Consider the following 230,686-nt stretch of genomic DNA (forward strand, 5'->3'; position numbering starts at 1 on the left):
AGGAATGGTTAAAGTAATCAAGGAATGGCTAAGGTAATCAAGGAATGGTTAAGGTAATCAAGGAAAGGTTAGAGCAATCAAGGAAAGGTTAGAGCAATCAAGGAAAGGTTAGAGCAATCAAGGAAAGGTTAGAGCAATCAAGGAAAGGTTAGAGCAATCAAGGAATGGTTAGAGCAATCAAGGAATGGTTAGAGCAATCAAGGAATGGTTAGAGCAATCAAGGAATGGTTGAGGTAATCAAGGAATGGCCACTATTCGCAACTTCGCAAGGATGGTAATCGCGTTTTATTGACAAGGATTGACCAAGGAGACTACAAGGCAAGGACGCATAATGTTTGCTGTTGAATTCGATTAAAGTTTGCATTGATTGAGTCATAAACATTGTTGTTCCTAACTATAATATTAATCTACAAAAGTTAGGCGCATAACCGTAACAATAAATGGTGCTAACTTTATTAATGCTAGAGTCATTAACCTTTGCCAGTCTCATAGATTGGCTTTCTTCGTTTAATTTACCAATTGTTTAAACTCTAGCTATTTTTATCTATTCATAAAACATACAATCACATCATTCATATTTAATTTTATTTTCAGCACTAAAATTGCATGTCTGTGTCGGGTTTTCGGCTTTGTCTTGAGGTTTGTTTTGCATTATTTCACTATTTTCTGCATTTTTATCATCATTACTTTATCTGGTTGTGATAGAGAGGTTGTCTTGCAACAAGGTGTTATATCAGATCTCAATGAGCGGCAGTTACTCAATGCTCAATTTGCAAAGCAAGGTGGATTGTTAATGACATTAGATTTTGATGGGCAAGTTGTTGTTTTAAATGCTAATGATTTTTCAATAGAGTTTCAGATCGCTAAAAAGGAGCAATTGGAGAACACCAGACTTGCAAGACTTTCTTCAGACGGAACTATACTGATTGTTGCCAATGAAAATGAAGTTGCAATATGGTCGGTTGTTGGAAAAGCGTTAATTGGGAAAACAAATTTCGCAGGTCTGCAAACTCTTGCCACCATATCGTCTATTGCAATTTCGGATGACAACGACAAATTAATTGTAGGTATGTCTGATGGTGTCATTAATATGGCGACTATTTCTACAAGATTAAATAACCGCTTTAAACCTCACACAAGACCTGTCACCCATATTATGTTCACAGATAATGATCATTATTGGTCAGCATCACAAGATGGTTTGTTGGCCCATCGAGTTTTTGCTTCTCCCGAACCATTAACAGAGCAGGAGTTCTCACATAGGATCACAACACTTGCTATGGACGAACAAAAAGAGCGTTTATTTGTTTCTGATGCATTAAAAACACAGTTCATCAAATCTAAGAAAGGCGAAAATGCGCATGTTCAGCTTAAATATATGGCGCGTTTTATGGTCTTTAGACAGGCTTATTTTATTAATTATGCCAATATATTAGCTACCTCATCATCTAAAAACCATTTAACATTTTGGGATACAGTAACGGGAGAAGAACTAGGGACTTGGACTAGTGAAGTACAAACTCCTTCAGCTACAATTTTAGCAATGCACAGCAACGACAAAGGAGAATTGTTGACAGTTAACTCTGATGCGATGGTTGAAAAGTGGGATCTAACTCAGTTGAATAAACTGTAATAGGAGGTTACATGATAAAACCTACAGGGGCTGTAATCACGATATTGATGTTATTGTTAGTTGGATGTGAAGAGCCTATCCAGTATGAGGTAGAGCAGTTAAGTAATCATCGTTTTAGCCAAGGGCTTGTTTATAAAGCACAATTTTCTGATGACTTAGAGCAGTTATTGGTGATTGATGAAAAGAGGCTAGTCAATATATGGCAAATTAATAGCAAGCAAAAGATATTTACTTTGCCTGCTTCAAAAACACCAGAAGACTTAAGGGCTACTTTTTTCAAAAAATCCGAAAACCTTCTACTTCTTAGTGGCGCAAATCATGTAGATTTTTGGGATTTAGAACACGGTGTTCAGATTGGTACTTTAAAAGTACAAAGCGACGAGCCTCTAGCAAAAATCTCTTCAATAAACTTGTCACGTTATGGTGGGATTATTGCTGTTGGCATGACAGATGGGACCGTTTTTCTTTATAACAAAGCAAGTAACTCATCGCTTAAGAAAAAAATACATGAAGGTACGGTTAACCATATTTATTTCAATAGCGCTGATAGTTATGTTGTAACGAGTGGAACCGATGGCAAAGTCGTTAAGTCATCAGTGAATAACCTAGAAAAACGTTTCTCAAAACAATTGAATACAAGAATAAGTTCACTCATTATTGATGAACAGAGTAACAAGCTATTTGTTTCGGATGTCTTAGACAACCAACAAATTCACAAGCTAGATAATGGAGAATTATTATCTAAACTAATTTATACCGCTAGATTCAGATGGTTTAGAAGTGGGCAATTTTATGATGGTGCTCGAATATTGATAACGACCACTCCTAAAACCAATATATCTTTGTGGGATACTTACTCTGGAAAAGAGATATTTACATGGCATAGTGAAACTTTATCTCTGGGGAGCACAAATTTGGATATTAAATCGTTGGATAATAAGATTGTCACTATGACAAGTGAGGGCGTTTATCAGGAGTGGGCTCTTAGGAAAAAATAATTAAACTATTAAAATTAATGATTTGGTTCTAAAATGAAGTTGTAGTTTAAGGTTTCAAGGGTAAATAGGTTAAACAAGTTGAAGGACAAACATGTCAAATAGAATCGCGTTGTTTTTTTTGGTTGTTATTTCGTTTACCTCTACCGCTTTTCAGTCAAATTTATCTGATGAGCAATGTGCTCGCTTTTATAAAGAATATCAAAGCATTGCTGTGAAAATGGGCACTGCCACAGGTGTTGAGCTTCAATCTCTAGGGAATCGTTATGGCCGTTTGCAAGAGAGGCTAGAAGGATTTTGTCAACACACTGAATTCTCAGATTCTGCAAAAATAAAAACAAGTCAAGAGATTCAAACTAAACCACAAACACAACGGTTATTTTCAGATGACATGAAACAACAAGCATGGGAAGCATTTTATACTGCTCCTAGCTATTGCTTGTCTAATCCACTTAGCTCTATCAATAAATTACGCTGTAATAATGAATTAACCAGATTTAAGGAGTTGTTTGAGCAGCAGTGGCAACAAAACAAAGATATAAGTCTTACTCAGCTAAACTCCGATCAACACAGTGGCGCTTTGGAGCTTGAACATCAAGATGCAAACTCAAAAGGGTCTGAGTTAAACGAGTCGCCTGAAATAAATGACACAAGCACTCAAGTCAATCTCGCTAGTCAGTCAAATGACAACTCAAAATCTCAAACCGAGCAAATTGCTACGGTTACTCACTTAGCCACAGAGCAAAAATACCAAACTCCAACGACTGGGTTAGATACGCTTTTTTACTATGTTGTTGATTACCTGTATTTGCTAATTTTATTGTTACTACTCTTAATTTTTATTAAATATATTCTTCCAAGTGCGAAGAAGATGTTTACTAAACACTTTAGTTACGTGGTGGTCAATAAGTATTTGATGAAACATTTATCAGTTGATGACTATACACTGTATAGCAAAATCAGTTTACCAATCCCGAGTGGTATGGCAGATATTGATGAGCTTGTTTTATCTCCTTACGGTATTTTTGTGATTAGTTGCCAGTCACAAACAGGCCGAATTTACGCTGATACGACATCAGAAGTTTGGTCAGAGCAAATTGGAAAAGACAGAAATAATTTTCCAAATCCAAGTAGGCAACTACCAATGAAGCTTGCGGGTGTAAAGCAACTCTTTGGTATTGATGAGCACATTCATGGCTTTATAGTGTTCGACCAAGAAGCAGACTTCAGAACAAATATGCCGAATAATGTCTTTCATACAGGTCAGTTACTCGCGAAAATCGAGCATTATGAAGAAAAAGTGTTTACGGAAGAGCAAATTTCACATTTTGTTCTTTTATTGAGTGAATATAAACCGAGTAATCCTTTCAAGGATACTTTGAGCAAAATAGGGGATAAGACTACTCAAAATTCTGAGTGGGAAAGTTAAGATATCTAAGTTTTGTATCTATATTTTTGTGCACAACGACTGCATTTTAAGATACAATTGCGACTGTATATCATTCCTCTTTGCTCAGGTACTCGCTTCTTAAATGACTGACATCACTACTCACCAGGCTTCCAGAAGACGTCTTTTAATCGCTCTGTCTATTACCTGTACTTTCATGTTGATCCAATTGGCAGGCGCGTACTATTCAAATTCTCTAGCTGTATTGGCGGATGCAGGCCATTTGTTTGTTCATAATAGCTCTCTTTTTATCGCGCTCATCGCATCCTCTATCGCAGTTCACTTAGCTAAAAACTACAGCGATGGTTATAAAAAAGCTGAATTCACCGGTGGCTTGATTAATGGCATGCTTTATTTGATGATTTCTGTCGTTATTTTGTATGAAGGCAGTGAAAGATTAAGTCATCATCATGACGGAAATGGTGAGATGGTTAATACTTATCTTATGTCAGTGATAGCTGCGTTAGGGTTTTTATTTCACGGCTTGTCTGCTTGGGTACTTTATAAAGGCCGAAAAGAAAGCATCAATGTTTATGCTGTATTTCTTCATTCATTTTTCGATTTGTTATCGACGGTCTCAACATTTATTGCAAGCATCTTGATTTACCTCACTGGTTTTCAGGTCATTGATATTATCTCTAGCATGCTAATTTCTTTGTTTGTGATGTTTACGGGTTTTAAAGTAGTGAAAACTTGCTTAAAAGGAATTTTAACCAAAGAAATGCATCTACCCACTTCTGATCAAATAGAAGAAAAAATCTTAACGACAGATCATGTCGAAAGTGTACACAGTGTCACCATTTCACGAGTCGATGATAAGGTTGCTGTTGGTGCACATATTGTTTTAAAGCATCATTGTACAATTGATTTACATGATCAATCTTGTCGAGAGCAGGTTGAGCAAGTATTAAATAATACTTTTGGTGTATCCCAGTGTGTACTTCAAGTAGAAAGTCATAATTGCCCTGAACATTAACTTAATGAATGCTTGGCAGAGAATGATTTTTATCTTACTTTATTGATACATAGAAAAAACAGTCTTAATTTGCTTTGAATAAAACTATTTCACCTATTTTCCTTGCATTTGTGTTGGGTATCTTGGGTGGTGCTATCAATCTCTTACCTTTATGGTTCTTAGATAACTCTGAGTTTCTTTTTGGGCAAGCGTTTGTGCTTGGCGCATTGGTAACGATTGGTTTTAGACATAGCTTATTGGTGCTGACAATTGTTACAGCATTTATTTTCTATCGATGGGGTCATTCTTGGCCGACAATTGTTTTTCTTCTTGAAATCATTTGGTTGAATCAATTCGCTTTATTAAAAGGCAAAATGGTGTTTTTTCGAGGCATACTATTTTGGCTAATATGCGGATTACCTTTACTTTATTTTCTTGGCCATTTTCAATTACAACTTCCAAACTTAGTGGTCTTTACTGCGTTATCTAAATACTTGGTAAATGCGATTGTCTGCCTAGCAGTCGTTGATTTGGCCAGTCTATTTGTAAATAAAGCGAGGTGGCAGGAATTGCCACTTTACTCCATTCTCAATCGAACAGTTAATTTACTGGTTATACTTATTATTGTAACGACATCGATTGTTTTAACAAATAACCACTACAGCAGAGTAGAGTCTGAAGTGAAGTCTAAGTTGTTAGACTCTGCAGAGAATATTAATAAACAAATCGATGACTATTTACAAAGCTACCTTAGAGCTGTACGCATAAGTGGACATAGCATATCTCAAGGTGTTGATATTAACTTAACGCTCGAGCAGTTAGTTGAAATGCATGATGGTTTTAGAACCAGTATCTATATTTCACCTGAAGCTGAAGTGTTGAATTATTACCCTCAATTATTGGGTGATAGTTTTGTAGGTGCCTTTCCTAGTGTAGCAGATCGAGAGTATTTTATTGAAGCCCCCAAACACCCTGAAGGTTATATCTCAAGTGTGTTTAAAGGGCGAGGCTTTGGTGATGAGCCTATTGTAGCTTTGTCGGTGCCTGTTTATGAATATGATTCTTTAGTTGGCGTACTTGAGGCATCGCTTAAATTTGAGTCTTTTGAGCAGTTTATTCCAACGTTATTATCTCACCACGGTGAATTAGTTGTATTAGATACGAAACATCAAGTTGTTTATAGTTCTTTAGAAAATGAGTTTAGCACTTTAGATATGCTTGACTCGACAACTTACGCTTCAATAGCCAATCCACAGCAAAATATTTATACAGATAAGCAGGGCAATGTTTTTTATCAACAAGTATTTGTGTCTTATAAGTTAGGTTGGACAGTCGTTACTTTTTTAGACAGAGCGCACGTTAATATTACAACGATAAATTCTCTACTTACTCCTTTATTTCTGACGCTTATTATTATCATTATTTGTCGGTTTATTATTGGTGTGTTAACTAAGCAACTCGTAGCCCCAATTACAGCGCTGAGTTCTGCAATCAATAAATTTGATCCAAGTAAGCAAAGTGATAATGGGTACGAAAAAGGCAATGACTTTTTAGAAGTTTTGACCTTACAGCAGCAATTCATTCAATTGACGAAAAATTTAACGCTTAGTTTTACTAAGCTGGAGATGGCAAACTCTGAAAACCAAAAACTGAATGAACGCCTTACTGAGTTTAATCTAAGGTTAGAGCAGCAAGTTAACGAGAAAACCAAAAAACTGACCGAAGCTGTCGCGGATGCTAAAAATGCCAGTAAGGCTAAGAGTCAATTTTTGGCAAATATGAGCCATGAAATAAGAACGCCTTTAAATGGTATTATAGGTCTAACAGAGTTACTGATTAATGAGCGCGAAGGTAGCTCAGATGATGTAAAGCAGTTAGGAATAATTCAAACATCAGCTAAAAACTTGCTTCTAATATTAAATGACATTTTAGATTATTCTAAGATTGAAGCTGGGGCTTTAAAGTTGGACATTCGTGCAATTAGCCCAGTAAAAATATTTGATGATTTATCAGCAATTCACCGCTCTTATGTGTCTCAAAAGCAGGTAGATTTCAGTTATCAGACCAAATTTGACTTACCAGAATTTTTAGAATTAGATTCACTTCGAGTAACGCAGATCACGAACAACTTATTAAGTAATGCAATTAAATTTACTGAAGAAGGTGAAGTAAGTCTATTAGTTGAATACCGAGACAATCATTTACTCATTTCTGTAAAAGACACTGGTATAGGTATCTCTAAGCAACAGCAGCAGTTGCTATTTAGTGAATTTACTCAGGCTGATGTGTCAACAACGAGAAAATATGGTGGCACAGGATTAGGCTTAACAATTTGTAAGCGTTTGGCTGAACGTATGGGTGGAACAATTGAGCTTGAAAGCAATGAAGGGGTTGGGAGTACCTTTGTTGTAAGTATTCCTGCCAATGTATCTACACCAGAAAATAATACAGAAGAAGCGACGAAGCTTGCAGATCTTAATGGTCAAGATGTGTTGTTAGTTGAAGACAATCTGGTGAATCAGATTGTCGCCACAAAGATGCTAGCAAAGTTTAATTGCCAGGTTTTTACTGCTGCGAATGGCGAAGAAGCACTGCAAAGGTTAGCTGATAAACCTTTCTCTTTAATCTTTATGGACTGCCAAATGCCAGTTCTAGATGGCTTTGGTTGCACGATAAGAATTAGAGAGCAAGTTTTGAATTATGGCACTCCTTATATCATTGCAATTACTGCAAATGCTTATAATGAAGATCGTAAGCGTTGCTTAGAAGTAGGTATGAATGATTTTGTAGCTAAACCAATTGAGTTTGAGTTACTTAATAAAGCTATCTCCAAATACATATCAAAAGCTTGTTCCTGACCTAATAGTCATAATAAAAGTGAGAATCTAAAGGCTGTTGGTTTCTTTTAAATGTAATTAGCAATTAACAGCTGGAGAATGGTAGATTATCTCCAGCTTGTTGTATTCTCATCCTTTTCTAATAGTGCTTCAATAGGCTGAGGTTTTGAGAAAAAGTAGCCTTGCATATAGTGACAGCCCAAGTCAGTTAAGAATTTTAATTGAGTTTGTGTTTCAACCCCTTCTGCAATACAAAACATATTTAAATTACGTGCCAGTGAGTGGATGGTTTTTACAATCGACTTATTAGTATGCTGCTCATCCATTTTTCTCACAAAAGATTGGTCAATTTTAATAATATCAATAGGGAATTGATTTAAGTAGGTAAGTGAGGAGTAGCCTGTACCAAAGTCATCAAGCAGGAGTTTGAAGCCAGCTTCTTTTAACATATTAAGCGAAGCCTTGGCCTTATCTTTATCTTCCATTAACGAGGTTTCTGTAATTTCAAGTCTCAGTCTTGACGTTGGTAACTGGTAAAAAGTCAGTATATTACACAAGTTCTCAGCCGTTTCAGCTCTAATGATATGGATAGGAGATAAGTTCAGCGATAGATAAAACTGGTCATTCTTATCAAATAAGGGCTTAAGCTCAAAAAGTGCTCGCTTTAGGGCTTGTTCTGTCATTAGCTCAATTAACCCGGTTTCTTCGGCAATCGGAATGAAGTCTGCTGGTGATATATTTTCGCCATCTAACTGCCACCTTAAAAGCAGTTCAACACCTATCATTTTACCACTGGATGTATTAACGATTGGTTGATAATGGTTATAAAAAGCGCTGTCTTTGTATGCCGTTTTCAAAGCGGTTTCTAGCACTATCTTGCGGTTATACTGTTCGATCATAGAGGTTGTGAAGTATTTATAGCCATTTCGACCCAGTTGTTTAGCTTGAAACATGGCTATATCAGCATGTCGAATTAGCTCTTCTGATGATTTTGCATCAAATGGATAAAGTGCCACGCCGATACTGGCTGAAACACTCACAGATATTCCGTCTAAATCAATCTTTTCTGGTAACACGGAAATAAGGTTTGATGTTAAAGAGGTTAAGCTTTCAGGGGTTATCACATCTTTGACTAAAACTAGAAATTCGTCACCGCTTTGTCTGCCCAAAATACAGTGCTCTGGTAATAGTTCGTTTATTCTTTCAGAAATTTTTATTAATAATTTATCACCAACTTGATGTCCGTAGGCATCATTAATCGGTTTAAACTTGTCTAAATCAATAAATAATAACGCACATGTTGAGCTGCTATTTTGCGCATCAAATATTGCAAATTCAATGTGTTGCAACATTAAATTACGGTTAGGAAGATTAGTTAAACTGTCATAATTTGCTAAATATCGTAGCTCGTTTTCAGCTTTCTTTTGCTCAGTCAGATCAGACATAACAATAACATAATGCTCAATCACGCCAGCATCGTTTGCAATGGCGTTGACACTGACATGGATTGGTTTAACAATGTGATTTTTCGTTTCAACCGTTAATTCCATCTTAAAGTTTTGGTTAGCATTTAATATTTTTATTTTATTGATAAGCTGCCTAAGTTTCTTTTTGCCTAAGATCTTGGCAAATGTCATAAAAGTTAAGTCATCTAAAGCATTTTTTTCATTTAAGCTAAATGCATCACAAAAACTCTGGTTAACTGAAATAGGAGTAAGCTGGGTGTCTAAAATGAGCAACCATTCATCAATTTGTGAAAATGCTTGCCCTAATATGCTTGCTTGTAAGTTAGTTGCTTTACTGTCGGTAATATTTGAATAAATACCGGATACAATGCGTGGATTACCTTCATTATCCCACTCTGTTACCTTGCCAATATCTTGAAACCATAACCATTCTCCGATTAGATTCTGTAATCGATAGGTTAAATTGATATTTGGGTTTTTAGATGCTGATAAAGCCCCCCATTGTGAAGATACTTTTGGTCTATCTTCTGGATGCACCAGTTCGATAAAACGATTGAGTGGTAACTCATTTTGTTGTCCTGATTCTCTTGTTGATGTTTTATTTCTGTACTGATAAATCAACTCTTTGTTTAAATCGACCTTCCATGTGCCACTTTTAGTAGACTTTAAGGCCATCTCTGTTTGCTGCTTTGAGGTAGTCACAGCTAACAGAGCTTTTTGAATGGTTGTTTGTCTATTTTTTCCTTGCCTATATGAAAGCAGTAATAGTGTAGTCACGACAATAAAATAGACTAGCCACGATGTTGGAGAGTTTAGAAAGTAGTATTCAACCTCTATCGGAATGGTCAAACTTTCTATAACGCTGTTACCGTCTAACCTAGTTTCACTTATGGTTAAGGTATAATTTCCAGGTGCTAGCTTTGGAAAAAATAACTCAGTTTTGTCTAAGTTTTTTAATACAACATCTTCAGCACCACTTATGCGAGCATTAAATTTGCTTATACGTTGTTGAGTAAAGTCAAAATTCGTGAACTTAATTTCTAGTCCAGCATCTTCATGAGTCAACTTGAGCGGATTTTCTAATAAAAATGAGGGGCTATAATTAAGCGTTGAAGACATGAGTTTAATGTCTGTCACACTTAAAGGGGTTTTGATTATGTTACTGTAATCAATAAAGTCTTCTGTGTTTAACCAAGTTAAACCTGACACTGTACCAAACACAAAGGTTTGATTATTTAGTTTTAAACTGGCGCCTGCATTAAACTCATTATTTGGTAAGCCGTTTTTAATCGTGTATTTCTCGAGAAATCCAGTGTTTAACTCGTAGCGAAATAATCCTGATTGAGCCGTAAACCAAAGAAAGCCATAAGGATCAGACATTACTTCATACAAAGCTTGTTTATTTAAGCCATAGTCTTCGTTCAGCGATTTAATGACTTTAAAAGTGGCTAAGTCTAATTCAATTAAGCCATGGTGAGATGAAGTTAACCAAAGACTTTCGTTTACAATCTCCCAGTCATCAATGACTTGGAAAACTTTGTCGTTTGCATTGTCAAATTCAAAAATTGGCGTTAAGACCTTCGAATCGACTGAATATGCATATAAGCCTTTAATTGTGCTTATAATTATATCCTCAGGCCTAGTAGGAAGGGGAGCAAGGAAGCGGTAAGCAGACGTTATTGGTAACTGTTCAGCCAAGCCTTCTACGGTTACTACAGTTTGGTTTGACGTATCGTATATGTAGTAATCGCTTTCAGTTAAAAAAGCAATTTGTTTACTATTAATGCGTTTTGAGGAGCTATTTAAAGAATCAAACGGTGCTTCTACGCTGCTTTTTACAACCGATGGGTTTGTTACTGTTTTAGTTTCTAGATCTAGTAATTTTAATCCTTGAAATGTATCCAAGTAAACAAGCTGAGAATCTATGTCAGTTTGAAAAATCTCGTATACCGCATTAGCGCCATACACATCCTTTTTATTTAGAGACTGGAAATAAAAGTTTGGCTCAGAGGGCTCACTCAAAGACGATATATGCACAACACCATTGTCGGTACCATATAAAATCGAACCGTCAGAAAGTTGATAAATAGACCATACGTTATTGTTTATAAACTCAGAGCCTGTTTGGCTAACTGTGTTAAACATTAATGAAGATAAGGGCCAATAATATGCCCCATTATGCGTTGCCATCCAAAGTACATTATTGGCGTCTAGCTCAAGCGCCAGAATGTTTGGTTGATTCAGCTTAAATTCAGTTTTATCTAGGGCTAGTGCTTTTGTCAGGTCTTTTGTCTTTCGATTAAATTTATACAGGCCAAACTCTGTAGCGATAAATTCACCTGAGGGGGTTAATTCATGATCCCAGATATTCAACGACGCGATCAGGTTTGTAGTTTGTTCATAATCAAAACCCACATCAAGTATTGGTGTGGCATATAAGCCCTCTACTGTGCCAATAAGTAAGCCAAGTTCTTCATCTAGCTTCAATAACTTTACATTCTGATTGAGTTCATTGGCTTCTTGTTCTTTTAAAAAAGTATGCTTAGTTAAAACTTCTGCATCGGCAGATAGAGAATAAAGGCCATCAGTGGCGCCTACTAATAGGTGTTTGCCATGATACAATAAAGTTCTAATGGATTGCCCTGTTTCAACTGAGCCTATTAGCTGAGACTCATAGCTGACAAGGCTAATTCTATATACATGATTATTAATTGCAGCGTATAAATTTTTATCAACCTTGAGTATGGCATTAATTGGAGAAGTAAAGCTCTGGCTATCAGACAACCTACCGGAGTAAATTTTTTTCTTTTCTAAAGTATGAACATTTATCAGGTAGCTGCCGTCAAAGCTGGTAGACACGAACAAAAAAGTGTCATCTACCATATTGATATGAAAGATTTGTTCGTGGAGAAAGTTTTTTATTTGTTTCGGTAGGGATACATCAATACCATCATATCGGTTTAAGCCTTGCTCAGTGGCAATCCAAATATAGCCAAGAGGGTCTTGAATTATATTATTTACATTTGCTTGAGAGAGGCCTTCTTCTGTAGATAGGCGATAGATTTGCTGATTTGAAAACGTATTAAAACTTATAAAAAATAAGGAAATGATAAAAAAAAAGTAAGGCTTCAAATGCATTAAACTCTACCAAGCAAAAATTCATAATTATCAAATTATGAATTTTGTCGAAAACAATAGTTAACGTTATGGTCATAAATTTAGCATAGTCATCTAAGCAGAGCTAGATTAATACACTTTTACATCATTAACTGCTTATATATGCACCACACTCTAGAGCAATAGTTGCAGCAATAAAAATAATTCTTATTAAATACTCAGTTTGTTATTGATAATGGTTTTTGTTTAGAATAAAATTCACCTAGTTTTTAAAGTAAAGGGTAACTCTAATGTATATTTGTATTTGCCACGGTGTGACTGATTCAAAAATTGAACAGGCGATTGAGTCTGGTTCTACAAGTATGCGTGATTTGAGTAAAGAGCTTGGTGTTGGTACACAATGTGGCAAGTGTACAAATTGCACAAAGAAAATTCTTAACCAGAAGCTGATTGAAATTGTCGATATAACAGAACAAGTTGCCTAATTAGCCTTAGCATAATTGCTTTGTTGGCATCAGAGCCAGATTCTTTCAGTGTCTTACATACCATAGAAACTTATCCCTCGTAGTATTCAAGTCGAGTTTTATGTAGACTCTCATCCACATTTATTTTCAGTGTTCTATTATGGCTCAGCTTTATTTCTATTACTCGGCGATGAATGCCGGAAAATCAACAACACTTTTACAGTCTGCCTTTAACTACAGAGAAAGAGGTATGACACCACTCATTCTTACCGCTGCCATAGACAATAGGGCTGGAGTAGGGAAAGTGGCTTCTAGAATTGGCCTCGAAGCAGATGCACATATCTATGACAGAGAAACAGATGTGTTTAGTTTAGTTGAACGGTTAAACGATGAAAATAAGCTAGATTGCTTGTTGGTAGATGAATGCCAATTCTTGAGCAAAGCCCAGGTTAATGCCTTAACAGATGTTGTTGATAAGTTGAATATACCCGTATTGTGTTATGGATTACGCACTGACTTTAAAGGCGAGTTATTTGAAGGAGCTCAGTACTTATTGGCTTGGGCTGACAAATTAGTTGAGCTTAAAACCATATGCTATTGTGGTAGAAAAGCAAACCGTGTTTTACGAACGGATGAGCATGGCAATGCAATTCATGACGGTAATCAGGTTGAAATTGGCGGCAACGATAGATATGTTTCAGTTTGCCGCACCCATTATAAAGAAGCCTTGTCTCTTTTATAAATATATCTTTATTTAGTATTGTAGATTGCTTGTCGCTCGGAGTGAGGTTGAAAGCTCCAAGCGATGAACCGGCTTGTTTTTTGACCTTGCGTCATTTTGATTACCTTTATTTCAGCAACACCAATTTTCTTAAGCGCTAGCTTTAAACTATTTAGTGAGTCTTTTTTAGATACTAAAGAAGTAAACCACGCACATTGCTTGGCATAATGCTTACTCTCCTTAATCATTTTTTTGATGAACAACACCTCACCACCTTTACACCAAAGCTCAGGTGAATGGCCGCCGAAGTTAAGTGTATTTTTTGGCTTTTTACCTAACTTTTGCCATTTGCTCTGTGTTGCTTTATTTGCTGAATGCTCACTGTCATGGAACGGGGGGTTACATAGCGACAAGTGTAATGTTTGATCTTTTTCTATCACACCATGAAAATATTTTTCTTTGTCTTTTTGTAAAACGAGTTTGGTATTTAAAGCATTTTCGATGCGAATTTTATCGGCGTTTTGTAATGCTTTCGGGTTTATATCCGATGCTGTGAATGACCACTTATAAACTCTTTCCCCAAGAATAGGGTAGATCAGATTTGCACCTGTGCCGATATCAAGTGCCCTAACATTGTTAACAATCTTATTATGGTTATCGCTTTTTAGTAGATCTGCCAACGCGTGAATATAATCAGCCCTGCCTGGAACTGGTGGACATAAAAACTCTTCGGATATGTCCCAATAACTGAGTTTGTAATGATGTTTAAGTAGCGCTTGATTTAAGCATTTGACAGCATTCGCATTACTAAAGTCTATGCTCTTTTTGCCTGCCAGTGTTCTAATAAGGAATTTTTTCAATGAAGGCGTTACATTGATGAGCTTATCGAAGTCATAGCCTTGTTTGTGGGCGTTTCTTGGGTGCATATCATTACTTTTATTGAATTTAAGCATGGATTATACCGAGTTCTTGAAATAGCTTAAATAGTGTTGAAATGACAATTGCTATCAAATACAGTAACTGGTACGACGAGTTAAAAAGACTTAAATCATGATCACGCAAAATTCACACTTTATTCCCTTCGAAAATGAGCAAGTTCTTCACCTGAGACACATTTATAATCCTGAAAATAAAGGGGATGCTGTTTTCTTCCTGCATGGAGCTGTCGAAAATGGCAAGATTTTCTACACAGAGACAAATAAGGGCTTAGCGCCGTTTTTAGCAGCGCAAGGTTATCAATGTTTTGTCGCTGATTTACGTGGTCGTGGACAAAGTTTGCCTAAAATATCTTCTTCCTCTCAATATGGCCAAACAGAAGCCATCCTTGAAGATATTCCCACTATGCTCAAATTTGTTAAAGCTCAAACAGGTCACTTTCCGAAGTTTTGGGTTGCACACTCTTGGGGGGGAGTTTTACTTAATAGCTTTTTAGCGCGTTACCCTGAGCATAAAGAGTATGTTTCAGCATGTGGCTACTTTGGAACAAAAAGAAGTTTATTTAACAACCATCCAAGCAAGCTCTTACAAGCCAATTTGATTTGGTACACATTGGCGCCGCTATTGAGTAAACGCAAAGGTTATTTAGATGCGCGCAAATTGAAATGGGGCAGTGATAACGAGACTGTTAAGTCACATTATCAAAGCATGCAGTGGGCGAAAAAGAAGCCTTGGATAGACAGTGATGATGGTTTTGATTACGCAAGTGCAATAGAAAATATAGAGTTACCGCCTATTTTACATATCGCAGGTACAAAAGATAAAGCCCTTGCACAGCCAATTGATATTCAGGCTTTTATAGAAGAGTCAGGAAAAGGCATACAAGACTTGAGAATATATGGAAAAAAATATGGTCATAAAATTGATTATGATCATATTAATATGCTGACTAGTCCGCATGCACACAGCGATCAGTTTAAGGAGTTGTTAGATTGGTTTGCTCAGCATCGAGCATAGCCATCATTTGTTTTTCATAAACCTGCCAGTTTGATCTTGGGCCTTGATCTAAAGGCCTTCTAACCTGAGCTTTGTTAAGAGTCGCTACTGGACGCTTAGATTTATAAAACTCCAAGCATTCAGGCTCAAATTTTTGATGCAAGAAATTGAGTAATTTATTCAGCTCTTTTGGGGTCTCATCTAATAAATCTTCATAACTGAGGGTATAAATGTTTCTAGGTAGGTAATGTTTAAAATGTGCCATCATTTCTTCTTGAAAATCAGCATACTGCTTATATTCAGTTAATGAGCAAAAATAGGGTTCGTTTTCAGCGAAGTGATTACTATAAACAGACCAAGCATTGGCATTAAACGAGCGGGTCAAATGGATGATACGAGCATCAGGAAATATTTTTTGAATTAGTCCTACGTTTTGAAAATTGGCTGGTAATTTATTAATGACAACTTCTTCACCAACACGATGCTTCTTAATTTCATCTACATACAAGCTGCGGCAATGGTCAAGCATAGATGTGGTTAATGTATGAAGGCATTGTGGAAAAGGGGCTTCATTACGCATCTGTAAGTAAGGTACAATTTTGTCGCTGATGACTGTGCTTTCTCCCATGCTGCCTATGCTACTATGCTGAACGAGCATTTGTTCTAGCAATGTAGTACCGGTTCTTGGTAGCCCAACTATAAAAGTAGGGGTGAATGTGGCCTTCACTTTATCATTGGGTTGGCTAAAGAATGCTTCTGAACACTGTTCTTTTAGTTCGTCAAAGAAAGGCCTCATATCGGCAGTTTTAAACTCACATAGACTTAGCTGCAGTTCGTTAGCAAGTCTAAAGTAGTCAATTGCTTGAGTGTGATCTTGTAATCTGTGATTACATCTTGCTAAGGAATAATAAACAACGATTTTTAAGCGCTTATTATCGTATTCAGTTAACAATGAATGGAGTTTCTCAATATGCGCTTCTAATTGATTTGTTGATGAAATCTGAGAGAGTTCATGCAACATGAAGGCAGTAACCGCACTAGGTGGGCATGCCAAGCCTGCTTCAAACGTACGCTCTGCATTTTCAATAAAACCGTGGTCTAAATAGAATAACCCTAATTGATAATGTGCTTGTGCATTATGTTTAGCAACGCTTAAGGTGTATTCGAGTACAGTTTTAGCATCAACAGAAGATCCAACAGCCATAAATGCATCAGCGAGCGTAAACAGGGGATCGAGCATCTTAGGCAGGTGCTCACAGGAACGTTTTAAATAATAAATGGCGCTGTCGTAATCTTCTAAACGCATACAAATTCGGCCAAGACCAAATAATGCAGGACCAATTTTATTATTTTCCTTTAATACTGCTTTAAACATAAACTCAGCTTCTCTGAGTTTCCCTTGTTCTAATAATTCGTTGGCTCTTTTAAGTAATAGCATTGTTGTTTAAAGTTATTGCTTTGCACTAATCATAAAAATAAAAAGGCGAAATAGCTAATGCCATTTCGCCTTTTGCTGCTGGGTTACAGTAATCTAGAATTTATAAGTAGCTTTTACGTAATAAAAACCGCCGTTGTAGTCAAATGGACCACTCTCGTAGTATTTACCGCTAACAATTGAATATGCACCATCTTTTTGCAGCTCTTGAGCCTCAGTGTCTAATATGTTGTTTGCTCCAACTGACATAGTCCACTGTTCGTTAAAGTAATAAGTTACTTCAGCATCTAATGTGAAAGATGAACCAACAGTTTCAGACCAACCGTAAGAGCTATCTACATCTGGCTCATCCGCGTGTGTAGCAAACCACTCACCAAAGTAGTTAGCTCGTAAGAACATGCTTACATCTTCCCAATTTTGTGCGAAGGTTAATGTTGCACGGTGCTCAGGGATGCCTTCTTCCAAGCGGCGTACTTTGAACGCTGAAGTGAACTGACCTGGGTCATCAACTTTTGTTGTGTTGTAGTTATAAGCCAAGCTAATTTTGCTGTAGCCATCAAACATATCCATGCCATAATTCATGACAACGTCAACACCTTGGGTTGTGGTATCGAAGTCATTAGCAAAAAATGTAACAGAGCCACCAAGAAGCAATTCTGGACTAGGGTATTTACCTTGAAGATTATCAACGTTAGCTTGTGTGATAAATACTTTATCTGTTTGTGCAATACGGTCAGTAACTTCAATATTGTATGCATCGATAGTCATGAAGAACTCACCGGTTTTGTATACAAGACCGAAAGCATAGCTAGTTGACTCTTCTGGATCTAACTCTTTACCACCAAGTTCAGCCGAGACAGGGTGAGTTGGTGGATATGTAGCTGATTGAATCAATTCACCATTTACCAAAGATGTCTGAGTATTTACAACATTAGCTTGACCTACTGTAGGTGCTCTAAAACCAGTACTATGAGAACCACGGATGGATAGATCATCGGTAAGCTGATATTGTGCAGTTACTTTATAGTTTGTTGTATTTCCGAATGAAGAGAAGTCTTCATAGCGTAGTGCAGCTCCAAGTAATAAGTCTTCAGTTAAGTAAGTCTCCGCATCAGCATAAGCGGAGAAGCTTTGACGCTTATTAATCCCCTGTGATTCTGGTGAGAAACCAGCAAAACCATGAGAACCAACACTGAAGCCTTGTGATGCCAATGGACCCTGTTCCCAAGAGGCTTGCTCACCAGAAATTATTTCGAATGACTCTTGTCTCCATTCAATACCCGTTGCAAAGTTTAGGTCGTCGTCTAAACCAACATCAAAGCCTTTGGTTAAATCAATGTTGAAAGATTTTTCAAGTTGAATGTAAGAGCCTGCTTCAAATGCATTGTTTGGCTGGTCAGCATTCAATGAACCCATAGAAGGGTTAACAGTATTAACAAGTGTATAAGTTGATTTGTTTCGGCCATATGAGCCACTGATATCAATAAAAGCACCTTCTAAGAAACCTTCAGTAATATCTCCACGAGTACCCATTGTTAATGACGTGTCGTTGATTTCACCAGTAAATTGAGGAGTGTAACCTCCTGGGAACAATTCATTGAATGCCCAACAGTTTTTACCCACTGCAGTGTTTGGATCTGCAATTAGCTTATATGTCTCGTTGTCTAAAATATTGGTTGTGTTTGGTAGTTTAGGAATACTAGGACATTCAATACCATTATTGAGTCCATCCATATCACCAACTAAATGTATGTCATTTCCATCGGCATCAGTACCAGTAAAAACTCCACCTCTGTTTTGAGGGTTACGGTAATAATAACCACCAGTAGCTATTCGATCAGAATAGTTACCGAACATATAAAACTCTTTATCGTTACCTAGATCTAGGCCAACATTACCAAATAAAGTAATATCGTCCTCAATCTCAGGGTTACCCCAAACTTGAGCTGGGTCATTAACATGAGTATTACCTGCTGCAATCAAGGCCGCCGCGTCAGGGCGTTGAACGGATCGACTTGTAGGATCTGCAGACTTGTATTGGAAAGATAAGTTAGCAAAGCCGTCATCGGTAAATGGAAGACCAAGGTTACCATCAACAACAAACTGGGTACCATCCCCCTCAAAATACTCGCCATGACGCACAGAGATTGAGCCACCCTCTGAACTGTCTTTTAATACAAAGTTCATTACACCTGCAATGGCATCAGAACCATATTGAGCTGCTGCACCGTCACGTAAAACTTCAACCTGCTTTAGCGCAACAGAAGGAATAACTGATATATCTGGACCTTGAGCACCATCGTTAACGCCACCACCTTGGAACGCGATAACAGAAGCTCTGTGCCTTCTTTTACCGTTTAATAGAATAAGTGTAGAGTCTGATGATAGACCACGTAAGTTTACAGGTCTGATAAATGAAGCCGCATCTGAGATAGGCTGCTGTCTAACGTTAAATGATGGAATAGATGCCTGCAGCATGTCTAACATATCAGTTGATGCGTTTTTATCTAGTTCATCGCCTCCAATAATATCAATTGGCACTGGCGAATCATCGACAGATCTTGGCGCAGAACGTGAACCTACAACTGCGATTTTTTCAATATTCTTTTCAGCACCATCGCCACTTTCGTCGGCATAGGCTGTCGCGCTTAACAAGCCTACCGAAGCGGTAGATGCTAGTGCGTAAGTAATAGCACGGCTTACGTTTGATAATTTTAACTTCATCCTGTTTCCCCAGATTAATGTTGTCATTAAGGTTTCTTATAAATTTTTAACAAGCACGATAAGCTTTTTTGCAATAAGCAAATTTAGCCTGTTAATTATTGATACATTTAGTTAACACATAATGCAAATAAAATTTGCATTAAAGTTAAAAGTAGACATGACAATGGGAAAGCGCAAATTGAAAGCGTAACTTTTTGTTAAGTATGAAATAATTTTCTAAAATAGGGAAGGATAGGAATGCATTTACATTCCTACTAAAGTTTATGCTTTGGTCTAATTTATGTTTTGTTAAGCTTTTCGTTAACTTGTAACCAAGCTTTTCTCTGGTCTCTATAAGTGTCCCAAACACATGGGCAGCAACTACCTCCACCACAACATTCGTCTGGTTTAGGTTTCTGGGGTTCTGGGTTAGGTATTTGTTTTACTGTATTATTTAGCATGAATGTGAGAGATTAATGAAATACATAGATAGAGTTTATCAAGTTTTGCTAAACTGTCAGAGTGATAAATAAATTTGGTTTATAATGCGCCTAATTAAAGTAGTACACAAAGCCCCTCTTAGGGTTGCCAAAATTAGCAAAAGACGGCAGCAAATCAGATTAAGGCGCTCGATGCTTGCGCTAAAAATTGCACTTGCGCAAGAAAAACAAGAAACCAAAGAAATGTTGGATATTTACAAGCGCTATAGCTTTGGTGAGGCGCATAAATCAGAGCTAAAAGTTGCTAACGAACAGCTTATGGACATTCTAAAAGGGTTAGGTTTAGGCGTATTTGCTGTACTTCCATTCGCTCCCATTACTATTCCGCTTATTGTTAAGCTGGGTCAGTGGGTTGGTGTTGATGTGTTACCAAGCTCATTTTCATTATCAAACAAATCTTCTAAATCACGTAAATAAGTGATCTCTGTACGCTAAATTGTTATTCTCTAAATAGACGCAAAAACACAGAGAATAATATGCAACTTCCAATCATTCATGCCGATACAGGTACACCGATTAAATTTATTGAAAAATCAAATTTTGATACTTGGCTTTCATCGCAAGAAAGCTTTGTAAAAAGTTATGTTGATGCAACGCGCTCTGCTACTAGCAACATAATTGTGGTGCCTAAACAAAACGCAACTGGACTTGAATTCGTTGTTGTAACTGTTACTGATGTAACTGATATGTGGAATGCCGGTGATTTAGCAAAACAATTACCTAAGGGTCAGTACACGCTAGATGTTAACGATGACTCTTTGATAGGTTATGCGCTTAGCTTTGTATTAGGTGCTTATCAATTTGCCGTCTATAAGTCTCTATCTGCTATTGAATCTAAAATCGCGATTGCAGATGAAGAAATTTTTAATAAAGTAAACCAGCAAGCTGAGGCGATTTATTTAGTTCGTGACTTGGTTAACATGCCAGCAGCAGACATGATGCCTCAGCATCTTGCTGAAACTATGGAAGAATTGGCCGCTCGCTTTGATGGTCAGTTTAGCCAAATTATTGGTGATGAATTACTAGAACAAAATTACCCAACTATTCATATGGTGGGTCGTGCAAGTGACAACAAACCAAGATTACTCGATTTAGTTTGGGGTGATGAGAATGCGCCGAAACTGACACTTGTTGGTAAAGGTGTCTGTTTTGACTCTGGTGGTTTAGATTTAAAACCTGCCGTAGGTATGCGTAATATGAAGAAGGATATGGGCGGGGCTGCTCATGTTATCGGTCTTGCACAAATGATTATGGCTGTAAATCTACCTGTTAGACTTCGTGTGCTTGTGCCTGCCGTTGAAAATGCAGTGTCGCGTAATGCTTTCAGACCAGGTGATGTCATCAAAACACGTAAAGGCATCACGGTTGAGATTGATAACACCGATGCTGAAGGTCGCCTAGTATTGTGTGATGCATTAGCGGAAGCACAAACTGAAAATCCTGATCTGCTAATCGATTTTGCAACCTTAACAGGTGCATGTCGCATTGCATTAGGTACAGAGCTTCCTGGTTTTTATTCAACTGACCAAGCAATTGCAAGTGACATCATGGCTCAAGGTTTACAAAACCAAGATCCAGTTTGGCAACTTCCTCTGTTCGACCAATATAAAGCTTTGTTCAAGAGTGATGTAGCAGACATTGCTAACTGTGGTTCAACGCCGTTTGGTGGATCAATTACAGCAGCGTTATATCTGAAAGAGTTTGTTGAGCCAGCAACTACACCTTGGCTTCATTTTGATGTGATGGCTTATAACATCAGACCATTACCGGGTCGCCCGGTAGGTGGTGAAGGCTTAGGGCTTCGTGCTACGTTTGACTATTTAGCTACACGTTATAAATAGATATCGATAAACTTATAAAATAGAAATGCGAACCAATGGGTTCGCATTTTTATTAAGAAGTATTACTTAGCTGGAATGTTTTCTAAGATTGCTTTCATTTGTTGCCAATATAAACCTACAGATTCAATGTTTACCTTCTCATCAGGAGAGTGTGGGAACTTGATTGTAGGACCAAATGAAATCATGTCCATTTCTGGGTATGGTTCTTTGAAAAGACCACACTCTAGGCCAGCATGAATAACCATGATGTGTGGCTTGTGTCCATAAATATCTTCATATACGTCACGGAACGTATGCAAAATTTGAGAATCAGGATCTGGTTTCCATCCTGGATATGCACCACTGAATTCAACCGTTGCGCCTGCTAGACTTGCCAGTGAAGCAAGTGTGCCTTCTACGTCTGAACGACCAGAGTCAATTAAAGAGCGGATCAAACAAAGAACTTCAATGCTGTTTTCACTTGTTTCAATGACACCCATATTTAGTGATGTTTCAACTACACCTTGAATGTCATCACTCATGCGTACTACACCATTTGGACAGGCATTAAGTAGTGACAACACAGTATTTTGGCTACTTGCGCTTAATGGTAACGCTTCACCTTCAAATGATTGCGCTTTGAAAGATAAGTTTGCTTCAATGGCGCTTAATTCGGTTTTTGTTAGTGTTTCAAACTCAGAGATTAAGTTATGAAATGCGTCTAATTGTGCATTTTCAACTAACACTTCGGCATACGCTTCACGAGGAATTGCGTTCCTTAATGAACCGCCATTAAAAGCGACTAACTGTACGGTTAAGTCTGCTGTGTGATTTTTTAAAAAACGTGCAAGGAGTTTATTGGCGTTGGCGCGGCCAGTGTGGATGTCCACGCCTGAGTGACCGCCTCTTAAGCCATTTAGAACAAGCTTTAAACGTGTTGTATCTTCATTGATGGCTTGGCGTTCTAGTTGTAAAGTAAGACTTGCATCTACGCCACCGGCACAGCCCATGTAAATCTCACCCTCTTGCTCAGAGTCTGTATTGAGAAGAATCTCACCTTCTAACCAGCCAGCTTCTAAACCGAATGCGCCAGTCATACCCGCTTCTTCATCAATGGTTAGAAGTACTTCTAGCGGACCGTGTTTAATGTCATCAGCAGCTAATACAGCAAGACACGACGCCATACCAATGCCGTTGTCAGCACCTAAAGTTGTGTCAGTTGCAGTAACCCATTCACCGTCGATGTAAGGTTTAATCGAGTCTGTGACAAAGTCGTGATTAGTACCGTCATTCTTTTGTGGCACCATATCAATATGGGCTTGAAGCACAACCGGTTTTTTATTTTCCATGCCAGGATAAGCAGGCTTTTTGATAAATACGTTGCCTGTATCATCTCTTTTAACTTCGAGAGATTGGCTTGTTGCCCACTCGATAATGAACTGTGCAAGTGCTTCTTCGTGTTTTGAAGGATGCGGAATAGAACAAATTTGATCAAAGAATTGCCAAATTGCTTGAGGTTCTAGTTGGCTAATTTCTGAATGTGGAGTGAACAATGTTTTCAATGTTTTGCCCTTATTTAAATGTAACCGCTTAATATTACCATTCAAATAAGGGCAGAGGATAGCTTACTGGCAGTACTTGATGGCGTCAGCCATTATCTCTAGTCCAGTTTGTTTACACTCTGGCAGCTCAGCTTTACTTTCAATGATAGGCGTAACGCGTTCGCCCCATTTTATATAACTTGCAGCCCAAGTTAATCCTGCACCAAATGCTGCGCTCATTATATGACTGTGTGGTTTGATTTTACCTTGCTCTAATGCTTCACACAGTGCAATTGGGATCGTTGCAGCAGAGGTGTTGCCATAATGCTGGATATTGACCATCACTTTGTCATCGCTAAGCTGCAATTGTTTGGCAATGGCTTGAATAATTCTTAGATTTGCCTGATGAGGGATAAGCATACCGATGTCTTCGAGTGCTAAATTTGCTTGTGATAGCACATCATCACAGGCTTCGCTCATACCTTTTACCGCGCGCTTAAAGATATCTTTACCTTGGAACAAAATATCAGAGGGTTGTGCTGAATCGTGTTTATCTATGTCAGTGCCGAAGTTTCGGATATGAAGAATCTCTCTGTCTTCTGAATCACAGCCAGTTTTTGTTGCTAACAAGCCTAGTTCTTCACTTGATGCTTCAAGTACAACTGCACCTGCGCCGTCACCGAATAAAACCGCACTGTCACGCTTTGCCCAGTTTACATGCCAGAGCATTCTTTCAGCAGCAATAACAACTGCGCGCTTTACCATACCGGCGCGTATTTGTGCGGTTGCATTTTGTAATGCATATAAGAAACCAGAACACGCTGCATTTACATCACATGCCGCTGCACCGGTTGCCCCGATTTGTTGCTGAACATATGAGGCTGTATTTGCAACAAGTGTAGAAGGGGTGCAAGTAGCAAGTAAAACAAGGTCAATGTCCTCTCCTGCAATACCTGCACAATCCAATGCACGTTTAGCTGCAATAGTCGCCAATTCTCCAGTACCAACATGACTGACTCTTCTCGATTTTATGCCTGTGCGAGTTGAAATCCACTCATCTGTGGTGTCGACTACTGTGCTTATATCTTCGTTTGAAAGTGTTGCTGGTGGTGTACATTTACCCCAGCCAATAATTTTGGCGTATTGCATAGTTTCTTATCTCATCTGACCAGACGGGAGTTTATAACAAACTTCTTTTTGTAATTCTAGTCAAGGATACTTTATGTAGTGTGAAGAAGTAGTCTAAGCTTAGATTAAAGTCTTTGAATTTGGGGTGATTATGGCAAATAAAATGACGACTTCGCTTATAAGCCACCTTATTGAATTGGAGAGGCAGTTACTGGACCCAGTTGTTAGAGCATCGAAAAACCAACTAAGCCATTTACTTCATGACGACTTTTATGAAATTTCGGCAAATGGCTTAATGTTTAACAAGCAGCATGTGATTGGTCGGTTACCGCTCGAGAAAATTCCACAGATCTATAACCAAGACTTTAAGGGACAAGTATTGAGCGACACGCTTGCCCAGCTGACCTATCATGCAGCCTATCGAATGAATGTGCATCATGCCTTGAATTTTTCAATTCGAATGTCAATTTGGGCTAAAACAGAAAAAGGGTGGCAGTTGTTCTTCCATCAAGGCACCCCTTGTCCTGAGTTCACCTTGCACTATGAAGAGTAGCTGCAATTTTTGTTTTATATCAATGAAACTGAGGTTTAGTTTTACCAGTTAAGCAGAGTCAGTTAAAGTGTTGCTCAAATTTTTTATGAGCATGTTACATGATCAGCTTTTCGCCGCAATCAGCCATTGGTCGCTTATTATTACTAAGAACTATCGCCATTTTGATGCAATTGCTTTTGGTATTAGCTTCGGCATTTTGGTTTGATAAGTCCATTGAACTATTACCAGTATTGACTGTTATTGCAATTGAATCTTGCTTTCAATTGGTCAGTGTGTTCGCTTATAGAAAAACCAGTGAAGCAGCACCTTCAGGTATGATGTTGCAGTTACTTGCCGATATTATGTTTATGACAGTTTTACTGAGCTTATCAGGTGGTGCGAGTAATGCGTTTGTGTCAATGCTGATCATCCCAATCGTTATTGCTGCTGTTACTTTGCCAAGCCAATTTGTGATCATTATCTCTTTGTGTTCATTAGTCGCATATGGTTATTTATTTGTGACTATGGGTGGTCATCATATGCATCACATGGACATGGAGTTACATTTTAAAGGCATGTGGGCAAATTTTGTATTAAGCGTATTTATTGTTGTCATGGTTGTCATGGCTATGGCGAAGCAATTAAGGGTTAAAGAGCAGTCTTTAGCTAAGGTAAGAGAAAAACAACTTAAAAACGAGCAGCTCATTGCGTTAGGGAGTGCCGCTGCGCAGGCAACTCATCAATTGGCAACGCCACTTGGTAACATTAATTTATTATTTGAAGAGCTGAAAGAAGACTATCCAGAGCATCCCGCATTAGTAGATATGGGAAAAGCCATCACTACTTGTAAAGAGCAACTTGAGTTATTTAGAGCACAAACCGAAAAATTCAAATCTTCAGATAGTTTTGGTGTACAAAGCACACTTGCTATTTTGCAAGAGCTTGAAACATTGATGGCTTTACAATTCCCGGAACAGCGCTTAATTATGGACGAGGTAGTTGATACTTTCGTCAGTGATGATCCCATGTTGATCCCTGCTTTATTGAATGTACTTGCAAATGCCGCGCAGGCCAATACTAAAACTAATGCAAAAGACATCATCCTAGAAAGTTCAATTGAAAAAGACACTTGGATGCTATCGATAACGGATCATGGTCCGGGGATCGACCCTAAAAAGATGGAACGTTTAGGCCATACAATAGTTAAAAGTGAGTCTGGTCTTGGCATGGCCTTGGTTTTATCTCATGCATCAATAGAGCGATTAAAAGGGACTATTCGATTAGAAAACCAGTGTAAATATGGCGCTAAAACAACAATCACTTTGCCGATTAAAGAAAATGAGTTATGAAGTTACTTATCATTGAAGACGATGAAGCATTTGCAAGAACACTTGCTAGACGGCTGCTAAAGCATGGATTTGATAGCCATGTTGAAAACAACGAAGTAAATGTCATGTCTGCGGTTGAGAAAATTTCCCCTGATTTTGTGCTCCTAGATATGAAACTGCAGACTAAATCTGGGTTACATTTCATTGAACCGATTAAGGCATACAAACCTAGTATCAAACTGGTGTTGTTAACTGGGTTTGCAAGTATCGCAACTGCAGTTGAAGCGGTTAAACTGGGCGCTGACGATTATTTAACTAAGCCAGCTGATACTTTGTTGATAGTTCAAACGTTATTAGGGACAGAGGGTGTTCAAAAAGCAGAATTGCAATCAGAAACGAGAATGTCAGCAGAGCGTTTAGAGTGGGAACATATTCAGCAAGTGCTAAAAGCGAACCATGGCAATGTGTCTGAAACGGCAAGACAGCTAAACATGCATCGAAGAACTCTACAACGTAAACTGCAGAAAAAACCTGTACAAAAATAGTCAATAATTGCGAGTTTGACGTTTATTAACTAGATTTGAATTTACGAATGGTTTGATGCTTCATTATTATGCAGTTGGCAGAACTTAATTATTGGGCAATTTTACTTGCCTCGTTATCTTCATTTATGTTGGGTGGTTTATGGTACTCCCCGGTTTTATTTGGCAAAACTTGGTTAGAGGGGTGTGGGTTAACTGAACTTGACTTACAAAACAGCGATCCAAAATTGATTTATGGTTTAGCATTTATTTTGTCATTGTTGGCTGCGTTTGTTTTGGCGTTGATATTAGGGCCTGATCCTAATATCACACAATCAATCATCATTGGTGCGGCAGTAGGTATTGGTTTAGCATCAAGTTCATTGGGGATTTCTTATATTTTTGAACAAAGACCGCTTAGTTTGTTTTTAGTCAATGGTGGTTACCATACCTTCCAGTTTATTCTTATGGCAGTGATACTGAGTGTCACAGGCTAGTAATATCAACTCAGAATTGTTGGAATACTTATCTTCGAGGCGGACATTTGCCCTGTTTTCATGTCTCACTCTCATTTAATTTAAATACGTTTTGCTGTTTCAATGAGTGAAAGTAACCCTTCCCATGGAATGGGCCAGTATTTCCGGGTTAACTAATCTTATATTGCTTCAAACTCTGCTAATGATGGCAGATAGCAATTGATAGTGGATACAAAACGTGATCGATATTCTTTTTGATGTCATTGGTATGACAGGAACAGCGCTTGTAGTTGGTGCTTTCTTTATGCTTCAACTAGGCAAAGCTGAACCTACCGGTATTGTTTATAACTTAATGAACTTAAGTGGCGCAATACTCTTGCTAATCAGTCTTTGCTACAACTTTAACCTTGCTAGTTTTGTTATTGAGTTATTCTGGATAGCCGCGTCTTTAATTGGTTTATACAAATATTTCAAAGGAAAACGTACCCAACTCGCATAATGTTCTCAAAATAGAAATATAAAACTTGCACAGTCTGTTAACATTAGTATTATTAAAAGTATGTAAATAGGCTGTGCATGGAATTGCATTTAGCTGCTCTATCGCTGAAATAATGAGCCAAGCTATGAGAATAACAATACCTACGATTTCTTTACTTTCAATTTTATATTCAGGTCATGCGTTATCAAATATTGAAAGTGATGAAGATCTATTTGACTTATCATTTGAGCAACTTTTAGACGTCAATATTTCTCTTGCCACTAAAACAGATGAAACTCGCTCGTCTGTTCCTTCGAGTATTACTGTATTTAATCAACAACATATTGCACTTTTAGGCGTATCGAATGCCTATGAGTTAATGAACTTTGTGCCTGGTTTTCAGTCAACTCGAGGTGATTGGGTGGGGGCTGTGCCGAAAGAGCATACTCGAGGTATTTATCTAGACAGTGGTAATGTACTGGTCATGATCAATGGCCAAAGACTGAATGATCCTTCTTTTGGCAAGGCATCAGTTTATATGCCTTTTATTCCTGTTGAACTGATTGAACGTGTTGAGTTTATTCGAGGCCCAGGTTCTGCGCTTTATGGTAGTAATGCATTTTTGGGCGTCATGAATGTTGTTACCACTTCTGAACGTACTCAGTTTAGTGCCTCAATCGGTGAGCATGGAGAGCTTCAAGCTGGTTTTTCATTCAATAAAGAATTGAACGATGGATTAAAGATTTACAGTAATTTATCGCTTAATAAACGCGATGGCGAGGCTTACTCATTTGGCACGAAAGACCCCCTAGAATCCTATTTTTTTGAACTAGGTGCTCAATGGCATAATCTAGACATTAATGTAAGGAAAAACGCGACACAATTAGATGAATTCATCAACCTTGCGGGTGCGTCAAGAGGCAACCATCATCACAGTGAAAACATCGCTTTGCAGGCGACTTATACTTGGTTAAACGATGACTTATGGCATTTATCTACTTCATTCGATTTTATCCGACATGAAATTGAGAGCAAGGGCTTGATTGTTACTGCACAAAACACAAACTTGGCTGGTGATTTTTTTGTGGGTCCAGCATGGTCAACCAAAGATCTGGCTTTGAAAGTTGATGGCAGTTATCAATTTAGTGACTACTTACAAGTCAATTTCGGTGCAGAATATTCGGAAGAAGAGCAATTTAAAGCTGGCGTGATCAGTAGCTATTATGACTATCAGTCTGGCAATACCTTAGTTGAAAATCAATATTACTTAGGCGAGACGCGGACGATTGAATCTCATCCTCCGTTTAAAAATTTGTTGGCCTCATTTGATTCTTATGCTTTGTATACTCAGGCTAAGTATGTAGCGTCAGAACAATTAACGATGTTTGTTGGTGCACGTTTTGATGAAGTGAAAAGTATTGATAGCAAGCTATCACCCAGGCTTGCTCTCATTTATGACCTAAATGAAAAACATACTTTAAAGCTGCAATATGGTGAATCTTTTAGAACACCCGTAAGCAATGAGCTTTATTCAAATGACGATGTCACTGTCGGTAACCCTGATCTGAAATCAGAGTATGTTAAAACGACGGAATTGGTCTGGCACACTGAACAACAAAATTGGCAGATGGATGTGGTGTTTTTTAATAATGAGTTGAAAGATTTCATAAACTTAGTGGCGACAGATCAAGCTCAAACACGTTTTACTTTTGACAATGTGTTTGAAGCAAGTATGCAAGGGGTTGAAGTTAATAGTAATTTTAACTTAACAGAGAATACTTGGTTTGAAGCTGGTTTTACGCAATTGTTTGATGAACCCATTAATCCGAGCTTTAAGCGATTCGCTGCGGCAGCCATTACTCATCAATTCGACGTGTTACAGTTGAGTGTGAATACAATTTGGCGTGATGAGGTATTTGTTGCTTCGCAAGACAAAAACGTTTCAGGAGATTTTAAGCAATCAGATTATTTCTTGCTAGGGCTAACCGCCAGTTGGAATATTGATAGTGATAGTTCGATAATTCTCAAGGCTCAAAATCTACTCGATAAGCAATACAAAGTGTTTGATCCAAGAATGACCGACGGCATTGTACCGACTCAATCAAGAAAATTATTACTTCAGTATCGTCAAACATTCTAAATACTAAAATTTCATTAAAAGCGCCGACATCGGCGCTTTTTTGTTTTTAGCCTAATAATACCAATCCGCAATAACACTTAATCATTTTGAGGGATTAAACCTGTTGATAGCTGAGTTAAAGATTTCTCATTTAAAACAACTAAATAACGAAATATTTGTCTAGCTACCAACAAGGCTTTCTTGCCTCAAAATAGACTACTTAGTTAAGCGGATTGGTATAAAAAGTTTTTAAATTTTCTCCAATATCCTTCAGTTGCACTTCTCATTAAATAATCAAATTCATACATAACTGATCATATTTGATCTAAATCAAAAATAAACACTACAGATAATGTAAATGAAAATAATTCTTGAATGCATTTGCTTGGTTCGTTAATATTTGCTGAATAATAAACTATTAACTGATAATTAAAGGGATAAGAGTGAAAAACTTTAAGAAATTTGCGCTTACGCTAGTTTGTACAGCAGTATTATCTGCATGTAATGGTGATGATGGTAAAGACGGTGATGTAGGTGCGGTTGGTCCTCAAGGGGAGCAAGGTGCTGCAGGACAAAATGGGGTTGCAAATTATGTAACAGCGGAAGATGTTGTTAAAACTAACGCACAGCATGCCTATGCTGTTTTCGCAGACTCTCTGATTGCAGCAAAAACAATGCAAAAAGCGATTAATGAATTTGTTGCTGATCCGACAGAAGCAAACTTCACTGCTGCAAAACAAGCTTGGCTTTTTGCACGTGAACCGTATGGTCAAACTGAAGTTTACCGTTTCCGTGAAGGCCCAATCGACGCACTTACAGAAGTTGATGGTCAACCAACATTAGTTGATGGCGAAGGCCCAGAAGGCGCAATTAATGCTTGGCCTTTAGCTGAAGCGTTGATCGACTACACGATTGATATGGACGGTCATCAGGCGCGTGGTACTGCTGCGGTTTATCAAGCCGGTGGTAACATCATTTCAGATCAAGAAAACTTCCCAGAAATTACAAAGCAGTTATTACAAGATAAATTTGAATTAGATGGTGAAGAAGCCAATGTAACGTCAGGTTATCACGCAATCGAATTCTTATTGTGGGGTCAAGATTTAAACCAAGACCTTACTTATACATCAACGCGTGATTATACTGCAGGTCACCGTAAAGCTTCTGATTTTTATACTGTTGACAATATGCCAGCAGATTCAAACGGTGCAACTTGTACATCTGGCGAGCAAGGTGCAATTGATGTAATTTGTGCGCGCCGTGGTCAATACTTAAAAGTAGCCGCTGAGTTATTAGTTGATGACCTGCAAGCAGTGACTGAAGCGTGGACTCCTGGCACAGGCTTCCATTATTTAGAATATGTAAAACCTGAAAATGCAAAGAAAAACTTAGGTGCAATGCTTGAGAGTATGGGGCGTTTGAGTTTCGGTGAGCTTGCAGGTGAACGTATGAGTATTGCTGTTCGCACCGATAGTCAAGAAGACGAACACTCGTGTTTTTCAGATAACACACACCGTGATATCTACCTCAATGCCAAAGGTGTTCAAAACCATTATTTAGGCAAATATACACGTATTAATGGTGAAGAGTTAGTAGGCGCAAGTATCCATGACCTATTAGTAAAAGAGGGTAAACCTGAGCTTGCAAACGAGCTGCGCGCTGCCTTTGAAGCGTCAATGGCAAGTGCCTCGGTTATTGATACAAATGCTAAGCTAGGTGTGTCTTTTGACGTTCAAATTCAAAATGAAGATCGCAAGAAAGAAGTGTATGCGACTATCTCTGCACTTGCTACACAAACAGATCTGATCCAAAAAGCCATCGATGAGCTTGGCGTTTCAGCTGAAGATTTAAAACAAGATACAGAAGAAGATATCTAATTTAATATGGCTGGCCTTTTGGTCAGCCTTTTCAGTTTCTGGTTACAGTAGTAAGCAGTTCAGGGGCACTGAATGAACAACAAAAAATCAATGTTAGCTCTAATCATCGCGCTTATTTCTCTGCAAGGCTGTGGTGGTGGAAGTAACACACAAAATACAAACTCTCCAACAAATTCAAACAATAACGGCGACAATACTTCTGAGGGCAATCAAGGCAGTAAAGATAATTTGGCTTTTCCTGATCTCACCTTAAATGATGGCCTACCTGACTTACTCAAAGATACACCTGACGAGTTTGAGCATTTAGCAGCAGGGGAAGCATCGGTTAATACTTTTAATGAAGATGCATTTAGCCAAGCGCTACCAGCAATCGTTGATACGCCTAGTCTTGATGCCGTTTTCAAAGCGGGCGACCATGTTTTTCGCTCTAATCATGATGGGCAAGGCCCTATTTTCAATAACACCACTTGCCAAGGGTGTCACATCAAAGATGGTAGAGGTGTAGTGCCTAAATCTGCCAATGAGCCGATGATCAGCATGTTTTTGAGAGTAGGCGATAGTAAGGGCAATGTTGACCCGGTTTATGGGGATCAAATTCAAGTTTTTGGCACCATAGATGGTCAAAAGGATGTGTTGGCAAAACACAATGGAGCCATAGAGGAAGGGCTGGCTTATGGCGAGGGATATACTTGGGTCGAATATGAAGCAGTGACCGGACAATTCGCAGATGGCGAAAATTACTCCTTAAGAAAACCCGTTTATAAAGTCAAAGACCTTGCTTATGGTGAGTTTAATAAAGATGTGCAGTTTTCTGCCCGTGTATCCCCCCATGTTTATGGCTCAGGTTTATTAGAGAGCATTCCAGCACAGAATATTTTAGCTTATGCCGATCCTGATGATGCAAACAATGATGGCATATCTGGTAAAGCAGCCTATACAACTCACCCGGTAAATAATGAAAAGATGCTTGCACGTTTCGGTCAAAAAGCCGTAACAGCATCTGTCTTACAACAAATTTCAGGCGCATACCGAGGTGATATGGGGGTGACGAATACGGTTGTAACAGGCGAACCTTGTACAGAAGCTCAATCTGCTTGCCTTGCTCAAGCTGAAAATGAACAAAATAAGCACCACGATGGCGTTGATTTAAATAACGTCGATTTGGCTCAAGTCGAGTTTTATAACCGTACACTAGCAGTTCCAAATCGTCGTGGTTTTGATACTGAGAATAAACTTTGGAATGATGATGTACTAAAAGGCAGAAGCCAGTTTTTTGCTGCTAATTGCCACAGTTGCCATGTGCCAAGGCATAAAACGAGCGAGGCGAAAGGGAGCTTGCTTGGTGATGTAGATTTAGTGCAAGTGTCTACAGACACACGGACCAATATTTCAGCTTTACAAGATTTAGTGATTTATCCATATACCGATTTACTTCTCCATGATATGGGCGGCAGTTGCAAAGTAACTCGTGAGTTGGCAAGTGGTGAAGCGTGTGACAGTGGTGAAAGTTGCTATTACGTGCAGCGCTGTGAGGGGCTTGCTGATGGTCGTCCTGAAGGTGATGCATCTGGGACTGAATGGAAAACGCCAGCTTTATGGGGGTTGGGTTTGGTACAAACAGTAACGCCAAAAGCAACATTTTTGCATGATGGTCGTGCACGCACTTTATCTGAAGCGATCCTTTGGCATGGCGGTGAAGCCGAATCAGCAAAGCAAGCTTATTTAAATATGGATAAACCCGCACGTGATGCGCTATTGGCTTTCTTGAATTCACTATGATGTTAAATCTACAAAAAAGCAGTTTGCTTACAGCCGCTCTTATTTGTTTGTTTATGCCTGTAAATGCATCAGCATCAAACGAGCAAGCGGCTAAGCCTGGGGGAGATGCAACAGGGCGATTGAATTATCGCTCTTTTGTTGAACCCGCTAAAAATATACCGCGCATGGAGCAGTTGGATTTCTGGGATGGCTTTTCATTTTTCCGAGACCCCTGGGTTGCTTCACCCTCAATTACCAGAGACAGAGATGGGCTCGGGCCGCTGTTTAACGCGCGCTCATGCAAAACCTGCCATGCTGATGGTGGACGAGGCAGGCCGTCAAAACATGGAGAGATAGCAGAGCCTGCATTGCTGTTTAGGTTTTTACAGGCAAATGCAAGCAAAGGAGATAGCAGATATGGCAGGCAACTTCAGCCTCTGGCAATTCGTTTGTCTCATGAGAAGCTTACTAAGCCTGTTCAAGGTGAGGCACAAGTACGCGTATTTTATAAAGAAATAATTGGGCACTACGATGACGGTGAAACTTATACGCTCAGAAAGCCTCGTTACGAAATTGAACATCTCGCCTATGGACCACTTGATAAAGGCACTTATCTATCAGCCCGCTACGCTCCTGCGGTTTATGGTATGGGCTTATTAGATGCAATTCAGGAGAAAGATTTACTTAACCTTGAAGATATTAACGACGCTAATAAAGATGGTATTAGTGGTAAATATAATCAGGTGATAGATGCGGTAAGTGGTAAAAAGCGCATAGGTCGGTTTGGCTTTAAGGGCTTACATAGCACACTAGAACAACAAGTCGCAGGCGCATTTGTTAATGATATTGGTATTACTAACCCTATCTTCAGCGATGAAACTTGTTTAGTTCACCAAGTTGCTTGTAAACAAGCTGCGAGTGTCGACCCTGACAATGTACTAGACATTCCAAAAAAGCTGCATGATTTAACTGTATATATGAGCCAACTGATTGCTCCCCCACCTGCAAGAGATTTACAAAGTAGTAAGTCAAAGCAAGGGCAAACTCTATTTTACAAATTGCAGTGCCAGCAATGTCATACCCCCAGTTTTACTACAGATAGCTCTTACGAGGTAAAAGCGTTGGCAGGGCAAACTATTTGGCCATATACCGATTTAGCCTTACACGATATGGGCGAGGGTTTAGCAGATAAAGGAGTTGAAAACCTTGCATCAGGTAGCGAATGGCGAACCCCGCCTCTTTGGGGGATAGGTTTACAGCATAGAGTTCAGGGCTTTTCTGCATTTTTACATGATGGTCGTGCTCGCACGATTGAAGAAGCGGTGCTTTGGCATGGCGGTGAAGCTCAACCGCATCAACGAAAATTCAAATCATTAACGAAGCAACAACGAACAGCACTGTTGTACTTCTTAAAACAAATTTAATTCGGATAAACAATGAAAACAATCAACACTTTAATGCCAACAACAATTGCAGTCGTGCTAAGCCTTTTATTATCAGGTTGTGGTGGTGGCGGCTCTAACGAGCAAACACCTACGACGTCGCCAACAACAGATCAAGGAAGTGGGTCAACAGATAACTCGAATAGTTTGACTGAAGCACAAGCGCTTGAAAAAATAACTTTAGTATTAGTTGATGATGTGATCTTACCGAGTTATCAACTTATGCTGACCGAAAGCGAAGCTCTGCAAAATACAACAAGTGAAGTGTGTGAGAAATCAGAATATACAGAAGCAGACTTAACTAGCTTGCAAAACGCTTGGAGCAAAGCAAATAGTGCTTGGCAGGTAGCGCGTACCATTAAGTTTGGGCCTATATCTGACACCTATATTTACTCGCAAATCCAATATATGCCAATTGAAGCAACTAAATTAGCCAATGATGTTGAGTCGATTTTGATAGAGGGTGAAACATTTACAGATGGCTTTCCAAGTTCAAAACACCAACTCCAAGGTCTGCCTGCATTTGAATATGTGGTCTTTAATCAAGATGAAGGCAATGCGTTTCTTTCATCTCAAAATCAAGGCCAACGCTGCGCATATTTAAATGTGATCGCAAGTAATACTGTCACACTGATGGATGAAGTGGTTACACAGTGGCAAGGTGAGTATGGAGAACAATTCAAGGCTGGAACGGGGAGTTTTAGCGGGCACAAAGGTGCAATCGAAAAGTATTTAACTTTTTGGTTTGAATATCTAGAACTTATAAATGACGAAAAAGTAAAAACACCGCTAGGTAAAATCTTACCTGGTAACCCTGAACGATTAGAAAGCGCTTTTGCACATGTTTCAGTTAAAAATATAAAAACAAATATAACTGCGTTAGAGCAACAGTTTAATGGTGCGACAGAGTTCGGTTTCGATGATTTATTAGTTGAAATACATGACAGAGAAGATGTTAAAGATGAAATATCTTTGCACTTTAAAGCCGTTCATGCAGCACTTGGTCTTATTGAAAATGAAACTATGGCTGATTTAATCACTACTGAAACTGGTAGAGTTAAACTCAACGAAGTTAGCACTTCGATTTCTGAACTTCGAGCAATAATGGCATCTGATTTTGTGCAAGTAACCGACTTAGCACCTGGTTTTAATACCAACGATGGTGACTAATAGGGTGAAGTAATGAATCGACGAAGTTTTATTAAGGGCGCAATCGCATTAAGTACATGTTCGACTCTAATGCCATGGTTGTCAGCGTGTACTGTATCGGCGAAAACCGTGTTTGCGAGTGCATTTACAGATAAAGCAAACCGACATTTTGTTGGTTGGTTTGACGAGCAAGGTCATCTATATGGGCGCGTTGAGATCTCTGAGCGCGCCCACGATTTAGTCTATATTAAATCACAAAATAGAATAATCGCATTTGCTCGAAGGCCCGGCGTTAAGTTGCACGTTATTGATGTCGCATCGAAGTTGGTTGTTCAAGAAATTAAAGCCCAGCCTCAGCATCATTTCTTTGGTCATGGTGTATTAAATGCTGATGAAAGCTTATTGTTCACAACAGAAAACTACTTTGATGAACATATGACAGAACGGGACGGTTTAATCACCGTTCGTGATACCAAAGGCTTTTCTATTCTTGGGCAGTTTTCAAGCCATGGCGTAGGACCACATCAACTAGCCCTGTTAAGTGACAATCAAACTTTGGTGATTGCTAATGGCGGCATTCATACTCATCCTGCTAAATCGAGAGAAAAGCTAAACCTAGACACCATGGAACCGAACTTAAACTATATTAATACGCTTAATGGTGAACTTGTTGCTAAGCATCAGCTACGCGACAAGCATTTAAGTATTAGACACTTGTGTGTGGCTAATGATGATACCGTTTACTTTGGTTGTCAGTACCAAGGTGCTGTATATCAAGTGAATCCGCTTATTTATGGTCATAGAATAGGTGAGCAGCCCCAGCCGATGCAAGCAACTAATAATGAATGGATGCGTTTTAAACAGTACATTGCGAGCCTGTCGGTTAATGACCAAAATGAGCTGGCTGTCACTTCTCCTCGCGGGGGAGTGGTTAGTATTTGGGATAGAAGCACACGAGAATTAAAGTCTTTATTAACGCTCGATGATACAGCTGGCGTTGCGAGTAGCAAAACGACATTTATCGCAACAACAGGGCGAGGTAACTTAGTTGGTGTAGACAAAGCGTTAAATGCGATTAATCAACATCAGGTCCGGTGGGATAATCACTTGATCAGTTTTATGGCTTAAATTTCTATAAAGCTTAAAATTTCATTCTAAGCACAGTTAAAATTTGCTGCGTTTTCAGTTATTAACGACTGAAAGCGCATTTTCTCTTTCAGAACCCTCTTTTTTAGAGTAGCATCTTGTCGTTCAAAACCCTCTCATTCATACTCACTCCTTAATTACTAAGTAATCTGCACGCTAAATAGTAAATTTATCTCTAGCGGTTACTTTCAATACAAACGGCATTGAATGTAGTTGCAAAAAGGGCACAAACTAGGGCGTGTTTATCTTTGACGTATGAATTTTGTTCAAACCAAAGGTCAACACGCCCTAAAACAACGAAAATAATAAAGTAATGTACGGATATGATTTCAGATAACAATAAAACACTTTTCCACTATTTTTATTTATTACTCGGACCAGCCATTTTCTTATCAACCTTTTTAATTGATACGCCATCTGGTATGCCTGAGGTCGCTTGGAAAACCGCAGGTTTAGCACTGTGGTTGGGTGTGTGGTGGGTGAGTGAGGTTGTGCCTATTCCTGTAACCTCATTAGTCCCCATCATTGCTGTGCCATTGGCGGGTATTAACGATATAAAATCAGTAACGAGTGTGTATTCTCATCCACTTATTTTTCTATTTTTAGGCGGTTTTTTAATTTCTATTGCGATGGAAAAGTGGCATTTACACAAACGAATTGCCCTGATCACCATGCTGAAAAGTGGTAGTAATCCCAAATTCCAGATCTTGGCCATGATGATGGTCAGTGGCTTTTTATCAATGTGGATCAATAACACAGCAACAACCCTAATGATGTTGCCGATTGCCTTGTCAGTTATCTATGTTTTACGAGAAAACAATAATAGTTGTGATAATTACGGTAAGGCGCTGCTATTGGCAATTGCTTACAGTGCGAGTATAGGTGGTGTAGGAACCATTATTGGGACTGCGCCAAATGCACTGATGGCCGCTTATCTGTGGGAAAATCATCAAATCAAAATCGGCTTTGCTCAGTGGATGATGTTCGCTGTGCCATTCGTATCTACTATGATTGTCATTTGTTGGTATTGGCTGACTCGATTTGCTTTTAACGTGAAGCAAGTAGGTAATAATGCTCAGTTAAACATACTGTTTCAAAAACAAGTAGATGATCTGGGCAGCATGACACTCGCCGAGAAGAACGTTCTGTTTGTGTTTGTTTTTGCTGCGGTGAGCTGGGTGTTAAGGCCTTATTTAGTAAGCTGGACAGGGGTAAATATCACAGATACAGGTATTGCTATTATTGCGGCGCTACTGCTTTTTGTTTTGCCTGCAAAGAAAGATAATAAAACCAAGGTGATGGACTGGGACTCAGCGCAAGCTGTACCTTGGGGTATTTTACTGCTATTCGGTGGGGGCCTTGCACTTGCCGCTCAAATTAAAAGCTCTGGCCTAGCGCAATATATTGCGGATATGTTGGCTGGCGCATCTGCTATCCCCCTTATTTTAGGCGTATTAGTGGTCGCGACATTAATTTGTTTTTTAACTGAGATCACATCTAATACCGCCACAGCCGCAGGCTTCTTGCCGTTACTTGGTCCTGTTGCAGAGCAAATTGCAGGCACACCACTGATTTGGGTGATACCAGCAGCAATTGCTGCAAGTTGCGCATTTATGATGCCAGTTGCAACACCGCCAAATGCCATTGTATTTGGTTCCGGCGAGATAAAGATAAAAGACATGGTAAAAGCCGGCTTTATGATGAATATCATTGCAGTATTGCTTATAACCTTGTTAACTATGACCCTCGGTTCTTGGGTATTTGGTTACTAAAACAGGCAGACTTTTGCAGTAAAAACTTTCGACCAAACTTTGTGTTTATTTTTTGGGTTTAATTATCGGGTTGTGCGCCATCTATCATGTTGGCGTGCAATACGATCTCAAACAGACTCGTCAAAACAGCTCTGAAAATCTAGAAAAGCTTCATTAATATTTCACCTCAGAACCTGCGCGTTTTACTTCAATTCCAAGTTTAGTGCGACAAAATTCGCATATGTTGCAGCTACTATATAACGAAACAAGTCATGATTTAAAACCTCTTAATGAATACCTTGCAGATATTCAAATTGCCAATGGCGCATCAGATGTGTATGTGTTGAATGAGCAAGGATTGGTGGCTGCCAGTAGTAACTGGCAAACATCACATAGTTATATAGGGAGTAACTTTGCTTTTCGAAAATACTTCTATAAAGCGGTTGAAAAGGATAGTGCGATAGATTTTGCTGTAGGGTTTCGCTCAGGTGCTCGAGGCATTTATATTTCTCAGGCAATAGAGCAGCAAGGAGAAGTTAAAGGCGTTATTGTTGTTAAGGTAAACGCCAGCCATTTTGAAGAGGTTCGTGACAGCCTAGATACAGGTCATCAGCATAGTTTTATCTTGATGGATAAACAAGGCATTGTATTGATGTCCGATCAAGAAAAACGGCGATTAATCTCAACGCAACCTTTAACCCAAACTGACATCGCTGAATTTGATGCTTCACGGCATTTCTCTGGACGTGAGATCAACACGCAGCCTTGGCGCTTTGACAAGCAAACAGAACAGTTACAAATTTCGAAAGAGGGGCGCTTAGCCAAACACTTTGTGTATGCTAAAAAGCCCCTTGATGCACTTAATGCGTCACTATATTTACTTTCAGCCATTGATGATGTGACAGCCAATCAATGGAGCCGCTTGGCACTGAGTTCAGTATTATTACTGGCGTTATCTATAGGTCTTACCCAAATAAAGTAGACACCATCTATAGTTAGATAGAGGTGAATTATGAGTCATTCCAGCGTCATTGTTATTGATGATGAAAAGAGCATTCGTGATGTCTTAAAGCAACTACTAGAATTAGAAGGCTATGAGGTGTTTTGCTATGGCGATGCCAATGCCGCGCTGAATAATTTGGTTGCGACACGTGTAGTTGCGGCGTATAAGTTTGATGCATTCCAACTTGGCGCAATTGTTCAAGACAGTGAAAACCTAGATGGCAGCAAATCTGGCACAGGCTATTTAGTCAGTGCAAGTTATAAAGCGGGTAGTTGGGTGCCTAAAATTCAATTAGGTAGAGATACAAGCAAATTACGTCATGCCGAAGAAGCCACACAATGGACATTTGATACAGACTATATTCTCGATAAGCAAACTAATCTATATGCATTAGTGACACAACTAGACCTTGAGTCAGACGATGACACATCAATCGCTGTCGGCATGAAGTATAAGTTTTAAGGATTAAAGTATGTCTGATTATTCATCTGCACATCCAATAAAATATGCCATGTTGTTTTTAGGACCACTGGCAATGTTACTTACTTGTCTTGTGTCACCACCCGAGGGCATGAGTGTTGAGGCTTGGCGTACAGCGGGTTTAGCCTTTTGGCTGGCATCTTGGTGGGTAAGCGAAGTCGTGCCTATTCCTGCGGCATCTTTGTTACCTTTGGTGGTATCACCACTTGCTGGCATCGCGCCCATTAAATCGGTCGCACCACCTTATGCGCACCCGCTTATTTTCTTATTCTTAGGTGGCTTTTTAATTTCAATTGCTATGGAAAGGTGGGGCCTACATAAGCGTATTGCATTAAAAACCATGCTTTATGTGGGCTCTAAGCCAAGCGTACAAATTCTAGCTATGATGTTAGTGACGGCATTCTTATCTATGTGGATGTCGAACACGGCCACTGCGGTGATGATGTTGCCGATTGCATTATCGGTTATTCATCTTGTTAAGGAGCGTGACAGCAGCAATGAGGCGTTTGGTAAAGCGCTACTGCTTTCGATAGCTTATGGTGCGAGTATTGGTGGTATTGCTACCCTGATAGGCACGCCTCCAAATGCATTGATGGCAGCCTATTTAGCTGACAGTTATCAAATCGAAATTGGTTTTGCGACTTGGATGGCAGTAGGCTTACCTTTATCTGTCACCATGTTATTCATTACTTGGTTTTGGTTAACCAAAGTCAGTTATAAAGTTGATAATTCAGACGCAGAAGTTGATACCAAATCATTGTTTAAAAGCCAATTAGCAAAATTGGGTGCTATGTCTCGCGCGGAAAAAGGCGTTTTAGCCGTATTTATTTTCGCAGCCTTAAGTTGGGTCTTTAGACCGCTATTGGGCGATTGGACTGGGCTGAAGATATCAGATACCTCTATTGCGATTGCAGCTGCGCTATTGTTGTTTGTGATCACCGCTGATAAGAAAACCGGTGAGCGTATCTTAGATTGGGATAGTGCGGCAAAAGTACCATGGGGCATTTTATTACTGTTTGGTGGTGGTTTGACCTTGGCTTCACAAATTAAATCGTCAGGTTTGGCAACGTACATTGCTAACCTATTGGTTTCGGCCGACACCATTCCATTGGTAGTAAGTGTATTGCTGGTGGCAGGTTTGATTACTTTCTTAACCGAGATCACATCAAATACAGCAACGGCTGCTGGCTTTTTACCCTTACTAGGTCCTGTTGCAGAGTCTATTACGGGCACGCCATTAGTATGGGTAATTCCTGCCGCCATTGCAGCGAGTTGTGCCTTTATGATGCCAGTTGCAACGCCACCCAATGCTATTGTATTTGGCTCAGGTGAAATAAAAATGCGCGATATGATCCGTGCAGGCTTTGTGTTGAATATTGTCGCGATTGTACTTATTACTGTACTAACACTGACCGTAGCAAGAAGCGTCCTTTCTTTCTAATTTGAAACAACTAACAGGCTCATTTATAGTGTATTTATTCAAATACCGATAAATGAGCCATGTTGTGCAATACGAGATAGATCCCCAACTGACAAAGCAACTTGAATCTCTCAAAGTTGCTTTTATGCATCATCCTAATTCATCCGTAGAAACACGCATTTCTTTATTAAAGAAAATAAGAACTCAGCTTGTTACAGCCGAGCAAGACTTTATTGCGGCCTCTAACAAAGACTTTGGAAATCGCTGCACGTTTGATACACAAATGGCGGATTTTATGCCAGTGATTGGCGGGCTAGATCATATCATTAAACATCTAAAATCTTGGCTTAAGCCCAGTAAACGCAAAGTCGGTATTCAGTTTGCTCCGTCAAAAGCCCATGTTGAATATGTGCCAAAAGGTGTGGTGGGTGTTATCTCTCCTTGGAATTACCCGATACAGCTAGCTCTGATGCCTGTTCTCACAGCCTTGGCAGCGGGTAATAGAGTCATGTTAAAGCTCAGTGAATATACGCCTGCAACGAATCAAGTTATAAAAAGAGTATTAGAGCCTTTTTCAGATCATTGCTGTGTTGTGGAAGGGGGCCCAGCTGTTGCAAAAAGCTTCAGTGCCATCCCCTTTGATCATTTGTTTTTTACAGGAAGCACTGAGATTGGCAAGCATGTTATGCGTGCCGCCGCAAATAATTTAGTGCCAGTTACCTTAGAGCTAGGTGGTAAGTCTCCGATTATCGTGATGGACGATGCAGACATCAAACACGCGGCTAAAAGTATTGTTTTTGGTAAAACCGCCAATGCGGGACAGATCTGCGTTGCACCTGATTATTTGCTTGTTCATGAAAAATGTAAGGGCGAGTTAATTGCTGAGATTAAAAAGCATTACAAAAAACAATTTAAATTAGGTGCAAACTCTGACAATTTAACCTCAATTATTAATCGGCAACAGTATGAGCGGTTGATTGAATTAATTGGAGATGCACTACATAACGGCGCTGAGGTTTGGAGCGAACCGCATAGCGAAAATAATGAAACTCGAAAACTAGGCTTACATCTTATCGATAATGCCTCGAATCAAGCTCGGGTAAAGAGTGAAGAAATTTTTGGCCCACTCTTACCAATAAAAACCGTATCTAGTTTTGATGAGGCTTTAAAGGGAATAAAAGAAAACCCCAATCCACTCGGGTCGTATTTATTTACCGAAGATAAGACAATCATTAAGCGTGCTGAGCGGGAACTACAGTGTGGCGGATTAGTGATAAATGATGTACTACTTCATGTAGCCGTTGAAGATTTACCTTTTGGTGGTGTAGGTACGTCTGGTATGGGACAGTATCACGGTAAAGAAGGCGTTTTGACTTTCAGTCATGCTAAAAGTGTTTTTAAAACCGGCAGTTTAGGTAAACCAAGAATGCAACTGCTACTGTCACGGTCGAAACTACTTACTTGGTTTGTAAAAACCTTGCAGAAATAATGTAGACATAAAAAAAAGCGCGTTAGCGCTTTTTTATTAATCAATTTTAGAACCTGGAAAATAGGTTTTTTCTTGGATACGCCAATACAGCTTGTTGGCTTTTTCAATCGCTTTTTCAACCTGAGAAGGAGAAAGCTGTTGTTCATCAAGCTCTCGGCTTTTCATTGCTTGGCGATTGCCATTATATTCAGCCATTGTATTCCAGATAAATGACTTTTCGATGTTTTTCTCAACACCTAAACCTTCATAGTACATTAAGGCGAGGTTAAACATTGCTAAAGTGTAGTTGCTCGCAGCGGCCTTTTCGTACCAGTCCATCGCGACGGCGTAGTCTTTTAACACGCCATCACCATTGGTATACATAACCCCAAGGTTAAATTGTGCGGCAGCAAGATTTTTGTTTGCAGCCTGAGTGAACAACTCAATAGCACGCTGCTTATCTTGTTTCACGCCACGACCTTCTTCATGCATGACTGCCAATGAAAACATGGCATCAGCACTACCCAGTTTTACAGCTTTTTGAAATAACTCTGCTGCTTTACGTGGGTTCTTAATAACGCCATAACCGCCTTCATGTAATTTAGCTAACTCATAAATACCTGGGGCATAATTCATATCAGATAAATACTGAAATTCCTGTAAAGCCCTTTCAAAATCACCAGCATTTGCAGCTTCAATGCCTTCTTCTAATCCTGCAGTTGCAGTAAAACACACGCTCATTAAGCCGACGAGTGCAATCTTCTTTAAGTTATTACGCCACATGGTTATTCTCTTTGATGGTCGGTCTTTTTGAGTTTAAAGCAACCCAAAGAAAAAACAAACCCTAAAGTGTAACTAAAGGCTTAGGCTTTGAATCAGGTTTAGCGTAACTTAAACGATTGATTTTGCTTGTAGTGTGATAACTGTCCAATCCTGTTATCGCGACGGTATTTGCCGCTTCAATGTCGATAAAACCATCTGGTTGTATGACCGAGTCAGGGCAGTGAAGCGCAATCATTTCACCAATGACTAAATGAGTTTGGTTCAGCTCAATTACTTGCTCACTAACAAGTTTTAGACCCATTTTAATATCTGACTCTTTAACGAACGGCGCTTTGAAGTCATTCAAATATTCTGCGGTTAAACCTGTTTCAGTAAATTCTGATTGTTCTTTTTCGTAACGAGCTGACGTTTGGTGCGCTTGTGTGACTATATCTCCGTTCACATGATTTAGTGTATAGAAACCCGTTTCTAATAGGTTTTCAAAAGAATGTCTTGGTACTGAATGTGGGCGAATGATCATACCAAATAAGGCTGGGTTAGCACCTAGGTGAAAAACAGAGCTGACAATAGATAGGTTTTCCTGACCATTTGTATCAACCGTGCCTAATAAGTTTGCACTTTTGAAACCTGACAAACTATTTATCAAATGAGCACGATATCTTTGTTCTAATTCATTGAGAGATTGGGTATTAAAAAACATGATTCACCATTGTATAGACTGGCCTTGCCAGTCAAGATAATTAATTAAATCGTTACTATTCGATTCAACGATTTGGTTATATAAGCACTCGGCAACAAACTCGGGTTTAAATAACTTGCCTGCCGGTACATTTTTTTGAAAAGGTTTCGACAGGGGAGTATCTGTGGTACCCGGGTGGAAAAGTAAAACTGTACTTTGAGGGCTTTGACGTTTTAGTTCAATAGCAAAACTTTTCATCATCATATTAAGTGCTGATTTTGAGCTTCGATAGCTGTACCAACCACCTAAGCCGTTATCTTCGATACTGCCCACACGGGCTGATAGCGCAGTGACAACACAGTTATCATTGCGCTTGAGCAATTTAACGAGATGCTTGAGCCAAAGCATGGGAGTGATAACATTCGAATTGAACAGCGACTGTGCGTAAGCAGGGTCAAATTGTCGGATGCTCTTTTCTGGGCCATGCAAGTCTGAATGTAATTGACCATTAAAAAATGTGATGGTTTTAATTTTTACAAATTCAGATAAGTAAGCAGTTTGAAAAGTCGATACAGAGTCAGAAATTGATTCATCAGTATAATTCGTTTGGTAGTGATGAATATTTTCAGAGTCAAAATTTAATGTGTTCTGACTAAAACTCACCACTAAGTCATCAGGATTTCGCTCGGTGAGTTTATTAATAAAAGCTATAGCAATTTTACTGCTCGCACCGATAACAAGATGCAGTGATTTATCTTTGGCATTGTCCATTGTTACATCCGTCTTTGACTAGAAACCGTGAAATCTTCATTCTATGCTTGGCAAAAAATAAATAGCATTTGTCAGCGAACCACTTTATTGGTTGTACTCTTAACAGTTTCAAAAACGGATATTTACCAACGGTTTGCCAAGCTTGTACGTTTGCATCTAAGCCAAGCAATAGCCTGCCATCATCAGAGTAACCATGTAATATTTTCAGCGTATCTGATTTAGTTATGTTTGGGTAAAGTCGTTTGAAATCGAGTTCATGAATATCATGCACATTTATCAAAGTGAGCTTATTCTCAAGGTCAAACTGCTTGAGTTTTATCATTTCTTTAGCACACAAAGGGCACTGGCCGTCATAGAGTAGTTGCATTGGCTTTATGCTGCTTGGTAATTAAGTAGTTAAAATTACGCTTAAAATTCATATTGAGATCACTCGATCTACCTTTAATTCTCTGTATAGTAGAGAGTGATTATTGAACAATTAGTGTTTTTAACAAATGGTGTTTTAAGCAGTTTTTTTGAGAAATAATAATTAAAAGGAGTCGTTATGGGAGAGCAGTACGAAAACCTGAGAGCGAATGTGAGCCAATTAGGTGGCTGTCTAGGTCGTATTATCCAGCAAACACTGGGTGAGGGAATGCTAGAAAAGATTGAACAAATTCGTCTTTTGGCAAAGTCATCTCGTAAAGGTGATAGCGATGCCCGAATAAGATTGCTAGACACTTTACATAGCCTGACTGATAGAGAACTATTACCTGTTGCACGTGCATTTAACCATTTTTTGAATTTAGCGAATGTAGCAGAACAATTTCATACAATTTCGGTGACAGGTGCACCCGAAGGTATTTACAAAGCATTAAATGAGCAAGTCGAAAAGCTTTCGAATATGTTAGCAAACGACGAATTAAACCATGAGCAAGTTGAGTCTGTGCTCGCTGGGTTAGACATCGATTTAGTACTTACAGCTCACCCTACTGAAGTGACTCGTAGAACCATTATTAACAAACACGTACAACTGAGTGACTGTTTATCTGCCCTTGAATTACAGTGTCTAGATGTAGACGAACGTAAAGTCATTATTAGCCGCATTGAGCAATTGATCAGTCAAGCTTGGCATACCAATGATATACGTGCTAAACGCCCAACTCCGCTTGATGAGGCGAAATGGGGTTATGCAGTTATTGAAAATAGTTTATGGCATGCCGTTCCTCAGTTTATTCGTTACTTCAACCAAGTTACTCAAGATAAATTAGGCATTCAGTTAAAGAAAATTCATAGTCCAATCCGCTTTACTTCATGGATGGGGGGCGATAGAGACGGCAATCCATTTGTGAACTCTGAAGTGACTCAATCAGTGCTAGATCACGGCCGCTGGATGGCGATTGATTTAATCTCTCGTGACATTGATATGCTCAGTAGCGAGTTATCTATGTATCAAGCAGATGAGCATGTGAAATCATTGATAGGAGAGCAACATGAACCTTATCGTTATTTATTGAAGCAGTTGAAAGGCGAACTAGATGAAACCATTCAAGCGCTCGAGAATAAAATAAAAGGTGAGGTAAGCTCAGAGCAAGAAGTGATCGCACATATTGAGCAAGTAAAATCACCGCTTACGCTCATTTATAACTCGCTGCATAACTGTAATATGTCCCAAATTGCAGATGGACTGCTACTCGATACGTTACTTAGATTAGAGTGCTTTGGTATTAATCTCTGCAGCTTGGACATCCGTCAGGACTCTGCTCGACACGCTGATGCGATTGCAGCCATTGTCGAGCACTTAGAACTGGGCGACTATAACGCTTGGAGTGAAGCACAGAAGCAGCAGTTTTTGATTGAAGAATTAGCGTCAAAAAGACCACTGTTGCCAAAAAATTTATCTGCGTCTGATGAAGTTGAAGAAGTTTTAAAAACTTGCCAATTAGTGAGCCAGCAAACCTCTGATAGGCTAGGCATTTATATTATTTCAATGGCGCAATATGCTTCTGATGTGCTGGCTGTTAAATTACTTTTAAAAGAAACGGGTTGTCGTTTCAATTTACCCGTTGCGCCGTTATTCGAAACTTTAGATGATTTAAATCGAGGTGCTGATGTTATAAGCCAATTGTTAGCCTGTGACTGGTATCGAACTCATATCAACCATAAGCAATACGTGATGATTGGCTATTCTGACTCAGCGAAAGACGCGGGTATGATGGCCGCTGGTTGGGCACAGTACCAAGCTATGGACAAACTATTAAAAGCTGCAAAAGACTTTGGCGTTGAGCTGGTATTGTTTCATGGTCGTGGTGGCACAGTGGGTCGTGGCGGAGCACCAGCAGCTCAGGCTTTGCAATCACAGCCTCCTGGCAGTTTGAGTAATGGCTTAAGGGTGACAGAGCAGGGTGAAATGATCCGTTTCAAATATGGATTACCGAAAGTCGCAGTGCAAAGCTTTTCGATTTACACTAGTGCAATTATTGAAGCGAACTTAACCCCAGTCCCATCACCTAAATCTCATTGGATTGAAGTGGTTGAGCTCATTGCCCAAAGCTCATGTAACTATTACCGACAAATTGTCAGAGAAAATCCAGATTTTGTGGCTTACTTCAGACAAGTCACCCCTGAGTTGGAATTGGCCAAGTTACCGCTTGGTTCTAGGCCATCAAAGCGTAATCCGAATGGTGGAGTTGAGAGTTTAAGGGCCATTCCATGGATATTTGCTTGGAGTCAAAACCGATTAATGTTGCCAGCTTGGCTTGGTGTTTATCAAGGCTTACAAGCTGCAATTGATAAATATGGCGTTGAGATATTACATGAAATGCGTGATCAATGGCCGTTTTTTAGAACTCGATTAGAAATGCTAGAAATGGTGTTTTGCAAAACAGATGCTTGGCTATCTGAGCATTATGAAAAAGTATTGATGACTACGGATGCTAAATCACTTGGCTTGCAGCTTAGACATGACCTTAAATCAGCTCAAGCACTGATAACAGAGTTAGCGCCAGGAAATACCTTATTATTAGAGCAACCTTGGTTAAGACAATCTCTACAATTAAGAAACCCTTATATCGATCCACTTAATTTACTTCAGGTCGAGCTGTTAAAGCGCACCAGAGAGCATGAAAATGAACAAATTGATCAGGCACTCATGGTTACTATGACAGGTGTTGCTGCAGGTATGCGAAACTCAGGTTAAAGCTCACTAACAAAAGTTATAAATAAACAATAAATGTTAATTGAATAGCAAAAGTATGGGTTGAAAACTAATACTTTTTGCTATTTTTGTGGTTTGTTTGTGGTTTGTTTGTGGTTTTTTTGTATTAATTTGTTGACTGTTTAGATTGTATACATAGAATCTCATCCGATGTCATGCTGGTTTTAGATTAATTTTATTTATTAGAACCAATTTGCTATTGAGCAACGGGCATACATTTACTTGGGTTGAAGCTTTTTGAGGTTTTATGTCTACATTATCTACCAGTATTACTTATGACGAATCAACATCACTTGTGATGATGACTTTAAGAGGAGTTGTTTCTGCTGAAGATGTAATAAAAACATATCAAAGAGCGAACACTTACGCGATGAATTATAAGTCTTCAAAGTTATTAATCGATGTTACTGAGTTAGAACATGATTTTGCTGCAATCGATATTGTTTCATTAATGCCCAAAGTTGCGCATGCACTTCACAATATCAAGCTTGCCCGTGTTGTGAGTTTTAATGGTTATATGCACGACTTATTTCTTCAAAAGGCAAAACGTTTCGGTATCACGGTAGAAAACTTCGATTGTTTCAAAACAGCAAAGAATTGGTTGTCTAATACTAATTAAATAGATAGACTATTCGGCCGTTTTCATAACGTGTGGCATTTTTATGCTAACGATTTCAAAAGAACTAGAACAACAATTACAACAAAAAATTCAATCTAACAGCGGTGTCATTCCCAAAACACTGCTTGATTCATTAATGGCAAAGTTTGATATAGAAATCAAACAACTTTTACAAAGCCTTCTACCCATAGCAGCAAGATTTTCAATTGCACCTATTTCTAATTTTAATGTTGGTGCGATAGCCTATAGTAGTGACTCTGGGTGTGCATACATAGGGTCAAATCTAGAATTTAATCACGCCGCATTGTGTTTAGTGGTTCATGCTGAACAATCTGCTATAAATACAGCTTGGTTGAATGGTGAAACACATATCTCACACATCGCCATCACCGATGCGCCTTGTGGCCATTGCAGACAATTTATCAATGAAGTGAAGTTATCAGAACAGATAGAAATACTTTTACCAAATACTAATACTTCATTACCAGAGTTGTTACCTCACTCTTTCGGTCCGGCAGATCTAGGTAATGAAACACGCCTTCTTGATATATCAGAGCCACATACCCCTGATTCAAAACTCCCTATTTCACCTGAATTGCTTAAACATTACCAGGCTTCATATGCGCCATATTCAGGTAACAAATCAGCAGTAGAAATTAAAACTGCACAGCATGGAAATTATTATGGTCGTTATGCTGAAAATGTGGCGTACAACCCGAGTCTCTCACCATTACAAAGTGCTCTGAGTCAAATGGCACTATCAGGGCTGAGTCTTGATAAGGTTGAAGTGGTTGAAATTACGTTAGTTGAAACTGAGCAATATAAAAATCAATCTGGTGTCGCTGATGTAGTATTAGACAGTTTTACCGGTAGTTATGAAATAAAAAAAGCGTATGTGAGCTAGACTTGCATACGCTTCTTCAAAATCTTAGAAATTATTTCTCTAACACGATTTCTGCCGCTTTTAAAACTACAGCAATTGCTTTTTGTTCAATCTCTTGATGATCCACATTTGGGATCTCTTGACGAGTTCTATTTACTAGCACACCCGCGATACAAGCCGCTTTCAAACCTAAAGCTGCACACATAGTAAATAAGGTTGCAGACTCCATTTCATAGTTCATTACATTGAGTTTCTGCCACTCTTCACAGCTACCTTGGAACGCTTTATTCACATAACCAGAGTATGTATCGTAGCGCTCTTGACCAGGATAGAAAGTATCACTCGATGCCGTTATGCCGGCATGATATGTCACGCCGATTTCTTCACAGGCCTGAACCATTGCAGCAGTTGAGTGGAAGTCAGAGACTGCCGGGTAAGACAGCGGAGCAAAATGCTGACTAGCGCCATCAAGTCTCACCGACGCCGTGCTTACTAAGATATCACCTTCGTCGATGTGAGGTTGTATTGCGCCGGTTGTGCCAATTCTTAGAAAAGTTTTAACACCCAGTTGAGCGAGCTCTTCAACTGCAATTGACGTAGAGGGGCCACCGATCCCAGTTGAGCAGATCACGACAGGTTGTTGTTTTAGTTCTGCGAGATAGACGTGAAATTCTCGTGTTTTTGCAAGGCAAATACTGTTATCGAGTTTGTTAGCAATACGTTCAGCTCTTTCAGGGTCGCCAGGCACAATTGCTAAATTAGCACCTTTTAATTGTTCGGTGCATAGGCCCAAATGAAATACCTTATCCATAGTAAACCTTATTTATTATAAAACCGTAGTTTGAAAGATTAGCGTATAAAGTACAGGACAGATGTCCGATTGTCTTTGTGCACGATCATGCAATTCCTTGCAAGATTGGAGTTGTTCTTCTAAACATTAATATAGCCGCAACAAAAAAGGGGTTATTATGCCAGCTTCACCACCAATCGATAAAAATACAGAATTTGCTCGCTGTCTCGAAAGTAATAGAATTAGTTCACTAGCACCGTTTCACTGGCTATCGCTTGCGATTGCCGATATGGTGAGAGCACCAATTTTAAGTTTAATCTATGGGTTAGTATTTACTGCCATACCCGTCACTATCTTATATTTAATTTACCAATTAGATACACACCTGGTTATTCTACCTGCCGCAGTAGCCTTTGCGCTGATTGGTCCTGCATTCGCAGCAGGGCTTTATGATGTCGCTTGGGAGTTAGAAAAAGGCCATACACCAACGCTAGGACATAGTTTGAAATCTATGTTCAGAAACCCTGCGGGAGAGTGGGGGTTTGCGATACTTCTCATGGTCATAATGATTGTTTGGATGCGTTTAGCGGCGCTTGTACACGCACTATACCCGAACGTGCCGAATCCAACATTTGAGCAGCTACAATCATTTTTAGCGCTAGGCAGCCTTATTGGTGGAATATTAATGGTCAGTGTGTTTGCCATTTCAGCTTTCACGCCTCAAATCATGATGGAGAGACGTGTGGATATAATGACTGCCGTGGTGTCGTCAATTAATGCGGTTAGGACTAACGCTTCGGCTATGTTAGTGTGGGCATTCATCATATTGTTTTTAGTGATGTTTGGTTTTGCCACAGGTGGCACGGCCTTTATAGTGATTATGCCATTACTTAGTTACGCCAGTTGGCATGGCTATATTGCTATCATAAAGACCAAGAAACCAAGGGGTTATGAGTAACTTATTCATTTTATATGAATATTAAACCAAGGGCTGTTTTGTAATAAAACGGCCCTTGTTGACATAAAATGACAGCATGCTATATCTCTGCACATAAACAAAAATTCTGTTTTACCATTTAACGTTTAATTAAGGTTAAGGTATTGTATTTCAAAGAATATATATATATGTCTTTGTCTTTTTGAACGTGTTTTATTGTGCGCTTTAGTGAGCACAGTATTAGGTGAGATATTTTTTCTTAACAAAGTTTTAGCATGAATATGCAAAGCAAGCAGAGGTTTCTATGAGTATTAGCAAAGAACAATTTTACAATAAAATGACCCAGTGTTTATGTCCTCCGGGAGATGGGGTATTTACTGTTAATACTGCGAAAGAAAGAAAAGATGCACTGCGTACAAAGCTTTATGGACAAACTGAGGGTATTGAGCAGATCTGGAAAGAGTCGTTATTAAAGATTGAAGAGTCAGAACATAAAGCGGCAATTTTAGGTATCAGCTCAGACTGCGGCGGCGGTATTTTAAGAGGCGCTAACTGGGGACCATTATTTTTAAGAAGCACATTAATAGAACAGCAACCTCATGTTGAGGCGTTTGATTTAGGTGATGTTCGCGTTATTCCTCACCTTCTGCATGATAAGTATTTGAATGATGGTACTATAGAGAATTGTCAAAAGGCACTTTATCAAAGTACTGAAGAAGGCTATCACGTATCACCTTTGTCAATCACTGAAGATGTTTGCGATGGTTTCTACCTGCATTATCCAAACAAAGGCATTTTCGGTATTGGTGGTGACCACTCGATTAGTTATCCATTAACAAAATCGTACTTGAAAGCGAAAAGAGATGCGGGTAAGCGTACTGCTATTATTCACTTTGATGCACATACAGACTTGTTAGTAGAGCGCTTAGGTATCGATTTATGTTTTGGCTCTTGGTGTACACACATTCTTGAGTTCTTACCTGCACCACATCATTTAATTCAGTTTGGTATTCGTTCAAGTGGTAAAGACAAGTCTCATTGGGAGTCAACGTTTGGTGTGAAGCAACACTGGGCGCATGAAATCAGAGAGCGTGGCGCTCAGGCAATCGTAGATGATGTTATTGCACAGCTGCAAGCTGATAATGTAGATGAGCTGTATGTTAGTTTTGATATCGATGCCTTAGATGAACAGTGGGCATCTGCAACTGGTACACCTGAAGGCAATGGTATGACCCCTGATGAAGCCATGGTTATTTTGAAGGCATTGTCTGAGCGTTTCCCAATCACAGGCGCAGATATGATGGAAATCGCTCCATTTACTGACAGCTCATTAGTCGGTCAATCAAGTTCTGAGACAACTTTACGCGAAGGCGCGAAAATATCAGCATTTCTTCTAGATGCGATAAATCGTAGTTAGGCTATAGTATTAGGTGGTGAATAGTTTATTCATCACCTTTTTTATCTATAGGGAGTACTATGAAGGCGTCGTTTCTCATCGTTTCATTACTATTTTCAACAAAACTCTTTGCATACACACTGAATATAGTTACCGAATTATTCCCGACTTATCAATATCTTGATGCTGATGGTAAATTAGCCGGTCCAACCGTTTCGAAAGTTACTAGTGTACTTGTTGATGCTAATATCCAGTTCAATTTATCTGTTCAACCCTGGCACATCGCATATAATGCGGTGCAGCGAGATAGCGACACATGTATATTTTCTATCGGAAGAAACAATGAAAGAGAAGATATGTTTAGCTGGTTATTTCCTGTAGCAGAATTTTCAAGTTCATTTTATGCGCTGAAAAGCCGTAAGATAAAACTCGATGTTTTAGAAGACGCCTTAAAATACCGTACAGCAGTAATAAGAAATAACTTCAGCCACCAATACTTAAAAGAAAACGGTTTTACTGAGCAATCACAATTAGTTGTTATTTCGAGCTTTAATAATGTTTTAGATATTTTAAAAACAAGAAAAAAGCAATTGGACTTGGTTGTACTAGGTGATGCTCAAGTAAAAGCCGCTTCGAAAAACAGTACTCTTTTGGCTGAATTAGAGCCTATATTACCAATTCAAAACATAAATAATAAGCTCTATTTTGCCTGTAATAAGCGTGTTCCAGAGTATGTTACTGACAAAATTAAGCGAACATTTAAAACTTTAAGTCAGCAATCACTTCTTAATAGGTGACCACTTAAAGCCATGAAATGTATCTAAATAAAGTTGTTCAACTTTGACTCTTGCCCAAGGTGTTTTGCGCAAAAACTTTAGACTCGATTTGATGCTCGGATCGTGAGTAAAACAACGAATATTGACAATATTGCCCATTTCTTCCCAGCCAAGTTCAGCTTCAAGTTTAATTAATATTTCTTCTAGTTTTATACCATGAAGTGGGTTATTTGGTTGTTCCATAAATAATGACTTCTTATTTAGTTAATGCGAATAGATTTCTTTGGTTTTTGAGGGACCGGTAACCCGTTTTCATCAGCAATTCGCCATGTTAGTTGGCCATTGGCTTGATTATCGAACTTGTTAGCACAAACGAACAGTTTCTCAGCCATGACAATCAATGCACCTTCACTGTATTTGGCATCTTTATACCAGCAGACAGCATTTAGATTGTCTATAAACAAATTAGCTTTGCCCAATTTGGGGTTCGCGTAAGCATAACCTGAGATAAATACAGAAAATAAAACTAAGTTGAGAAAACTAAATTTGTTATATGTCATGGCATAACTCCTATTTTTAGCTAACCTTAGTTTAGTTCATGAAAATTTGAACCTATATTACCACAACAACAATAAATTAATGGGAGAGGTTATGGCTATAGATAGCAATTTTATGGCTGAGTTAACACTTTTAGCAAAGTTTCCACGCTCAAGTATGCAAATGGGGATCAAAATCCATAAAGACGCCGATCCTAATTTGATTGCGGCGGCTGAGAGGCTTTACAAGAAAGGTGTCATTGACAGTCCTGATGGCGGATATCTGACGGACTTAGGTTTAGATTTAATCGGACACTTAGACCAAGTTCATTGTGCGCTTCAGTAAGCGCACAATGAATGAAAGATTAAGCAGCGTCGAATTGATTTTCAGGCGCTGCATCAATAAATGCTTTATGCGTATTACAGTGATTATAAATAGCTTCAATTTTTGGGAATTGACTCATATCTACTTTAAATCTTAACGCATTAAAGACTTGAGGTACCAAGCAGGCATCGGCAAGAGTCGGATTATCTCCAAAACAAAACTTATCACCGGCTAGCATAGTTTCAAGCTTCTTAAACCCTTCAATAACCCAATGTCTGTACCAAGTGTTCTTTTGTTCATCATCAACATTCAGTTCATTTGATAGGTATTTAAGTACACGCAAGTTATCGATTGGGTGGATGTCACATGCTATGGCATAACAAAAATTTCTAATTTGAGCTTTATGCCATGGATCACTCGGAAGCAGAGGTGTGTCGGTATATGTTTCTTCTAACCACTCTAGAATTGCCAGAGATTGTCCTAAAACACCTAGCTCAGTTTCTAACGCAGGCAATAGACCTTGACTATTTTTATTGGTGTACTGTTCACCAGTTTGCTCTGATTTCAAGAGATTAACCGCAGACATTTCATGCGGTATACCTTTTAAATTTAATGCAATGCGTACCCTATACGCTGCAGAAGAGCGAAAATAGGTATAAAGTTTCATATTCAAATCCTTAATCACGACAAAGGCACGCAATTGCGTGCCTAATATTTATAACATTATAGAAAGCTTAAGCACCCTTGAAGTACTTTTTGATACCTTTCCAACAATCAAGGTAATTTTGTTGTCTTTCTTTGCCTTCAAGTGCATATTTTGTTGGCGAGATCACATAACGAGACTCAAACATGAAAGCTAAAGTGTTTTCATATCTTTGCGGCTCAAGCTCTGCATTTGAAGCTTTTTCGAATACATCGGCTTCAGGACCATGTGGTGACATACAGTTATGCAAACTCATACCACCAGGAACAAAACCATGTTCTTTAGCGTCATACACACCTTCAATTAAGCCCATAAACTCACTCATGATGTTACGGTGATAATATGGTGGGCGGAAAGTATCTTCTGCAACCATCCAACGTGGAGGGAAGATCACAAAGTCGACATTGGCAACGCCGGCAGTACCTGATGGAGACGTTAAGACTGTAAAAATTGATGGATCTGGGTGGTCAAAACTGACGGTGTTCATCACGTTGAAACGCGAAAGATCATATTTATAAGGCGCGCTATTACCTGTCCAAGCCACAACGTCTAGTGGTGAATGACCAATGTCACAGCGGAATAGGTTACCGTTAAACTTAGACACAAGCTCAAAGTCACCTTCAAGATCTTCAAACGCTGCTACAGGATATTGGAAGTCACGCTCATTAGTATAACCGTTAGCGCCTACAGGACCACGTTCAGGCAGAATGTAAGGGTGGCCGTAGTTTTCACAGATATAGCCACGAATACTGTCGCCAATTACTTCAACTGAGAACTTGATACCACGTGGAATAACTGCAATTTCGCCCGGCTTTACTGCAAGTTTACCGCACTCAGTATGTAAAACCATTTCGCCTTGTTGAGGAACGAATAGCAATTCACCATCGGCATTATAAAAATAACGACCTTGCATTGATTTATTAGCAACATAGACGTGGATTCCAATACCCACTTGACCGTTTGCACTGCCATTTGCTGCCATGGTTACTAAACCATCAACAAAGTCTGTTGCTTCACTTGGGATGTCAATAGGGTTCCAGCGTAACATAGTAGGGGGCGTTGGCACTTCAGTAATTGGCGCTGTTCTTAATAAACCATTGTCCATCGACGTATAGTCCCCCTGAACAACTGAAGGACGAATGCGGTAGAACCAATTACGACGATTGTCAGCACGTGGTGCCGTGAACGCGGTTACATTAAATTGTTCTGCATATAGGTCGTATTTTACTTTTTGTGGTGAGAATTGACCTATTGGTAATGCGCCTGGTAAAGCTTCGGTTTCAAACTCGTTTCCAAAACCTGTTAAGTACTGAAATTCTGTGCTCATAGAACTTGCTCCTTTGATGTTTGCAATTAAGATACTCTCATGTGAGACTATATTCAAATTAAAAAACAAACTTTGCTTGTATAATTTAGTTTACAAAGGCAATGAGATGCAGAAAATAAAAGACAGTTTATGTTAGAAATTAAAGAATTTTTACCTTATCAACTTGTACATTTAGCCAATAAAGTAAGTGATGACTTTGCGAATGTGTATAAAGAGCAAGCCGATTTAACTTCGCCTCAATGGCGTGTTATGGCACATCTGGCACAATCGAGCTTTACTGCAAAACAGTTAATTGAACTCGCTCGAATTGATAAATCAACGATATCGAGAGCAATTAAACAACTAGAATCAAGAGGTTTAATAGAGCTTAAAGCCGACGAAAAAGATAAGCGGAGCAAAGTACTGTTTTTAACTAAAGAAGGGCGCGAGATTTATAAAAAACTGTCAGTCTCAGCTAAAGCTTGGGAAAAGTCATTGTTAAAAGATCTGTCAGAACAAGAACGAGTGACATTGAAAGCAGTGTTACACAAACTTAATGAACACATATAAAAAAGGCCAACATGAGTTGGCCTTAATAAATCTAATTTAGATTAGAAAGTGTATTTCACACCGAAACGCATTTCCCAAACTGATACATCTTTCTGTACAGATTGGTTAGCTGCATTTGGATTGAAGTCAGAGTAAACGTACTTACCGTCAACAATAGCTGCCTTAACAACTCGGTTACCTACGAAGTTACCTTTACGCATTACACCCCAGTCATCGTTTAACATGTTAGTTAAGTTGTCGATAACGAAGAATACTTCACCTTTGTGACCATCCATAAATCCAGGTACTTCTTGAGTGATCTTGAAGTCTAGCTTTTTGAACCAATCAGCATTTTGGCTATTTCGTGCTGCGATTTGACCACGATCTAAACCTTGCTCAGCGATCCAGTTATGGAAATCTTCGATCTCAGCTGATGTCATGTTGTAAGTTACTTTGTCATCATTGATTTCAGGAACATACATTAGCTGACGACCACTGCGTGAATTCCAGCTTGCATCACCAAACGCGCTGTCACTACCAGAGAATAGGTAGCTGTAAGGTTGACCTTTGCTTGCCTGACCGAATAGGTTGAACTTAGTTTTGAAGCCATCAATTAGTTCTACTTTATAACCAAGTTGTAAAGTAAAACGATGTGGTACTTCATAATCAGACGTAGATAAACTTGGTGCAGTCGGGTTGAATGTCGCGATGTTACCGTAGTTCGAACCAGCTGTAGAGCTTGTCATTGGGTTCACATCTTGAGAGTCAGTGAATGCATAAGATAGAGTTAAGTCAATACCATTATCAAAACGCTTGCTCATTGCAGCAGAGATGATGTGTGACTTAGCATCTGGACCTGATACGTTAGTTAACATGTAGTCGCCATCTCGACCGTCTTCACGCTCTTCAATAAGAGGACGACCGTCAGGTGCTGTTTTACCAGTTGTTTGAAGTGCAATATCTTTTACAAGCGCTGAGTTTTGCTTATCTGTGTATAGGTAATCTACGCTGAACACATACTCGTCTTCAGTTGTGTAGGTTGCACCTAAAGCGAACTTCCACTCTGAAGGAATTTCAAAGTTAGGCGCAGTTGAGTTTACAGCACCGTCGCCATCACCGATAGCAGTGTTACCGATAGCGTCGAACATGTCTTTAGGAACATCATAACCTGGTGTACCACCGTGGATGTTCGTTAACTCAGTTTCAAATAAGTTAGCATAGAAACCACGCTTACCAATTTGAGTTACACCATCATTTGAGTATGAGTTAGATAGCCATACATTCGGGTTACCACCAGAATATAGACCAATACCACCACGTACTTCTAACGCGTCATCAACATACCAGTTGAAACCTACACGTGGTTGAAGTAAGTCAACGCCATCAAGGTTTTTAGTGTTCATGAAACCATAACGTTCTTCAAAGCGCTTGTTTTCTGTTGGGCTGTCATCACTTGTGTAACGGTCATAACGTAGACCGAACGTTAGTGTTGCATCGATATCAGAGAATGCGTATTCATCTTGAACGTAGAAAGTATGCTGCGCATAAGAGAATGAAGCAGCTACATCGTTAGGGTTGTTAGTACCAGCTGAGTTGTTGTAGAACGTGAATGCAGCACCGTTCTCATAATCTTCAATAGAGCTGAAACGGAATTCACCTTGTGTATGCTGCATGAATAGGTTGAATACATTTAATTCTTCGAACTCGTAACCAGCAGTGATAGTGTGCTCATCAAGGTAATAAGTACCTGCTAATTTAAGCGTGAAGTTGTCCCAGTCTAGATCATTTGATTGACGAGAGTCATCTGGACCAATGTAAACTGTACCTTCGTCTTCGGTTGTGATTTGGAATTCACCGAAACCTGATGCTGCATCTAGTGATGCTTGACGACCATCTAAATCAGTTTTACCGATGCGTACTTCAGTTGAAAGTTCATCAGTCCAGTCTGAGTATAGTGACGCTACGATTGACGTCATCTCTGCGCCTTGTTCGTAGAAGTGGTTGCTTAGCGGTAGCTCATCACTTGCTTGGTCAGACTGAGATAAACGGAAACCATCATTCCAGTTGTACACTACGTTAGCGCGGTGGCTGTCGTTAATGTTCCAATCAAGCTTAACTAGAAGTTTTTCATCTTCAACAGGCATACTAGGAACCATTGTACCCGGGTCATAGTTATACTTGTCTTTTGTAATTGCGATAATACGGTCAAGGTCAGATTGGCTTACAGTATTGTTTAAAGCACTGTAGCTAAATTGCTCAACACCTTCTAACTTCTCATATGAAGTAAATAGGAACAATGAATCTTCAATCAGAGGCATTCCAACGTGGAAGCCGTAACGCTTTTCAGAGTAATCACCGTTGTCGATGTCTTCGCCTTCTACCTTATCACCCTTCATAGAGTCATTTGTGTAGTCGTAGAACATACCACCACTGATATCGTTACCACCAGACTTTGTAACCGCGTTGATGTTACAAGAAGTGAAACCACCGTACTGAACATCGAAAGGTGCTAGTTCAACAGCAACTTGATCGATTGAATCAAAAGAGAAAGGTGCACGAACAGTAGGGTAGCCGTTTGAACTTAGACCAAAGTTGTCGTTCATACGAACGCCGTCAAGTGTCAGGCTGTTAAAGCGAGGGTTACCACCACCACATTGGATAGCACCACGGCTCTCATCTACGTAAACACGTGGATCTGCACGAACGATATCACGAAGGTCACGGTTAATTGCTGGTGCTTCTTGAAGATTTTCAAGTGTGAAAGTAGCAGCAGGACCTGTACCACCAGACATTTGGCTAATTGGGCGACCTGTTACAACGATTTGCTCGATATCTGAAGGAGCTTTCAACTGAACGTTTACTGGGTAATCAGAACCAAGTGAAAGATATACGTTTTCGATAAGCTGATCTTCAAAAGTCGTTGAATCAACGATGATTTGGTAAGGACCACCTACACGTAAACCCTTTGCTGAGAAGTAACCTGCATCATTTACAGTTGCCACTTTAGTTGAACCAGAAGGTAAGTGCATAATAGTTACTGTAGTACCAGTAGCTGGATTACCTTGAGGACCAACGATCTGACCTTTCACTGCAGAGGAGGTTTCGTTAGCAAACGCAGCGCCACTTGCACCGATGCCAGCAATAACTGCAAGCGATAGTGCCGTTTTGCGTAGTTGAGTTTTCATTTTATTGTTTCCCGTGTTGAGATTATTTAACTTACTTTTTTGCATGCCATTAACCACGCTTTTTGATAAGCGCTTCTGTTAACGGCTTTGCGTTACTGTCAAAAATTTGGTTAAGAAGCCCAGCTAAACGGATACCACCTTGTGATAAGCGCTTTTTGACAACAGGCATATGCTTGTAGACATAGCCATAACTGAGCTTTGTTTCGTTTTCACCGTATACGCGGTGAGATATTTTGTTCGATTCAACCAACCAATCAGCAGGCTGGCTATTTAAGTATGCCTTTATAGTCTTTTTATTTGACGTTTTTATGAAATCTGCAAACTCAGTGAAAGATAAATTTTCATTTTCAATAAGATGCGTATCCCACGTGCTATGCAAGTTTGTTTCTTTACCGAAGAAAGATACTTTAATTAAGTTACCTCCACGGTCTTCAGAGCGTCCAGCGTGGAAAGGCTGATGGCTATCACCTACCAAATGGACTAGAAAGCTTAAAGCAAACTTTTTAGATTCTAAGTCGCTCTTATTGCTCTTTAAAATATTAATAGAATAATAAATTCCGTCTAAAATATGTGCAACTTTATCTCTTGAGTCAATAGAAGTGTTTACATATTGATGCATTTTTTTTGCATCTTTAATATTAATGTAATGCCACTTGCCAGATTCTTTTCGCCAAAAGTGCTCCGGACTAGAGCGCATTTCATCGGGCCAGGTTGAGATTTGGGCTAAAGAACTACCAGCTAGCAAAGGCTGTAGGGCTGATTTAGTTTTATCAGTCAAATGCATATCAGCTATTTCACCAATTACTCTGTGACCGTTTTGACCCCAAGCAATCGCTTTGTGTGAACTAAGTACTGTTAACATAGTCAATGATAAAGCCAGTGTTTTTGTAACTGTTGTCAAATTCAACATGTATAGCCCGTGTAGATCGTAATCTTATTAAGGTCAATTGTCCGTGTTTTTGAAGTTTGAATAAAGGACTCAAGTTTATTCATCATTACTTGTTAACAAAGCATATAAATCAAGTGTTTATGAAATTTAAATAATTTTACCTATTGTAATGAGTAAGTAAACTTGCTCTAATGGTCAAGTTGTCAATAAACTTACTTTTTGTTTTGTTAAAAAAATATAAATTATCGTTAAAAACTATCTTGTTCCTGTCTGTTATCGCTAGCACTTGGTTAGTTTGGCTATTATCACAATTGGTTATTACTGATACCTCTATACATCTGGTGCCTATACAGCAACATAAATTCCACTGCCAAACTGCATCAAGTGAGAACCAAGCCGTCTTTAGAGTTAAAGTACCCACAAAACAACTTGCTGAGCAAATACTTCCTGCGCTTTGTCAAAACAGTACTCTAAAACGTCAATTTGGTCATGTTGAAGTTTTTTGGGGGGGAAGTTTAGCTGAACAAATCGAGTTTTTTGGTAAAGGTATCGCAGATCTCATATTGAGCAAAGACAGTATTATGCAAGCACTTCGTGCCGATGCGACGCATAACTACACACCGATTATTGGCTATTCAAGTTACTCTGCATTTTTTATCTCGAATAAAGAAAAACCTAAACTTGAAAAAGCGTATTTCCTTGATAAACGTATAGGTTTGCTTGATTATCCAACCAGTCGGTCTGGCCATATTTTGCCAAAGAAAGCATTTAAGCAATTAGATTTAGATATTAAACACCTAAATATTACTTATGTTAGCTCTCACACCGCACTAAGAGAAAAGCTTGCAAATAATGAAGTAGATATCATCGCGTCTTATTGGAATGATAAGACTGATGACGAAAAGTTTTCTCATAACTATATTACCCCCATTGGTGATAATATTACAGGCAGCCGTTGGTACCTTAAATTGACTGAAAACAATACAGATCTCGCCTGTGCCGTTCAAACAATCACAACACAAATAGCGCAATCAGTAGGCAGTGCCTATTTTGAATCTCTAGAAAAGTTCTGGCAGTGCGATCTTTCACCTTATAAATTTATTGGTGAAAAATAATGATAAACATAAAACCACTTTATATTTTCACAGCAGCCGTTTTTGCTTTGTTAACCTTATTATTCTATTCGGGGCAAGAGAGCAAAATAGCACAGGCGGTTGCACTGCAGAGCGAACAAGTAGCTAAACGTGTCTCACTCGATGTCACCAGCCTACCATTAGCTGAACCACTTTTTAACTATGCAGGTAATCAGCAAGAAGTAGATATTTATATTGAGCAATTGAATCAACAACTTGAATCGCTTGATTCTAGAGTAAAAGTTGAATCTATATCTACTGTTAAGCCAAGTAATAAAGCGTTTTTGGAATTGTTTGCAAATTATAAAACTATCTATTTGGTTTTAATTGCTGATAGAAGCCATGTTAAATACACATACATTATAGTGATGTTACTTACCTTGGCTAACGCAATACTCTACCGCAAAGTATTTAGAAAACATATTGAAAACAGAGTGAAAAAACGAGCGGCTTCGGTAGAAACTATAAAACCGAAGTTAGTAGTTGATTTATATTCAAAGTCATTATTTATAGAGGGTATTAGTGAAATTCAAAGCCAATTGGCCAATAAACCACTTTGCTTTTATCTGGCAATGATCGAATTTAGCCATGCTTACCCGGATTTAAACCTTCATTTAAATAAGGACGTGCCAGCTGAGTTGCTTACTATTGCAGAAAAATATTTTCATAGGCTATCCGTTCTAGGACATACAGTTAGAAAAAGGCCAAATTTCTCGAACAGCTTAGAAAAAACCCTTAGCGAAATTAGGGCGGCACTTGACGAAATTTTAAGAGAAAGCCCAGATCTAAAAGCAAAACTGTACCCACCTAAAGCGCATGGTGAAGGGTCGCGCTCAAAGTTACATAGCTATGGTCTTAAGGATTTATTAGACAGTGATTATGAGATAAGAGGCAAATAATGAATTGAAAATGCCAGATATGTTCTGGCATCAATTGATAGATATAGACAAGACGACTAGAACTTATAGTTCGCTAACCTTAATAGGAGAGTACTTTTCGATATAGGCTTTTAATACTTCAGCATCAGTTCGCTCAGAGGGTACAAACCCTTTTCGTCCAACAAGTATTGGATATCCATCACCTCCTGCTGCATTGTAACTGTTAATACTCATTCTATAGGTTTTGTTTAGTTCTAAAGCTTGACCGTTAATTTTCACATTAACTAACTTTCCATCTTTTCGATCAAAGCTTAGACCTTCATATTGTAAATAAGCACCAGCGTCAGTCGGGAAAGAAGTAACGACTTCAAGGTAATCAATAAGATCTTTACCTATCCAATTCATTGCCGTAATTCTGTTCTTAAAAGGATGAACTTTTAAAACGTCTTTATAACTTATCTCGCCAGCTTCAATACTGTGACGGATACCCCCGCCACTGATCAGGCCAAAATCTGCTTTTACTGATTCTTTTTGTGCTTTAATAATTAGGCGTGCTAATGGGCTTTGCGTAAATCGCACAGTATCTCGTTTACCGTCTAAATATGCATCAGTAAAACCGATAGGTAAGTCAAGCTGACCTTTTCCTATTTTTTGGAATGGCCTTAATAGGTCTAACATGTCTTGATCTTCTTGAATATATTCCCCGATCACTTCACCAGTATCATTTCTTAAATTGACCGGAATTAGCTGATAATTCTCGAGTGTAATTTTTTCACCTTCGATTTTAAATTCAGCTTTACCAACATATTTTCCCCACTCATGGGCTTGCATGATCCAAGTGCCATTCTGATTATCTGGCTTACAAGCTTTTCCTGGTGCAAAACCTTTATCAGGGTTACCGAGTGAATCTACACAAACGGGTTCTTGAGAGTGTCCGCCAATGACCATATCGAGCGCGCCTTTTGGCAACTCTCTTGCTAAAGTGACATCGCCGGGTGCATTAATACCATATTTTGCATCGTGGTAATGGCCCATGTGTGTAACAGCAATAGTAACGTCGATCTCTTCATATTTATTATTAATATCGTTCAGTACTTTTTTTGCAGCGATACTCGGTTTGATAAAGTCTAAATGCCCAACATACTCGGGGTTTGCAATCTTGACTGTATCGACAGTGGTAAGTCCTATCACACCAATTTTAAGACCATTTTTTTCTATAATTGTGTATGGTTGGTATGCATGAGACGCATCATTCTTATTAAGAATATTCGCCGATAGAATAGGGAATTGAGCCCATTCAATTTGTTTATCAAGAATATGCAATGGATTATCAAATTCATGGTTGCCGATTGCCATTGCATCATAGCCAAGTAAACGCATACCTTTGAAATCAGGTTCTGCATATTGAAGGTCAGACTCTGGAACGCCTGTATTTATATCGCCACCCGAAAGTAATAAAACGGCATGGCCATTTTCTTGGGCTTCATTTCTAAGCCTGTCAACAAGTGTTTTTCTTGCTGACATTCCATATTCACCTTTTTCGTTCTGCCAAAAACGTCCATGGTTATCGTTAGTGTGTAGGATAGTAAGGTATTCAGCTTTTGACTGCTGAGCTGTGTAGGTAGCACACCCTGAAAGTGTTATAGCTACCGAGAGAGCTAATAATTTGCGCATAATAAACCCGTGTGTAGTAATTACGCGCTTAGTTTAAACTATATGCTCTAAAGCGCTACAGGTGGGCACTAATTTCTTTTTGAGCAACTTTTAAGCACGGCCGTTTCCCTTCTCAGCAATTCTTGTTTTGCAAATGCACATTTCTCATGGTCAATTTCAACCATCCAGTTTAAAAAGCTTGCAGGCAAACTCGTGTATTTCTCGCCTTGATGAAGGCCGAAATCACAAATAGGTGATTCAGTATGCATTACTTAACCTGTTCTGTTGTTTTTATAGCCACTGCATCCTATCAAATTCAGATTAAAATAAAAGAACAAAACGTTACAGAAAGGTTAATTTTAATAGCCGCTAGTTTTAAGCATTACTTTCTACATTAGATATTTAGCTGTTTAATTAATAGTATCTATTATAGATTGTATACAGTTTTGGTTTGGTATATCCAAGAGTAAGGGATTAGGGTTCTATCGTGAAATTGAATACAGAGAGATTATTGCTAAGACAGGCAACTTTAAATGATGCTGGTTTTATTTTTAAATTATTGAATCAAGATAGTTTTAAAAAAAATATAGCTGATAAAAGCATTAAAACTCATAAAGATGCAGAGCATTACATTGAAACAGCTTTTTTAACACCTTATAAGTTAGATACATTTTCACCTTATGTTGTGTGTCTGAAAAGCAACGATAAAGATTTCAAGCAAATTGGTGTATGTGGCTTATACAAAAGACCAGCATTACAGTACCCAGATCTTGGTTATGCGTTTTTAGATGAGTTTACTGGCTTTGGTTATGCGCTCGAAGCGGCAAGATGCGTTATTGATCACTCATTAAATGTTCTAAGACTTAAATATCTCTGTGCGCTCACTGATCCTGAAAACAGGGCAAGCATAAATTTACTAATAAAATGTGGGTTCAACTTTGAAACACAAATCATCTTAAACGAAGCGCAAGAAGTGAGTAATCTTTATCAACTTAAACTTAAATAGATTTCGCTAGAATAACGTCTGATATTTTATCAGTAAGTTTTTCCCAACCAGTTTGATGCGCTTTGATGAGCGCATCAAATCCAGAGTCTTTCAGTGGGGTTGAAATTGAGAAAAACTCAGAACTTAATAATTGCTTTCCTTGGGCGTTAAATTGATAAATAAACCACTGGCCTTCAATCAACGAACCAAACTCATAATGGCCTGCAAGTTTAGTAACAGTCACCTGGAGCATAAACTCACCATCTTGAGGCGCTGTTTTTCCGGCAGGGATCACTTTGTAATTTGATACCTTTTTTACCAAGCCACGTGCCATGGAGTCGGTAAACGTATATTTAGGGTGCTGAGACCAAAAGTGATAATTGGTAATATTGACAGAGTTATCTCTTAGTATCTGTATTAGAGGCTGTTGATCTGCAACGCCTTGGATCTTTACTTGATTGATATGTAGATATTTAGTTCCCGTCTGCTCAGAAGTTTTTGATCTGTCTTCTTGTTGATACGCAAAGTCATAATATTTTAACTGAATGTTTTGGCCTGACGAGCAAGCTGTTAACGTCAGTAGTACCAATATAATAGTTAAATTACGCATTATCGCTTCTCTGGAATTGGGTCATTTGGAATGTTTTTATCAAATATCAGCATAGTTGGTTGTTCATTAAACCCCTTTGAAAGAGGTTTAAGTGTATTTGATAAATTTTCTAGCTCTTGTAATGTATTGGTTAACTGATCGACAACACCTGAGTCTTGTTGGTAGCTAGACAATGTGGATTCAAATTGCTTCAAGCTACTAGTTAGTTGAGTTAGTGTTGTTTCTAATTGTGTTAAATTTTTAGCCACTTTATCTGCAGTCTCGTTGTTATTTAGTTCGTGGATCATGACCTTTAATTCATCTGCAAGAGATTGGTATGCCACTAATGTATTGTTTAATGTGTTGGTGGTTTGCTCGAATGGCAGCTTATTCAATTTGTTAACCAAGGCTGTCATTTGTTCCGATAAAGCAGTAAAACCACTCGATATGCTTGGAAGAACGGGGTATATGTCAGTTTTAGTGACATAACTCATCTCATTAGCATTATTATAAAAATCAAAATCTATATATACCGCACCGGTTAACAAATTACCACTTTTTAGTGATGCTCGTAATCCAGATTTAATCCATTTGTCTATATTTTGTTGCCAATATTGTTTTGCTAACTGCTCATTCTTATAAATTCTGCCATATTCAATTTTTATCAGAACCGGCACTTGTGTATTGTCTTGCTCAAAGTATATCGGTTCTCCATTTTTTTCTATTTGAGCCGGAGCTTGTTCAACAGTGCCAATCCTCATTCCCCTGTATTCCACAGGTGCACCTGCATTGAGACCACGAATTGACTGTTTAAATTCGACAATATAAAAGTCAAAATCATCAAAGCGTTTCTCTAGTGCTTGCGAATAGTTTTTATGCAAAGCGTAAGTTTTATTAGCGAGTGCTATATCATTAGGCTTTTGTTCAGGAGGGTAATCAACTGATATACCGCCTTTGATTAACTTAGATAAACTTCCAGTTGAAAATTGTACACCGGATGTATTGAGGCTAAAGTCAACCCCCGAACTAACCCAGAAAATAGTGTTGTTAGTGATCAGTTTATCATATGGAGAAAAGACAAAGATGCCGTAATGCATAGACAAGGTATCAACATCAAATCGTCCGGATTCAATCTGGCCTATTCGGTAACCCCTAAAATAGATAGATGTACCAACATCGAGCACTTCTGCTGAGCTTGCCGTCAACTTGAAACGCATACCATCTATGTCATTACTTATCAAAGCAGGTTCATCTTGCAGGGTGAATAAATATGACAGGCTTTGGCTTTGTCCAGGCTCTAACTCTAAATACGCTCCTGATAATAAGGTATTCATACCTGATATGCCTGATTGATCTATGCGAGGCTTAACAACCCAGAATTTGGCATCTTCAGTTAGTAAGTCACCATATTGATTGTCGATTTGTACTTTAGCTAACACACCATTTTGAGATAGATCCAATTCAAGTCCTTTGACTAAACCGACCTTAACATTTCTTACTTTAACTTCTGTTTTACCAGCAGTGATGCCATCTGCAGTAGTCATTTTCACATAAATTGTATGACCTTGATCTGCTTGGTATTTAAATAACATCCAAGCAGTTATAAGCAGTGCGATAATTGGAATAATCCAAATCACAGTAAATTTTGGCTTAGACTCGATATAAGCATGTTCATTCATGATTGTGAAACTTGTCCCATAAAATCCGAGGGTCAAAACTATTCACGGCGACGATCTGACATAACACCATAATAGTAAAAAAAACGATACCAATTTGAGGTTCAACACTGAGCACAGTACCAAGTTGTACCAAAGAAACCAAAATAATCACGACGAAAACATCAATCATTGACCATTTCCCCATTATTTCCAACCAACGATAAATTGTGCTTGCCCGTTTAGGGTGCGTACACTTTCTCGATTGTAATATTAAGTAGAACAATGCCACGGCTTTAATAATCGGAATACAGACACTGGCTAAGAATATTAGCATAGCGACTGGGTATGAGCCTGATTGCCACATAACAACTACGCCAGTGAAAATAGTAGCAGGTGTTTCATTGCCTAGATTAACGGTATTCATAATGGGTAGCAGGTTTGCAGGGATTAAAAAGACCGTTGCAGTGACCATCCAAACAATTGCTCTTTGCGCTGAGTTTGGCTTTCTGAAATAAGTTTTAGTATAACACCGCGGGCAATGGGTTTCTCTGGTAAGCTGAGAGCAAGTTAAACATTGTTTGAGTTCTTGTGCTCGCGCACTTTTACCATCATGAAGCAGTGCGGGTTGAAACAGCATCTGCTGCCTCTCCCATAATTCAGTTTCATTTACAAGAGACAACGTCTCTATAAAACAAACTACAAATAGAATATAAGCCCAAAAGCCAAGGCCAAATCCAATATCAGCGAGTGACATTAATTTAAAAACACTGACTAAAACGGCTACTAGGAATATATCGGAGAGATTAAGCGTTTTTGTCTTATTGAGTAAACGTGCTAGATAGCGAGCATTATGAGGATTTAGGTCTTGCCAATAATGGCTGTTAGTTAATAGTACAAGTAAGCATACAAGCAGTGGGATTAAAAATGTACTGAACACGAAAATACCAGACAGAACGACACTATATTTATCTGCGAGCAAACTAAAGGCCTGCCATAAACTTATATCTTGAACTAGTCCATGTTGACTGAAGCTTACAAAAGAGGGATAAAGACTAGAAAACAGGAATAATAGACTGGTAAGGCTGAATGCAATCAACCATTGTTGTTGATTAGCTTGATAACTGACTATCTCATTTTTACAACAAGGACAAATTGCACGCTGATGTTCTCCAAGTGAAGACACACGAACTAATGAGTCACAATGTTTGCAGGCGAGGATCATATATAGCAAGTTTTATTCTACTTAAGTATCTACTGAGTTTGATTTACAGCAGTAAACAAAGCAAGGTAATTGCGTTATTTGGTATTTAAAGAAGAAAAAGTGTCTACAAAACAGGCAAAAGAAAAATAATTTCAAAAAAATGCATTTTTTTTTATTTTTACGCTTGAATTCAAAAACACTGCCCCTATTTACTAGTCATCGAAACGAACAACGAATTTTGAAGTCGGAGAAGATTCATGGGTAAAATTATTGGAATCGATTTAGGTACTACTAACTCTTGTGTTGCAGTACTAGATGGTGATAGCGCACGCGTTATTGAAAATGCTGAGGGTGATCGCACAACCCCATCAATTATTGCTTTCACTGAAGAAGGTGAAACTTTAGTAGGTCAGCCAGCTAAGCGCCAAGCGGTTACAAACCCTAAAAACACATTATTTGCAATCAAGCGTTTAATCGGTCGTCGCTTTGAAGACGAAGAAGTGCAACGTGACATTAGCATCATGCCTTTCACTATTACTAAAGCAGACAATGGTGATGCATGGGTAGAAGTACGTGGTGAAAAACGTGCTGCACCTCAGATTTCAGCTGAAGTGCTTAAGAAAATGAAAAAGACAGCAGAAGACTTCCTGGGTGAAGAAGTAACTGAAGCTGTAATCACAGTACCAGCTTATTTCAACGATTCTCAGCGTCAAGCGACAAAAGATGCTGGCCGTATCGCGGGTCTTGAAGTGAAGCGTATCATCAATGAGCCAACTGCTGCTGCACTTGCATACGGCATGGACAAGAAACAAGGTGACAATGTTGTTGCTGTATATGACCTTGGTGGTGGTACATTCGATATCTCAATCATCGAAATCGATGAAGTAGATGGCGAGCACACGTTTGAAGTACTTGCTACAAATGGTGACACGCACTTAGGTGGTGAAGACTTCGATAACCGTGTTATCAACTACCTAGTAGCTGAATTCCAAAAAGATCAAGGTATTGACCTTAAAAATGACCCGCTTGCAATGCAGCGTGTTAAAGAAGCAGCAGAAAAAGCTAAGATTGAGCTTTCAAGTGCACAGCAAACAGAAGTTAACTTACCTTATGTGACTGCAGACGCTACTGGTCCTAAGCACATGAACGTAAAACTTACTCGCGCTAAGCTTGAGTCTTTAGTAGAAGATTTAGTAACTCAATCAATTGAGCCATTAAAGCGTGCACTTGCTGATGCAGACCTTTCTGTCAGCGACGTTAACGACATAATCCTTGTTGGTGGTCAAACACGTATGCCACTAGTTCAGAAGACAGTAACTGAGTTCTTCGGTAAAGAGCCTCGTAAAGACGTTAACCCTGATGAAGCGGTTGCTGTAGGTGCTGCAGTTCAAGGCGGTGTATTAGCGGGTGACGTAAAAGACGTACTATTACTAGACGTTTGTCCTTTATCACTTGGTATTGAGACTATGGGTCAGGTAATGACTGCGCTAATTGAGAAAAATACGACTATCCCTACTAAGAAGTCGCAAACATTCTCAACTGCAGAAGACAACCAGTCAGCAGTAACAATCCATGTATTACAGGGTGAGCGTAAGCGTTCAAGTGACAACAAGTCTCTTGGTCAATTCAACCTTGAAGGTATTCGTCCAGCACAACGTGGTGTACCACAAATCGAAGTAACATTTGATGTTGATGCTGATGGTATCTTACACGTTTCTGCAAAAGATAAAGATACTGGTAAAGAGCAAAAGATCACTATTCAAGCTTCATCTGGTCTAAACGACGATGAGATTGAGCAAATGGTTCGTGATGCTGAGGCGAATGCAGAAGAAGATAAGAAGTTCGAAGAACTTGTTGCTTCACGCAACCAAGCTGATGCTATGGTTCACGGTACGCGTAAGCAAATCGAAGAAGCGGGTGATGCATTACCAGCAGAAGACAAAACTGCAATCGAAGCTGCACTTTCTGAATTAGAAACTGCAATTAAAGGCGAAAGCAAAGAAGAGATCGATGCTAAAGTTCAAGCTCTAGCTGAGAAATCTCAGAAGCTTATGGAAATTGCTCAAGCAAATGCACAAGCGCAACAAGCACAAGGTGCTGACGCCGGTGCTCAGCAGCAAAGTTCAGCTAAGCAAGATGATGATGTTGTTGACGCTGAATTCGAAGAAGTAAAAGATAACAAGTAATTGTTATTTCCAGGGCGCGTAAGCATTGCTTAACGCGCCCTTAGTCTATCTAAAATTCAGTTTTTTAAGCCTTGAGCAAGTAGGCTTATCCTTATCTAAGAGTAATAAAAACTATGTCAAAACGTGACTATTATGAAGTACTTGGTGTTTCTAAAGATGCCAGTGAACGTGACATAAAAAAAGCTTATAAACGCTTAGCAATGAAGTACCACCCAGATAGAACAGCGGGTGATGCGGATTTAGAAGCCAAGTTTAAAGAAGTAAAAGAAGCATACGAAGTACTTACAGACAGTCAAAAACGTCAGATGTATGACCAATACGGCCACGCAGCGTTTGATCAAAATGGTGGTGGCGGCCATGGTGGCTTTGGCGGAGGCCATGGTGACTTTGGTGATATTTTCGGTGACGTATTCGGTGATATTTTTGGTGGCGGCGGTCGTCGTCAATCTCGTCAACAACGTGGTTCAGACCTTCGTTACAATATGGAACTTAGCCTTGAAGAGGCCGTTCGAGGTAAAGAAGTTGAAATCAAGGTGCCAACTTGGGTAAGTTGTGAACCATGTGACGGAAGTGGTGCTAAAGCTGGGTCTAAACCTAAGACGTGTCCAACTTGTCATGGTGCTGGTCAAGTGCAAATGCGCCAAGGCTTTTTTGCTGTTCAGCAAACATGTCCTACATGTCAAGGTACAGGCTCTGTTATTTCAGATCCATGTGATAGTTGCCATGGCCAAGGGCGAGTTGAGAAAACCAAAACGCTTTCAGTAAAAATTCCAGCAGGCGTTGATACTGGCGACCGTATTCGTCTTACGGGTGAAGGTGAGGCCGGTATGCATGGCGCCCCATCTGGTGATTTATATGTGCAAGTTTCTGTTCGTGAACATCCGATATTCACGCGTGATGGCAATAATTTGTATTGTGAGGTGCCAATTAGCTTCACTACAGCAGCGGTCGGCGGTGAAATTGAAGTACCAACCCTAGATGGCCGAGCAAACCTCAAGATACCAGCTGAAAGCCAAACAGGCAAAATGTTCCGCATGCGTGGTAAAGGTGTTAAATCTGTACGCAGCGGTTCAGTCGGTGACCTAATTTGTAAAGTGGTAATTGAAACACCAGTAAACTTAAATGACAGACAAAAAGAACTGTTAAAAGAGTTAGAAGAAAGCATGGGTGCAGACAACGGTAAAAATAGACCGAAAGCACAAGGTTTCTTTGATGGTGTTAAGAAGTTCTTCGATGACTTAACAAAGTAAAATTTGTTGAACCAAAAACGGCGCTACGCGCCGTTTTTCTTTTCTAATCTAAAATTAATAGATAGTCTTGTTCACCCTCACATCGACATGCTTGTGATAGACCATCCTTTTGACCAAGTAAACTTCCTGATTTACAACCAAATAATTGGCATTTTGCCTCACAGGCCATTGTATCTCGCCATGTGACATACTCGTCATTCATGAAACTAAATGCAGAAGTAACCGTCAGCATGCCTATGAAAAGAGTGAGCACTTTAAGCTTTGATTTAAGCCACATGCGACACCTCTTTTTCATAAGTATTAGACTTTAGTCTAATGCTTAAACGCCATTGTTCAAGTAAAGAGTCATGTTATGTTGGCAATCAATTTAAGCTGTATTTTTAAAATTTAATGTTTAGAACTAACCTCCTAAATTCAGATTCTTTAGCTATGAAAATTGGAGTGATTGATTTATATACTAAAATTTAATTTGAAGATTTTAATTCCGACTTGGCTCTGAATTTTTCTGTTGTTTTAATAACCTAAATCTGTAAGTTCAGATTTTTATATTCAAAAATTTTCTAAGTTGAGCTTACACGTGTAAGCCTATCTATTTCAATGACTTAAACTATCATTTGCAAAGGCATAGTAATTTTCTTGTTAAATAATTGCATAGAGTAATTGATCTAACGCGTTTTTTGTGCCGTAATGTAGGTATATTCAACTGGTCTGATGAGTTAGTTATGAGTTTAAGAACACAATTTAGAAAAGTATTACCAAGTATCTCAATTACAGAACAAGAAGCGCTAGACGCAGGTGATGTTTGGTTAGAAGGTTCAATCTACCAAGGTAAGCCTGATTTTAGTGCACTACGTGCAGTGCCTGAGGCGACACTTTCGGCAGATGAACAAGCTTTCATTGACGGTCCAGTGAAAGAGTTAATGGCTATGATTGATGATTCTGTTATTCAAAACAGTAAGCATCTTCCTGAACATATTTTAGATTTCTTGAAGAAAGAACGCTTCTTTTCTTTGATCATTCCAAAATCTTACGGTGGCCGTGAGTTTAGCCCTTATGCTAATTCCACTATCGTAGGCACAATCGCGACTAAATCTTCAGCTGTAGCTGTAACTGTTATGGTGCCAAATTCATTAGGCCCGGGTGAGTTATTAATGCACTATGGTACTGAAGAGCAACGTGCGCATTACTTACCTCGTCTAGCTAATGGAACTGATATTCCATGTTTTGCACTTACCAGCCCTGAAGCAGGTTCTGATGCCGGTGGTATTCCAGATCAAGGTATCGTAACTAAAGGTATGCACAATGGTGAAGAAGTTCTAGGTTTAGAGATTACTTGGGACAAGCGTTATATCACTTTAGCACCTATTGCATCAGTACTAGGTCTGGCATTCAAAGTATTTGATCCTCAAGGTATATTAGGCGGTAAAGAAGAGTTAGGTATTACGTGTGCGTTAATTCCAAAATCACATCCAGGTGTTGAGCTTGGTAATCGCCATGATCCTATGGGTATCCGTTTTTATAATGGTACTACGCGCGGCAATAAAGTGTTTATTCCAATGGAGTTCATCATTGGCGGTCAGAAAAACATCGGTCGCGGCTGGCAGATGCTTGTTAGTTGTCTTGGGGCTGGTCGAGGTATCTCGCTTCCAGCTTTAGGTGTTTCAACAAGCCAGGTAGCACTTAAGTCAGCTTCAGAATATGCCGCGGTTCGTGAGCAGTTTGGTCTATCAATTGGCCAATTCGAAGGTATTCAAGAAAAGCTTGCTGACATAGCAGGTAAAACTTACCTTCAAGAGTCGATGCGTGTGTTGACCACTGAAGGTTTAGGCATGGGGCTGAAACCGTCAGTTGTTACTGCTATCGCAAAATATCATATGACTGAAATCGGTCGTGATGTGCTTGACTCGGCAATGGACATTCTTGCTGGTAAAGCTATACAAAACGGTCCTCAGAATACACTAGCAAGCGGATATGTGGCGCAACCAATCGCAATTACTGTTGAAGGCGCAAACATTTTAACTCGCAACCTGATGATCTTTGGCCAGGGTGTTATGCGTTGTCACCCGCATCTTCAAGAAATGGTTGAAGCTATTCATAGCGAAGAATCTGATGCCGATAAGAAATTTAATAAGAAATTCCGTCAAACTGTGGGTTACGGTATTTCGAATGGCTTACGTGCATTCGGCTTAGGTTTAATGCCATTTATGGCCGGCAGTCAGAGTTCATTGTCTGAAGTTAAGCCATATGAGAAAGCGGTTATGCAATTATCATCTCGTTTAGCTCTGTTTGCTGATTTCTCATTATTGGTACTAGGCGGAAAGTTAAAACAAGCTGAAATGTTGTCTGCGCGTCTTGGTGACGTAATGAGTTACCTTTACGCAGCTATGGCTTCAATTAAGTACTATGAGCAGAAAGTATCTGAGTCAGAGCGTACACAAGCTGCTCCTTATTTCCATTATGCAACGCGCTGGGCATTACAAAATGCTGAAAACGCGTTACATAAATTCTTAGATAACTTCCCTGCAAGTTTTGCTCGCAAGTTCTTACGTGTAGCAACATTACAATTTAGCCACAGAATGGCAAAAATTGATGACAATTTAATTCGTGAGTTAGCTGCTGCAGCACAACAAGACACGGCATTTAAGTCTCAAATTACAAAGCTAGTTAAACCAACTGCAGGTGATGGTCATGACATTAACGAGCAAGCGTATAAAGCGAAAATGGCGTGCCTAGATTTACTTAAAGTTCTTAAGAAAGCACTTCGTTCTAAACAAGTAAAACCAGGTGTGCGTTTTGTTGACACATTAGATAATGCTTTAGCCGCAAATGTCATTACTAGCGAGCAATATACCAAGTTAATTGATTACAACAAGAAACGTGAAAAAGCGATTCGAGTTGATGAGTTTGATTTCGACTTAAACCTTATTGATGATTGTCCGTTAAATGCTGAGATTCAGCAGGCCAGTTAACAATCGTGGAGAACAACGCCCAGCAATTAGCTGGGCGTTTTTATTTTAGGCGCGTACAATAAATCTAAGTTTAATAGTATTTTAAAAGTCATTGCTTTGAGTACACGTAATTTAGAAAAGTACATACCTGAGCTTAAGCTCACAGATTTATCTATATCACTTTGGAGTGGTTGTGGGCAAATTCAATCAGGCTTCTTTAATTCACAGCCAGTGATAGTTAAACTCAGTGAAATTCCAGAAAACATAAATCACCAAGTCATTTCACAAACTGATTTTGCCAAACAGAGAAAAGATAAGTCTTATCTGAACGAAATCAATTTTTACAATGACCCGACATGTCATGCAGCTTTTGAGAAAGTAAGACCCTATTGTTACTTTGCAAAGAGAATTGGGGCTTTAAATGTTTTGATTTTAGAAGATTTTAAATCAAAGAGTTTTCAAAACATAGATGTTCATAAACTTGAACACATCTATGCAGTTGTTAATTGGTTAGCCCAGTTTCACGCTCAAGGGCTTACCCTTATCAAATCAGAACCATTTCCATTAGGCGGTTATTGGCATCTTGAAACAAGGCCTGATGAGTTTGAAAAGATGAAATTCATTGATTTAAAACATCAGGCAATTTATTTGGCAGACTCACTTTACAAGGCTAGCTATAAGACGTTAATACATGGCGATTCTAAGTTAGCAAACTATGCATTTGATAAAAATTACAATGTACTTGGCTATGATTTCCAATATGTCGGCTCTGGTATTGGGTTACAAGATGTCATGTTGTTTATGACCAGTGTATTTAATGGTGAAGCGTGTGAAAAGTATGAAGAATCAATACTTAATTTATATTTTGAAAGTTTAAAGAATGCACTGAGTAATACCATGAGCATAAAAGAGTATGAACTTTTAGAGCGTGAATGGCGTACTCTATGGCCAATAGTATGGTCTGATTTCTATCGTTTTTTAAATGGCTGGAAACCTGAACATAAAAAAATAACGCAATTCATGCAAAATAAGTTTTCAGAAGTTCTAAACAAGATATGATTTTTTCTTTTCTAAGTGCGCTTTGCTGGTCTTTATTTGATATTGCAAGAAAAGAGCTAGCCCAGCATGTTAATCCAAAGTTCTTGTCGCTTGCAATGAGCGTCAGTGTTCTGCCTTTGTTCTTCTTATCGTGGGGATTTCAAGGGTTTCAATTCCCGAGTAGTTCTTATTATTTTCCAGCAACGATAAGTGGCGTACTTGCTGCAATAGGCAGTGTTTGTTTTATGTTCGCGATCTCGAAAGGCAAACTTGCAATTGTATTATCTATTACTGCTTGTACACCGTTTATTTCAGCTGTGTTCTCATTCTTTTTTTTAGAAGAACTACTCTCTCAATTCGAGTGGTTAGGCATTGCATTAGTTGTGTTTGCAATCATGCTACTTGCTGGCACGTCAATTAACACACGTGATAAATCAAGCTTATATGCATTAATTACTGCACTTGCATGGGGCACCTGTATTGTATTCGATAAACAAGCATTAACTCATGGCTCAAGTTCATTCCATGGCATGTTTTTGACATCCATAATAATTGCTGTTTTGTCTATCAGTTTGCGAATTGACTACCAATGGCGAGCCTTGCTGAGAAATTTTAAGTGGTGGCTTATTGCAGTAGTAGTGTTTTTTGGTGCTGTATTTCTTCAATTCGCAGCGCTTGAATATCTAAACCCAGGTGTAGTTGAGGCCATAAAGCGAGGAATTGGCATTGTACTCGCTGTAATTATTGGTTGCGTATTCCATAAAGAAATTCTGTCTAGCAAGCAAATAATCGGTGTTTGCTTAGTTTTGTCTGCAACTTATTTCTTCATGTAAAGGGGCTTTACAAACCGCTTTTTTATTTTTCTAGAAAACTTATAATGTCCACTCGATCATTCGGAGTTTATATGAATTATTTAGTTTTATTGCTTTTCTCAGCCAGTATGTTCAGTTTTAGTTCTTCTGCACAGACAAGCGATTTATCAGTAACAATGAAAAACATAGGCCATGCGTACAAAAAGGCAGTTCGCTCAACTGACGGTAAAGAAATAATGAGTCAAATAGATGAAATGATTATTTTGATTCAAAAAAGTAAAAAGGCTAATTTCAAAGCTGATTTAAAAGAGCAATCAATCGAGGGATTAGATAAGGTCATCACCGTATTACAAGAATCAAAGCGTTTTGTAGAGAAAGGTGAAATTACGAAAGCTAAGGCAAAATTAAAGAAAGTTGATGTACTTCGAGAGAAATATCATGAGCTACACGAGCCACCAAGTGTTTGGGAGCTATTATTTGGATAGAGAAAAGCGGCATAAATGCCGCTTTATTTATTTTTTCTTTTTCTTCATGCCTTGGACGGCTTTGAACCTAGGATTAGATTTACAGATCACAAATACTCGGCCACGTCTTTTTACCACTTGGCAACCAGGGCGACTCTTGGCACTTTTTAAAGAACTGAGTACTTTCATAAATTTTCCTTATATTATTTGCTTGCAAGATTTTTGAAGCGGCGCTTGAATTGAGCAACACGACCATCAGAAGCTGTAATTTTCTGTTTACCTGTATAGAAAGGGTGAGATTCACTTGAAACATCAATCGGCACATATGGGTAAGTTACGCCATCAATTTCGACTGTTCTATCAGATTTAATTGTCGAACCAACAATGAAGTATTTATCGATAGAAGTATCGTGAAATGCCACTTGTTCGTAATCAGGATGAATATTAGGTTTCATAGAATGCTCTTATGTTTTGTTATAATATCTCGCATGTTATTCTAAATGAAAACTATTTGCAAATGGGTTTTAGGTAAATTTCTCGATTTTGATGGTTTGTTGTGCAAACAAACACCTTGTCTCTAGCTATTCGTTGTAGGCCTGTTATAAATAAGGTGTAAGTTTTAAAGGGAAGCAACAATGGAAGAGCTAAATAATTTGGATAACACCGTGATTGATTCGCTCAAAAATAAAGATCACAGTGGCATTAACAAACAACTTGATCAGTTGAGTTGTTCTCATAGTGACATCATTGAGTTACTTGCAGAATATGTTGTGTTAGCTGAACAAGATGATGAAAGCTTTGATGCTTGGTACGACGGTCTTTGCGAAGATAAATTAAAAGTTTTAAAGGCATTTGAAATTATGAGAGCTCACTTAGAGTCGTGAGCTCATCTTACCGATAAATCATATTGCTTTATTAAACGCTCAATATAACGCTGTCGAATAAGCTGTTTTGGCAATAGTGGATTGTCTAGAGCAACTGCGTTATTAAGTTGTCTGAGTGCAACATGAAGGATTTTTCGTGTCTCCTCATCGAGTATGTCTAAGCTAAAATCTTCAGTTAAAAATGAAATAACATACTTAAATAGATCGATAGCAACGATTTCTTCTATCTTTCCTGTAGAACTGATTGCGCCATATTTTCCTACTAAGAAATATTGCCAACTCGATTGAATAGATTCTTCTAGATCTTCTGTAAATGAGGCGATAAGAGTTTCAGGCAAACCATGCACTAACTGATTCAAAGTCTGTTGATAAAGATTCCCAAAATACATGAATGCTTGGCTTGATGACTCAATATTATGCTTTATAAGTATCTGAGCCCAAGCTAGATATCCTCTCGGGTAATATGCAATCTGCTCTGTATGCTCTGTGATCCCTAAGTAAGAATTGACTTGAAGTTTATTTTCTATAACGAAACTGCTCGCTGGAAACAAACCTGATTCTTGCCACTCAAATAAGATATCTACATTGACTCTCGCAGATTGGCATATTTCTATAGTTTGATAAAAATTTTCATTGAAATAATTAAGTAAGCTCATAGTGATACTGGTTAAATATACAGTGCTTGTATTTAATCAGTAATACAACCAATTTACAAGTCATTCAGTCTAAAGAAAGCTCGGAACTGCTACTGTTTTATGTAAGAATATTGGCACTTGGAATAAGAAAACTTGTAAACATGCAGATTAACGAAAAACTACAACAAGCAAGCTTGATCACCGCGATAAAAACTCCTTATTTAGCAACTGGCGAAATCGATTTACTCGCCTACGACAAATTAGTCGAGCTACAAATTGAAGCGGGTGTCGACGGTATTATCGTCGGTGGTACAACTGGTGAAGGCCAATTAATGAATTGGGAAGAGCACCTAATGTTAATTGCGCATACTGTAAGTAAGTACAAGCAACAAATTTTAGTTATCGGTAATACGGGCAGCAATAATACCCGTGAAGCTGTTAAAGCAACAGAATACGGTTTCGCAACTGGAATGGATGCTGCATTACAGATAAACCCTTACTATGGTCGCACTTCAGTTGAAGGTGTTGTAAAACACTTCGAAAAAGTGCTCGAAATTGGCCCTGCATTTATTTACAACGTACCGGGAAGAACGGGGCAGGATTTAACGCCAGATATCATTGAGCCTCTTTCGAAGCATGACAATTTTATTGGTGTTAAAGAGTGTGCAGGTAATGAACGTATTGCTCACTATGAACAACAAGGTATTGCATGCTGGTCCGGTAATGACGATGAGGCACACGATGCAAGACATTTACATGGTGCACATGGTGTCATTTCAGTTACTTCTAATATTGTGCCTAAGCAGTTTAGAAGTTTGATGAACGAACGTAATGACGAACTGAATCAATCATTGCAGCCACTAGTCTCTTGGTTATTCTGCGAACCTAACCCGATCGCAATAAACACGGCGCTTATGATGACCTGTGCTGTAAAGCCTGTCTTTAGATTACCTTATGTTCCATTAAGTACATCTCAACAACAACAAGGCTTACAATTAATTTCTGAACTAGCAACGGGTAGTTATGTTGGTAATGCACCAAGATTACTAGACTCTGAGTCAATTATTCTTTGTTAGAACTCACTAATTGACGTATAATCTGCGGCCTTTTAATGATTGGCCGCAGGTTTTTGTTATGAATTTCAAATCTTTTAGTTTTTCTCCGCTTATTCTGCAAGCACTAGACGAATTAGAATTTCACACCCTTACACCAATTCAGCAAGCTGCTATCCCTGTTGTAAGAAAAGGGCATGATGTACTTGCTACAGCTCAAACTGGTACAGGTAAAACAGCCGCTTTTAGTTTGCCAATCATACAGAATATTTTTGAACATGCTGAGCAACATCCTAGAGCTTTGATCATAGCGCCAACCCGTGAGCTAGCAGAACAAATTGCAAATAATTGCAAACAATTTGCTAAATATACCGACCTTAATGTGGTTGCTTTATTTGGTGGTGTGAATACTGCTGGACAAGAAGAACAATTGAACTCCGGCTGTGATATTTTGGTTGCAACACCAGGCAGGCTTCTTGATCACTTACGTCTGGGTAGTGTAAATCTGTCTCAGGTAAAGCATTTAGTGTTAGATGAAGCAGACAGACTACTCGATATGGGCTTTATTACTGACATCCAAAAAGTAATAGAGCTATGTCATGAACATAAACAACAATTATTCTTCTCGGCAACTTTCCCAACGGCAATGAAACAGTTTGCACGTCAAGTTTTAAAACACCCTAAGTTTGTTCAAGTCACACCTGAAAACACAACAGCAGAAACGGTAAGGCATATTGTTTATCCTGTTGAGCAAGGCAGAAAACAAGAGCTTCTTTCTGAGTTGATTGGTAAGAAGAATTGGCAACAAGTTCTTGTATTTGTGAACATGAAAGATGTTGCTGACGACATAGTGAAAGAACTTAATCTTGATGGTATACCTGCCACTGTGTGTCATGGCGATAAAAAGCAAGGTGCTAGACGTCGTGCTTTACGTGAGTTCAAAGAAGGCAAGGTTCGCGTATTAGTTGCCACTGAAGTTGCGGCGCGCGGAATTGATATCGAAGGTTTGCCTCGTGTGGTTAACTATGATCTACCTTATCTTGCAGAAGATTACGTACACCGTATTGGTAGAACCGGTCGTGCGGGTCAGCAGGGCCAAGCAATTTCATTTGTTGCTCGTGAGGAAGAGCAAGTATTACTGCATATTGAAGAGTTAATTGGCCAACAAATTAAGCGCTATTATTTACCTGGCTATGAAGTAAGCAGTCGTGAAAGTCTAATTAAAAACTTAACTAAAAAGCCTTCACATCAACGTAGAAAGCCAAAAACTAACCGCCCTAGTAATCAGGCAAGTGGTGAAGCGAGAGCGAAAAACAGAGCGCGTATCGCGAATGTGAGAAAGCAGATTAAAGGTAAGTCTTTAAAGTTGAGTAAATAAGTTTTTTTAATGCTAATTACTTAAAAGGTTGCCAAGTGCAACCTTTTTAAGTTTTTCTCTTCAATGATTAAATCGAATATGCTGCGAGGCTTATCTCTTCAATTCTACAGGCTTGTTGTATTGCATCATCTCTTGCCATGGTTTTTAAATATCTATTTAAATTATTAAAGCTCAATGGTGGATTCTGAATTTCGTCGGCCCAAATACACAGCATAAATAAAATATAATCACAGACAGTAATTGATTCACCAACTAAATAGGTATTATCGTTGAGTTGGTTATCAATGAGCTGTAATACATCTTTTAATCTTGTTTGCTGTGTCCTAACAATGTCATCGTAAATTAATGCGTTTTGTGTGTGCCTTTCTGGATAAAAGTAAGTCATCAGTTCAGTTTGCAGTGTACTAGTTAAATACATCAACCATTGATTGAAAATTGCCTTTTGTTTTATTTCTGCAGGAATAAGAGAAGCTTCGGAGTGTTTTTCTGCAAGGTATAAGCAAATTGCTGCGCTTTCGAATAGAACAAATTCATCATCAACCAAAGTTGGGATCCGTCCTGTCGGATTGATTGATAAATATTGGGCTGACTTTTGAGCCAGTTTTTTTCTGTCTACAAGTTCTAGTTGATAGGGCGCATTAATTGCTTTTAATACAAAATGAGGGGCAAGACTGGCATTACAAGGGTAGTAAAACAGAGTATACATACTTCACCTAGATAGTTAGAGTTTTTCGATAGCAGTGTCCTTTCAGTAAATGGTACTTGAAAAACCTAGGTGAGATAATCAGTTTAATCAAGAAAATACTTCTCTTTACACACAAAAACGGCAACCTGAGTTGCCGTTTTATAGCTTTAAAATGCTGGTTCAGCTACTGACTAAGGCGTATAGTAAATCGGCGAGTTAGGGCCTACAGGTAGACCAAAACCGAACACCCAAATATAAAACAGAGCAACCCATCCAACAAAGAAGAACATACTGTACGGAAGCATGGTTGCTACTAGCGTACCGATACCCATATCTTTTTTGTATTTAGTCGCAACTGCGAGTATTAGGCCAAAGTAACTCATCATTGGTGTGATCAGGTTAGTTACTGAGTCACCAATACGATATGCGGCTTGAATAGTTTCTGGCGCATAACCAATTAACATTAACATTGGTACGAAGATAGGAGCCGTCACAGCCCACTGAGCAGAAGATGAGCCTAAGCTTAAGTTTACTAATGCACACATAAAAATAAATAGTACAAATACTTCAGGGCCAGTTAAATTAAGCGCTTGAAGAAGTGCTGCGCCATTAATTGCTAAAATAGTACCAAGGTTTGTCCATTTAAAGAAAGCAACGAACTGAGCCGCAAAGAATACAAGTACAATGTACATACCCATAGAGCCCATTGACTTACTCATTGCGTCAATGACGTCGCGGTCATTCTTCATGGTACCAACAACACGGCCATATACGAAGCCAGGGATTGCAAAGGTAACAAAGATAAATACTACGATACCTTTTAGGAATGGAGAGCCAGCTACTTCACCGGTTTCAGGGTGACGTAAAATACCATTTTCAGGCACGATGGTTAATGCAAGAAGCGCAGACACAACAAGCAGAGAAACACCAGCCCATTTCAAACCAGACTTTTCTTTCGCACTTAATTTTTCAATGTTGTTTTCACTTAAGTCGATGCTTGCTTCGTCTGGATTGTACTTTCCAAGACGCGGTTCAACAATTTTTTCTGTAACCAATGTACCAACGATGGCAATTAGGAATACTGAGATCATCATGAAGTACCAGTTCGCCTCAGGGCCGACTTCATAAGTTGGGTCAATCATCTGGGCCGCAGGTGTTGTTATACCGGCAAGTAGCGGATCAATTGTGCCGAGTAAAAGGTTTGCACTATAGCCACCTGAAACACCAGCAAACGCCGCAGCTAAACCCGCAAGTGGGTGACGACCCAGGCTATGGAAAATCATTGCAGCAAGCGGAATTAAAACAACATAGCCTAATTCAGATGCTGTATTTGACAAGATTGCGGCGAAAACAACCATAAAAGTAACAAGGCGCTTTGAAGCACCCATCACCATACCGCGCATCGCTGCCGAAAGCATGCCTGAGTGCTCTGCAACACTTACACCCAGAAGTGCAACCAACACAGTTCCTAATGGCGCGAAGCCTGTGAAGTTAGTTACAAGGCCTGTAACGATACGTTGTAGACCTTCAGAGCTTAAAAGACTTACAACTTCGATGACCCCATCAGGATCACGTCCTTTAGCGCCTTCTGGACGAGGGTCAATGGCGCTTAAGCCAAACCAATCTGCTATACCACTGAAAATAACAATGGCAATACAAAACATAGCAAATAGCGTGATAGGGTGGGGTAACAAATTACCTAAAAATTCAACAGTTGCTAAAAAGCGATTAAACAAACCCTGTGGCTTTTGTTCTGTTGATTGTTGATTTTCAGGCTTTGTCTCAACTGCGTTCGACATAATGAAAATTACTCAATACCAAAATTGCCGCATAACCTATCACTTTTTTAATTTGAAATCATTTTTTTACCGTTAATTCACAGTAAAAACAGGACAAACACCATGACGAAAACCTGACAATTTGGCAATATAGGCTCAACTAAACGTTTACCGTCTTTAATATGCACATTCACTTTCTCGGTACTTCATCAGGTGTACCTAGTCAAACTAGAAACACGTCGTCCACAGCAATTTCATTCGATAAAACAAAATCATGGGTTATGGTTGATTGTGGCGAGGCAACACAGCATCAACTCTTAAAGTCTTCTCTCTCCTTTTTTCATTTAGATGTGATCTGTATTAGTCATGTACATGGAGACCACTGTTATGGTTTGCCCGGGTTATTATCTTCTATGTCGATGAATGGAAAAATGTCTCCTGTTCACATTATCGCGCCTAAAAAAGTAATTGCATGGTTGCACGCAACTTTCCATATGTCTGATACGAGACTCTCCTTTGATTTAATTACGCATGATATTAGTGAAATGGAAGGTTCATCTGATTTCAATTTTTGTGATATTGAAGTCATCGCCTTAAAGCACAGAGTTTCTAGCTTTGGTTTTAAGGTTTCAGAAAAGCTGATCCCAAAAAAGCTTAAAATTGAAAAACTAACAAAAGACAGCATAAAAAGTGGCCCTCATTACAATAAATTACAAAAAGGAGAAGATGTTGTATTTGGTTCACAACTACTTTCAAGTAAAGATTACACATTTCAAAGTTGGCAAACGCGTCGAGTCATTGTTTGCGGAGATAACGAAAGACCGGCTCTTGTTGCTAATTGGTGTTCTGATATTGATGTATTAGTGCATGAGTCGACTTTTACACATAGTGACCTACACAAGGTGGGGTTTCATACTGGCCATTCAGATGCGAAAAGAGTTGCAGAATTTGCGCAGCTTCAGCAAATCCCAACGCTAATTCTAACTCATTTTAGTGTCCGATATCATGGAGAGCATGGACTTGAAAGTTTAAGGCGAGAAGCTAATCACTACTATTGTGGAAATTTAATTCTCGCCGAAGATTTTTTTACTTTCTCAATAAAGAAAATAAAATTGCATTTAGAGAAATAATAATGTGACATATTAATAGCGCATCTTTCACTTTGATATATGCTTAAAACAGATACAATCTCGTTTAGTGAATATGCCTACTTTAAATATCAAAACACGTATTTTACTGTTTGTGGTAATTTTTGAAATTTTGGCCTATTCGTCAATTGTATTATTTAGTAATGTTCATTACAGTCGTGCGCTTTCAGAGGTAAAAGAACAAGAAATCATCGAAACCTTCAAATCTAGCGCTAATAAAATAGACCACACAATCTCATTGATGGAACAAAGCGCCTACAACCTAGCACAACACGGCCTCTCTCTTTATCTTGAACACAATAAATCGAATTTTGAAAAGTCAGAGCTAAAACAGAAGTTTAGTGCCATTTTAGAACAGCACTTTTCATTTTTTGAACTTGCCTTAGGTGGTGGTGTTTGGTTTGAACCTATGCGAATGTTTGAAGATACACAATATTTCGGACCTTATGTATATCGAAATAATAAACGTATATTATTTAGTTGGGAGTTAAGTGGTGAGCAATATGATTACCATAGTCAAGATTGGTATCAGTTAGGAAAACAAGCTGCAGAAAACGCGCTTCCAGTTGTCTGGACACATCCTTATGTAGACGAAGCGGGTAGCTTGGCTCCCATGATGACAGTCGACGCGCCTATTATTTTAACCAATGGCGATATGATTGGTATGGCAACAGTAGATTGGTCATTGGCTGCACTTACCGCATTTTTAGAAACAGTGAAGATTACTGATAACTCTTCACCGCTGTTAATCCATAAAGCATCAAATAGAATTATCAGCTTTCCTTTAAAATCGGAGTTGGTGATGCAAACGACACCAGATGAAGGGTGGGTTAAGCCATTGTATCGTGGTTCATCAAATACTAAGTTCAATACTTTTAAAAGTTTACCGATAAACGGTAAACTGTATGACTTGTATTTTCTAGAGACTAAAAGCGGTTTTATATTGGGGTTTTTCAGCCCGCATAAAGACATCGATAAAGAAGTGAGGGCGGTATCTCAAGTCACTTTATTGGGAGGTGCAATTATCGGTATCACTTTCATTTTCTTGATTATCTTTATTATGAAGCGCCTTTTTAAGCCTTTTGATTTAGTACTTAGCCAAATTAAAGGCTCTATAAAGCATACTGATAACGAAAAAGTAACCGTTCAAAACATTGTTTATGACGAGCAAAACGAATTCACGCCAATTATTACTGAGTTAAATTTTGTCTATCAGCAAGTCAACACTCATATAGCAGAAATTAATCAAGCTAATACAGCGCTTACTAAGACACAAAGTGAATTAGATAAGCTCAACCTTGACCTAGAGCTTAAAGTCAAAACGCGTACAGATGAACTTAATTACAAAACTGAAGAAGCTTTAAAGGCGCTTTCTGATTTGCAAACTATACAGAAAAAATTGATTGAACAAGAAAAGCATGCGTCACTCGGACGATTGGTTGCTGGGATAGCGCATGAAATTAATACTCCTGTTGGCGTTGCCATCACAGCTGCATCATTTGTTGAAGATGAAGTGATACATCTAGAAGAGAAGCTGCAATCATGTCAGTTAACAAAACACCAATTGATTAAAGTTATTTCTGATTTCAAAGAAGGCTGCTTTATTCTAAAAAGTAATTTACATAGAACTGCTGAATTGGTTGCCAGCTTTAAACAAGTCTCTGTAGATCAATCTTCTGAATTATTACGCAAGATAGAGTTGAATGCTTATTTAGAAGATGTGATCTGTACTTTAAAGCCGAGGATTAAAAACTCATCTCATAAGGTTCACCTAGAACCAAACCCGGTTGAAATAGAAGTGCTTTGTAGCCCAGGTGCAATAGCACAAGTTATTACAAATATTATAGAAAACGCGCTAGTTCATGCATTTGGAAAACACGAGTCTGGTGAAGTTAATGTTTTGCTGTCTCAACCACGTGATGAAGTCAGTATTCTGATATCAGACAATGGAAAAGGTATGCCCAGTGATGTGTTAGAGTGTATTTTTGATCCGTTTTTCACTACGAATAGGGAAAGTGGTGGAAGTGGTTTAGGGATGCACTTGGTTTATAACATTATTTCTCAGCAATTAAACGGGACGATTAATTGTTCGAGTATTGTTGGCAAGGGAACTCAATTTATCATCAAGTTCCCAATAAACTCAACGAATTAACGAGCGTTTGTGCTTTCGAAGATTTTGTCAGCAGACGCCGCAACAAATCCAGTATAGATTTCACCATCTGGTTTGTTGTAACGCAGTGCAAACTCGTAGAAACAGCTTGGAATTGCAAACTCACCATCAGAGAATACTACATTTGCGTGATCGGCCAATGTAGATGATTGCTCTAATAGCACTTCTGGTGACCCTTTGATTTCACCACCTGAAGCATTCAATTCAAACCCAGCTTCTTTTAAAGAAGTATTTACCGCTTCGATAGTCTCAAAGTTCGCGAGATGATTAATGCTTACAGTGAAGTGATTAGCACGGTATCCCCATGCAGACATCCAAGCAGCATATTCACTTTCTTCAAGTAAAGCTTTGTAGGTTTCATTACTTACTTGCCAATGCGTGCCGGAGTATAAGAAATTATCTGCAGTTACAGCACTTTCATCAATTTGTTCGACCATTTCTTTAACAATTTTCTGTAAAGACTCAGAGCACTTTTCAACAAGTAATTCAGAGATGAATACTTTTGGTTTAGTTGGATCTGAATGCTCGAAGTGTTTTGCGTATAGTTTTTTTGCTTCGAAATGGTATTCACCACATTCTTTGTAACCAACCGCTAGAAAATGCGCAGCAAGCTTTTCTAAGCCTACTTTTTCTATGTTAAAAGTACGTAGTGCAATATGATCGTTAATAACGTCAGACTGCTGCGTAGAGCCTAGTAGCTCATGAACTTTAATTGCTGAAGGTGTAACTTCTAAATAGTTAGACCAAAGGTTATCAAATAGTGTGTCAACATTGTTGTGCATAATGGTTCCTTAATTTGACGGCTTAGCCGCTCAGTTTATGTATCGATTAAGCACGACACATAATCTCATACCAATTTTAATTAGTTATTTGCGTCTTAAAGTGCAAAAATTCTTACTGTATCGCCATTTTTTAGGCTAAGTGCTTCAGCTTCTGCACGAGCAATTGTGAGTAGTAACTCTTCTTTGTCTAACAGTACGTTATCTGTGAACACGGCTTTAAAATCAGAGAGCTTTTGATTCGAAATGGCATAGGTTTGTTCACAGTTGACAGAGTCGACTATTTTCACAGGAACAATATAAGACTCTTGAACGGTTCTGATATTGTCTAGTTTTGCTTCTATTGTTGGGCCAGCATCAAATAAATCTACATAACCTCTATGCTCAAACCCTTCTTTTTGAAGGAGTCTCAGTGCAGGCTTAGTTTTTTCATGTACATGACCGATAACTGCTTGAGCCTCATCACTTAGTAAGTTCGCGTAAATAGGGTACTTAGGCATTAGTTCGCTGATAAATACCTTGTCACCTAAACCAACCAAATGGTCTGCTTGAGGAAATTCAATTGAAAAGAAGTGCTCTTGCAACCATTGCCAAAAAGGAGAATGGCCTTGAGCGTCACTTACTCCGCGCATTTCTGCAATTACAGTATCACTAAAACGACTACTTTGATCTGCCATAAAAGCAAAACGAATACGGCTTAAAAATCGACCAGCAAGACCTTTGCGGTATTGTTCGCGTAAAAATAAAGTACAGATTTCAGAGCAACCCGTGTAATCATTACACATACTCAATATTTCAACAGTGTTATACACGTTTAATGTACTTGAATGGTGAACCGTTTTACCTAAGTGATAGTGGTAAAGGGGAACTTGTGTTCCAACCGCAGCTTCAATCGCTGTTGTGCCAACAATTTCATTAGTCTTTGTATCTTCTAATACAAACAAATAACCTTCATCAAAAGGTGTCTCAATATGTTTTGAGAAACTATTTTCAGAACGTGAAATTTTATCTTGAAGTAGGTTGTCATCAACAGGCAAAGATGTGAAGCCATGACCAGACTCTATTGCGATTTGCTTTAAAGCTGCAAAGTCAGTGTTTTTTATTGGTCTTAAGATTTGCATATTAAAGTGAGGGGCCAATAGACCCCAATCCTATTTTAGCCGTTTACAACATCTGCAACTGCAAGCTCAAAACGAGCAAGGCCTGCTTTAATATCGTCTTCTTCAATCACAAGTGATGGTGTGAAACGAACGACATTAGTACCCGCTACAAGTGTCATTAATCCATGCTTCATACTCGCAACTAAGAAATCACGTGCACGACCTTCAAACTGTTCATTCAGAACAGCACCTAAAAGTAGACCCTTACCGCGGATTTCACTGAATACATTGTATTTGGTGTTGATAGCTTCTAGCAGTTCGCGGAACAAAGCTTCTTTTTGTTGAACGCCAGTAAGAACAGATTCGGTATTTACTGTATCAAAAGCCGCTTCAGCGACAGCACAAGCTAAAGGGTTACCGCCATATGTTGAGCCGTGAGTACCGATTTTAAGGTGTTTAGCAATATCAGTTGTTGTGATCATTGCACCAATTGGAAAGCCACCGCCAAGTGCTTTTGCTGTTGTTAAAATATCAGGTGTTACATTTAAACCTTGGTATGCATAAAGATGACCTGTGCGTCCTACGCCAGTTTGCACTTCATCAAAAATTAGCAATGCATTGTGCTGGTCACATAATGCTCTTACACCTTCAGCAAATTCTTGCGTGGGAGAGATAATACCGCCTTCACCTTGAAGCGGTTCCATCATAACTGCACATGTGTTGTCATCCATTAGTGACTTTAATGTTTCTAAATCGTTGTAATCACAATGCACGATATCAGCAGGTTTAGGGCCAAAGCCGTCAGAGTAAGCTGCTTGACCACCAACTGTCACAGTGAAGAAAGTACGGCCGTGGAAGCCTTTGTTAAAAGCAATAATTTTAGATTTGTGCTCACCATAGTTATCAAGTGCAAAACGGCGAGCAAGTTTAAGTGCGGCTTCGTTTGCTTCAGCGCCTGAGTTTGCAAAGTAGACTTTATCAGCGAATGTTGCATCAGTAATCTTTTTAGCAAGTCTAAGCGCAGGCTCATTGGTCATTACATTTGATAGATGCCAAATTTTCTCGCCTTGCTCTTTTAATGCATTAACAAGATTTGGATGACTATGACCTAAACAGTTTACAGCGATGCCACCTGCGAAATCGATGTACTCATCACCTTTTTGATCCCAAACTCGTGATCCTTTACCTTTAACAGGGATAACTTCTGAAGGGTTGTAGTTTGGCACCATGACGTGGTCAAAAAGTTCGCGGTTTACTTGCATAATACTGCCTCTAAAACATGTGTTTAATAATTATTCTTTACTATCGTTTGATAGTTTTCTTAATTATTACTCTGAAGTAGAGAAATTTGCAGTGCAATATTTTTCAAATTGATAGATAATTTTGTCATTATAACCAACTTAATGGTCATTATGATAAAAGTACAAGATGAAAAGTTGATAGCTCTGTTAAGAGCGAATGCAAGAACGAGCATTTCAGATTTGGCTCGAATGCTAGATCAGTCACGCTCAACAGTTCAAAATAGACTTCTTAAGCTCGAGCAAGCTGGGATAATTAAAGGTTATAGTGTTGAATTTGGAGAAGAGTATTTAGAAGGACTCGTTTCTGCACATGTTTCTGTTAAGGTAAAGCAGAAGCTAACTACTCAAACAACAGTTGCCTTAAAGCATCATAATAAAGTAACCGCTTTATATGCAATCAGTGGTGAATACGACATGATTGCCATTGTTGAAGCTCAAAGCCTCCAGCAACTCAGTAGCATACTCGATGACATCGGTGATTTAGATGGAGTAGAGAGGACTAACTCATCTGTCATTCTAGAGACCAAGTTTAAACGTTAAACGTTCAGATTTACAAAAGGCAATACCTTGAAGTGTTACAGTAAAGAAAATTACCTGAGTTTAGTTCTTTTGCACTTCGGGTAACCAAACACTCGTTCCAGTCGTTGCAATATGGTTCACATTGCCAGTTAATACTTTTGAGCCAACATTATAAGAGGTTTCTGGTCTACTGACTAAGTAGCCTTGAACACAACGAATACCAAGGTTTTTAACTAATTCAAACTGTTCGATTTGTTCAACGCCTTCAGCAACGATTTTTAATCCAAGTTGATGACCTAACTCACTAATAGAGTTCAAAATTTTAAGGTACTTAGGGTTTTCATTCGCTTGGGTGATGAAAAGTTTATCTATCTTAATAACATCAATAGGCAAATCTGCAAGTGTACTCAAAGAACTAAAGCCTGTACCAAAGTCATCAATCGCAACACTAACACCAGCCTTACGACAAGACTCTAGTTGCTGAATTATATCTTCACTGGCAGTAATAAGTGTTGATTCTGTAATCTCAAGCATTAAAGAGCTAGCTGGGAGGCCTGTTTTATTAAGTGCATCCATTACCCAGTTATAAATGCCTCTGTGCTTAAGTTGAATACCTGATACATTGACTGATATTTTGACTTTTTTCATGCCTGCATTGTGCCAAGCTGACATCTGCCTACATGATTCTAGCAAAATCCAATCTCCTAGCTCTAAGATAAGATTAGATTCTTCCGCAATCGGTATAAACTCAGAAGGCGGGATAAGTCCTTCTATAGGGTGCTGCCACCTGATTAATGCCTCAAAGTAATCAATGGCGCAATCTTCAACATGCACAATCGGTTGAAAAGACATATGGAAACTGTTTGAGCTAATTGCGAGTCGCAGCTCTTCTAAAAGATAATGGTAGCGGCGCATTTTATTTCCCATTTCTGGAGAATAAACTCTGAAGATACCTCGACCATCAGTCTTCGCTCTGTACATGGCAACATCTGACATTTGTAATAATGCATGCGGTTGCGATGCGCTTTCCGGGTACGAGGCGATACCAATACTGGCGCCAATTTTCACCAGTTTGTTACCAAGCACAAAATCGCGTTCTATCTCTGTCAAAACTGCTTGGGCGAGCTCAGTGCAAAATGCAGGATCTCTAATATCAGGCACAAAAACTGAGAATTCATCTCCACCCAGTCTAGATAAGTTTTGATCAATGCCGTTTTGAGGGTGAAGGTCCTGTATCTTAAATTGACGTACTATATCTTTAAGACGATTTGCAACTTGAATTAAAATTTCATCTCCGAAGCTATGGCCAAAAGAATCATTGACTTGCTTAAAGCCGTCTAAGTCGATAAATAAAAGCCCACACCTAAGTTTGTTTTGTTCTGCGAGCTTAAGCTGCTTCTCAATGTGATCAATATAAGCATGTCTATCGATTAACTGCGTGAGTTTATCTTGATAAACGTGGTGGTCTGTTTGTTGTTGAATTTCACCAACTTGTTCGTGTATTAAATTTATTGCATGTCTGATTTGAGTAACAGTAGAGCCGTACCTGAGGCTCTTTTCATCAACCTCAAAACGTTTTAGCAGCTTATGTATGTCTTTGTTGATCTCATCTAACGCAACTTTTTGGCGTTGATGATTTTTTTGCGCTCTGGCTAGGCTACTTAGTGATATGACGATAAGTAAAATGGAGATTAAGGCATAGGGAGAAAGAATGCTTTCAATAAAAGCATGTTCTGCTTTTATCGCGAGTAGCTCAGCTTTATTCCGCGTTAAGACGTGTACAGTGTTGTCCAATTCGATGAACTCATGAGATGGCAACATAAACCTAAACCAGGCTGAAGAAGGCGTAATATTTGATGCCGAACTAAGCTTAGTTACCTTAAGTTGCTGTTCATTAGCTATATCAAAAAGAGACTTGGTGAATAGAAAGTTGAAAATAAAACCCAACAAAATCACACATAGAATGAGTAGTCCTTGTAATTTAAGCTTTTTTAACATATCAGCTGGTTCCAGCAATTCCCATGTGCGAAGACTATTTTAAGCATAATTTTTATCATATTAAAGACATTTTATAAAAGTAAGATTTTAAATTTAGCAACAAACTGAATAGCTATGAGTAAAAATTGCGTACTTATTAGGAATATTCACTTTACACTGTTTAAAACTTAGTCTAATTTTAAAATTCTCTCTCACACATACATACCACTCAACGTAATGTTGAATTTGTTTAACTTGCGCATTTAATCTTGCGCTGATGACACTGGAGTTGTCACATAAGATAAACATTCAGTTGATTAAATAGGCAAATTATCTTCAAAGCTGAAATGTAGTTTATTTCACAAGCAAGAACTTAATGCGTAATTTCTTTAGGAATAAGGCAAGGCAATGCTAAATAAGCGATTCTTTAAGACCAAAGCAGAAGCGGAAATAACTTTCGAGTGTGGGTTTAAAAATGCGGATAAAATCGAACTGGTTGCTGAGTTTAATGACTGGCAACCAGTTGAAATGAAATTCGTTAAATCACGTCAAGTATTCAAAAGTAAATTTCGCTTACCAACAAATAAACAGTATCAGTTCAGATACCTGATAGATGGTGAAGTTTGGGAAAATGATAATCAGGCTGATGGCTACAAAGCAAATGGGTTTGGTTCAGAAAACAGTTTAGTGTCTACCATAAAGGAAGTTGGTATTCAGAATGAATGCATTTGAACAACTTTGCTATTTATACGGCATAGGTTCTGAGTTCACAAAATATACAGGTGAAACAGTTAGGTTTTCTCAGCAAGTTAGAGAAGCGGCTTTAAAAGCATGTGACATTGATTTTTGCACCAATGAATTACTACATGCTTTGAACTTCAAGTTAGACGTTGCGCCATGGCATTCGTTATTGCCAAGTATAAGTTTAGTTGAACAATCAGAGCCTCACCTTACGATTAGGATAAAAGACAATCAAAAATACGGGCCTTTATATTTAGAGATATCTGAGATTGATTTAAGTGTCGAATTATCGTTTAAAAAAGCCGTTTTCTCTGGTGAATATATTGATGCCGGTAACCGTTTTGTTGAATTAAAGTTACCTATATCAAAACACCTGCCTGCGGGTTATTTCACCGCACAGGTAACACTTGATGACGAAGTATATTTTACAGAGTTGTGGGTGACACCCAAAGAAGCTGTGGAATTTAATGAACAAAAGCAACTTGGGGTTAGCGTTCAACTTTATACCCTAACTTCAGCTGAAAATTATGGTTTTGGTGATTTCTCAGATTTGCAGCAATTGATAAACAATAGTGCAAAGTCTGGCATTGATTTTATTTTGTTGAATCCTTTACATCTTTTGTTTGAAGAACAGCCACAAAGAGCCAGCCCATATAGCCCAAGTCATCGCGGGCTAATTAACCCTCTCTATATTTCTATAGCTGAATGCCTTACTCAGACAACCTTTGTACAAATGGCAGACGAACATAATTCGGCATTAGCAATTTTGAATGCTGAAAAACAGGCGCAATATATAGACTATGAACTAGTCGCAGAGACCAAATACAAGTTATTAAAGTCTCTTTATCGTCAGTTTAAGCAAAATGCGAGCTTAAAATTACAACGCAATTTTCGTCGATTTTGTCAAACTAAAAGTAATTTATTGGGCGCTTTTGCAGATGACGAACGGGCGAAGTTCTGGCAGTGGCTTGCTCATGAGCAATTAAATCAATGTCAAAAGCTTTGTTTATCCCTTGGGATGAAAACAGGTTTGATCAATGATTTAGCAGTTGGTTGCGCGAAAGATGGCCTTGAATTTTTAACAAATCAATCAATATTTGCAAAGCACGCTGAAATTGGTGCGCCACCCGACCCTTGGGCTGAGAATGGTCAGAATTGGGGATTACCGGTTATTGATCCTAAAAATATAGCGGATAATAACTTTGCTTATTTTAAGCAGTTAATAAAAGAGAACATGCAGTATTTTGGGGCTTTAAGAATTGACCATGTGATGTCATTAAGGCGTTTGTGGTGGTGTTTGACAGTCGATGCCGAACAAAGTGGTTGTTATGTGTATTATCCATTTGAATATCTTTTAGCTATTTTAAAGATTGAATCCCATCTCAATAATACCGCTTTAGTTGGTGAGGATTTAGGGGTTGTACCGCCTGAAGTTACTGAAGCCTTGGCGTTAAGTGGTATTTATGGAAATACCTTGTTTTATTTCGAAAAAAACCATATGGGCGAGTTCAAACATGGTAACGATTACCGCGAAAATTGTATGTTGATGTTATCAAACCACGACGTGCCACCGTTTATTTCTTGGTGGTATGCACAGGACTTGGACTTGAAATTAAGTCTTTCTCTTTGCACTGAGCCGCAAGCCAATGCATTAAAGTCTCAAAGACTAATTGATAAACAACGCGTGTTGAATTGGCTCAATAAATCCCACCTTAATTTAGAAAGCGATGTAGACGAGTTGTTTAATGAGCTAGTTAAAACACTCATTCAAACCCCACCTAAACTTTTTAGCTTAAATTTTGATGATTTAGCAAAACAAACCTTGCCTATTAACATTCCTGGTACAGATAAAGAATATAAAAATTGGCGACGTCGAATTCTCACACCGATAGAAGACGTTTTTGCTGCACAGCAAAGTTTACTCAATGATTTAACAGCATTAAGGAAAAGCAATGATTGACTCTTTGGCCCGCAAAGAAACTACTTACGACGCGCAAATAAAAGCATTACAACAAGGTCAATTTAGTGATCCTTTCTCTTTCTTAGGGTTGCATTTTAACTCTGAACAGCAATTTGAAATAAGAGCATTTATTGAAGGGGCACACTCTGTAGAGTTGGTGAGTCCTTCTGGAAATATTAATTTCTCAAATATTAATGACTCAGGTTTATTTGTCCTAGCACTAAAACATGTCGATTTACCAGAGCCATATCAACTGAGGGCGTTATACCACGATGGCTCAGACAACGTTTTTTACGACCCTTACCAGTTTAATTCATCCCTAAGTCAGGATGATATGTATCTTTTTAATGAAGGCACCTTTGAACATGCATATCGATTATTAGGCGCACATTGTGTAGAGCAACAAGGTGTATCAGGTGTTAGGTTTGCGGTGTGGGCGCCAAATGCACATGCTGTGTCTGTAATAGGTGAGTTTAATCATTGGCATGCTCATCAGAACTTAATGCGTAATCACCCTGCAAGTGGTATTTGGGAATTGTTTTTGCCAGAAATAGAAACGGAGCAATGTTATAAATATGCGATTACAGATTGCCATGGTAATCGTTTTGAAAAGGCAGATCCATATGCATTAAAAACCCAACAATCTCCAGGTACTGCATCCGTTATTCAAAAGTCGATCCCTCAAGTCTCCGTAAAAAAGAGTAAAGTTCAAAATACCCTTAATAGAGTTGACGCGCCTATCAGTATTTACGAAGTACATCTAGGCTCTTGGAAAAGAAGAGAAAATGAAGGGGCGCGTTATCTTACTTATCGAGAATTGGCAGATGATTTAGTCAATTATGTAAAAGAGCTAGGTTTTACGCATATTCAATTAATGCCAATCAGTGAGTATCCTTTTGATGGCTCTTGGGGTTATCAGCCTGTTGGATTATTTTCTCCATCAAGTCGATTCGGCTCTGTAGATGACTTTGCTTATTTTATTGAGTCATGTAAAAAAGCGGAATTGGGCGTTTTATTGGATTGGGTACCGGGGCACTTTCCGTCTGATCCACATGGTTTGCATTGTTTTGATGGCACCCATTTATATGAGCATGCAGACAAGCGACAAGGTTTCCACCCAGATTGGAATACCTATATTTATAATTACAGTCGTCCTGAAGTTCAGTCATATTTACTTTCAAACGCCATCTACTGGTTAGAACAATATCAAATAGATGGTTTACGCGTTGATGCCGTTGCTTCCATGTTGTACTTAGATTACAGCCGCGAAGAAAATGAATGGGTACCAAATCATTTAGGTGGTCGAGAAAACTTTGACGCCATACACCTTTTACAAAAAATAAACACCCGCAGTTATGCTAACCAAAAAGAAATCATGATGGTTGCAGAAGAGTCAACAGCTTGGCCAGGAGTGACCAATTCTGTTGATAATAATGGTTTGGGGTTTGGTTACAAGTGGAATATGGGATGGATGAATGACACGTTAAATTATATGAAGCGTGATCCAATTCATAGGCAATACCACCACCATGAAATGACGTTTTCGATGGCATACGCGTATTCAGAAAATTATATTTTGCCACTCAGCCATGACGAAGTGGTACACGGTAAAGGCTCTTTACTATCTAAAATGCCAGGGGATGATTGGCAACAATTCGCTAATCTAAGAGCGTATTATGCATTTATGTATGCGCACCCTGGTAAAAAGTTACTTTTCATGGGCGCTGAGCTCGCACCCAGGGAAGAGTGGAACCACAATGCTGGTTTAGATTGGGATTTACTTAACTCTGAAGCCCATAACGGTGTATTTAAGACTATACAAAAGTTAAACCAAGTCTACAAAACATCACCTGCGTTTTATGAGTTGGACCAGCAGCCTGAAGGGTTTAAGTGGATTGACAGTGATAATAGTCAGCAAAGTATTTTCAGCTTTGTTCGTTTCTCAAAATCTCTAAATGAGCATGTAGTCGTAATTTCTCATTTCACGGGTCAAGTTTACCACCAATTCAGAATGGGGGTTCCGGCTAAAGGTGTATATCAAGTTGCTCTGAACACTGATGATGTGACGTTTTGGGGCAGTGGTGTTAATGCAGTTGCACACAGCCAACAGCTTATCGAGACACAAGATATCGCCAGTCATGGTTTTGAGCAAAGTATCCAATTAACCATCCCGCCATTATCCACACTCTATTTAAAATTCGTGACGGGGTAAAAATGCTGATTTCTGGTAAAGGTAATAGCTCACCCTTAGGCGCTTCACAGTCAAATAATTCAGTGAATTTTGCAGTGTATGCTCCACAAGCTACATATGTTTCACTCTGTTTATTCGATATCAGTGGCTATGCTGAAACAGAGCGTTTGGCTATGCATTTACACGAAGGGGGAGTCTGGTCAGTCAGTGTTGAAGGCTTACAAGAAGGCTGTATTTATGGCCTCAGGGTTTCTGGTGATTATGATTTGAGTTCAGGTCAGTTACATAATGAACATAAATTATTGCTAGACCCCTACGCAAAAGACCTTCACGGTCATTTTTATTGGAGCGAAAGGCACTTTTGTCATTTACCAGTTGGGCATTTCAATGATGCTGATAATGCCTTTGATATGACTAAGTCTAAATTAACTTTACTTGAAAAATATCAAGGTAAAAGGCCAAATGTTCCATGGAGTGAGACTGTTATTTATGAGTGTCATGTAAAAGGCGCGACAAAATTAAATAACAAAATACCGAAAGCGCTGCGAGGTAAATTTCTTGGCCTTGCACATGAGCATTTCATTCGTCATCTAAAGTCTATGGGTATCAATGCAGTCGAGTTATTGCCTGTCCATAGTTTTATCAGTGAACAGTTTTTAACAGCCAAAGGCTTACAGAATTATTGGGGCTACAATACGCTTAACTTTTTTACCCCACATAAAGAATACCTTGTTGATGAAAATATTAAAGAATTTCAGCAAATGGTTGGACTACTTCATAAAGCCGGTATAGAAGTTATCATTGATGTTGTCTTTAATCATACCGCTGAAGCTGGGCTTGAAGGCCCAACATTGTCTTTTAAAGGGCTCAATAATTCTGGTTATTATCGATTGCTAGATGATAGCTGTGATTATATTAACGATACAGGGTGTGGCAACACAGTCAATATAGATGACCCATATACGCTAAAGCTCATACTAGATAGTCTAAGATATTGGGTTGAATATTACGGGGTTGATGGTTTTAGGTTTGATCTCGCCAGTATTCTCGGTAGAGGCAGCAAAGGGTTTAATAATGGTCATGCCTTCTTTCAAGCAATCCATCAAGACCCAGTATTAAGTCAATGTAAACTCATCGCTGAGCCTTGGGATATCGGCCCCGGAGGCTATCAGCTCGGTGCATTTCCTGCTCCTTGGCGTGAGTGGAACGATAAATACAGAGATACTGTTCGTCAGTTCTGGCAAGCCAAGCAACATGTTCTTCCTGAATTGGCTAAACGGATCCATGGTTCAAATGACTTATTTGAACACAACTTGCGAGGTCCGTTAAATTCAATCAATTTCATCACCAGCCATGACGGTTTTACTCTCAATGACTGGGTGAGCTATGAACATAAAAACAATCTTGCAAATGGTGAAAATAACCAAGATGGTCACAATGACAACCACAGTTTTAATTGTGGTATCGAAGGTGAAATCCAAGATGTTGTCGTTAATTCACTTAGATTAAAACAGCAAAAGAATGCACTTATTACGCTGTTCATGTCTTGCGGTGTGCCTATGATTGCCGCAGGTACAGAGTTGGGTCACTCTCAAAAAGGTAATAACAACGCATATTGCCAAGATAACGACATTAGCTGGTTAAATTGGGAAGAGCCAAACAGTCAAGATTTGAGAAACTTTATTGCTAGGCTTGTCGAGATAAGGCGTTGTTTTGCTATTTTCAAGCATCCTTTTTTTGTACATCAAGAAGATAGTGACTTTTCGGTCTACTGGTTTGATGAACAATCTCAGCCTATGGATACCGTTAAATGGCATGACCCTACTTCGCAATTTTTAATGTGTCGCTTGGATGATAACAACAATAAAACGTCTCTTTTATTACTTTTAAATGCAAGCGAGGCAGCAATTAATGTAAGCCTCCCTAATACTATTCAAAAGTGGCAACTACAAATCACTTCTGAGCCCTCTGATAAATTCAACCAAATAGAACAAGTTTTAGATATTTCAGCGCAATCAAGCTGGGTTTTTTCTACTAATTTTGAAGGAAATGATAATGAGTCATAAAAATTCAAATGGACAAGTGCCTGATACAGCCAAGGTCGATACCTTGTTAGCTGATGTCAGTGAAGATCTAAATCGACATTTTTACTATACCTTAGGCCGAGATAAAAACGTCGAGACAAGGCTCTATTTATATCATGCACTCGCATTAACAATTCGAGATAGGCTGGTAGCTAAATGTAGAAAAACTAATGAGCTAAGAAATCAGCAGCCTACCAGAAAAGCGGCATATATTTCCCTTGAGTTTTTAATGGGGCGAGCGCTCGGTAACGCTATTTTGAATCTCGATTTAGAGCAAGATGTAAAAACAGCGCTTGAACAATATAGTGCAGAGTTGGAGTGTGTAAGTAGTGCTGAGCATGATGCAGGTCTTGGTAATGGTGGCTTAGGACGACTTGCAGCATGTTTTTTAGATAGTTGTGCCAGTTTAGCACTTCCGGTTGTTGGGTATGGTATTCGCTATGAATATGGCATGTTTAACCAAACTATCGAAAACGGTTATCAAGTCGAGCATCCAGACAACTGGTTACGTGAAGGGCACCCTTGGGAGTTGAGTGCGCCTGAACAGTCAAAGCGAGTTAAGTTCTTTGGTCATGTTGAGTCATATGTCGATAAGCATGGTAGAACACATAGAACGTGGGTGAATACCCAGGATGTTCTTGCTGTGCCTTATGATGTACCAATACCTGGTTATAAAAATGACATTGTTAATACATTGAGACTTTGGAAAGCAGAAGCAACAGATGAGTTCAATTTAAGAGAATTCAATGAAGGTAGTTATTCTGATGCTGTTGCGCAAAAAAACTTAGCAGAGCAAATTTCGATGGTGCTCTATCCCAATGACACTAGCGAAAACGGTAAAGAGTTAAGGCTTCGACAGCAGTACTTTTTAACCAGTTCGAGTTTACAAGACATTCTAGATGATTGGGTGGTTGAGCATGGTGAAAATTTTGATGATTTTGCAAAGTTTCACGTATTTCAGTTAAACGATACACATCCAAGTATTGCGGTCGCAGAGCTTATGCGTTTACTGATTGATGATTATGAAATCGAGTGGGATAAAGCGTGGAAAATCACCACAAGTACCATGGCTTACACGAATCATACCTTGTTACCTGAAGCATTAGAACGTTGGTCAGTGCCTTTATTTGAAAGACTTTTACCTCGCTTACTAGAAATTATTTATGAAATTAATGCCCGTTTCTTAGCGCATGTTGCTATTCATTGGCCGGGCGATGTTGCAAAACAAAGGGAGCTTTCTTTAATTGAAGAAGGGGATGTACCACAAATTCGTATGGCATATTTGGCAATCGTCGGAAGTTTTTCTGTTAATGGTGTTGCTGCACTTCATACTGAGTTGTTGAAAAGTGGTTTATTCAATACCTTCTATCAGCTTTGGCCTGAGAAGTTTAACAACAAAACTAATGGTGTAACTCCTCGTAGATGGCTTGCACATTGCAACCCTGAGCTCAAATCATTAATCAGTGACTACATAGGCAATGAGTGGATTGCTGATTTCAGTAACATTAAAGACTTGCGTCGCTACTACGATGATAAGCAGTTTCAAGCCAAATGGTTTGAAGTTAAGAAAACCAACAAAGACAAGCTTGTTGCTCTAGTTAAATCACAATGTGGTGTTGAGTTTGATTCAAATATGATGTTTGACGTTCAAGTAAAACGTATTCACGAATATAAACGTCAATTATTGAACATCCTTCATGTCATTCATTTATACATTCAGATTTGTAAGGGCAAAACAGAAAACCTGACACCACGATGTGTTTTGATTGGTGGTAAAGCTGCACCAGGGTACTACATGGCGAAGCAAATCATTAAATTGATCAATAATGTTGCTGAAGTCGTTAATAAAGATGAAAGGGCTAAACCTTACTTAAGAGTCGCATTTATTCCTAACTACAATGTTACTGCAATGGAAACGATTTGTCCGGCGACCGATCTATCAGAACAGATCTCAACCGCAGGAAAAGAGGCATCAGGCACAGGCAACATGAAGTTTATGATGAATGGTGCCATTACAATCGGGACCCTCGATGGTGCCAACATAGAAATCTTAGAAAATGTTGGTGCAGATAATTTCTTTTTATTTGGTGCAAAAGCAGAAGAAACCAACACTATTAGGTCACACTATGACCCTCAGAAAGTCATCCACAACAGCGAAAACTTGAGCGCCGTATTTAAATTGCTTGAGAGCGGTCATTTCAATTTATTCGAACCCAACATCTTTGATGACATTATTAATGCTGTTAAATGCCCAAGCGATCCATGGTTAACCGCTTATGACTTTGACAGTTATTGTCAGGCTCAAAGTAATGCGGCCAAAGCGTATCAAGATAAACTGCATTGGACTCAAATGAGTATTCTAAATACTGCGGCCAGTGGCAAATTTTCAAGTGACAGAACTATTTCACAATATAGTGAAGAGATCTGGCAAATATCGCCGGATACAACACAGATTACAGACAAGGAACAAATGGAGAAGCAACATGCCTAGTTATGAAAATCGTTATATTAGTAATTTAACCAGAGAGACCTATGCTCTGATTTTGGCTGGTGGCCGAGGCTCTCGTTTACATGAGTTAACTAACTGGCGTGCAAAGCCTGCAGTCTACTTTGGCGGTAAACATAGGATTATCGATTTTCCGCTTTCAAATTGTATAAATTCAGGTATTAGACGTGTCGGCATAGCTACACAGTACAAGTCTCACTCACTAATTCGCCATGTTAATCGAGCATGGGGACACTTTAAAAAAGAACTGGGTGAATCTGTCGAGATCTTACCCGCATCTCAGCGTTATGGTGATGAATGGTATTGTGGAACAGCGGATGCGGTATTTCAAAATATGGACATTATTCGTCATGAATTACCAAAATATGTCATGATTTTATCAGGCGATCATGTTTATCGTATGGACTACGGCGCATTGCTCGCAAAGCACGTTGAAACTGGTGCAGATATGACAGTATGTTGTATTGAAGTCCCTTGTGAAGAAGCCGCGAATACGTTTGGTGTGATGACAGTTGATGACAGTAACCGTGTCAGACGGTTTGACGAAAAGCCTGCTGAACCTTCTTCTATTCCAGGAAAAGAAGGGACTTGTCTAGCATCAATGGGTAACTATGTATTCAATACTGAATTCCTATTTGAGCAGTTAAAAAATGACGCAGAACGAGAGGGGTCAGGTCGCGATTTTGGTCACGATATTATTCCTGCCATCATCGAAGAGCATAATGTGTTTGCATTCCCTTTCAGAGAGCCAACACAAAAAGGTCAAGCTTACTGGCGTGATGTGGGCACAATTGACTCATTTTGGGAAGCAAATATGGAACTCGTTTCTCCTGAACCTCAATTAGATTTATATGACCCGAGCTGGCCAATCTGGACTTACCAAGAACAGCTACCTCCAGCCAAGTTCATTTTTGATGATGAGGAAAGACGCGGTATGGCCGTAGATTCAACGGTCTCTGGTGGTTGTATTATATCTGGCTCTGTTGTTCGTAAATCATTACTGTTTTCAAATGTTCATGTTCATTCTTATTGTACTATCGAAGGCTCAGTGATCCTGCCTGGCGTTAAAATTGGCAGAAATTGTAAAGTAAGAAATGCCATCATTGACCGTAGCTGTGAACTTCCTGAAGGCATAGTGATTGGTTACGACTCAAAAATTGACGAAGAGAATGGTTTCAGGGTGTCAAAAAAAGGCATTGTATTGGTGACGAGAGATATGCTTGCTGCTTATAATCAACGTCAACTAGTTAATGAAGAAAAACAAGAGCTTTCAGTAGTTTAAAGGCAGAGTATGCATATTTTAATGGTCGGTGCTGAGAATGACCGATTGCCAAATTGTAAAGTTGGGGGAGTTGCGGATGTTATCCGTGACATCCCTTACGCATTAAGTGAACATGGCTTAACGGTATCTGTTGTAGTACCAGATTATGGTCAAGAGCAATTAAATCGACATTTTATCGCAGACATAGCAGTGCCTTTTAGGCAACATTTAGAAACAGCGAGTTTGTGGCTAGTTGAATCAAGTGAAGGTGTAAATCAATATGTAATTTCACATTCTTTGTTTTCAGACAATGGTGGGAAGATATATTGTGATGATGGTGCAAACAGGCCGTTTGCCTCTGATGCAACGAAATTTGCTTTTTTTAGTGCTGCAGTTTGTGAAATTATAGAGCACAGAATAATTGATAATTTAGATGTTATTCACTTACATGATTGGCATGCTGCGGGCGTGTCTGTGCTTGCCAAGTTTAGCCCGCGCTTTGTGTATTTAAAAACGTTGAAACTTGTATATACAGTGCACAATTTAGCCCTTCAAGGTATAAGACCTTTTAATCATGATGAATCAAGCTTAGAAGCCTGGTTTCCAACCTTAAATTATGATGGTCATCAAATTTGCGACCATCAGTATCCTCACTGTTATAACCCGATGCGTAGTGGTCTCAACTTATGTGATGTGATCCATGTCGTTTCACCAACTTACAGTTTTGAGGTACAAGAGACAAGCCGACCTGACGAAGGTTTTTTTGGTGGTGAAGGTCTGGAACATGACATGCGTTTGGCAGCGAGTCAAGGTAGGCTGTTTGGTATTCTAAATGGATGTAATTACAGCGCAGCAGAAAAGGATAAGCTCTCTTATAGCGAGTATCTAACTGAAGCGGAAAAATGCATATTTAAATGGATGTCAAAGTCTCACCTTATTGAAACTAAACATTATATTGCTCACCAAAGAGTGTCTAACTGGAAAGCTTTGAAAGAGAAAGCAATCGTCTCTAGTGTTGGCCGTATCACGGATCAAAAAGTGCTATTGCTGATGCAAAAATCTGCAAATGGCATTGTACTAGATGACTTAGCTTTAGTTGCGGATAAGTTTAATAGCAACATAGTTATACTAGGAAGTGGCGATCCATATATCGAATCGCAATTTATGCAAGTGATGGCAAGAAGAGACAATGTTTTATTTTTAAATGGCTATGATCAAAAGCTTGGAGATACACTATATCCATTGGGCAAGTTATTCTTAATGCCGAGCTCATTTGAGCCTTGTGGCATAAGCCAAATGCTTGCTATGCGTGATGGACAGCCATGTTTAGTGCATGGTGTCGGTGGGTTAAAAGATACAGTTTCGCAAAACGAAACAGGCTTTGTCTTTAATGGTGAGTCATTAGTTCAACAAGTAGAGAATTTAATCGAATCATTTGAACAAGCTTTGTCATTACTCAGCACCAATGAATCACAATACCATGTTATTTCGAGGAACGCTGAGTCTGCCCGTTTCGAGTGGCATGGATTAGCGCAAGAATACATCTCAAAACTCTACAATTAATCTTCACTTATTTGGCTGAAATGAGTAACTATGCTTATTTCAGCCGTATTCCTATTTATCTTTTGCTATAATTTTAAATTAATGACTTTGTTTTTAGTTATTTAGTTGGGTTTTTTTGTCTTACTATAATGCTATTATATTAAACGTTTCATATTGAAAAGATGTAATTGGGAAAAGGAGCTTATGCTTGAAAGTTTTTGTAGCAAGACAAGCTATTTTTAATAGAAAAAAGCAAGTGGTTGCCTATGAGCTACTTTTTAGAGATGGCTCGAGCAATAGTTTTCCCAACATTGCTGAAGATAAAGCAACTGCAAAACTTATTCTTGATAATCAGTTAAATCTTGGGACGCGTTATCTTACATCCGGTAAGAAAGCTCTTATTAACATTGGCCCTGAATCTTTAAAGCAAGAGCTTGCAACATTTCTTCCTGCTAATGATGTTATCCTAGAACTGTTAGAAACGATCCAACCTACGAAAGAAAACTATGAACGTGTTAGGAGTTTGTTTAATCAGAATTATAAACTCGCCTTAGACGACTTTGTATACGAAGAAGGCTGGCAGCCATTTTTGAAATTAGTTCGTCTAATAAAATTCGATGTGATGCAAAGTCCGCTTGATACACTTGGTCCTATTATTGATGAATTAAAACAGCAAAAGAATATTAAACTCTTAGCTGAAAAGATAGAAACTGAAGAAGAGTATGAAATAGCAAAAAAAATGGGTTTTCATTTTTTTCAGGGTTATTTTTTTGCAAAACCCCGTGTTATTGAAGAGAATGATATTGAATTCAACTACACCATCGTCATGCTCATTTATACTGAAGTTTTAAAACCCAATCTCAATGTGACTAAAATTGCGCAATTATTTTCCCAAGATACGGCGTTAGCATATAAATTGTTGCGATTAATTAATTCAGGTGTATTTCCTATAAAAAGTAAAATTGAGTCTATTAAGCAAGCTTTGGTTTATTTAGGGTACGAACGTACTAAAAAGTTTGTGGGCTTGATCATGACGGCGCATGTTGCCAAAGGCAAACCAACAGAACTAACTAGAATGAGTATTGTTCGCGCTCGATTTTGTGAACTAATAGGCAGTAAGGTTCAGCCAAATTCAGGATCAGCATGTTTCTTAGTTGGTCTATTTTCATTACTTGATGCAATTTTAGATAGGCCAATGGAAAAAGTTGTCGATAAATTGCCTTTTCCTGAAGAGCTTCAAAAAGCCTTGTTAGGTGAAGCAAACTTTCATTACTATGTCTTAAATATCGTGAAAGCCTATGAATCAGGAAGCTGGTGGAAATTACAAAAAGCATGTCAATATTTAAACATCAGCGATGAATGCCTACCTGAATTTCACGCATCAGCCATCTTGTGGGCAGATATGTACAAAGACAAAGCATTCTAGGTTAGGTATGGGAAGAAAAATTTAAATGCGGTTTCAATTAAGGTTGCTCTTCTTATTTCTGTTTATACTAGCTTTTAATTCTGCGGCAAAGCAAACCGTTTTGTTTGTAAATCCCTCAGTGGTTGATGACCCTTTTTGGCGCAAGGTACAGACCATTAGTCAACATGCTGCTTTTCAGTTGGGCTTTGAACTCGATGTGATTTATGGTGAAGGCAATCGTCATATTCAATATCAAGAGTTAAAGAAATATCTTGAGTATCAAAAAAAGCCTGATTACACCATTTTGATACTTTATCCAGGTGCAGCGTTAGAAACACTAAAGTTACTTGAAAAATATAAAGTGCCTTCAATTACTTTAGAAGAGACAATTTCTGGAGAAGAAAAGCAACAAATAGCAAGCCCTGGTGAAAATTTTAAATCTTGGCTAGGTGAAGTCTACCACGATAATTATCAAGCCGGTTATGACCTAGCGGAAGCTTTGTATAATTCAAGCAATAACAATAAAAGCCTTAAAGCTGTACTTGTTAATGGTCATTATGGCTCTGAGTCAGATATGCGTGCAAAAGGTGCTGTTGACTTCTTTTCTTCTAAAGGTGTGACAGTTGCACAAGAAGTCCATGCGTCTTGGTCTGAATCTGTTTCAACTGCACAAGCTCTCAAACTCCTTAAAAGACATACAGATATTAATATTGTTTGGGCTGCATCAGATCTTATGGCAATAGGCGCAATGAAAGCATGCAGACAAGCTTGCTCTGAAAGTCAAAATATCGCATTTGGAGGGTTTGACTGGTTATCGGTTGGCCTAGAAAAAATAGCCTCAGGTGAAGTACAAGCAAGCGTCGGAGGGCATTTTATGATGGGAGCATGGGCGCTTGTTAGTTTGTTCGATCATCATAACAAACATCCTTATTGGACTGAACACAAAAAATTAGTAATACCCATGGGTATTATTACAAAAGACAATGTGCACAATTATCAATGGATGAAAAGTAATCCTAATTGGGGGCAAATTGACTATAAATCTAAAAGTCTGCACCTAAATAAACAAACAGAATATCAACTCCACTTAATTCCTAAGGTTTGGCAGAAAAATTAGAGAAAATTAAATACTAATCCTTTAAAATACTGCCAATTGAATTTTAGGGATTGTCTTTTGACTGCTACAACGCGTTTAAATAAATATATTAGTGAAACAGGTTTTTGCTCAAGAAGAGAAGCTGACAAGCTTATTGATGCTGGACGTATTAAGTTAAATGGTAATCTACCAGAAATGGGTGTGAAAGTATCTGACGAAGATACAATCCTGATTGATGGTAAGCCACTTAAAGCAAAGCCTAAACGTGTTTACATTGCTTACAATAAACCAGTTGGCGTGACCTGTACGACTGAGAAAAAAATAAAAAGTAATATTGTCAGTGCAATAGATTACCCAGAGCGTATATTTCCAATTGGTCGACTCGACAGGCCTTCTGAGGGATTAATTTTTCTCACAAATGAAGGTGACATCGTTAACAAAATTCTACGTGCCGGCAATAACCACGAAAAAGAATATGTGGTTACAGTTGATAGAAGCATCAATAAACGTTTTGTCGAAAGAATGGCTGGTGGTCTGCCAATATTAGATACGGTAACCAAAAAGTGCTTCGTGAAGCAGACCGGTGATAAGACTTTTACCATTATCCTCACTCAGGGTCTAAACAGACAGATCCGTCGAATGTGCGAATACCTTGGTTATGAGGTAACAGCGCTGAAACGCGTACGTATTATGAATGTTAACTTGAATGGATTAAGACCTGGTCAATGGCGACATTTAACTGAGCAAGAAATGGCAGAAATAAACAAAGCCATTGAAGGATCTGCTAAAACAGAAGAAGGTTCAATAGATAGCAATAAAAAAATCAAAAAGCCATCAGATAAAAAAGCTGTGACGCGTTATACCGATGCAAGGTCTAAAAGAGATGGGCTACAGCCTAAGAAGAATTCAAGAAAGCCTGCAGAACGAAAAAAAGGCACCTTGTCTTTGAGTCGTAAATAAAAATAGTTTTAAGCTAGCTAGATTTAAATTAACTAGCTCTGAATTATTAAAGCATGCAAATACATAAGTAATTATATGCAAAAAAAATGGCCAATTAAGGCCATTTTTTATTTTTGTTTAATCGAAAAAAGCAGGCAATAAATAACTGGCAACACAATCAAAGTGAGAATTGTGGCGAACCCTAATCCAAACATAATAGTCACAGCCATTGATTTGAAAAACACATCAAATAGCAATGGGATCATGCCTAAGATTGTCGTGGTAGCAGCCATAGAAACAGGTCTAACACGGCTCACACCTGAATCAAATACTGCTTGATATGGTGATTTACCTTCACTTAACTCTAGATTTATTTGGTCGACTAACACGATCCCATTTTTAATAAGCATACCTGATAGACTTAATAAGCCTAAAAGTGCCATAAAGCTAAATGGTGCTTGAAACACCACTAACCCAGCAGTAACACCTATAATGGCTAACGGCACAGTTGTCCAAATCACAAGCGGTTGTCTTACAGAGTTAAACAAGCAAACAGTAATGATAAACATGACCAAGTAACCCAAGGGTAATGAACCAAAAATTGCTTTTTGTGCTTTACTTGATGCCTCAAATTCTCCCCCCCAATCCAAGTGATAGCCTTTAGGGAGTGGTATCGCTTCAATATCACTTCTCACGCGTGCAAATAGTTTAGCTGGCGTTTCTTCGCCTATCACATCATGATCAGCCATGACTGTGATAGTACGCTTTCTATCTTTACGCATGATCAGTGGATCTTCCCAAGTTACTTCAAAATCATCAACAACCGTTGTTATTGGTACAAAGACATTGAGGATAGGGCTATATATTTGTAAATCTGATAAGTTATTTACCTGATTACGTTCATCAACTGGAGATCGCGCAATAATTGGTAGCAGCTCTGTACCTTCTCGGTATAAACCGACTGTTTTACCTGTTACAGAGGTAAGCAGTAAGTCATCTATGTCAGTCTTACTAATACCCAATCTTCTGGCTTTTTGTTCATTAAATTGAGGACGGATCACTTTAGTTCGATGACGCCAATTATCACGAATGTTAAAAGCTCCTTTATCTTTCTGCAGAATTTGTTTAGCTTGCTCAGCAAGCTGTCTAAGTACAACTGGATCTCCACCTGAAAAACGAGCCTCAATTTTTGCACTCGTAGATGGACCAATTTCCATTCGTTTAACTTTGATTTTGCCATCAATTGGCATATTCATTTCAAACGTTCTTAACTTTTCAATCATAACCGCAACGGAGTCACGGTCCTTCACTCTGACGATAAGTTGTCCATAGGCGTTGTATTGTTTTTCTGGCTCATAGGTAAGCATAAACCTTGGAGCCCCTTGACCAACAGTTGTTGTAACATCCTCAACGAGTTCGTCATTTAACAAGAAAGCTTCTATCTTAGCTATGTTTTCTGCGGTACTGCGAATATCTGCACCTTGATAATGCCAATAGTCGACATAAAACATGGGTGTATTTGAAGCTGGGAAGAACGACTGTTTTACTTGGCCAAAGCCGATAACAGAAGAAACGAGTAGTGCAACCATGAGTAAAATGGTTGAAACTTGGTATTTAAGCGCGGTACTTAACAGGGCTTTATAGACAGTAAAGATAACACCTTGATATGGGTCTGATGTTTTTTCATCGCTATTTTTCGTTTCTTTGAACATAAGGTCCGCAAAAAATGGCGTTAATGTAATAGCAGTAACCCAACTCAACATCAATGAAATGAGTAATACCCAGAATAAAGAGCCTGCAAACTCACCACTGGCATCGCTACTTAAACCAATAGGCGCAAATGCTGTGATCCCAATTATAGTAGCACCAAGTAGCGGCCATTTAGTTTGAGCGACAATATTTACAGCGGCTTGAACTTTAGTTTGTCCGCGCTTTAGATTGATTAAGATACCTTCAGTGACGACTATGGCGTTATCAACCAGCATCCCTAGAGCAATGATCAGTGCACCTAAAGAAATTCTTTGTAAATCGATGGCGTACAATTTCATGAATATAAACGTACCAAGTACTGTAAGGAGCAGCACGCCGCCGATCAGAATGCCGCTTTTTACGCCCATAAATACCAGTAATACCACAATCACAATCGCGACGGCTTCAACTAAACTAACAATAAAACCGTTAACTGACTTTTCGACTTCGCTTGGTTGATTATAAATAGACGAAATTTCCATACCATGTGGACGCTGATACTCTAAATCAGCAAGATGTTTATCGATTGCTTTACCAACATCAACAACATTCACACCGGAATTAAATGAAATCCCTAATAACAGTGCCTGCTGCTCATTGTATTTAGTTAAATGAGTAGGGATTTCAGCAAACTCTCTTTTGACTGTCGCGACGTCTCTTAAATAGATAAGTTCATTGGCGCCAGGGCTTGAAATTAATAAGCTTTCTAATTCAGACACATCATGGAATTCACCAGTTGGGTGAAAACGGATTGACTCATCGCCAACACGAATTTTGCCCGCATTTGAAACATGGTTTTGAGATTGTAATAGTGAAAAAATTTGTGCTGGTGGAATACCCAATTGCGATAATTTTTGCGTTGATATTTCAACTATAACCTGAGATTGCTGAGTACCAGAGACAGTGACTTTACTCACCCCGTCAACAAGTACGAGTTCACGCTTTAAGTAATCAACATAATCTTTTAATTCACTGTAAGAGTAGCCGTCACCAGTTATCGCATATAACACACCATACACGTCGGCAAAGTCATCAATTATATTTGGTGTAGAAACGCCTTTAGGAAAACGTCCTGATAGGTCGTTTACTTTTCTTCTTAGCTCATCCCAGATCTGTTGTAAATGCTGCTTTCTATAAGTGCTTTTCATTTCAACAGTTATCTGTGACTTTCCAGCAGAAGAAATTGAAGAAATAGTATCGACATAAGGCAATTGCTGAATGGCATTTTCTATGACAAAAGTGACTTCTTCTTCTACTTGTTCTGGAGACGCACCTGGGTAATAGGTGATGACCATGGCTTTTTTGATTGTAAACTCTGGGTCCTCGAGCTGCCCTAAGTCTAAGTAAGAGGCTGCACCTGCTATTAAAAGCAATAGCGCAAACATCCAACTGATGACTTTGTTATCAATTGACCATTTAGCTAGGCTCATTATAAACCTCGCTCTTTAATCCAAGGTTTTACCTTTAGGCCTTCAGACAGGTGATATACGCCGGCCGACACAACTTTTTCGCCAACGTTAAGGCCTTCAAGGACATCAATTTGATCTTGATAGATATTGCCAACCGAAACTTTACGCTTAGACAAACTCTGTGTATCTGGATTAAAAACCCATACATAGGCGTTATTGTCTAATTGCTCTGTATTAGAAGAGAAAACCGCAGAGGCAGGGACGGTGATTGCATTGCTGTGATGCTCGGTGATTTTTGAAAGGTCTATCGAAACCTGGCCCGTCATCCCTTCAAATAAATTAAAGTCTTTTGGAATGGGTAATGAGAAAACCACCTTATAGCTTAGCGTGGTAGGATCAGCCTGTGTGTCCCATTCTTTGATTGATAGGTCATACGCTTTGTCTGGATAACCATCAAAGGTAACAGAAGGGTGATAATCTAAATCTTTTTTAACTCTGGCAACTAAACGTTCAGGAACGTAAATCACCACATCCATAATATCTCTGCTTTCTAGACGCAGAATATTTTGCTTGGCGACGATATTTTCGAAGTTCTTAACAAAGACTTTGGCAACCGTTCCTGAGAAAGGCGCACGAAGCTCACTATTTTCTAAATTTGTTTTAGCGATTTTAAATGCCGACTCAGAGACTTGTTTGTTAGCAAGGGCTTGGTCAAACTCAGCTTTGGTTGCAATAGAACGTTTAAATAATGAATCCACACGCTTGAGTTGAGCACTAGCAAGTTCGAATTGTGCTTTACGTTGTTCATGCTGTAATTGAAAATCTTCTGGATCTAATTTAGCGAGTAGGTCGTTTTTATTAATAGTTTGCCCAGCGCGAACAGGGAACTCTATAAGTTCACCACTGACACGAAAAGCAAGATATGAGCCTTGGTTGGCGACGACTTCTGCAGGAAAGCTGCGAATATTGTGCGCTGTAGGATCTTTCACTTCGAATAGTTTTACAGGTCGTATGACCTCTATCTTTTCCGACTTTTCATTTTCTTGACTGCAGCCTAGTGTCAAAACTGTAAGCAGTGCGATAACACTTAACCTCAACATGGTTAACTCCATTAAGTTAGATCTGAAAATTTTCGGTAAGGATAAGAAAAAAGCTGATAAAATTAAAATTATTAAAAGTTGTAAAGTTGATAATTTTAATTTATGAAGTTGGCAGATCTCGAAATACTCGATGCAGTTGCAAATTCTAAAAGCTTACAAGAAGTTGCATTAAGGATGCACAAGACCCAGCCGGCCATTTCTCAGTCAATTAAAAGGCTAGAACAAAACCTTGGGTTTAGCATTGTAGATAGGGAAACATATCGATTAAAACTCACAGAGCAAGGTAGGCATTTTTATCTGGAGGCAACCAAGTTGTTGGCTATTCGTGATGATTTAAAGATTCTGGCCAATGAATTTGCTGAGGGTAATGAAGCTAAGTTTAGCATTTGTTATGAACCCATTTCTTATCAGAATATATACAATGAAGCCATTGGAGATATTTTTAAAACGTATAAGTCTACTGAATTTTCAATTACCAGTGGCCCGCGTTTTGAAGCGCTGCAGCAAGTGAACAGTGGTAGAGCCGAGTTAGGCATAGGCCCTTGGTTTGATTTGTTTCACGCAACGGGTGAGCTTGAAACGATGAAAGTAGGGGAGATAGAGCTCGGAATAGTTGCAAAAAAAGGTTTGTTACCTTCATCTTTGCAATACGAAGCCTTAGAGTCTTATCCATGTATTGCTATGTTTGAAAGTGCGTTTGCTTTTGACAGTGAGCGTTTGGCTTACACGCTAAATACGAACCGTATGAAAGTCGATGACCTGACCTCCATGAAGTCTTTTTTGTTGTCAGGCTTAGGGTTTGCGCTAACCAGTCTCGCGCATTGTAAAAATGAAATTGATAACGGTGAATTAGAGCGAATAAGGATTGTAGATAGACAAGACAGTTTCACGGCTAACATCCATGTATTCAGAAAGCATACGAGACACCATGGACCTGTAGCTAGAGCGATTTGGTCTAGATTTAAGCAATTAGGTGAAATATATGATGGATGATTTTGAATCACGAGTCCATACCATTATAGGTGCAATTCCTTATGGTCATGTCGCAACCTACGGACAAATCGCCAAACTGGCGGGACAAGCCAATTACTCTAGAAAAGTCGGCCGGATTTTAAAAACGTTGCCAAAAGATTCTAATTTACCTTGGTACCGAGTTATAAACGCTCAAGGAAAAATTTCATTTCCGGTGGATAGCAGCAAGTTTTTTGAACAGAAAGGAAGGCTTGAAAATGAAGGCGTGATTTTTCTAAATAATAAAGTGAGCTTAAAAAGATTTAAGTGGCTTGATTAAAATAAACTCTAAAACAACTCGAAAGCCCTTTATTTACGGTATTTAATGCGATTTTTCATAAAAATCTGTAGTAAATAGTTGCACTAAGCCGAAAAATACATAAACATAGGTTTTGCTTAGGCAAAATTACAATAAATAGGAATTAAATAATGAATAAAGCTCAACTAGTTGAAAAGATGGCAGCTGATGCTGAAATTTCTAAAGCCGCTGCAGCAAGAGCGCTTGAATCATTCACTGGTGCTGTTACAACTTCTCTTAAAGAAGGTAATTCAGTAGCACTGGTTGGTTTTGGTACTTTCTCAGTAAAAGAGCGTGCAGCTCGTACTGGCCGTAACCCACAGACTGGTGCTGAGATCCAAATCGCAGCAGCAAATATTCCTAGCTTCAAAGCAGGTAAAGGTCTTAAAGATCAAGTAAATCAGTAATACTTACTTATATTGAATTGACTAAAAAGGGGCCTCAGCCCCTTTTCTTATTGTTAATTTAGGCTCTTAAAGCCTTATCACCGCGACCTATCCCGACCGCACCTGAGCGTACTAATTCTATAATATCGCTCTCATGTCTTAGCATATCTAAAAACGATTCAATTTTCTCAGAGCTACTAAGCAGTTGCAGCGTATAGCTTTGTTTACCCATGTCGATAATGGCGCCTTGATACACATCGGCAATACGCGTTACGGCGGCACGCATGGTTTCATCTCTGGCATATACTTTTACAAGTAACAGCTCTCTTTCAATATGCTGAACTTCTGTTAAGTCCTGAACTTTCAGCACATCTACCAGTTTATTTACTTGTTTGGTTATTTGCTCGACGACTCTATCGTCACCATGGGTGGTGATTGTAATACGCGACAAGGTTTGGTCGTCAGTCGTTCCAACCGTTAAGCTGTCAATGTTATAGGCGCGCTGTGAGAATAATCCAACAATTCTTGATAATGCGCCAGGTTCATTTTCTAAAAGGATACTTAAGATTCTACGCATTATGCTTTCACTCCTTTTTTCAACCACATATCGTCAACTGCACCCAGCTTTATTTGCATAGGATAAACATGCTCTTTTTCGTCTACACGAATATCTAAAAATACCAATCTATCATTGATAGAGAATGCCTTTTCAAGTGCTTCGTCAAGTTGATTAGGGCTATCGACTTTAATGCCGATATGGCCATAACTTTCTGCCAGCGCAACAAAATCAGGTAAAGATTCCATGTAAGAGCTTGAATGGCGACCACCATATTGCATGTCCTGCCATTGTCTCACCATGCCTAATGAGCGGTTGTTCAACGAAATAATTTTCACTGCTAAACCATATTGCAAACATGTTGATAGCTCTTGAATATTCATTTGAATAGAACCATCACCGGTTATACACAGTACTTCATTTTCAGGAAAAGCCATTTTGACCCCCATTGCAGCGGGCAAGCCAAAGCCCATAGTGCCAAGGCCTCCTGAGTTAATCCATTGGCGCGGGTTTTTAAATGGGTAGTACTGGGCGGCAAACATCTGATGCTGGCCAACATCAGAGCATACGTAGGCATCGCCATTAGTAACCTCGTATACTTTCTCGATGACAGTTTGCGGTTTTAAAACTTCAGGGTTGGTTTCATAAGCAAGACACTTTTGTGCTCTCCACTTTGTAATTTCTTCCCACCAAACCTCTTGTGCAGCTCGGTCAATGCGTTCTGAGCTGGCGTTAATTGCACTTAACAATTGCTCAAATACAGTCGCAAGGCATCCAACTACTGGAATATGTGCTTTGATGGTTTTGGAAATAGAAGTTGGGTCAACATCTACATGCACAATGGTCGCATTTGGACAGAATTTTTTAACATTATTGGTAACACGATCATCAAATCTTGCACCTAGTGCTAAAATTACATCTGCATTGGCCATCGCTTTGTTCGCCTCAACATTGCCATGCATACCAAGCATGCCAATAAAGTTAGGGTGAGTGCCACTAATGCCACCTAACCCCATGAGGGTATTTGTGATGGGGGCGTTCAGAGTCTCTACCAGCTCTTTCAATTTATTTGCTGTATCAGATAAAACAACGCCACCGCCAGAATAGATAACTAAACGCTTTGCATTTAAGATGGCTTCAACGGCTTTCTTTATCTGTTTTCCGTGACCTTTAACACTAGGGTTGTAAGTGCGCATTTCTATTTGATTAGGCATCTTAAACTCGAACTTTAATTGCGGATTTAAAATGTCTTTGGGTAATTCAACGACCACCGGACCTGGGCGACCAGAATTAGCGAGGTAAAAAGCTTTGGCCAGAACCGTAGGGATCTCTTCTGCACTTCTGCAGTTGAAGCTATGCTTAACAATTGGTCTTGAACAACCAACGATATCGGTTTCTTGGAATGCATCATCACCGATCAGATTTGAAGGTACTTGCCCTGATAGTACGACCATTGGAATAGAGTCCATGTATGCAGTGGCAATACCAGTAATACAGTTTGTTGCACCAGGTCCTGATGTTGCAAGCACGACGCCGACTTCACCAGTTGCCCTGGCATAGCCATCAGCCATATGTGTTGCAGCTTGTTCGTGCCTAACTAAAACATGCTCAATGTCGCTTTGTTGAAATAATGCATCATATAGATCCAGTACTGACCCACCAGGGTAGCCAAATATATATTCTACTTCTAAAGCTTTTAAAGCTTTCACGACTAACTCTGAGCCGTTAAATTGCGTTTGTACCATCCTCATTCCTCGGTGCAATCGTAAAATTAAACAAAAAAAAACCCCGCAAGTGCGGGGTTTCATCGTAAATCAAGTTAATACGTCCCCGCTGAGCTTATTAAAAAGACCAGTACGAGCACGACATTTACAATTAAATTAGAAATCATAACTTGAAATAAAAATACTATTAAAATTTAAACAGAAACATTAAAGGTTTTTTATATGCATAAGTCAAGACGATTCAAACTAAAGTTGCATAAAATTTCTATATATTTATTTTTGGTGATGATTTGCTTGTTCTTGTGGTCTATTTTTAATAATTGAATGAATAAAGTATTTTTACTGCGATTTTATCTTGGTACAGACGTGTACCCATTGTAGTGATAGTATCGAACTAATAAACGGATATCGGTGAAATATATGAATTTAAAGTATTTTGTTCTAATTAACCTTGGCATTTTATTTAGTATACATGCCGATGCTATGCCTGATTTATTACGATTGGATGAAGAAAGAGTTGTTTATTGGCAAGAAAAGAAACTTGGACGTGCTTTAAGCGAATATGAGAAAAAACAGTTATTAAATAATTATATTTCACAAAGCGGAAAGCCAAAATTATCATCGTTAACTATACCTTTTAAAGGAGTCAAACAAACCCGTAAACGCCTTAAACAATATGTACAAAGTGACAACACCGATACGCTGCATAAAGTAAAGATTTTAGGCATTCTTGTAGATTTCCCAGACTTGAGGTCAAGTGATCCTAGACTTGAATCTGGCGATACCGATATGTTCTATAACAGTTATCCACTCGAACATTATCGTGATTTACTTTTCTCTGTCGATGGTTTTAATGGACCTAACGAAGAAAACTTTTCTAGTGCCAGACAATATTATCAAAATGTCACAGGAAACAATTTTGACTTAACTGGCAACGTCTATGGTTGGGTTACTGTAAAGGAAGAGGCTGCTTATTATGGTCGACAGAGTGGAGACATTCGAGATGAGAATGTAGCTGAATTGGTCTTAGAAGCTGTTGAAGCGTTAGTTGCTCAAGGTGTAGATCTTACTGAGTACGATCAAACTGATCTGAATGATTTTGATGGCGATGGGGTTATCAATGAGCCTGATGGCATCATTGACCATATTCTATTGTTTCACTCAAGCATTGGCCAAGAAGCAGGTGGCGGTGTTCTCGGTGATGATGCGATTTGGTCACACCGATTCTTTGTGACAAATAGCTCAAATCAGCCCGCGAATGTAACTGGTTCATCTATAAAAGCCTATAATTATACAATTAATCCAATTGATGCTGGGATAGGTGTGGTTGTACATGAATTTGGCCATGATTTAGGTCTGCCTGATGAATACGACTTAAAAGATATAAAAATAGGTGAACCTGTCGCTAATTGGTCTGTCATGTCAAGTGGTAGTTGGATGGGCGAAGTCAGAGGTTCAGCCCCAGTCATGTTCAGCCCTAAAAATTTAGAATATCTTCAAAATCGTTTTGGAGGAAATTGGGTTAATCAAAAGTCGCTTGAGTTGACCTCAATAGATGGCAGTGAAAGTTATAATGTAACGCATGCAAGTGTTTTTAACGAATTTACTAATCAAATTAGAATTACCTTACCTCCTTTACTAGAAGACTTTATCGTACCAAGCTCTGGCTCATTTCAATACTATTCGGGCGATGGTAATAATCTCAATAACCAAATGTCATTTCAGGTGTCATTACCAGACTCGGATCTTTTAACACTAAAAATGAAGAGTAAATTTAGTATTGAATCTGACTACGATATTTTTCAGGTTTATGTGAACTCAGAACCTTTAGCTGGTAATGTAACAAAAACAACTCACCCTAATTACCCAAGCGTTAGGCATTACCTTGATGGTAGCTCGGCTGCAAGCAATGTACAAAATGCTGAATTTGTTGATTTAACTTATGATCTCTCTTCATATGCTAATCAACAAGTGACCATTACATTTGTTTATCAAACTGATGCAGCAGTTTCTTTCTTTGGCATAGTGCTTGACGACATATCAATTTCCTCATCACAAGAAATAATACTAACTGACAACGCTGAAAGTAATAACAGTAACCAATTCAACGGTTTTAGAAAAATAGGCCGATATAAGTCAGGCAATGAACACGCTTACTACCTACAACTAAGAAGCCATCAAGGATTAGATAAAGGTTTACAGCAAGCCCAATACCCTGCTGGCTTAACGCTTTGGTATTCTAATGAAAATTATGAAAATAATAACACTTCTGAACATCAAGGTTTTGGTGATTTACTTATTATCGATACAGATCAGAGACCTATATTTAAGTCTAATGGTACTGATGCTGCTAGTTCAATGATACAAGTCCGCGACGCAGCTATGCGACTAACGCCACAATCAGCAGGACTAGGAGACAATGACCTTTCGTCAGTAAGCTTTTTTGATGATAGTTTAGATTATACATTCAAGTTACAGCCAGAGTCTGGTGTTCAAGTTCCTAAATATGGCTTAAAGATAGAGCTTTTAGATATCTCTGAATCTTTCGATAATGCTGAAGTTCAAATTTCTTATATAAAAGGACAAACAGACATCAGTTATATCATCAACGATAACCAAGTGCGCTTTTTTGCAAATGGCTTTTTGTTATCTGAGACCGATAGCTTCACTTGGGCGTTTTCGGACGGTCAATCAAGTGAAGTTCTTAACCCAACTATTCAATTTGAACAATATCAAAAATACACGGTTAAATTCACACAGCGTAAAGAAAATGGCCAAGTTAATCGTGCCGAAACTGAAGTTAACTTAAGCAAACCTTTAGAGGTTTCAGAGGTTGATTTAGCGCATGCAAATGGTGTTCTGACAGGTAAGGTTTCGTTTAATGGGGGAATTGAACCCTATAAAGTTGACTGGGATATGGGGGATGGAAATAGTTTAAATGGTGATGAAATATCCCATAGTTATTCACTAAGCGGTTCGTACACGGTTAAAGTGACAGTGACAGATGGTAATGATAATTCTGTTTCTGAATCGAAGCAGATTACTTTGGCTGTTCCACTTGAAATAACTACATCTGTGACGACGAACGGATTTCAGTTATCTGCCTCAGCAGCTTTGTCTGGCGGGACAGGAAATTACAGTGTTAGCTGGGATTTTGGTGATGGTAATCAGAGAAATGGTGAGAGCGTGTCGCATACTTATTCTGCGAGTGGGCAGTTTAATGTAACAGCAACATTAACAGATACAGAGAGTAATAAAACGAAGACAGAAACAAAAACAGTGACCGTTACTGAAAATCAAAGTGAAGAGTCGAGTTCTAGCGGTAGTATGTTTGTGCTATTGTTGTCTGGCTTGTTATTGTTACGAAGGTTTAAGCTTTAATCATAAACAAAGAGCTGCCTTATGCAGCTCTTTTATATAATAAACAAAAATAAATCGTAGTTTTATTATTTATTAAAGGCGATCGATCACAGCTTGTGTGAAATCTGTCGTACCATGGCTTCCACCTAAATCACGTGTAGTTCTGTCACCTGTTTTGATCACATCAGCTACTGCATTACGGATACGATCAGCTGTTTCACCCATTTCTAAGTATTCAAGCATTTGGATTGACGCTAAGATTACTGAAGTTGGGTTTGCAAGGTTTTTACCTGCAATGTCAGGTGCACTTCCGTGAACTGCTTCAAAAATAGCAGCATTTTCACCAATGTTTGCACCAGGTGCCATACCAAGGCCACCAACTAAACCAGCACATAGGTCTGATAAGATGTCGCCAAATAAGTTAGTTGTTACGATTACATCGAATTCTTCCGGTGTCATAACAAGTTTCATACACGTAGCATCAACAATCATTTCTGCTGATTCGATATCTGGATAACGCTCACCGACTTCACGTGCAACTTTAAGGAATAAACCTGAAGTTGATTTCAAGATATTCGCTTTGTGAACAGCGGTCACTTTTTTACGACCTTCGCGACGTGCTAACTCATACGCAAATGTAACAATTTTCTCTGCACCATCACGTGTGATTTTTGACATTGCTTCTGCTTCATTACCATCTTCAGAAACAACCTGACCAAGACCAGAGTACATGCCCTGTGTGTTTTCACGAATAGTAATAATATCAATGTCGTCGTAACGCGCTTTTGTGCCTGCAAAAGATTTTACCGGGCGAACGTTAGCGTATAAGCCAAATTGCTTACGTAGTGTTACATTGATTGAAGTGAAACCTTCACCAACAGGTGTAGTTAATGGGCCTTTTAAAGTGATCTTATTTTTTTCGATTACTTCTAGTGTTTCTTTAGGTAGAAGCTCACCTGTTTTTTCGAGTGCAGTTAAACCTGCATCAACAAATTCATAATCAAAATCACAGCCTGCAGCGTTTAAGATCTCAATAGCTGAATCAATAATGCTTGGACCAATACCATCGCCCTTGATCACAGTAATAGTTTGCTTTGCCATTATGGTTTCCTTTATCAATATATTTTTCACACCTAGCCACTTGGGCACTAAATACAGAGTGTAGTAAACAAAGAAGGAAGGTGTGTGTTCGCTTGAAAAATTAAGCGCGTTTTATAACAATTTATGCAGTCTTATGCCAGCAAGTAATGAGAAATAGGCATAACCAGTGTTTATGTTTGTCATTTATAATATTTATAGAATAAATATCACTCAATGACACAATGTGGTGATAGGTCTAGCAGAGCGACTTTGAACACATCAATATTTTCCCACTCGAAGTGTTTAAGGACATCCGTTGTGGTTTGCTTTTGCCATGGTGTTCCTAAATCAATATCGAATAATGTTGTCATTGCCAAATACTTAATAGCAACAAATTCTTTGTCGACGTCATTCAACTGACTTTTCGTCTTTGTTTCAGTATTTAACAGTGCGCGATGTGAAAATGACTCAGAAAAGTAGTTGCTCACATAATCTATTAATGAATCATGTTGGTAATCCTTTAGCCCAAATAATTGTGCAATTGAGAGCGGCTTACTCGAAAATTCATCTTCATCTAGTTGAATAAAACGCATCACTTTTTCAGGGTGCTGATGAAGTAAGAAGTAAATAAAAGCGGCGAAAGGGCAGAGGTAAAATTCAAACTTTTCGCTGTGTTTTTTACTTATTAACAAGGTGATAATTTTATTAACATGCGCGTATTTATTGATAATATCAGACGCAAATGGGTGACTAATATTTGCAATCATGGTTTCTAGTAATACACGCTGACAAAGTAAAGCTGCTGTATCTAACCCCACCATTGTTAAACTATGCCTCAAACTCCCCGCTTTTTGTCCTTGACGATTATATTGCTTAGCTGCAGTTCTAAGTGCTTGCTCTATATGTTCAAAATTAGTAACTACTTTTTCTAGTTGTTTAAAGTCAGGGTATTTAGTGTTTCCGAGCTTTGCAATAGACTCAAGGTTTTCACTGTCGTCTAAAGCTTTGACTTCGTTTTTTGGTAACTGTTCATTAAACCAAATTTTATAAAGTAGAATTGGATCACTGATAATTTGACTTCGGTAATCACCAAAGATGGGCTGAGACGTTCTAATGATCCTTCTGGCTTTATTTTCTACCATTAACGCAAGGTAATGAATATTGCCATTTTTTGCTAAAACAATACATTGCTCATTCTTATAAGACACTGACAGCCCTGAAGGGTGTGCAAAAAGCTGTGCACTTAATTCACACAGTGCATTCTGTGCGAATTCGTTATAACAGCTTAAATAGAGTGATTTTATCGCTTGATTAAGGCTAAACGTTTTTACTTTTGGTCTAGGAGTAATTGCTTTAGCAATGCGCATAGCGATTGCGACGATAATGCTGGGATTATCATAGAGGGGTATTGCATTAATACCCGTAATGGCTGAAGCATATTTATCCAAACGCGCGAGAATTCTTTGTACTTGTCCAGTGGGCACATTGCCTTTATTCAGCATTTTCACAGCGAGTGCATGTCGATTTTGAACTAACCTTTGAGCTTGTTCTGTTAGGTGTTGCCCTGCAGCAAGCTTATTAGTTTCATTTGATGTGCAAATTTGGTCAGATATAGCAGCGATTACTAATGATTCTGTGATTTCTTTATTAAACTTTAATGCGTAACAGATTGCAGTAACAAGTATGCATTGATTTACAACTAGGTTAGTTGTGTATCCTTGATGCTTTGCGTAAAAGTGAAGGTGGGCATGTAATGCGCCAGGTTGCTGACTGTAACACTGTACAAACCTTTCAGCCAGTTGCGTAATACTTGGATAAATAATAGGCCATTTTTCTTTGTTGTAGTAAAGCCTTAGAATTTGATGTGAATGCTCGAAAAGTTTTTTTAATTGTGTAGGAGATGCTTTCACGGTGGCACTATTCTCCACTTATTTTTGTATATTCAAGAGTTGCATTATCACCCCAAACTAGCAAAATACCATTTTTAAATAACAGGCCTGTACATTCGTCTTGAGTTGTAATGCCATCAGATTTAACAAGTTGTGTTCTATAGTAAACTATTTGAAAAACATCATCTTGTTGCTTAGACACATAGGTCAAGTCCGGGCTACCAAGTGTTTCAAGTACTTCCTCCAAAGGCATTAGTTCAGATTCATCAAGTTTTGAAATAAAACGGTTATTGAATGCCTCTCTATCTTGCCAGATCATAGCTTGAGGGTCATCTTTATAGAAATTGATCACTAGCATGACAATACTTGCATAAACAGCAAGGCCTAAAATTATGTATTGCAGTACTTTTTTGATCATGACAAGTCCAAGAATTAAGTCAAAGTCAGTATATCAAAGTCTTCAAGAGTTAAAACTTTCTTAGACAATTAACGGGTAACTCTCAAGTCTTGTAGATTAAACCCTAAATGTATATCTGTTCTTAATGAAACCAAGTTCTTACTAGTAATAAAATCGTCTACACCAGAGTGGATCTTTTGCTTTTCAGCGGGTTTAAGGGATTCGTAAGCTAAAATATTTTCAAAATCACCACATTGGTTTAATAGTCTTTGTGCTGTTTTTAAACCAATTCCAGCTATACCCGGTACATCGTTTGTTTTATCACCTGCCATAGCCCAAAGTTCAGTAAGTTGATGCTTTTCTACTTTGAATTTATCTCTTATCAGGTTTGTATCAATCCAGTTTTTCTTAAAATAATCGTATATTCTTATATTTTGGGTAAGGTGAGGGAAAAAGCCTTTATCTGTTGAAGCTATCACCACATTTACGTTTGCAGCAGCTGCCTTAGTTGCAAGGGTTGCAATGATATCGTCAGCCTCATCGTGATCTGGTCTATAAACGGGTATGCCAGTTTGTTCAAATGCCTTTTCAATAGTCTTCATGTTTCTAGACAAGATTTCAGGCATAGGTTTTCTTGTGACTTTATATTTGTGGTAGTAATGATACCGCCAACTTCCATCACCATCGAACACAGCTATAGCATGAGTTGCTGAAGTAAGATTTAATAACTTATTAACGGCTGAAGAAACCCGTTGAGCGGTATTATTTACAGCGGTAATATCTTCTTGGTTTGGTTCAATTGCAAAAATGCGCCGAACCAGGTTCAGCGCATCGATTAGTACTAAGGTTCTACTCATTTATTCACTACATAACAAGGCGTATATTTACTGCCAGGTAACTTCATACGGCCTTGCTCTACAAATGCTTGTAATAGGGTGTCCATTTTTTCCATTAACGATGTTTCACCATGAAGCTGGTAAGGTCCATGCTTTTTGATTTCTCTAATGCCTTCATCCTTAACATTGCCAGCTACTATACCTGAAAATGCTCTGCGCAAATCAGCTGCAAGAAGCTCTTTATTCTGATTTAAGGATAAGTTCAAATTAGCCATGTTTTCATGAGTTGGATCAAATGGCATTTGGAACTGGTGCTCAATTTTTAGCGTCCAGTTAAAATAATAAGCATCGCCCTGAGATTTTCTATATTCCCTAACCTTAGGCATAGCTTGCTTGAGAGTGACAGCAACTTTTTGTGGATCGCCAACAATCACTTCAAATTTACTTAAAGCTTCTTCACCTAGCGTATCTTCAACAAATTGGCAGATTTCTTTGAAATAATCAGCTGATGACTCAGGACCTGTTAAAATTACGGGCAGGCATTGTTTTTGATTATCAGGGTGTAACAGTATGCCTAATAAATATAGAAGCTCTTCAGCTGTACCTGCACCACCAGGAAAAATGATAATGCCATGGGCTGTTCTGACAAATGCTTCTAAACGTTTTTCGATATCGGGTAATATAACGAGCTCATTAACGATAGGGTTAGGGGGCTCTGCGGCGATAATACTTGGTTCAGTTAGGCCTAAATAACGGTTACTAGTAATACGTTGTTTTGCATGACCAATGGTTGCGCCTTTCATAGGGCCTTTCATTGCCCCAGGTCCACAGCCGGTACAAATATTTAGCCCGCGTAAGCCTAGTTCATATCCGACTTCTTTTGTGTATTTATACTCGATTTCACTGATTGAATGACCGCCCCAACAAACAATCATATTTGGATCTGTATTAACAGGTAACGAAGAGGCATTTCTGAGCATATCAAAGACCATATGGGTAATTTGTTGCTCGTCATCAGTTGGCTCATGGCGTTGATAAATAAATAACAAATCACGGATTACAGAAAATATATGCTCGTGAATACCTGTGATTATTTTTCCATCTACAAAGGCAGTTTCGGGGGGGTTGTCTAACTCAATTTTTATACCGCGCTCTCTAGCGATGAGTTTTACATCAAAATCTTGGTATTTGTCGTAGATTTCACTGCTAGAATCAGTATGACTTCCTACGTTTAACACTGCTAATACGCAGTTTCTAAAAAGTTTATACCTTTCTGTACTTGAAGAGGCTTGTAAAAGGTCGACTTCAAGCTTTGAAAGTAAATTAAGTACGCCAGTTGGATTTAGTTGGACTTGCATAGGCATTCTCCTTGTTATTTACGAATGCAAAGGCGATCTCTACCACTGTTTTTTGCTTCGTAAAGTGCATCATCAGCTCTATCAAAAGCTGCCAAAGGTGTATCACCTTTTTTAAATTGCGTTGCTCCTAAAGACACAGTTATTTGTACTTGCTTATCTTTAAACTTAAATGGAATTGCTTTAATGGTATTCCTAATCTTTTCTAATGGCGCTTTGGCATGAGTTAAAGGCATACCTGGCATTAATAGAACAAACTCTTCACCACCATAACGGGCAATAAAATCAGATTTACGTATTGCTTTCTTTAAAGCTCTAGCGATTACTTGTAGTGTTTTATCACCTGCGCTATGGCCATATTGGTCGTTGATTGATTTAAAGAAATCGACATCTATAACAACCAATGTCGTTTCATTACCATGCTGTTCGAACATGTGAAACTCTTGATTAAATCTATCATCAAAAGCTGCACGGTTAGGTAGTTTTGTTAAGCCGTCTAGCAAGCTTTTAAATTGCTGTTCTGAGAGCTTTTTCTTATAAGTATTAACTTTAGTCTCTAAAACATTAATACGTGAATTAATTTGCTCAAAACTGGCGAGTAAATCCGCTTTATCTTTTTGTTCTAATTCTTCTCGTTTGACTAAGTCTTGTCTCAAAAGCTTTAACTCACCGTCAACCAGTGCTTTTAAATCGGAAATGGATGTCGCTTTTTGCGTTTGTTCATTTAAAAGTTTAATCTTAGTCTCAATTTTTTTATTTAGACCTGAAAGCTCGGCACTCATATGCTTAGTCGAATTGGTCGTACTAAGAATAGATGCATGGAGCTCTTCTAATGTTTGATTCAGTGAAACTAAAAAACCTTGAGCAGATTGACGCTCTCTGGCAATGCTATTGGCAATTATTTCTATGATAGCAATCGCACAATCAAGTAATACATCGACTTCTGCAGACTGAGAAAGTGTCGTTTTAATATCGATGACTTCTTTAGATACATCGTCTTCGAATGTAATTTCATTGGCTAAGGTTAATAATTCACTGGCCAATTCTGGTTTTTGCACTGTTATTGGTTTTGCTGTTACGTCAGAACTTGTTTTAACGGCTAACACTTTTTGATAAATGCCAATGAGCTTCTCAAAAACTGGCAAAAATTCATAACTGACATTTACTTCAGTCAATTCATGATCTAATAAGCTACGTAGTTTGCGGCGAGTATCATCTGGGATACCTTTGAGTTTTTGTAGTTGTCTACCCGCGTCAGAAATACTGTTTGAAAGCTTTTGATGATTTTCAGCGTTTACAGATTCTTGATTTTTAAGGGATAGAGTAATGGTGTTAATAAGAGGAGCTAAATCATCAAAGCTGACGCCTTTACTAAGCGCTTGTCTAAATTTAGCCAAAAGATTATCTAGAGAAACATCTTGACCTTTACTACTCACTGCGAGCTTTGCAGCAAAATTACTCAGAGTCTGTATTTGATCTTTATGCGCATTCTCGAGCTCAGCTCGTGCTTTAACTGCTTGTTTTAGTTTTTTTTCTATTAGCGCATCTTTATTGGTCACAAATTTCGCCGTCTATAAATTCATTAACACTTTAAGTTTACAACAATTATCTCATTTTTGAAGGCAATTTGTTTGTTACATATCACAACAAACCTGATGATATGTAGTTTATCTCTTTTATTAAACTTTATAAGAGGAGTTTGTTAGTCTTTTCTTATACTTTTCTATGAATATTATAAATACCAGTATGAATAAAATTACACTCTCTCTTCTTGCTGCTTTTACAGCTTTTCCTGCATTTTCCGATGTGGAATATAAATTATCGATACATGAACCTGAGCATCATCTCGGTGATGTTAAAGTAACTTTTCCGAAAACAGCTCAAGCACATTTAGATGTGCATCTCCCAGACTGGCGCACGGGTCGCTATGAAATTTTAGACCTTGCCAATGGTATTCGTTTTTTTGATGCAAAAAGTGAAAACGGCGAAGATCTTAAATGGAAAAAGATTGATAAAAATACATGGCGCGTACATTTAAATGAGCCAACAGAAGTCAATATTTCTTACCAAGTCTATGCGAATCAATTGGGTATGCGTTCGCGCCATATTGATGATAGCCACGCATTTATTGATGCATCAGGCTTTTTTATGTTCAGTGATTCATTTAGGCAAGAGCCAGTAGCTGTAGACCTAGATGTGCCAAAAGGGTGGCGTTCAGTCTCAGGGATGGATTTCGCTGATGACAAGCATAGTTTTAAAGCGGACAACTACGATATTTTATTAGATTCTCCTATTGAAACAGGTATTAACGACTTATATAAATTTGAAGTGGATGGTCGTAAATATGAACTCGTTATTTGGGGCGAGGGTAATTACGATGTTGAATTAATGCTTTCCGACCTTAAAAAGCTTGTTAAAACAGGCAGCTTAATTTGGCATGATTATCCGTATGAACGCTATGTATTTATGGTACATGCGACTAGCGGTGCTCGTGGTGCGACAGAGCATTTAAATTCGACCATTATCCAAAGACACCGAGACTCGTTTGCTAAACGTGATGACTACATCGGCTTTATCGCAACGGCTGCGCACGAATTTATCCATACGTGGAATGTAAAAAACTACCGTCCAGCAGGCTTAGTGCCATACGATTACATTGCACCTAATTATTCTGATTTGTTGTGGTTGTCTGAAGGTTCAACCAGTTATTTAGAAAATTACTTACTATTGAGTGCAGGCATAACAACCAGTGAAGAGTTTTATAAAGATCTGAATAAAACCATTTCGCGTCACTTAAAAACACCGGGTAGAGAAGTGCAGTCAGCTGCTGAAACCAGTTTTGATAAGTGGATCAACGCTGGTGGCGATCATGGCCGTAACTTCAGTACCAATATTTACTCAGAAGGGTCATTAGTGTCACTAGCACTTGATATTGACTTACTAGACAAGAGTGAAGGTAAAGTAAGTTACAGAGATGTGCATTCAGAGCTATATAAACAGTTTAAATTACCTAAAAGCTTTAATAGCCAAGATGTTCAGAATATTTTAAAGCAAATATCTGGTCGTGATTATTCAACGTGGTGGAAAGAGAATGTTCAATCACCGCTTAGTATTGACTTTGATGCACTCCTTGCAATTGTCGGCTTAGAATATACACGTCCAGACAATAGCAAAGCTGTTGCTGGTTTGGATGTGATGGCAAAGTCTAATGGCGAGCTACTTATTTTAAATCATGTAGCGAGAGAAAGCTCTGCTTGGCAAGGAGGTTTAACCGCCGGTGATAAATTGGTAGCTTTAGATGGACGCCAAGTACGTAAATCATTAAAAGAGACGTTGGCTTTGTTTGAGCCTGGGCAAGAAGTTTCAGTGAGCTTTATTAGGCGTCATCAACTCATGACCACAACAGTAAAGCTTACATCTGACTTTGATAAACCTAAAAAAGTGAAAGCAGTTAAAGCACCGACTGAACGTCAGGCTAAATTGTATAAAGCTTGGACGGGTGTAGCACATCCAAATGAGATCTAATTTTCATTTTTAAAAGTAATAAAAAAGCCCAAGTTATTTATAATCACTTGGGCTTTATATTTTTCGATGAATTAATTAACCAGAGCTCAGGTTAATTATTTATGACGCTGCTCAAGTGTATCAATCACATCTTTTAAGTTTAACTCGCTACGTTGCAATAAAACCGTTAGGTGATAAAGCAAGTCTGCAGACTCATTAAGCAATTCTTCTTTGTCGTTTTTCATTGCGGCTAGTGCGACTTCAACACCTTCCTCGCCCACTTTTTGACAACTACGGCTCAAGTCTTTTGCAAACAATGACGCTGTATAACTTGATGCTGGATCTGCATCTTTACGTTCAACAATCACATTCTCAAGCTCAGCTAAAAAAGCTAAGTTAGGTTTTGCATCACCAAAGCAACTTGTTGTGCCTAAGTGGCAGGTTGGGCCTTTAGGGCTGGCAAACACTAAGATAGAGTCAAAGTCACAGTCTGTGTATGCTGACACAAGCTCTAAATAGTTTTCTGAGGTTTCACCTTTAGTCCATAAACGCTGTTTAGAGCGAGAATAAAAGGTGACTAGACCTTTATCAAAAGTCATTTCAATGGCCGCTTGGTCCATAAAACCTTGCATCAGAATTTGGCCGGTTGCTGCATCTTGAATAATCGCAGGCAGCATATCGGACTTTTTAAAATCAAGTTTTGATAAGTTTTCTTTGGTTAGTTGCATAATCTCGCTGCGACCCCATTGTTTGTTAGGTATTGTTTAAGTTCGTTTATGTCGATGACGTTTTTGTGGAATACGCTTGCTGCAAGAGCACCGTCTACTTGGCTTTGCTCAAATACATCAACAAAGTCCTGCATGGTACCTGCACCGCCAGATGCGATAAGCGGCACGTCACAAATTGCTCTAATTTCAGATAATTGCTTATTGTCGTAGCCTTTACGCACACCGTCTTGGTTCATGCAGTTTAAAACAATTTCACCAGCGCCTAAATCTTGCACACGTTTAACCCATTCTTGTGTTTTATAACGAGTTCTTGAAGACGCATTTGGATCGCCAGTGAGCTGATAAACAAGATATTGATCTGTTTGAGCGTCATAAAAACTGTCGATACCGACGACAACACATTGTTTACCAAACTCATCGTGCAATTCTTTAATGAGTTCAGGTCTGTGTATTGCGGGGCTATTGATACTGATTTTATCAGCTCCACTTTCAAGCACTTTTGCTGCATCTGCAACAGACTTAATACCACCAGCGACACAAAACGGAATGTCGATGTGACGGGCGATTTGCTTTACCCAAGTGACATCTAATAAACGTTTTTCTACACTGGCAGAAATTTCATAGAACACCAGCTCATCAGCACCGGCTTTACTGTAAAGCTCAGCGAGTTCAAGAATGTCACCGACAACTTCGTGACCTTTAAACTTAACGCCTTTTACTACTTGACCATTTTTTACATCAAGGCAAGGAATTATGCGTTTTGATAACATGCAAGTGCCTCCTCAACTGTAAAAGCGCCATCAAGAAGAGATTTACCTAATATGACACCGCCTACACCAATTTCAGCGAGTCGTTTAATGTCTTCCAAAGAGCTTACCCCACCAGAGGCTTGTACTTTTATGTTGTTATTGTGTGCAACGATTTCTTCATATAGGGCAAAAGAGGGGCCAGTCATTGTGCCGTCTTTACTGATGTCCGTGCATAAAAAGTCAACAACTCCTAATTCCACATAAAAGTCGAGTAGGGTGAATAGGTCTTTGTCGGCATCGCTTAACCAACCGTGTGTTGCAGGTGCCCAACCAGATTCTGTTCTGTTCACATCCAGTGCAATGACAAATTTTTCAGGGCCAAACTCTTTGATCCACTCTGCAACTTGCGTTTGTTGATCTACGGCCATTGACCCAATAACAACTTGAGCCGCGCCAGCTTCAATCCATTGTTTTACATCTTCATATCTGCGTACGCCGCCACCGACTTGGTAAGGAACGTTTAATTCTTTTGTTGCTGCTTGAATTTGTTGCCACTGTTTCTTTTGCGGATCACGAGCGCCTTCTAAATCTACTAAATGTAATTTTTCTGCGCCTGAATTCTGATAGGCAAGCAGACGTTCATCTAATTCAAATGGATAGAACTGGGCTGTGTCGTATTTACCTTGGTAGAGGCGAACAATTTGATTTTGTAGTACATCTAAAGCTGGAATTATCATGTTAACCTCTGTCTATATATTCCAATTTAAAAAATTTGTTAAAAGCTTTGCGCCGACTTGTGCACTTTTTTCAGGGTGAAATTGCATCCCTGCGTAGTTGTCTTTACAGACGATGGCAGAAAAGGTTTGACCATATTCGCCAGATGCTAAGGTGAAGTCATTCACACTGTGTGCAAAGCTATGCACAAAGTACACTTGGTCTTGGGCAGTGACTCCCTGCGTAAGCGCGTGAGGTTTTTCAATTACCAAATTATTCCAGCCCATGTGCGGTGCAGTTAAATTTCCTACTTCAAGCTCAGTTACAGCACCAGGGATCTTGTTCATGCAGTTAACGTCACCTTCAGAAGTCTTTTCACACAAAAGCTGCATACCTAAACATATGCCCATTAATGGCTTTTGATATTCATCGATGGCTTGCTGCCAACCATTATCAAGTAAACGCTTCATGGCAACAGATGCGTGGCCAACACCAGGCAAAATTGCTCTGTCAAATTGTGCTAATTGTTCAGGGTCTGTAATAATTTCTGGATTAGCGCCTAGGCGGTCAAACGCAAAACGCACAGAATTAATATTGGCACAGCCTGTGTTTATAATGGCTATCATAAACACCCCTTAGAGCTTGCCGTTAATTGGCTCGCATCTTTTTGTATTGCCACACGTAATGCTCTTGAAAAAGCTTTAAATAAACCTTCTACCTGGTGGTGACAATTGCCCTCTGATACAGACAAGATCAAACTCACAGCTGCATTATCAGAAAACGACTTAAAGAAGTGCTCAACCATTTGTACATCTAAATCTCCAACTTTTTCACGAGAGAAATCAGCATTAAGTGAAAATGAGGCGCGGCCTGATAAATCAATCTGACATTCAGCTTTGCATTCATCCATTGGCAGTGCAAAACCATAGCGGTTAATTTGCGTTTTAGTACCAAGAGCTTGTTTTACAACTTGGCCAAGCGCGATACCGATGTCTTCAACCAAGTGGTGCTCGTCTATGTGTAAGTCGCCAGAGGCTTTAATATTAAGGTAGATATTGGCGTGGGTTCTTATTTGATCCAACATGTGATCAAAAAAACCTAAGCCTGTAGAAATTTCTCCGCTTACGCCTCGGTCAAGATTAACTGCAACATCAATTTGTGTTTCTTTGGTGTTTCGAGTTACTGATGCTTCACGATTCTGAGTGGTTAATTGAGTAACAATTTGCGGCCAGTCACCTTCGTAAAGAATACCTTGAATACACAAGTTATCAGCAAGACCTAAATCAGTTTGACGGTCGCCAATGACATAAGATTTAGCAAGGTCGACTTTTCCTGAACGCATTAATTCTGTAAGTAAACCTGTTTTAGGTTTTCGACAATTACAGTTGTCTTCATCGAAGTGTGGGCAGATCAATACGTCATCGAACTTAATCCCTTGTGATGAAAAAATTTCCATCATCTTGTCTTGTGCGATATCGAAGTCTGCGGTTGGAAAGCTATCAGTGCCTAAGCCATCTTGGTTAGACACCATGACTAAACGATAACCTGCAGCTTGAAGTTGTAATAGCGCAGGGATAACATTTGGCAGTAGTACCAACTTTTCAAGGCTGTCGACTTGTTTATCCGTGATTGGCTCATCAATTAAGGTGCCGTCTCGGTCGATAAATAGATACGGTTGACTCATTTTTATTCCTTACTACTTAGAGGCCATTCAGCCAGTCGGTGACTTGTTGTAATTCTTGCTCTGTGCCGATTGAAATTCTGATCCAATCATCTTGGTCGAATAATACAAATGGGCGCATGATCAAACCTGATTGCATGGCTACATCAATGGCTGCTTTGTCTTTTAAACGGATAGTGACAAAGTTTGCATAGCTGTCTAAAACAGTGATTACTTGTTTATTGTTTTTAAGCGCTATTGAAAGCTCAGCTTTCGCTGCGTTTAAAATTTGCACTTGGCGTTTTACTTGAGTGATGGCATCTTTACTTAATGCTTGTGCTGCAATCGCAGCAACCACAGTCGAAACTGGGTAAGGTGCGATGACCTTTCTGACAACATTCAATAATTCGTTGTTAGAAAGCATGAAACCCGTTCTTAAACCCGCTAAAGCAAAAGCTTTAGACAGCGTTCTCAAAACAACCACATTCTTGAAATCTTGTAACAGACTCACAGAAGAATATGCTTCACAAAATTCAATATAGGCTTCATCTACTACAACAATGGCCTTACCAGATAACTCATCCGCAATTTCAGCAATTTTCTCAACAGGTAAAATTGCGCCGGTTGGATTATTTGGATTACAGATAAAGACCAGTTTTGATTGCGCACACGCTTCGCTAATTGCGGCTTTATCGTCATTAATGAGTTGCTCTTGGCTCAATACATTTAATGCGACATTGTGTGTATCAGCCGTGACTTTATACATGCCGTAAGTTGGTGCAAAAATGCTGATTGAATCTTTTCCCGGCTCGCAGAAAGTTCTAACTAACAGCTCAATTCCTTCGTCAGCACCGCGTGTCATTAATACATTTTCTTCGCTTACACCTGCATAATCAGCGTATGCCTCAATCACTGCTTGCGGTTGTGGATCAGGATAACGATTCAAGTTATCTAGACTTACGTCAAAAGTTTTAGCATATGGGCTTTCATTGGCATTTAACCAAGTTGAGCCCGTTAGTTTCATGCTTTTAGCTGAGCTATACGCTTTTAGCTCATTGATGTTCTTTGGTAACAGCGTGGTGATCACATCACTCATTTACAAGTTCTCCAAACGCACTTTAACGGCATTGGCGTGTGCGTCTAATCCTTCTGCATCAGCAAGCGGCAAAATCGCTTTGCTTAAATTCACTAAACCCGAAGGGGTAATACTTTGCACAGTATATGTCCTATAGAAGTCCATTAAATTAAGACTTGAGAAGACTTTACTGTAGCCATAAGTTGGTAATACGTGATTTGTGCCAGAGGCATAGTCCCCCGCAGATTCAGGCGTATAATCACCAACAAACACTGAGCCTGCATTTTTAACTAACCCGACATATTGGTCGGCTTGGTCAATTTGTAAAATAAGGTGTTCAGGACCATATTTGGCAGAAACGTCAAACGCCTGTGCAATGTCATCGACTAATATCAAGGCACTGTTCTCTAGCGCCTCACGTGCGATATCTGCACGAGATAAGGTTTCAAGCTGAAGCTCAATTTGCTGCTTTGTTAGGGCAATGATTTCTTCAGAGTTACACACAAGTAAAACTTGAGAGTCTCGTCCGTGCTCTGCCTGAGAGAGTAAATCAGCGGCGATAAAAGCTGGGTTTGCACGCTCATCAGCAATGACCATAACTTCAGAAGGGCCTGCAGGCATATCAATCGCAAACCCAGGAACAGACTGACTCAGCAGTTGTTTTGCCATGGTCACATAACTGTTACCGGGGCCAAATACTTTGTTTACTTTAGGAACCGACTCGGTGCCATACGCCATGGCGGCGATAACACCAGCGCCACCACTTTCAACGATAGTGGTGATCCCGCAAAGCTTAGCTGCATATAAAATGGCAGGGTGGATGCGCTCATTACCATTTACTGGCGTTGCTAATACTACAGTTTTGGCGCCTGATAGCTGTGCACATACGCCTTGCATTAAAACAGAGGAAGGCAGTGGCGCACTGCCACCTGGTACATAAAGACCAATAGCATCGATGGCTTCAAATTTTAATTCACACACCACGCCCGGTGCGGTTTCAATCTTTTTAGACACCGGTTGTTGCTGTTGGTGAAACGCTTTGATGTTGCTATAAGCTAAATCAATGGCTTGTTTTAAAGACGGTTCAAGCAAGCCTTCACTTTGCGCTATTTCTTCGCTCGGCACACGTAAACGAGGTTGTTCACGTTTGTCGAACTTTTTAGCAAACTCAAGTAATGCGTTGTCACCGTTTGCAATGACATCATCAATAATCGCTTGTGTTTGCTTCTCAATCGACTCACTAGCTGTGACCGCAGGTCTTTCTAGAATTGCAGCCTGTGCTGATTGAGAACCCTCATTCCACTTAAACACAGTTGTTACTCCATCATTTTTTCAATTGGCATGACGAGGATAGAGTTTGCACCAAGTGCTTTTAGCTCTTCCATGGTTTCCCAGAATAATGTCTCGCTACTTACCATGTGTAGCGCCACATAATCGTCTGAGCCAGCAAGTGATAGTAGGGTAGGTTGACCAGTACCAGGCAGTAGTTCACACACTTCAGTTAATTTTGCTTTAGGCGCGTGTAGCATGATGTACTTGCTTTCTTTAGCTTGTTTAACACCTTTTAAGCGCGGCATTAATTTATTGATTAGTGCAAGCTTATCTTCATCGTTCAGTTTTGGGTTTTGAATAAGGCATGCATTTGATTCAAGAATAGTATCACCCTGCATTAAGCCGTTTGCTTCAAGGGTTGCGCCAGTAGAAACGAGATCACAGATTGCATCAGCAAGTCCAGCACGAGGAGCGACTTCTACAGAGCCGGTTAGCATTACCGCGCTTGCGTTAATGCCTTCACGTTTTAGGTAGCCTTTTAAAATTTCAGGGTAAGTTGTTGCAATACGCTTGCCTTCAAACCATGACTTTTCTTGTGGACCAAGCTCTTGTGGCCATGCAAGTGCAAGGCGGCAATAGCCAAAATCTAACTTAGACAGTTTCAGTACTTCAGAATATTGGTTTAGACTTTGACGCTCAGCTTGTGTTTCTTCAAGTACATTTTCGCCAACGATACCTAGGTCACATACACCGTCCATTACAAGACCTGGAATATCGTCATCACGAACACGTAAAACATCGATAGGCATATTGGTTGAGTGTGCAATTAAGCGTTGTTCACGCAGGTTTAATTTAACACCTAGTTGCTTGAGAAGTTCTTGGCAATCTTTTGAAAGTCTGCCTGATTTTTGAATTGCGATTCTTAAACGATTGTTAGTACTCATAATTTATATCCTTTGTTCTAAAACGAAAAACCCCGAGGGAACCTCGGGGCGATATAAATTCTGAGTTGAGTCGCCGGGAGGTTCCTTTTAGGAATAACCCACCAGCGAAATACCTGACAGGCTATTCGGGTGTATGATGGTGATGATGAATAGTTGTCAGTGTAATAAACATGTAAATTCTCTTAATCAATTTTGATAACGTAATTAGAAGAACATATTTTACGGTTTCAGTGCAACTAAAAATTTGATTTTTTTAAAGTATAAATTATAACGGTCGATAATAAGGAGTAGGTACAAGCTTGCAGGAGGATATAATGGATGCATTTAAGTTATTGTTAAATAACATAATTAGGCTTGAGGTGTCACATAAGCCGACTTTCTATGTTGCAGGTGTTATCGATAATAAAGTTGAAAAAATAAAACTCGATAAAGCCAAAAAAGAAGACGTAAAAAGAAAATCCAATGAGCAATCACCCAATAAAAAGCAAAAACAAAATGAAAACGACAAAGATGAGGGTAATCATTTAGATGTATGGGCGTAACAGATTAGTTATGTTTTCGAACACTCGGTTGCTCATCTAAACACTAAACCGTACAATTGCAAAAAACACTGTTGTAGTCACTTCTTGCAAATTAAAACGCTTTTTTCAGAATCAGGTCCATTAGCTTTAAATATTCCTGGATATAAACCAAGACAGCCTCAAATTGATATGGCTGAGATGGTGCATGCCGCAATAGAAAATAAATCTCAATGTGTAGTCGAGGCAGGAACAGGTACCGGTAAAACATTCGCGTATTTAATTCCAGTGTTACTCAGCGAAAAAAAATCGATCATTACTACTGGCTCTAAAGCACTACAAGAGCAGCTTTATCATCGAGACTTGCCGCAACTTACTAAAATTCTGAATAAAGGTCGAAAAGTTGCCCTATTAAAAGGGCGTGCAAATTATCTTTGTACCTATCGACTTGAGCAGCATGTCGCACATGTGCCAACCGATGACCCTGATGTGATGCATCAACTAGCCATGGTTGCAAAGTTTGCCTCTCAAACTAATACGGGTGATTTAGCCGATTGTGTTGGAATTGAAGAAGATGCCAAAGTATTACCTTATGTAAACTCAACGGCGGATAACTGTTTAGGCAAGGAGTGTCCTGATTACGCTGAATGCTACATTAGAAAAGCACGTATTAAAGCCATGGAGGCAGATATTGTTGTGATAAATCATCACTTATTTTTTGCTGATATGGCGGTGAAAGATTCAGGCTTTGCAGAGCTTATGCCGGACGCTGACAATTATATTTTTGATGAAGCACACCAAATTCCAGAAATAGCCAGTGATTATTTTGGCGACAGCATAAGCACCAAACAGCTGGTGGCTTTAATCAACGATCTGCGTTTAATCTACCGCTCTGATATTCCAGACATGTTGCAATTGGGTAATACACTCAATAAGTTAGAAACGGCAGTTGCCGATCTTCGACTCGCTTTTGCAGGTGAGAGTTCAAGAGGAGATTGGCGAGAATCTTTAACTAGCAAAACCATTTGTGATGCGTTGCACCGTGTCATTTCCGATCTAGATTTCTTATATAAAGTTTTAAAACTCTGCCTTGATAGAAGCGACAAAATTGAGCATCCATTTGAAAAGGTATTGCAGTTCAAAAATCAATTAGAGCGTGCATTTGACACCACACAAACGGGTTACAGCTATTGGTACGAGACAACTAGACGCTTTTTAACGATCAATATCACACCTTTAAACGTCGCAAATAAATTCAAAGAAATTATAGAGCGTACGCAAGCGAGTTTTACGTTCGCGTCAGCGACCTTGTCAGTAAATGATTCGTTAGATCATTTTAATAAGAGTTTGGGCTTAAAACCTAAGCAACAACTATTGGTCGAAAGTCCCTTTGATTATGAAAATCAGGCGGTGTTATGCATGCCTAGATATTTACCTGAAACAAGTGACGATATGATGCCACATAGCCTGGTAAAACTCGCCAAAGAGCTTATAAAAGCGGCAAAAGGGCGGACATTTTTACTTTTCACCAGTTACAGAGTCATGCACTTAGTTTACGAGGGGTTAAGTACTGCTACTGAATATCCTGTGTTTATGCAGGGACAATCGTCTAAGCGGATCATTCTAGAACAGTTTATTCGACACGGAAATGCGGTATTGATGGGCACAGCTTCTTTTTGGGAAGGGGTTGATGTTCGTGGTGATGCACTCAGTTGTGTGTTAATTGATAAACTGCCTTTTACATCACCTGACGATCCATTATTACAAGCTAGAATGAAAGATTGTGAATTGACCGGTGGTGAGCCTTTTGAAGACATTCAATTACCCCAAGCAATCATTAATCTTAAACAAGGTGTCGGTCGCTTAATTCGAGATCACAGTGATAAAGGTGTACTTGTCATTTGCGATAACCGTCTAGTTACGCGAAAATATGGGCAGACATTTTTACAAAGCTTACCTAATATGCGCCGCACAAGAGATTTTCAAAGCGCATTACAGTTTTTAGAGAACATAGAATAATATGACTTATAATCTATTAGCTTTAGATGCTTCAACTGAAGCGCTAAGTATTGCCATTCAATTTAATGGTCAAACAGTTAAACATTTTGAAGTTTGTCCTCAGCAACATAGCCAAAAAGTGTTGCCTTTAGTTTCTGAGTTATTAGACAAAGCAGGTTGTAAGTTACAAGATTTAGATGGCATTGTATTTGGTCGCGGACCGGGCAGTTTTACTGGTGTCCGTATTAGTGTTGCGATCGCGCAGGGGCTGGCTTACGGTGCAAACCTTCCGCTGGTGGGGGTTTCAACACTACAGGCAATGGCTCAACAAGCATTGGAAGAAAAAGAACTAGATTCAGTCGTTACGGGTATCGATGCGAGAATGGGCGAGATTTATTTCGCTCATTATTTCAAATCTGAAACAGGGCTAGCTGAATTACACATAGATGAAAATGAAGTGGTGTGTGCGCCAGCTGATTTACCTGAATCAATTAAAGGCATAACTGCGGTAGGAACTGCATGGGAACCTTATGCTGAGCAAGCCGCTGAATTAAATTTAGATGTCATCTCTGAAATTACCTTACCTGATGCCGCGTATATGCTAAAAATTGCAGAAGTTGAGTTTGTTAAAGGTAACACAGTTCAAGCTGCCGATGCGCAGCCTCATTATGTCAGAGATACGGTAACTTGGAAAAAGCTGCCTGGTAGAGAATAAATCCCGCTATCACGCTTAAATATTTAAAAGCCAGAACAGTGTTCTGGCTTTTTAAAACTGATTATTTATCTATAAATTACTTTTCGATAAAGTGAATTAGTTTTTCTGCAATTTGAGTGTTGTTCTGTGACCCTATAAATTGTTCATAGCCTTTGCCGTAAGCAAATACTTGTACATCGATTGCAGTATGACCGCTTGTCGTCCAGCCAGTATAAGTCGCTGTATTAATGACTTTATTGATGGCTTTGTAAAGCGCTTCATCACCGTCTTTTTTAGCTTTTGATAGCGAAGCTAAATTGTCTTTACTAAGCGCTAAACTTGTATGTTGAGACCAAGCAGTTTTTAAATCATCGGCTTCAAGTAGTGACTTAGTTATCGTCATAACAGACGAATTTACTTTCTTCACCTCATCTGGTAGCCAAGTGTATTTACCATTCGCACCTAAGGTTAAACCGCCCGTAGAATGGTCGGCGGTTACAACTAATAACGTGTCGGGGTTTTGGTCAACATATGCTTTGGCAAGTTCAATTGATTTGGCAAAGTCGTGCATTTCTTTCATGGCACATGCAATATCATTTGCGTGACCGCACCAATCAATTTGGCTGCCTTCTAGCATGATAAAGAAACCTTTATCATTGTTTTTAGATATTAAATCTAAAGATTTAAACGTCATTTTTTCTAAGCGGTTTGGATTCTCATCGATTGCGTGAGGAAACGCTTTGTCAGCAAATAGACCCAGTGCTGGTAATTGTTCAATTTGATTTAATTTTTGCCAATCAGACGTATATTGATAACCCGCTTTTTCAAACTCTTTAATTAAGTTTCTGTCGCTGCGTTTAAAATATTGCACGCCACCACCAAGCATTAAATCGACGGGTAGCTTTCCTGCAATTTTTATGTCGAAGTAATCATCAGCGATCTCATCATAGTTACGACGAGATTCGTTATGTGCTGCGAAACTCGCTGGTGTAGCGTGGTTTATTTGTGAAGTAGATACTAAACCAGTACGCATACCTTTTTCTTTGGCTACTTGAAGCATGGTTTTCAAAGGTTTTTTATGTGTGTCGACCGCAATTGCACCATTATAGGTTTTAGTAGCAGTACTAAGTGCTGTTGCACCTGCTGCACTGTCAGTGACATAAGTATCATCGTCAGGGTAGGTGTGTGCCATACCAACAAGGATTTGGTCAAATATAGTGGGTTCTACTACTTTGGTATTTTGGTTGTCAGAATAATAACGATATGCAGTGGTAAAAGCTGGGCCCATACCATCACCAATCATGTAAATAATATTCTTTGGTGCTTCGGTAGCAAATGCATGACTACCAAAAGCCATTAAGCACGATGTTGTTAATGCGCTCATCGCGTACTTCATATAAGTTCCTTATTTCTTCCCGTGTGAACAGATAGTTATCTAGCTATAACACTCGATTATTAATGAGTAGTATTTAGCTATTATTTACTGATATTTTTTGCTTTTAAATCTAAGTAAGGTAAAGATATTACCAGTTAAGTGTTTTTTAAATAATGAAAATATGACAAGTAGCGAAAAAAATACGTTTAAAGCTTTAAGGCAGCTTGGTTTATCGGGAAAGGTTAAAGGAAGTGGTAAAAACTTGATTATCTGCCTTCATGGTTGGTTAGATAACTGCAATAGTTTTGCTCCGATCTTCGCTGAGGGTTTGAATACGCTTGACTACACTTGGCTTGCAATTGATTTGCCAGGGCATGGAGAATCTCACTGGAAAAGTCATGATGCCCACTATTATTTTATTGATTATGTTTATGACTTGAAAAGACTAATTGAAGAGCTTGATTTCAATAAAGTTTTCTTAGTGGGCCACTCAATGGGTGCCATGATCTGTAATCTATATTCCGCCTGTTATCCTGAACGCATTGCAGCTATGAGTTTGATTGATGGAATAGGGATAGTCACAACCAAACCGAGCGATACAAAACAGCAGTTATTAAACGCTTTTAAACAAAGAAAGAAGTCATCTGAGAGTTTGGAAAGCAAATCGTTTAGAAGTTTTGATGATGTTGTAAAGACAAGAATGAAGGTTTCAGAATTAGATTATGATAACGCCGAACTTTTGATGAAACGAAATACGGAATTTGTAGAACAAGGCGTTAAACTTAAAACTGATCCACGTTTAAAGCAACATTCAGGTTTCAGGTTCTCTACAGCACAAGCTTTGTCTTGTTTAGATGGTATTAAAACCCCAACACTGTTTATAAAAGCAGAGCAGGGGTACCCCATGATAGATGCTCAGCTAAAATTATTTAGAGATTGTTTTCAAAATTTGACGGTATCTGTTATGCCTGGAGGTCATCACTGCCATATGGAAAATGCAGCGCAAACTTTACAAACAATTTCATCTCATTTCGACGCATATAATGAATCTTGATTGTACATTGAAGAGAAATGTGGGAATATCGGTAAATTAGAGTTTTTGCTCAATTGTTAAAGTGCCTTAGATAGATTAAGGTTAATATTAAAATAAGAACGATAAACGAGGAGTTACTGTGGATAAAATTTGGTTAAAGCGTTACCCAAAAGGTATGCCTGAAACAATTGATCCAGAGCACTACAACTCACTGCTTGAATTATTTGACAAAAGTTTTACTGAGTACGCGTCTTTACCTGCGTACAGCAATATGTCAAAAACGATGACATATCAACAAGTTGATATTGCAACAAAAGCAGTTGCTAGCTATCTACAAAATACATTAGGGTTAGGTCGAGGCGATAAGGTTGCGGTGATGATGCCGAACTTATTGCAAACACCAATTAGTATTTTAGGTGTACTTCGTGCCGGTTGTACCGTAGTGAATGTAAACCCTTTATACACAGCGCGAGAATTAGAGCATCAGTTGAATGACTCTGAAACTAAAGCCATTTTTATTCTTGCAAACTTTGCTAATACGCTTGAAAGCGTGATTGGTAAGACAAACGTTAAACATGTTGTACTTACACAAATTGGCGACATGTTGGGCGGGGTTAAGAAGCATTTAGTTAACTTCGTTGTTAAGCGCGTGAAAAAGATGGTCCCGCCATTTTCATTACCAAATGCTATTCCTTTTAATGAAGTCGTTAGTGCTGATCCGAATGCGTATAAAGCACCAGATATTCATAGAGATGACTTAGCATTTTTGCAATATACGGGTGGTACTACTGGTGTATCTAAAGGTGCAATGCTTTCACATGGCAATATGGTGGGTAACCTAGAGCAAGTTTCAGGCTGTTTAGACAATGTACTAGACAAAGGAAAAGAAGTTGTTATTACGGCACTCCCGCTTTACCACATTTTCGCATTAACAGCAAACTGCTTAACATTTATGAAGTATGGTGGTCATAATATCTTAATTACCAATCCACGTGATATGGCTGGGTTTGTTAAAGAATTAGCTAAGTACCCGTTCACTGCTATCACAGGGGTTAATACCTTATTTAATGGCTTGTTGAATACTCCTGGATTTTCTGATTTAGACTTTTCTAAGTTGAAAATGTCGCTAGGTGGCGGTATGGCTGTTCAACGCCCTGTGGCAGAAAAGTGGCAAGCAGTTACCAAGAGCAAACTAATGGAAGGTTATGGTCTAACAGAGTGTGCACCGCTTGTAACAATCTGCCCATATGACTTAGATGGTTACAATGGTTCAATCGGTTTACCTGCTCCGAGTACTGAACTTAAGATTATTCTTGAAAACGGCGAAGAAGCACCTAAAGGTGAGGCCGGTGAGCTTTGCGTTAAAGGCCCACAGGTCATGCAAGGTTACTATAATCGTCCAGAAGCTACTGCAGAGTGTCTTAAGGATGGTTGGTTTGCTACGGGTGATATCGCAACTTACGATGACGAAGGTTTCTTCTACATCGTTGACCGTAAAAAAGATATGATCTTAGTGTCTGGTTTCAATGTGTTCCCTAACGAAATCGAAGAAATTGTTGCCATGCATGATGGTGTGCTTGAAGTTGCTGCCATTGGTGTACCGCATGAAGTTAGTGGTGAACAAGTTAAAGTATTTGTCGTTAAAAAAGACCCATCCTTAACAGAAAAAGATATAATCAATCATTGTCGAGATAATTTGACCAATTATAAAGTACCTAAACTAGTAGAGTTCCGTGACGAGTTACCAAAAACTAACGTCGGAAAAATTCTAAGGCGTGCTTTAAAAGATTGATAAAAACCGGCGAAAGCCGGTTTTTTTATAACCCAAGGCTTAGGAGTGAAAGTGCAGTACCAAGTCATTACAGAGCAACAACAATTAGATCAATTTGTAAAAGCGATTGGTGACGCCACTATGTTGGCATTAGATACAGAGTTCATGCGTCGTCGTACTTTATACCCTGAAGTTGCACTAATCCAAGTTTTCGACGGACAAAACTTAGCATTAATAGATCCATTAGCAGCGTTAGATTATTCTGATTTTTGGGATATTTTGAAATCAGCTGATGTATTAAAAATACTTCATTCACCGTCTGAAGACATTGAAGTGTTCAATAACTTCGCTGGTTTTGTACCAACGCCTATGTTCGATACTCAATTCGCTTTGCAATTATTAGGTGAAGGTAATTGTGTTGGTTTTGCAAATATGGTTAAGCAAATCCTTAAAATAGAGATTGATAAAAGTGAATCAAGGACAAACTGGTTACAGAGGCCATTGACAACGAAGCAATTAGATTATGCAGCCAGTGATGTGTTTTATCTGTTGCCATGTTTTGAGCATATTTATAAGCAAATCTCTGAAAAGGGTTTAACCCATATTGTACTTGAAGAAAGCCAATTGGTTATTGAGAAACGTTCTTACGAATTACCAGATGAATTACTTTACCAAGATATTAAAAATGCGTGGCAACTTAAACCGCGAGATTTAGCTGCTTTAAAACTGCTTGCGCCGTGGAGAAGGAGTAAAGCTAAAAATAAAAATTTAGCTTTGAATTTTGTTTTAAAAGAACAAAATATGGTTGAGATAGCAAGGCGCCGGCCTACTAGCCTTTCTTCTTTGAGAAATATTCCTGGTGTAGAGGCGATGGAAGTAAATCGCTCTGGTAAAGAAATTCTAAACCTCATCGAGCAGGCGAAATCAGTCGATATAGAAGCATGTCCTGAGAAATTACTTCGCTTGATTGATTACCCACAATACAAAAGAGCTGCAAAAGACATTGCAACTAAAATAAAGCAAGTGGCTTCGACCACAGAAATTCCTGCTGACGTATTTGCTTCAAAAAAACAAATTAATCAATTGATCAGTTGGAAATGGAAACACACTGATGAAGCAAGGAGTTTATTAATTAGGCCAGAACTACTTAAATCTTGGCGATGGGAGTTTTTAAAAGACGTTCTTGCTGAATGGCAATAGTTAAAGTTTGTCGATGAAAATAAAAAAGCCTAGGCATTGCCTAGGCTTTTTTATTAAGGCTTTTCGTCATCAGGTAATGTAACGTTAAGTTCAAGAACTGCTAAATCATCTTCATTTTGTTCAAATTGGACGTTTACAGCATCAGAGTCGACCTTCACGTACTTTCTAATAACATCTAGAATATCTTGCTTTAATTGTGGCAAGTAATCAGGCGTGCCGCGTTTTGAGCGTTCATGTGCAACGATAATTTGAAGTCGCTCTTTAGCCAGCGAAGCGCTTGATTTCTTTTCTGAACGAAAATAATCGAGTAATGACATATTATCCTCCAAATATACGCTTGAATAAGCCTTTCTTCTCAACTTCTAAGAATCTGAAGTCAACGACTTCACCAAGTAAGCGATTAATTGCATCAGCGTAAGCTTGACCAGCGTCAGATTCATTATCAAGGATAACAGGTTGACCAGAGTTAGAGGCATTTAGCACTGCCGTTGATTCTGGGATCACGCCAAGAAGGTCAATAGCAAGTATTTCTTGTACATCTTCCACAGACAACATTTCACCCGCGTTAACACGTTCAGGGTTGTAGCGTGTAAGAAGTAGATGTTCTTTAACAGGTTCTAACCCTTGCTCAGCTCGGCGAGATTTACTCTGTAAAATACCTAAAATTCGATCTGAATCTCGAACAGAAGATACTTCAGGGTTTGTTGTTACAATTGCTTCATCCGCAAAATACAGCGCCATCATAGCACCAGCTTCTATACCTGCAGGCGAATCACATACAATATAGTCAAACTCTTCTTTTAACTCTTCTAAAACTTTTTCTACGCCTTCTTTTGTAAGTGCATCTTTGTCACGTGTTTGTGATGCAGGAAGGATATAGAGTTTTTCAACTCTTTTGTCTTTGATTAGTGCTTGATTTAAATTTGCTTCACCATTAATCACGTTAACAAAGTCATAAACAACTCTGCGTTCACAACCCATAATTAAATCAAGGTTTCTAAGGCCAATATCAAAGTCAATAATGGCTGTTTTGTATCCTTTGAGCGCCAGGCCTGTGCCAATTGCTGCGCTAGAGGTAGTTTTACCTACACCACCTTTACCTGAAGTTACGACAATAATTTTTGCCATCTGAATTATCCTTTGACCAAAGCTGTTATTTCTAAAGATTCGTTACGTTGTGTTATTTGTGCTGGTTGTTCCCAATATTCACCTTGAAGTGATTCACTTAACCAATAGCTACCATTGATTGAAACTAACTCAGCTTTTAATTGTTGACAATAAATTGCCGCATCTCGTGCACCCGAAGCGCCTGCTATTGCACGACCTCTCAAAGTACCATAAATATGAATATTACCATCTGCGATTACTTCAGCGCCGTGACTTACTGCTCCAAGCACAATTAAGTCTCTGCCTTTGGCATAAATTTGTTGACCAGAACGCACTGTTGTTTGAATAACTTGAGGCGGTAAATAAACTTCTTTTTCTACAACCTCGGCTGAAGTATTAGGTTTTGGCTTTTGCACGTCTTGACTGTAATTTAGCACTGACAAGCCAACTTCTTTAGCAGAAATATTTTGCTGCTCGGAACCGTTACAGACACCAACAGGGTTGAGTTGTAAAGCAGAAATTGCATTGCGAAGTTCAAGAAAATCAATTGATTCTTCTTTAACCTGTGAAAGATTAACTACGATAGGCGCACCTTGGAAAAATTTTGGTGCTTGTGAAATCTTTTCGTCTAGCTCTTTGCGTAATAGAGCTAAGTCGACTTTAAATAGATGTAATACAGAAAGAGTGAAAAGGTTGCCTTTTAACTCGAATGTTTGTTCAGACATATTACGCAGTTCTTATAATTATCCAGTTTATAAAATTAGAAAGAGAGCATATGAAGCATAGAACTGAAGCTTTATCTAAGATTCATTGTTGCTCGCTAAACTTTCCAATTATATTTTTAGTCATGTTATAGTGCTGTTAAGATATAAGCAAGAATTTATAGGGTTATAATGCTAACTGCGGTCTACAAAAGCTCAAAAAGAGCAGATACTTACCTTTACATTGAAAAACGTGATGATTTTAGCAAAATTCCTGAACCTTTAATGGGTATGTTTGGCACTCCAATTTACGTCATGATGTTCGATTTATCTAAGAGAGAACGCTTAGGTGTTGCTGATATCGGTCTTGTTCAGTCTGAGTTAACTGATAAAGGGTTTTATTTACAATTACCACCAAAAGAAGAGAACCTTTTGGATGAATTAAAAAAACAAAACGGAGTAGATAGTGTCTAAATTTGTTCTTCCTCTAGTAATCGCTTCGAGTTTATCATTTTCAGTCTTTGCTAATACGCAAGCAAAATTCGATGAATATGTTTCAAACTTGAAAGTTGAAGCGCTAGAAAAGGGTTATAGTCAGACCTTGATCGACGAAGCGTTTGCAACGGTTAAATTCAAAAAGAAAGTTATAAAAGCGGATAAAAACCAACCAGAAGTGGTTGAAACCCTAGAAACTTATTTACCAAAACGCGTGCCTCAGTGGAAAGTTGATAGAGCCAGAAACCTATATTCAAAACATAAACCTGTTTTAGAAACGATCGCAAAAGAATATGGTGTACAAGCTAGATTCATCGTTGCCTTATGGGGACTTGAAAGTAACTTCGGTCGTATTCAAGGTGGCCACCCTGTTATTAGTTCTGTTGTTACACTCGCATTCGATGGCAGACGAGAGGCTTTGTACAAGCGTCAGCTTTGGGCTGCACTTGATATATTAAAAGATGGTCATATTAGTTTAGATAAATTTAAAGGCTCCTGGGCTGGGGCTATGGGTCAAACTCAGTTTATGCCAACTTCTTTTAATTCGTATGCCGTTGATTACGATGGTGACGGGCGAAAAGATATTTGGACGACTGAAGTTGATGCATTTGCTTCAATTGCTAATTATTTAAAACAAGCTGGTTGGAATGACAATCTTACTTGGGGTCGCCAAATCCAACTGCCTGAAAACTTTGACCATAAGTATGTTCTAAAACGAGGCACTAAGACGCGTAAACAATGGCTAGAATACTGGAAAGATTCAGAGCGTTCTTTAAGTGATTGGCAAGCTCTGGGTTTACGAAGAGCGGATGGTTCAGACTTACCTAAAGTTGATATTACAGCTGCGTTAGTTATGCCTGACGACATTAATGGTCGTATGTATTTAGCGTATGATAATTACAAAGCCCTAATGCATTGGAATCGTTCTTATTACTTTGCAACAAGCGTTGGTTACCTATCAGATAGAATTGGCTATCCAAAAATCTAGTACGATTATCATATAAAAAAGGCAGCTTCATAGCTGCCTTTTTTGATTGGGCATAATGCCTGCAAGTGTGAAATTATTTCTTTAAAAGCTTATCTTTTAAATCTATTACTTTGCTAACCGAAGACCCAAGCTTCATGAGAGTTTGTAATTGTTCAGGTGAGAGTCTTTGTAATTCGGCTGACCATTTAGTTACCGTTTCTAATAAGTCATGGATCTGCTGCATTTGCTCTTGAGCATAAGCTTCTTCATTAGACTGAGCCGGTTCTATGATCGAATCTCTAAGTAAGGTAAGTGTTGGATCGATTTCTCTTTTTCTTCGTTCTTCAAAAACTTTATTTGCCAAATCCCAAATAGACCCATTTGGTGCATAGTATTCTTTTCTATCACCAGGGACATGAATGACTTTAACCAGTTGCCAAGATTGTAGTTCTTTGATCCCCATACTGACATTACCACGGCTAATTCTAAGTGCTTCAGCAATTTCATTTGCACTTAGAGGCTGTTCACTGATAACTAACAGACCAACCATTTGTCCAATCGTTCTGTTAAAACCCCAGCGGCTACCCATTTCACCACAGTGCAATACAAAGTTTTCTAATTTCTGAGATAAGATCATTTTTAAAGTTTCAGTAAAGTTTGAAAGTCAATTTAGACTTAGCAGAATTTAATTGCAAGGAAATTATTGAATTAATATGAAGGAGATCAATAAAGACAAAAAAGAGGAGCAGGGCTCCTCTTTAATTTATTTCACAGTTGTTATCTTACTGCGAACATGATTAGTCCAGGTAGTACGAAGAATGAACCAAGTACATAACCTAACGCTGCTGGCTTATTTTCAGCGCCAATCTTTGCAAGTTTGTCAGCAAGCTGTAATGGAATCTCACGCAGTAAAGGCATGCCGTAGATTAGGGCTACTGCAAATACATTAAACATTACATGAACTAGGGCAATGGTTAGTGCCACTTCTGCTGCCGGACCTGTGATAGACGTTGCTGCAAGTAGTGCTGTGATGGTAGTACCAATGTTTGCACCTAGTGTGAATGGGTAAATTTGGCGTGTAGTGAATACACCGCTACCTGCTAGAGGGATCATTAAGCTAGTAGTGGTTGAAGATGATTGAACCATTACAGTAACTGCGGCACCTGATGTGATACCTGCAATTGGACCACGACCGATTGCGCCGTGTAGTAAATCTTTTGCTTTGCCAACTAGTGCTTTTTTCAATAGTTTACCAAGCGTAGTTACAGCAAACAGGATCATCGCAATACCGATAACAACCATTGCAATACCAACAGCTTTGCCGTCTAAGAAGCTAACTGCGTCTTTAACTAAACCTACAGCTGGTTTTACTAGTGGCTTGATGAAGTTGTAGCTTTTAAGTGAAAGGTCTGCATCACCAACAAATAAATGTGCCAGGCTAGATGCAAATTTCTCTAATAAGCCAAACATGATCTCAAGTGGTAAGAAGATTAATACCGCAAGAAGGTTAAAGAAGTCATGAACTGTTGATGCTGAAAATGCACGTTGGAATTCTTCTTTAGAACGAATATGACCAATAGAAACTAATGTATTAGTAATTGTAGTACCAATGTTTGCACCCATGACCATTGGAATTGCAATACTGATAGGCAATCCACCAGCTACTAAACCTACAATCACAGATGTTACAGTTGAAGATGATTGAACCAGTGCTGTTGCAAGTGCACCAAGTAATAAGGCAACAAATGGGTTGGTTGCGAATGAGAAAATCTCTTTAGCACCGGCACTACCACCAGAAGCTAATTTAAAACCACCACTGACTGTACCAACGGCAACTAATACTAAATAAACTAAGAAAGCAATTGCAGCCCAGTTTAAGATTTTATTGAAAAGTGTTTGCTGATTAGAAGCACTCATAATGTTCTCGTTTTGTTTATGCCTTATATGGCATTTTCATGAAGTTTTTGTTTCAGGCGGCATTAAAACAGAGAAATATTACAGAAATATTTCATCTTGGCGATTGTGTAATCATTCAAGTGTTTAATGACATAAAATTAATTGAGAACACTATAGAAACATATAGTTACAGATTTATTATTTTACATTCATTTACAATCTGATTAGTGTGTAATCTGATACAATCCATATTTGATCCATAGTTGGTTCATAAATTGTAAATATTAATAATTCTTAATTGATTCTATTTGATGCGTTTTTGTTACTTTATTGTTTTTAGTCTATGTTTTGTCCTTTACAGTTTTGCTGTGAAAGCAAGTGAACTAGTATTAGATAAGCATGGTGCGGTCTATGAGCTAAAGGACTTTGGATTGATGCACCTTAACTATGACAATAAAATATTTGACTCTAATGCTATCAGAGATAACAGAAATTGGGTTGAAGCGCATAGTCTAAAACAGAAGCCACAAATTCATAATTACAGTAAATGGTTAAAACTTGAAGTTGAAAACCAGTCTGATTTAGAAAATTGGTATCTTTCTTTTGGTTATGCAAGGCTTCCTTTGTTTCGAATTTATGAAATTGAGAATACGAGCTTAAAGTTAAAGTTAGAACTTGATGCTAATGATACATTTTATGATAGACCGATTTACGACTCCCAGCTTTATATTCCAATAAATTTAAACATAAATAGAAAACAAACACTTTTAATTGAATACAGAACGTTTGCCAACGCACCTGCCAATATTCGATTACATAGCTACAATCATTATTTAGCCACTTCCCAAAAAAGCACACTTGTTAATGGTGCAATAGCAGGTATTGTCATGGCAATTCTTCTCATCATTAGTGTAAATTTATTTTTTAACCCTAATAGAACCAATATTTTTTATGCACTATGGACATTCACTTTTTTGATGATTGTATTGGATATGTCTGGCTTTACCTCAAAGTATTTTTGGCCTATGTTAGGCGGTGAGTCCAGCTTGTTTTCAACTCTGTTAATGACATCAGTGCCGATTTTTCATTTGCTTTTTATTAAGAGTTTCTTACAACTTAAGCAATTTAATCGTGTGCTTTGTAAAATCTATACGTATTTATTATACACATATCTTGTTCTCATCCCGGCTTCATTGTGGTTTAACACAGTATTCTTTAATTTAGTCTTGAGCAGTTTGATTATTCCTCTTTTCCTATATACAGCTTTTTGGAGTTGGTATCAAAATGCCCCAGGTATAAGAGTTTTTTCTTTAAGCCTCTTTAATCATGTTCTATTTGTAAATGTATTGACGATTGTCGGTGCAAGTTATGGCAATATTTTTCCAAGTCTTGAGATTTCTGATTACATAAAAATAGGGTATTTACTTGAGGTTAGCCTGTTTACCGTCGCGCTGGCGATACAAAATAAATCGGTACAAAATCAACTTGTCACTTACCTTGAAACTCAAGTTGATGTGTTAAATCAGCATCTTCATAAAGAGAAACTTCAGCAAGAGTCAAGTATTGAAGCCGTTAAACAAAAAGAAGAAAAGCTATTTGCTGATTTATCTCACGAATTAAGAACGCCCCTAACAGTGATGAAAGTACAAGTTGAATCACTTCAGCACAATATTGTAGATAATGTGCACACAAGCTACGGAAAATTGATGAATAAAATTGATGAACTCAATTTGTTTATCGATCATTTAATGCATGTATCGCCAAAAGTCCAGACTTTAAAAGTGAATCAATATACGGTTAAAGACTTATTAGCACACATTAAATCTATCAATGTAGACAAAACAAAGTTGAGTTTGGCACTTCCTGATGAGAGTTCTTTACCAGCTAAACAAAAGGAACTGCTTTTAGAGTACGATCAACAAGGCCTGATCACTGTATTTAATGAGTGTTGTGATAATGCCATTGCACATGGAGGTTCACAAATGAATATTTCAATAAACATTGATAACGAATCAGATACACTTAGTATAAATATAGATAATTCAGGTGAAGCAATCTCTTCAGATTTATTCAAAGACATATTCAACCCCCTTGTGCGCTTAGATGAAGCAAGACAAAACTCAAGTAAACATAAAGGCGTTGGCTTAAGTTTATGTAAGCAAATTATCGAAGCCAATCTTGGGAAAATTTTCGCCTCAAACGGTCCGCTGGGCGGATTAAGTGTTCATATTGTGTTGCCTTTAAAAGTGTAACAAAGCGTTTAAACTTAAATTAACACATGGTTTTTTTATTAAGCTCTGGCACACTGTCATAAATACCTTAATAAGGATACATGATGTTTAAATACTCTCTAATAGCTATCGCTTTAACTGCTTCTTTGGTCGGTTGTAGTGCCACAGGCACTGACACACAGCGTTCTGCAGAATCTATCAAACAGCTTAATCAAAATGAACTCGTTAACAGTTTAAGTGAAGATTACTTTAACTCAATGGTTGAACTTAGCCCAATTTCAGGCACGTATATGGGCAGGCAAGGTGTAAATGATCAGTTTGATGCTGCTGCAACCGATAAAAGTCTTCAAGAAACATATGAATTACTAACATCATTTCAACAGAAGCTAGATAAAATTGATAAAAATAACTTGTCAGGTCAAGCATTACTAAGTTATGAAATTTTAGAACGTGATCTTGCATTTTCAAAACAGGGCTTTGAATTTCCGAGTTATATGATGCCAATCAATCAAATGTCTGGTTTACATAATGTATTTGCTGGCCTAGGCTCTGGGCAAAGCGCACAGCCATTTAATAGCGTTGAAGATTATAACAACTTTGTTTCTCGAGCAGATGGGTTTATCAAATGGCTTGCAGGTATAGAGTCGAATATGCGCTTAGGCATAGAAAAAGGCGTTGTCTTACCAAAAGCTCTAACCGCTAAACTCATTCCTCAATTTGAAGCTCATATTGTAGAGGACGAAACTCAATCAGTTTTCTGGGGTCCAATTAAAAATTTCCCTGACTCTTTTACCGAAACTGAAAAAGAACAGTTAACAGCTAAATACAAATTAATGGTTCTTGAAAAGCTTGTACCTGCATATAAGAAAATGACTCGCTTTTTGAATACAGAGTACCTAGCTAACAGCCGTGAAAGTGTTGGCTATAGCTCGTTACCCAATGGTAAAGCTTGGTATGAATATCAGATTGCGAAACATACCACTTTAGACATGAGCGCTGATGATATACATGATATTGGTTTAAGCGAAGTTGCGCGTATAAGAAATGAAATGGAATGGGTAAAAGGTCAATTAAAATTCGAGGGTGATTTACAAGCTTTCTTCGAGTTTTTAAGAGAAGATGAACAATTCTATTTCGAATCTGCAGATGAATTGATCAATGCCTATGTTGAAGTTAAGGAAAAAATAGATGCACGAGTGCCTCTTTTATTTGATATAGCACCGAAAGCTGATTACGAAGTAAAGTTGGTAGAAGCTTTTAGGGCAGAATCTGCAGCAGGTGCATCATATGCAGCGCCTGCACCTGATGGCAGTCGACCAGGTGTATTTTATATTAATGCGCATAACTTAAAGGCACAGCCTAAGTTTTTAGTTGAGACACTATCAATTCATGAAGCTGCACCCGGACACCATTTTCAAATCGCACTTCAGCAAGAAATAAAGGGTCTTCCAAGTTTTAGAAAATTTGGTGGCTACACTGTATTTGCTGAAGGATGGGCACTTTATGCAGAAAGCCTTGGTAAAGATCTCGGTTTATTCACAGATCCACTCATGTGGTACGGCCGCTTAGTAGACGAACAATTAAGAGCGATGCGTCTTGTCGTTGACACAGGCCTTCATGCTAAGGGCTGGTCACGAACGCAAGCAATTAAGTTTATGCTTGATAACTCCTCTATGGCTGAGTCTGATGTTACGGCAGAAGTTGAACGTTATATAGGCTGGCCTGGACAGGCCGTTTCATACAAGGTGGGACAGTTTAAAATTCAAGAGCTAAGAGATTATTCAGAACAACAACTTGGTAATAAATTTGATATTAAAGCATTTCATACTCAAATCTTGATTGATGGCGCACTGCCAATGCCAATTCTAGAATCTAAGATTAAAAAGTGGGTTGAATCACAGCGATAATTTTTGCTTTTTGGGTCAACATTAGTTGGCCCTTTGCTTGTAATGCTACCATCAAGTAAAATTTACTTGTTTATAGTAATTTGAGAAAACAATGGGCGCAGAACAATTTTGGCAAACTAAATCGCTTGAGCAAATGAATGACCAAGAGTGGGAAAGCATTTGTGATGGGTGTGGTAAGTGTTGTCTACATTCTTTTATAGACAGTGATGAAGAGGATTTTTCTAGTACTGATCACATACGAGAGGGAGAAACGCTTATATATTCAAGTTTAGTTTGTCAGTACATCGATGAGCAGACCTGTGCATGTACACGTTATGCAGAAAGACAAACGCTCGTGCCATCTTGTGTCAAACTCACCAAAGAAAACCTGAAAGATATTTTTTTCATGCCTAATAGTTGTAGCTACAGGCGCCTTCATGAAGGCAGGGGCTTAGCAAGTTGGCATCCTTTGCTGAATAAAGGCAAAAAAGACAAAATGAATGAGCTTGGGATCAGTATTCAAGGTAGAGTCACTAAAGACAATACAATCGATATTGAAGAAGATTTTGAAGACTACATAGTCGATTGGCCAGAATTTGATTGTGATTAATTGAAACTCAGTAAAAAGCTAGACCTTTTCTCTCTAGCTTTTTACTTTTCATCTTTTTATTTTAGCGGTAAATCAACCTCTATTTTCAACCCGCCTAATTCGCTTTCTGAGGCATTAATCTCACCCTGATGTAAGTCAACAATTTGCTTAACAATGGACAATCCTATGCCATGCCCTGGCGTTTCTGTGTTCGACATATTTGGAACACGAAATAGATGATCAAAAATTTGCCCTAGATGCTCTTTTGGCACAGATGGCGCGCTATCTTGTACTATTATTTTAAAATAATGCTCACAAGCCGCAAAATGCACGTCAATCTCACCATCCTTATGTGTGTATTTTTTTGCATTGCTATATAAGTTAGCAATTAATTGTTTAACCCTAAATGGATCTATGTGTGCGAAAGTTTCGTTAAATTTATTAGCCCCAATTGTTAGTTTTTGTTCTGTAGTTTGAGTCGCCAATTCATCATGAATATCGCTAACAAATTTGTTAAGATCTGTTTGTTGAGTACTTAATGTGAAATTCGCAGTTTCAAGTTTAGCAAGACCTGCTAAGTCCTTAACTAAGTGGTTTAGATCTGTAAGTTTTTCACTAATTTTAGTAAGGTTTTCAGGTTTACACTCGATGATTCGATGTTGCATCGCTTCAATATGCAAGCTTGCTATGGTAACTGGGTTACTCAGGTCGTGAGCAATTTGCGAGAATAATTGGTTTCTTTGTTCAAGTAGTTTATTGAGATGCAGTCTTTGTTGTTGTTCTAAAACACGATTTTGTCTTATTTTAATGTAAATAATCATCGTAAAGGAGACGAATACAATAAATAGAATGATGAATACCATTTGTTGATTTTGTTGGTGAGCTAACGCATTACTGATTAATAGGTTTTCTTGTTCTTTCTCAGCAAGTTTTTGTTCTTTTTCTTTAGCTTCAATTGTATTCTGCAAAAACGCTAATCTATTTGCATAGTTTTCTTTATGCGAAATAGACTGTAACTCAAGTAATTTGTTTTGTACCAAATAAGCGTTTTCAAAGTCTTTCATTATTGAATAAGCACGATGCATGATGCGAAGGCTTGCTTGTCTTCTGTCTTTCAATGTATCTACATCACCAAATTCGAACGCTTTTTTCGCATAGCTAAGCGCCTTTTTGGGGTTGTCAATTGCAAGGTTTAATTCGGCTAGATGATTCCAGACAGAGGTTTTTAACTGGTAGTCTTTTTTAGTTTTGTCTAGGAAGGAATAGTTTTCTTCCTCAAGTATGATTGCCTTTTGAATCTCTCCTTTACCAGCATAGTTTAAAGCTAGATTATGCTTAGACCATGCAGTATTTCGTTGATGCTTTATATAGCGAAAAACAGAAATCGCTTCCTCAGCGTGTTCAATACCAAGATCGAAGTGTTTCAGTTTGTAAGATTGGAATGATAGTTTGGCAAGGCTATGACCAATATCTTGTTTATTATCTGATTTTCTGTCTAACGCTAACGCTTCAAGAAATTTATTGTATGATAATTGATGCTCGCCAATTTTATTGTATGAGTCCGCTATCCCAAATAAACTGTTTGCCATTCTTTTATCAGCAGCATTCAGTTTCTTATCTATCTCAAAGGCCTTGATCTTAAACTCTAATGCAGTTTGAAACTCACCAAGATGATCATAGGCACGTCCATAAAAGTAAAAGAGGCTAGAAAGATCTTTCTCAGTAAGCCAACTTTGGTATTCTTTTTGGTAAGTTTTTACAATGTTGATACCTTTGAGATAATGACTTGTTCTAAGTTCAATTGAAGCTTGTCTTACAATCCCATGCGTTAAAAACTCAATATTGCCAGATTTTTTATAATGGTATATCGCTTTTTTTATTGTTTCGCGTGCATCTTCATAGTCATAGTTATGGTACTGAATGTCTGCTAAATCTTTGTAGAGTCTTGCTGTCCATCTATGATTGTAATCAAAGCTTGGGCTATTTATTTCATTTAACAACCGTTGTTTGGCTTCGTCACTTCGACCTTCATTACTGAGCGCTTTACTATAAGAAACATAGTATTCACATGCCGCAATTTGGTCAGTCAGGCTTGTAGGATCAATTTGTTCGAAAGCTCTAAGTTTGAGCTTATTATTTGGTAACTTTTGAATTGCTTGGAGTTCAGCAATACTTTTAGCGTTAACGTGTGTGGTTGTAGTTAATAAAGCTAGGAAACAAAACAACCATAGCTTTGAGAACATAGACACTCTAGTTCGCTCCTTGAAAAAGATTGCGTATTTTACTTAATTGTAATTAAGCTGCAATTGCAAAAAACACATGTTCTATACTAAATGAGCTTAAGATTTATGAAATTCTGTCGATTATATAGAGCGTAACACTAAAAAATTTGTTAAAAAAGAGTTGCAAAGGTTGCGTTCATATAAAAAATAAGTAGGATCCCCATGCTCCAATCATTACGTTTTTCTACCAAAGTAACTGCTGCGGCGTCTTTGGTTTTAGTGATCATCTTAGGGCTGTTCACAATCAATAACTTCATTGTTATGAGAGCCCAAACACAAGAACAACTTACCGCTGTTTTGCACGAAATATCAAATTCAGTTTCTCAAAATATCGCCAACTGGTTGAATGATAGACTAAAAATTGTTGAGTCTGTTGCAAAAGGCCATAAACAGTCAGATACTGAATCAGATATCTTACGTCGTCTGAAAACAGCTGATATCGCAGGTGAATTTAAAAATACTTACATCGGTATGCCAGATGGTACATTCGTTTTAGATGACCCATCAATTCAGTTACCTGCAGATTATGACGCGACAACAAGGCCCTGGTATAAACTGGCAGAACAAAAGCGCTCTACAGCATTTACTACGCCTTATATAGATGTCACGACAAATGAGTTAATTATCTCAGCTGTCGTACCTTTATTTGAAAGTGGAAGACTAAGCGCTGTAGCTGGTGGTGATATTGATATGGCCACCATCACAGACATTATAAACGAAATTGACTTTTTAGGTTTTGGTTACGGCTTTTTACTGGATAGTGAAGGCAGAATTCTTTCTCACCCAAATACGAAATTAAACGATAAACCAATGACTGATTTGTTTGGCAAGCGCCTATCTCTGCAAAGTGAGTTTATTGAAATGCAGTTAGAGGGGGTAGAAAAAATCGTCTCTTTCGTGCCTATGAATGGCATTAATAACGTTAATTGGTATCTGGGTGTCGTAATTAATAAAGAGATTGCCTACTCATCGGTATCTTCATTTAGAAACATGGCTTTGATTTATCTTGTTATTGGTGTTGTAGCAATTGTTGTGATGCTTCAATTATTGCTTAAATATTTGATGAAACCTGTTAAAGAGTTAAATGATGCCATTAAAGACATTGCACAAGGGGAAGGTGATTTAACACAACGTTTAAGCTGCTCCAGTGAAGATGAATTTGGAGAACTGTCGACACAATTTAATATCTTTGTAGACAAGATCCATGACTCAATTAAGCAAGTGCGAGAATCTACCTTAACCCTACAACAATCTATTACCAGTATGAATGAGCAAGCGAATGATGCGCTTTCTTTGTATAACGATCAAACGAAACGTACTGATAGTGTAGCAACTGCCATCAATGAATTGTCTTCTAGCGCGCAAGAAATAAGTAGTAATGCACATAATGCATCTGAGCTAGCTTCTGAAGCAAATAAGCTTAGTGCAGATAGCCAAGATGTACTTAATTCAAATATTGCCGGAATTTCTTCTTTGAGTGACAAGATGGCTCAAGCACAAGACACAGTAACCAGTCTTGATCAACATTCAGCAAGTATTGGACAAGTACTTGAAGTGATAAAAGGTGTCAGTGAACAAACTAATCTTTTAGCGCTTAATGCCGCGATTGAGGCCGCTAGGGCCGGTGAAGCCGGAAGAGGTTTCGCTGTCGTTGCTGATGAAGTGAGACAACTTGCACAACGCACACAAGAGTCAACTCAAGAAATCGAAAATACCATTTCAGACCTTCAACTTGGATCTAGTACAGCTGTTGCCGTTATGGTCGAAGCGTTGAAAGATTCTTCAGAAAGTGCAGATAAAGCTGCTGCGGCAGGTGATAAAATGCAATCTGTTACATCTGCCATTGACGCAATTGATGGTGTTAACCATGCTGTGGCAAGCGCAACTCAACAACAAAACGATGTTATACATAACTTAGATTCTAATATTCATCACATCAGCGACATCAGTAAACAAGGTGTCGATAACCTTCATCAGACTTTAGAAGAATGTAGAACACTTCAAGCTCAATTTAGAAACTTAGAAGAGATGTTATTAAAGTTTAAAGTTTAATTACACATAAGCTCTATTATAAAAAGCTCCTTTTGGAGCTTTTTATATTTTTGGCGCTGATAGATATAAATATGGATTAAAAGGAGATATAAGCCGTAATTAATTATATCTTCATCCCTCTGGTGTATTCATATAAATTATTACGCCTGTAATAAAATTGTATTTTTTGCGCAACACCACTGTCATTTTACCTCTTTAAACTGCACGCAATTTCATAACAATCAATCTAAGGTGTATGCGATGAAGTGCATTAACCCTCTGCTTCTTGCAGGTGTTTTAGCAACAGCAACTGGTGTTCACGCCAATTCTTTAAATCCTGTTGTTGAAAAAAGTGCAGCGATTAATGACTCTGCTTTAAAAACTCAGGGAAAAATTGACTCTATTTCTGACTCTATGCAGTCGAAATTGCAACAATTCAAAACATTAAATAAAGAAATTGATGGTTTGATGGTTTACAACAGTCAATTAGATAAACAAATTCAAAATCAATTAGCAGAGATGGCAGACATCAATGCATCAATGGACCAAGTGTCAGTAATTGAGCGCCAGATCACCCCGTTAATGCTTAACATGATTACAGGTCTTGAGCAGTTTGTTGCTCTAGATGTGCCTTTCTTATTAGAAGAGCGTAAGCAGCGCGTTTCAAAGCTTCGTGAAATGATGGAGCGTGCTGATGTGACATCAAGTGAAAAGTTCCGCCGTGTACTTGAAGCTTACCAAGTTGAAGTTGAATACGGTCGTACCATTGAAGCTTACCCAGCGCTTATTAACGTTGCCGGTCAAGAACGTGAAGTTGATTTTTTACGTATCGGTCGTCTCGAACTGATGTATGTCACTAAAGATGGAAAAATGGCTGGTATTTGGGAAAAAGAATCAAAACAATTTAAAGAATTACCAGATACAAACATCAGCCAAATAAATAAAGCGCTACGCATAGCACGTAAGCAACTTGCCCCAGATATGTTAACGCTACCAATCAATGCTGCGAAATAAGAGGTCTTAAAATGAAACTGTTAAAGAAATTTAGTCAAGCTGCGATTTTAGCGACGACATTCGGTTTATCAGGCGCAGCAATGGCCGACGAACTTAACTTAGATGCGTTACTTAAAACATTAGAGCAAGGGCAGGTTGCACAAACTGCCGAAAATAAAGCCAGAGAAGCGGAATTTGTCGCAAAACGTAATGAACAAGATGCGGCACTTCGTAAGCTTACTTCAGACAGAAATGCCCAATTAGCGCGCTCAGAGCGTTTTGAAACGTCATTTGAAGAAAACGAAATTAAGTTACAAAACTTGTCTGATACGTTAAGTAAACGTATGGGTACACTAAAAGAGCTATTTGGTGTGCTTCAGCAAGTATCTGGCGATGCCAGTAATAAATTTCAAACATCTGTTGTTTCTGCTGAAATTTCAGGTCGTAGTGCATTCATGGATGAAATGGCAGCAAAGATGGGCTCAAGTTCAAAACTTGCTTCAATTGAAGACATCGAAAAGGTGTGGTTTGAACTACAACGTGAAATGACAGAGCAAGGTAAAGTTTCTCGTTATAACGCAGAAGTCATTGTTGCTGGTGGCGAGAAAGTAAATAAAGAAGTTCTTCGTGTTGGTGCGTTTAACTTAATCGCTGATGGCAAATATTTAACTTTCAACCCTGTTACAAAAACAATTTCTGAACTAACAAGACAACCAGTTGCACGTTATCAGACTTCAGCGGCAGATTTACAAGCAGCAAATGGCGGAGTCGTTGATTTTGCACTAGACCCAACAGGCGGTTCTATTTTAGGCCTTTTAGTTCAAGCACCAAATACAGAAGAGCAGGTTCACCAAGGTGGCTCTGTTGGTTATGTGATTTTAGCAACCGGTGTTATCGCTTTACTTATCGCACTTGAACGTTTCATTAGTTTAATGTTAATGAGTGCTAAAATTCGTCGTCAACTTAAAGACACGACACCTCGTGAAGATAACCCGCTAGGTCGTGTGATGAAAGTTAAAGAGCAGTACCCAGATGTTGCTTACGACACGCTTGAGTTAAAGCTAAGCGAAGCAATCCTTCGTGAAATGCCAAAGATTACTCGTAATCTAACCCTGATTAAGATTATCTCAGTTGTAGCGCCACTACTAGGTCTACTCGGTACTGTAACGGGTATGATTAACACTTTCCAAGCAATCACTCTATTCGGTACTGGTGATCCTAAACTGATGGCGGGCGGTATTTCGCAGGCACTTGTTACAACTGTACTGGGTCTAGTAGTAGCTATCCCAACCGTATTCTTATACACGCTTTTAAATACGCGTTCTCGTAACTTGCTACTTATCTTACAAGAACAAAGCGCAGGCATTATTGCAGAGCGTAGCGAGAAAGGAGCGTAAACGTGGTTTTATTGCTAGATGCAATTAACGCACTACGCAGCTTTCTAGATACAGGTGGCCAGGTACTCCTGGTCATCGGTGTACTTATCTTCGCAATGTGGTTACTTATTTTAGAGCGCTTCATATATTTATTCGGTTTATACCGTCAACAGCGCAAAGAGGTAATCGCTAGCTGGAAAGCACGTTCAGAGCGTAATAGCTGGAATGCGGAACAAATTAAACAAGCTCAGATTTCACGTATTGGGATTAAGTTGAATACAAACCTGCCATACATTGGCGTCATGGTTGCTTTATGTCCTCTATTGGGGCTATTAGGCACAGTTACAGGCATGATTGAAGTTTTCAATGTGATGGCCATTACAGGTACAGGTAGTGCACGTTCAATGGCTGCGGGTGTGTCTAAAGCAACCATTCCAACCATGGCCGGTATGGTCGGTGCACTTTCTGGTGTATTTGCTGTGACATTTTTACAGCGCAAAGCAAAACGTGAAGTCGAGTTATTAGAAGATAAATTGTTGCTAGATCATTAAGCAACATAAGGTAAAGAATTATGAGAGCGCCATTAGCAAAAGTTTTTCAAGAAGAAGAAGCAGAAGAAATTAATATGACCCCAATGCTAGATGTTGTATTCATCATGCTTATTTTCTTCATCGTTACCGCTTCTTTTGTAAAGGAAGCAGGTATAGATGTAAACCGTCCAGAAGCAGCCACAGCAGTTAAAAAGCAACGTGCAAATATTTTAGTGGCGATTTCTGACAAAGGTGAGATTTGGATAAATAAACGTCAGATTGATATTCGTGCTGTCCAAGCAAATATCGAACGTCTAAAAGCTGAAAACCCACAAGGCAGTGTAGTTATCCAAGCTGATAAGAAGGCGACAACTGAGCTACTTATCAAAGTAATGGATGCTTCAAGAGCTGCAGGCGCGTTCGATGTATCAATTGCTGCGCAGGAATCATAGGAGCAAAAATGCGTTACTTAACCGCTTTATTAATTGCTGCCACTATCACCTTCTTCCTATTTCTGGGAATGCAGGCTTTGATCCAGAGTGGCGAAGGTGCAATGACTGAGCCTGCAAAAGGACAAGTACTTGACTTTGTAAGGTTAAAGAAAGAAGAAACGGTTCAAAAGAAAGAACGTAAACCACAAAAGCCACCTACACCTAAGGAGCCACCACCACCAATGGAGGCGCCTCAAATGCAGGCAAATAATCTAGATGCTGTTGGCACTGATTTTGATTTTAGTGCTGATGTACAAGCAGATGTTGATTTGGGTGGTGGTTTAGCTTTGGAATCAAGTGATGGTGAGTATCTTCCTATCGTTAAAGTAGCACCAGTCTATCCAAGACGAGCTCTTTCAAGAGGGATTGAAGGATACGTAATTGTTGAGTTTATAGTAACTAAACAAGGCACTGTTCGTGACCCTAAAGTGATTACTGCTGAACCACAGAGCATTTTCGACAGAGCAGCGTTGGATGCAGCTTTGAAGTTTAAGTATAAACCCCGTGTTGTGAACGGCGAGGCGGTTGAAGTGGCCGGTGTACAAAACAAAATCTCTTTCCAGATCAATGGCTAGATTTTGTGTGTGTTGCGAGGAAATATAAATGAATATTAGAAAGTTAACTTTAACCGTTAGTATTGTTTTATCAGCGTCAGTTTTACCAAGTTTATTATCGGTTACGCCTTTCACTGACATCAATACAGTTTACGCTGAGACTAAAACAAAGCGTGTGCCGGCACTTAGAAACAAAGTGTATAGCCAATTGGCGAGAGCTCAAAAACTTGCTGATGAGGGTAAAGTTCAAGAAGGCCTAGAAGCGTTAGACAACATCAAAGCAAGAGCAAGCAGCATGAATGCTTACGAAGTTGCAATGATGTATAACTTCTATGGCTTTATTTACTATAACGAAAATCAGTTAGATAAGGCGATTGAATCATTTGAGAAAGTGATTTCAGAAGAACAAATTCCTGAATCTTTGAGGCAATCTACTACTTTTAGTTTGGCCCAACTTGCTATGGCAAACAATGATTATGCGAAGGTGATTTCATATCTTGATAAGTGGAAACTGGGTAACTCTAAGCCAATTGCAAACAGTTATTATGTTTTACGTGCCAACGCGCATTACCTGCAAAAGCAATATAATGAAGCGCTTGAAAGCATCAATGTCGCGATAAGCTTTGCTGAAAGCCAAAGCGAACAACCTAAAGAAAACTGGTTGGTTTTACAACGCGCGCTTTATTATTCTTTGAATCAACCTGAGCAGGTGGTTCAAGTTCTTGAAAAAATGGTGAAGCTTTATAATAAGCCAGAGTATTGGGTGCAGCTCGGCGGCATGTATGGCGAAGTGGGCGATGGAAAAAAACAACTCGCTATATTAGAGGCTGCCAAACAACAAGGCTTTATACGTTCTAAGAATGAAATCATGCAGTTAGCCCAGGTGTATATGTACAACGGTTTGAACTATAAAGCTGCCTCGGTATTAAAAGAGGGCGTTTCAAGCGGTAAGATTGAAAATAGTGCAAAAAACCAGGCATTCATCGCAGAGGCTTTCGTTCAAGCTAAAGAGGATGAAAAGTCCATTTCACATTTTAAGCAGGCTGCCGCTAAGGTTGAACATGGTAATTATTCTCAAAGGTTAGCTGAGGTTTATTTGAATTTAGAGAAGTTCGAAGAAGCTGCAGATTATGCTCGTGAAGCCCTTGATAAAGGCGAGCTCAATTTCGAAGCCAATGCATACGTAGCACTTGGTATGGCACAGTACAACCTTGAAAATTTTGACGCATCCATTTTGGCTTTTGAGCAAGCTGAAAAGCATAAAAAATCTTCGAGACTTGCTAAACAATGGATCAAGTTTGTCAAAAAAGAGAAATTACATTCAGAAAGCTTAAAGCAAGCACTTTTATAAAGAAAAGAATCGCAACACCAAAGCCGTTGTTAGTTTAACTATCACGGCTTTTTCTATTTATAATCAATTATAATTTAATTCCTTAATAAATATTCCATTCACAAAGATGTATTAATACTGTCATCTAACTTTATATTTAATGTAACCCAACAGTAACAAAACTCCATTAATTTATGCATCAAGCTTTTTTGCGTTTATAACGACTTATTATATTTTTTGGAGATTAAAATGAAACTTTCTGGGTTTTTTAAAGCTAGCCTAATTACTTCTGCTCTTGTACTTGCTGGTTGTGGCGGTGGTGATATCAACGTAACACCAACAACAAATGATAACCGTGTAGACAACTCTACTAGCAATGTAACAAATAATACTGGAAGTGATAACTCAGGAAACAATGGCGGCGGTACTACAACACCACCGACTACTGCAATTGAATGTGCTTCTTACACAATGGATGGTGTTGAGTTTAAAGGTAAGCCTGATGACGCAAATAAAAACTGTGTTTATAGCCAAGCCTTTGCAAGTAACGCAAAAGACATTACTGCTTCTTTCTTAATCCCTGCTTTGCCAGATGGTGGTGCACACATTTTTGAAGGTGAACTATTCATCGGTGCTGATGTAGACACATCGAAAGGTGGCGTGATTGATGTTAACGGACCTACTTTAACAATAGAAGCTGGTGTAAACATTGCCTTCACTAAGCCAGAAAGCTTTATCCGTATTGCTCGTGGTGCAAACATCGAAGCAATTGGTGAAATCGACAAGCCTATCGTATTCACAAGTATCAGCGACATTGATGGCGATGATTCAACTTCTGCACAAATTGGTGACTGGGGCGGTATTCAAATTAACGGTATGGGTCAATCAATTCGTTGTGCTAAAGCAGATGCAGAAGCAGGCCAGTGTAACCATAAAGCAGAAGGCATTGTTTCTTATTACGGTGGTAATGATGCGGCTGATGACAGTGGTACGTTAAAGCATGTTGTTATTAAATATGCAGGTTATGAAGTAACACCAGATAACGAACTAAATGGCTTAACGCTTAATGCTGTTGGTTCAGGTACTGAAATTGAGTTCATTCACGTTCACAATGGTGCAGATGATGGTGTCGAATTATTTGGCGGCTCTGTAGATATCAAACACATTGTTATCACAGAATCAGTTGATGACGGTATTGACTGGGATGAAGGTTGGAAAGGTAATGGTCAGTTTATCCTAGTTCATTCTAAAGAGCACGGTAATCACGGTTTTGAAACTGATGGTGCAAAGAAAGCGCCAAGTGAAGATTCTGAGTTAGTGACTACTGTTTCTTACCCTACCATTGCAAATGCTACTGTTGTTACAAATGGTAAAGTTGATGCTGAAGCACGTAAAAACACAGGTGCTGGTATGGAAATGAAAGAGTGGGGTAAAGCGAAGCTAGTAAATATGCTATTTGTTAACTCTTCTACTCAATCTGGTGCAGGTTGTTTTGACCTATTCAATGATAAAGACCAATCACATGAAGCGGGTGTTCACGCAAATGCTAAAGCTGGTGATATTTCGTTCTCGAACTCTATCTTCGCTTGTGGTTTAAACTTCGAAGAGATTAACACTGAACTTACTGGTGACCTTGCAGGTTTCGATATTGAGCAGTGGTTCTTAGCTGGTGAAATGAACAAACTAATCGGCTTTGCTGATTTCTCAAATGTACTAGCTGAAGACGGTGTTACGACTAAAGGCACAATTACTGATAAAGATGGCAATGCGGTTGCTATCGAGTCTGCAAAACTGAATGCTGATAACTCATTCTTCGACGATGTTGCATTCATCGGTGCAATCGGTGAAGGCGCTAGCAACGAGTGGGTTGAGTTTGTAAAAGCGTCTATGGCACGTAAAAACTAATCTAAACCACAAAATAAACTGATAGGGCGCACTTTTGCGCCCTTGTTGAATCAATTTGGTTTAGAGGAATTAAAAATGAAACCAATAAAGCAATTTAAGGCAAATTTAATTACCTTATCTTTACTTTCTTTATTGGCACCAGCATCACAGGTTTTAGCTGCAGATGAAACTGCACAAGAAATTGAAGAAGTTGTTGCTGTTGGTAGTCGCCTTAAAGGAAGCGCGAGCGCTGTTATTGAAGAGCGTAAAAATCAAGCGTTCGTTGCAGATATCATGGGTTCTGAACAGATTTCAAGAACCGGAGATAGTGATGCTGCGTCCGCACTTCGCCGTGTAACAGGTTTAAGCTTGGTAAATGATAAATTTATCTATGTACGTGGCTTGGGTGAACGTTATTCAAGTGTCCGCTTAAATGGTGCAATTGTACCAAGTCCTGATTTAACCCGAAATGTTATTCCACTCGATATTTTCCCTTCTAGTATTATCGAATCGCTTGCAGTTCAAAAAGCTTACTCACCAGATATGCCGGCCGCATTTGGTGGTGGTGATGTAAATATTCGTACTAAAAGTATTCCATCGGATCGAGTATTTAAAATTGAAGTTGGTGGTGCTTATAAAGACACTAATGATACTGGCCTAGTTTATAACGGTAGTGATGATGACTGGTTAGGCAAAGACGACGGTCTACGCCAAATGCCAGCAGAAATCCAAATGGCATTAAATACCTATATAAACGGTTTATCTGATTTATCTGTGCGAAATATTCGTAAAGTTGAATCTCAAACACAAGGTTCAGACATTGGCCAGGACGCTGCAATTGCGCTAAATAAAGGTTTAATCAAAGCTTTACCACGTGATTTCGGTATGGTCGAAAAAAGTATTGACCCTGACTTCGGTGCAAAAGTTGTGTTTGGTGATCGCTTCGATGATGTATTTGGTTTTGGTGGTCAACTTGGTTTCTTAACTTCTGTTGCCTATGATAATGAATGGTCTAATAGCACAGAGTTTAACTCAGTTTTAGCAACAAAAGACACTGAGGAACTAGAGTGTAGTAAAGATACTTTTACTTGTTATTCTGCTAAAGAAGAAAAACAGTCTACCAAGAATAACATCAAACTAAATGCCTCATTAAATGTTGGTTACAAACTTGATGGACACGATATTAATGCAGGTTACATGATGCTTCGTGATACTGAGAATGAAGCGTCATATGCAATGTATCAAGAACCATCAAAGTCATTAAGTATAGAAAGTGGACAAGTTACACGTAAAAACCTGACTTCTTTTGAACAACGTGAGCTTGAAATTCTTCAGCTCAGAGGTACTCATAACTTAACTTGGTCATTACTTGATGGTGTCGGTGTAGATTGGCATTACACAGATTCAACCGCAACGACTGATATTCCAAGCGAATTAGAAGTATCTGTACGTGATTTATACGTAAATGGTCAATACTCAGAAACAGTTTATACGGGTAGTTCAGGCGGTAATCCTTATTTATACCGTTACGTAGCGATGGAAGATGAAGTAGAGAACTTTGGTTGGAACGCAAGTAAAGCTTTTTACTTTGATGGCTCTGAGTTAGAGCTTAAAGGCGGTGCTTTCTTTGTCGATAAAACGCGTGATTACCGAACTGATTTCTTAAAATATCGCTTTGGTCAAAATGAAAGCCTTTCACTTGCAGACACGCCTTCGCAAGCTTTAGGTATAGGTTCTTACTTCAGAGATGATTCAACTGTCGATATGACTGATGTTGAGCTTCTTTTCCAAGAGCCAGCTGCTGATGACTATCTAGCAGCTCAGAAAATCGATGCTTATTTTGGTAGCTTTGATTATCTAATGGGTGAAAAATGGCGCTTTTCTGGTGGTGTTCGTTATGAAGACTTCCGTCAGGTAGCACTGGCATATTCTCGCTCAATTTTTGATCCAGCATTGCTTGCTGACAAACTTAGTGAAGAAGCAATTCAACAAGCGAGTGTGATGGAAGATGATTACTTTGGTTCTTTCTCTGTCACATATAGCGAAAAGTCTTATCAGTTACGATTTGGTTATGGCCAAACAATTGTTCGCCCGGACTTGCGTGAATTAACACCAGTTCAGTACCAAGATCCTTTAACAGATTATCGTACACTCGGAAATCCAACGCTTGAATCAAGTTATTTAGATAACTTTGATTTCAGAGCTGAGTTTTATATGGAAAATGGTGACAATTATTCAATCGGCGCATTCTATAAAGACATAGATAAACCAATTGAAGCCTTGTTAACAGAAGCGGATGGTCGTTTCACTCTAGAGTTCGACAATGCTGATACGGCTTTTGTTTATGGTATTGAAGCTGAATGGTTGCTTGAGTTATCTGCTGATGCACTAGGTGGCGCAATATTTACATCAGGTAATGTTACATTGAGTGATTCAGAAGTTGAAATATTAGAAGCTGACAAGGGTGATCTTACAAACCTTAAGCGTAGAATGACAGGTCATTCTAAGTATGTTGCTAACTTCCAACTTAACTATGATTCACATAACGGTAATCACCAGGCATCAGTAATTTATAATGTATTTGGTGATCGTATTTTAGCGGCAGGCGTTAATGATTTTGATGATGCTTATGAGCAGCCAATAAACTCATTAGACCTTGTTTATAGTTATTATCCAAACTTTAATACAACAGTAACATTTAAAGTGAAGAATCTATTAGGTCAGAACTTTGAAGTACAACAAAATAACGTTGTGATCCGTGAAAAAGAAATGGCTCAACAAATCAGCTTAGATGTTTCAATGGAATTCTAATCTGAGTTAAAACGTATCAGTAAGCCCACTAAACGGAGTGGGCTTATTTTTAAATGCATGTAGAACACATCTTACATATGCGTTAAAACTAAAATAGATGAAAGTTTTTAAATTTAACAAGATAAAGCTAGTGCTATTTGTTGATTTTTGCTAGTTTTAGACGTCTAGACTCACGCAATGATTCTAAATAATTTGATACAAGGTAAAAGACTATGAATAAAGTAGGACTCGTTGGTTGGCGTGGTATGGTTGGCTCCGTTTTAATGGAGCGTATGCAGCAAGAAAATGATTTTGATAAGATTGAAGCGCATTTTTTTACAACTTCTCAAACTGGTCAATTAGGACCTAACATTGCTGGCACGCCTAAACCGTTGCTTGATGCAAATGACGTGACTGCTTTGTCCCAAATGGACATTATTATTTCTTGCCAAGGTGGTGATTATACAAAATCTGTCTATCCACATTTAAGAGAGTCAGGCTGGAGTGGATATTGGATTGATGCAGCTTCTGCACTTAGAATGGAAAGCGACAGTATCATTGTTTTAGATCCAGTGAATAACGATGTTATTAAGCAAGGATTAGAGCAGGGCGTTAAAACTTTTGTAGGCGGTAATTGTACCGTATCGTTAATGTTATTAGCTCTAGGCGGTCTATTCGAACGTGATTTAGTTGAGTGGGTTTCTCCAATGACTTACCAGGCTGCATCTGGTGCTGGCGCGCGTAATATGCGAGAGCTGATCACACAAATGGGTGAGATTAATTCAGAAGTTAAATCTCTATTAGATGATCCAAGTTCAGCAATACTCGAGATTGATAAACTAGTAGCTGAGAAAATTAAATCTGATTCGTTACCTAAAGACCAATTCGGTGTGCCGCTAGCTGGCAGTTTAATTCCATGGATTGATGTGCCAATGGAATCTGGCCAGTCAAAAGAAGAGTGGAAAGCGCAAGTAGAAGCAAACAAAATTTTAGGCTCTAGTCGTTCACCAATTCCAATTGATGGATTATGCGTTAGAATTGGCGCAATGCGTTGTCATTCCCAAGCAATGACCATTAAGTTAAGAGAAGACTTAAGCGTCGATGAGATTGAAAGCATTCTTGCTAATCATAATGAATGGGTACGTGTTATTCCAAATGATAGAGATATCACAGCAGAAGAATTAACACCTGTAAAAGTAACAGGCACATTGGATATACCAGTTGGTCGTATTAGAAAATTAACGATGGGACCGAAATATATTAGTGCATTTACTGTAGGTGATCAGCTACTTTGGGGAGCAGCTGAACCATTAAGAAGAATGTTAAGAATTATTATAGATTAATTCTTTTTCCAAAATTTATTAAATAAGTTTGGAAAATTTTCTTTAAGGGACTTAGGTTTATTTTTAAATCTTTTTCCCTTAGGTTGAAATTTAACTACTTGATGATAAGGTAGTTCTTTACCAGTTAGTTCTTCAAATAATAAACCTGGCACTAGATCAAGTTCGTCAATATAAGGGTAAGGTAAACTATCTTTAATTGGGAAATTATAATCGAACAGCTCGTCTGGTTTACTAGTTAGTTTTATATTAAATTCTTTTCCTTGTAATAAACACCAATTACAAAAATCTAAAAAATCATACTCTGTATTACAGCCACATATAATAAATGCAACCGCCCAATTATCCCAATGCCAAAGACTTTTAAGCTTTTCTGTATAAATTACATCAAAATCTTTGATATCATTGCTTGTTAATTTTGCTAATATCGATTTAAGTGTTTCATTTGGATCTTCTGGAGATTGACTTACTTTTTCTAAAATTTCCCAAAAGGTTTGTTCATTCATTTTGATAGGCCAGCTAATAAGTGAGGGCAAATTCTAGCATTTTTTTACTCTTTAGTTAATATCGCATAATTTACGTTATGTTAAATTGCAGTGTTTATATATTTATGAGCACTTTGGTTTAAAAACTTTAGTTTACATAGCCTCTCTAAATCTCTAAACTATGTCCAATACTAACCAATATCGGACTTAATATGATTTTCCCGTTAGTTGATACTGTAAAGCAATTAAGATATATGATTGCCCATGTTGAAGATGCTACCCTTAGAACCGAATATCCTGAATTAGAATCTCAACTGACAGCATTGAACTCTAAACATGACTTTATAATTTCAGATTATGAATTTTTGTTAAAGTTTCTATATGTTTACGGAAGAAAATCTGAAGCAACATTTAATCGTTTTCGAAATGAAATCGAACGATTCTATTTATGGTCTTGGCATTTTACAAAATCATCAGTTTTCAATTTAAAGCGTGAAGACATAGAAGCTTACGTTGATTTCATGGTAAAGCCTGAAAAAGCTTGGTCGACAAATTCTGTACAATGGCGGTTTAAAGATAAAGACGGCATAAAATGCATTAATGATAAATGGCGTCCCTTTATAGAAAAAGAAAATGGTGTTAGTCAACAAACGCTTGCAGCTATGTTTACTGCGTTAAATGTATTTTATAAATTTGCACAATTAGAAGAAAAATCAGCTTTTAACTATGTGCCTGTAGTTAAAAAAAATTCTCCATATTTAGTTGTGCAATCTCAAATCAATATGCCGGATACTCTAAGTGACCTTCAATGGGAATATGTCTTCGGTGTGACAAAAGATAAATGCGTAAAAGAGCCTAAATTCGAAAGGAATTTATTCACCTTAGCTTGTTTAAAAGGGTTATATCTTAGAATTTCTGAATTATCAGATAGACCACAATGGTCACCAGTTATGAGTCATTTTTGGCAAGATTCTGATAATTACTGGTTTTTGCGTGTTATGGGTAAAGGTAACAAATTGAGAGATGTTACTTTAAGCGAAGAATTTTTGGAATATTTGAAAAGGTATCGTATTCATAGAGGTTTTGAACCTTTACCTCGCGCAGATGATCCATCCCCTATCCTTCATAAATTACGTGGACAAGGTGGTATGAATGTCAGACAGATCAGAAGAATTGTTCAAGAAAGTTTTGATCTTGCAATCGAAAAATTAGAAAAAGATGGTTTCGAAGATGAATCAGAACAACTTAAAGCAGCTACATCTCATTGGCTTCGTCATACAGGTGCCACGCATGATGCAAAGCATCGACCACTGAAACACCTTTCCGAAGATCTTGGGCATTCAAAAATTGCGACGACAGACCAGATTTACATACAAACTAATGTGTCAGATCGTGCAAAGTCTGGCTCTAAGAGAACTTTATAATAGCGTATTGTGATTATGTTAAATTGAATGTGGTTGAATTATTTCAACCACATTACTCATATATTTAAAGTTTAGAAGCAATAAATTCAATTGGATGAAGTGGCTTCTTACCTTCAAATCTTTTAACTTGAGAACGACAAGAAAAGCCAGTCGACAAAATAGTATTCAATTGTTCATTTTTTATCTTCTTTTTCCAAGAAGATTCATACAATAACTTAGACTTTTCATAATTTTGCTTTTCATGTCCATATGTACCAGCCATACCACAGCAACCAGTTGTGGGGGTATTTAAGTCTAAACCTATCTGAGAAAAAATATTTTTCCAAGTTTTTGATGCTGACGGCATAGCTGTTGTTTCAGTACAGTGTGACAATAAGGTAAAGCTATTTTCACTGTTTATTTTTAGCCCGCTAAAATCAAATGATTCAAACAATTCATGTGCAAGTTTAACTTCGAAGCGACCTCTATCTTCAGAGCTTAAAATTGTTTTATATTCATCTCTATATACCATAACTAAAGACGCATCTAAACCAATCATAGGAATGTTTAATTCAGCTACTTGATTCAGAAACTGGCTTGAATTTTTTGCAGTCGTTTTAAATTCTTTAAGAAAACCTTTAACGTGTTGAGGTTTGCCATTTGGAACAAATGGCAGAACAAAAACGTTTTTTCCTAATGCTTCGATAAGTTTAATCGTTGCTGCAACAAGTTCTGCTTCATAGAAACTAGTAAATGGATCTTGTACGATTAAAACTGAATTGTTTTTTTCAGATTCAGAAAGTAAATTTACTGTTTCGAAATCAAATTTGTTTTTTGTTTTTATGCGTTCAGATATAGTAGGTACACTTAAGTTAGGTGTATCTACGTAGCCAATTATATTATTAATGAATTGTTTCCCAGGAAAATTATTTACAATAAAATTATTCAACCTAGGAAACTTTGACATAATTGGTGCTGTTGCTTCGACATTTCCTACGAGTAAATCTTTAGCAGGACGTAAATAAATACTGTGATAGAAATTTAAGAATCGAGCTCTAAATGTAGGAACATCCACTTTGATTGGGCAGGCTGAAGAACATGCTTTACAAGCCAAGCATTCATCCATCGCTTCTTTGACTTCGTGGTTAAAGTCGTAATTATTAGAGCCAGAGTTTCGGTACCTTTCCCACCAGGTAGTATCACTTTCTTTATTAATTAATTGCTTTTCAACTTCTAGAAGATTAACGCCCTGCTCTTCTTGAAGTCTTAACCATTCTCTAAATAATGATGCCCGCCCTTTTGGCGAATGACGTCTATCTTTGGTAACTTTATAAGATGGACACATTGGTGTGTCATCATCATAATTAAAACAAAGTCCATTACCATTACAATTCATCGCATTTTCAAAACTGTCTTTAACAGTTACATTTATTTTGCGATCAAACCAACTTCTTTTTTGTCCATCAACTGAAACAAGTGAGTCTTTACTTTCTATTGGCGTACAAATTTTTCCAGGGTTTAGTCTATTATTTTTATCGAACACTGCTTTTATTTTTCTAAGTTCGTTAAAAAGTTCTTCACCAAAAAATTCAGGACCATATTCACTGCGATAGCCCTTACCATGCTCGCCCCACATCAAACCATTATATTTAGCTGTAAGTGATACGACTTGATCAGAAATTTTTCTAAGTAACTTTTCTTGCTCAGGATCGCACATATCGAGTGCTGGTCTAACATGTAATACACCTGCATCAACATGACCGAACATACCATAATGTAGATTATGGCTATCAAGCAATGTTCTAAATTCTGAAATAAAGTCTGCTAAATTTTCAGGAGGAACGGCCGTATCTTCCGCGAAAGCGAGAGGTTTTTGTTTTCCCTTTGTATTACCAAGTAACCCGACTGCCTTTTTACGCATCGCATAAATTTTTAGAATTTCAGATTTATCGTTTGTTAGTTGATAACCGATAACACCTGCTTGTTTATTTTCGATAAGGGAGTCAAGCTTGTTACAAAGGTTATTAATTTTGTCATCCATTTCATTTTCTGTTTCTCCATTGAATTCAACCATGTTTAAACCCAACATTTCTTTGTCAGGGACATCTTGAATAAGATCCGAAACTGAATGCCAGATAATATCTTCTTTTGCTAGATTAAGAACTTTACTATCTACGGTTTCTACGGACGTTGCTTCTGCATCAACTAAAAATGGTGAATTACGAAGTGCAGAATCAAAACTATCATATTTTATATTTATTAAAGTTTTAAATGGTGCAATAGGTGTAATATTAAGTTTTGCTTCTGCAACTATCGCTAGTGAGCCCTCACTTCCTGTTATAACTCTAGATAAATCGAATGTAGATAATTCTTTATTAAAAACATTTTCTAAATCATAACCAGTTAAAAAGCGATTGAGTCTTGGGAATTTTTTTAGAATTAATTCTCTGTTACCTTCACATGAAGTAAGTACTTGCTTATATACAGATGATGTAGTTGTTTGTTGCTCTGCTAATAACTCAGCTTGTTCTTTAGTAATTTTACTTGTATTTAATTCGGTGCCATCAACAAGATATGATTTTAACCCTAAAACATGGTCACTGGTTTTTCCATATACTAACGAACCTTGTCCAGAAGCATCGGTATTTATCATACCGCCGATTGTTGCTCTATTACTCGTTGATAAATCTGGAGCGAAGAAATATCCATAAGGTCTTAAAAAATCATTTAACTGATCTTTAATTACACCCGCTTGAACTTTGACCCATTTTTCTTCTTCATTTATTTCTATAATTTCACGCATATGTCGTGATAAATCTAGAATGATGCCGGGTGTAAGTGATTGCCCATTAGTGCCTGTGCCTCCACCTCTTGGACCAAAAGTTAAAGACAAAAATGGATCTTGGTTGGCTGTTTGAAGTGCAATTTGAATATCTTTATTTGATTTAGGAAAAACTACAGCTTGAGGTACTTCTTGATAAATACTGTTATCAGTTGAATTAACAATACGTGTTGCGTAACTGGTATCAAGATCACCAGTAAAGCCTGAACTTTTAAGCTTATCTATATAGCTATTGATTAATTCATTTGCGTTATCTTGTTGAGAAATTTGAGCAATCATGACGGTTTTTACTTATTACTTATGACTCTATTGTATCACGGTAGAATGTTAAGAAAATTGAGTTTTATATTCTTTGTTACAGTTAGAAACAGAAAATTATATTTAACTTGCTATTATTTAATACAGGAGGCTGCTATGAAGAAATTTTTTACTTTGAGTTTAGGTTGTCTATTTGTAATATTAGCAATTATCTTTTTTGTTGTGCCTGGTCCTTCAATCATATTTGGTTTGGCTGCTCTAATGTGTTTTTCTTTTTATTACCCTAAAGCTAGAATCTATTTGAAGAAATTACAGCGAATTTTTAGAAATGTTTGTTACAGATTAGACAAAGTAAAATGAAAAAAAGCCGGCGATTGCCGGCTTTTCAATTAGTTTACTTTAAGTTTATCTGCTAAATACAACCAAGTTTCTAACACTGTATCAGGATTCAAAGATACAGAATCAATACCTTGTTCAACAAGCCAAGCAGCAAAATCTTCATGATCTGAAGGGCCTTGGCCACAGATACCAACATATTTGCCTTTGGCTTTAGCAGTTTGAATAGCCATAGATAAAAGTTTCTTAATTGCAGGATTTCTTTCATCGAATAGGTGTGCGATTAAACCAGAATCACGGTCAAGACCTAATGTTAACTGAGTTAAATCGTTAGAACCAATAGAGAAACCGTCGAAGTATTCTAGGAACTCTTCTGCAAGTAATGCATTTGATGGTAATTCACACATCATGATTACTTTTAAGCCATTTTCACCACGTTTTAAGCCATGCTCTTCAAGTAACTGTATTACTTGTGCTGCTTCTTCTAAAGTTCGAACAAATGGGATCATGATTTCAACATTCGTTAAATCCATGCCATTTCTAACGCGCTTAATTGCTTCACATTCTAGTGCAAAACATTCGCGGAAATCTTCAGAAATATAACGAGATGCGCCGCGGAAACCAATCATTGGGTTTTCTTCTTCTGGCTCATATTGTTGGCCGCCAACTAAGTTCGCATATTCGTTCGACTTAAAGTCTGACATACGAACAATAACGCGTTCTGGCGCAAATGCAGAGCCTAAAGTTGCAATACCTTCAACTAATTTTTCTATATAGAATTCAACTGGTGAAGCATAACCTGCAATCATTTCTTTGATTTCCGTTTGTAAATCAGCAGGTTGAGTATCAAAGTTGATTAAAGCTTTAGGGTGTATACCAATCATACGGTTGATAATAAACTCTAAACGCGCAAGACCAATACCAGCATGTGGTAATTTAGCGAAGTCAAACGCACGATCTGGATTACCAACATTCATCATGATTTTCATTGGTAAACTAGGCATAGAATCAATTTCTGAAGTAATTACTTCATAATCAAGTTTGCCTTCGTAGATATAGCCTGTATCACCTTCAGCACAAGAAACAGTTACTTCTTGATTATTAGTGATTAAGTCTGTTGCGTTACCACAACCAACAACAGCTGGAATACCAAGTTCACGAGCAATGATTGCTGCGTGACATGTACGGCCGCCACGGTTTGTAACGATCGCAGCTGCACGCTTCATGATTGGTTCCCAATCAGGGTCTGTCATATCAGTGACTAATACATCACCAACTTGTACTTTATCCATCTCGTCAATTGAATTAAGAACTCGTACAACACCAGAACCAATTTTATGACCGATTGCACGACCTTCTGCAATAACATTAGATTGTGCTTTAAGTTGGAATCGCTCCATCACGTTTGCGTCTTCATTAGAGCGAACTGTTTCAGGACGTGCTTGAACGATATAAAGTTTACCGTCATTACCATCTTTAGCCCATTCGATATCCATCGGACGGCCATAATGCTTTTCAATGATTACAGCTTGCTTTGCTAGTTCTTGTACTTCTTCATCTGTGATTGAAAAACAATTTGATAGTTCAGGTTCCATATCTACAATTTCAACTTGTTTACCGTGTGATTGATCACTTGAGTAAACCATTTGAATTGCTTTAGAACCAAGGTTTCTTCTAACTACAGAAGGTTTACCTTTGGCTAAAGTTGGTTTGTGAACATAAAACTCATCTGGATTAACAGCGCCCTGTACAACCATTTCGCCAAGACCATAACTTGACGTTACAAAAACAACATCCTCAAAACCTGATTCAGTATCGATACTGAACATTACACCTGAAGATGCTTTGTCTGAACGAACCATTCGTTGTATACCAGCCGATAGCGCAACGCCACGGTGGTCATAACCTTGGTGCACACGATAAGAAATTGCACGATCATTGAATAACGATGCAAATACGTGTTTGATTGCAACCATTACAGCGTCAATACCACGAACATTTAAGAATGTTTCTTGTTGACCCGCAAACGAAGCGTCAGGCATATCTTCTGCAGTTGCAGATGAACGAACTGCGAAAGAAACATCTGCAGATGCATCACCATGGAGCGTGTTATATGCGTCGCGAATAGCTTTATCTAGTTCTGGTTGGAAAGGTGTATCGATGATCCATTGACGAATATCAGCACCCACTTTAGCTAGGGTGTTAACGTCATCAACGTCTAATGTGTCTAGGATTTTGTGAATTTTTTCGTTTAAGCCTGATTGCTCTAAAAATTCATTGAAGGCTTCGGCGGTTGTAGCGAATCCGCCTGGTACTTGTACACCAGCGTTTGCTAGGTTTGAAATCATTTCCCCAAGTGACGCATTTTTGCCACCTACTCGAGGTACATCTTGCATACCTAACTCTTGATACCAGAGAACGTAGTCTTGCACGGAACTGTCTCCATAAACAAATTGTAATAAATGTGAGAGATTGTTTGACCATTAGTATAGTCGAGTGCATTCTACACTGGCAAAGCTAGTCGCGTAAACCGCGATAAGGAAAATAAACAAATTTCATTAGGCTTATTTTATGAGAACTGCTTTTTATATTTCTGATGGTACAGCTATCACATCTGAAGTTTTTGGTCATGCGACCCTTTCACTTTTTCCTGTTGAATTTCAACACAAAACCCTACCTTTCGTTGAAACAGTCGATAGAGCGCATGAAATTAAAGAGCTTATAAACAATACTGTTAGTGCAGATGGAGATAAGCCATTAGTATTTTTCACTTTTGTGAATCCAGAATTGTCCGATATTATTTCTTCGAGTAATGCTGTTTGTTATGACTTTTTAACATTAGCCAGCCATGTTCTTAAAAAAGAGCTAAAAACAGAACCTGTCCCTCGTATTCATAGAACGCACTCAATACACGAATCAAGTTATGACTTTAGGATTGACGCTGTTAACTATGCTTTAGCAAATGATGATGGCGCAAATATAAAGAACTACGAAGAAGCAGATATCATTTTGGTTGGTGTGAGTCGTAGTGGTAAAACACCGACTAGTCTATATCTTGCTTTACAGTATGGTATTAAAGCTGCCAATTATCCGATGACAGAAGACGATCTTGAAAAAGGTAACTACCCCAAATGCTTATTACCTTATAAAAATAAACTTTTTGGTTTAACAATCGACCCCGAGAGACTTTCTTTAATCAGACAGGAACGTATGGCTAATTCAAAGTATGCGTCAATTCGTCAGTGTCGGATTGAAGTGAGAGAAGTAGAAATGTTATTTAAGAAGCATAAAACACCTTACTTAAATTCGACGAAACACTCAGTAGAAGAGATTTCTGCAAAAATTATTTCTGAAGCTGGTTTAGTAAGGCGCAAATACTAGGTTTTATATCTGTACTTAGGAAATTTAAGGACTATTCTAAAATAAACCCCACAACTTTGTGTGGGGTTTATAAGTTAAATAAGCTTTATTCAATCAATAATTCAACTACTTTCTAGCATCTTTCAACAAATCAGCGACTAAAAAGCCAAGTTCTAATACCTGGTCAGCATTAAGTCTTGGGTCACATTGCGTTCTGTATCTTTGTGCTAAATCTTCATCAGATAAACCATAAGCACCACCAGTACATTCGGTAACGTGTTGGCCTGTCATCTCTAAATGAACTCCGCCTGCATATGAACCTTCTGATTTATGTACAGCAAAGAATTGACTAATTTCACGTAAGATATTGTTAAAGCTTCGTGTTTTATAACCAGTTGTCGCTTTTTCAGTATTACCGTGCATTGGATCAGAAGACCATATTACCTTACGACCTTCCTCTTGTACTTTTCTAACAAGTGCTGGAAGCTTTTCAGGCAGGATATCAGCTCCCATTCTTGTTATAAGTGTTAATCTACCTGGGATATTTTCTGGGTTTAAGGCATCTATTAATTCAATTAGTTCATCAGGCTTCATACCTGGACCAACTTTTACACCGATCGGGTTTTTAATTCCTCTGAAGAACTCGATATGTGCATGGTCTAGTTGTCTAGTTCGTTCACCAATCCATACAAAGTGTGATGAACAGTCATACCAATCACCAGTTAAATGATCTCTCCGTGTTAGGGCTTCTTCATAACCTAACAGTAATGCTTCGTGTGATGTATAAAGTGAAGTTTCTTTTAAACTAGGAGCTACAGATGAGTCAATTCCACATACTTCCATAAACTGAAGTGCGTCTTGAATTCTATCTGCTAATTGCTGGAACTTTTCTTTTAACGGGTTTGCTGCAACGAAACTCATGTTCCAACGATTCACTTGATGTAAATCAGCTAAACCACCTTGCGCAAATGCTCTTAATAAATTTAACGTTGCTGCACTGTGGTGATAAGCAGTCATTAATCTGTTTGGATCAGGTATACGAGCTGATTCTGTAAATTCAAAGCTATTCACAATATCACCACGGTACGATGGTAATGAAACACCATCAATGGTTTCATAATCGGAAGATCTTGGTTTGGCATACTGTCCAGCCATTCTTGCAATTTTAACTACAGGGCATTTTCCGCCATAAGTTAATACTACTGCCATTTGAAGTAATGTTTTAAACGTATCCCTAATATTCGCTGCACTAAAATCAGAGAATGATTCAGCACAATCCCCCCCTTGAAGTAAGAAAGCCTTTCCTTCACACACGTCAGCTAAACTTTTGTATAAACTTCTTGTTTCTTCTGCGAATACTAAGGGAGGTGCAGAGTTTAGTTGTTTTTCGACTTGTTTTAATTGTGCCTGATCCGGATATTCAGGCTGCTGGACGATTGGAAAATCTCTCCAGCTATTTGGATTCCAGTTGTTCATTCCTCATTCCTATATTTAATCTGAACTCCAACAACTTACAACATTGCTATATTGAACTCAACAGCTAATTCACCAAACTAGAACACAACATACAACATAGCTAGGCATCCGTAAACGTTGGATTACAACAAGTAATTGAGGTTACACACCTTGTAAAGTACACATCATAAGATAAGCAAGATGAATTTTTAGAACACATCATACATATTTTTTATGTTTGAAATTGTGCAAATATTGATAGAGTAATCAAAAAAGAAAGCTTGCTTCTATACAATTCTGCTAAATCATTGTTTAAGTTAAAAAAGAGTATATTGATAATTAAACATATCAATTTGTAATTTATATTTTTCAGTGATATGTAAATCAAAATTGAGAGCATTTATTAGACTTTTGGTGTTTCTGAAAAGTTACTTCATTAAGTATTGGATTGTTTCATTAATCCTGGTTCTATTTCTTATATGAAGTTATTGTTAGCTTATTTAGGCTCCTAAATTTTTCTAATATGACCAAATTTTCATAGCATTAATTATATTTAGCAATAAAATTTAAGTAGTTAATACAATGAATTCTCAACTAATTTTTGAGTTGAAAGTATCATTGGAAAGCCGTTTCTGTCATTCCCTTTCCATAAATGAGTTAGATTAGTTTTAAAAATACTGCAATTTCGTGTTTAGATTAAAAGTACTTTAATGTTGTTCAACTAAAAACCGAACGTTCAAAAATATTAATGCAACAATTAGTCTAAAGTGATAATTCTCTAGCAAATTAGCTGAATATGCTCTTATTACTTATGCGGCAGGACTAAGTTTTTTTAACAAATAAAATGTTCTTTTAATGTTGTTGTGTTTGATTCACTAATTCCATTGTTATAGTCCCAACAAGGTCTCGCTATTATTAGACAGGATAATCTTACGATAAATATCGTGTTCAATGAGATTTAATCTATTTAAAATTAAATTTATACCCGTGTAATTATATTCTTATGTTTAGTAAAGAGCATTGAATGTAAACGTTGATACCAACTTAATAATCAATAGGTCGATTCGATAACCAATGCATTTTATTTCACCTCATTGAAAACTACATCAATAAAGAGCAAGTTGATCTCTTTACTGTCATTGTAAATTTCTGGTTTTAAATAACATTAAACTACTTTTTAGATAATCTTATTTTCTCTTATCTAAATTAGCTTTGATGATAAATTCATATTTTTTTAGTCGGAGTAAGTGGTTCGTTAGATATCAATTGGTGACAAGTGATAATTTTTAAGCTTCACAAATTCTATTAAAAGCTGTACCAATTTGGTAGAAGCTAGTTCTGCATAAAAGCTTACAAAATCACTTTTAAAAAATATAAATGAACGGATGGTAGCTTTGAGTTTTAAGCGAAGCTTGGTTCTTATATCTATGTTTAATTTTTCTATTAAGAACTGATATTGCTACCTTGCTATCAAGGTTTTGCCTTTTATCTATTGTATTGAGTCACTACTTTAGTATCTATAAGACTAACTTTCTCCTTTAAAAGTTTAATTTCTGAAATATTGAATTAAGGTCAGCATAATTTTTTGCTCTCTTTGAAGCAGAGTTAATACTTATTTGTCTATTTGTTGCGACATTAATTTATAAGTTAATTTAACATAACCTTAAGCGTGTGATTTCTTAAGGTAAACAACATTAGACAATCGTAAGTCTAATGTGCTATGGAAGGAACACATCATACTTTACGTTTTAAAAATAGTATTCTCATGAACTTATTTTCATTCAAGGTAATAAAGTTACTTTCATTGGTTGATTCCTAGATACTACTACACATGATTTACTTAAAAAATATGCTGTCTTAAAGATGGTAAACGTTTTGCCAGGAGATACTTACTATCGAATATAGCTCCGTCTTTAAGTTGTATTTTACAAACACTATTAATGAATCATCGACACAATTAACTTATCTAAGTTTGATTAACGTGTTTTTATTTTTCAATATTCAGCTGGATACTTAAACTTCAAAATCTTTATATTTCTCATTCAAATTATAGTTTCGTATTACCTATATACTTTATGGTTTTTTGAGAGAATTTAACTAACTGAACTACTAACCTTCTATTAAACAATAAATATTTTTAATTCTTTTTGGATTTATTGTTGTTGAAAAATATTTCCATCCCGTTTAAGAGTTTTAATTCAGGTAGTTTTCGGCTTTGACTATAGCGATACAGCTACCTTCTCTCACAAAAACTCAAAACAAGAATAAATTTTATAAGGAATTATTTTATGTTATAATAAAAGAACACATCATACTAAAATTATAAATAAAAATTTCAATGAATATCAATTTTCTTATCAAAGCACAGTTTGATTTGATGCAAAATCATTTAGAGCTCTTCTCTAAAGAACTTGAAGCAGCCACTATTATTTCAGCTAATTATTATTCTCTTCCAGCTTATGATAAAGAGCAAGAACATACTGCTCCAGATAAGATTATTGTAAATGAATTAACGGGTGATGAGGCTTTAAAAAAGATTATATTTTCATTTAATGATTTATTTTTAGAATCAGGTAAAAGTGGCAAAGTTTTAGCTAGGCACCCAGGCATTGTGTTAGTAGAAGATAAATTTAAACATTTGCAAAATAGAATAAATTCAATCAACATCGAAAAGTCAAAGTTTAAAGAGTTAATTCTTAGTATTCCGAATAATGATGCTCGTTTTGAAGCAGTTCACTCTGCTGTTCCAAACTTAATTACTTTAGCTGCATACCGGAAAATTCACAGCGAATCAGAGTCACCTTTTTCAGTCCGATTCTCTTGGATGAAAAAGCATGCAACGAAAACTTTGACTAAAGATGCAGCTTTAGAAATGCTCGATCGTTCTTCTAAGTATTCTAACCCACGAGCAATAGATCAAGATTCATGGTTAAAGGCTGTCGAAACTGAAAAACTTCGAGTCCAAAGTTTGCAGTCAGATTCAAAATTAAGAATAAGAAGACCAACTAGAGTAACCCCAGAAGTAAATATTCGTTTTACTGCGACCAATAGGTACCATGTAAGTGGTGCACTACCTTTTATTATGTTAAATCCTAGCAAGAAATTAAAGGTCGGTAGTCTTCCTAACTATGATGCAAGTGTGAGTGACCCAAGAAAGCGGGAGTATAACTTTCTAGTCGATAGAATTTATCTAGAAAAAAGAGAGTAAATTCAAAATTTACTCTTTTACAATCTCTTCAAGTACATCCTCATCAATAACTTCAACAGCTTCGACTAATCGTTTTCCACCCTGAATTTCGATTCTCTTGTTTTGCTTATTTAAAGTAAGAATTTCATCACAAAATTCTTCAGAAGGATGCATCTCATAGACGTAATCGATGATTTTTCCAGTTTTATCATCTTTCACATTGGTTATATCGTATTCAGAAATAGCACCTTTTTCTATCAAATCCTTCATTGTCGTAGTCATATCTCGACGTAAAGCTTTCAGTTTATTCTCTGTTATCTCATCAGTTGAGTAAATAGAACCATATTTTTCCATGATTGAGAGTAATCTGAAGTGGTAAGTTTTACCTGGTGCAGCATATCGCCATAGATGATACAAACGAAGCATCATCCAACGCGATAAACCCCGTTTTAATTCTTGTGCTCTATTGAAGTAATAACCTTTATATTCTAGATTATCGATCATGTTATGAACAAATGCGTTCAAACAAGCGACACATTTGACATTACCACCCTGGCCTTTTTTGCCACTAAAGTGTAATGAAGAAAGAAAATTCATATTTGATTCGTAGAAAGAATCATCAATATCTGTATTTTTAGTATCCGTTGCTGAATATTTAAACGATAGTTTAGAACCTTGAAGTGCCTCTAAAGATTCTTTTATTTGAGGGTAAGGCATAGATTGACCAACAGCTTTTAATTCCTGCGCCAATTCGTTCATAGAAAATATTACAGCATATTGAATACCGGACTTAAAATTAATTTTTACAATTTTCCCTTTTGACGCCAGTCGAATTAATGCTCTTTCAACTTTTTCTTCACGATCTGATGGCCAAACTAAACATTCAACTTCTTCACCTTCTAACTTAGTGCTCACTACTGCAGGTGTAATTTTTATTTCACCTTCATAAAGAATACCATCAACTTTTTCAGATATACGTCGCGTTATTATTGTTTTTTTCGGGGCTTCTTCTAATGGTAATTTTTTATGACCAGAGCGGACAAAGCGACCCCAAAGATCATAATGGTTAAATGTATTAGAATATGCTCGAAGTTCATGTGCAGCACTGTCAAGTGTGATACGAACATCTTTATTATCAGTAAATAGTGCTAAATTTTCATTATCGGTTGCACTTTCTACTCCATGAATTTGCCCACGTAATGAATCAGGTAGATTATCTACTGAGATGTTCACCTTTCGGCTCATTGTTTTACTTCCAAATTTCGACGACATGCTATAACAACATATTCCACAGCAAAAGTTAATAATTAAAGTTAGTAAAAAAGTGATCTGAAGAAGTTTTTTATTGAGATCATGTTTTTACTAACTTACCCAACAAATCAAAATTTTACTAAGTCATCGTCGATTTGTCATATATTTTGCAGGCTTCAATCTATTTCTTCTCGTTTTTTGCTGTGTATAACTTGGTTCTATATTGATAAAGATCTGATCTGTACTAAGAACAGATCAGATCTTTATTAAGTAATTTTATATTTAATATAAATGATCCGTGTATAACTCCATGATTTACCTTAGTAAAAATCTGATCTCTAGCACACTTATGTTAATAATTTTGTTTGCAAACTGTGCATAAGTCTCAATCTGATTTTCAAGTTAGTAAAATATAGATCTAAAAGTTAATAAAGATCAGATCTTTACTTCGTAATAAAGTGATCTCACTTTTTCACCATTAGCATTTAAAATCAATAAGTTACTTGCAAACTTTACTCATTTAACCTTAATTACCTTATACTTTAACCATAATTAAACTTCTTATTTATTCTTTGTATGTAATCAATTTATAAATGTCTTCTTTTTTTGTTGTTTACTATTAAAGTTATGGACATTATAATCTTTAGCATAAAGTTAAGGATATTATGTATGTCAATTAATACTCGCGCACTATCAACTTATAAACTTTTAAAGGCTACAGCTGAAGTTGCTGAACAATCTTTGGAAGGTAGGATCCAACATTATCGTGCTCATTTAAAAAGCGATGAAAAAGAGCTCCGCACATACACACAAAAAGCTGCAGCTGATTTACTTGGCTGCAATAATAGAACGTTAAAACGTAGACATGACCAAGGTGACTTTGATGATTTAAACATTCAAAAGGGCGCTAACGGGCATTATGCTTACACATTATCAAATATTTTTGCTATGGCTGAAATTATGGGTATTCCTCATGATCAGCGTAAAGAAAATGATAAACTTCAAGTCATTGTTATTAATTCTTTAAAGGGTGGGTGTGGTAAGACAACATCTTTAGTAAATATAGCAGCCGCATTAGCAACAACGAATATCAAACGTTATCGTATCGGAATTATTGATCTCGATCCTCAAGGCTCTTCTTCTAGTTTTTTTCCTTCTCAAGATCCTGAACCGATCACTGTTGGTGATCTTATGCGTGATTGCATTGAATTAGATGAGGGTGAAGTTTGGTCCGATGTTGTTAGTGAAGCTTTCCAATCGACTCATATACCTAATATTCGACTTTTACCATCGGGAATGGATGATTTTTATTTTGAACATGAAACAGCGACTGAATTAAAAGAGTCATCTAGTTATGAACAAACTCGTCATTATCATAAATTATTAGAGAAAGTGATAAAGCCTGTTGAAGACCAATTTGATATTATCTTAATTGATACTGCTCCATCCCTAAACTTTATGTTTTATAACGCATTAATGGCTTCAACAGCCATGCTTATACCAGTTCACCCTGAAGCCGTTGACTTTGATGCAAACAATAAATATTTAAAACGTTTAGGTGAGATTTATCATACAGTTGCAGCTTTAGGTCACCATGGCTGGGATTTCATGCAGTTTTTAGTTACCAACTATGTCAAAGGTAATCACTCACAACGTGATATCGTTAAAGATGTCCGCAGTGCTTTTGGGCGCCAGGTTATGAGTTATCCAATCAATCATAGCTCTGCGATTACAGCGAGTTCCTCATCTTTCAATACGATCTTTGATCAAAAAACATCTGATAGCCTTGCTAGTCGTGAATCTTTGATCAAATCTCAAGAAAATATCAAAGATGTTGTTGATGAACTTGAAATGCTGATACGTTCAAACTGGGTTTCGACTCAATCGTCTCTAGAACAACAAGGTTAATAGATTTTACATGGCTAAAAAACGTAAAAATGACACTCGCTTAGACCCTTTTGCTTCGCCTGTAAGTACCAGTAGTTTAGATGAGTTATTAGAACAAGCTTCTGTCGGTGAAGTATTAACTATGCCGGCACCGAGTGATCCAAATAGAATGATCACTTTGACGTGTCAGGTGATCAAACATAGCGATATTGAATCTCAAACGAGAGTATTCGGTCAAAATCGCCGTGAACAAAGTTTGCTCTCGCAAAAATCAGTTGCTGACATTCTCCCAGCAATCAAAAATGACCAACGTAACCTCCACCCTGCATTGTGCTGGTCAAAAGGTGATGTTCAATGGATTTTATCTGGTTCTAGACGCCGTAAGGCCTGTTTACTTGCTGATGCTGATTATGTTGTATTATCTTCTCCTGACTTTATTGATGAAGATGCAAAACTGTTAGCGGTTTCTTCCGATCAATATATAGCGCCTAGCCTGTGGGAGCTAGGACAAGCTTATGCTGATACTAAGCAAGAACTGATTGCTCAAGGCAAGAAAGGCTCTTACAGAGAGATTGCGGAGCTTGAAGGGGTATCTCACACTGCAATCGCTGATTCATTAAAAGCTTTTGAACAAATTCCTTTAAAAGTTTTGCAACACTACCCTACTCCAAATCACTTAGGTCGTGAGGCTGCAAAGAAATTAATTGACGCAATTAAAAAAGATCAAGATATGTTTTTCTTGCTGTTAGAAGATTTGCGTAACCAATCTTTTATGTCTGAAGAAATGAGTGATGAGAAACGTGCTATCAAAATTACACAGTTCTTGATTAACTTTGAGCAACCTGTTCGCCGAAACGAGTCTCTGTTTAGCAATGAATTTATTGATTTGCAAAGAAGTAATAAAAGTGGCGACATAACAATTAAAATTAATAATCAGGTCATCACTGATAAACGTTTAGAGCAATTACAAAAGCTCCTCGCTACTTATAATTAATAAAGGGCTTCGGCCCTTTTTTTATTCCTATATTTCATTGTTCAATTTATATCTTGTCTTACCAGTTAAGTTTTTTGCTATAAAAAGTTTATTAGGTTTATTCGTTGGTCATATTTCCATATACTGGGCGGATGATTTGATTTTTACGCGAATTAAATGTCAACGCAGTTATCTAAAGAACAATTATTTGCTCTCTTTGAGGAAATAAAACAAGAGCAAGCGACTCAATTTCCCCTTTCTGAGCGTTTTTTAAAGCAGTACTTCAATAGTAGTCTTTTATCTAAAGCAAAAGAGTATCTTCATAATTCCCAAATTAGTTTTTTAGAGCATAGCGAAGACTTTTCTACGATCGATAGTCAAGTCATTGGCAATTTTGGTAATACCTTCTCTCAACATATCAAAATTACCAAAGTTAATAATAACCCGAGTTTAGATGCGCAATGTACTTGCTCCAATAATGCTAAATGTCGACACATTGCTGCTGTTCTCCTCAAGCTAAAAGTTGAGCATTCTGGTGGCTTTGGTGAAGCATTTCTAGTGAATGACTGGTTTAATGAATTAGCAAGTTTGCAGCATGGCGAATCTATTGAGACTGACAATGTCTTGTTGTTCACGCTCGAACCAATTGGTCAGGAACTATTACTTTATCCCAAAATGTCGCCCTATCGTCCTGATGGCCAGTATCCATTAGGTCGTCTGTTGACTGAACCTCAATTAAATAGCCCTGTAGCGCCTCCTGGCTTGCTTGAGTCTGACTTTAGACTATTTAGTTGGGTTCGCTCGCAAAACTCACCAGGTCATTATGAGCTTTCAGGCAAGTGGGGCTTTGAAGCTGTTAATCAGCTTTTACAAACAAAACGACTTTTCTTGCAAAATAGCAGAACTTCTTTAAAGCTTGGTCATCAGGCCAACCTTGCGCTGAGCTGGCAGCAAAAGAATGATAAGTCACAGCTAGTGGCATCGGTTGAAGGGGTCGAAACTTGGCATCTTATCAAAACTGATCCGCCGCTCTATTTAGATACAGATACACATACCATTGGTCGCATCAATAGTGCGCTCAGTGCCCAAGAGCTAGCACATATCAACACGATGCCTGCAGTACCGAATGATCAACTCATGCAAGTGGTGAAGCGATTCCAAGAGGTATTTGCTGACAATATCGTCAGCATGCCAAATGGTGCGCAAACGGAGCTAGAGTCATCAGGTGTACCTTTAAAGCTTAAATTAGTTGCCTCTGACACATATTTTGGCTTTAAGCTGATCTCATCGCTAAAGACCGATGCAAAAAATACCGAAATCAGCAAAACTCTAAAACGCTCTGAACAATATTTACTAGGTCTAGGTTTTCGTTTTGAAGATGGCCTTTTTGTCTTGCCTCAACAAGATGGTGCATTTATCCATTGGTTTAACCATGAAATAAGAGGCCACTTGCAAAGCAAAGGTTGGCTGGTAGATGAGATCTCTGAATCAAGTTCAGTTATATCAGCGAAAGTATCTTTGTTGTTGAAAAGGGATAAGTACCATCATATTAAAGGCAAGGTTTTACTTGATACAAATCCTGTTCTATTTGATTGGGACAAACATGCTGAGCTTGAAGTGAATACCCTTGCCAATCAGTTTTACTATGTTGAAATTGGCAAACAAACTTATGCGCTAGAAAGGCGCGCTTATGACAAGTTGATGTTTCTAAAAGCGCGGTTTAGTTATTACGCATCGAGTGCGCAATTTAAATTCCCTCTTTCTGTGATCAAGCAACTCTTTGCTATCGATGAGCTTAACATTGAATGTAAAGATAAGAAGCTGCTCGACTATTTAAGTGAGCTTAATAGCCCTGATAAAGTTCAATTGAAACCAAGTAATCATAACAGTGACTTGTTTACATTGAGAGATTATCAAGAGCTGGGCGTAAACTGGTTAAAGTTTCTGCACCGCCATCAGCTTGGGGGGATCCTAGCTGATGACATGGGGTTAGGTAAAACACTACAAGTTATCGCTTACTTTATTAATCAGCATAATACGTTAGTGACTAAACCGAGCTTAATTGTGTGTCCAACGAGCTTGGTGGGAAATTGGCAAAACGAGTTTGCACGTTTTGCGCCTAATTTACAGTTGACGACGGTCCACGGCAGTCAACGTGACAGGGTATTAAATAACCTTCATGGTGCACGTTTTATCTTAACCACTTATCCATTATTGAAACGCGATCTTGAGTATTATAAAGGACTCGACTTTGATTCGATTGTACTAGATGAAGCGCAGTACATTAAAAATGAAGCGGCGCAAGTATCTAAGTGCGTTAAGCAATTGTCTGCACAGTTTAAGCTTTGTCTCAGTGGCACGCCGGTTGAGAATAATTTGCTTGAGCTTAAATCATTGCTCGATTTCGTAATGCCTGAAATATTAGGCACCAAGCAGCAATTTAAAGGTTATTTCCAGCAACCTATAGAAAAGGAGCAAGATCAAAGCCGTGTCTCGGAGCTTAAAGATCTTATTTCGCCGTTTATCTTGCGTCGTACCAAGCAACAAGTGGCTACCGAGCTACCGAGTAAAACTGAATTAGTGAAAGAGTTACAGTTTGCACCAATACAAGCTCAGTTATATTCAAATATACAAAAACAACTGGAGAATAAACTATTAGAGCTCTTTAAAGAACAAGGTGTTGAGCGCAGTAAATTGGCATTTTTAGATGCCCTACTGAAGCTTAGACAAATTTGTTGTCATCCTAAACTAGTAGATCATGAAACTTCCGAAGTCGGTGCGAAATTGGCGTGGCTGGGTGAACACCTACCTGAAATGCTTGCGCAGGGTCGTAAAGTGATTATTTTCAGTCAGTTCACATCAGTACTTGATTTGATTGCAGCGCATTGTAATGAGCTTGGTATCACATTTAGTATGCTTACGGGCCAAACACGTCACAGAGACAAAGTGATCTCGACGTTCACAGAAGGTGAGAGCAACGTATTTTTGATTAGTTTAAAAGCGGGTGGAACAGGACTGAATCTGACGCAAGCTGACACAGTGATCCATTTTGATCCCTGGTGGAATCCGGCGGTAGAAAATCAAGCGACTGATAGAGCGTATCGAATAGGACAAGATAAGCCTGTTTTTGTCTATAAATTAATTATGGCTGATTCAATTGAACAAAAAGTGTTTACTATGCAGCAACAAAAGCAGGCTTTGGTTGATGCTTTATTTAATGATAAGCATATGAGTTTCAATAGTTTTAATGAGGAGCAAATGCTTGCACTATTGCAAAGCTAAAAAAGTTAAAATTATTTTGAACTAACTCGATTAAGGGCAGTCTATAAGTACAGTGATGCAGAATTACTGTTTTATTTCCGCCCTTAACTTACTTGTTTTTAATGGCCAACTTATAGTTGGCCATTTTTTTAATATTTTTCATCATTCCACATTTGATCCACATTGTGTTGCTTTAATTACCCTATCGCTTACTAAGTTACATTCTTTAGACGGTTTGGAGTCGATTATGCTTTGCCATCAACAATCTGAATTAAGTTTTATTGAACCACTTTCACCTTGTGATCAGGATTTACTTTCAGAAGTTGCCAGTAGTGAAGATCTTTCAAGCATTTTAACTATGCTTTTATTTGATGAAACTTTATCGTATGAGCTAAAGCAAAGTGTTAAAGCTCAGCTTAAACAACTAAAATGTCTAAAGACTCAGTAATAAAATAAGAAACCATGCCACATATTCTAATTGTTGAAGATGAATATGACATTGCCGAGCAAGTGATGTTATTTTTTAAAGCCGCTCAATTCGAAGTCACCCATATTGCCGATGGTGTAGAAGTTGTCGATTGGGTTGCTCAACATAAACCCGATGCCATTTTAATGGACATTATGATCCCCAACCAAGATGGGGTTGAATGTATGAAGCAGATCAGACAATTTTCAATGGTGCCTATTTTGATGATGACGGCAAAAGTCGCTGAAGCTGATAGGTTAAGAGGCCTTGAGTTTGGTGCTGACGATTATGTCTGTAAGCCGTTTAGTGCTGCTGAACTTGTGATGCGAGTAAGGGCTATTCTTCGTCGTTGTGCCCCTTTAGAAGCCAAAGAAGAAAAAATACTGGTGGATGAAGAGCAACTGTTGATAAAGCTTAAAGGTCAAGCTTTACCGTTGACTAAAGTTGAGTTTGATATATTTGCACTGCTTTATAAAGCGCCAAGTCGTGTTTTCTCTCGTCAACAAATTCTAGACTTTATCCAACCCGATAATTTTGATATTTCAGATCGTGTTATCGACAGCCACATCAAAAATATCCGTAAGAAGATTAAGCAAATAGGTGTATCTTCTAAGCTGGTAGGTTCTGTATATGGGGCTGGGTATCGTTTTGATGAACAGCAAATAGACACGGCAGTTTAACCCATTAGTGAACCCTCGCCTTGACTAAGGTATTATCAACCTAATAATAATATTAAGAGGTTGATATGATTGATTCATTTATCTCGCAATTAACTTGGGTGCATGGCTTAGTTGGCATCCTAGGCGTTGCTGCTCCTTTGCCCTTTTTCTGGCAACGCCTTGTAAAAAAACAATCGTTAATCCACCAACTTGAATTGCAACTTGAGCAGCAAGTTGTCCAACAAGAACAATTACAAAAAGCTTATCAAGCTGAGCAGCAATTAGCGCAACAGCTGCAAAATGATAAGTTGCAGCTACATGGTCAAGTTCAACAAACTCAAGCTCGCTTAAGTGAGAAACAACTTCAGGCTCAACAATTCCATAAGCTTTGGCAACAGGGTGAACAAAATTTAAAAACGCTACAGCAAGAGAAAAGCCTCATTGCGGTTGAGTTAGCTGAATTAAAGGCGTCATCAGAGCAAAAACAAGCGGCATTAGAAGCACAACTTAACCATTTAGAGCAAACAAAGACGCAACTGAAACAAGAGTTTGAAAACTTAGCTAATCAAATTTTCGAAGAAAAGTCGCAGCGTTTTGGACAACAAAGCCAAGAACGAATTGGTCAATTGCTGCAACCAGTTCAAGGTGAATTAAAAGGCTTTCGTGACAAAATGGAAGCCATTCACAGTGAAGAACTTAAGCAGCGCGCAGCATTAAAAACCGAGCTGTTACACCTACAAGCTAATAATAAATCAATCACTGAACAAGCTGACAAATTAACGACTGCACTGCAAGGACAGAAGAAAACCCAAGGTAATTGGGGAGAGCTAATGCTTGAAAATGTTTTAGACAGTGCGGGCTTAAGAGCGGGTGATGATTACAAAAGAGAAGCGTCTTTTACCACTGAAGTTGGCAAGTTTAGACCGGATGTATTGGTCTACCTTCCCCAACAAAGGCATTTAATCATTGATGCTAAAACATCATTAAATGCTTACACTCGCTATGTTAATGCGGAATGTGATGCTGAAGCGCAAACTGCCTTAGCCCAGCACTATCAGGCTGTGGCAGATCGTATTAAGGAATTAGGCGATAAACGGTATGAAAAACTACCTGGGATCAACTCACCTGAAGTGGTGATCATGTTTATTCCTATAGAGTCGGCCTTTGTTGCGGCAGTCAAATTTAATCCAGTCATCTATCAACACGCGTTAGAGCATAATGTTTTAGTGGCGACACCTACTACCCTTTTAACCAGTCTTAACATAGTTAAACAGCTTTGGCGTTTTGAAGAACAATCAAAGCATAGCCGTGAACTCGCTTTACGTGCTGAGCGTTTTTATAACAAGCTCAATGGTTTTCTCAATAGCATGGAAGGGGTGGGTACTCAATTAGATAAAGCCAAAGAGAGTTACGAGAAAGCCTTTTCTCAGCTTTATGCCGGCAAAGGTAATTTAATCAAACAAGCTTCAGAGTTTAAAGAGCTCGGCGTGTCAGTCACTAAAGAGCTTCCTGAGTCTTTGCAAGAAAAAGCCCGATTAGAACTAGAATAGCAATAAAAAGGAGCCTTTTGGCTCCTTTGCTCTCTCAGTTTTGTTGGGTTAACTGTTTTGTCTTGAATTAGGGTTATTACATTTGGCTTTTTGCCCTTTTCGTTGCAATGACACAAATAAATTCATAGTCAGAGGATGTGTTTTAACATCTTGCCAGATCACACTGCTTGCAGGTGGACAAAGAGAGTGCTGTATGTAATTTCTTAGTACGTCACCGTCCATGTTTAGCTTTTCAGGTACTCGAACATGTGTGATAACACCGTATTCACTGAACTTGACTTCATCTAGTTGCCAAGTACCCATCATAAATTGTTTTGAGAAATAGCGTGCAATGCGAGTTTGCGAGTCATCTGACAGTGGTGTTTGCGCTTGAGTAGCATGTAAACTAGTCCAATAAAAAATCGAAAAAATAGCCAGGAAGACAAGCCCAATAGAGACAAATTTGAACGATGAGTTACGTGATTCTTGGGTACTATTTTGCTTTTGGCGCGTTTCAATGAGTTTCGCCCAATCGCCATGTTTTAAAGTTGGTTGAGACATTTTCTTTCTCCCGTGTTAATGGCGTTATTAAAACAAATCAATGTGGAAGAAAAATGGAGTGAATGTGGAGTAAATTTGTAGGCTTTTTAAAGCCTACAACAGTGTATACTTGTTTAAGCAGCAAGATTCAACGGCAAAGTAATTTGCACGCATAAACCGCCTGACTTTCCATGTTTAAGTACGATTTTTCCTGCTAAAGCCTGAACTAAGCTTTGGCAAATTGATAGCCCTAATCCTGAACCGCCTAAGGCCCGAGAGCGAGACTTATCAACCCTGAAAAGTCGATCAAAAAGCCTTGGCAAGTCTTCATCACTCACTCCAGGGCTAGAATCATCGAGTTGAATAAACACCTGGGTATGATTTGCTCTTACTTTCAGTCTGACATGTCCCGGCGCATCCGTGTAGAGACAAGCATTTTTCGCAAGGTTGAGGATCACTTGCTCGAGCTTTGATTGATCCGTTTTCAATACCGTATTTGCAGCAAAGTCTATGTCACTTATAAATCTAAGCTGGTTTTGCTCTGTCAGTACTTTAATATCGGACATAAACTTTTGCGAAAGCTGGTGTAAATTGACTTCTTGCAAATCGATATAGAGAGCTTTATTTTGCAATTGAGATAGTTGGTATACATCCGAAATAAGATTATTCAGCTGTGCAATTTTGTCATTGATCTTGCCGTAGGCTAAAAACTTATCATCGATCAGGTTATGTTCGAGCGCTTCAATATGCAGTTTGAGTACACTCAGGGGAGTGCGAAGTTCATGAGAAATATCAGCAAGCATTTGTTCCTTTTGTTCAAGGCTATGCTGATACATTTGAGCCTTATAGTGAGTATTTTTTTGCTTTATATAGTAAGCATAAATAATAAAACCACTCACAACTGAGATGAGTAAACTGGCTAATAACCAAATGCGTTTTTGTAAGGTTTCATTTTCTAGCTCGATAGTCGTTAACGCATGTTTCTTTTCTTCTTGAGCTAGTTTTAAAGATTTGATTAGATTATCTAAACGTTTCTTTATCATTAAAGCATCTTTTTCCTCAGCATTTTTAGCGACGGCTTTATAATCTTCCGTCGCTTTATCTAGATAAGAATAAGCGAGTTTGTAGTTTCCTTTTTGTAAATATGCTTGGCTAGAATACAAATTATATTGATGAGTAAAAAAAGCTGACTTAAATTGTGCCGCAAGTGGTTTTGATTGCGCAAGATACCTTAGGGCGATATCAGGCTGCTGATGCTGAATATAGGCTTGGGCTAAATGAATATAAGACCAAAACTTGCGAACATTTGATTCAGTCTTTTTTGCATAAGCATGTTGTTTTTTCGCATGCCACAGGCTTTTAGCTGGCTTATTTTGTTTGAAATAAATATTAAACAAAGTGCCATGGGCGCTAGATAACCCTTCATTTGCATCTAACTGCGTTAATAGTGAAATGGCTTCATTTAACTGAGGAATGGCGTTTGGATATTCATCTTCCTTAGCTGATAGTTGTGCGAGCGTTAGAGCTGTCGAAGCTATATTGCGTTTATGGCCAGTTTTTTTGTCGTAAACTAGAGCCTGCTCAAGGAAAAAGCGCGCCTTTTTACCATTACGCAATACATTTGATAAACCAAATAGGTTGTAGTAATTAGCCGCTTTAAGCCCATAATCATCTGAGCTTTCTAACATTTTTTGTGCGTTAATCTGCAGGTCCATCGCCTTATCAAATGCACCTTGGGCTTCATACAAAACACCAAGGTTTATCATTGATTGCGCTATTAGATCGTCATTATTTAACGAAAGCGCGATTTGTTTTGCAGCTAAATAATAATATTCCGCTTTATCCGTGTTCATGTTTCTACGGAAATTAACCCCTAACTCTTTGTTCACGTCATATCTAAATTCAAGAGTTTGCTCAGGCAGTCTAAGTAGCGGCAAAAGCAGTTCTATGGCCTGACTATATTGCGCTTGCTCACGGGCTATTTTGGCTCTTTGTAAATTAACCTGAGGTTGAAGAATTAACTGTTTTTCTCGTTCGAGCGTTTTCAGTGCGACATCTAATTTACCTTCCTTGGTGAGCTTTTTGGCTTCAGAAATTATTTCTGATGTTAACGGTGCGGCGCTTAAACTAAAGGCCAAAGCCGCTAACAACAAGGTAAAACGTTTCATGTGGCTATATTGAAGGGAATTATTTATTAAATCTTAAGCGCAAATTGTGATTCAAATGTGGAGTGTAAAGGCCCTTTACATATTTTTAGTGAGGTTACTCTAAATGATAAAAGGGCCCGATTGGACCCTTTGCTGATAAGGAACTATATGACTCAAAAACTAGAACTGGTTCATGGTGTTGGCTTCACCACCTGCTTTTAGTGCATTGTCACCAGAGAAGTACTCTTTGTGCGTATCACCGATGTTTGAACCTGCTAGGTCTTGGTGCTTCACTGATGCTTGTTCACGGCGGATTTCTTGACGTTGAACATCACGTACGTAAGCCAGCATGCCTAGGTCACCGAAGTAGCCTTCAGCAAGAATATCTGTGCTTAGTGCAGCCGTGTGATAAGTTGGTAGCGTGATTAAGTGGTGGAAAATCCCCGCTTCACGTGCACCATCTTTTTGGAAGTTCTGTACTAATACATCTGCCGCTGCTGCAAGCTCTGAGCTATCTAGTTCAGGTGCCATTAATGCCTTGATATCTTGAGACGGATCCGGGTAAGCAGATAGGTCTTTACCTTGTGCTTGCCATTCTGCATATACTTGCTCGCGGAACTTAAGTGTCCAGTTGAATGATGGTGAGTTGTTGTATACTAGCTTCGCATTTGGTACTTGCTCACGAACGCGATTTACAAGCTCAGCGATTTGTTTAACGTTAGGTTTTTCAGTTTCAATCCAAAGTAAATCAGCACCTGATTGTAGGCTTGTGACACAATCTAGTACTACGCGGTCTTTTTCTGTGCCTTCTTTGAACTGGTATAAACCATTGTCTAGGCGCACCGGCTTACAAAGCTCGCCATTTAATTTAATCGCCATTTCACCTTCTTCAAGGTCTGCACCGCTTGACACTGGTGTTGTGTCTAAGAATGCGGTGTACTGACTCGCTAAATCACCTGGTGTTTTAGAAACTGGCACTTTCTGTGTCAGGCTTGCACCAAGTGAGTCAGTACGCGCTACGATTACACCATCTTCAACACCTAGTTCAAGGAATGCATAACGAACTGCGTTGATTTTTGCTAAGAAGTCTTCGTGAGGCACCGTTACTTTGCCAGCTTGGTGACCACACTGTTTTGCATCAGAAACTTGATTTTCAATTTGAATAGCACATGCGCCCGCTTCAATCATTTTCTTAGCAAGTAGGTATGTTGCTTCTTCGTTACCAAAACCTGCGTCGATATCTGCAATAATTGGTACTACATGTGTTTCGAAGTTGTCGATTTTGCTCAGTACAGCTTCAACATTACCGCCATTTGCTTTTGCTTCATCAAGCTCTTTGTATAGGTGATCGAGTTCACGCGCATCAGCTTGCTTTAAGAAAGTATAAATTTCTTCGATAAGTGCAGGCACTGAGGTTTTTTCATGCATACTTTGGTCTGGTAGTGGACCAAACTCAGAGCGAAGTGCCGCAACCATCCAGCCACTTAAGTAAACATAAGAGCGCTTAGTCGTTTTTTGATGACGCTTAACTGCCATCATCATCTGCTGTGCAGTGAAGCCGTGCCAACAACCGAGAGACTGAGTGTATTGACTGCTATTTGCGTCATAGGCCGCCATGTCTTCACGCATCACCTTTGCCGTGTACTTTGCGATGTCTAAGCCTGTTTTAAAGCGGTTTTGCAAATTCATGCGACTTGCAGACTCTGGGCTGATTGATTGCCACGTATTGCCCTGTGTTTGGCAAAGTGTACTGAAGTGGTCAAGTTTTGATTGATAGCTAGTCATAATAAAAATCCTTCGAACGGGTTGCTGTATAACTTTTTATTCATGTTTATGAGAGTGACACCATAAAGCTGTTGGTTATTTGCTCTGTTTGGCGCTTAATTCAACACTAGGCCGATTTTTATGATTTTTTAAATTTATAGTTGTTATCTCGGGTATTCTTTTTGTGAATGACTCAGGGGTTAGGTTTTCGCTGTTTTTAAGATATGGTTTGTCTAAACCCGTTCAAATTTTATGCTTAGGAAGATATTCATGAGTGCAACAGTTCAACAAGCTGGCTTAACCATAGATCAGCAACTTTATGACTTCGTTAATCAACAGGCTTTGCCTTCTACAGGCTTGCAAGTAGAGATTTTTTGGCAAGGTTTTGCAGATTTGGTCAATGAACTTACACCAATCAATAAATCATTACTGACAAAGCGCGATACACTGCAGTTGCAGATCGACGCCTTTCATAGGCAGCAAGGGCAATGGGATGCAGAGGCTTATAAATCATTTTTATCTGAAATAGGTTATCTAGTACCTGAGCCTGAAGAAGCAACGATCACCACTGAACACGTTGAACCTGAGATTGCGCTCACAGCAGCCCCACAGCTGGTTGTGCCTGTAAGCAATGCGCGTTTTGCATTGAATGCGGCGAATGCAAGGTGGGGCTCGCTCTATGATGCGTTGTACGGCACGGACTTATTGCCAGAAAAAGACGGCGCTGAAAAGCAAAAAGCGTATAACCCGGTGCGTGGCTTTAAAGTCATGGCTTACGCTAGACAGTTTTTAGATATTGCCCTGCCGCTGCAATCAGGCTCTCACATTGAGAGTACTAATTACTCAGTGTTAGACGAACAACTTGTTGTTACTTTGAATGACAGCTCGCAAGTCTCGCTTTCGACACCTGCACAGTTTGTGGGTTATCAAGGTCAGGCACAGAATCCAACTGCTTTATTGTTCAAGCATCATGATTTACACATAGAAATTCAAATTGACCCGCATAACCCTATCGGACAAGCCGACAAAGCGGGTATCAAAGACGTATTACTCGAAGCTGCGTTAACGACCATCATGGACTGTGAAGACTCTGTGGCCGCTGTTGACGCTGAAGATAAAGTCGGTGTTTACAGCAATTGGCTAGGTTTGATGAAAGGTACCTTGACGGATACGTTTATTAAAGATGGTCAAGAACTGACGCGCAGCTTAGCTACCGATCGTGAGTATACCAGTAAGAGTGGTGAGCGTTTGAGCTTGAAAGGTCGTAGTATGATGTTTGTGCGTAATGTAGGGCATTTAATGACTAACCCTGCGATCTTAGATCAAAATGGCGAAGAGATCTTTGAAGGGATCATGGATGCGGTGATCACGTCGCTGTGTGCAATGCATGATCTTCAAGGTAATAGCCCATTTAAAAACTCGACGGCTGCGAGTGTTAATATCGTTAAACCTAAAATGCATGGTCCAGAAGAAGTCGCCTTTACCAATACCCTTTTCTCTCGTGTTGAAAGTTTACTCGGTTTGCCAGAAAACACATTAAAAATGGGCATTATGGACGAAGAGCGTCGCACTTCCGTGAATTTAATGGCGTGTATTAACCAAGCCAAATCTCGAGTGGTATTTATTAATACCGGGTTCTTAGATAGAACAGGTGATGAAATCCACACGTCTATGGTGGCGGGTCCGGTATTGCCTAAAGCTCAGATCAAGGCACAACCTTGGATAGCGGCGTATGAAGATCAGAATGTCGATATTGGTCTAAAATGTGGTTTCAGTGGCAAGGCGCAGATCGGTAAAGGCATGTGGCCGATGCCAGATAAAATGGCAATGATGATGGAACAAAAGTTGGCTCATCCTAAATCGGGCGCAAATACTGCTTGGGTGCCCTCTCCAACAGCGGCAACTCTACATGCGATGCATTACCATCAAGTGGATGTTTTTGCTATTCAGGCTGAACTGAAAGCGCGTCAACAAGCGTCACTAGACGACTTATTAATGCCTCCTTTGTTACTTGATGTAGAGCTAAGCAAAGAAGATATTCAATCTGAAATTGAGAATAACGCACAAGGTATTTTGGGTTATGTAGTACGTTGGATAGATCAAGGCGTTGGTTGCTCAAAAGTACCAGATATTAATCATATTGGTTTGATGGAAGACCGAGCGACTTTACGTATTTCAAGCCAGCATATCGCAAACTGGTTGAAACATGGCATTTGTACGCCAGAGCAAGTTCAAGCAACGTTTGCCAAGATGGCTGAAGTGGTCGATACGCAAAATCAGCACGACACACACTATACGCCAATGGCATCAAGTAATGAGAGCCTAACAAGTAATCTTGCTTATCAAGCGGCGTTAGCCTTGGTATTCGAAGGTGAGCAGCAGCCTAATGGCTACACAGAGCCGTTGTTACATAGTTACCGCCTAAAATACAAAGTGGCAAATAACTAAAGCGCTCACTTAACCAATTTCTTTCCTAGATTGATGCCAACGTAAAGTTGGCATTTTTTATTTATTACTCATAAAAATATAATTAATTAAAAAAACTTAAAGTGTGATGTTGTAACACTTTTGTTTTTGTTATATTGTAACAACTGTTTTAAGTGATGTACTTTCTTTTCCCTTGAAAAGGTGGTCTTATTACTAATCGCCCGTATTAGTTGATGAGTATCGATTCAGTTAAAGAGTACGCTTGAGGTGGAGGGTTTTCTCAGTTTCCCTCCGCCTTTTTTATATCTCATTACTCCTCTTTAAGTATGTAAAGCCCCTTTACAAGTTAGTAAAACATCTCTGACTAAACTAGGGTAAAATTTAGTTTCTCAACGCAATCGAGCCCCGGTAGTCGTGCATTCCAAAATAAAAAAAGCTGGCATTAGCCAGCTTTGGTAATACCCAATTAGGGCATTATGCGTAAACTTTATTGTTAGAGTGGACCTTTATTGTCACTCGGCGTTTGCCATAAACTATGCCAGATGTAATTGCCATGAATGTAATATAAATCATTGCTATGAATTACAGCCCTGTCTAATCCACCCCATACATATGGCGCGGTTTCTGCGCTAATACTTGAATAATCTACTTTGCTGCTACCAAGGTAATTAAGTGCGGGCGCTTCTGTTGTATCTATTTCAAATGAAGCAAGCTCACTCACTCTATGCCATAAATATGAAGTGTTGTTATCAGATTGACTTTGCCATGTCTCTACAGGCATGGTGAATCGTAATACCCCTGTTCCAGTTGTTAAAAAGCTGAGTGATTTATAGTCCCACTCTGCAGGAGTGTAAGCATTTGCAAATACTTTCTCATTAACGACTTTCGGGTTTGTGATATCTGAAATATCAAAGAGTGTGACTTTGGCGCCATTTTCAACTTCTTGCGCATTTGGAGCCTGCCAATCTTGAATATTTTGTCCGATACCAAGCAGTAAGTTTTCACTGATCGGATGCAAGTAGGCTGAATACCCAGGGATCTCTAATGCGCCTGCAATTTTAGGCTTTGTTTTATCAGCTAAATCGACGACATAAAGTGGGTCTATTTGTCTAAACGTCACGATAAGCGCTCTATCTCCAGAAAAACGAACTGCATAAATATTCTCATCAACTAAGCCCTGCTCATTGGTTTTGCCGATGGGAGTGGGATACGTATCGTTAGGCAGTTTTGCAATGGGCGCTAATGAGTTCTCTTGTTGTTGTAAAACAAATAACTGATGTTTAAATGGCGAGAAACCAGCAGACTCGTTAAACGGTAAATTAGTTGTGGTGACAATACGCAAATCGTTATTAAATTCGCTGAATCTTAAATTCTCAGGCCCTCTACCTAAGTGCCCTTCGACAGCGCCTGTTGCTGTGTACTTAAGGGTATCGCTAGCCAAGTCAAACTTATGAATAACGGTTTTTACGGTATCATCTTGAGATACAGTACCATGTGTATAGAGTGCGTTCTCTGAAGCATATATCCCATAGATATTCGTATTTATACAAAGTGACTCCCTTTGTTCAGGGTTACTTAAATTAACCTTAGTGATAGTAATAATACTGTCGAATCCATCTTTATCTGACGCATCAGATGAAATATAACAGTTATCTGGCGTGACCAACTCCTCACTATCCTGAGTGGCTGTATTAGTAATGTTAGGTGTCAGTTCAGCCAGTTGCACTTTACTGAGGTTTTGATAGTTTGCCAGCACAGTCGCTTCATCATTATCGCTCGTATCAAATCCAGTAAAATTAGGGTGGTAGTTGCTCACTAGGTAAAGAGACCCATCAATAACTCTGCTATCGATTAATCCCCCTTCAATTTTAAATTGGTGCTTGATGGCGGCTTGACTAGGTTGACTGACATCAACCAGGCTTAACTCAAATTCATTATCACCGTAATAGAAAAATGGCTCTACAGTCGCTGCCATGTCATTTGCTATGGGAAATGAAAAGTAGCTAGGTGAAAAATTTAAAATAGCGAGTGTATTATCATGAAGGTAGAGCTGTTGGTCTGAACTGTGTACGTCAGAATAAGTCAGGTTTTGTATAGGGTTCATTTCACCCTTTTCATTGCGTTGCATAATACGAATATAGTTTTCACCTTCATTTGAATCATGATCTATATCGTGAAATGAATTAGCCGCAATGAATAAAAACTCACCGTCATATTTAATTCTGTCAGCTTCATCAACATTTTGCTCTTGTTGATTTGTTTGAGAGAAGTCTTTTGATGTTGAAGGCGAAGCGGTTGCATCGTTTTCTGGAGCATCATAGTTAGAAAGGCGCGCTTGATAACGTTTGAATAATCCGTTCTTAAGGTTTTGAGAAAATTGAAACTCAGATGCTTTGATAAGTGGCGCTGCCGATACTTTTATATCATTTAATTTTGGAATTCTTTGTTCATCTATTGGTGGTGTATCTGTGTTATTACTACCCCCACAGCCGATTAAAATACCTAATGTCAGTGAACTGAGTAAAAGAGAACGTTTCACTTTAGGCTCCTTGAAAGTGATTAAGTTAAAAGTCGTTGTGTGTTTTTTAATCTTAATCAGCCTGTCTAGAATATCTGTTATTTTAGCCAGACGAATTGTTATTTAATGTAACCGAGCGTAGAAAAATAACTTAGGAGTGGTAAATTATAGTCAGGGAAATAGAAAGGTTTGATTTTGAAAGCTTCTTTAAAGTATTTATTGTTGTTGGCTGCGTTAACAACGCCACGATTAGGTTTAGCTGCTGAGCCAGCAACTTGCTCGCAAGCCAATGAGGAATGTATTGAAATTGGTCAATGGCAGGTGTCGTTAGCTGTTGGGGGCGGTGTACTGACAAACCCTTTGCAAGGTGGCGAAAATATTCCTCTCATTGTGGTACCTTATGTCAGTTACTACAATGAACAGTTTTTTCTTGAAAACACCACATTTGGTTATACATTTCAAGAAGCTGAGCATTTTGATATAAGTGCTATTTTAGAACTTAATGGTGAGCAAAAGCACTTTAATCGGCTGCATGCTGCTAATATCATTGGCGTTGATGGTGCGCTTAGTGATGGTGGAAACTCTGAGGTGCCAACCTCTCCTGATTCTGATGGGTCTGAAGACCTTTTCCCTGATACAGATAAACCTGCTGAACCAAAACGTCTTCCAACTTTAGATGATATTGCCAAGCGCGATTGGGCTATAGATGCCGGTGTACTTGCCCATTGGTATATAGGGAAACAGCATAAAATAACCGCTCAGTGGTTACATGATGTCAGTGGCGTTTACAAAGGGCAACATATTAAAGCCAGTTATAAATACCAGCATGCTGTTTTTGATTGGCCTGCGAAACTGCAGCTTTCAGCTGGATTTGACTGGCAAAGTGCTGAGCTTAATGACTATTACTATGGTCTAAATAGTAAAGATAACGTAGAGCAAGCGTATTTTTATCAGGGTAAGCAAGGTGTGTCGCCTTTTCTTGGGACGGTATTTAATTATCGGATTAACAAACGGTGGCAGTTTAAGTTCAGTGCCAAGCGTACTTTCTTATCGAGTGCGATAACTGATAGCCCATTAGTGAATGATAAGCACCAAGATTATGTATTTATCGGGGGACTTTATGAGTTTTAGTCGCCCATTATTCATATTGGTTTCGAGTTGTTTATTCACCTCTCTTGCAAATGCGCAAAGCGCTTCTGAACATGATAATCAGCATGTGACCTCTTTTGCTATAAAACCTATCACCTGCGTTGTAAAAAGTTTAGGTGAAGCATGCCAAATGAAAGCGAACGTGACTTGGCAGTCAACTATGCCGCAGAGTGTGTGTTTGTTTCAGGATAAACAGCAACTGAAGTGTTGGGTTAAGCAAAATCAAGTATCTGAAATGCTTGATGTAACACTCGATAAAACCATGGTATTTAGCTTACGTGATAAAAAGCAAAATATATTAGTTGAACAAACTATTAAGGTGCATGCATTGAGCAGTAGAAAGTATCGCCGAAAGTTAAAGTCAGATTGGAGTTTATTTTAATGTCTAAAGTTATTTTAGTTGAAGACGACGTACGCTTAGCTACTTTGACTGCACAATTTTTAAAAGCAAATGGGTTTGAAGTGGAGATGATCCATGATGGCGCTGATGCTGCTAAGCAGATTATTGCCATGCAACCTGACATGGTGATTTTAGATATTATGCTACCGAATCAAGATGGGTTCAGTATTTGCCGTGCCATTAAAGACGAATATTCTGGGCCTATATTGTTTTTAAGTGCCAAAGACAGCGATTTTGATCAAGTTAAAGGACTCGAGATTGGGGCTGACGATTATGTTATTAAGCCTGTTGAGCCTTTTGTGCTATTGGCGCGTTTAAATGCCCTACTCCGTCGTTGTCAAAATAAGCCTAAAAACCAAGACTCATTGTCGTTAGGTAAGTTGCAAATTGATAAAGCCGATCGCCGAGTTTACCTTGATAGCGAAGAGATTGAGTTAACCAGCTATGAGTTCGATTTACTGTGGACGCTAGCAAGCAATGCAGGTGAAACACAAAGCAGAGAGTTTATTTATAAGCATGTTGTAGGCAGAGACTATGATGGACTTGATCGCAGTGTAGATGTGCGTATTTCACGCTTACGCAAAAAGCTAGGAGATAACTTAGAGCAACCATTTAGACTCATTACAGTGTGGGGAAAAGGCTACTTATGCTCCAAGTCAGCTTGGGATTAAGCAAGCGTGGTTCGTCTTCTTATTAGTCTTTACTTGGTGGTCATCACCAGTATTATCGTTATTAATCAAGCCAGTGATTATGTTTGGCAAAATTGGGTAACACACGCGCCGGATGAACTTCGTCATGCCAAACAAGTAGCGCATGTGATGCAAGCACATATTACAGCGCCAGAGCAACTACAAGTGGGTTATCAAGGGCTAGATATTGATAGCATTGCATGGTTAGACGAGCAACGCACTCAATTATTAAATGGTGAAGTGCTGACAACCTATAATGCACAGGGTCAGGCATTATTGAGTTTTTTACTTATTGATAATTATACCTTAGTTCAACTAGGGCCATTTTTACCCTCAGAACCAGCTTCAAATAAACTATACCTGTTTAAATTCATTTCTTTTCTGGTGCTAGGGTTATTGTTGATTATTTGGTTACGACCGTTGTGGCTAGATCTGATGCAGTTTAAACGGGTCACGGAGCAATTAGCACAGGGTAACTTAAACGTAGAGCGTAAAGCTTCCCGTTTTTCTGCGATTTCTGATCTTACCGAGCAATTTCATATCATGGCACAAAAAGTGGCTAACCTGATGACTGATCAAAAGCAGCTCGTCAATGCTGTGTCTCACGAATTGCGCACTCCGCTTGCAAGACTAAAATTTGCACTTGCTATGTTGCAAAGCGCACAGCATGATCAAATTTCAGGTATGCAACAAGACGTACAGGAGATGGAGTCATTAATTGATGAAATGCTCAGTTACGCGCGTTTAGAAATCGCGGGTGAGCAGTTAAGCCTTGAAGAGTTTGACTTATCAGAGTTATTTAAGTCTCAGCTTCATAAATTACAAGGGTTCAGTAGTAAAGAAATTACCGCATCTATTTCATCTGGTATTACAGTCAATGCCAATGCACATTACCTTGCCCGTGTACTACAAAATTTGCTGCAAAATGCTGATAAATATGGTGCTAGCCAAATTGATGTGTCTTTGAGAGAGGTTGAACAGCAGGTTATTATTACGGTTGAAGATGATGGTGAAGGGATAGCGGAAGACCAATTCGATAGCGTGTTTATGCCTTTTGTTCGATTAGAAAAGAGCCGCAATAAGCACCTTGGTGGTTATGGACTTGGTTTAGCCATAGTGAAAAAAATTGTGAGCTGGCATAAAGGACAATGTGTGGTCGCAAAAAGTAAACTTGGTGGCGCGAGTTTCGTGATCACACTGCCAAAAATGCGCTTTATCAAAGTCTGAAAGGAAGGATTTAGATACTGTTCCAAAAACAACAAAGGCCTTACTTAAGGCCTTTGTTGTTTTTACAAATTATTCAAACTCTAAGGTGATGTAATTAGTGACGAACGGGTCAATAGTAATCGTACCTGTAGCATAGGACTTTCTATCAACACCTCTAGTTTGAGCTTTAATGTAGTACTGACCAGCTGGTAGTGTGATATTCTTATTATAATTAGAGTCAAATTTTGTACTTGTATTGACTAACCAGCCTTCTGGTGAATACTCATATAGATAGCCCTCGAAGGCGACATTGCCAATGCGAGGGTGAAAAGAACGCTCTATTGTGAGTCTAGTCTTATCATTTGGGTTACGTTCAGATTTACTAATTTTTGTTTGACCATAATCTCTAGATGTTTTCTTGGCATCGATTATGTAAATCTTTTCACGTTTTACCGAATAATTACCAGATTGATTAGGTGTATTTGTTACAGGTGCTGATGGGCTTGTAGAACCAAGGATACCGTTTATTGCACCGTTAACGCCGTCTTTTACAGTTCGTTCAACAGTCGTTGTTGAACAGCCAGATAGTGCTGTAATAGCGGTGAATAATAACGCGAGTTGAGTTTTCATATTTCGTCCTAGTCGTTTTGGCTTACCTTAAAGTTCAAAAGTACAGACTTTTGAATGCGTTATTATTAAACAATTTACCTGTTCTCTGCAATAGATAATATCTAAAATAGGGGCAAGGGTTGGTATTAGTAATCAACGCGCTTACGAAGTTGTTTTGTTTGGCCTTTTTTGACTTTGCTATCGACGCGTTTACGTTGTGAGCTTCGAGTAGGTTTTGTATCCCTTCGTGCCTTTTGAACTTTGATCGCATCTAAAATAAGGGTTTTTAAGCGCCCTAATGATTCTTCTTTATTCATTTCTTGGCTACGGTGAGACTGCGCTTTGATGACAATGACCCCCTCTTTGGTGATCCTTGAGTCTTTTAGCGCAAGCAGTCTTTCTTTATAAAATTGTGGCAACGATGAACGTTTAATATCGAACTTTAAATGAATGGCGGTTGATACTTTATTGACGTTTTGACCCCCAGCGCCTTGGGCGCGGATCGCACTGAATTCTAATTGCCAAGCTGGAATTTCAACATTGTTGGATAAAACTAACATGTCACGTCTCGTGGTTTTTACTTAATATTAAGAGTTTAACATGTTGGCAGTAGATGTTTGCAGTTTTGAAGATATGGCGTGTCCAAGCAATTATTTAAGAAAAATCACGGCATCCTTGCCATGGCAAGTGCTTGGGAATTAGTGGCCTAGTTGGTACTTATGCGCTAATTGTTGTTGTGAATACTGAAGAGCGCGTTTTGTTGCTTGTAATAAGTCTTTACCCTTGGCTTTTATCTGCATACTAGGCAAGCCAGGCAATAATAATTCAATGTTGCATTGTTTCATGCTGGTGGCTTGATCTTGATGTATGTCTTTTACATTGATAGTAATTTTACGGATGTTTTTACTGTAGTTAGACAGTTTGCTATTCACTAGACGTGAAATTTGCATTTTTGTCGCAGCATTTTGTAGTTTGTCTTGTAGCGTCAAAATCAGTTTCATCGTGTAAATTCCAATCAGTTTATAAAGTTTTATCGCGATATATTGCAGCGATGGAATTAATCTACTAATGTAATAGAAAAGAAAAAAGCTGATTAAATCTTACTTAGGGTTCGGTGAAATCGAATGATTACCAACATAAATTACAACCACCTCTACTACTTTTGGCAAGTAAGCCGTCATGGCAGCATCGCGGCAGCCAGTAAAGTGTTACATCTGACACCACAAACGGTCAGCGCACAAATTACCAGTCTTGAACATAGACTAGGTAAACCGTTATTTTTACGCGAAGGGCGAGGTTTACGACTAACTGAGTTTGGTCAAGTCACTAAACAGTATGCTGATGATATGTTTGCCATTGCCGAAGAGTGGCTTGAGACGACTCAGGGTGATATGAGCAATGTGTCTAAAACGCTTAGGGTAGGTATCTCCGACTCTTTGCCAAAGTCCTTGGTATCTAAATGGTTAGCACCTTTGATTGAAAATGAACGCATTTCGAATTTACATTGTATTGATGGCCAACAAGCTGAGCTACTGGCGCAAATGGCTACGCACAAGCTTGATCTGGTTTTAGCTGATAAGCCACTAGATAGCAGTTTACCGTTTAAGGCTTTTTGCCATGAGATAGGTAAGAGCCAACTGGGCTTTTTTGGTAAAGCCAGCTTACAAAGCAGTGTGCAAACCCAATTCCCTAACTTACTGAGTGAGCTACCTGTCATTTTACCAGCTAAAACCAGCCCGGTGACAAGCGCGATTAAGTTTTGGTTAGAAGATTTAGAGTTAGAGGTATCTGTAGCGGGTCACGTTGATGACAGTGCATTAATGAAAGCATTAGGCGAACAAGGGTTTGGTATTTTCCCTGCGCCATTGTCAATTAAGCAAGAAATCGAAAAAGCGCTCGATGTGACTTATTTGGGGGCAATTGAAAATGTTTATCAGCATTATTATGCATTTACACCTGATAGACTCATTAAAGATTCTATTTATTCAGAGTTTGTGAAAAACGCACAAAGTTGTTGATCAAATAAGCTTGGGTTAAAGAAATTAGGGGCTTTTTGCTTTTGTGAGTACAATACGCCCCTATTTACTTTCTTGAGCCCGTTATGTAGTGCTCAGCAATCTCATTCCTCGATTCTCATCTTGCTAATCTTACTCCCTTGCCGAATGAAGTAAGGCTTTTATTTCATGGCCGAGGCAAAGCGTTTGAAGGGCTTGAGCAATTAACAATTGACTGGCTTGATGGACGAATCTTGATTTCAATTTTCAAAGAAGTCGATGAAGATTTTCTGTCCGTGTTAAAACAGCATATTACTGCATGGTTGCAGATGGGTGCATGGCAGGCGCAAGTAAAAAGTGTATTGTTGCAGTATCGATTTAAAATGAACTCACCGATAGAAGTGGTTTTTGGTGAATTAACAGATCAGCAAAATGTCATTGAAAACGGATTGAAGTTTCAGCTCAATTTGGGTCAAAAGCAAAATAACGGCTTATTTTTAGATATGCGCTACGGTCGTAAGTGGGTATTAGAAAACAGTAAAAATAAGCGTGTCTTAAACCTCTTTGCCTATACCTGTGGCTTTTCAGTTTCAGCCATTGCAGGTGATGCTCAAAGTGTTGTTAACCTTGATATGGCGAAAGCGGCACTGTCAAAAGGCAGGGTGAACCATCAATTAAATGAACATGACTTGAGGAAAGTCAGATTCTTAGGGTATGACTTGTTTAAATCTTGGGGGAAAGTCAAAAAGTTCGGTCCTTACGACTTGATTATCATTGACCCGCCTGAGTTCATTGATAGCGACTCAGAAGCCAGTTTAAAAAAGTTTATTATTTGTTTTAGATGGCAAATCAGAGCGAAGTTTAATTAAAGTGTAAAGCCCCTTTACACTTTAATTTAATGGTTAGATCACGATTATTCTAACTCAGGTTACGGATATTAAACGGGTTGTTTTTTTAGTCTTACTTGAAGTTATTCAAGGTAATTTCTAAGTACTGACTTACAATTCTTTCATAGAAAAGAAAATTCACATTATTTTTTAGAATTAAATTGAATTTATTTAAACAATCGAGGGTCAAACCTCAGCTATAAACCGAAATTTTACTAACTTTAACGATTTTATTTGATTGATAGATCAAGTTTTTACTAACAGAAGCGTCGCATTGAGTTGCAGTTAACAAGCTAAAGCGTCGTACTTTCTGATCTACATTAACTTTTAAGTTAAATAGTTGTTTATATCGGTTAAATTAACTTGTTCATTTTAATCAAGCAGGTATAGTTTATGGCTGCTTTTAGATATCAAATAGGATTTGACGTAATATGCAATTAGTCGATTTAAACCCAGAAGATCCCAATGCCATTGAGTTATTTGCGGAGATCGATCGGCTGATGAATACTCTTTATCCTATTGCCAGTGATCAGTCTCTTGCGCTTTCTGAATTACGCCAACCCAATGTGCGCGCTATTGGTTTATTAAATGAAGATGGCATTGTTGCTTGTGGTGCGATTGTGAAACAGTTTGATAAAACTTTATATGGCGAGTTGAAACGTTTATATGTAAAACCCGCATATCGAGGTAAGGGGCTATCTAAGCGTATTATGCAAACCTTGCTTCATTATGCCGGAGAAGCGCAAATCCCTCTTATGCGCCTTGAAACAGGTAGTAAGCAGGCTGAAGCAATCAGCTTATACGAAAGTTTAGGTTTTAAGCGATGTGAGCGTTTTGGTCTTTATCGAGATAATCCGCTGAGTGTTTTTATGGAGCTCCCTCTTAGTAAGGCTTAAGCCTTATAGCGTCATTACCTGTAAGCTGCTGTAATGGCTTTATCGCACTTTTTGCAGTAATTTCTTTCTTTGTGTTCTATATTTATTTTTGGTTGCTTGAATTTAAGTAAGGAGACTTTTGAAAATGAAGGTGCTCGTTGTTGATGACATGGCCGCGATGCGACATGTAATGATGAATATGTTGAGGCATGTCGGTTTCGAACATTTAGATGAAGCTATCGATGGTTTCCAAGCGCTAGGGATGTTAAAAAATGCCTCTTACGATCTTGTGATCACCGATCTTAATATGCCCAAAATGGATGGTCAGCAACTACTTAAATCGATCCGAAATGATCAAGCGCTAAAAGACACCCCTGTGATCATGGTAACTTGTGAAAACGACAAGCAAAAAGTACAGCAAGCCTTATTAGAAAAAGTCAGTGGTTTTATTTTGAAGCCTTTCAACTTACAGACTCTTGAAAAGCAGCTCTCAAGGCTAAGAGAAGCAGTTTAATCTTTCATTTCAGGAATAAAAAAGAGCACCAGATGGTGCTCTAAATCTTTTTGTGTTTAAGCAAGCATTAAAGCTTAGTCACACCCATATTATGTAATGTGAACCCAAAGATATCGGCGTATTGGTCGATGATCTTGCTCGTCGGTGTACCGGCACCATGGCCTGCGTTCGTTTCAATACGAATAAGCGTCGGATTTGAACCCGTTTGCTTGTCTTGAAGTTCAGCTACAAACTTGTAAGAGTGAGCTGGTACAACACGGTCATCATGATCGCCTGTCGTTACAAGTGTCGCTGGGTACTGCACACCCGCTTTTACATTATGAACTGGCGAGTAGTTTTTAAGGTACTTGAACATTTCTTTGCTTTGATCTGCTGTACCATAGTCATATGCCCAACCAGCACCTGCTGTGAAAGTGTGATATCTCAGCATATCAAGTACACCAACAGCTGGCAGTGCGACTTTAAATAGCTCTGGACGCTGCGTCATTACAGCACCGACTAATAGGCCTCCATTTGAACCGCCGTTCAAAGCAAGCTTCTTACTTGACGTGTAATCTTTATCGATTAGGTATTCAGCTGCGGCAATAAAGTCATCAAATACATTTTGCTTCTGAAGCTGTGTACCTGCTTTGTGCCAGTTTTTACCATATTCACCACCACCACGAATATTTGCTACCGCGTAAACACCACCCATTTTCAACCATGCAGCACGAGAAGAGCTGAATGAAGGCGTAAGGCTGACGTTAAAACCACCGTAACCATACAGAATCGTTGGGTTTGAACCATCAAGTTCTAAGCCCTTCTTGTAGGTGATGATCATAGGTACTTTAGTGCCGTCTTTTGAGGTGTAGAAGACTTGTTTTGACTCGTAGTTATCAGGGTTAAAGTTAATCTCAGGCTTTTGATAAACTTCAGACTTACCAGATTTGATATCTAACTTATAAGACGTGGTTGGTGTTTTGTAGTTACTGAAAGCATAATATAAAACTTCGTCATCTTTCTCACCACCAAAACCGTAAGCTGTGCCTACACCAGGTAGTTCAATCGTACGAACTAAATTACCTTTTTTATCAAACTGCTTTACTTTAGATACGGCATCAACCATGTATCTTGCAAAGATATAGCCACCACCCATACTCGGGCTTAGCACATTTTCAGTTTCTGGAATAAGGTCTTGCCAGTTAGCTGGTGCAGGATTGCTCGCATCAACAGTAACAATGCGCTTATTCGGTGCGTTAAGGTTAGTTACTAAGGTTAGTTTGCTGCCTTCGCTATCCATCACATATGTGTCTGAATTGGTGTGATCAAGGATAGTAACTAGCTTGCTGTTAGGCTTAGTTAAGTCTTTGATGAATAACTTGTTGCCTGAAGTTGAAACGCTGGCTGAAATAATAAGGTAATGTTTATCTTTGGTAACGCTCGCGCCAACATAACGATGCTTTTCGCTTGCTGTTGCGCCATAAATTACTTTATCTGCTGACTGAGGCGTGTTTAGTTGGTGGTAATATACTTTGTGCTGATCAGTTTTTGCTGATAACTCACTGCCTTTTGGTTTGTCGTAGCTTGAGTAATAAAAACCTTCATTACCGTACCAAGAAATGCCACTGAATTTCACATCAACTAAAGTTTCACCAATTTGTTTTTTGGTTTCAGTGTCTAATACAATCACCTTGCGCCAGTCACTACCGCCTTCAGAAATTTGGTAAGCAACCAGTGAGCCGTCTTCAGTAAAGCTAATGCCCGCTAAAGACGTTGTACCATCTTCACTGAACGTATTCGGATCTAAAAATACTTCTGGCTCGCCATCTTCAAGTTGGCGATAAAGTACATATTGATTTTGTAGGCCATCATTTTTGTAGAAATAAGTATATTTTCCTTTTTTAAATGGTGTGCCGATCTTCTCGAAATCCATTAACTCGGTTAAGGTTTCTTTAATTTGGTTGCGGTAAGGGATATTAGCTAGGTAATCAAACGTTGTATTATTTTGCGCTTTTACCCACTCTGCCGTTTCTGCACTCATATCATCTTCTAACCAACGGTATGGATCAGCAACTTGTTGGCCGAAATAAGTATCTACCACGTTATCTTTACGTGTATCAGGGTAAGAAACTTGTGTTTTATTTTGAACTGCCACTTTTGAATCAACTTGTTCGTTTGAGCTATTACAGCCTGTCAGTGCGATTGCCACAGACAGTGCTAGTGCTTGCTTTAGCATAGTGTATCCCTTATTTATTTTATAATTCATCTCGATATTTCATCTTTGGCTGCAAGTATTCATTTGAGCGATAAGCAAGGGTATTGGCTTTGCTATTATGGAGACGAAACCAGTGTTTTAACCTCTCATTAGCGCATGTCTTTTAATAACACGATGAATTATGCAAAGGTTTGAAAAATCGAAATCTTCATCTTAGCCAGACTAGTAATCACTCTAAAGAGCGCTAGAAGGCTAGGTTTAAGTGATACTATCACTAGGAATAAATGCTGAGAAGTAAGATGAGATGAAATTATTTCTTATAAATCAATAGCATATTTTTCTATTAACATTGATTTACGAATACACAGGTGCTGTAAAGGGGGTTAACAAAGTGATGAGTGCTTTACAACTCATCACTTTAGGGGAATATAGGATGTTATTGCGCTAAAGCGTAGCCACCTTTTAAATGGGCCACATGCTCAAAACCAAGTCGGACTAGTGCTTGCGCAGCAACAGAAGAGCGACTACCACTACGACATACAAGTACCAAAGGTTGGTTTTTGTTTAGTCGTTGTAGACCAATAAAGTTTGCAAGCCTAGTTAATGGCACGTTTTTATCAAATTGTTGCGCATGGTTGAGTGCATATTCATGTGGTTCACGAATATCAATCAGTTGTACGTCTTTAGTGCTGTCTAAATGAGCTTGCAAGGCGTCAGTATTTAACTCTATGAAGCTATGCTTTTGCGAGCAAGTAGTCAGCGCACCACACATAATTTCTTGGTTGGCCTGGTCATGAATATGGCTATCTAGTTCAGCCTTTTTACTCATAAACTCTGTAACTGATATACGCTGACTTACAACGTCTGCTAATAATTGATTACGCTGCGTTTCTGCATTTAGAGTGGTGACAAACTCATTGTTATAGTCATGACTAGGGCAAAGCAGGCTATCTTGTTCTAATAAGCCACTTAGTAACTGTAGTGATTGATACATTTGAGACGCATCACTGCTTTCAAAGTTTGTTCTGCCTAGTGTGCCCATTAAAATTAAATCGCCGCAGAAGGTATAAAGACTATTGAATTTACCCGTTTCTAACTCAGCTTTGTGGCAAAGCGCCAAGGAGATACTGTCTTGTGTATGGCCTGGCGTGGCAATTTTGACTAAAGCGAATTTCCCTACATCGATAAATGGTAAAGTAAGGGCATCGACAGTTACAACGTGACACTGGGTAGGCCAGCCTAGGTGATCAGTCACTTGGTCTTTTAATTCATTACTTAACAGTTGCGTTCTAGCTGAAGTATGATCAGCATGACCATGTGTGTCTATAACCGCTTTTAAAGTAAGGCCTTGGCATTCTAAAACGGTTAACAAACGTTGAGTGAGTTCTTCTAGTGGCTCTATAATGATTGCCTCTTGGCTCTCACCATCGACAAATAACCAACAGCAACTACCGCCCACTTTGAACTGCACTAATCCATCGAGTTTTGACTTATTGTCTAAGTCACCCATGTTTACTAAGCAACTATGGCCAAGCGCTTTCGCACAATAAGCAATGCGTTCACAAGCAGCATCTATCTCAGCTTGAGTAGCAGCAGGACCAAAAGATAGACGAATTGCGGCTTCACTTTGTACTTGAGGCAGTCCCATTGCATCAAGCACAAAACTGCCTGTTACTTTCGAACTGCATGCTGAACCAGAGCTGACACGAATATTAGCTGCATCGAATAAATCTAAGATCTCTTTGGCACTAAACCCTGGGATAGCGAAGTTCAGTGTAGTTGGGACACTACACGCAAAGTTATTGTTAAATACAATGGTAGGGAATGCTGTTGTTAACGCTTCAGCAAGTTGGTCGCGGTAACTGCGTAGTGTTTCTTTGGTGGCAAATACACCCCTACCCTGCCCAAGTAGCTCATCGAAAATCACATTCAGTGAAGCTAAACCGGGTAAGTTTTCAGTTCCTGAGCGTAACCCACTTTCTTGCCCACCCCCTGCGATAAATGGTGTAAAAGGGGCTTGCTCACGAATATAGACAAAGCCGATGCCTTTCATTGCATAGAGTTTATGACCGCTAAATGGCGCGTAATCGATACTGGTGTTGGCAATATCAAGTTCAACTTTACCGAGTGCTTGAACGCAATCAACCATCCAGAAAGTTTCGGGGTTATTGCTTCTGATCACGGTTTCTAGTTTGTTTAAGTCTTGCTCTGCACCGGTCTCGTTATTGACGGCCATAGTGCAGATCATCAAGGCGTTGGGCACTTCTTTGGCAATAAAATCTAAATCTAACATGCCATCTTTATTAACTGGGATGGCTTTAATTTCAGCATGGATATCGAGGATATGATTCCAGTGCTTTAGAGATTCTGGTACGGCTTTATGCTCAGTTGCGCCATACAAAATACAAGGCCTTTTCTCAGAGCTGTAGTTATGCTTAGCTTGATAAAGCGCAGACAATATGGCCGTTTGGATCCCTTCGGTTGCGCCACTGGTAAAGATAACTTGCCCGCTACTAGCACCTATTACTTTGCGAGCTTTACCGCGAGTTTGTTCCATTATTTGCTTAGCCTGAAGCCCTGTAATGTGGCTACTGCTCGGGTTGCCAAATTGGGTCTGCATGGTTGCAAGCGCAGCTTGCGCGGCCGCTGGTAATACGGGAGTGGTTGCGTTGGCATCAAGATAGATTTGACTCAATTGCTGCTGCTCAGTCATGACATAGCCTTTATTTATATAAAAATGCGCCTATATTGCATTTTGTTATATCTAATTACTTAAAGGAATATTAAGGGGTTTTTGATGCTTATTCAACCATAAAGTTTTTAAGGATTTGGTATTATTCCGCAGCAGTGAAGCGAGTTTGTACTTTTAGCAAAACAAAACGTCAATGTGTTTTGTTTGTGGATGAGTATGAAAACGATATTGAGGAGATAGCTGAGTTTTTATAACTGGCAGTTTTTTCAAGAAATTGAAGTGTGGCTGTAAATAAGACAGGGCTAAGGTTTATTGTATTTGTTTTTAAGCTGCTCTCTTGCGCTGTCTATTTCTTGCCAAATCTGGTGAACAAGATGGGGGTTTTGTTTATAAAAATGTTTGTTAAATGGTAAATACCAAACAGTATCCAATAATCGTTCTTTGGAGGGTTTAATAACATCAGAGAGTTGATTTGCATAAAGTAGATGAAGGCCAATTAAGCGCTCTACCACATACCCATCTAATTTACCTTGTGCCACCATTTTGAGGCCTAACTCAGGGTCATATTGAAATGGGCTTAACCAATTTCTTTGATTCAATTCTTGCCAAACAACATACCCCAATGGCGCACCAAGTCCTTTATTTGGTAAATAGTCAGTCAGCGAAAATGTTGACGTTTGTTCTATAAAAACAGGATAAATTGCCGTCCAGAGATGACCGTTTTTGTAATCCGGAAAAGCGTACTCTTTGTCTCTTTGCGGAGTTTTTATCATGGCAAATAAAGCATGGCTGTTACCTGCCTTGACATCTTTTTGACAGCGATTCCAAGGCTTGGCATCGAATTGCACGGTCACTTTGGCATTTTCAGCGGCAGTTTTTATGATATCGGTTAATAGTCCTTTAGCTTGGTTTTCTTGTTGATAAATGTATGACGGGAAATTGCTGGCTTCATGACAAATTTTAAGCGTTGTACGAGCATAGCTGTTTGACGAAGTAAAACATATGCAAATGATTGCACTTAAGTACAAGGCATGCTTTAAGTTTATTCTGGAAAAGCCAGTCGCTATCATCAACAAGGTGTTTTTTGTGCTTATTTTATACAGACTACAGTGAATTTTGTGTATTGACTCTACAAGGTGGCGACTTTTTGATGAAGAAAGAGCAAGAGTGAACCTCTTGCTCTATGAGAGGCTTAAAGGTTGTGTCTTAAATCAAAGCGGTCTAGTTGCATTACTTTGTGCCAGGCTTTGGCAAAATCATCTGCAAATTTTTGCTTTGCATTATCATAGGCATAGAATTCCGCAATGGCTCTGAGCTCAGAGTTTGAACCGAACACAAGATCTACCGTAGTCGCAGTATATTGTTTCTGTCCACTCTTCCGGTTAAAGCCTTCATATAAGCCTTCTTGAGCTGACTTTTTCCAAACTGTCGACATATCCAATAGATTAACGAAGAAGTCGTTGCTCAAAGCGCCTACATTATTAGTGAATACGCCATGGCTACTACCATTACTGTTTGCTCCTAAGACACGCAAGCCACCTACAAGTGCTGTCATCTCTGGCACTGTTAAATTAAGCTGATCTGCTTTATCGACTAACATTTCGGCTGGAGAGCGATAGCTTTCTTTAGTATTGAAATAGTTTCTAAAGGCATCTGCTTTTGGCTCAAGTAGTGAGAATGACTTTACATCTGTTTGTGCTTGTGCGGCGTCAGTTCGGCCCGGTGTAAAGGGGATTGACACTGTTACGCCAGCATTGTCGGCCGCCTTTTCAACAGCAACTGCACCACCTAATACGATGATGTCTGCCATAGACACTTTTTTATTGCCATATGCTTTTCTGTTGAAGTTGCTTTGTACAGTTTTAAGTTTACTGAACACCATGCTCAGTTCATCTGGGTTATTTACTGCCCAGTCTTTTTGTGGTGCTAACATAATACGTGCACCATTTGCCCCACCTCGCATATCTGACGCTCTAAAGCTTGCAGCTGAGCCCCATGCAGTTCTTATAAGCTGAGGGATGGTTAAACCTGTACCCAGAATATCGCGCTTTAAGTTTGCAATATCTTTTGCATTGACAAGCGTATGGTCGACAGCTGGTACAGGGTCCTGCCAAATTAACGCTTCACTCGGCACATTATCACCAAGGTAGCGAGCTTTTGGTCCCATATCTCTATGTGTTAACTTATACCAAGCTTTTGCAAATGCGAGGCGATATTCTTCTGGATTTGCTAAGAAACGCTCTGCTATTTTGCGATATTCAGGATCGTACTTAAGGGCTAAATCAGCGGTAGTCATAACCGGAGAATTAAACTTACCTTTCACATGTGCGTCTGGGACTGAAGTATGTAGCGATTCATCGGTTGGGATCCACTGAATTGCACCTGCTGGGCTGCGTGTCTGTTGCCATTCAAGGTTAAGTAAGTTTTGTAAATAAAGTGTCGTCCAGCGAGTCGGTGCTTGCGTCCACGCGCCTTCAAGGCCACTGGTCACAGTGTCTTCTGAGTGACCTTTACCACATTTATTTTTCCAGCCTAATCCTTGTTCTTCAATAGCTGCACCGCCGGGTTCTTTACCCACACATTGACCTGCTTGGTGCGCACCGTGCATTTTACCAAAGGTGTGACCGCCTGCGATAAGTGCAACGGTTTCTTCATCGCTCATTGCCATACGGCCGAAGGCAATGCGAATATTTTTAGCTGAACCAAGTGGATCTGGCTTTCCTTTTGGACCTTCAGGGTTAACGTAAATTAGACCCATATGCGTCGCCCCAAGAGGACGTTGAAGTTTACCGTCGCGCTCCTCACGGTCACTGGCAAGCATTTCAACTTCAGGGCCCCAATAAACAAGATCTGGCTCCCAGTCATCAGTACGGCCGCCCGCAAATCCAAAGGTCTTAAAGCCCATGTTTTCAAGACCAACTGTACCAGCTAGTATCATTAAGTCACCCCAAGAGATGCTTTCGCCGTACTTTTGCTTTAATGGCCACAGTAACCTTTTGGCTTTATCTAAATTACCGTTGTCAGGCCAGCTATTCAGTGGGTCAAAACGCATTTGACCGCCATCACCACCGCCACGGCCATCTAATGTGCGATATGTACCTGCGCTATGCCACGCTAGGCGGATGAACAATGGGCCGTAGTTTCCCCAGTCTGCAGGCCACCAATCTTGAGATGTAGTGAGTAGCTCATTCATGTCTTTTTTGAGTGCCGCCATGTCGAGCTTATTGAATGCGTCTGCGTAGTTGAAGTCAGTACCTAGTGGGTTTGAACGGTTGTCATGATCTCTAAGTGGCGACAAATTTAATTGTTCAGGCCACCAAAATTGATTTGATTTAGGCGTACCAACGGCAACATTGCCAGTCCCCGTCGCCCCTTTTGGTTTACTCATTTGTGGCGAGCTGGCGCATGCGCCTAAACTTAAAATACCGAGACCAACAAAGGTGGCAAGTACCGACTTGCGAAACTGAGTGTGGAGCTTCATTATGTTCATCCTATGCGTTAAATTACGTTCAACTTGATTGGCGTTAAGTGACAACATGAATGAAACGTAAAACCTCTCTAATATCTAACTTAATAGGTAAGTTTATAAATCAAGTTTTGTTCTTTCATGTATTAAAATTTTGCACTTAAGTGCTCGACTTGTTTACATCAGAATTGAGTATAGAAGGTGATTAAATTTTTTATAAATTGATTAATTAGATTCATATGTTCAAAAAAAACAATGAAGGGATGTTGTCATATTTGGCATTAGAAATACGCTCAACTGGCTATACTGTGTTTTTGCCAATTTATCAAAAATCGGCAAAAAGCTGGTTGAGGAATAGGCTTTGACCAGTAGTAGCCTTGGCCATATCGACAGCCTAGTTGCATTAAAATATTGGCAGTGCTCTTATCTTCGATACCCTCAGCAATATTCTCAATACCAATTGCATGGCTCATTTTCAATATGGCATCAACTAAGTGGTATTGATTGCGTTCATGCATCATATTTTTGATAAAGGATTGATCAATTTTTAGAGTCGAAGCATTGAACTTGGTTAAGTAATTTAAGTTCGAGTAACCAGTACCAAAATCATCAATAGAAATCGAAATACCCTGAGAAACCATTTGGTGAATTTGTGCCTGTATGTTTTTCTCGTCTTCAATGAATAGTGACTCAGTGATTTCAATGTCAAGGTAAGAGGGGTCGAGTTTTTGCTGTTTTAAGGTTTTTAATACTAAACTGCCAAAATTGCCTTTTTTAAACTGTTCCGCTGAGGCATTGACCGATACCCCAAGCTGATTAAAACCGAGCTGATGCCAAGTAAGGCAATCTTTAACGGCTTGTTTGACTACCCAGATCCCTATTTCATTAATTAATCCTGAGGCCTCTGCAACAGGAATGAAAACAGAAGAAGGCATTAGTGTGTTATCGGGTAGGCGCCAGCGGATCAGCGCTTCTACCCCTGCAATGGTATTGCTACTCAGTTCAATCTTGGGTTGATAGTAGAGCTCAAACTCTTGCTGTTCAATGGCTCGTTTTAACCCTACCAGCATAGCCAGTCTCGCTTTGCTTTGTTGCTCCATTTCTAAATCAAAAAACGCGTACTGATTATGGCCCATTTGCACCGCTTTAGTTAATGCTGTGTGTGCTCTGCGTAACAGTGCATCATAGTGATTACCATCATGAGGGGCTATTGCAATGCCAATACAGGCCGATACTTCAACCTCGTATTGCTCGACGTAATTGCTAAAAAAAGTGGTTTGCAACGCTTGATGAGCAAAAGCTTCGATATCGTGGTAATCGGTTTCATCAATGAAAATAAAAAATTGATTGTTGGAGCTGTGAAAAATTTTGGAGTTATCTTCCGACAATGTATTTAGTCGCTGTGCAATCATGTTGATTAACTTATCACCAATATCAAACCCCAAAGAGGCATTAATGGAGTTTAAGTTATTTAAGGTGAGCACCATTAATGCACTAAGTTGTTCTGCCTGATGGTGACGGTAGATGCGTCCCTGGACATATTGTGCACAGGCTATTTCATTGGGTAACAGGGTCAATCTATTGGTGAGTGCTTTTCGCTGAGTACGAGTTTTATTTCTGAGTGAATTCACATGCATTTTGACTAGTCTTTCGAGCAGCCTATCAATGTCTTTCGTTAATAAGTAAACCACAGAAGCGAACACAAGCAGCACTAGGGCCATGTTGTGCGCCTTACGCCAATCGGCGAACTCAGCCAGTGGAGAGGCCAATAACCCTATGTACTCTGCATAGGCTAAACAATATATGCTGAGCACCATAAATGTGGTTGTAGAGATGATAAGTAGGCGGCTGTTAAGCATGGCACAAAATACAAGAATACATGGATAGGCAAGTAAACTGGTGTCGTAGAGCCCTTCAATATTCCACGCAAAAAAGAATGCCAGTAAGGTCAAAGTCCATATAAAAATACCAGACACTACAGGCAAGGTATCTTCACAGACAAACCAGTGTAAAAATAAAAAGATCCCGAGCGCGACCACAAGTGTGTAAGCGTAGCCTTGTTGATAAATTAATATGTTGAGGATAAAGAACAGTGCCAAAGAAAGGCTGATCAGAAGAATAAATGACTTTAAGCGCTTCACCTTGTCCGTTGCAATTTGACCAAGAATACTGCTGTAGTCAACACTTTCTCGCCTATTCATATTTGTGCTCTAAAGTTTTAGTGGTAGTTGCAAAAGCCAGCGTTCTTCCTCCCCTTGTTTTAGACTCAGGTTTAATGGCATACATGGCTTTATCGGCTAAGTGGATGAGCTCCGGCTTATGGCTTGTGTCATACGGGTAAAACGCAGCACCAATACAAAGGCCTACCTGTACATTAGCTTGGTGCGAGATAAGTGTATAAGGCTTAACGATCCTTGTCGTGAGTTGTTCACAGAACAATTCAAAATCAGCTTTGTTGGTGTTTTCTAATACGACTACAAACTCATCGCCTCCCCATCGACACGCTATCCCATTACTCGGGGTGAGCTGTTTTAACTGATTCGCGACGAATATCAGCACTTCGTCACCGGCATCATGACCATAGATATCATTCACCTGTTTAAAGCCATTGAGGTCCATCAAGGCAAAGACGAAAGGTGTCTTATCTTTTATGAATTGATCAATTCTTTTCTCACCAGCATGGCGGTTGGTCATATTGGTCAGGGCGTCATAATCAGCTCTTCGGCTTAATTTATCGAGCTCGTCACGTTTCTTAGATACATCATTGAGTGTGATTTGATAATACGATTTTAAATCATCTGTGATGATGCTAGATACAACCACTTGTAACCAAATGGTTTTATCTTGTTCTTTAAATTTAAGTCGGTGCTCACCAATGGCGATTTCATCATTCAAAAATGCACTGTTTACAGCGCGTGTCACTAGTTCAGGCGTTTCAAAGAGCTCACTGAGTATAGGGCCATAGTTTTTCTTCATCGGCTGCTCTATTCGTTCTATCAAAGATTTAAAGGCTTTGTTGGTGAGAAGAATATTGCCTCTAGGCTCCATTAAAATGATAGGGGCGACGGAGTTTTCGAATAATAACCTGAAGCGCTTTTCTAAAAGCTCAATTTCAGAGCGCAATAATCGCTCTTGAGAGATTTGCTCTTCTGCCTTTTCTAATAGTAAGTTGATGTCTTCAACTAAATTACCTAACTCGCTTTTGTCGTGAAAAACAGGCTTTTTTAAACGTCTTGCTGTACCTGGATTCAGTGAGTGCAGACTATTTGCAATAATTAGGATGGGCTTAGTGATGAAGTAAAATGCAATAAAAATAGCAATGACAGTAACAACGAGTGCTTGTATTAGCAAAGAGTTGGATAAGAAGCTTGCCGCATTTTGTGAGTCTTCTTCTATGTAGGCTAAATTGTGCTGAACTTTAATCGTACCTAACGACTCTGAAGGTACAAAAGGTGAATAAACCATGAACTCCGTTTGTTTAGCAGGCTCAGATTTAAAAGTCTCACTTTGAATTGCAAATAGCTCAGATTCAAACGACGCGGCTAAGATAGCTTGGTTGTTACTAAGACCATTAATCACTTCTTTTGCTAATTCTTGATCACCTAAATAGGCCGCAATATTGGCCGTAGGCGCAACGACCTCATAAAGTTGCTCAATACTGGCCTGAGTTTTATCTAAGTTTTTTTGATACGCCAGTTTAAAAAATACCTGCGATGAAATAAAACCAACAAACACGGCAGCAAAGCTAATTGATATTGCAAGTCTGAGTAATAAGCCACTCTTATTCATATAACTCCAAGATGACTTTTACTTTTTGTTTTTGTTGTGTAGTTAAAGCGTCGCTAAATACATAACCGATGGCATTGGGGTTTTCGGCTATAAAGTTTAAAACCATCTGCTCGTCAGCATATGTTTCTGGAGGGGTAGCTCTACCGGTAAAGCGAACTCTTGACCAATACGCATTTACTCTCGATAAAGGCATATTCACGAGCCTTTTGTAGAAAGTTGATTTTAATCCCTCTGGTGTAAGTGTATCTAATGGTTGAGCGGATTGGTTGTCAGGGAAAGCAACATATCGGCCCATATATAAATCAATTAACTGCTTTTTTGACAGGGAGTCTGTCGCATTGTCGGCATGCACAACGATAGAAATAGGCTTAGCCGCTACTGTATTCATGATACAGCAAGCGAGTATTAGGGTGAGGAAGATAATTAACTTGTTCATAGCTAAAAAGTAAAACTCACACTAAAAAATAGGGTGGTAAAAGACTCTTTTGGTGCCAAGGTATTCATACCCTGATATGACCACAGCGCCCCCCCTTGAGCCTCAATATTAGTGTGATCAATCTGTAATTTAAGGGCAATATTGTCTTTCACGTCGTATCTGACACCGAGAGAATGGGTTTGTTGATTAGGGCTGAATACACGAAATGATTCATTAACCGCTAGAATTATCTCCTCAACTTGGTTTGGTAAAAATCGTTGAATATTGACTGCATCGTTAAACTCACTGGGATCGGATTCTGCGATCGCAAAGGTATAAAATAGCTGCCCTTTATCAAAATTGTAGGTCGTACTGATATAGCCGCTACTGACAGCAGAAACCACTGATGAATCGCTGTGAAGGTGGGCAAACTCTGTTAAAAAAGTCAGTGGCCCTACGTTATATTTGAGTCCTGCAGAGCTAAAATATGCTTTTTTATTAATTAACGAAAAGTCGTTAATAAAAGCTGCTTTATCCGGCCAAATTACGTCAGGTATCTGTTGTAAGCCACTAATAATACTTGCCATGGTCGAAATGTTGTTTTTGGTGCGAGCTTGAGTGTGTTTAAGAGACAGGGTCCAGTCGAATTGACTGAGTTCGAAGGACACACCTAAAACATCATCAATTTTTAGTTCTACATTTTCATTATCAAGGGCAATGTGACTCGAAGATTGACCGCCAAACAGCTTGATACGGTAATCTAAATCATTATGGCTTTTAAAATAGGTAAAATCGGCTCCGTCTAAATTACGGTATGGGAGTAAAGCATAGACTTCAGTGGGGACTTTTGCCCACGGATAAGCAAAGCCAATATCTCTGTATTCTGTAAGTAAGTATAGGTCAAGTTGTGTTCGACCAACTCTGAGTTCCCAGTCAGGAGCTGGTTTGTATCTCAAAAAAGCTAAGCTAAGCGCGTTGTCTAGAGTGACCTTTTTTTGCCCGCGATAAATTAACTGGGTGACGAGGTCGAAATCTCGAAATAAAGATATGTCAGCTTGAATGCCTAAAGAACTAATGGCGCTAAAGTCTAAACTATCTTCAAAGTTGTCATTATCTCGTGAGATATCAGTTCTAAAGCGATAGGTGTCAGAATTGGAATGCACGGCTCCTATGTTGCCAAAGCCGCTGATGGTTGCACGCTCAGCACAAATACCAAAAAAGCTTGATAGACATAATAAAGCGTACAGAAATCGCAACATCTAACATCTCACCGATAATTTATATAAACGCAGTAAATAATTATAGCGGATGTTTGGCTTTTCGAAATGAAATGAGTAAGTTTTCAGCGCCTTGTGTGGCTTAAAGCAAAAAAGGAGCCAATTGGCTCCTTTTAAATGCATTGTGCGATGATTATTTGTTCACAATTGCGTTATGATAGATGTTTTGTACATCATCACAATCTTCTAGCATGTTCATGAATTTTTCAAAGTTAGCTAGGTCGTCTTCGTCTGTGATCTCAACATGTGTTTGTGGTACAAAGGTGATTTCATCTACTTCAAAGTTGATGCCTTCGAATGCTTCTGTTAATGCTGTTTTCGCTTTGAAGTATTCAGTGTGTGGCGCGAATACAGATACTTTGCCGTCTTCAACTTCAACGTCAGTTACATCAACATCAGCCATCATTAATGCTTCAAGTACCACTTCATCATCGTCACCATCAAAGCCAAGGATTGCTTGGTGATCGAACATGTGTGCAACACAACCAGGGCTACCGATTTTCGAATCTGTTTTTGTGAATGGCAGACGTACATCTTTGATAGTACGATTTGGGTTATCTGTTAAACAGTCAACGATAACCATACAGTTACCAGGACCGTAACCTTCGTAACGTGCTGGAGAATAGTCTTCACCTGCACCACCCGCTGCTTTTTCTACGGCTTTGTCGATAACGTGTGCTGGTACTTGGTCTTTCTTCGCTTTTTCGATTAGACGACGTAAAGATAGGTTTGTTTCAGGATCTGCACCGCCGTTTTTAGCTACAACGTAGATTTCCTTACCGTATTTAGAGTTAACTTTGGTTTTTGCCGCCGCCGTTTTTGCCATGGCGTTTTTGCGGACTTCAAATGCTCTGCCCATCTTAATTCTCGTGTTATGAATTTAAAAAATTGCCAAGATTCTAGCAAGACTAAAGGCTTTGAGCTAGAGGGTAGCGAGATTAGCGACATTTTTTTGAAAACCAAACGTTACGGGAGGACTAACTTAGTTAATTGCGAAAAGTGCTCGATTATATGCGTCGCTGTATCTGCGTAGTCAGGTCGCGCATCAAGAATATACAAACAACTGTCCATTTTCGCATTGTCTGCAGCCTGTATATCAAACAAAAAATCGCCAACGTAAATACACTGCGAAGGGTTTACTTGCCAACTATCAGCAACTTGCAATAATGCAGTTGGGTCAGGTTTTGCGGGGGCATCGTCTCGGGTGAGTACAATATCGAACTCAAGACCGGTTTTTGCCAGCTTCAGTTGTGCCGCATGTTGGCAGTTACGCGTTACAACCGCCATTTTGATGTGTTGCTCTGCCAGCGCTGCAAGACACTCTAAAACACCCGGCATTAGCACTGCTGATTCAGCATCTTGGTATTCATGGCTTAAGACAATATCCATGGCAGCTAGGGCTTCTACCTCTGGCAGCTGTTCAATATAGGTCAATAAATCTGTGTGTTCAGTACATCCGATTTCAGCGCGAATATGTTTAAAGTTTAAAGAAGAACTTACTAGCGTGTTGTCTAAATCAAAAATAACACCTTGGTAGTTTGCATTTGCTGCAGTTTGAGTCATAAAAGAGAGTGGTCTTATTGAGCGTAATTAAAGTATATACGAAAAGATTAAAAGGTTGGATTAGGGCTGAAAGATAAGGGCGAATAAAAAAGCAGAGCCTGAGCTCTGCTTTTGATAAAAGCAAAAAGAGGGTTACTTATCAAAATGCACGGTGAGCCAGTTGTCTTCACCATCAAAATGTAAGGTTTTTACTTTGCCTTTACCTTCGAAGTTGACCATGTTGACTTGATCTGCCCAAACATCCCTGAGTGCACCATGTTGCATTCTCAGCGCGCTAAAATCTGCAGGGATCTGCGTTTCTTGGTAAACCCAAAAAAACTTTCCATCAACCTCCTGACCGACTAAAGAAAGCTTGAGAGGTGTCTTGTTTGCTAACTGTAAAGCCACTTTACGATTTACATATTGTGCAAATTCAGCTCTATCTTTAGCGTGCTTAAACAGATCAGCGTGACCGCCTATCAAGGTCTCTACAGCATGTTCTGTATCGTGCAGATAAAAGCGATGCATCAGCTCAAGATTACCCGTACGCTCATTGATCAATACGGTTGTCATTGCAGCTTTTAACTGGTGAGCGGCGACTTGACCGCTCAACAGTAAAAGTAAGCTGGCAGCAAGCCAAGCTCTCATGGATTAATCCTTCTTCTCTTTTTCGTCTTTGTCATCTTTTTTCAACTCAGTTTTGATGTCATGCATGATATCACGACGCACTTTGGCTGAACTCTTCTTACGCTTATACACTTCTAAACGAGAAGGAATGATTTGACGCGGGTAATGGTTATTTTCAATGTCGACATCGGCAGTTTCCCAGCGAGGGTCAACCACAATAGACTTTAACGGCTTGTCTTTGTCTGTGATGATTAACTTACTCACTTTATTCGGGCTACGACGCCAAATCTCAGCCGGTAGCATACGCTCTTCAGTCGAACCGTCTTGATACGTAAGTTCTAAAATGATTGGCATCACCAAGCCACCTAGGTTGCTGAACTCCATGACATAATAGTTTTTGTCTTCTTCAACTGCTCTATCAAGGGCTTTACGCTCCCAAGGCTTCAGTTTTTTTAAGAAGCTCTGATACGCATTTCGCTCTTTATTAGTCACAGTAAAGCGGTCATTGTCATCGTAGAAGTCAGATACGTCTTTGTTTTTATCAATCCAAAGCTCGCGGCCTTCTTCTTGGTTACGCTTGTTGAACAATGACATAGGCTTACTCTGTTCGAACTCACGTAAACGTGCATAGTCAATGTCTGGGTTCTTAGTATCAATACGTAATTGATAAACCTTGTCTAGTGAGATATCAACATGATCTGTGGTATAGAACCAGCCACGCCAGAACCAGTCTAAATCGACACCAGATGCTTCTTCCATAGTTCTAAAGAAATCAGCTGGGGTTGGACGTTTGTATTTCCAGCGCTGCGAGTATTCTTTAAACGCAAAGTCAAATAGTTCACGCCCTAAAATCACCTCACGCAGAATATTCAGTGCCGCTGCAGGTTTGGTATAAGCGTTCGGACCAAGGTTTAATACACTGTCAGACTGCGTCATAATCGGCACTTGGTTTTGAGACTTCATGTAAGGCACGATATCGCGCGGTTCTACACCCCAAGGAATGTTTGGATCCCATTCACGGCCAGCGACACCATCTAAGAAGCTGTTAAGGCCTTCATCCATCCAAGTCCATTGACGCTCATCTGAGTTAACGATCATCGGGAAGTAAATGTGACCAATTTCGTGGATCACAACGCCAATCAAGAAACGCTTTTCGGCTTGTGAGTAAGTGCGTGAGCCATCATCTCTTAGTTCTGTACGCGGACCATTGAAGGTGATCATTGGGTATTCCATACCGCCTACAGGGCCGTTCACTGACTGAGCAACAGGATATGGGTAATCAAATGAGAAGCGAGAGTACACTTCCATGGTGTGGATCACAGACTCAGTTGAGTATTTTTTCCAAAGATCACCGCCCTCTTTCGGGAAGAAAGACATCGCCATCACTAGTGGCTGTTCTTTACCTCCTTGTTGATAGCCTTTGGCATCCCACATAAACTTACGAGAGGATGCCCAAGCAAAATCGCGTACATTTTCAGCTTCGAAATGCCAAGTTTTGGTTTTGTCTGTGCCTGCTTTTTCGTTTTCAATCGCTTCTTCTTCAGTCACAACAAACACAGGGCGTTTTGCAGTTTCTGCTTCTTTTAAACGCTTTAATTGTGTTTTTGTCAGTACCTTTTTGGCGTTTTTCAGTTCACCTGTTGATGAAACAATATGGTCTGCAGGTACGGTGATCTCTACATCATAATCACCAAATTCCAGTGTAAACTCACCACGACCTAGGAATGCTTTATTTGTCCAAGCTTCATAGTCAGTAAAAGCGGTAAGACGCGGGAACCACTGCGCCAGTAAGAAGATGTCGTTGCCATCTTCTTCGAAGTGTTCATAGCCCGAGCGCGCGCCAACGGCATCTTCTTCAACAATG

At 38.7% G+C, this 230,686-nt stretch carries 186 protein-coding genes (1 of these 186 cut by a window edge); 104 read left to right on the top strand and 82 right to left on the bottom strand.

Going from position 1 to position 230,686, the window contains the following annotated elements:
* The first annotated feature begins 715 nt into the window (after positions 1 to 715).
* The 5 genes from ABMY35_RS14750 to ABMY35_RS14770 all read left to right on the top strand — a co-directional run bounded on the left by ABMY35_RS14750 (position 716) and on the right by ABMY35_RS14770 (position 7,888).
* On the top strand, positions 716 to 1,633 hold the full coding sequence (locus ABMY35_RS14750) for a WD40 repeat domain-containing protein (RefSeq protein WP_349286911.1): 918 nt from the start codon (positions 716 to 718) through the stop codon (positions 1,631 to 1,633).
* A gap of 11 nt (positions 1,634 to 1,644) precedes the next feature.
* Positions 1,645 to 2,631, top strand: a complete 987-nt coding sequence (locus ABMY35_RS14755) for a hypothetical protein (protein ID WP_349286912.1) — start codon at positions 1,645 to 1,647, stop codon at positions 2,629 to 2,631.
* Positions 2,632 to 2,722: 91 nt separating this feature from the next.
* Positions 2,723 to 4,057, top strand: coding sequence for a nuclease-related domain-containing protein (locus ABMY35_RS14760; RefSeq protein WP_349286913.1), 1,335 nt, complete (start codon positions 2,723 to 2,725; stop codon positions 4,055 to 4,057).
* A 103-nt stretch (positions 4,058 to 4,160) separates the two neighbouring features.
* Positions 4,161 to 5,051 carry a cation diffusion facilitator family transporter gene (locus ABMY35_RS14765; RefSeq protein WP_349286914.1) on the top strand — a complete coding sequence of 297 codons (891 nt, stop codon included), beginning with the start codon at positions 4,161 to 4,163 and terminating at the stop codon, positions 5,049 to 5,051.
* Positions 5,052 to 5,125: 74 nt separating this feature from the next.
* The gene (locus ABMY35_RS14770) at positions 5,126 to 7,888 is read left to right on the top strand and encodes an ATP-binding protein (RefSeq protein ID WP_349286915.1); all 2,763 of its coding nucleotides are present in this window, start codon (positions 5,126 to 5,128) and stop codon (positions 7,886 to 7,888) included.
* 86 nt (positions 7,889 to 7,974) lie between these two features.
* Here ABMY35_RS14770 and ABMY35_RS14775 read toward each other — a convergent pair whose 3' ends face one another.
* Positions 7,975 to 12,471: an EAL domain-containing protein gene (locus ABMY35_RS14775; RefSeq protein ID WP_349286916.1), complete on the bottom strand. Its 4,497-nt coding sequence runs from the start codon at positions 12,469 to 12,471 to the stop codon at positions 7,975 to 7,977.
* 269 nt (positions 12,472 to 12,740) lie between these two features.
* Between ABMY35_RS14775 and ABMY35_RS14780 the strand changes: the two genes are divergently transcribed.
* On the top strand, positions 12,741 to 12,935 hold the full coding sequence (locus ABMY35_RS14780; protein ID WP_349286917.1) for a bacterioferritin-associated ferredoxin: 195 nt from the start codon (positions 12,741 to 12,743) through the stop codon (positions 12,933 to 12,935).
* Between the two features lie 139 nt (positions 12,936 to 13,074).
* Positions 13,075 to 13,656, top strand: coding sequence for a thymidine kinase (locus ABMY35_RS14785; RefSeq protein WP_138479602.1), 582 nt, complete (start codon positions 13,075 to 13,077; stop codon positions 13,654 to 13,656).
* Between the two features lie 8 nt (positions 13,657 to 13,664).
* On the opposite strand, the gene rlmF is transcribed toward ABMY35_RS14785, so the two are convergent.
* Positions 13,665 to 14,588, bottom strand: a complete 924-nt coding sequence (gene rlmF, locus ABMY35_RS14790) for a 23S rRNA (adenine(1618)-N(6))-methyltransferase RlmF (RefSeq protein ID WP_349286918.1) — start codon at positions 14,586 to 14,588, stop codon at positions 13,665 to 13,667.
* A gap of 97 nt (positions 14,589 to 14,685) precedes the next feature.
* Here rlmF and ABMY35_RS14795 point away from each other — a divergent pair, with 97 nt between their 5' ends.
* Positions 14,686 to 15,588 (top strand): alpha/beta fold hydrolase, encoded by a 903-nt coding sequence (locus ABMY35_RS14795; protein WP_349286919.1) that lies wholly within the window; start codon positions 14,686 to 14,688, stop codon positions 15,586 to 15,588.
* Here ABMY35_RS14795 and ABMY35_RS14800 read toward each other — a convergent pair.
* From ABMY35_RS14800 to ABMY35_RS14810, 3 genes are all read right to left on the bottom strand, one after another.
* Entirely contained in the window at positions 15,548 to 17,005 is a 1,458-nt protein-coding gene (locus ABMY35_RS14800; protein ID WP_349286920.1) for a sulfotransferase, read from the bottom strand. The genes ABMY35_RS14795 and ABMY35_RS14800 overlap by 41 nt on opposite strands.
* Positions 17,006 to 17,098: 93 nt before the next feature.
* A complete protein-coding gene (locus ABMY35_RS14805) occupies positions 17,099 to 19,726 on the bottom strand; it encodes a TonB-dependent receptor (RefSeq protein WP_349286921.1) in 2,628 nt (875 codons plus the stop codon).
* Positions 19,727 to 20,004: 278 nt separating this feature from the next.
* The gene (locus ABMY35_RS14810; protein WP_349286922.1) at positions 20,005 to 20,166 is read right to left on the bottom strand and encodes an oxidoreductase-like domain-containing protein; all 162 of its coding nucleotides are present in this window, start codon (positions 20,164 to 20,166) and stop codon (positions 20,005 to 20,007) included.
* An 84-nt stretch (positions 20,167 to 20,250) separates the two neighbouring features.
* Here ABMY35_RS14810 and ABMY35_RS14815 point away from each other — a divergent pair, with 84 nt between their 5' ends.
* Positions 20,251 to 20,622 carry a hypothetical protein gene (locus ABMY35_RS14815; RefSeq protein ID WP_349286923.1) on the top strand — a complete coding sequence of 124 codons (372 nt, stop codon included), beginning with the start codon at positions 20,251 to 20,253 and terminating at the stop codon, positions 20,620 to 20,622.
* A gap of 59 nt (positions 20,623 to 20,681) precedes the next feature.
* On the top strand, positions 20,682 to 22,046 hold the full coding sequence (locus tag ABMY35_RS14820) for a leucyl aminopeptidase family protein (protein ID WP_349286924.1): 1,365 nt from the start codon (positions 20,682 to 20,684) through the stop codon (positions 22,044 to 22,046).
* 62 nt (positions 22,047 to 22,108) lie between these two features.
* Here ABMY35_RS14820 and ABMY35_RS14825 read toward each other — a convergent pair whose 3' ends face one another.
* Together ABMY35_RS14825 and ABMY35_RS14830 are read right to left on the bottom strand one after the other, a co-directional pair.
* Entirely contained in the window at positions 22,109 to 23,578 is a 1,470-nt protein-coding gene (locus tag ABMY35_RS14825) for an aminoacyl-histidine dipeptidase (protein WP_349287105.1), read from the bottom strand.
* Between the two features lie 72 nt (positions 23,579 to 23,650).
* Entirely contained in the window at positions 23,651 to 24,715 is a 1,065-nt protein-coding gene (locus tag ABMY35_RS14830) for a ketoacyl-ACP synthase III (RefSeq protein WP_349286925.1), read from the bottom strand.
* 130 nt (positions 24,716 to 24,845) lie between these two features.
* On the opposite strand from ABMY35_RS14830, the gene ABMY35_RS14835 reads away from it, so the two are divergent.
* From ABMY35_RS14835 to ABMY35_RS14910, 16 genes are all read left to right on the top strand, one after another.
* Complete coding sequence (locus tag ABMY35_RS14835) at positions 24,846 to 25,247, top strand: nuclear transport factor 2 family protein (RefSeq protein ID WP_138634232.1); 402 nt, start codon at positions 24,846 to 24,848, stop codon at positions 25,245 to 25,247.
* Between the two features lie 98 nt (positions 25,248 to 25,345).
* On the top strand, positions 25,346 to 26,575 hold the full coding sequence (locus tag ABMY35_RS14840; protein WP_349286926.1) for a HAMP domain-containing sensor histidine kinase: 1,230 nt from the start codon (positions 25,346 to 25,348) through the stop codon (positions 26,573 to 26,575).
* The gene (locus ABMY35_RS14845; RefSeq protein ID WP_349286927.1) at positions 26,572 to 27,099 is read left to right on the top strand and encodes a response regulator; all 528 of its coding nucleotides are present in this window, start codon (positions 26,572 to 26,574) and stop codon (positions 27,097 to 27,099) included. Before ABMY35_RS14840 ends, ABMY35_RS14845 begins: the two co-directional genes overlap by 4 nt.
* Positions 27,100 to 27,167: 68 nt before the next feature.
* Positions 27,168 to 27,572, top strand: coding sequence for a DUF1761 domain-containing protein (locus ABMY35_RS14850; RefSeq protein ID WP_349286928.1), 405 nt, complete (start codon positions 27,168 to 27,170; stop codon positions 27,570 to 27,572).
* Positions 27,573 to 27,789: 217 nt separating this feature from the next.
* On the top strand, positions 27,790 to 28,050 hold the full coding sequence (locus ABMY35_RS14855; RefSeq protein ID WP_138479577.1) for a hypothetical protein: 261 nt from the start codon (positions 27,790 to 27,792) through the stop codon (positions 28,048 to 28,050).
* A 124-nt stretch (positions 28,051 to 28,174) separates the two neighbouring features.
* On the top strand, positions 28,175 to 30,169 hold the full coding sequence (locus ABMY35_RS14860; RefSeq protein WP_349286929.1) for a TonB-dependent receptor: 1,995 nt from the start codon (positions 28,175 to 28,177) through the stop codon (positions 30,167 to 30,169).
* Between the two features lie 422 nt (positions 30,170 to 30,591).
* Entirely contained in the window at positions 30,592 to 32,025 is a 1,434-nt protein-coding gene (locus ABMY35_RS14865; RefSeq protein WP_349286930.1) for an imelysin family protein, read from the top strand.
* Positions 32,026 to 32,097: 72 nt separating this feature from the next.
* Entirely contained in the window at positions 32,098 to 33,804 is a 1,707-nt protein-coding gene (locus ABMY35_RS14870; protein ID WP_349286931.1) for a di-heme oxidoredictase family protein, read from the top strand.
* On the top strand, positions 33,801 to 35,207 hold the full coding sequence (locus ABMY35_RS14875) for a di-heme oxidoredictase family protein (protein WP_349286932.1): 1,407 nt from the start codon (positions 33,801 to 33,803) through the stop codon (positions 35,205 to 35,207). Before ABMY35_RS14870 ends, ABMY35_RS14875 begins: the two co-directional genes overlap by 4 nt.
* Before the next feature lie 12 nt (positions 35,208 to 35,219).
* Positions 35,220 to 36,395, top strand: coding sequence for an imelysin family protein (locus ABMY35_RS14880; RefSeq protein ID WP_349286933.1), 1,176 nt, complete (start codon positions 35,220 to 35,222; stop codon positions 36,393 to 36,395).
* Positions 36,396 to 36,407: 12 nt separating this feature from the next.
* Positions 36,408 to 37,502, top strand: a complete 1,095-nt coding sequence (locus tag ABMY35_RS14885) for a DUF1513 domain-containing protein (RefSeq protein WP_349286934.1) — start codon at positions 36,408 to 36,410, stop codon at positions 37,500 to 37,502.
* Between the two features lie 341 nt (positions 37,503 to 37,843).
* Positions 37,844 to 39,292: a DASS family sodium-coupled anion symporter gene (locus ABMY35_RS14890; RefSeq protein ID WP_349286935.1), complete on the top strand. Its 1,449-nt coding sequence runs from the start codon at positions 37,844 to 37,846 to the stop codon at positions 39,290 to 39,292.
* 220 nt (positions 39,293 to 39,512) lie between these two features.
* Positions 39,513 to 40,253, top strand: coding sequence for a hypothetical protein (locus ABMY35_RS14895; protein ID WP_349286936.1), 741 nt, complete (start codon positions 39,513 to 39,515; stop codon positions 40,251 to 40,253).
* Positions 40,254 to 40,283: 30 nt separating this feature from the next.
* Positions 40,284 to 40,736 (top strand): porin, encoded by a 453-nt coding sequence (locus ABMY35_RS14900; protein ID WP_349286937.1) that lies wholly within the window; start codon positions 40,284 to 40,286, stop codon positions 40,734 to 40,736.
* A gap of 10 nt (positions 40,737 to 40,746) precedes the next feature.
* Positions 40,747 to 42,195 carry an SLC13 family permease gene (locus tag ABMY35_RS14905; protein WP_349286938.1) on the top strand — a complete coding sequence of 483 codons (1,449 nt, stop codon included), beginning with the start codon at positions 40,747 to 40,749 and terminating at the stop codon, positions 42,193 to 42,195.
* 64 nt (positions 42,196 to 42,259) lie between these two features.
* Entirely contained in the window at positions 42,260 to 43,663 is a 1,404-nt protein-coding gene (locus ABMY35_RS14910; RefSeq protein WP_349286939.1) for a coniferyl aldehyde dehydrogenase, read from the top strand.
* Between the two features lie 36 nt (positions 43,664 to 43,699).
* Here the strand turns inward: ABMY35_RS14910 and ABMY35_RS14915 are convergent, their stop codons facing one another.
* From ABMY35_RS14915 to ABMY35_RS14930, 4 genes are all read right to left on the bottom strand, one after another.
* Positions 43,700 to 44,425 carry a tetratricopeptide repeat protein gene (locus ABMY35_RS14915; protein ID WP_349286940.1) on the bottom strand — a complete coding sequence of 242 codons (726 nt, stop codon included), beginning with the start codon at positions 44,423 to 44,425 and terminating at the stop codon, positions 43,700 to 43,702.
* 61 nt (positions 44,426 to 44,486) lie between these two features.
* Complete coding sequence (locus ABMY35_RS14920) at positions 44,487 to 45,125, bottom strand: flavin reductase (RefSeq protein ID WP_349286941.1); 639 nt, start codon at positions 45,123 to 45,125, stop codon at positions 44,487 to 44,489.
* A 3-nt stretch (positions 45,126 to 45,128) separates the two neighbouring features.
* Entirely contained in the window at positions 45,129 to 45,875 is a 747-nt protein-coding gene (locus ABMY35_RS14925; RefSeq protein ID WP_349286942.1) for an SDR family NAD(P)-dependent oxidoreductase, read from the bottom strand.
* The gene (locus ABMY35_RS14930; protein WP_349286943.1) at positions 45,856 to 46,242 is read right to left on the bottom strand and encodes a DUF393 domain-containing protein; all 387 of its coding nucleotides are present in this window, start codon (positions 46,240 to 46,242) and stop codon (positions 45,856 to 45,858) included. The genes ABMY35_RS14925 and ABMY35_RS14930 overlap by 20 nt, the downstream gene beginning before the upstream one ends.
* A gap of 177 nt (positions 46,243 to 46,419) precedes the next feature.
* Between ABMY35_RS14930 and ppc the strand changes: the two genes are divergently transcribed.
* The 3 genes from ppc (at position 46,420) to cdd (ending at position 50,594) form a co-directional block, all read left to right on the top strand.
* Positions 46,420 to 49,053: a phosphoenolpyruvate carboxylase gene (gene ppc, locus ABMY35_RS14935; protein ID WP_349286944.1), complete on the top strand. Its 2,634-nt coding sequence runs from the start codon at positions 46,420 to 46,422 to the stop codon at positions 49,051 to 49,053.
* Positions 49,054 to 49,318: 265 nt separating this feature from the next.
* Positions 49,319 to 49,690 carry a hypothetical protein gene (locus ABMY35_RS14940; RefSeq protein ID WP_349286945.1) on the top strand — a complete coding sequence of 124 codons (372 nt, stop codon included), beginning with the start codon at positions 49,319 to 49,321 and terminating at the stop codon, positions 49,688 to 49,690.
* A 43-nt stretch (positions 49,691 to 49,733) separates the two neighbouring features.
* The gene (gene cdd, locus ABMY35_RS14945; protein ID WP_349286946.1) at positions 49,734 to 50,594 is read left to right on the top strand and encodes a cytidine deaminase; all 861 of its coding nucleotides are present in this window, start codon (positions 49,734 to 49,736) and stop codon (positions 50,592 to 50,594) included.
* A gap of 31 nt (positions 50,595 to 50,625) precedes the next feature.
* Here the strand turns inward: cdd and udp are convergent, their stop codons facing one another.
* Positions 50,626 to 51,384 (bottom strand): uridine phosphorylase, encoded by a 759-nt coding sequence (udp, locus tag ABMY35_RS14950; protein WP_349286947.1) that lies wholly within the window; start codon positions 51,382 to 51,384, stop codon positions 50,626 to 50,628.
* A gap of 157 nt (positions 51,385 to 51,541) precedes the next feature.
* Between udp and ABMY35_RS14955 the strand changes: the two genes are divergently transcribed.
* The 3 genes from ABMY35_RS14955 to ABMY35_RS14965 all read left to right on the top strand — a co-directional run bounded on the left by ABMY35_RS14955 (position 51,542) and on the right by ABMY35_RS14965 (position 54,493).
* Positions 51,542 to 52,321: a DUF2189 domain-containing protein gene (locus tag ABMY35_RS14955; protein ID WP_349286948.1), complete on the top strand. Its 780-nt coding sequence runs from the start codon at positions 51,542 to 51,544 to the stop codon at positions 52,319 to 52,321.
* 283 nt (positions 52,322 to 52,604) lie between these two features.
* Complete coding sequence (locus ABMY35_RS14960; protein ID WP_349286949.1) at positions 52,605 to 53,717, top strand: arginase family protein; 1,113 nt, start codon at positions 52,605 to 52,607, stop codon at positions 53,715 to 53,717.
* Between the two features lie 59 nt (positions 53,718 to 53,776).
* Positions 53,777 to 54,493 (top strand): transporter substrate-binding domain-containing protein, encoded by a 717-nt coding sequence (locus tag ABMY35_RS14965; RefSeq protein ID WP_349286950.1) that lies wholly within the window; start codon positions 53,777 to 53,779, stop codon positions 54,491 to 54,493.
* Here the strand turns inward: ABMY35_RS14965 and ABMY35_RS14970 are convergent.
* Positions 54,476 to 54,715 carry a VF530 family protein gene (locus ABMY35_RS14970; RefSeq protein WP_349286951.1) on the bottom strand — a complete coding sequence of 80 codons (240 nt, stop codon included), beginning with the start codon at positions 54,713 to 54,715 and terminating at the stop codon, positions 54,476 to 54,478. The genes ABMY35_RS14965 and ABMY35_RS14970 overlap by 18 nt on opposite strands.
* Positions 54,716 to 54,732: 17 nt before the next feature.
* Complete coding sequence (locus ABMY35_RS14975; protein ID WP_349286952.1) at positions 54,733 to 55,032, bottom strand: DUF1496 domain-containing protein; 300 nt, start codon at positions 55,030 to 55,032, stop codon at positions 54,733 to 54,735.
* A gap of 91 nt (positions 55,033 to 55,123) precedes the next feature.
* Here ABMY35_RS14975 and ABMY35_RS14980 point away from each other — a divergent pair, with 91 nt between their 5' ends.
* Positions 55,124 to 55,354 (top strand): TIGR02647 family protein, encoded by a 231-nt coding sequence (locus tag ABMY35_RS14980; RefSeq protein ID WP_058032440.1) that lies wholly within the window; start codon positions 55,124 to 55,126, stop codon positions 55,352 to 55,354.
* A gap of 19 nt (positions 55,355 to 55,373) precedes the next feature.
* Here the strand turns inward: ABMY35_RS14980 and maiA are convergent, their stop codons facing one another.
* Both maiA and hmgA read right to left on the bottom strand, forming a co-directional pair.
* Positions 55,374 to 56,000: a maleylacetoacetate isomerase gene (gene maiA / locus ABMY35_RS14985; RefSeq protein ID WP_349286953.1), complete on the bottom strand. Its 627-nt coding sequence runs from the start codon at positions 55,998 to 56,000 to the stop codon at positions 55,374 to 55,376.
* A gap of 67 nt (positions 56,001 to 56,067) precedes the next feature.
* Positions 56,068 to 57,363 carry a homogentisate 1,2-dioxygenase gene (hmgA, locus tag ABMY35_RS14990; RefSeq protein WP_138479527.1) on the bottom strand — a complete coding sequence of 432 codons (1,296 nt, stop codon included), beginning with the start codon at positions 57,361 to 57,363 and terminating at the stop codon, positions 56,068 to 56,070.
* Between the two features lie 129 nt (positions 57,364 to 57,492).
* On the opposite strand from hmgA, the gene ABMY35_RS14995 reads away from it, so the two are divergent.
* Positions 57,493 to 57,912: a MarR family transcriptional regulator gene (locus tag ABMY35_RS14995; protein ID WP_349286954.1), complete on the top strand. Its 420-nt coding sequence runs from the start codon at positions 57,493 to 57,495 to the stop codon at positions 57,910 to 57,912.
* A 41-nt stretch (positions 57,913 to 57,953) separates the two neighbouring features.
* Here ABMY35_RS14995 and ABMY35_RS15000 read toward each other — a convergent pair whose 3' ends face one another.
* Positions 57,954 to 61,076: a TonB-dependent receptor gene (locus ABMY35_RS15000; RefSeq protein ID WP_349286955.1), complete on the bottom strand. Its 3,123-nt coding sequence runs from the start codon at positions 61,074 to 61,076 to the stop codon at positions 57,954 to 57,956.
* Positions 61,077 to 61,125: 49 nt separating this feature from the next.
* The gene (locus ABMY35_RS15005; RefSeq protein WP_349286956.1) at positions 61,126 to 61,986 is read right to left on the bottom strand and encodes a S1/P1 nuclease; all 861 of its coding nucleotides are present in this window, start codon (positions 61,984 to 61,986) and stop codon (positions 61,126 to 61,128) included.
* A gap of 239 nt (positions 61,987 to 62,225) precedes the next feature.
* On the opposite strand from ABMY35_RS15005, the gene ABMY35_RS15010 reads away from it, so the two are divergent.
* Together ABMY35_RS15010 and ABMY35_RS15015 are read left to right on the top strand one after the other, a co-directional pair.
* Positions 62,226 to 63,080 carry a PhnD/SsuA/transferrin family substrate-binding protein gene (locus tag ABMY35_RS15010; RefSeq protein ID WP_349286957.1) on the top strand — a complete coding sequence of 285 codons (855 nt, stop codon included), beginning with the start codon at positions 62,226 to 62,228 and terminating at the stop codon, positions 63,078 to 63,080.
* Positions 63,080 to 63,997, top strand: coding sequence for a hypothetical protein (locus tag ABMY35_RS15015; RefSeq protein ID WP_349286958.1), 918 nt, complete (start codon positions 63,080 to 63,082; stop codon positions 63,995 to 63,997). The genes ABMY35_RS15010 and ABMY35_RS15015 overlap by 1 nt, the downstream gene beginning before the upstream one ends.
* A gap of 63 nt (positions 63,998 to 64,060) precedes the next feature.
* Here ABMY35_RS15015 and ushA read toward each other — a convergent pair whose 3' ends face one another.
* Complete coding sequence (gene ushA / locus ABMY35_RS15020) at positions 64,061 to 65,650, bottom strand: bifunctional UDP-sugar hydrolase/5'-nucleotidase UshA (RefSeq protein WP_349286959.1); 1,590 nt, start codon at positions 65,648 to 65,650, stop codon at positions 64,061 to 64,063.
* A gap of 68 nt (positions 65,651 to 65,718) precedes the next feature.
* On the bottom strand, positions 65,719 to 65,898 hold the full coding sequence (locus ABMY35_RS15025) for a hypothetical protein (RefSeq protein WP_349286960.1): 180 nt from the start codon (positions 65,896 to 65,898) through the stop codon (positions 65,719 to 65,721).
* A gap of 218 nt (positions 65,899 to 66,116) precedes the next feature.
* Here ABMY35_RS15025 and ABMY35_RS15030 point away from each other — a divergent pair, with 218 nt between their 5' ends.
* Positions 66,117 to 66,635, top strand: coding sequence for a GNAT family N-acetyltransferase (locus tag ABMY35_RS15030; protein ID WP_349286961.1), 519 nt, complete (start codon positions 66,117 to 66,119; stop codon positions 66,633 to 66,635).
* On the opposite strand, the gene ABMY35_RS15035 is transcribed toward ABMY35_RS15030, so the two are convergent.
* Genes ABMY35_RS15035 through ABMY35_RS15045 form a run of 3 tightly spaced genes read right to left on the bottom strand, consistent with a single transcriptional unit; the run spans position 66,628 to position 70,083 of the window.
* Positions 66,628 to 67,224 (bottom strand): PqiC family protein, encoded by a 597-nt coding sequence (locus ABMY35_RS15035; RefSeq protein ID WP_349286962.1) that lies wholly within the window; start codon positions 67,222 to 67,224, stop codon positions 66,628 to 66,630. The genes ABMY35_RS15030 and ABMY35_RS15035 overlap by 8 nt on opposite strands.
* On the bottom strand, positions 67,224 to 68,882 hold the full coding sequence (gene pqiB / locus ABMY35_RS15040) for an intermembrane transport protein PqiB (RefSeq protein WP_349286963.1): 1,659 nt from the start codon (positions 68,880 to 68,882) through the stop codon (positions 67,224 to 67,226). Before pqiB ends, ABMY35_RS15035 begins: the two co-directional genes overlap by 1 nt.
* The gene (locus tag ABMY35_RS15045; protein ID WP_349286964.1) at positions 68,875 to 70,083 is read right to left on the bottom strand and encodes a PqiA/YebS family transporter subunit; all 1,209 of its coding nucleotides are present in this window, start codon (positions 70,081 to 70,083) and stop codon (positions 68,875 to 68,877) included. The genes pqiB and ABMY35_RS15045 overlap by 8 nt, the downstream gene beginning before the upstream one ends.
* A 236-nt stretch (positions 70,084 to 70,319) precedes the next feature.
* Here ABMY35_RS15045 and dnaK point away from each other — a divergent pair, with 236 nt between their 5' ends.
* Together dnaK and dnaJ are read left to right on the top strand one after the other, a co-directional pair.
* Positions 70,320 to 72,248 carry a molecular chaperone DnaK gene (dnaK, locus tag ABMY35_RS15050; RefSeq protein WP_349286965.1) on the top strand — a complete coding sequence of 643 codons (1,929 nt, stop codon included), beginning with the start codon at positions 70,320 to 70,322 and terminating at the stop codon, positions 72,246 to 72,248.
* Positions 72,249 to 72,361: 113 nt separating this feature from the next.
* The gene (gene dnaJ / locus ABMY35_RS15055) at positions 72,362 to 73,498 is read left to right on the top strand and encodes a molecular chaperone DnaJ (RefSeq protein WP_349286966.1); all 1,137 of its coding nucleotides are present in this window, start codon (positions 72,362 to 72,364) and stop codon (positions 73,496 to 73,498) included.
* 43 nt (positions 73,499 to 73,541) lie between these two features.
* Here the strand turns inward: dnaJ and ABMY35_RS15060 are convergent, their stop codons facing one another.
* Positions 73,542 to 73,775, bottom strand: coding sequence for a hypothetical protein (locus ABMY35_RS15060; protein ID WP_349286967.1), 234 nt, complete (start codon positions 73,773 to 73,775; stop codon positions 73,542 to 73,544).
* 445 nt (positions 73,776 to 74,220) lie between these two features.
* Between ABMY35_RS15060 and ABMY35_RS15065 the strand changes: the two genes are divergently transcribed.
* The 4 genes from ABMY35_RS15065 (at position 74,221) to ABMY35_RS15080 (ending at position 78,781) form a co-directional block, all read left to right on the top strand.
* Positions 74,221 to 76,467, top strand: a complete 2,247-nt coding sequence (locus tag ABMY35_RS15065) for an acyl-CoA dehydrogenase (protein WP_349286968.1) — start codon at positions 74,221 to 74,223, stop codon at positions 76,465 to 76,467.
* A gap of 210 nt (positions 76,468 to 76,677) precedes the next feature.
* Positions 76,678 to 77,505 (top strand): kinase, encoded by an 828-nt coding sequence (locus ABMY35_RS15070; RefSeq protein ID WP_349286969.1) that lies wholly within the window; start codon positions 76,678 to 76,680, stop codon positions 77,503 to 77,505.
* On the top strand, positions 77,502 to 78,317 hold the full coding sequence (locus ABMY35_RS15075) for an SMR family transporter (RefSeq protein ID WP_349286970.1): 816 nt from the start codon (positions 77,502 to 77,504) through the stop codon (positions 78,315 to 78,317). Before ABMY35_RS15070 ends, ABMY35_RS15075 begins: the two co-directional genes overlap by 4 nt.
* A gap of 71 nt (positions 78,318 to 78,388) precedes the next feature.
* Entirely contained in the window at positions 78,389 to 78,781 is a 393-nt protein-coding gene (locus ABMY35_RS15080; protein WP_349286971.1) for a cytochrome b562, read from the top strand.
* Positions 78,782 to 78,808: 27 nt separating this feature from the next.
* Here ABMY35_RS15080 and ykgO read toward each other — a convergent pair whose 3' ends face one another.
* Together ykgO and ABMY35_RS15090 are read right to left on the bottom strand one after the other, a co-directional pair.
* On the bottom strand, positions 78,809 to 78,949 hold the full coding sequence (ykgO, locus tag ABMY35_RS15085; protein ID WP_058032458.1) for a type B 50S ribosomal protein L36: 141 nt from the start codon (positions 78,947 to 78,949) through the stop codon (positions 78,809 to 78,811).
* 14 nt (positions 78,950 to 78,963) lie between these two features.
* Positions 78,964 to 79,215: a type B 50S ribosomal protein L31 gene (locus ABMY35_RS15090; protein ID WP_349286972.1), complete on the bottom strand. Its 252-nt coding sequence runs from the start codon at positions 79,213 to 79,215 to the stop codon at positions 78,964 to 78,966.
* A 180-nt stretch (positions 79,216 to 79,395) separates the two neighbouring features.
* Between ABMY35_RS15090 and ABMY35_RS15095 the strand changes: the two genes are divergently transcribed.
* Positions 79,396 to 79,644 carry a hypothetical protein gene (locus ABMY35_RS15095; RefSeq protein ID WP_349286973.1) on the top strand — a complete coding sequence of 83 codons (249 nt, stop codon included), beginning with the start codon at positions 79,396 to 79,398 and terminating at the stop codon, positions 79,642 to 79,644.
* Between the two features lie 2 nt (positions 79,645 to 79,646).
* On the opposite strand, the gene ABMY35_RS15100 is transcribed toward ABMY35_RS15095, so the two are convergent.
* The gene (locus ABMY35_RS15100) at positions 79,647 to 80,300 is read right to left on the bottom strand and encodes a DUF6058 family natural product biosynthesis protein (RefSeq protein ID WP_349286974.1); all 654 of its coding nucleotides are present in this window, start codon (positions 80,298 to 80,300) and stop codon (positions 79,647 to 79,649) included.
* A 140-nt stretch (positions 80,301 to 80,440) separates the two neighbouring features.
* Here ABMY35_RS15100 and dapA point away from each other — a divergent pair, with 140 nt between their 5' ends.
* Positions 80,441 to 81,355 (top strand): 4-hydroxy-tetrahydrodipicolinate synthase, encoded by a 915-nt coding sequence (dapA, locus tag ABMY35_RS15105; protein ID WP_349286975.1) that lies wholly within the window; start codon positions 80,441 to 80,443, stop codon positions 81,353 to 81,355.
* Positions 81,356 to 81,413: 58 nt separating this feature from the next.
* Entirely contained in the window at positions 81,414 to 82,709 is a 1,296-nt protein-coding gene (locus ABMY35_RS15110) for a DEAD/DEAH box helicase (protein WP_349286976.1), read from the top strand.
* Between the two features lie 67 nt (positions 82,710 to 82,776).
* Here the strand turns inward: ABMY35_RS15110 and ABMY35_RS15115 are convergent, their stop codons facing one another.
* Together ABMY35_RS15115 and ABMY35_RS15120 are read right to left on the bottom strand one after the other, a co-directional pair.
* Positions 82,777 to 83,415, bottom strand: a complete 639-nt coding sequence (locus ABMY35_RS15115) for a glutathione S-transferase family protein (RefSeq protein WP_349286977.1) — start codon at positions 83,413 to 83,415, stop codon at positions 82,777 to 82,779.
* 170 nt (positions 83,416 to 83,585) lie between these two features.
* Positions 83,586 to 85,193, bottom strand: coding sequence for an AbgT family transporter (locus ABMY35_RS15120; protein WP_349286978.1), 1,608 nt, complete (start codon positions 85,191 to 85,193; stop codon positions 83,586 to 83,588).
* A gap of 161 nt (positions 85,194 to 85,354) precedes the next feature.
* On the opposite strand from ABMY35_RS15120, the gene ABMY35_RS15125 reads away from it, so the two are divergent.
* Both ABMY35_RS15125 and ABMY35_RS15130 read left to right on the top strand, forming a co-directional pair.
* A complete protein-coding gene (locus tag ABMY35_RS15125; protein WP_349286979.1) occupies positions 85,355 to 86,302 on the top strand; it encodes a ribonuclease Z in 948 nt (315 codons plus the stop codon).
* 73 nt (positions 86,303 to 86,375) lie between these two features.
* A complete protein-coding gene (locus ABMY35_RS15130) occupies positions 86,376 to 88,472 on the top strand; it encodes an ATP-binding protein (protein WP_349286980.1) in 2,097 nt (698 codons plus the stop codon).
* On the opposite strand, the gene ABMY35_RS15135 is transcribed toward ABMY35_RS15130, so the two are convergent.
* The 3 genes from ABMY35_RS15135 to ABMY35_RS15145 form a co-directional block, all read right to left on the bottom strand.
* Positions 88,469 to 89,272: a DUF1338 domain-containing protein gene (locus ABMY35_RS15135; protein WP_349286981.1), complete on the bottom strand. Its 804-nt coding sequence runs from the start codon at positions 89,270 to 89,272 to the stop codon at positions 88,469 to 88,471. The genes ABMY35_RS15130 and ABMY35_RS15135 overlap by 4 nt on opposite strands.
* 95 nt (positions 89,273 to 89,367) lie before the next feature.
* Positions 89,368 to 90,390, bottom strand: a complete 1,023-nt coding sequence (gene astA / locus ABMY35_RS15140) for an arginine N-succinyltransferase (protein ID WP_349286982.1) — start codon at positions 90,388 to 90,390, stop codon at positions 89,368 to 89,370.
* Positions 90,391 to 90,425: 35 nt separating this feature from the next.
* Entirely contained in the window at positions 90,426 to 91,631 is a 1,206-nt protein-coding gene (locus ABMY35_RS15145; RefSeq protein ID WP_349286983.1) for an aspartate aminotransferase family protein, read from the bottom strand.
* A 150-nt stretch (positions 91,632 to 91,781) separates the two neighbouring features.
* On the opposite strand from ABMY35_RS15145, the gene ABMY35_RS15150 reads away from it, so the two are divergent.
* A complete protein-coding gene (locus tag ABMY35_RS15150; protein ID WP_349286984.1) occupies positions 91,782 to 92,210 on the top strand; it encodes an Lrp/AsnC family transcriptional regulator in 429 nt (142 codons plus the stop codon).
* Between the two features lie 60 nt (positions 92,211 to 92,270).
* Here the strand turns inward: ABMY35_RS15150 and ABMY35_RS15155 are convergent, their stop codons facing one another.
* Complete coding sequence (locus ABMY35_RS15155; RefSeq protein ID WP_349286985.1) at positions 92,271 to 94,187, bottom strand: EAL domain-containing protein; 1,917 nt, start codon at positions 94,185 to 94,187, stop codon at positions 92,271 to 92,273.
* Positions 94,188 to 94,574: 387 nt separating this feature from the next.
* Between ABMY35_RS15155 and ABMY35_RS15160 the strand changes: the two genes are divergently transcribed.
* The 10 genes from ABMY35_RS15160 (at position 94,575) to rluF (ending at position 109,912) form a co-directional block, all read left to right on the top strand.
* Positions 94,575 to 94,898, top strand: a complete 324-nt coding sequence (locus ABMY35_RS15160) for an isoamylase early set domain-containing protein (protein ID WP_349286986.1) — start codon at positions 94,575 to 94,577, stop codon at positions 94,896 to 94,898.
* On the top strand, positions 94,885 to 96,867 hold the full coding sequence (malQ, locus tag ABMY35_RS15165) for a 4-alpha-glucanotransferase (protein WP_349286987.1): 1,983 nt from the start codon (positions 94,885 to 94,887) through the stop codon (positions 96,865 to 96,867). Before ABMY35_RS15160 ends, malQ begins: the two co-directional genes overlap by 14 nt.
* The gene (gene glgB, locus ABMY35_RS15170; protein ID WP_349286988.1) at positions 96,860 to 99,079 is read left to right on the top strand and encodes a 1,4-alpha-glucan branching protein GlgB; all 2,220 of its coding nucleotides are present in this window, start codon (positions 96,860 to 96,862) and stop codon (positions 99,077 to 99,079) included. The genes malQ and glgB overlap by 8 nt, the downstream gene beginning before the upstream one ends.
* A 2-nt stretch (positions 99,080 to 99,081) precedes the next feature.
* Positions 99,082 to 101,124, top strand: coding sequence for a glycogen debranching protein GlgX (glgX, locus tag ABMY35_RS15175; RefSeq protein WP_349286989.1), 2,043 nt, complete (start codon positions 99,082 to 99,084; stop codon positions 101,122 to 101,124).
* Positions 101,114 to 103,633 (top strand): glycogen/starch/alpha-glucan phosphorylase, encoded by a 2,520-nt coding sequence (locus tag ABMY35_RS15180; protein ID WP_349286990.1) that lies wholly within the window; start codon positions 101,114 to 101,116, stop codon positions 103,631 to 103,633. The genes glgX and ABMY35_RS15180 overlap by 11 nt, the downstream gene beginning before the upstream one ends.
* A complete protein-coding gene (glgC, locus tag ABMY35_RS15185) occupies positions 103,626 to 104,930 on the top strand; it encodes a glucose-1-phosphate adenylyltransferase (protein ID WP_349286991.1) in 1,305 nt (434 codons plus the stop codon). Before ABMY35_RS15180 ends, glgC begins: the two co-directional genes overlap by 8 nt.
* 9 nt (positions 104,931 to 104,939) lie before the next feature.
* Positions 104,940 to 106,472, top strand: a complete 1,533-nt coding sequence (locus tag ABMY35_RS15190; RefSeq protein WP_349286992.1) for a glycogen/starch synthase — start codon at positions 104,940 to 104,942, stop codon at positions 106,470 to 106,472.
* A gap of 187 nt (positions 106,473 to 106,659) precedes the next feature.
* Positions 106,660 to 107,877 carry an HDOD domain-containing protein gene (locus ABMY35_RS15195; protein ID WP_349286993.1) on the top strand — a complete coding sequence of 406 codons (1,218 nt, stop codon included), beginning with the start codon at positions 106,660 to 106,662 and terminating at the stop codon, positions 107,875 to 107,877.
* Positions 107,878 to 107,977: 100 nt separating this feature from the next.
* Positions 107,978 to 108,973, top strand: a complete 996-nt coding sequence (locus ABMY35_RS15200; RefSeq protein ID WP_349286994.1) for an ABC transporter substrate-binding protein — start codon at positions 107,978 to 107,980, stop codon at positions 108,971 to 108,973.
* Positions 108,974 to 109,030: 57 nt separating this feature from the next.
* Complete coding sequence (rluF, locus tag ABMY35_RS15205) at positions 109,031 to 109,912, top strand: 23S rRNA pseudouridine(2604) synthase RluF (RefSeq protein ID WP_349286995.1); 882 nt, start codon at positions 109,031 to 109,033, stop codon at positions 109,910 to 109,912.
* Positions 109,913 to 110,019: 107 nt separating this feature from the next.
* Here the strand turns inward: rluF and ABMY35_RS15210 are convergent, their stop codons facing one another.
* Positions 110,020 to 113,070: an efflux RND transporter permease subunit gene (locus tag ABMY35_RS15210; protein WP_349286996.1), complete on the bottom strand. Its 3,051-nt coding sequence runs from the start codon at positions 113,068 to 113,070 to the stop codon at positions 110,020 to 110,022.
* A complete protein-coding gene (locus ABMY35_RS15215; protein WP_349286997.1) occupies positions 113,070 to 114,149 on the bottom strand; it encodes an efflux RND transporter periplasmic adaptor subunit in 1,080 nt (359 codons plus the stop codon). Before ABMY35_RS15215 ends, ABMY35_RS15210 begins: the two co-directional genes overlap by 1 nt.
* 102 nt (positions 114,150 to 114,251) lie before the next feature.
* Here ABMY35_RS15215 and ABMY35_RS15220 point away from each other — a divergent pair, with 102 nt between their 5' ends.
* From ABMY35_RS15220 to ABMY35_RS15230, 3 genes are all read left to right on the top strand, one after another.
* The gene (locus ABMY35_RS15220) at positions 114,252 to 115,142 is read left to right on the top strand and encodes a LysR family transcriptional regulator (RefSeq protein WP_349286998.1); all 891 of its coding nucleotides are present in this window, start codon (positions 114,252 to 114,254) and stop codon (positions 115,140 to 115,142) included.
* A complete protein-coding gene (locus ABMY35_RS15225) occupies positions 115,135 to 115,440 on the top strand; it encodes an MGMT family protein (protein ID WP_349287106.1) in 306 nt (101 codons plus the stop codon). The genes ABMY35_RS15220 and ABMY35_RS15225 overlap by 8 nt, the downstream gene beginning before the upstream one ends.
* Before the next feature lie 149 nt (positions 115,441 to 115,589).
* Positions 115,590 to 115,865, top strand: coding sequence for an HU family DNA-binding protein (locus ABMY35_RS15230; RefSeq protein ID WP_138479433.1), 276 nt, complete (start codon positions 115,590 to 115,592; stop codon positions 115,863 to 115,865).
* 58 nt (positions 115,866 to 115,923) lie between these two features.
* Here the strand turns inward: ABMY35_RS15230 and ilvN are convergent, their stop codons facing one another.
* Complete coding sequence (gene ilvN / locus ABMY35_RS15235; RefSeq protein ID WP_138479431.1) at positions 115,924 to 116,421, bottom strand: acetolactate synthase small subunit; 498 nt, start codon at positions 116,419 to 116,421, stop codon at positions 115,924 to 115,926.
* The gene (locus ABMY35_RS15240) at positions 116,421 to 118,145 is read right to left on the bottom strand and encodes an acetolactate synthase 3 large subunit (protein WP_349286999.1); all 1,725 of its coding nucleotides are present in this window, start codon (positions 118,143 to 118,145) and stop codon (positions 116,421 to 116,423) included. The genes ilvN and ABMY35_RS15240 overlap by 1 nt, the downstream gene beginning before the upstream one ends.
* Positions 118,146 to 118,544: 399 nt before the next feature.
* Here ABMY35_RS15240 and ABMY35_RS15245 point away from each other — a divergent pair, with 399 nt between their 5' ends.
* Positions 118,545 to 121,505, top strand: coding sequence for an immune inhibitor A domain-containing protein (locus tag ABMY35_RS15245; protein ID WP_349287000.1), 2,961 nt, complete (start codon positions 118,545 to 118,547; stop codon positions 121,503 to 121,505).
* A gap of 72 nt (positions 121,506 to 121,577) precedes the next feature.
* Here the strand turns inward: ABMY35_RS15245 and ABMY35_RS15250 are convergent, their stop codons facing one another.
* The 6 genes from ABMY35_RS15250 to ABMY35_RS15275 form a co-directional block, all read right to left on the bottom strand.
* The gene (locus ABMY35_RS15250) at positions 121,578 to 122,585 is read right to left on the bottom strand and encodes an isocitrate dehydrogenase (protein ID WP_058032489.1); all 1,008 of its coding nucleotides are present in this window, start codon (positions 122,583 to 122,585) and stop codon (positions 121,578 to 121,580) included.
* Positions 122,586 to 122,791: 206 nt separating this feature from the next.
* A complete protein-coding gene (locus ABMY35_RS15255; protein WP_349287001.1) occupies positions 122,792 to 124,474 on the bottom strand; it encodes a hypothetical protein in 1,683 nt (560 codons plus the stop codon).
* Between the two features lie 7 nt (positions 124,475 to 124,481).
* On the bottom strand, positions 124,482 to 124,871 hold the full coding sequence (locus tag ABMY35_RS15260; protein WP_349287002.1) for a DUF3192 domain-containing protein: 390 nt from the start codon (positions 124,869 to 124,871) through the stop codon (positions 124,482 to 124,484).
* 68 nt (positions 124,872 to 124,939) lie between these two features.
* Entirely contained in the window at positions 124,940 to 125,707 is a 768-nt protein-coding gene (xni, locus tag ABMY35_RS15265; RefSeq protein WP_349287003.1) for a flap endonuclease Xni, read from the bottom strand.
* On the bottom strand, positions 125,704 to 127,044 hold the full coding sequence (gene ppnN, locus ABMY35_RS15270; protein WP_349287004.1) for a nucleotide 5'-monophosphate nucleosidase PpnN: 1,341 nt from the start codon (positions 127,042 to 127,044) through the stop codon (positions 125,704 to 125,706). The genes xni and ppnN overlap by 4 nt, the downstream gene beginning before the upstream one ends.
* A gap of 14 nt (positions 127,045 to 127,058) precedes the next feature.
* Positions 127,059 to 128,600: a GGDEF domain-containing protein gene (locus ABMY35_RS15275; RefSeq protein WP_349287005.1), complete on the bottom strand. Its 1,542-nt coding sequence runs from the start codon at positions 128,598 to 128,600 to the stop codon at positions 127,059 to 127,061.
* Between the two features lie 187 nt (positions 128,601 to 128,787).
* On the opposite strand from ABMY35_RS15275, the gene ABMY35_RS15280 reads away from it, so the two are divergent.
* Positions 128,788 to 130,566, top strand: a complete 1,779-nt coding sequence (locus tag ABMY35_RS15280; protein ID WP_349287006.1) for a PDZ domain-containing protein — start codon at positions 128,788 to 128,790, stop codon at positions 130,564 to 130,566.
* Positions 130,567 to 130,661: 95 nt separating this feature from the next.
* Here ABMY35_RS15280 and hisIE read toward each other — a convergent pair whose 3' ends face one another.
* Genes hisIE through hisG form a run of 8 tightly spaced genes read right to left on the bottom strand, consistent with a single transcriptional unit; the run spans position 130,662 to position 137,687 of the window.
* A complete protein-coding gene (gene hisIE / locus ABMY35_RS15285; RefSeq protein WP_349287007.1) occupies positions 130,662 to 131,273 on the bottom strand; it encodes a bifunctional phosphoribosyl-AMP cyclohydrolase/phosphoribosyl-ATP diphosphatase HisIE in 612 nt (203 codons plus the stop codon).
* Positions 131,264 to 132,043, bottom strand: a complete 780-nt coding sequence (gene hisF, locus ABMY35_RS15290) for an imidazole glycerol phosphate synthase subunit HisF (RefSeq protein ID WP_349287008.1) — start codon at positions 132,041 to 132,043, stop codon at positions 131,264 to 131,266. The genes hisIE and hisF overlap by 10 nt, the downstream gene beginning before the upstream one ends.
* Entirely contained in the window at positions 132,025 to 132,759 is a 735-nt protein-coding gene (locus ABMY35_RS15295) for a 1-(5-phosphoribosyl)-5-[(5-phosphoribosylamino)methylideneamino] imidazole-4-carboxamide isomerase (protein ID WP_349287009.1), read from the bottom strand. Before ABMY35_RS15295 ends, hisF begins: the two co-directional genes overlap by 19 nt.
* A gap of 12 nt (positions 132,760 to 132,771) precedes the next feature.
* The gene (hisH, locus tag ABMY35_RS15300) at positions 132,772 to 133,362 is read right to left on the bottom strand and encodes an imidazole glycerol phosphate synthase subunit HisH (protein WP_349287010.1); all 591 of its coding nucleotides are present in this window, start codon (positions 133,360 to 133,362) and stop codon (positions 132,772 to 132,774) included.
* On the bottom strand, positions 133,359 to 134,420 hold the full coding sequence (gene hisB / locus ABMY35_RS15305) for a bifunctional histidinol-phosphatase/imidazoleglycerol-phosphate dehydratase HisB (RefSeq protein WP_349287011.1): 1,062 nt from the start codon (positions 134,418 to 134,420) through the stop codon (positions 133,359 to 133,361). Before hisB ends, hisH begins: the two co-directional genes overlap by 4 nt.
* Positions 134,421 to 134,436: 16 nt before the next feature.
* A complete protein-coding gene (gene hisC, locus ABMY35_RS15310; RefSeq protein WP_349287012.1) occupies positions 134,437 to 135,492 on the bottom strand; it encodes a histidinol-phosphate transaminase in 1,056 nt (351 codons plus the stop codon).
* The gene (hisD, locus tag ABMY35_RS15315) at positions 135,493 to 136,782 is read right to left on the bottom strand and encodes a histidinol dehydrogenase (RefSeq protein ID WP_349287013.1); all 1,290 of its coding nucleotides are present in this window, start codon (positions 136,780 to 136,782) and stop codon (positions 135,493 to 135,495) included.
* 5 nt (positions 136,783 to 136,787) lie between these two features.
* The gene (gene hisG, locus ABMY35_RS15320) at positions 136,788 to 137,687 is read right to left on the bottom strand and encodes an ATP phosphoribosyltransferase (RefSeq protein WP_349287014.1); all 900 of its coding nucleotides are present in this window, start codon (positions 137,685 to 137,687) and stop codon (positions 136,788 to 136,790) included.
* A 314-nt stretch (positions 137,688 to 138,001) separates the two neighbouring features.
* On the opposite strand from hisG, the gene ABMY35_RS15325 reads away from it, so the two are divergent.
* The 3 genes from ABMY35_RS15325 to tsaB all read left to right on the top strand — a co-directional run bounded on the left by ABMY35_RS15325 (position 138,002) and on the right by tsaB (position 140,918).
* Complete coding sequence (locus tag ABMY35_RS15325) at positions 138,002 to 138,229, top strand: hypothetical protein (RefSeq protein WP_349287015.1); 228 nt, start codon at positions 138,002 to 138,004, stop codon at positions 138,227 to 138,229.
* Between the two features lie 84 nt (positions 138,230 to 138,313).
* Positions 138,314 to 140,224, top strand: coding sequence for an ATP-dependent DNA helicase (locus ABMY35_RS15330; RefSeq protein WP_349287016.1), 1,911 nt, complete (start codon positions 138,314 to 138,316; stop codon positions 140,222 to 140,224).
* 1 nt (position 140,225) lies between these two features.
* Positions 140,226 to 140,918, top strand: a complete 693-nt coding sequence (tsaB, locus tag ABMY35_RS15335; RefSeq protein WP_349287017.1) for a tRNA (adenosine(37)-N6)-threonylcarbamoyltransferase complex dimerization subunit type 1 TsaB — start codon at positions 140,226 to 140,228, stop codon at positions 140,916 to 140,918.
* Between the two features lie 76 nt (positions 140,919 to 140,994).
* Here tsaB and ABMY35_RS15340 read toward each other — a convergent pair whose 3' ends face one another.
* On the bottom strand, positions 140,995 to 142,254 hold the full coding sequence (locus ABMY35_RS15340) for an alkaline phosphatase (protein WP_349287107.1): 1,260 nt from the start codon (positions 142,252 to 142,254) through the stop codon (positions 140,995 to 140,997).
* A 199-nt stretch (positions 142,255 to 142,453) separates the two neighbouring features.
* Between ABMY35_RS15340 and ABMY35_RS15345 the strand changes: the two genes are divergently transcribed.
* The 3 genes from ABMY35_RS15345 (at position 142,454) to rnd (ending at position 146,276) form a co-directional block, all read left to right on the top strand.
* On the top strand, positions 142,454 to 143,326 hold the full coding sequence (locus ABMY35_RS15345; RefSeq protein ID WP_349287018.1) for an alpha/beta hydrolase: 873 nt from the start codon (positions 142,454 to 142,456) through the stop codon (positions 143,324 to 143,326).
* Between the two features lie 118 nt (positions 143,327 to 143,444).
* Positions 143,445 to 145,097: a long-chain-fatty-acid--CoA ligase FadD gene (gene fadD / locus ABMY35_RS15350; RefSeq protein ID WP_349287019.1), complete on the top strand. Its 1,653-nt coding sequence runs from the start codon at positions 143,445 to 143,447 to the stop codon at positions 145,095 to 145,097.
* Positions 145,098 to 145,148: 51 nt separating this feature from the next.
* Positions 145,149 to 146,276, top strand: coding sequence for a ribonuclease D (gene rnd, locus ABMY35_RS15355; RefSeq protein ID WP_349287020.1), 1,128 nt, complete (start codon positions 145,149 to 145,151; stop codon positions 146,274 to 146,276).
* 53 nt (positions 146,277 to 146,329) lie between these two features.
* Here the strand turns inward: rnd and minE are convergent, their stop codons facing one another.
* Genes minE through minC form a run of 3 tightly spaced genes read right to left on the bottom strand, consistent with a single transcriptional unit; the run spans position 146,330 to position 148,108 of the window.
* On the bottom strand, positions 146,330 to 146,593 hold the full coding sequence (gene minE, locus ABMY35_RS15360; protein ID WP_349287021.1) for a cell division topological specificity factor MinE: 264 nt from the start codon (positions 146,591 to 146,593) through the stop codon (positions 146,330 to 146,332).
* 1 nt (position 146,594) lies between these two features.
* Entirely contained in the window at positions 146,595 to 147,404 is an 810-nt protein-coding gene (minD, locus tag ABMY35_RS15365) for a septum site-determining protein MinD (protein WP_349287022.1), read from the bottom strand.
* 5 nt (positions 147,405 to 147,409) lie between these two features.
* Positions 147,410 to 148,108 carry a septum site-determining protein MinC gene (gene minC / locus ABMY35_RS15370; protein ID WP_349287023.1) on the bottom strand — a complete coding sequence of 233 codons (699 nt, stop codon included), beginning with the start codon at positions 148,106 to 148,108 and terminating at the stop codon, positions 147,410 to 147,412.
* Positions 148,109 to 148,276: 168 nt separating this feature from the next.
* Between minC and ABMY35_RS15375 the strand changes: the two genes are divergently transcribed.
* Positions 148,277 to 148,558, top strand: coding sequence for a YcgL domain-containing protein (locus ABMY35_RS15375; protein ID WP_349287024.1), 282 nt, complete (start codon positions 148,277 to 148,279; stop codon positions 148,556 to 148,558).
* Positions 148,548 to 149,567 carry a lytic murein transglycosylase gene (locus tag ABMY35_RS15380; protein WP_138566554.1) on the top strand — a complete coding sequence of 340 codons (1,020 nt, stop codon included), beginning with the start codon at positions 148,548 to 148,550 and terminating at the stop codon, positions 149,565 to 149,567. The genes ABMY35_RS15375 and ABMY35_RS15380 overlap by 11 nt, the downstream gene beginning before the upstream one ends.
* A 73-nt stretch (positions 149,568 to 149,640) precedes the next feature.
* Here ABMY35_RS15380 and ABMY35_RS15385 read toward each other — a convergent pair whose 3' ends face one another.
* Together ABMY35_RS15385 and ABMY35_RS15390 are read right to left on the bottom strand one after the other, a co-directional pair.
* On the bottom strand, positions 149,641 to 150,183 hold the full coding sequence (locus ABMY35_RS15385; protein ID WP_349287025.1) for a MarR family transcriptional regulator: 543 nt from the start codon (positions 150,181 to 150,183) through the stop codon (positions 149,641 to 149,643).
* Between the two features lie 140 nt (positions 150,184 to 150,323).
* Positions 150,324 to 151,463 carry a Na/Pi symporter gene (locus ABMY35_RS15390; RefSeq protein ID WP_349287026.1) on the bottom strand — a complete coding sequence of 380 codons (1,140 nt, stop codon included), beginning with the start codon at positions 151,461 to 151,463 and terminating at the stop codon, positions 150,324 to 150,326.
* Between the two features lie 347 nt (positions 151,464 to 151,810).
* Here ABMY35_RS15390 and ABMY35_RS15395 point away from each other — a divergent pair, with 347 nt between their 5' ends.
* The 3 genes from ABMY35_RS15395 (at position 151,811) to ABMY35_RS15405 (ending at position 156,169) form a co-directional block, all read left to right on the top strand.
* Complete coding sequence (locus ABMY35_RS15395) at positions 151,811 to 153,694, top strand: ATP-binding protein (RefSeq protein WP_349287027.1); 1,884 nt, start codon at positions 151,811 to 151,813, stop codon at positions 153,692 to 153,694.
* Positions 153,695 to 153,777: 83 nt separating this feature from the next.
* Positions 153,778 to 155,580: a DUF885 domain-containing protein gene (locus tag ABMY35_RS15400; protein WP_349287108.1), complete on the top strand. Its 1,803-nt coding sequence runs from the start codon at positions 153,778 to 153,780 to the stop codon at positions 155,578 to 155,580.
* A 91-nt stretch (positions 155,581 to 155,671) separates the two neighbouring features.
* Positions 155,672 to 156,169 (top strand): YcgN family cysteine cluster protein, encoded by a 498-nt coding sequence (locus ABMY35_RS15405; RefSeq protein ID WP_349287028.1) that lies wholly within the window; start codon positions 155,672 to 155,674, stop codon positions 156,167 to 156,169.
* A gap of 56 nt (positions 156,170 to 156,225) precedes the next feature.
* On the opposite strand, the gene ABMY35_RS15410 is transcribed toward ABMY35_RS15405, so the two are convergent.
* Positions 156,226 to 158,391 carry a tetratricopeptide repeat-containing sensor histidine kinase gene (locus ABMY35_RS15410; RefSeq protein WP_349287109.1) on the bottom strand — a complete coding sequence of 722 codons (2,166 nt, stop codon included), beginning with the start codon at positions 158,389 to 158,391 and terminating at the stop codon, positions 156,226 to 156,228.
* Positions 158,392 to 158,592: 201 nt separating this feature from the next.
* On the opposite strand from ABMY35_RS15410, the gene ABMY35_RS15415 reads away from it, so the two are divergent.
* From ABMY35_RS15415 to asd, 10 genes are all read left to right on the top strand, one after another.
* Positions 158,593 to 160,482 carry a methyl-accepting chemotaxis protein gene (locus ABMY35_RS15415; protein WP_349287029.1) on the top strand — a complete coding sequence of 630 codons (1,890 nt, stop codon included), beginning with the start codon at positions 158,593 to 158,595 and terminating at the stop codon, positions 160,480 to 160,482.
* A gap of 240 nt (positions 160,483 to 160,722) precedes the next feature.
* Positions 160,723 to 161,475, top strand: coding sequence for a DUF3450 domain-containing protein (locus ABMY35_RS15420; RefSeq protein ID WP_349287030.1), 753 nt, complete (start codon positions 160,723 to 160,725; stop codon positions 161,473 to 161,475).
* 11 nt (positions 161,476 to 161,486) lie between these two features.
* Positions 161,487 to 162,851 carry a MotA/TolQ/ExbB proton channel family protein gene (locus ABMY35_RS15425; RefSeq protein ID WP_349287031.1) on the top strand — a complete coding sequence of 455 codons (1,365 nt, stop codon included), beginning with the start codon at positions 161,487 to 161,489 and terminating at the stop codon, positions 162,849 to 162,851.
* Between the two features lie 2 nt (positions 162,852 to 162,853).
* Entirely contained in the window at positions 162,854 to 163,381 is a 528-nt protein-coding gene (locus tag ABMY35_RS15430) for a MotA/TolQ/ExbB proton channel family protein (RefSeq protein WP_058032524.1), read from the top strand.
* Between the two features lie 20 nt (positions 163,382 to 163,401).
* Entirely contained in the window at positions 163,402 to 163,812 is a 411-nt protein-coding gene (locus tag ABMY35_RS15435; protein ID WP_058032525.1) for a biopolymer transporter ExbD, read from the top strand.
* An 8-nt stretch (positions 163,813 to 163,820) separates the two neighbouring features.
* Positions 163,821 to 164,426, top strand: coding sequence for an energy transducer TonB (locus ABMY35_RS15440; RefSeq protein ID WP_349287032.1), 606 nt, complete (start codon positions 163,821 to 163,823; stop codon positions 164,424 to 164,426).
* A 28-nt stretch (positions 164,427 to 164,454) separates the two neighbouring features.
* Positions 164,455 to 165,756 (top strand): tetratricopeptide repeat protein, encoded by a 1,302-nt coding sequence (locus tag ABMY35_RS15445; protein WP_349287033.1) that lies wholly within the window; start codon positions 164,455 to 164,457, stop codon positions 165,754 to 165,756.
* A gap of 228 nt (positions 165,757 to 165,984) precedes the next feature.
* A complete protein-coding gene (locus ABMY35_RS15450) occupies positions 165,985 to 167,640 on the top strand; it encodes a hypothetical protein (RefSeq protein WP_349287034.1) in 1,656 nt (551 codons plus the stop codon).
* A 75-nt stretch (positions 167,641 to 167,715) separates the two neighbouring features.
* Complete coding sequence (locus ABMY35_RS15455) at positions 167,716 to 170,430, top strand: TonB-dependent receptor plug domain-containing protein (protein ID WP_349287035.1); 2,715 nt, start codon at positions 167,716 to 167,718, stop codon at positions 170,428 to 170,430.
* A gap of 212 nt (positions 170,431 to 170,642) precedes the next feature.
* A complete protein-coding gene (asd, locus tag ABMY35_RS15460) occupies positions 170,643 to 171,752 on the top strand; it encodes an aspartate-semialdehyde dehydrogenase (RefSeq protein ID WP_349287036.1) in 1,110 nt (369 codons plus the stop codon).
* On the opposite strand, the gene ABMY35_RS15465 is transcribed toward asd, so the two are convergent.
* Positions 171,749 to 172,255, bottom strand: coding sequence for a DUF4240 domain-containing protein (locus tag ABMY35_RS15465; protein WP_349287037.1), 507 nt, complete (start codon positions 172,253 to 172,255; stop codon positions 171,749 to 171,751). The two genes, asd and ABMY35_RS15465, sit on opposite strands and share 4 nt — an antisense overlap.
* Positions 172,256 to 172,446: 191 nt before the next feature.
* Between ABMY35_RS15465 and ABMY35_RS15470 the strand changes: the two genes are divergently transcribed.
* Positions 172,447 to 173,658: a tyrosine-type recombinase/integrase gene (locus ABMY35_RS15470; protein ID WP_349287038.1), complete on the top strand. Its 1,212-nt coding sequence runs from the start codon at positions 172,447 to 172,449 to the stop codon at positions 173,656 to 173,658.
* A gap of 64 nt (positions 173,659 to 173,722) precedes the next feature.
* Here the strand turns inward: ABMY35_RS15470 and ABMY35_RS15475 are convergent, their stop codons facing one another.
* Entirely contained in the window at positions 173,723 to 176,758 is a 3,036-nt protein-coding gene (locus ABMY35_RS15475) for an FAD-binding and (Fe-S)-binding domain-containing protein (RefSeq protein ID WP_349287039.1), read from the bottom strand.
* A 135-nt stretch (positions 176,759 to 176,893) separates the two neighbouring features.
* On the opposite strand from ABMY35_RS15475, the gene ABMY35_RS15480 reads away from it, so the two are divergent.
* Positions 176,894 to 177,097 carry a PGPGW domain-containing protein gene (locus ABMY35_RS15480; RefSeq protein WP_138479361.1) on the top strand — a complete coding sequence of 68 codons (204 nt, stop codon included), beginning with the start codon at positions 176,894 to 176,896 and terminating at the stop codon, positions 177,095 to 177,097.
* A 29-nt stretch (positions 177,098 to 177,126) separates the two neighbouring features.
* Here the strand turns inward: ABMY35_RS15480 and ppsA are convergent, their stop codons facing one another.
* Positions 177,127 to 179,505 carry a phosphoenolpyruvate synthase gene (gene ppsA / locus ABMY35_RS15485; RefSeq protein ID WP_349287040.1) on the bottom strand — a complete coding sequence of 793 codons (2,379 nt, stop codon included), beginning with the start codon at positions 179,503 to 179,505 and terminating at the stop codon, positions 177,127 to 177,129.
* A 139-nt stretch (positions 179,506 to 179,644) separates the two neighbouring features.
* Between ppsA and ABMY35_RS15490 the strand changes: the two genes are divergently transcribed.
* Positions 179,645 to 180,454, top strand: a complete 810-nt coding sequence (locus ABMY35_RS15490; protein ID WP_349287041.1) for a pyruvate, water dikinase regulatory protein — start codon at positions 179,645 to 179,647, stop codon at positions 180,452 to 180,454.
* A gap of 105 nt (positions 180,455 to 180,559) precedes the next feature.
* Here the strand turns inward: ABMY35_RS15490 and ABMY35_RS15495 are convergent, their stop codons facing one another.
* On the bottom strand, positions 180,560 to 181,909 hold the full coding sequence (locus ABMY35_RS15495) for a 3-deoxy-7-phosphoheptulonate synthase class II (RefSeq protein WP_349287042.1): 1,350 nt from the start codon (positions 181,907 to 181,909) through the stop codon (positions 180,560 to 180,562).
* Positions 181,910 to 184,226: 2,317 nt separating this feature from the next.
* On the opposite strand from ABMY35_RS15495, the gene ABMY35_RS15500 reads away from it, so the two are divergent.
* Positions 184,227 to 185,096, top strand: a complete 870-nt coding sequence (locus ABMY35_RS15500) for a DNA replication terminus site-binding protein (RefSeq protein WP_349287043.1) — start codon at positions 184,227 to 184,229, stop codon at positions 185,094 to 185,096.
* 9 nt (positions 185,097 to 185,105) lie between these two features.
* Here ABMY35_RS15500 and ABMY35_RS15505 read toward each other — a convergent pair whose 3' ends face one another.
* A complete protein-coding gene (locus tag ABMY35_RS15505; RefSeq protein ID WP_130254783.1) occupies positions 185,106 to 186,320 on the bottom strand; it encodes a replication protein A in 1,215 nt (404 codons plus the stop codon).
* Positions 186,321 to 186,995: 675 nt separating this feature from the next.
* On the opposite strand from ABMY35_RS15505, the gene ABMY35_RS15510 reads away from it, so the two are divergent.
* The 6 genes from ABMY35_RS15510 to rmuC all read left to right on the top strand — a co-directional run bounded on the left by ABMY35_RS15510 (position 186,996) and on the right by rmuC (position 195,122).
* On the top strand, positions 186,996 to 188,234 hold the full coding sequence (locus ABMY35_RS15510; protein ID WP_349287044.1) for an AAA family ATPase: 1,239 nt from the start codon (positions 186,996 to 186,998) through the stop codon (positions 188,232 to 188,234).
* Positions 188,235 to 188,244: 10 nt separating this feature from the next.
* Entirely contained in the window at positions 188,245 to 189,207 is a 963-nt protein-coding gene (locus tag ABMY35_RS15515; protein ID WP_349287045.1) for a transcriptional regulator, read from the top strand.
* Between the two features lie 156 nt (positions 189,208 to 189,363).
* Complete coding sequence (locus ABMY35_RS15520; protein ID WP_349287046.1) at positions 189,364 to 192,468, top strand: DEAD/DEAH box helicase; 3,105 nt, start codon at positions 189,364 to 189,366, stop codon at positions 192,466 to 192,468.
* Positions 192,469 to 192,520: 52 nt separating this feature from the next.
* Entirely contained in the window at positions 192,521 to 192,895 is a 375-nt protein-coding gene (locus tag ABMY35_RS15525) for a hypothetical protein (protein WP_349287047.1), read from the top strand.
* A 14-nt stretch (positions 192,896 to 192,909) separates the two neighbouring features.
* Positions 192,910 to 193,593, top strand: a complete 684-nt coding sequence (locus ABMY35_RS15530; RefSeq protein WP_349287048.1) for a response regulator — start codon at positions 192,910 to 192,912, stop codon at positions 193,591 to 193,593.
* 65 nt (positions 193,594 to 193,658) lie between these two features.
* Positions 193,659 to 195,122 (top strand): DNA recombination protein RmuC, encoded by a 1,464-nt coding sequence (gene rmuC, locus ABMY35_RS15535; protein WP_349287049.1) that lies wholly within the window; start codon positions 193,659 to 193,661, stop codon positions 195,120 to 195,122.
* Between the two features lie 48 nt (positions 195,123 to 195,170).
* Here the strand turns inward: rmuC and ABMY35_RS15540 are convergent, their stop codons facing one another.
* The 3 genes from ABMY35_RS15540 to ABMY35_RS15550 all read right to left on the bottom strand — a co-directional run bounded on the left by ABMY35_RS15540 (position 195,171) and on the right by ABMY35_RS15550 (position 199,573).
* Positions 195,171 to 195,662 (bottom strand): hypothetical protein, encoded by a 492-nt coding sequence (locus ABMY35_RS15540; protein ID WP_349287050.1) that lies wholly within the window; start codon positions 195,660 to 195,662, stop codon positions 195,171 to 195,173.
* Positions 195,663 to 195,775: 113 nt separating this feature from the next.
* Positions 195,776 to 197,809: an ATP-binding protein gene (locus tag ABMY35_RS15545; RefSeq protein ID WP_349287051.1), complete on the bottom strand. Its 2,034-nt coding sequence runs from the start codon at positions 197,807 to 197,809 to the stop codon at positions 195,776 to 195,778.
* A 159-nt stretch (positions 197,810 to 197,968) separates the two neighbouring features.
* Complete coding sequence (locus tag ABMY35_RS15550; RefSeq protein WP_349287052.1) at positions 197,969 to 199,573, bottom strand: isocitrate lyase; 1,605 nt, start codon at positions 199,571 to 199,573, stop codon at positions 197,969 to 197,971.
* A 249-nt stretch (positions 199,574 to 199,822) separates the two neighbouring features.
* Between ABMY35_RS15550 and ABMY35_RS15555 the strand changes: the two genes are divergently transcribed.
* Positions 199,823 to 202,000 carry a malate synthase G gene (locus ABMY35_RS15555; RefSeq protein WP_349287053.1) on the top strand — a complete coding sequence of 726 codons (2,178 nt, stop codon included), beginning with the start codon at positions 199,823 to 199,825 and terminating at the stop codon, positions 201,998 to 202,000.
* A gap of 472 nt (positions 202,001 to 202,472) precedes the next feature.
* Here the strand turns inward: ABMY35_RS15555 and ABMY35_RS15560 are convergent, their stop codons facing one another.
* Positions 202,473 to 204,518: a beta-propeller domain-containing protein gene (locus tag ABMY35_RS15560; RefSeq protein ID WP_349287054.1), complete on the bottom strand. Its 2,046-nt coding sequence runs from the start codon at positions 204,516 to 204,518 to the stop codon at positions 202,473 to 202,475.
* Positions 204,519 to 204,692: 174 nt separating this feature from the next.
* Between ABMY35_RS15560 and ABMY35_RS15565 the strand changes: the two genes are divergently transcribed.
* From ABMY35_RS15565 to ABMY35_RS15580, 4 genes are read left to right on the top strand one after another with little or no spacing between them, the layout of a single operon-like run.
* The gene (locus ABMY35_RS15565; RefSeq protein ID WP_349287055.1) at positions 204,693 to 205,628 is read left to right on the top strand and encodes a MipA/OmpV family protein; all 936 of its coding nucleotides are present in this window, start codon (positions 204,693 to 204,695) and stop codon (positions 205,626 to 205,628) included.
* Positions 205,618 to 206,028 carry a DUF3019 domain-containing protein gene (locus ABMY35_RS15570; RefSeq protein ID WP_349287056.1) on the top strand — a complete coding sequence of 137 codons (411 nt, stop codon included), beginning with the start codon at positions 205,618 to 205,620 and terminating at the stop codon, positions 206,026 to 206,028. Before ABMY35_RS15565 ends, ABMY35_RS15570 begins: the two co-directional genes overlap by 11 nt.
* The gene (locus ABMY35_RS15575; RefSeq protein ID WP_349287057.1) at positions 206,028 to 206,717 is read left to right on the top strand and encodes a response regulator; all 690 of its coding nucleotides are present in this window, start codon (positions 206,028 to 206,030) and stop codon (positions 206,715 to 206,717) included. Before ABMY35_RS15570 ends, ABMY35_RS15575 begins: the two co-directional genes overlap by 1 nt.
* A gap of 6 nt (positions 206,718 to 206,723) precedes the next feature.
* Complete coding sequence (locus tag ABMY35_RS15580; RefSeq protein ID WP_349287058.1) at positions 206,724 to 207,962, top strand: ATP-binding protein; 1,239 nt, start codon at positions 206,724 to 206,726, stop codon at positions 207,960 to 207,962.
* Positions 207,963 to 208,031: 69 nt separating this feature from the next.
* On the opposite strand, the gene ABMY35_RS15585 is transcribed toward ABMY35_RS15580, so the two are convergent.
* The 3 genes from ABMY35_RS15585 to ABMY35_RS15595 form a co-directional block, all read right to left on the bottom strand.
* Positions 208,032 to 208,571 (bottom strand): hypothetical protein, encoded by a 540-nt coding sequence (locus ABMY35_RS15585; protein ID WP_349287059.1) that lies wholly within the window; start codon positions 208,569 to 208,571, stop codon positions 208,032 to 208,034.
* 125 nt (positions 208,572 to 208,696) lie between these two features.
* Entirely contained in the window at positions 208,697 to 209,110 is a 414-nt protein-coding gene (gene arfB / locus ABMY35_RS15590) for an alternative ribosome rescue aminoacyl-tRNA hydrolase ArfB (RefSeq protein WP_349287060.1), read from the bottom strand.
* A gap of 138 nt (positions 209,111 to 209,248) precedes the next feature.
* On the bottom strand, positions 209,249 to 209,551 hold the full coding sequence (locus tag ABMY35_RS15595; RefSeq protein ID WP_349287061.1) for a hypothetical protein: 303 nt from the start codon (positions 209,549 to 209,551) through the stop codon (positions 209,249 to 209,251).
* A gap of 123 nt (positions 209,552 to 209,674) precedes the next feature.
* Here ABMY35_RS15595 and nhaR point away from each other — a divergent pair, with 123 nt between their 5' ends.
* The 4 genes from nhaR to ABMY35_RS15615 all read left to right on the top strand — a co-directional run bounded on the left by nhaR (position 209,675) and on the right by ABMY35_RS15615 (position 212,820).
* On the top strand, positions 209,675 to 210,568 hold the full coding sequence (gene nhaR, locus ABMY35_RS15600) for a transcriptional activator NhaR (protein ID WP_138479318.1): 894 nt from the start codon (positions 209,675 to 209,677) through the stop codon (positions 210,566 to 210,568).
* 137 nt (positions 210,569 to 210,705) lie between these two features.
* Entirely contained in the window at positions 210,706 to 211,413 is a 708-nt protein-coding gene (locus ABMY35_RS15605) for a class I SAM-dependent methyltransferase (RefSeq protein ID WP_349287062.1), read from the top strand.
* A 449-nt stretch (positions 211,414 to 211,862) separates the two neighbouring features.
* Positions 211,863 to 212,327, top strand: coding sequence for a GNAT family N-acetyltransferase (locus ABMY35_RS15610; protein WP_349287063.1), 465 nt, complete (start codon positions 211,863 to 211,865; stop codon positions 212,325 to 212,327).
* 124 nt (positions 212,328 to 212,451) lie between these two features.
* Complete coding sequence (locus ABMY35_RS15615; protein WP_349287064.1) at positions 212,452 to 212,820, top strand: response regulator; 369 nt, start codon at positions 212,452 to 212,454, stop codon at positions 212,818 to 212,820.
* A gap of 67 nt (positions 212,821 to 212,887) precedes the next feature.
* Here the strand turns inward: ABMY35_RS15615 and ABMY35_RS15620 are convergent, their stop codons facing one another.
* The 12 genes from ABMY35_RS15620 to ABMY35_RS15675 all read right to left on the bottom strand — a co-directional run.
* On the bottom strand, positions 212,888 to 215,035 hold the full coding sequence (locus ABMY35_RS15620) for a prolyl oligopeptidase family serine peptidase (RefSeq protein ID WP_349287065.1): 2,148 nt from the start codon (positions 215,033 to 215,035) through the stop codon (positions 212,888 to 212,890).
* A 415-nt stretch (positions 215,036 to 215,450) separates the two neighbouring features.
* Positions 215,451 to 217,727 carry an aminotransferase class V-fold PLP-dependent enzyme gene (locus tag ABMY35_RS15625; RefSeq protein ID WP_349287066.1) on the bottom strand — a complete coding sequence of 759 codons (2,277 nt, stop codon included), beginning with the start codon at positions 217,725 to 217,727 and terminating at the stop codon, positions 215,451 to 215,453.
* 281 nt (positions 217,728 to 218,008) lie between these two features.
* Complete coding sequence (locus tag ABMY35_RS15630; RefSeq protein WP_349287067.1) at positions 218,009 to 218,776, bottom strand: transporter substrate-binding domain-containing protein; 768 nt, start codon at positions 218,774 to 218,776, stop codon at positions 218,009 to 218,011.
* Positions 218,777 to 218,898: 122 nt separating this feature from the next.
* Positions 218,899 to 221,187: a catalase/peroxidase HPI gene (gene katG / locus ABMY35_RS15635; protein WP_349287068.1), complete on the bottom strand. Its 2,289-nt coding sequence runs from the start codon at positions 221,185 to 221,187 to the stop codon at positions 218,899 to 218,901.
* A gap of 278 nt (positions 221,188 to 221,465) precedes the next feature.
* A complete protein-coding gene (locus ABMY35_RS15640) occupies positions 221,466 to 223,373 on the bottom strand; it encodes a bifunctional diguanylate cyclase/phosphodiesterase (RefSeq protein WP_349287069.1) in 1,908 nt (635 codons plus the stop codon).
* Entirely contained in the window at positions 223,366 to 224,961 is a 1,596-nt protein-coding gene (locus ABMY35_RS15645; RefSeq protein WP_349287070.1) for a diguanylate cyclase, read from the bottom strand. The genes ABMY35_RS15640 and ABMY35_RS15645 overlap by 8 nt, the downstream gene beginning before the upstream one ends.
* Entirely contained in the window at positions 224,954 to 225,349 is a 396-nt protein-coding gene (locus ABMY35_RS15650; protein WP_349287071.1) for a hypothetical protein, read from the bottom strand. Before ABMY35_RS15650 ends, ABMY35_RS15645 begins: the two co-directional genes overlap by 8 nt.
* A gap of 50 nt (positions 225,350 to 225,399) precedes the next feature.
* Positions 225,400 to 226,635: a hypothetical protein gene (locus tag ABMY35_RS15655; RefSeq protein ID WP_349287072.1), complete on the bottom strand. Its 1,236-nt coding sequence runs from the start codon at positions 226,633 to 226,635 to the stop codon at positions 225,400 to 225,402.
* Positions 226,636 to 226,786: 151 nt separating this feature from the next.
* Complete coding sequence (locus ABMY35_RS15660) at positions 226,787 to 227,512, bottom strand: YebC/PmpR family DNA-binding transcriptional regulator (protein ID WP_138479297.1); 726 nt, start codon at positions 227,510 to 227,512, stop codon at positions 226,787 to 226,789.
* Positions 227,513 to 227,619: 107 nt separating this feature from the next.
* Entirely contained in the window at positions 227,620 to 228,216 is a 597-nt protein-coding gene (locus ABMY35_RS15665; protein WP_349287073.1) for an HAD family hydrolase, read from the bottom strand.
* Positions 228,217 to 228,348: 132 nt separating this feature from the next.
* A complete protein-coding gene (locus tag ABMY35_RS15670; protein ID WP_349287074.1) occupies positions 228,349 to 228,843 on the bottom strand; it encodes a DUF6702 family protein in 495 nt (164 codons plus the stop codon).
* Between the two features lie 3 nt (positions 228,844 to 228,846).
* Positions 228,847 to 230,686 carry the 3' portion of a M1 family metallopeptidase gene (locus tag ABMY35_RS15675; protein ID WP_349287075.1) on the bottom strand. 593 nt of this gene lie beyond the right edge of the window, so the window shows 1,840 of its 2,433 coding nt (coding positions 594–2,433); the start codon falls outside the window, past its right edge; its stop codon occupies positions 228,847 to 228,849.

The sequence above is a fragment of the Pseudoalteromonas sp. BZB3 genome, assembly GCF_040104455.1.
Lineage (GTDB): Bacteria > Pseudomonadota > Gammaproteobacteria > Enterobacterales > Alteromonadaceae > Pseudoalteromonas.

What these genes read in the sequence shown, in the direction of transcription:
- dnaK (WP_349286965.1), top strand. Translation starts at nt 70,320, where the DNA reads ATGGGTAAAATTATTGGAATCGATTTAGGTACTACTAACTCTTGTGTT.
- astA (WP_349286982.1), bottom strand. Translation starts at nt 90,390, where the DNA reads ATGCAAATCTTAAGACCAATAAAAAACACTGACTTTGCAGCTTTAAAG.
- ABMY35_RS15005 (WP_349286956.1), bottom strand. Translation starts at nt 61,986, where the DNA reads ATGTTGAATTTGACAACAGTTACAAAAACACTGGCTTTATCATTGACT.
- glgX (WP_349286989.1), top strand. Translation starts at nt 99,082, where the DNA reads ATGCTGATTTCTGGTAAAGGTAATAGCTCACCCTTAGGCGCTTCACAG.
- ABMY35_RS14940 (WP_349286945.1), top strand. Translation starts at nt 49,319, where the DNA reads ATGTCTACATTATCTACCAGTATTACTTATGACGAATCAACATCACTT.
- ABMY35_RS14890 (WP_349286935.1), top strand. Translation starts at nt 37,844, where the DNA reads ATGATTTCAGATAACAATAAAACACTTTTCCACTATTTTTATTTATTA.
- ABMY35_RS15280 (WP_349287006.1), top strand. Translation starts at nt 128,788, where the DNA reads ATGAATAAAATTACACTCTCTCTTCTTGCTGCTTTTACAGCTTTTCCT.
- ABMY35_RS15510 (WP_349287044.1), top strand. Translation starts at nt 186,996, where the DNA reads ATGTCAATTAATACTCGCGCACTATCAACTTATAAACTTTTAAAGGCT.
- ABMY35_RS15125 (WP_349286979.1), top strand. Translation starts at nt 85,355, where the DNA reads ATGCACATTCACTTTCTCGGTACTTCATCAGGTGTACCTAGTCAAACT.
- dapA (WP_349286975.1), top strand. Translation starts at nt 80,441, where the DNA reads ATGCAGATTAACGAAAAACTACAACAAGCAAGCTTGATCACCGCGATA.
- ABMY35_RS14875 (WP_349286932.1), top strand. Translation starts at nt 33,801, where the DNA reads ATGATGTTAAATCTACAAAAAAGCAGTTTGCTTACAGCCGCTCTTATT.
- glgB (WP_349286988.1), top strand. Translation starts at nt 96,860, where the DNA reads ATGATTGACTCTTTGGCCCGCAAAGAAACTACTTACGACGCGCAAATA.
- ABMY35_RS14960 (WP_349286949.1), top strand. Translation starts at nt 52,605, where the DNA reads ATGAGTATTAGCAAAGAACAATTTTACAATAAAATGACCCAGTGTTTA.
- ABMY35_RS15100 (WP_349286974.1), bottom strand. Translation starts at nt 80,300, where the DNA reads ATGAGCTTACTTAATTATTTCAATGAAAATTTTTATCAAACTATAGAA.
- ABMY35_RS15345 (WP_349287018.1), top strand. Translation starts at nt 142,454, where the DNA reads ATGACAAGTAGCGAAAAAAATACGTTTAAAGCTTTAAGGCAGCTTGGT.
- ABMY35_RS14785 (WP_138479602.1), top strand. Translation starts at nt 13,075, where the DNA reads ATGGCTCAGCTTTATTTCTATTACTCGGCGATGAATGCCGGAAAATCA.
- ABMY35_RS15480 (WP_138479361.1), top strand. Translation starts at nt 176,894, where the DNA reads ATGAAGAAATTTTTTACTTTGAGTTTAGGTTGTCTATTTGTAATATTA.
- hisIE (WP_349287007.1), bottom strand. Translation starts at nt 131,273, where the DNA reads ATGCAACTAACCAAAGAAAACTTATCAAAACTTGATTTTAAAAAGTCC.
- ABMY35_RS15240 (WP_349286999.1), bottom strand. Translation starts at nt 118,145, where the DNA reads ATGGTACAAACGCAATTTAACGGCTCAGAGTTAGTCGTGAAAGCTTTA.
- ABMY35_RS15400 (WP_349287108.1), top strand. Translation starts at nt 153,778, where the DNA reads ATGTTTAAATACTCTCTAATAGCTATCGCTTTAACTGCTTCTTTGGTC.
- ABMY35_RS15325 (WP_349287015.1), top strand. Translation starts at nt 138,002, where the DNA reads ATGGATGCATTTAAGTTATTGTTAAATAACATAATTAGGCTTGAGGTG.
- ABMY35_RS15155 (WP_349286985.1), bottom strand. Translation starts at nt 94,187, where the DNA reads ATGTTAAAAAAGCTTAAATTACAAGGACTACTCATTCTATGTGTGATT.
- ABMY35_RS14860 (WP_349286929.1), top strand. Translation starts at nt 28,175, where the DNA reads ATGAGAATAACAATACCTACGATTTCTTTACTTTCAATTTTATATTCA.
- minD (WP_349287022.1), bottom strand. Translation starts at nt 147,404, where the DNA reads ATGGCAAAAATTATTGTCGTAACTTCAGGTAAAGGTGGTGTAGGTAAA.
- hisF (WP_349287008.1), bottom strand. Translation starts at nt 132,043, where the DNA reads ATGTTATCAAAACGCATAATTCCTTGCCTTGATGTAAAAAATGGTCAA.
- pqiB (WP_349286963.1), bottom strand. Translation starts at nt 68,882, where the DNA reads ATGAATGAACATGCTTATATCGAGTCTAAGCCAAAATTTACTGTGATT.
- ABMY35_RS15615 (WP_349287064.1), top strand. Translation starts at nt 212,452, where the DNA reads ATGAAGGTGCTCGTTGTTGATGACATGGCCGCGATGCGACATGTAATG.
- ABMY35_RS15575 (WP_349287057.1), top strand. Translation starts at nt 206,028, where the DNA reads ATGTCTAAAGTTATTTTAGTTGAAGACGACGTACGCTTAGCTACTTTG.
- ABMY35_RS15120 (WP_349286978.1), bottom strand. Translation starts at nt 85,193, where the DNA reads ATGTCGAACGCAGTTGAGACAAAGCCTGAAAATCAACAATCAACAGAA.
- ABMY35_RS15570 (WP_349287056.1), top strand. Translation starts at nt 205,618, where the DNA reads ATGAGTTTTAGTCGCCCATTATTCATATTGGTTTCGAGTTGTTTATTC.
- ABMY35_RS15145 (WP_349286983.1), bottom strand. Translation starts at nt 91,631, where the DNA reads ATGCAAGTAAACCGCGAACTTTTTGACCACGTCATGGTGCCAAACTAC.
- rlmF (WP_349286918.1), bottom strand. Translation starts at nt 14,588, where the DNA reads ATGCTTAAATTCAATAAAAGTAATGATATGCACCCAAGAAACGCCCAC.
- ABMY35_RS15245 (WP_349287000.1), top strand. Translation starts at nt 118,545, where the DNA reads ATGAATTTAAAGTATTTTGTTCTAATTAACCTTGGCATTTTATTTAGT.
- maiA (WP_349286953.1), bottom strand. Translation starts at nt 56,000, where the DNA reads ATGAAACTTTATACCTATTTTCGCTCTTCTGCAGCGTATAGGGTACGC.
- ABMY35_RS14930 (WP_349286943.1), bottom strand. Translation starts at nt 46,242, where the DNA reads ATGCAACTACTCTATGACGGCCAGTGCCCTTTGTGTGCTAAAGAAATG.
- minC (WP_349287023.1), bottom strand. Translation starts at nt 148,108, where the DNA reads ATGTCTGAACAAACATTCGAGTTAAAAGGCAACCTTTTCACTCTTTCT.
- ABMY35_RS15215 (WP_349286997.1), bottom strand. Translation starts at nt 114,149, where the DNA reads ATGTTGAGGTTAAGTGTTATCGCACTGCTTACAGTTTTGACACTAGGC.
- ykgO (WP_058032458.1), bottom strand. Translation starts at nt 78,949, where the DNA reads ATGAAAGTACTCAGTTCTTTAAAAAGTGCCAAGAGTCGCCCTGGTTGC.
- ABMY35_RS15555 (WP_349287053.1), top strand. Translation starts at nt 199,823, where the DNA reads ATGAGTGCAACAGTTCAACAAGCTGGCTTAACCATAGATCAGCAACTT.
- ABMY35_RS15095 (WP_349286973.1), top strand. Translation starts at nt 79,396, where the DNA reads ATGGAAGAGCTAAATAATTTGGATAACACCGTGATTGATTCGCTCAAA.
- ABMY35_RS15340 (WP_349287107.1), bottom strand. Translation starts at nt 142,254, where the DNA reads ATGGCTTTTGGTAGTCATGCATTTGCTACCGAAGCACCAAAGAATATT.
- ABMY35_RS15650 (WP_349287071.1), bottom strand. Translation starts at nt 225,349, where the DNA reads ATGAATACAGTAGCGGCTAAGCCTATTTCTATCGTTGTGCATGCCGAC.
- ABMY35_RS15220 (WP_349286998.1), top strand. Translation starts at nt 114,252, where the DNA reads ATGAAGTTGGCAGATCTCGAAATACTCGATGCAGTTGCAAATTCTAAA.
- tsaB (WP_349287017.1), top strand. Translation starts at nt 140,226, where the DNA reads ATGACTTATAATCTATTAGCTTTAGATGCTTCAACTGAAGCGCTAAGT.
- ABMY35_RS15115 (WP_349286977.1), bottom strand. Translation starts at nt 83,415, where the DNA reads ATGTATACTCTGTTTTACTACCCTTGTAATGCCAGTCTTGCCCCTCAT.
- ppc (WP_349286944.1), top strand. Translation starts at nt 46,420, where the DNA reads ATGGGAGAGCAGTACGAAAACCTGAGAGCGAATGTGAGCCAATTAGGT.
- ABMY35_RS14955 (WP_349286948.1), top strand. Translation starts at nt 51,542, where the DNA reads ATGCCAGCTTCACCACCAATCGATAAAAATACAGAATTTGCTCGCTGT.
- ABMY35_RS15230 (WP_138479433.1), top strand. Translation starts at nt 115,590, where the DNA reads ATGAATAAAGCTCAACTAGTTGAAAAGATGGCAGCTGATGCTGAAATT.
- ABMY35_RS15065 (WP_349286968.1), top strand. Translation starts at nt 74,221, where the DNA reads ATGAGTTTAAGAACACAATTTAGAAAAGTATTACCAAGTATCTCAATT.
- ABMY35_RS15550 (WP_349287052.1), bottom strand. Translation starts at nt 199,573, where the DNA reads ATGACTAGCTATCAATCAAAACTTGACCACTTCAGTACACTTTGCCAA.
- dnaJ (WP_349286966.1), top strand. Translation starts at nt 72,362, where the DNA reads ATGTCAAAACGTGACTATTATGAAGTACTTGGTGTTTCTAAAGATGCC.
- ABMY35_RS14895 (WP_349286936.1), top strand. Translation starts at nt 39,513, where the DNA reads ATGTTGCAGCTACTATATAACGAAACAAGTCATGATTTAAAACCTCTT.
- ABMY35_RS14905 (WP_349286938.1), top strand. Translation starts at nt 40,747, where the DNA reads ATGTCTGATTATTCATCTGCACATCCAATAAAATATGCCATGTTGTTT.
- ABMY35_RS15135 (WP_349286981.1), bottom strand. Translation starts at nt 89,272, where the DNA reads ATGCACAACAATGTTGACACACTATTTGATAACCTTTGGTCTAACTAT.
- ABMY35_RS14975 (WP_349286952.1), bottom strand. Translation starts at nt 55,032, where the DNA reads ATGACATATAACAAATTTAGTTTTCTCAACTTAGTTTTATTTTCTGTA.
- ABMY35_RS15405 (WP_349287028.1), top strand. Translation starts at nt 155,672, where the DNA reads ATGGGCGCAGAACAATTTTGGCAAACTAAATCGCTTGAGCAAATGAAT.
- ABMY35_RS14885 (WP_349286934.1), top strand. Translation starts at nt 36,408, where the DNA reads ATGAATCGACGAAGTTTTATTAAGGGCGCAATCGCATTAAGTACATGT.
- ABMY35_RS14830 (WP_349286925.1), bottom strand. Translation starts at nt 24,715, where the DNA reads ATGCAATACGCCAAAATTATTGGCTGGGGTAAATGTACACCACCAGCA.
- ABMY35_RS14920 (WP_349286941.1), bottom strand. Translation starts at nt 45,125, where the DNA reads ATGTTTTTTAATACCCAATCTCTCAATGAATTAGAACAAAGATATCGT.
- ABMY35_RS14755 (WP_349286912.1), top strand. Translation starts at nt 1,645, where the DNA reads ATGATAAAACCTACAGGGGCTGTAATCACGATATTGATGTTATTGTTA.
- ushA (WP_349286959.1), bottom strand. Translation starts at nt 65,650, where the DNA reads ATGCGCAAATTATTAGCTCTCTCGGTAGCTATAACACTTTCAGGGTGT.
- ABMY35_RS14815 (WP_349286923.1), top strand. Translation starts at nt 20,251, where the DNA reads ATGCGCCTAATTAAAGTAGTACACAAAGCCCCTCTTAGGGTTGCCAAA.
- ABMY35_RS15670 (WP_349287074.1), bottom strand. Translation starts at nt 228,843, where the DNA reads ATGAGAGCTTGGCTTGCTGCCAGCTTACTTTTACTGTTGAGCGGTCAA.
- ABMY35_RS15630 (WP_349287067.1), bottom strand. Translation starts at nt 218,776, where the DNA reads ATGATAGCGACTGGCTTTTCCAGAATAAACTTAAAGCATGCCTTGTAC.
- ABMY35_RS15610 (WP_349287063.1), top strand. Translation starts at nt 211,863, where the DNA reads ATGCAATTAGTCGATTTAAACCCAGAAGATCCCAATGCCATTGAGTTA.
- ABMY35_RS14965 (WP_349286950.1), top strand. Translation starts at nt 53,777, where the DNA reads ATGAAGGCGTCGTTTCTCATCGTTTCATTACTATTTTCAACAAAACTC.
- ABMY35_RS15475 (WP_349287039.1), bottom strand. Translation starts at nt 176,758, where the DNA reads ATGATTGCTCAAATTTCTCAACAAGATAACGCAAATGAATTAATCAAT.
- ABMY35_RS15130 (WP_349286980.1), top strand. Translation starts at nt 86,376, where the DNA reads ATGCCTACTTTAAATATCAAAACACGTATTTTACTGTTTGTGGTAATT.
- hisH (WP_349287010.1), bottom strand. Translation starts at nt 133,362, where the DNA reads ATGATAGCCATTATAAACACAGGCTGTGCCAATATTAATTCTGTGCGT.
- ABMY35_RS15540 (WP_349287050.1), bottom strand. Translation starts at nt 195,662, where the DNA reads ATGTCTCAACCAACTTTAAAACATGGCGATTGGGCGAAACTCATTGAA.
- ABMY35_RS15445 (WP_349287033.1), top strand. Translation starts at nt 164,455, where the DNA reads ATGAATATTAGAAAGTTAACTTTAACCGTTAGTATTGTTTTATCAGCG.
- ABMY35_RS15640 (WP_349287069.1), bottom strand. Translation starts at nt 223,373, where the DNA reads ATGAATAGGCGAGAAAGTGTTGACTACAGCAGTATTCTTGGTCAAATT.
- ABMY35_RS15520 (WP_349287046.1), top strand. Translation starts at nt 189,364, where the DNA reads ATGTCAACGCAGTTATCTAAAGAACAATTATTTGCTCTCTTTGAGGAA.
- ABMY35_RS14995 (WP_349286954.1), top strand. Translation starts at nt 57,493, where the DNA reads ATGTTAGAAATTAAAGAATTTTTACCTTATCAACTTGTACATTTAGCC.
- ABMY35_RS14775 (WP_349286916.1), bottom strand. Translation starts at nt 12,471, where the DNA reads ATGCATTTGAAGCCTTACTTTTTTTTTATCATTTCCTTATTTTTTATA.
- ABMY35_RS15000 (WP_349286955.1), bottom strand. Translation starts at nt 61,076, where the DNA reads ATGAAAACTCAACTACGCAAAACGGCACTATCGCTTGCAGTTATTGCT.
- ABMY35_RS15225 (WP_349287106.1), top strand. Translation starts at nt 115,135, where the DNA reads ATGGATGATTTTGAATCACGAGTCCATACCATTATAGGTGCAATTCCT.
- ABMY35_RS15390 (WP_349287026.1), bottom strand. Translation starts at nt 151,463, where the DNA reads ATGAGTGCTTCTAATCAGCAAACACTTTTCAATAAAATCTTAAACTGG.
- ABMY35_RS15645 (WP_349287070.1), bottom strand. Translation starts at nt 224,961, where the DNA reads ATGAATAAGAGTGGCTTATTACTCAGACTTGCAATATCAATTAGCTTT.
- ABMY35_RS14970 (WP_349286951.1), bottom strand. Translation starts at nt 54,715, where the DNA reads ATGGAACAACCAAATAACCCACTTCATGGTATAAAACTAGAAGAAATA.
- ABMY35_RS15655 (WP_349287072.1), bottom strand. Translation starts at nt 226,635, where the DNA reads ATGTTGCGATTTCTGTACGCTTTATTATGTCTATCAAGCTTTTTTGGT.
- ABMY35_RS15210 (WP_349286996.1), bottom strand. Translation starts at nt 113,070, where the DNA reads ATGAGCCTAGCTAAATGGTCAATTGATAACAAAGTCATCAGTTGGATG.
- ABMY35_RS14780 (WP_349286917.1), top strand. Translation starts at nt 12,741, where the DNA reads ATGTATATTTGTATTTGCCACGGTGTGACTGATTCAAAAATTGAACAG.
- hisC (WP_349287012.1), bottom strand. Translation starts at nt 135,492, where the DNA reads ATGAGTGATGTGATCACCACGCTGTTACCAAAGAACATCAATGAGCTA.
- ABMY35_RS15080 (WP_349286971.1), top strand. Translation starts at nt 78,389, where the DNA reads ATGAATTATTTAGTTTTATTGCTTTTCTCAGCCAGTATGTTCAGTTTT.
- ABMY35_RS15455 (WP_349287035.1), top strand. Translation starts at nt 167,716, where the DNA reads ATGAAACCAATAAAGCAATTTAAGGCAAATTTAATTACCTTATCTTTA.
- ABMY35_RS15440 (WP_349287032.1), top strand. Translation starts at nt 163,821, where the DNA reads ATGCGTTACTTAACCGCTTTATTAATTGCTGCCACTATCACCTTCTTC.
- ABMY35_RS15110 (WP_349286976.1), top strand. Translation starts at nt 81,414, where the DNA reads ATGAATTTCAAATCTTTTAGTTTTTCTCCGCTTATTCTGCAAGCACTA.
- ABMY35_RS15250 (WP_058032489.1), bottom strand. Translation starts at nt 122,585, where the DNA reads ATGGCAAAGCAAACTATTACTGTGATCAAGGGCGATGGTATTGGTCCA.
- ABMY35_RS15385 (WP_349287025.1), bottom strand. Translation starts at nt 150,183, where the DNA reads ATGATCTTATCTCAGAAATTAGAAAACTTTGTATTGCACTGTGGTGAA.
- ABMY35_RS14805 (WP_349286921.1), bottom strand. Translation starts at nt 19,726, where the DNA reads ATGAAGTTAAAATTATCAAACGTAAGCCGTGCTATTACTTACGCACTA.
- ABMY35_RS15180 (WP_349286990.1), top strand. Translation starts at nt 101,114, where the DNA reads ATGAGTCATAAAAATTCAAATGGACAAGTGCCTGATACAGCCAAGGTC.
- ABMY35_RS14835 (WP_138634232.1), top strand. Translation starts at nt 24,846, where the DNA reads ATGGCAAATAAAATGACGACTTCGCTTATAAGCCACCTTATTGAATTG.
- ABMY35_RS14795 (WP_349286919.1), top strand. Translation starts at nt 14,686, where the DNA reads ATGATCACGCAAAATTCACACTTTATTCCCTTCGAAAATGAGCAAGTT.
- ABMY35_RS15075 (WP_349286970.1), top strand. Translation starts at nt 77,502, where the DNA reads ATGATTTTTTCTTTTCTAAGTGCGCTTTGCTGGTCTTTATTTGATATT.
- ABMY35_RS14870 (WP_349286931.1), top strand. Translation starts at nt 32,098, where the DNA reads ATGAACAACAAAAAATCAATGTTAGCTCTAATCATCGCGCTTATTTCT.
- ABMY35_RS15505 (WP_130254783.1), bottom strand. Translation starts at nt 186,320, where the DNA reads ATGAGCCGAAAGGTGAACATCTCAGTAGATAATCTACCTGATTCATTA.
- arfB (WP_349287060.1), bottom strand. Translation starts at nt 209,110, where the DNA reads ATGTTAGTTTTATCCAACAATGTTGAAATTCCAGCTTGGCAATTAGAA.
- ABMY35_RS15665 (WP_349287073.1), bottom strand. Translation starts at nt 228,216, where the DNA reads ATGACTCAAACTGCAGCAAATGCAAACTACCAAGGTGTTATTTTTGAT.
- ABMY35_RS15595 (WP_349287061.1), bottom strand. Translation starts at nt 209,551, where the DNA reads ATGAAACTGATTTTGACGCTACAAGACAAACTACAAAATGCTGCGACA.
- ABMY35_RS14840 (WP_349286926.1), top strand. Translation starts at nt 25,346, where the DNA reads ATGATCAGCTTTTCGCCGCAATCAGCCATTGGTCGCTTATTATTACTA.
- ABMY35_RS14800 (WP_349286920.1), bottom strand. Translation starts at nt 17,005, where the DNA reads ATGCTATTACTTAAAAGAGCCAACGAATTATTAGAACAAGGGAAACTC.
- ABMY35_RS15620 (WP_349287065.1), bottom strand. Translation starts at nt 215,035, where the DNA reads ATGCTAAAGCAAGCACTAGCACTGTCTGTGGCAATCGCACTGACAGGC.
- ABMY35_RS15490 (WP_349287041.1), top strand. Translation starts at nt 179,645, where the DNA reads ATGAGAACTGCTTTTTATATTTCTGATGGTACAGCTATCACATCTGAA.
- ABMY35_RS14820 (WP_349286924.1), top strand. Translation starts at nt 20,682, where the DNA reads ATGCAACTTCCAATCATTCATGCCGATACAGGTACACCGATTAAATTT.
- ABMY35_RS15025 (WP_349286960.1), bottom strand. Translation starts at nt 65,898, where the DNA reads ATGCATACTGAATCACCTATTTGTGATTTCGGCCTTCATCAAGGCGAG.
- ABMY35_RS15295 (WP_349287009.1), bottom strand. Translation starts at nt 132,759, where the DNA reads ATGATAATTCCAGCTTTAGATGTACTACAAAATCAAATTGTTCGCCTC.
- ABMY35_RS15160 (WP_349286986.1), top strand. Translation starts at nt 94,575, where the DNA reads ATGCTAAATAAGCGATTCTTTAAGACCAAAGCAGAAGCGGAAATAACT.
- ppnN (WP_349287004.1), bottom strand. Translation starts at nt 127,044, where the DNA reads ATGCAAGTCCAACTAAATCCAACTGGCGTACTTAATTTACTTTCAAAG.
- ABMY35_RS15410 (WP_349287109.1), bottom strand. Translation starts at nt 158,391, where the DNA reads ATGTTCTCAAAGCTATGGTTGTTTTGTTTCCTAGCTTTATTAACTACA.
- ABMY35_RS15045 (WP_349286964.1), bottom strand. Translation starts at nt 70,083, where the DNA reads ATGATCCTCGCCTGCAAACATTGTGACTCATTAGTTCGTGTGTCTTCA.
- ABMY35_RS14980 (WP_058032440.1), top strand. Translation starts at nt 55,124, where the DNA reads ATGGCTATAGATAGCAATTTTATGGCTGAGTTAACACTTTTAGCAAAG.
- katG (WP_349287068.1), bottom strand. Translation starts at nt 221,187, where the DNA reads ATGAAGCTCCACACTCAGTTTCGCAAGTCGGTACTTGCCACCTTTGTT.
- ABMY35_RS15660 (WP_138479297.1), bottom strand. Translation starts at nt 227,512, where the DNA reads ATGGGCAGAGCATTTGAAGTCCGCAAAAACGCCATGGCAAAAACGGCG.
- ABMY35_RS15260 (WP_349287002.1), bottom strand. Translation starts at nt 124,871, where the DNA reads ATGATCAAAAAAGTACTGCAATACATAATTTTAGGCCTTGCTGTTTAT.
- glgC (WP_349286991.1), top strand. Translation starts at nt 103,626, where the DNA reads ATGCCTAGTTATGAAAATCGTTATATTAGTAATTTAACCAGAGAGACC.
- ABMY35_RS15465 (WP_349287037.1), bottom strand. Translation starts at nt 172,255, where the DNA reads ATGAATGAACAAACCTTTTGGGAAATTTTAGAAAAAGTAAGTCAATCT.
- udp (WP_349286947.1), bottom strand. Translation starts at nt 51,384, where the DNA reads ATGGATAAGGTATTTCATTTGGGCCTATGCACCGAACAATTAAAAGGT.
- ABMY35_RS15060 (WP_349286967.1), bottom strand. Translation starts at nt 73,775, where the DNA reads ATGTGGCTTAAATCAAAGCTTAAAGTGCTCACTCTTTTCATAGGCATG.
- ABMY35_RS14880 (WP_349286933.1), top strand. Translation starts at nt 35,220, where the DNA reads ATGAAAACAATCAACACTTTAATGCCAACAACAATTGCAGTCGTGCTA.
- ABMY35_RS15450 (WP_349287034.1), top strand. Translation starts at nt 165,985, where the DNA reads ATGAAACTTTCTGGGTTTTTTAAAGCTAGCCTAATTACTTCTGCTCTT.
- ABMY35_RS15035 (WP_349286962.1), bottom strand. Translation starts at nt 67,224, where the DNA reads ATGCGTAATTTAACTATTATATTGGTACTACTGACGTTAACAGCTTGC.
- minE (WP_349287021.1), bottom strand. Translation starts at nt 146,593, where the DNA reads ATGTCATTACTCGATTATTTTCGTTCAGAAAAGAAATCAAGCGCTTCG.
- ABMY35_RS15470 (WP_349287038.1), top strand. Translation starts at nt 172,447, where the DNA reads ATGATTTTCCCGTTAGTTGATACTGTAAAGCAATTAAGATATATGATT.
- ABMY35_RS14760 (WP_349286913.1), top strand. Translation starts at nt 2,723, where the DNA reads ATGTCAAATAGAATCGCGTTGTTTTTTTTGGTTGTTATTTCGTTTACC.
- ABMY35_RS15495 (WP_349287042.1), bottom strand. Translation starts at nt 181,909, where the DNA reads ATGAACAACTGGAATCCAAATAGCTGGAGAGATTTTCCAATCGTCCAG.
- ABMY35_RS15420 (WP_349287030.1), top strand. Translation starts at nt 160,723, where the DNA reads ATGAAGTGCATTAACCCTCTGCTTCTTGCAGGTGTTTTAGCAACAGCA.
- xni (WP_349287003.1), bottom strand. Translation starts at nt 125,707, where the DNA reads ATGAGTAGAACCTTAGTACTAATCGATGCGCTGAACCTGGTTCGGCGC.
- ABMY35_RS15585 (WP_349287059.1), bottom strand. Translation starts at nt 208,571, where the DNA reads ATGAAAACTCAACTCGCGTTATTATTCACCGCTATTACAGCACTATCT.
- ABMY35_RS15415 (WP_349287029.1), top strand. Translation starts at nt 158,593, where the DNA reads ATGCTCCAATCATTACGTTTTTCTACCAAAGTAACTGCTGCGGCGTCT.
- ABMY35_RS14850 (WP_349286928.1), top strand. Translation starts at nt 27,168, where the DNA reads ATGCAGTTGGCAGAACTTAATTATTGGGCAATTTTACTTGCCTCGTTA.
- ABMY35_RS15425 (WP_349287031.1), top strand. Translation starts at nt 161,487, where the DNA reads ATGAAACTGTTAAAGAAATTTAGTCAAGCTGCGATTTTAGCGACGACA.
- ABMY35_RS14765 (WP_349286914.1), top strand. Translation starts at nt 4,161, where the DNA reads ATGACTGACATCACTACTCACCAGGCTTCCAGAAGACGTCTTTTAATC.
- ABMY35_RS15150 (WP_349286984.1), top strand. Translation starts at nt 91,782, where the DNA reads ATGATAAAAGTACAAGATGAAAAGTTGATAGCTCTGTTAAGAGCGAAT.
- ABMY35_RS15530 (WP_349287048.1), top strand. Translation starts at nt 192,910, where the DNA reads ATGCCACATATTCTAATTGTTGAAGATGAATATGACATTGCCGAGCAA.
- hmgA (WP_138479527.1), bottom strand. Translation starts at nt 57,363, where the DNA reads ATGAGCACAGAATTTCAGTACTTAACAGGTTTTGGAAACGAGTTTGAA.
- hisB (WP_349287011.1), bottom strand. Translation starts at nt 134,420, where the DNA reads ATGAGTCAACCGTATCTATTTATCGACCGAGACGGCACCTTAATTGAT.
- ABMY35_RS15515 (WP_349287045.1), top strand. Translation starts at nt 188,245, where the DNA reads ATGGCTAAAAAACGTAAAAATGACACTCGCTTAGACCCTTTTGCTTCG.
- ABMY35_RS14845 (WP_349286927.1), top strand. Translation starts at nt 26,572, where the DNA reads ATGAAGTTACTTATCATTGAAGACGATGAAGCATTTGCAAGAACACTT.
- ABMY35_RS15625 (WP_349287066.1), bottom strand. Translation starts at nt 217,727, where the DNA reads ATGACTGAGCAGCAGCAATTGAGTCAAATCTATCTTGATGCCAACGCA.
- ABMY35_RS15545 (WP_349287051.1), bottom strand. Translation starts at nt 197,809, where the DNA reads ATGAAACGTTTTACCTTGTTGTTAGCGGCTTTGGCCTTTAGTTTAAGC.
- ABMY35_RS15500 (WP_349287043.1), top strand. Translation starts at nt 184,227, where the DNA reads ATGAATATCAATTTTCTTATCAAAGCACAGTTTGATTTGATGCAAAAT.
- asd (WP_349287036.1), top strand. Translation starts at nt 170,643, where the DNA reads ATGAATAAAGTAGGACTCGTTGGTTGGCGTGGTATGGTTGGCTCCGTT.
- ABMY35_RS15435 (WP_058032525.1), top strand. Translation starts at nt 163,402, where the DNA reads ATGAGAGCGCCATTAGCAAAAGTTTTTCAAGAAGAAGAAGCAGAAGAA.
- ABMY35_RS15190 (WP_349286992.1), top strand. Translation starts at nt 104,940, where the DNA reads ATGCATATTTTAATGGTCGGTGCTGAGAATGACCGATTGCCAAATTGT.
- rmuC (WP_349287049.1), top strand. Translation starts at nt 193,659, where the DNA reads ATGATTGATTCATTTATCTCGCAATTAACTTGGGTGCATGGCTTAGTT.
- cdd (WP_349286946.1), top strand. Translation starts at nt 49,734, where the DNA reads ATGCTAACGATTTCAAAAGAACTAGAACAACAATTACAACAAAAAATT.
- malQ (WP_349286987.1), top strand. Translation starts at nt 94,885, where the DNA reads ATGAATGCATTTGAACAACTTTGCTATTTATACGGCATAGGTTCTGAG.
- ABMY35_RS15375 (WP_349287024.1), top strand. Translation starts at nt 148,277, where the DNA reads ATGCTAACTGCGGTCTACAAAAGCTCAAAAAGAGCAGATACTTACCTT.
- ABMY35_RS15090 (WP_349286972.1), bottom strand. Translation starts at nt 79,215, where the DNA reads ATGAAACCTAATATTCATCCTGATTACGAACAAGTGGCATTTCACGAT.
- nhaR (WP_138479318.1), top strand. Translation starts at nt 209,675, where the DNA reads ATGATTACCAACATAAATTACAACCACCTCTACTACTTTTGGCAAGTA.
- ABMY35_RS14900 (WP_349286937.1), top strand. Translation starts at nt 40,284, where the DNA reads ATGAGTCATTCCAGCGTCATTGTTATTGATGATGAAAAGAGCATTCGT.
- ABMY35_RS15015 (WP_349286958.1), top strand. Translation starts at nt 63,080, where the DNA reads ATGATAAACATAAAACCACTTTATATTTTCACAGCAGCCGTTTTTGCT.
- ABMY35_RS14810 (WP_349286922.1), bottom strand. Translation starts at nt 20,166, where the DNA reads ATGCTAAATAATACAGTAAAACAAATACCTAACCCAGAACCCCAGAAA.
- ABMY35_RS14925 (WP_349286942.1), bottom strand. Translation starts at nt 45,875, where the DNA reads ATGGACAATGCCAAAGATAAATCACTGCATCTTGTTATCGGTGCGAGC.
- hisG (WP_349287014.1), bottom strand. Translation starts at nt 137,687, where the DNA reads ATGAGTACTAACAATCGTTTAAGAATCGCAATTCAAAAATCAGGCAGA.
- ilvN (WP_138479431.1), bottom strand. Translation starts at nt 116,421, where the DNA reads ATGCGTAGAATCTTAAGTATCCTTTTAGAAAATGAACCTGGCGCATTA.
- ABMY35_RS14915 (WP_349286940.1), bottom strand. Translation starts at nt 44,425, where the DNA reads ATGTGGCGTAATAACTTAAAGAAGATTGCACTCGTCGGCTTAATGAGC.